The 230,686-nt window shown below is 40.1% G+C and carries 210 protein-coding genes and 1 riboswitch (2 of these 211 only partly in view); of the genes, 107 read left to right on the top strand and 103 right to left on the bottom strand.

Annotation, left to right across the window (positions count from 1 at the left end; genetic code table 11):
* On the top strand, positions 1-226 hold the end of the coding sequence (gene ribD / locus ABDW32_RS04850) for a bifunctional diaminohydroxyphosphoribosylaminopyrimidine deaminase/5-amino-6-(5-phosphoribosylamino)uracil reductase RibD (protein WP_343559992.1). It extends 818 nt beyond the left edge of the window; the window shows 226 of its 1,044 coding nt (coding positions 819-1,044); its start codon lies beyond the left edge, outside the window; its stop codon occupies positions 224-226.
* 71 nt (positions 227-297) lie between these two features.
* A complete protein-coding gene (locus ABDW32_RS04855) occupies positions 298-1,578 on the top strand; it encodes a DUF2851 family protein (protein WP_343559994.1) in 1,281 nt (426 codons plus the stop codon).
* Here ABDW32_RS04855 and ABDW32_RS04860 read toward each other — a convergent pair.
* Positions 1,575-2,225 carry an ankyrin repeat domain-containing protein gene (locus ABDW32_RS04860; RefSeq protein WP_343559996.1) on the bottom strand — a complete coding sequence of 217 codons (651 nt, stop codon included), beginning with the start codon at positions 2,223-2,225 and terminating at the stop codon, positions 1,575-1,577. The two genes, ABDW32_RS04855 and ABDW32_RS04860, sit on opposite strands and share 4 nt — an antisense overlap.
* 349 nt (positions 2,226-2,574) lie before the next feature.
* Here ABDW32_RS04860 and ABDW32_RS04865 point away from each other — a divergent pair, with 349 nt between their 5' ends.
* The 9 genes from ABDW32_RS04865 to ABDW32_RS04905 all read left to right on the top strand — a co-directional run bounded on the left by ABDW32_RS04865 (position 2,575) and on the right by ABDW32_RS04905 (position 9,525).
* Positions 2,575-3,144 (top strand): UbiX family flavin prenyltransferase, encoded by a 570-nt coding sequence (locus ABDW32_RS04865; RefSeq protein ID WP_343559998.1) that lies wholly within the window; start codon positions 2,575-2,577, stop codon positions 3,142-3,144.
* A gap of 215 nt (positions 3,145-3,359) precedes the next feature.
* Positions 3,360-4,628 carry a dihydroorotase gene (locus ABDW32_RS04870; protein WP_343560000.1) on the top strand — a complete coding sequence of 423 codons (1,269 nt, stop codon included), beginning with the start codon at positions 3,360-3,362 and terminating at the stop codon, positions 4,626-4,628.
* A 3-nt stretch (positions 4,629-4,631) separates the two neighbouring features.
* Positions 4,632-5,306, top strand: a complete 675-nt coding sequence (locus ABDW32_RS04875) for a hypothetical protein (RefSeq protein ID WP_343560002.1) — start codon at positions 4,632-4,634, stop codon at positions 5,304-5,306.
* A gap of 2 nt (positions 5,307-5,308) precedes the next feature.
* Positions 5,309-5,911, top strand: coding sequence for a DUF4199 domain-containing protein (locus ABDW32_RS04880; RefSeq protein ID WP_343560004.1), 603 nt, complete (start codon positions 5,309-5,311; stop codon positions 5,909-5,911).
* A 99-nt stretch (positions 5,912-6,010) separates the two neighbouring features.
* On the top strand, positions 6,011-6,961 hold the full coding sequence (locus tag ABDW32_RS04885; protein WP_343560956.1) for a glycosyltransferase family 2 protein: 951 nt from the start codon (positions 6,011-6,013) through the stop codon (positions 6,959-6,961).
* 6 nt (positions 6,962-6,967) lie between these two features.
* Complete coding sequence (locus ABDW32_RS04890) at positions 6,968-8,095, top strand: glycosyltransferase family 4 protein (protein ID WP_343560006.1); 1,128 nt, start codon at positions 6,968-6,970, stop codon at positions 8,093-8,095.
* 265 nt (positions 8,096-8,360) lie between these two features.
* On the top strand, positions 8,361-8,528 hold the full coding sequence (locus ABDW32_RS04895; RefSeq protein WP_254846203.1) for a hypothetical protein: 168 nt from the start codon (positions 8,361-8,363) through the stop codon (positions 8,526-8,528).
* Positions 8,525-9,301 (top strand): MBL fold metallo-hydrolase, encoded by a 777-nt coding sequence (locus ABDW32_RS04900; protein ID WP_343560008.1) that lies wholly within the window; start codon positions 8,525-8,527, stop codon positions 9,299-9,301. Before ABDW32_RS04895 ends, ABDW32_RS04900 begins: the two co-directional genes overlap by 4 nt.
* A 71-nt stretch (positions 9,302-9,372) precedes the next feature.
* Positions 9,373-9,525 (top strand): lmo0937 family membrane protein, encoded by a 153-nt coding sequence (locus ABDW32_RS04905; RefSeq protein WP_138097065.1) that lies wholly within the window; start codon positions 9,373-9,375, stop codon positions 9,523-9,525.
* An 11-nt stretch (positions 9,526-9,536) separates the two neighbouring features.
* On the opposite strand, the gene ABDW32_RS04910 is transcribed toward ABDW32_RS04905, so the two are convergent.
* Both ABDW32_RS04910 and queA read right to left on the bottom strand, forming a co-directional pair.
* Positions 9,537-10,220 (bottom strand): 2-C-methyl-D-erythritol 4-phosphate cytidylyltransferase, encoded by a 684-nt coding sequence (locus ABDW32_RS04910; protein WP_343560010.1) that lies wholly within the window; start codon positions 10,218-10,220, stop codon positions 9,537-9,539.
* An 85-nt stretch (positions 10,221-10,305) separates the two neighbouring features.
* Positions 10,306-11,355, bottom strand: coding sequence for a tRNA preQ1(34) S-adenosylmethionine ribosyltransferase-isomerase QueA (gene queA, locus ABDW32_RS04915; RefSeq protein ID WP_077435390.1), 1,050 nt, complete (start codon positions 11,353-11,355; stop codon positions 10,306-10,308).
* Positions 11,356-11,538: 183 nt separating this feature from the next.
* On the opposite strand from queA, the gene ABDW32_RS04920 reads away from it, so the two are divergent.
* From ABDW32_RS04920 to ABDW32_RS04930, 3 genes are read left to right on the top strand one after another with little or no spacing between them, the layout of a single operon-like run.
* Positions 11,539-12,783 (top strand): ABC transporter permease, encoded by a 1,245-nt coding sequence (locus tag ABDW32_RS04920; protein ID WP_175992005.1) that lies wholly within the window; start codon positions 11,539-11,541, stop codon positions 12,781-12,783.
* Positions 12,784-12,790: 7 nt separating this feature from the next.
* Positions 12,791-13,459, top strand: coding sequence for a DUF2306 domain-containing protein (locus ABDW32_RS04925; protein WP_343560015.1), 669 nt, complete (start codon positions 12,791-12,793; stop codon positions 13,457-13,459).
* A 42-nt stretch (positions 13,460-13,501) separates the two neighbouring features.
* The gene (locus tag ABDW32_RS04930) at positions 13,502-14,416 is read left to right on the top strand and encodes a YARHG domain-containing protein (protein WP_343560017.1); all 915 of its coding nucleotides are present in this window, start codon (positions 13,502-13,504) and stop codon (positions 14,414-14,416) included.
* 188 nt (positions 14,417-14,604) lie between these two features.
* On the opposite strand, the gene hisD is transcribed toward ABDW32_RS04930, so the two are convergent.
* Positions 14,605-15,897, bottom strand: a complete 1,293-nt coding sequence (gene hisD / locus ABDW32_RS04935) for a histidinol dehydrogenase (RefSeq protein WP_343560019.1) — start codon at positions 15,895-15,897, stop codon at positions 14,605-14,607.
* Positions 15,898-15,918: 21 nt separating this feature from the next.
* A complete protein-coding gene (gene hisG, locus ABDW32_RS04940; protein ID WP_077435380.1) occupies positions 15,919-16,770 on the bottom strand; it encodes an ATP phosphoribosyltransferase in 852 nt (283 codons plus the stop codon).
* Positions 16,771-17,213: 443 nt separating this feature from the next.
* Between hisG and ABDW32_RS04945 the strand changes: the two genes are divergently transcribed.
* The 3 genes from ABDW32_RS04945 to ABDW32_RS04955 all read left to right on the top strand — a co-directional run bounded on the left by ABDW32_RS04945 (position 17,214) and on the right by ABDW32_RS04955 (position 20,290).
* Positions 17,214-17,804 carry a phosphatase PAP2 family protein gene (locus ABDW32_RS04945; RefSeq protein WP_343560021.1) on the top strand — a complete coding sequence of 197 codons (591 nt, stop codon included), beginning with the start codon at positions 17,214-17,216 and terminating at the stop codon, positions 17,802-17,804.
* 28 nt (positions 17,805-17,832) lie between these two features.
* Complete coding sequence (locus ABDW32_RS04950) at positions 17,833-18,903, top strand: Gfo/Idh/MocA family oxidoreductase (RefSeq protein WP_343560023.1); 1,071 nt, start codon at positions 17,833-17,835, stop codon at positions 18,901-18,903.
* Positions 18,904-19,042: 139 nt separating this feature from the next.
* On the top strand, positions 19,043-20,290 hold the full coding sequence (locus ABDW32_RS04955; RefSeq protein ID WP_343560025.1) for a hypothetical protein: 1,248 nt from the start codon (positions 19,043-19,045) through the stop codon (positions 20,288-20,290).
* A gap of 106 nt (positions 20,291-20,396) precedes the next feature.
* Here ABDW32_RS04955 and ABDW32_RS04960 read toward each other — a convergent pair whose 3' ends face one another.
* A complete protein-coding gene (locus tag ABDW32_RS04960; RefSeq protein WP_121121488.1) occupies positions 20,397-21,020 on the bottom strand; it encodes a 7-carboxy-7-deazaguanine synthase QueE in 624 nt (207 codons plus the stop codon).
* A 341-nt stretch (positions 21,021-21,361) separates the two neighbouring features.
* On the opposite strand from ABDW32_RS04960, the gene thrS reads away from it, so the two are divergent.
* The 5 genes from thrS (at position 21,362) to ABDW32_RS04985 (ending at position 25,258) form a co-directional block, all read left to right on the top strand.
* Complete coding sequence (gene thrS, locus ABDW32_RS04965; RefSeq protein WP_343560031.1) at positions 21,362-23,287, top strand: threonine--tRNA ligase; 1,926 nt, start codon at positions 21,362-21,364, stop codon at positions 23,285-23,287.
* Between the two features lie 11 nt (positions 23,288-23,298).
* Positions 23,299-23,859 carry a translation initiation factor IF-3 gene (gene infC / locus ABDW32_RS04970; protein ID WP_077435368.1) on the top strand — a complete coding sequence of 187 codons (561 nt, stop codon included), beginning with the start codon at positions 23,299-23,301 and terminating at the stop codon, positions 23,857-23,859.
* Positions 23,860-23,900: 41 nt separating this feature from the next.
* Positions 23,901-24,101: a 50S ribosomal protein L35 gene (rpmI, locus tag ABDW32_RS04975; protein WP_002993964.1), complete on the top strand. Its 201-nt coding sequence runs from the start codon at positions 23,901-23,903 to the stop codon at positions 24,099-24,101.
* 99 nt (positions 24,102-24,200) lie between these two features.
* Positions 24,201-24,545: a 50S ribosomal protein L20 gene (rplT, locus tag ABDW32_RS04980; protein ID WP_046674462.1), complete on the top strand. Its 345-nt coding sequence runs from the start codon at positions 24,201-24,203 to the stop codon at positions 24,543-24,545.
* A 266-nt stretch (positions 24,546-24,811) separates the two neighbouring features.
* On the top strand, positions 24,812-25,258 hold the full coding sequence (locus tag ABDW32_RS04985) for a DUF3060 domain-containing protein (protein WP_343560035.1): 447 nt from the start codon (positions 24,812-24,814) through the stop codon (positions 25,256-25,258).
* Between the two features lie 114 nt (positions 25,259-25,372).
* Here the strand turns inward: ABDW32_RS04985 and rimK are convergent, their stop codons facing one another.
* The 4 genes from rimK to ABDW32_RS05005 all read right to left on the bottom strand — a co-directional run bounded on the left by rimK (position 25,373) and on the right by ABDW32_RS05005 (position 28,580).
* Complete coding sequence (gene rimK / locus ABDW32_RS04990; RefSeq protein ID WP_343560037.1) at positions 25,373-26,308, bottom strand: 30S ribosomal protein S6--L-glutamate ligase; 936 nt, start codon at positions 26,306-26,308, stop codon at positions 25,373-25,375.
* 61 nt (positions 26,309-26,369) lie between these two features.
* On the bottom strand, positions 26,370-26,807 hold the full coding sequence (locus ABDW32_RS04995) for a RimK/LysX family protein (protein ID WP_343560039.1): 438 nt from the start codon (positions 26,805-26,807) through the stop codon (positions 26,370-26,372).
* A 58-nt stretch (positions 26,808-26,865) separates the two neighbouring features.
* Positions 26,866-28,044: an AIR synthase related protein gene (locus tag ABDW32_RS05000; protein ID WP_077435360.1), complete on the bottom strand. Its 1,179-nt coding sequence runs from the start codon at positions 28,042-28,044 to the stop codon at positions 26,866-26,868.
* Positions 28,045-28,097: 53 nt separating this feature from the next.
* Positions 28,098-28,580: a DNA-deoxyinosine glycosylase gene (locus tag ABDW32_RS05005; protein ID WP_343560042.1), complete on the bottom strand. Its 483-nt coding sequence runs from the start codon at positions 28,578-28,580 to the stop codon at positions 28,098-28,100.
* A 97-nt stretch (positions 28,581-28,677) separates the two neighbouring features.
* Here ABDW32_RS05005 and ABDW32_RS05010 point away from each other — a divergent pair, with 97 nt between their 5' ends.
* The 4 genes from ABDW32_RS05010 (at position 28,678) to mgtE (ending at position 32,012) form a co-directional block, all read left to right on the top strand.
* Positions 28,678-29,541: an SPFH domain-containing protein gene (locus tag ABDW32_RS05010; RefSeq protein ID WP_077435356.1), complete on the top strand. Its 864-nt coding sequence runs from the start codon at positions 28,678-28,680 to the stop codon at positions 29,539-29,541.
* A gap of 10 nt (positions 29,542-29,551) precedes the next feature.
* The gene (locus tag ABDW32_RS05015; protein ID WP_343560046.1) at positions 29,552-29,728 is read left to right on the top strand and encodes an Arc family DNA binding domain-containing protein; all 177 of its coding nucleotides are present in this window, start codon (positions 29,552-29,554) and stop codon (positions 29,726-29,728) included.
* An 86-nt stretch (positions 29,729-29,814) separates the two neighbouring features.
* On the top strand, positions 29,815-30,525 hold the full coding sequence (gene pepE, locus ABDW32_RS05020; RefSeq protein ID WP_343560048.1) for a dipeptidase PepE: 711 nt from the start codon (positions 29,815-29,817) through the stop codon (positions 30,523-30,525).
* A gap of 170 nt (positions 30,526-30,695) precedes the next feature.
* Complete coding sequence (gene mgtE / locus ABDW32_RS05025; protein ID WP_077435350.1) at positions 30,696-32,012, top strand: magnesium transporter; 1,317 nt, start codon at positions 30,696-30,698, stop codon at positions 32,010-32,012.
* Between the two features lie 94 nt (positions 32,013-32,106).
* Here the strand turns inward: mgtE and ABDW32_RS05030 are convergent, their stop codons facing one another.
* The 6 genes from ABDW32_RS05030 to ubiE form a co-directional block, all read right to left on the bottom strand.
* On the bottom strand, positions 32,107-33,354 hold the full coding sequence (locus ABDW32_RS05030) for a voltage-gated chloride channel family protein (RefSeq protein ID WP_343560049.1): 1,248 nt from the start codon (positions 33,352-33,354) through the stop codon (positions 32,107-32,109).
* A 34-nt stretch (positions 33,355-33,388) separates the two neighbouring features.
* Positions 33,389-33,451, bottom strand: a riboswitch (Fluoride riboswitch).
* Positions 33,452-33,457: 6 nt separating this feature from the next.
* Entirely contained in the window at positions 33,458-33,832 is a 375-nt protein-coding gene (locus ABDW32_RS05035; protein ID WP_343560050.1) for a DUF423 domain-containing protein, read from the bottom strand.
* A gap of 9 nt (positions 33,833-33,841) precedes the next feature.
* Entirely contained in the window at positions 33,842-34,297 is a 456-nt protein-coding gene (locus ABDW32_RS05040; protein WP_343560052.1) for a GNAT family N-acetyltransferase, read from the bottom strand.
* Positions 34,298-34,384: 87 nt separating this feature from the next.
* The gene (locus ABDW32_RS05045; RefSeq protein ID WP_343560054.1) at positions 34,385-34,834 is read right to left on the bottom strand and encodes a GatB/YqeY domain-containing protein; all 450 of its coding nucleotides are present in this window, start codon (positions 34,832-34,834) and stop codon (positions 34,385-34,387) included.
* Between the two features lie 10 nt (positions 34,835-34,844).
* A complete protein-coding gene (locus tag ABDW32_RS05050) occupies positions 34,845-35,606 on the bottom strand; it encodes an SDR family oxidoreductase (RefSeq protein WP_343560056.1) in 762 nt (253 codons plus the stop codon).
* Between the two features lie 88 nt (positions 35,607-35,694).
* Entirely contained in the window at positions 35,695-36,435 is a 741-nt protein-coding gene (gene ubiE / locus ABDW32_RS05055; RefSeq protein WP_343560958.1) for a bifunctional demethylmenaquinone methyltransferase/2-methoxy-6-polyprenyl-1,4-benzoquinol methylase UbiE, read from the bottom strand.
* A 415-nt stretch (positions 36,436-36,850) separates the two neighbouring features.
* On the opposite strand from ubiE, the gene dnaB reads away from it, so the two are divergent.
* Complete coding sequence (gene dnaB, locus ABDW32_RS05060) at positions 36,851-38,464, top strand: replicative DNA helicase (protein WP_343560058.1); 1,614 nt, start codon at positions 36,851-36,853, stop codon at positions 38,462-38,464.
* Positions 38,465-38,595: 131 nt separating this feature from the next.
* On the opposite strand, the gene ABDW32_RS05065 is transcribed toward dnaB, so the two are convergent.
* On the bottom strand, positions 38,596-39,489 hold the full coding sequence (locus ABDW32_RS05065; protein ID WP_343560060.1) for a DUF3078 domain-containing protein: 894 nt from the start codon (positions 39,487-39,489) through the stop codon (positions 38,596-38,598).
* A 138-nt stretch (positions 39,490-39,627) separates the two neighbouring features.
* Here ABDW32_RS05065 and rlmH point away from each other — a divergent pair, with 138 nt between their 5' ends.
* The gene (rlmH, locus tag ABDW32_RS05070; protein ID WP_077435332.1) at positions 39,628-40,101 is read left to right on the top strand and encodes a 23S rRNA (pseudouridine(1915)-N(3))-methyltransferase RlmH; all 474 of its coding nucleotides are present in this window, start codon (positions 39,628-39,630) and stop codon (positions 40,099-40,101) included.
* A 44-nt stretch (positions 40,102-40,145) separates the two neighbouring features.
* Positions 40,146-40,274 carry a hypothetical protein gene (locus tag ABDW32_RS05075; protein WP_343560063.1) on the top strand — a complete coding sequence of 43 codons (129 nt, stop codon included), beginning with the start codon at positions 40,146-40,148 and terminating at the stop codon, positions 40,272-40,274.
* A 525-nt stretch (positions 40,275-40,799) separates the two neighbouring features.
* On the opposite strand, the gene ABDW32_RS05080 is transcribed toward ABDW32_RS05075, so the two are convergent.
* The 4 genes from ABDW32_RS05080 to ABDW32_RS05095 form a co-directional block, all read right to left on the bottom strand.
* Positions 40,800-42,050 carry a PQQ-dependent sugar dehydrogenase gene (locus tag ABDW32_RS05080; RefSeq protein WP_343560065.1) on the bottom strand — a complete coding sequence of 417 codons (1,251 nt, stop codon included), beginning with the start codon at positions 42,048-42,050 and terminating at the stop codon, positions 40,800-40,802.
* A 169-nt stretch (positions 42,051-42,219) separates the two neighbouring features.
* Complete coding sequence (locus ABDW32_RS05085; RefSeq protein ID WP_343560067.1) at positions 42,220-42,465, bottom strand: hypothetical protein; 246 nt, start codon at positions 42,463-42,465, stop codon at positions 42,220-42,222.
* Positions 42,466-42,533: 68 nt separating this feature from the next.
* Positions 42,534-43,358 carry a glutamate racemase gene (gene murI / locus ABDW32_RS05090; RefSeq protein ID WP_343560069.1) on the bottom strand — a complete coding sequence of 275 codons (825 nt, stop codon included), beginning with the start codon at positions 43,356-43,358 and terminating at the stop codon, positions 42,534-42,536.
* 54 nt (positions 43,359-43,412) lie between these two features.
* Positions 43,413-44,828: a glycoside hydrolase family 125 protein gene (locus tag ABDW32_RS05095; protein WP_343560071.1), complete on the bottom strand. Its 1,416-nt coding sequence runs from the start codon at positions 44,826-44,828 to the stop codon at positions 43,413-43,415.
* Between the two features lie 196 nt (positions 44,829-45,024).
* Here ABDW32_RS05095 and ABDW32_RS05100 point away from each other — a divergent pair, with 196 nt between their 5' ends.
* Together ABDW32_RS05100 and aroQ are read left to right on the top strand one after the other, a co-directional pair.
* Positions 45,025-46,698, top strand: a complete 1,674-nt coding sequence (locus ABDW32_RS05100; RefSeq protein ID WP_343560073.1) for a gliding motility protein RemB — start codon at positions 45,025-45,027, stop codon at positions 46,696-46,698.
* 199 nt (positions 46,699-46,897) lie between these two features.
* Positions 46,898-47,317 (top strand): type II 3-dehydroquinate dehydratase, encoded by a 420-nt coding sequence (aroQ, locus tag ABDW32_RS05105; protein WP_343560074.1) that lies wholly within the window; start codon positions 46,898-46,900, stop codon positions 47,315-47,317.
* A gap of 183 nt (positions 47,318-47,500) precedes the next feature.
* Here aroQ and ABDW32_RS05110 read toward each other — a convergent pair whose 3' ends face one another.
* The 5 genes from ABDW32_RS05110 to ABDW32_RS05130 are packed head-to-tail and all read right to left on the bottom strand — an operon-like array spanning position 47,501 to position 51,199.
* Positions 47,501-48,475, bottom strand: a complete 975-nt coding sequence (locus tag ABDW32_RS05110; RefSeq protein WP_343560076.1) for a bifunctional riboflavin kinase/FAD synthetase — start codon at positions 48,473-48,475, stop codon at positions 47,501-47,503.
* 55 nt (positions 48,476-48,530) lie between these two features.
* Positions 48,531-49,253, bottom strand: coding sequence for a tRNA pseudouridine(55) synthase TruB (gene truB, locus ABDW32_RS05115; protein WP_343560078.1), 723 nt, complete (start codon positions 49,251-49,253; stop codon positions 48,531-48,533).
* Between the two features lie 9 nt (positions 49,254-49,262).
* Positions 49,263-50,057: an undecaprenyl-diphosphate phosphatase gene (locus tag ABDW32_RS05120; protein WP_343560080.1), complete on the bottom strand. Its 795-nt coding sequence runs from the start codon at positions 50,055-50,057 to the stop codon at positions 49,263-49,265.
* 15 nt (positions 50,058-50,072) lie between these two features.
* Positions 50,073-50,318, bottom strand: coding sequence for a DUF3098 domain-containing protein (locus ABDW32_RS05125; RefSeq protein ID WP_077435312.1), 246 nt, complete (start codon positions 50,316-50,318; stop codon positions 50,073-50,075).
* A gap of 2 nt (positions 50,319-50,320) precedes the next feature.
* Complete coding sequence (locus tag ABDW32_RS05130) at positions 50,321-51,199, bottom strand: permease-like cell division protein FtsX (protein WP_120258349.1); 879 nt, start codon at positions 51,197-51,199, stop codon at positions 50,321-50,323.
* Between the two features lie 218 nt (positions 51,200-51,417).
* Here ABDW32_RS05130 and leuS point away from each other — a divergent pair, with 218 nt between their 5' ends.
* Entirely contained in the window at positions 51,418-54,201 is a 2,784-nt protein-coding gene (gene leuS / locus ABDW32_RS05135; RefSeq protein ID WP_343560086.1) for a leucine--tRNA ligase, read from the top strand.
* 54 nt (positions 54,202-54,255) lie between these two features.
* On the opposite strand, the gene ABDW32_RS05140 is transcribed toward leuS, so the two are convergent.
* Entirely contained in the window at positions 54,256-54,537 is a 282-nt protein-coding gene (locus ABDW32_RS05140; RefSeq protein ID WP_077435306.1) for a GNAT family N-acetyltransferase, read from the bottom strand.
* A 280-nt stretch (positions 54,538-54,817) separates the two neighbouring features.
* Between ABDW32_RS05140 and ABDW32_RS05145 the strand changes: the two genes are divergently transcribed.
* Positions 54,818-55,243: a cold-shock protein gene (locus ABDW32_RS05145; protein WP_343560088.1), complete on the top strand. Its 426-nt coding sequence runs from the start codon at positions 54,818-54,820 to the stop codon at positions 55,241-55,243.
* A gap of 135 nt (positions 55,244-55,378) precedes the next feature.
* Here ABDW32_RS05145 and ABDW32_RS05150 read toward each other — a convergent pair whose 3' ends face one another.
* Both ABDW32_RS05150 and ABDW32_RS05155 read right to left on the bottom strand, forming a co-directional pair.
* Positions 55,379-55,669: an RNA polymerase alpha subunit C-terminal domain-containing protein gene (locus ABDW32_RS05150; protein WP_343560090.1), complete on the bottom strand. Its 291-nt coding sequence runs from the start codon at positions 55,667-55,669 to the stop codon at positions 55,379-55,381.
* Between the two features lie 572 nt (positions 55,670-56,241).
* Positions 56,242-56,430, bottom strand: a complete 189-nt coding sequence (locus ABDW32_RS05155) for a hypothetical protein (protein ID WP_343560092.1) — start codon at positions 56,428-56,430, stop codon at positions 56,242-56,244.
* Positions 56,431-56,488: 58 nt separating this feature from the next.
* On the opposite strand from ABDW32_RS05155, the gene ABDW32_RS05160 reads away from it, so the two are divergent.
* Positions 56,489-57,070 (top strand): TetR/AcrR family transcriptional regulator, encoded by a 582-nt coding sequence (locus tag ABDW32_RS05160; protein ID WP_343560094.1) that lies wholly within the window; start codon positions 56,489-56,491, stop codon positions 57,068-57,070.
* Between the two features lie 48 nt (positions 57,071-57,118).
* Here ABDW32_RS05160 and ABDW32_RS05165 read toward each other — a convergent pair whose 3' ends face one another.
* Positions 57,119-57,964: a metallophosphoesterase gene (locus ABDW32_RS05165; RefSeq protein WP_343560096.1), complete on the bottom strand. Its 846-nt coding sequence runs from the start codon at positions 57,962-57,964 to the stop codon at positions 57,119-57,121.
* Positions 57,961-58,470: a GNAT family protein gene (locus ABDW32_RS05170; RefSeq protein ID WP_343560098.1), complete on the bottom strand. Its 510-nt coding sequence runs from the start codon at positions 58,468-58,470 to the stop codon at positions 57,961-57,963. The genes ABDW32_RS05165 and ABDW32_RS05170 overlap by 4 nt, the downstream gene beginning before the upstream one ends.
* Positions 58,471-58,587: 117 nt before the next feature.
* Between ABDW32_RS05170 and ABDW32_RS05175 the strand changes: the two genes are divergently transcribed.
* Positions 58,588-59,067, top strand: coding sequence for an SRPBCC family protein (locus ABDW32_RS05175; RefSeq protein ID WP_343560100.1), 480 nt, complete (start codon positions 58,588-58,590; stop codon positions 59,065-59,067).
* A 39-nt stretch (positions 59,068-59,106) separates the two neighbouring features.
* Here ABDW32_RS05175 and ABDW32_RS05180 read toward each other — a convergent pair whose 3' ends face one another.
* The 5 genes from ABDW32_RS05180 to ABDW32_RS05200 form a co-directional block, all read right to left on the bottom strand.
* The gene (locus tag ABDW32_RS05180) at positions 59,107-59,727 is read right to left on the bottom strand and encodes a hypothetical protein (protein WP_343560102.1); all 621 of its coding nucleotides are present in this window, start codon (positions 59,725-59,727) and stop codon (positions 59,107-59,109) included.
* An 8-nt stretch (positions 59,728-59,735) separates the two neighbouring features.
* The gene (locus ABDW32_RS05185; RefSeq protein ID WP_343560103.1) at positions 59,736-60,398 is read right to left on the bottom strand and encodes a hypothetical protein; all 663 of its coding nucleotides are present in this window, start codon (positions 60,396-60,398) and stop codon (positions 59,736-59,738) included.
* 1,637 nt (positions 60,399-62,035) lie between these two features.
* Entirely contained in the window at positions 62,036-62,500 is a 465-nt protein-coding gene (locus tag ABDW32_RS05190; protein WP_343560105.1) for an Rrf2 family transcriptional regulator, read from the bottom strand.
* Positions 62,501-62,588: 88 nt separating this feature from the next.
* On the bottom strand, positions 62,589-63,800 hold the full coding sequence (gene hmpA, locus ABDW32_RS05195; RefSeq protein ID WP_343560960.1) for an NO-inducible flavohemoprotein: 1,212 nt from the start codon (positions 63,798-63,800) through the stop codon (positions 62,589-62,591).
* A 250-nt stretch (positions 63,801-64,050) separates the two neighbouring features.
* Positions 64,051-64,884, bottom strand: coding sequence for a DUF4846 domain-containing protein (locus tag ABDW32_RS05200; protein WP_343560107.1), 834 nt, complete (start codon positions 64,882-64,884; stop codon positions 64,051-64,053).
* A gap of 164 nt (positions 64,885-65,048) precedes the next feature.
* On the opposite strand from ABDW32_RS05200, the gene ABDW32_RS05205 reads away from it, so the two are divergent.
* The 3 genes from ABDW32_RS05205 to ABDW32_RS05215 all read left to right on the top strand — a co-directional run bounded on the left by ABDW32_RS05205 (position 65,049) and on the right by ABDW32_RS05215 (position 70,496).
* The gene (locus tag ABDW32_RS05205; protein ID WP_343560109.1) at positions 65,049-68,471 is read left to right on the top strand and encodes a glycosyltransferase; all 3,423 of its coding nucleotides are present in this window, start codon (positions 65,049-65,051) and stop codon (positions 68,469-68,471) included.
* Positions 68,472-68,574: 103 nt separating this feature from the next.
* The gene (locus tag ABDW32_RS05210) at positions 68,575-70,080 is read left to right on the top strand and encodes an NAD(P)H-hydrate dehydratase (RefSeq protein ID WP_343560111.1); all 1,506 of its coding nucleotides are present in this window, start codon (positions 68,575-68,577) and stop codon (positions 70,078-70,080) included.
* Positions 70,080-70,496 (top strand): GNAT family N-acetyltransferase, encoded by a 417-nt coding sequence (locus tag ABDW32_RS05215; RefSeq protein ID WP_343560113.1) that lies wholly within the window; start codon positions 70,080-70,082, stop codon positions 70,494-70,496. The genes ABDW32_RS05210 and ABDW32_RS05215 overlap by 1 nt, the downstream gene beginning before the upstream one ends.
* A gap of 259 nt (positions 70,497-70,755) precedes the next feature.
* On the opposite strand, the gene ABDW32_RS05220 is transcribed toward ABDW32_RS05215, so the two are convergent.
* On the bottom strand, positions 70,756-71,343 hold the full coding sequence (locus ABDW32_RS05220) for a sugar O-acetyltransferase (protein ID WP_343560115.1): 588 nt from the start codon (positions 71,341-71,343) through the stop codon (positions 70,756-70,758).
* Positions 71,344-71,565: 222 nt separating this feature from the next.
* Here ABDW32_RS05220 and ABDW32_RS05225 point away from each other — a divergent pair, with 222 nt between their 5' ends.
* On the top strand, positions 71,566-73,779 hold the full coding sequence (locus ABDW32_RS05225) for a glycosyltransferase family 4 protein (RefSeq protein ID WP_343560117.1): 2,214 nt from the start codon (positions 71,566-71,568) through the stop codon (positions 73,777-73,779).
* Here the strand turns inward: ABDW32_RS05225 and ABDW32_RS05230 are convergent.
* Positions 73,751-75,235: a glycoside hydrolase family 130 protein gene (locus ABDW32_RS05230; RefSeq protein WP_343560119.1), complete on the bottom strand. Its 1,485-nt coding sequence runs from the start codon at positions 75,233-75,235 to the stop codon at positions 73,751-73,753. The two genes, ABDW32_RS05225 and ABDW32_RS05230, sit on opposite strands and share 29 nt — an antisense overlap.
* A 129-nt stretch (positions 75,236-75,364) precedes the next feature.
* Between ABDW32_RS05230 and ABDW32_RS05235 the strand changes: the two genes are divergently transcribed.
* From ABDW32_RS05235 to ABDW32_RS05260, 6 genes are all read left to right on the top strand, one after another.
* Positions 75,365-76,831 (top strand): aminoacyl-histidine dipeptidase, encoded by a 1,467-nt coding sequence (locus ABDW32_RS05235; RefSeq protein ID WP_343560121.1) that lies wholly within the window; start codon positions 75,365-75,367, stop codon positions 76,829-76,831.
* 363 nt (positions 76,832-77,194) lie between these two features.
* Positions 77,195-78,523, top strand: a complete 1,329-nt coding sequence (locus tag ABDW32_RS05240) for a gluconate:H+ symporter (RefSeq protein WP_343560123.1) — start codon at positions 77,195-77,197, stop codon at positions 78,521-78,523.
* A 33-nt stretch (positions 78,524-78,556) separates the two neighbouring features.
* A complete protein-coding gene (locus ABDW32_RS05245) occupies positions 78,557-79,021 on the top strand; it encodes a RidA family protein (protein WP_343560125.1) in 465 nt (154 codons plus the stop codon).
* A 15-nt stretch (positions 79,022-79,036) separates the two neighbouring features.
* Positions 79,037-80,143, top strand: a complete 1,107-nt coding sequence (locus ABDW32_RS05250; RefSeq protein WP_343560127.1) for a D-TA family PLP-dependent enzyme — start codon at positions 79,037-79,039, stop codon at positions 80,141-80,143.
* A gap of 1 nt (position 80,144) precedes the next feature.
* Entirely contained in the window at positions 80,145-81,236 is a 1,092-nt protein-coding gene (locus ABDW32_RS05255; RefSeq protein ID WP_343560129.1) for a membrane dipeptidase, read from the top strand.
* Positions 81,237-81,585: 349 nt separating this feature from the next.
* A complete protein-coding gene (locus tag ABDW32_RS05260; RefSeq protein WP_343560131.1) occupies positions 81,586-82,830 on the top strand; it encodes an MFS transporter in 1,245 nt (414 codons plus the stop codon).
* Between the two features lie 131 nt (positions 82,831-82,961).
* On the opposite strand, the gene ABDW32_RS05265 is transcribed toward ABDW32_RS05260, so the two are convergent.
* A complete protein-coding gene (locus tag ABDW32_RS05265; protein WP_343560133.1) occupies positions 82,962-83,306 on the bottom strand; it encodes a hypothetical protein in 345 nt (114 codons plus the stop codon).
* A 131-nt stretch (positions 83,307-83,437) separates the two neighbouring features.
* Positions 83,438-85,219, bottom strand: coding sequence for an ABC transporter ATP-binding protein (locus ABDW32_RS05270; protein WP_343560135.1), 1,782 nt, complete (start codon positions 85,217-85,219; stop codon positions 83,438-83,440).
* Positions 85,220-85,400: 181 nt separating this feature from the next.
* Here ABDW32_RS05270 and ABDW32_RS05275 point away from each other — a divergent pair, with 181 nt between their 5' ends.
* The 4 genes from ABDW32_RS05275 to yajC all read left to right on the top strand — a co-directional run bounded on the left by ABDW32_RS05275 (position 85,401) and on the right by yajC (position 88,312).
* Entirely contained in the window at positions 85,401-86,480 is a 1,080-nt protein-coding gene (locus ABDW32_RS05275) for a Glu/Leu/Phe/Val dehydrogenase dimerization domain-containing protein (RefSeq protein ID WP_077435260.1), read from the top strand.
* Between the two features lie 61 nt (positions 86,481-86,541).
* Complete coding sequence (gene nusB / locus ABDW32_RS05280) at positions 86,542-87,489, top strand: transcription antitermination factor NusB (protein ID WP_343560137.1); 948 nt, start codon at positions 86,542-86,544, stop codon at positions 87,487-87,489.
* Between the two features lie 14 nt (positions 87,490-87,503).
* A complete protein-coding gene (locus ABDW32_RS05285) occupies positions 87,504-87,965 on the top strand; it encodes a DUF1573 domain-containing protein (protein WP_343560139.1) in 462 nt (153 codons plus the stop codon).
* A 26-nt stretch (positions 87,966-87,991) separates the two neighbouring features.
* Positions 87,992-88,312, top strand: a complete 321-nt coding sequence (yajC, locus tag ABDW32_RS05290) for a preprotein translocase subunit YajC (RefSeq protein ID WP_121121602.1) — start codon at positions 87,992-87,994, stop codon at positions 88,310-88,312.
* A 146-nt stretch (positions 88,313-88,458) separates the two neighbouring features.
* Here the strand turns inward: yajC and ABDW32_RS05295 are convergent, their stop codons facing one another.
* On the bottom strand, positions 88,459-89,094 hold the full coding sequence (locus ABDW32_RS05295) for a hypothetical protein (protein WP_343560144.1): 636 nt from the start codon (positions 89,092-89,094) through the stop codon (positions 88,459-88,461).
* 766 nt (positions 89,095-89,860) lie between these two features.
* Between ABDW32_RS05295 and ABDW32_RS05300 the strand changes: the two genes are divergently transcribed.
* From ABDW32_RS05300 to ABDW32_RS05315, 4 genes are all read left to right on the top strand, one after another.
* On the top strand, positions 89,861-90,868 hold the full coding sequence (locus ABDW32_RS05300; RefSeq protein ID WP_343560146.1) for a BtrH N-terminal domain-containing protein: 1,008 nt from the start codon (positions 89,861-89,863) through the stop codon (positions 90,866-90,868).
* 126 nt (positions 90,869-90,994) lie between these two features.
* Positions 90,995-91,945, top strand: coding sequence for a CdaR family protein (locus ABDW32_RS05305; RefSeq protein ID WP_343560148.1), 951 nt, complete (start codon positions 90,995-90,997; stop codon positions 91,943-91,945).
* Between the two features lie 8 nt (positions 91,946-91,953).
* Entirely contained in the window at positions 91,954-92,535 is a 582-nt protein-coding gene (gene coaE, locus ABDW32_RS05310; RefSeq protein ID WP_343560150.1) for a dephospho-CoA kinase, read from the top strand.
* A 4-nt stretch (positions 92,536-92,539) separates the two neighbouring features.
* Positions 92,540-93,493, top strand: a complete 954-nt coding sequence (locus ABDW32_RS05315; RefSeq protein WP_343560152.1) for an exonuclease — start codon at positions 92,540-92,542, stop codon at positions 93,491-93,493.
* A gap of 21 nt (positions 93,494-93,514) precedes the next feature.
* Here ABDW32_RS05315 and ABDW32_RS05320 read toward each other — a convergent pair whose 3' ends face one another.
* A complete protein-coding gene (locus ABDW32_RS05320; RefSeq protein WP_343560154.1) occupies positions 93,515-93,919 on the bottom strand; it encodes a hypothetical protein in 405 nt (134 codons plus the stop codon).
* Between the two features lie 312 nt (positions 93,920-94,231).
* On the opposite strand from ABDW32_RS05320, the gene dinB reads away from it, so the two are divergent.
* From dinB to ABDW32_RS05355, 7 genes are all read left to right on the top strand, one after another.
* Entirely contained in the window at positions 94,232-95,329 is a 1,098-nt protein-coding gene (dinB, locus tag ABDW32_RS05325; protein WP_343560156.1) for a DNA polymerase IV, read from the top strand.
* 116 nt (positions 95,330-95,445) lie between these two features.
* Complete coding sequence (locus ABDW32_RS05330) at positions 95,446-97,572, top strand: S9 family peptidase (RefSeq protein ID WP_343560158.1); 2,127 nt, start codon at positions 95,446-95,448, stop codon at positions 97,570-97,572.
* Positions 97,573-97,725: 153 nt separating this feature from the next.
* Complete coding sequence (locus tag ABDW32_RS05335) at positions 97,726-98,532, top strand: beta-carotene 15,15'-monooxygenase (RefSeq protein ID WP_343560160.1); 807 nt, start codon at positions 97,726-97,728, stop codon at positions 98,530-98,532.
* A 15-nt stretch (positions 98,533-98,547) separates the two neighbouring features.
* Positions 98,548-99,705 carry a 1-deoxy-D-xylulose-5-phosphate reductoisomerase gene (locus ABDW32_RS05340; RefSeq protein WP_343560162.1) on the top strand — a complete coding sequence of 386 codons (1,158 nt, stop codon included), beginning with the start codon at positions 98,548-98,550 and terminating at the stop codon, positions 99,703-99,705.
* A gap of 15 nt (positions 99,706-99,720) precedes the next feature.
* Entirely contained in the window at positions 99,721-101,046 is a 1,326-nt protein-coding gene (gene rseP / locus ABDW32_RS05345) for an RIP metalloprotease RseP (RefSeq protein ID WP_343560164.1), read from the top strand.
* A 244-nt stretch (positions 101,047-101,290) separates the two neighbouring features.
* Positions 101,291-101,494 carry a YwbE family protein gene (locus tag ABDW32_RS05350; protein WP_343560166.1) on the top strand — a complete coding sequence of 68 codons (204 nt, stop codon included), beginning with the start codon at positions 101,291-101,293 and terminating at the stop codon, positions 101,492-101,494.
* A 253-nt stretch (positions 101,495-101,747) separates the two neighbouring features.
* The gene (locus tag ABDW32_RS05355; protein WP_343560168.1) at positions 101,748-102,116 is read left to right on the top strand and encodes a response regulator; all 369 of its coding nucleotides are present in this window, start codon (positions 101,748-101,750) and stop codon (positions 102,114-102,116) included.
* 69 nt (positions 102,117-102,185) lie between these two features.
* Here the strand turns inward: ABDW32_RS05355 and ABDW32_RS05360 are convergent, their stop codons facing one another.
* The 8 genes from ABDW32_RS05360 to ABDW32_RS05395 all read right to left on the bottom strand — a co-directional run bounded on the left by ABDW32_RS05360 (position 102,186) and on the right by ABDW32_RS05395 (position 112,407).
* Positions 102,186-102,398 (bottom strand): hypothetical protein, encoded by a 213-nt coding sequence (locus ABDW32_RS05360; RefSeq protein ID WP_077435202.1) that lies wholly within the window; start codon positions 102,396-102,398, stop codon positions 102,186-102,188.
* A 26-nt stretch (positions 102,399-102,424) separates the two neighbouring features.
* Entirely contained in the window at positions 102,425-103,891 is a 1,467-nt protein-coding gene (locus ABDW32_RS05365; protein WP_343560172.1) for an efflux transporter outer membrane subunit, read from the bottom strand.
* Positions 103,888-107,043 carry an efflux RND transporter permease subunit gene (locus tag ABDW32_RS05370; RefSeq protein WP_343560174.1) on the bottom strand — a complete coding sequence of 1,052 codons (3,156 nt, stop codon included), beginning with the start codon at positions 107,041-107,043 and terminating at the stop codon, positions 103,888-103,890. The genes ABDW32_RS05365 and ABDW32_RS05370 overlap by 4 nt, the downstream gene beginning before the upstream one ends.
* A gap of 70 nt (positions 107,044-107,113) precedes the next feature.
* Positions 107,114-108,277, bottom strand: coding sequence for an efflux RND transporter periplasmic adaptor subunit (locus ABDW32_RS05375; RefSeq protein WP_343560177.1), 1,164 nt, complete (start codon positions 108,275-108,277; stop codon positions 107,114-107,116).
* 479 nt (positions 108,278-108,756) lie between these two features.
* Positions 108,757-109,581, bottom strand: coding sequence for an AMP nucleosidase (locus ABDW32_RS05380; protein WP_077435194.1), 825 nt, complete (start codon positions 109,579-109,581; stop codon positions 108,757-108,759).
* Between the two features lie 239 nt (positions 109,582-109,820).
* Positions 109,821-111,071 (bottom strand): ATP-dependent Clp protease ATP-binding subunit ClpX, encoded by a 1,251-nt coding sequence (gene clpX / locus ABDW32_RS05385; RefSeq protein WP_077435192.1) that lies wholly within the window; start codon positions 111,069-111,071, stop codon positions 109,821-109,823.
* A 2-nt stretch (positions 111,072-111,073) separates the two neighbouring features.
* Complete coding sequence (gene clpP / locus ABDW32_RS05390; protein WP_077435190.1) at positions 111,074-111,775, bottom strand: ATP-dependent Clp endopeptidase proteolytic subunit ClpP; 702 nt, start codon at positions 111,773-111,775, stop codon at positions 111,074-111,076.
* A gap of 170 nt (positions 111,776-111,945) precedes the next feature.
* Positions 111,946-112,407, bottom strand: coding sequence for a type I restriction enzyme HsdR N-terminal domain-containing protein (locus ABDW32_RS05395; RefSeq protein ID WP_343560181.1), 462 nt, complete (start codon positions 112,405-112,407; stop codon positions 111,946-111,948).
* Between the two features lie 190 nt (positions 112,408-112,597).
* Here ABDW32_RS05395 and holA point away from each other — a divergent pair, with 190 nt between their 5' ends.
* A complete protein-coding gene (holA, locus tag ABDW32_RS05400; protein WP_343560183.1) occupies positions 112,598-113,605 on the top strand; it encodes a DNA polymerase III subunit delta in 1,008 nt (335 codons plus the stop codon).
* 21 nt (positions 113,606-113,626) lie between these two features.
* On the opposite strand, the gene ABDW32_RS05405 is transcribed toward holA, so the two are convergent.
* Positions 113,627-114,772 carry a hypothetical protein gene (locus tag ABDW32_RS05405; RefSeq protein ID WP_343560185.1) on the bottom strand — a complete coding sequence of 382 codons (1,146 nt, stop codon included), beginning with the start codon at positions 114,770-114,772 and terminating at the stop codon, positions 113,627-113,629.
* Between the two features lie 159 nt (positions 114,773-114,931).
* Between ABDW32_RS05405 and ABDW32_RS05410 the strand changes: the two genes are divergently transcribed.
* From ABDW32_RS05410 to ABDW32_RS05435, 6 genes are all read left to right on the top strand, one after another.
* A complete protein-coding gene (locus ABDW32_RS05410) occupies positions 114,932-115,324 on the top strand; it encodes a DoxX family protein (RefSeq protein WP_343560187.1) in 393 nt (130 codons plus the stop codon).
* 539 nt (positions 115,325-115,863) lie between these two features.
* Positions 115,864-116,481 carry a TetR family transcriptional regulator gene (locus ABDW32_RS05415; protein WP_343560189.1) on the top strand — a complete coding sequence of 206 codons (618 nt, stop codon included), beginning with the start codon at positions 115,864-115,866 and terminating at the stop codon, positions 116,479-116,481.
* Positions 116,471-117,781 (top strand): TolC family protein, encoded by a 1,311-nt coding sequence (locus tag ABDW32_RS05420; RefSeq protein ID WP_343560191.1) that lies wholly within the window; start codon positions 116,471-116,473, stop codon positions 117,779-117,781. Before ABDW32_RS05415 ends, ABDW32_RS05420 begins: the two co-directional genes overlap by 11 nt.
* Before the next feature lie 14 nt (positions 117,782-117,795).
* Positions 117,796-118,899 (top strand): HlyD family secretion protein, encoded by a 1,104-nt coding sequence (locus tag ABDW32_RS05425; protein WP_077435174.1) that lies wholly within the window; start codon positions 117,796-117,798, stop codon positions 118,897-118,899.
* Positions 118,900-118,901: 2 nt separating this feature from the next.
* Positions 118,902-120,485, top strand: coding sequence for an MDR family MFS transporter (locus ABDW32_RS05430; protein WP_343560194.1), 1,584 nt, complete (start codon positions 118,902-118,904; stop codon positions 120,483-120,485).
* A 312-nt stretch (positions 120,486-120,797) separates the two neighbouring features.
* Positions 120,798-122,027 carry a sterol desaturase family protein gene (locus ABDW32_RS05435; RefSeq protein WP_343560196.1) on the top strand — a complete coding sequence of 410 codons (1,230 nt, stop codon included), beginning with the start codon at positions 120,798-120,800 and terminating at the stop codon, positions 122,025-122,027.
* A gap of 5 nt (positions 122,028-122,032) precedes the next feature.
* On the opposite strand, the gene ABDW32_RS05440 is transcribed toward ABDW32_RS05435, so the two are convergent.
* The 3 genes from ABDW32_RS05440 to ABDW32_RS05450 are packed head-to-tail and all read right to left on the bottom strand — an operon-like array spanning position 122,033 to position 125,335.
* A complete protein-coding gene (locus tag ABDW32_RS05440) occupies positions 122,033-123,184 on the bottom strand; it encodes a glycosyltransferase family 4 protein (protein WP_343560198.1) in 1,152 nt (383 codons plus the stop codon).
* Positions 123,171-124,172: a lysylphosphatidylglycerol synthase transmembrane domain-containing protein gene (locus tag ABDW32_RS05445; RefSeq protein WP_343560200.1), complete on the bottom strand. Its 1,002-nt coding sequence runs from the start codon at positions 124,170-124,172 to the stop codon at positions 123,171-123,173. The genes ABDW32_RS05440 and ABDW32_RS05445 overlap by 14 nt, the downstream gene beginning before the upstream one ends.
* The gene (locus tag ABDW32_RS05450; protein WP_343560202.1) at positions 124,160-125,335 is read right to left on the bottom strand and encodes a glycosyltransferase family 1 protein; all 1,176 of its coding nucleotides are present in this window, start codon (positions 125,333-125,335) and stop codon (positions 124,160-124,162) included. Before ABDW32_RS05450 ends, ABDW32_RS05445 begins: the two co-directional genes overlap by 13 nt.
* Before the next feature lie 203 nt (positions 125,336-125,538).
* Between ABDW32_RS05450 and ABDW32_RS05455 the strand changes: the two genes are divergently transcribed.
* On the top strand, positions 125,539-126,522 hold the full coding sequence (locus ABDW32_RS05455; protein WP_343560204.1) for an endonuclease/exonuclease/phosphatase family protein: 984 nt from the start codon (positions 125,539-125,541) through the stop codon (positions 126,520-126,522).
* Positions 126,523-126,678: 156 nt separating this feature from the next.
* On the opposite strand, the gene ABDW32_RS05460 is transcribed toward ABDW32_RS05455, so the two are convergent.
* Positions 126,679-128,304 carry an ATP-binding cassette domain-containing protein gene (locus tag ABDW32_RS05460; protein ID WP_343560206.1) on the bottom strand — a complete coding sequence of 542 codons (1,626 nt, stop codon included), beginning with the start codon at positions 128,302-128,304 and terminating at the stop codon, positions 126,679-126,681.
* A gap of 269 nt (positions 128,305-128,573) precedes the next feature.
* Here ABDW32_RS05460 and ABDW32_RS05465 point away from each other — a divergent pair, with 269 nt between their 5' ends.
* The 3 genes from ABDW32_RS05465 to ABDW32_RS05475 all read left to right on the top strand — a co-directional run bounded on the left by ABDW32_RS05465 (position 128,574) and on the right by ABDW32_RS05475 (position 132,695).
* Positions 128,574-129,560: a hypothetical protein gene (locus ABDW32_RS05465; RefSeq protein WP_343560208.1), complete on the top strand. Its 987-nt coding sequence runs from the start codon at positions 128,574-128,576 to the stop codon at positions 129,558-129,560.
* Between the two features lie 586 nt (positions 129,561-130,146).
* A complete protein-coding gene (nhaA, locus tag ABDW32_RS05470) occupies positions 130,147-131,334 on the top strand; it encodes a Na+/H+ antiporter NhaA (RefSeq protein ID WP_343560210.1) in 1,188 nt (395 codons plus the stop codon).
* A gap of 131 nt (positions 131,335-131,465) precedes the next feature.
* Entirely contained in the window at positions 131,466-132,695 is a 1,230-nt protein-coding gene (locus ABDW32_RS05475; protein WP_343560212.1) for a DEAD/DEAH box helicase, read from the top strand.
* 42 nt (positions 132,696-132,737) lie between these two features.
* Here the strand turns inward: ABDW32_RS05475 and ABDW32_RS05480 are convergent, their stop codons facing one another.
* The 7 genes from ABDW32_RS05480 to ABDW32_RS05510 form a co-directional block, all read right to left on the bottom strand.
* Positions 132,738-133,103: a VOC family protein gene (locus tag ABDW32_RS05480; RefSeq protein WP_343560214.1), complete on the bottom strand. Its 366-nt coding sequence runs from the start codon at positions 133,101-133,103 to the stop codon at positions 132,738-132,740.
* 153 nt (positions 133,104-133,256) lie between these two features.
* Positions 133,257-134,156: a DMT family transporter gene (locus tag ABDW32_RS05485; protein WP_343560216.1), complete on the bottom strand. Its 900-nt coding sequence runs from the start codon at positions 134,154-134,156 to the stop codon at positions 133,257-133,259.
* Positions 134,157-134,533: 377 nt separating this feature from the next.
* On the bottom strand, positions 134,534-135,958 hold the full coding sequence (locus ABDW32_RS05490) for an efflux transporter outer membrane subunit (RefSeq protein WP_343560218.1): 1,425 nt from the start codon (positions 135,956-135,958) through the stop codon (positions 134,534-134,536).
* A gap of 1 nt (position 135,959) precedes the next feature.
* Positions 135,960-139,109 (bottom strand): efflux RND transporter permease subunit, encoded by a 3,150-nt coding sequence (locus tag ABDW32_RS05495; protein WP_343560220.1) that lies wholly within the window; start codon positions 139,107-139,109, stop codon positions 135,960-135,962.
* Between the two features lie 36 nt (positions 139,110-139,145).
* Entirely contained in the window at positions 139,146-140,255 is a 1,110-nt protein-coding gene (locus tag ABDW32_RS05500) for an efflux RND transporter periplasmic adaptor subunit (protein ID WP_343560222.1), read from the bottom strand.
* Positions 140,256-140,484: 229 nt separating this feature from the next.
* Positions 140,485-141,246 (bottom strand): LytTR family DNA-binding domain-containing protein, encoded by a 762-nt coding sequence (locus ABDW32_RS05505; protein ID WP_343560224.1) that lies wholly within the window; start codon positions 141,244-141,246, stop codon positions 140,485-140,487.
* A complete protein-coding gene (locus ABDW32_RS05510) occupies positions 141,243-142,346 on the bottom strand; it encodes a histidine kinase (protein WP_343560226.1) in 1,104 nt (367 codons plus the stop codon). The genes ABDW32_RS05505 and ABDW32_RS05510 overlap by 4 nt, the downstream gene beginning before the upstream one ends.
* 255 nt (positions 142,347-142,601) lie before the next feature.
* Between ABDW32_RS05510 and ABDW32_RS05515 the strand changes: the two genes are divergently transcribed.
* Positions 142,602-143,360 carry an MBL fold metallo-hydrolase gene (locus ABDW32_RS05515; RefSeq protein ID WP_343560228.1) on the top strand — a complete coding sequence of 253 codons (759 nt, stop codon included), beginning with the start codon at positions 142,602-142,604 and terminating at the stop codon, positions 143,358-143,360.
* Between the two features lie 112 nt (positions 143,361-143,472).
* Here the strand turns inward: ABDW32_RS05515 and ABDW32_RS05520 are convergent, their stop codons facing one another.
* The 6 genes from ABDW32_RS05520 to ABDW32_RS05545 all read right to left on the bottom strand — a co-directional run bounded on the left by ABDW32_RS05520 (position 143,473) and on the right by ABDW32_RS05545 (position 152,223).
* Positions 143,473-143,955, bottom strand: a complete 483-nt coding sequence (locus ABDW32_RS05520; protein WP_343560230.1) for a DUF4822 domain-containing protein — start codon at positions 143,953-143,955, stop codon at positions 143,473-143,475.
* Between the two features lie 328 nt (positions 143,956-144,283).
* The gene (locus ABDW32_RS05525; protein WP_343560232.1) at positions 144,284-145,711 is read right to left on the bottom strand and encodes a TolC family protein; all 1,428 of its coding nucleotides are present in this window, start codon (positions 145,709-145,711) and stop codon (positions 144,284-144,286) included.
* Positions 145,712-145,735: 24 nt separating this feature from the next.
* Positions 145,736-148,924, bottom strand: a complete 3,189-nt coding sequence (locus tag ABDW32_RS05530; RefSeq protein ID WP_343560234.1) for an efflux RND transporter permease subunit — start codon at positions 148,922-148,924, stop codon at positions 145,736-145,738.
* A gap of 19 nt (positions 148,925-148,943) precedes the next feature.
* A complete protein-coding gene (locus tag ABDW32_RS05535) occupies positions 148,944-150,140 on the bottom strand; it encodes an efflux RND transporter periplasmic adaptor subunit (protein WP_343560236.1) in 1,197 nt (398 codons plus the stop codon).
* Between the two features lie 77 nt (positions 150,141-150,217).
* A complete protein-coding gene (locus ABDW32_RS05540) occupies positions 150,218-150,817 on the bottom strand; it encodes a TetR/AcrR family transcriptional regulator (RefSeq protein WP_343560238.1) in 600 nt (199 codons plus the stop codon).
* 104 nt (positions 150,818-150,921) lie between these two features.
* The gene (locus ABDW32_RS05545) at positions 150,922-152,223 is read right to left on the bottom strand and encodes an ATP-binding protein (RefSeq protein WP_343560240.1); all 1,302 of its coding nucleotides are present in this window, start codon (positions 152,221-152,223) and stop codon (positions 150,922-150,924) included.
* A 567-nt stretch (positions 152,224-152,790) separates the two neighbouring features.
* Here ABDW32_RS05545 and ABDW32_RS05550 point away from each other — a divergent pair.
* The 3 genes from ABDW32_RS05550 (at position 152,791) to ABDW32_RS05560 (ending at position 157,299) form a co-directional block, all read left to right on the top strand.
* A complete protein-coding gene (locus ABDW32_RS05550) occupies positions 152,791-153,240 on the top strand; it encodes a DinB family protein (protein WP_343560242.1) in 450 nt (149 codons plus the stop codon).
* A gap of 615 nt (positions 153,241-153,855) precedes the next feature.
* Positions 153,856-156,411, top strand: coding sequence for a BamA/TamA family outer membrane protein (locus ABDW32_RS05555; protein WP_343560244.1), 2,556 nt, complete (start codon positions 153,856-153,858; stop codon positions 156,409-156,411).
* A 102-nt stretch (positions 156,412-156,513) separates the two neighbouring features.
* The gene (locus tag ABDW32_RS05560; RefSeq protein ID WP_343560246.1) at positions 156,514-157,299 is read left to right on the top strand and encodes a LuxR C-terminal-related transcriptional regulator; all 786 of its coding nucleotides are present in this window, start codon (positions 156,514-156,516) and stop codon (positions 157,297-157,299) included.
* Between the two features lie 48 nt (positions 157,300-157,347).
* Here the strand turns inward: ABDW32_RS05560 and ABDW32_RS05565 are convergent, their stop codons facing one another.
* Positions 157,348-158,010: a DUF1349 domain-containing protein gene (locus tag ABDW32_RS05565; RefSeq protein ID WP_343560248.1), complete on the bottom strand. Its 663-nt coding sequence runs from the start codon at positions 158,008-158,010 to the stop codon at positions 157,348-157,350.
* Positions 158,011-158,270: 260 nt separating this feature from the next.
* Between ABDW32_RS05565 and ABDW32_RS05570 the strand changes: the two genes are divergently transcribed.
* Complete coding sequence (locus ABDW32_RS05570; RefSeq protein ID WP_343560250.1) at positions 158,271-158,867, top strand: class I SAM-dependent methyltransferase; 597 nt, start codon at positions 158,271-158,273, stop codon at positions 158,865-158,867.
* 145 nt (positions 158,868-159,012) lie between these two features.
* On the top strand, positions 159,013-159,921 hold the full coding sequence (locus ABDW32_RS05575; RefSeq protein ID WP_343560252.1) for an NAD(P)/FAD-dependent oxidoreductase: 909 nt from the start codon (positions 159,013-159,015) through the stop codon (positions 159,919-159,921).
* 88 nt (positions 159,922-160,009) lie between these two features.
* On the opposite strand, the gene ABDW32_RS05580 is transcribed toward ABDW32_RS05575, so the two are convergent.
* Both ABDW32_RS05580 and ABDW32_RS05585 read right to left on the bottom strand, forming a co-directional pair.
* Complete coding sequence (locus ABDW32_RS05580; protein ID WP_343560255.1) at positions 160,010-160,228, bottom strand: hypothetical protein; 219 nt, start codon at positions 160,226-160,228, stop codon at positions 160,010-160,012.
* A 23-nt stretch (positions 160,229-160,251) separates the two neighbouring features.
* Positions 160,252-160,560: a helix-turn-helix domain-containing protein gene (locus ABDW32_RS05585; RefSeq protein ID WP_343560257.1), complete on the bottom strand. Its 309-nt coding sequence runs from the start codon at positions 160,558-160,560 to the stop codon at positions 160,252-160,254.
* 142 nt (positions 160,561-160,702) lie between these two features.
* Between ABDW32_RS05585 and ABDW32_RS05590 the strand changes: the two genes are divergently transcribed.
* Complete coding sequence (locus ABDW32_RS05590; RefSeq protein ID WP_343560259.1) at positions 160,703-161,302, top strand: nitroreductase family protein; 600 nt, start codon at positions 160,703-160,705, stop codon at positions 161,300-161,302.
* Between the two features lie 139 nt (positions 161,303-161,441).
* Here the strand turns inward: ABDW32_RS05590 and ABDW32_RS05595 are convergent, their stop codons facing one another.
* Positions 161,442-162,386, bottom strand: coding sequence for a 3',5'-cyclic-nucleotide phosphodiesterase (locus ABDW32_RS05595; protein WP_343560261.1), 945 nt, complete (start codon positions 162,384-162,386; stop codon positions 161,442-161,444).
* Positions 162,387-162,719: 333 nt separating this feature from the next.
* Here ABDW32_RS05595 and ABDW32_RS05600 point away from each other — a divergent pair, with 333 nt between their 5' ends.
* The 3 genes from ABDW32_RS05600 (at position 162,720) to ABDW32_RS05610 (ending at position 164,342) form a co-directional block, all read left to right on the top strand.
* Positions 162,720-163,277: a Crp/Fnr family transcriptional regulator gene (locus ABDW32_RS05600; protein ID WP_343560263.1), complete on the top strand. Its 558-nt coding sequence runs from the start codon at positions 162,720-162,722 to the stop codon at positions 163,275-163,277.
* Positions 163,278-163,355: 78 nt separating this feature from the next.
* Positions 163,356-163,673 (top strand): multidrug efflux SMR transporter, encoded by a 318-nt coding sequence (locus tag ABDW32_RS05605; protein ID WP_343560265.1) that lies wholly within the window; start codon positions 163,356-163,358, stop codon positions 163,671-163,673.
* Positions 163,674-163,871: 198 nt separating this feature from the next.
* Complete coding sequence (locus ABDW32_RS05610) at positions 163,872-164,342, top strand: hypothetical protein (protein WP_343560267.1); 471 nt, start codon at positions 163,872-163,874, stop codon at positions 164,340-164,342.
* Positions 164,343-164,608: 266 nt separating this feature from the next.
* Here the strand turns inward: ABDW32_RS05610 and ABDW32_RS05615 are convergent, their stop codons facing one another.
* The 3 genes from ABDW32_RS05615 to ABDW32_RS05625 all read right to left on the bottom strand — a co-directional run bounded on the left by ABDW32_RS05615 (position 164,609) and on the right by ABDW32_RS05625 (position 168,021).
* Positions 164,609-166,069 (bottom strand): S41 family peptidase, encoded by a 1,461-nt coding sequence (locus ABDW32_RS05615; protein WP_343560269.1) that lies wholly within the window; start codon positions 166,067-166,069, stop codon positions 164,609-164,611.
* Between the two features lie 361 nt (positions 166,070-166,430).
* Positions 166,431-167,162, bottom strand: a complete 732-nt coding sequence (locus ABDW32_RS05620; protein WP_343560271.1) for a DUF1080 domain-containing protein — start codon at positions 167,160-167,162, stop codon at positions 166,431-166,433.
* Positions 167,163-167,289: 127 nt separating this feature from the next.
* Complete coding sequence (locus ABDW32_RS05625; protein WP_343560273.1) at positions 167,290-168,021, bottom strand: methyltransferase domain-containing protein; 732 nt, start codon at positions 168,019-168,021, stop codon at positions 167,290-167,292.
* 442 nt (positions 168,022-168,463) lie between these two features.
* On the opposite strand from ABDW32_RS05625, the gene ABDW32_RS05630 reads away from it, so the two are divergent.
* Positions 168,464-169,552, top strand: a complete 1,089-nt coding sequence (locus ABDW32_RS05630; RefSeq protein WP_343560275.1) for a porin — start codon at positions 168,464-168,466, stop codon at positions 169,550-169,552.
* Between the two features lie 209 nt (positions 169,553-169,761).
* Here ABDW32_RS05630 and ABDW32_RS05635 read toward each other — a convergent pair whose 3' ends face one another.
* On the bottom strand, positions 169,762-170,763 hold the full coding sequence (locus ABDW32_RS05635; protein WP_343560277.1) for an aldo/keto reductase: 1,002 nt from the start codon (positions 170,761-170,763) through the stop codon (positions 169,762-169,764).
* An 82-nt stretch (positions 170,764-170,845) separates the two neighbouring features.
* Positions 170,846-171,754, bottom strand: a complete 909-nt coding sequence (locus tag ABDW32_RS05640) for a helix-turn-helix domain-containing protein (protein WP_343560279.1) — start codon at positions 171,752-171,754, stop codon at positions 170,846-170,848.
* A gap of 283 nt (positions 171,755-172,037) precedes the next feature.
* Here ABDW32_RS05640 and arsC point away from each other — a divergent pair, with 283 nt between their 5' ends.
* Positions 172,038-172,394 carry an arsenate reductase (glutaredoxin) gene (gene arsC / locus ABDW32_RS05645; protein ID WP_343560281.1) on the top strand — a complete coding sequence of 119 codons (357 nt, stop codon included), beginning with the start codon at positions 172,038-172,040 and terminating at the stop codon, positions 172,392-172,394.
* Between the two features lie 112 nt (positions 172,395-172,506).
* Here the strand turns inward: arsC and ABDW32_RS05650 are convergent, their stop codons facing one another.
* Together ABDW32_RS05650 and ABDW32_RS05655 are read right to left on the bottom strand one after the other, a co-directional pair.
* Positions 172,507-173,103 carry a DinB family protein gene (locus ABDW32_RS05650; protein ID WP_343560283.1) on the bottom strand — a complete coding sequence of 199 codons (597 nt, stop codon included), beginning with the start codon at positions 173,101-173,103 and terminating at the stop codon, positions 172,507-172,509.
* Positions 173,104-173,157: 54 nt separating this feature from the next.
* The gene (locus ABDW32_RS05655; RefSeq protein WP_343560285.1) at positions 173,158-173,682 is read right to left on the bottom strand and encodes a cyclic nucleotide-binding domain-containing protein; all 525 of its coding nucleotides are present in this window, start codon (positions 173,680-173,682) and stop codon (positions 173,158-173,160) included.
* Positions 173,683-173,963: 281 nt separating this feature from the next.
* On the opposite strand from ABDW32_RS05655, the gene ABDW32_RS05660 reads away from it, so the two are divergent.
* On the top strand, positions 173,964-175,175 hold the full coding sequence (locus tag ABDW32_RS05660; RefSeq protein WP_343560287.1) for a DUF1266 domain-containing protein: 1,212 nt from the start codon (positions 173,964-173,966) through the stop codon (positions 175,173-175,175).
* 160 nt (positions 175,176-175,335) lie between these two features.
* Positions 175,336-175,827, top strand: a complete 492-nt coding sequence (locus ABDW32_RS05665; RefSeq protein WP_343560289.1) for a hypothetical protein — start codon at positions 175,336-175,338, stop codon at positions 175,825-175,827.
* A 156-nt stretch (positions 175,828-175,983) separates the two neighbouring features.
* Here ABDW32_RS05665 and ABDW32_RS05670 read toward each other — a convergent pair whose 3' ends face one another.
* Positions 175,984-181,620 (bottom strand): DUF3320 domain-containing protein, encoded by a 5,637-nt coding sequence (locus ABDW32_RS05670; protein ID WP_343560291.1) that lies wholly within the window; start codon positions 181,618-181,620, stop codon positions 175,984-175,986.
* A 242-nt stretch (positions 181,621-181,862) separates the two neighbouring features.
* Here ABDW32_RS05670 and ABDW32_RS05675 point away from each other — a divergent pair, with 242 nt between their 5' ends.
* Positions 181,863-183,020, top strand: a complete 1,158-nt coding sequence (locus ABDW32_RS05675; protein ID WP_343560293.1) for an Atu1372/SO_1960 family protein — start codon at positions 181,863-181,865, stop codon at positions 183,018-183,020.
* Positions 183,021-183,201: 181 nt separating this feature from the next.
* Here ABDW32_RS05675 and ABDW32_RS05680 read toward each other — a convergent pair whose 3' ends face one another.
* Positions 183,202-183,651, bottom strand: coding sequence for a hypothetical protein (locus tag ABDW32_RS05680; protein WP_343560295.1), 450 nt, complete (start codon positions 183,649-183,651; stop codon positions 183,202-183,204).
* Between the two features lie 265 nt (positions 183,652-183,916).
* Between ABDW32_RS05680 and ABDW32_RS05685 the strand changes: the two genes are divergently transcribed.
* Both ABDW32_RS05685 and ABDW32_RS05690 read left to right on the top strand, forming a co-directional pair.
* Entirely contained in the window at positions 183,917-184,345 is a 429-nt protein-coding gene (locus ABDW32_RS05685; RefSeq protein ID WP_343560297.1) for an SRPBCC domain-containing protein, read from the top strand.
* A 38-nt stretch (positions 184,346-184,383) separates the two neighbouring features.
* Positions 184,384-185,169 (top strand): alpha/beta hydrolase, encoded by a 786-nt coding sequence (locus tag ABDW32_RS05690; RefSeq protein WP_343560299.1) that lies wholly within the window; start codon positions 184,384-184,386, stop codon positions 185,167-185,169.
* A gap of 61 nt (positions 185,170-185,230) precedes the next feature.
* On the opposite strand, the gene ABDW32_RS05695 is transcribed toward ABDW32_RS05690, so the two are convergent.
* Positions 185,231-185,425 carry a YqaE/Pmp3 family membrane protein gene (locus ABDW32_RS05695; protein WP_077435067.1) on the bottom strand — a complete coding sequence of 65 codons (195 nt, stop codon included), beginning with the start codon at positions 185,423-185,425 and terminating at the stop codon, positions 185,231-185,233.
* Between the two features lie 260 nt (positions 185,426-185,685).
* Between ABDW32_RS05695 and ABDW32_RS05700 the strand changes: the two genes are divergently transcribed.
* Positions 185,686-185,895 (top strand): hypothetical protein, encoded by a 210-nt coding sequence (locus ABDW32_RS05700; protein ID WP_343560302.1) that lies wholly within the window; start codon positions 185,686-185,688, stop codon positions 185,893-185,895.
* Between the two features lie 28 nt (positions 185,896-185,923).
* Here the strand turns inward: ABDW32_RS05700 and ABDW32_RS05705 are convergent, their stop codons facing one another.
* The gene (locus ABDW32_RS05705; protein WP_343560304.1) at positions 185,924-186,427 is read right to left on the bottom strand and encodes a hypothetical protein; all 504 of its coding nucleotides are present in this window, start codon (positions 186,425-186,427) and stop codon (positions 185,924-185,926) included.
* Positions 186,428-186,968: 541 nt separating this feature from the next.
* On the opposite strand from ABDW32_RS05705, the gene ABDW32_RS05710 reads away from it, so the two are divergent.
* Positions 186,969-187,421, top strand: a complete 453-nt coding sequence (locus ABDW32_RS05710; protein ID WP_343560306.1) for a GNAT family N-acetyltransferase — start codon at positions 186,969-186,971, stop codon at positions 187,419-187,421.
* 59 nt (positions 187,422-187,480) lie between these two features.
* Here ABDW32_RS05710 and ABDW32_RS05715 read toward each other — a convergent pair whose 3' ends face one another.
* Positions 187,481-187,906, bottom strand: a complete 426-nt coding sequence (locus ABDW32_RS05715) for a DinB family protein (protein WP_343560308.1) — start codon at positions 187,904-187,906, stop codon at positions 187,481-187,483.
* A 160-nt stretch (positions 187,907-188,066) separates the two neighbouring features.
* Between ABDW32_RS05715 and ABDW32_RS05720 the strand changes: the two genes are divergently transcribed.
* The gene (locus ABDW32_RS05720) at positions 188,067-189,587 is read left to right on the top strand and encodes a glycoside hydrolase (protein WP_343560310.1); all 1,521 of its coding nucleotides are present in this window, start codon (positions 188,067-188,069) and stop codon (positions 189,585-189,587) included.
* A gap of 211 nt (positions 189,588-189,798) precedes the next feature.
* Here ABDW32_RS05720 and ABDW32_RS05725 read toward each other — a convergent pair whose 3' ends face one another.
* A complete protein-coding gene (locus ABDW32_RS05725; RefSeq protein WP_343560312.1) occupies positions 189,799-190,263 on the bottom strand; it encodes a DoxX family protein in 465 nt (154 codons plus the stop codon).
* A gap of 93 nt (positions 190,264-190,356) precedes the next feature.
* Positions 190,357-190,944 carry a Crp/Fnr family transcriptional regulator gene (locus ABDW32_RS05730; RefSeq protein ID WP_343560314.1) on the bottom strand — a complete coding sequence of 196 codons (588 nt, stop codon included), beginning with the start codon at positions 190,942-190,944 and terminating at the stop codon, positions 190,357-190,359.
* A 249-nt stretch (positions 190,945-191,193) separates the two neighbouring features.
* On the opposite strand from ABDW32_RS05730, the gene ABDW32_RS05735 reads away from it, so the two are divergent.
* Both ABDW32_RS05735 and ABDW32_RS05740 read left to right on the top strand, forming a co-directional pair.
* Complete coding sequence (locus ABDW32_RS05735) at positions 191,194-191,979, top strand: hypothetical protein (RefSeq protein ID WP_343560316.1); 786 nt, start codon at positions 191,194-191,196, stop codon at positions 191,977-191,979.
* 102 nt (positions 191,980-192,081) lie between these two features.
* Positions 192,082-193,227, top strand: a complete 1,146-nt coding sequence (locus tag ABDW32_RS05740; protein WP_343560318.1) for an acyltransferase — start codon at positions 192,082-192,084, stop codon at positions 193,225-193,227.
* Between the two features lie 57 nt (positions 193,228-193,284).
* Here the strand turns inward: ABDW32_RS05740 and ABDW32_RS05745 are convergent, their stop codons facing one another.
* From ABDW32_RS05745 to ABDW32_RS05770, 6 genes are all read right to left on the bottom strand, one after another.
* The gene (locus tag ABDW32_RS05745; protein ID WP_343560320.1) at positions 193,285-194,835 is read right to left on the bottom strand and encodes a right-handed parallel beta-helix repeat-containing protein; all 1,551 of its coding nucleotides are present in this window, start codon (positions 194,833-194,835) and stop codon (positions 193,285-193,287) included.
* Between the two features lie 177 nt (positions 194,836-195,012).
* On the bottom strand, positions 195,013-196,335 hold the full coding sequence (locus ABDW32_RS05750; protein WP_343560322.1) for an IPT/TIG domain-containing protein: 1,323 nt from the start codon (positions 196,333-196,335) through the stop codon (positions 195,013-195,015).
* Positions 196,336-196,457: 122 nt separating this feature from the next.
* Positions 196,458-198,335 (bottom strand): RagB/SusD family nutrient uptake outer membrane protein, encoded by a 1,878-nt coding sequence (locus ABDW32_RS05755; RefSeq protein WP_343560324.1) that lies wholly within the window; start codon positions 198,333-198,335, stop codon positions 196,458-196,460.
* Between the two features lie 20 nt (positions 198,336-198,355).
* Positions 198,356-201,790: a TonB-dependent receptor gene (locus ABDW32_RS05760; protein ID WP_343560326.1), complete on the bottom strand. Its 3,435-nt coding sequence runs from the start codon at positions 201,788-201,790 to the stop codon at positions 198,356-198,358.
* Positions 201,791-201,890: 100 nt separating this feature from the next.
* A complete protein-coding gene (locus ABDW32_RS05765) occupies positions 201,891-203,036 on the bottom strand; it encodes a FecR domain-containing protein (RefSeq protein WP_343560328.1) in 1,146 nt (381 codons plus the stop codon).
* Between the two features lie 143 nt (positions 203,037-203,179).
* Positions 203,180-203,749, bottom strand: a complete 570-nt coding sequence (locus ABDW32_RS05770; RefSeq protein ID WP_343560330.1) for an RNA polymerase sigma-70 factor — start codon at positions 203,747-203,749, stop codon at positions 203,180-203,182.
* 564 nt (positions 203,750-204,313) lie between these two features.
* Here ABDW32_RS05770 and ABDW32_RS05775 point away from each other — a divergent pair.
* The 6 genes from ABDW32_RS05775 to ABDW32_RS05800 all read left to right on the top strand — a co-directional run bounded on the left by ABDW32_RS05775 (position 204,314) and on the right by ABDW32_RS05800 (position 213,645).
* On the top strand, positions 204,314-205,684 hold the full coding sequence (locus ABDW32_RS05775) for a S41 family peptidase (protein WP_343560332.1): 1,371 nt from the start codon (positions 204,314-204,316) through the stop codon (positions 205,682-205,684).
* A gap of 88 nt (positions 205,685-205,772) precedes the next feature.
* Positions 205,773-206,369: an RNA polymerase sigma-70 factor gene (locus tag ABDW32_RS05780; RefSeq protein ID WP_343560334.1), complete on the top strand. Its 597-nt coding sequence runs from the start codon at positions 205,773-205,775 to the stop codon at positions 206,367-206,369.
* 98 nt (positions 206,370-206,467) lie between these two features.
* Complete coding sequence (locus tag ABDW32_RS05785; protein WP_343560336.1) at positions 206,468-207,511, top strand: FecR domain-containing protein; 1,044 nt, start codon at positions 206,468-206,470, stop codon at positions 207,509-207,511.
* 136 nt (positions 207,512-207,647) lie between these two features.
* Positions 207,648-210,854, top strand: a complete 3,207-nt coding sequence (locus tag ABDW32_RS05790) for a TonB-dependent receptor (protein WP_343560338.1) — start codon at positions 207,648-207,650, stop codon at positions 210,852-210,854.
* A gap of 222 nt (positions 210,855-211,076) precedes the next feature.
* Positions 211,077-212,378: a hypothetical protein gene (locus ABDW32_RS05795; protein ID WP_343560340.1), complete on the top strand. Its 1,302-nt coding sequence runs from the start codon at positions 211,077-211,079 to the stop codon at positions 212,376-212,378.
* A gap of 148 nt (positions 212,379-212,526) precedes the next feature.
* Positions 212,527-213,645 (top strand): hypothetical protein, encoded by a 1,119-nt coding sequence (locus ABDW32_RS05800; RefSeq protein ID WP_343560342.1) that lies wholly within the window; start codon positions 212,527-212,529, stop codon positions 213,643-213,645.
* 43 nt (positions 213,646-213,688) lie between these two features.
* Here the strand turns inward: ABDW32_RS05800 and ABDW32_RS05805 are convergent, their stop codons facing one another.
* The 6 genes from ABDW32_RS05805 to ABDW32_RS05830 all read right to left on the bottom strand — a co-directional run bounded on the left by ABDW32_RS05805 (position 213,689) and on the right by ABDW32_RS05830 (position 218,159).
* Positions 213,689-214,975, bottom strand: coding sequence for a retropepsin-like aspartic protease (locus tag ABDW32_RS05805; RefSeq protein WP_343560344.1), 1,287 nt, complete (start codon positions 214,973-214,975; stop codon positions 213,689-213,691).
* Between the two features lie 12 nt (positions 214,976-214,987).
* Positions 214,988-215,401, bottom strand: coding sequence for a hypothetical protein (locus tag ABDW32_RS05810; RefSeq protein WP_343560345.1), 414 nt, complete (start codon positions 215,399-215,401; stop codon positions 214,988-214,990).
* Positions 215,398-215,841: a hypothetical protein gene (locus ABDW32_RS05815; RefSeq protein WP_343560347.1), complete on the bottom strand. Its 444-nt coding sequence runs from the start codon at positions 215,839-215,841 to the stop codon at positions 215,398-215,400. The genes ABDW32_RS05810 and ABDW32_RS05815 overlap by 4 nt, the downstream gene beginning before the upstream one ends.
* Positions 215,842-215,861: 20 nt before the next feature.
* Positions 215,862-216,338 (bottom strand): hypothetical protein, encoded by a 477-nt coding sequence (locus ABDW32_RS05820; protein WP_343560349.1) that lies wholly within the window; start codon positions 216,336-216,338, stop codon positions 215,862-215,864.
* Positions 216,335-216,937 carry a sigma-70 family RNA polymerase sigma factor gene (locus ABDW32_RS05825; RefSeq protein ID WP_343560351.1) on the bottom strand — a complete coding sequence of 201 codons (603 nt, stop codon included), beginning with the start codon at positions 216,935-216,937 and terminating at the stop codon, positions 216,335-216,337. The genes ABDW32_RS05820 and ABDW32_RS05825 overlap by 4 nt, the downstream gene beginning before the upstream one ends.
* A 166-nt stretch (positions 216,938-217,103) precedes the next feature.
* Positions 217,104-218,159 carry an SDR family oxidoreductase gene (locus ABDW32_RS05830; RefSeq protein WP_343560353.1) on the bottom strand — a complete coding sequence of 352 codons (1,056 nt, stop codon included), beginning with the start codon at positions 218,157-218,159 and terminating at the stop codon, positions 217,104-217,106.
* 82 nt (positions 218,160-218,241) lie between these two features.
* Between ABDW32_RS05830 and ABDW32_RS05835 the strand changes: the two genes are divergently transcribed.
* A complete protein-coding gene (locus tag ABDW32_RS05835; RefSeq protein WP_343560355.1) occupies positions 218,242-219,033 on the top strand; it encodes an AraC family transcriptional regulator in 792 nt (263 codons plus the stop codon).
* 134 nt (positions 219,034-219,167) lie between these two features.
* Here the strand turns inward: ABDW32_RS05835 and ABDW32_RS05840 are convergent, their stop codons facing one another.
* Entirely contained in the window at positions 219,168-220,787 is a 1,620-nt protein-coding gene (locus tag ABDW32_RS05840; protein WP_343560357.1) for a hypothetical protein, read from the bottom strand.
* A 535-nt stretch (positions 220,788-221,322) separates the two neighbouring features.
* On the opposite strand from ABDW32_RS05840, the gene ABDW32_RS05845 reads away from it, so the two are divergent.
* The 4 genes from ABDW32_RS05845 (at position 221,323) to ABDW32_RS05860 (ending at position 223,994) form a co-directional block, all read left to right on the top strand.
* Positions 221,323-221,922, top strand: a complete 600-nt coding sequence (locus tag ABDW32_RS05845; RefSeq protein WP_343560359.1) for a GrpB family protein — start codon at positions 221,323-221,325, stop codon at positions 221,920-221,922.
* Positions 221,923-221,983: 61 nt separating this feature from the next.
* Positions 221,984-222,379, top strand: a complete 396-nt coding sequence (locus tag ABDW32_RS05850; RefSeq protein WP_343560361.1) for a cytidine deaminase — start codon at positions 221,984-221,986, stop codon at positions 222,377-222,379.
* Between the two features lie 49 nt (positions 222,380-222,428).
* A complete protein-coding gene (gene catA / locus ABDW32_RS05855; protein WP_343560362.1) occupies positions 222,429-223,100 on the top strand; it encodes a type A chloramphenicol O-acetyltransferase in 672 nt (223 codons plus the stop codon).
* Between the two features lie 57 nt (positions 223,101-223,157).
* Entirely contained in the window at positions 223,158-223,994 is an 837-nt protein-coding gene (locus tag ABDW32_RS05860) for a GNAT family N-acetyltransferase (RefSeq protein ID WP_343560364.1), read from the top strand.
* 160 nt (positions 223,995-224,154) lie between these two features.
* Here ABDW32_RS05860 and ABDW32_RS05865 read toward each other — a convergent pair whose 3' ends face one another.
* Positions 224,155-224,733 (bottom strand): GNAT family N-acetyltransferase, encoded by a 579-nt coding sequence (locus ABDW32_RS05865; protein WP_343560366.1) that lies wholly within the window; start codon positions 224,731-224,733, stop codon positions 224,155-224,157.
* 438 nt (positions 224,734-225,171) lie between these two features.
* Here ABDW32_RS05865 and ABDW32_RS05870 point away from each other — a divergent pair, with 438 nt between their 5' ends.
* Positions 225,172-226,470, top strand: coding sequence for a deoxyribodipyrimidine photo-lyase (locus ABDW32_RS05870; protein ID WP_343560368.1), 1,299 nt, complete (start codon positions 225,172-225,174; stop codon positions 226,468-226,470).
* 74 nt (positions 226,471-226,544) lie between these two features.
* Here the strand turns inward: ABDW32_RS05870 and ABDW32_RS05875 are convergent, their stop codons facing one another.
* Positions 226,545-227,375: an alpha/beta fold hydrolase gene (locus ABDW32_RS05875; protein WP_343560370.1), complete on the bottom strand. Its 831-nt coding sequence runs from the start codon at positions 227,373-227,375 to the stop codon at positions 226,545-226,547.
* 152 nt (positions 227,376-227,527) lie between these two features.
* Here ABDW32_RS05875 and ABDW32_RS05880 point away from each other — a divergent pair, with 152 nt between their 5' ends.
* Entirely contained in the window at positions 227,528-228,082 is a 555-nt protein-coding gene (locus tag ABDW32_RS05880; RefSeq protein ID WP_343560372.1) for a cysteine hydrolase family protein, read from the top strand.
* A gap of 78 nt (positions 228,083-228,160) precedes the next feature.
* Here the strand turns inward: ABDW32_RS05880 and ABDW32_RS05885 are convergent, their stop codons facing one another.
* Both ABDW32_RS05885 and map read right to left on the bottom strand, forming a co-directional pair.
* Entirely contained in the window at positions 228,161-229,012 is an 852-nt protein-coding gene (locus ABDW32_RS05885; protein WP_343560374.1) for an AraC family transcriptional regulator, read from the bottom strand.
* Positions 229,013-229,470: 458 nt separating this feature from the next.
* Positions 229,471-230,235, bottom strand: coding sequence for a type I methionyl aminopeptidase (gene map / locus ABDW32_RS05890; protein ID WP_343560376.1), 765 nt, complete (start codon positions 230,233-230,235; stop codon positions 229,471-229,473).
* 293 nt (positions 230,236-230,528) lie between these two features.
* On the opposite strand from map, the gene ABDW32_RS05895 reads away from it, so the two are divergent.
* A protein-coding gene (locus ABDW32_RS05895) for an NAD(P)H-dependent oxidoreductase (RefSeq protein ID WP_343560378.1) crosses the window boundary here: on the top strand, positions 230,529-230,686 show its 5' portion. Its footprint extends 478 nt past the window's final position; 158 of the gene's 636 nt are visible here — the first part of the coding sequence; its start codon is at positions 230,529-230,531; the stop codon falls past the right edge of the window.

Below are 230,686 nucleotides of genomic sequence, written 5' to 3' on the forward strand. Positions count from 1 at the left end.
TCAAAATATCCTTTATCAATTATATTTGATGGACGTGCAGTCTATTATTATTGAGGGCGGAGCGAAGACGTTACAAACTTTTATTGATGCAGGCCTTTGGGATGAGGCGCGCGTATTCCAGTCCGATACAGAACTGCGTGCTGGCGTGCCCGCTCCCCAATTAATAGGTGAGGTTTTTGAAAAATATTTGATTTCCAGTGATTTGCTTACGATCTATGTGAAATAATTCCAATAAATTGTATATTTAAAAAATTATAAACCTTTGATCTACTTGATCTGATTTTTTAGAATACAATTATGGTGACAGAAAACTTAATGCAGTTTATCTGGAAACTAAGGCTATTCAATGCGATAGGATTGCAAGCCAGTAATGGAGAGCCACTGACGGTGATAAACCTTGGTCAGCATAATCTGAATGCAGGGCCAGACTTTTTGATGTCTCATATCATCCTTGGAGACAAAGAATGGTACGGAAATATTGAAATGCATATTCGTTCGTCGGATTGGGACCGACATCATCATCAGGATGATGAAACTTATAATAATGTCATACTTCATGTTGTGTGGATAAATGATAAAACCATACACCGAAAGGATGGAACTGTAATCCCAACGATGTTGCTCTCTGAATATGTAGATCAGCACTTACTCGATAAATACTCGACAATGATGAATACCACAAACTGGATTCCTTGTCAGTCACAGCTCCATTCCGTTAGTGCTTTAAAGAAGACAATGTGGCTGGACGCCTTATCCTACGAACGTCTGGAAATGAAAGTTCAGGCGATCTTTAATCTGTTGGCTGATTATGAAAGCGATTGGGAGAAGGTGTTCTGGATCTGGATGTGTAGGAGTATGGGGCTGAAAGTGAACGCCGAGACATTTCACGAACTTGGGGAGAAACTTCCATTACCTCTATTGCAAAAATATCGTTCTGATACCTTGAAGATCGAAGCAATTTTTTTTGGCACAGCTGGTTTTTTGTCCAGTGATGGAGAGGACGGATATGTGAATATGCTCTATAAAGAGTTTAGTTATCAACAAAATGTTCATCAGATCACGCTGGTTAACGGCGGGTGGAAAAAGTTGAGAATGAGGCCCTACAATTTTCCTGAACTTCGTATAGCCCAACTGATCGCCTTGTTTAGCCAAAAATCATTAAGTCTTTCAAGGATTTTAAATCTGGAGAGTATCGAGGAAGCACGATCGTTGTTTCAAATTAACGAATTAAATGAATATTGGAAATATCGTTTTTCGTTAGGAGGAAAACCTTCCGTTGGTCACTCAGGGAAGATAGGGAAGGGTACGATCGATGTTCTTCTTATTAATGTTGTTGTACTGTTTCTTTTTGCTTATGGCAAATATTTTGGCATTGAGAAATATATCGATAGAGCGATTCACTTTTTGGAAAGGTTACCCGCAGAAAAAAATACGGTCATAAGAAGATTTGGGGAATTCGAATGGCTTGCAGAAAACGCATCGCAAAGTCAGGCCATATTGCAGTTGAAGAAATTATACTGCGATAGAAAACAATGTCTTTGTTGCAGGATTGGTGCCGAAATTTTACGAAGTGGCTAACTCGAGAGTATTTCGGCGATTTCTTTATATCCTTTTTCCGAAGCGAGATCTGCCGGAGCCAGTCCTGCCAGGTTGACAATCTTGGTATCTGCGCCAAATTCCAATAGGGCTACAATGAAGTCAATATTTCCGAATTGGGCGGCAAAATGTAAAGCCGTTTCACCTGTTGCCTGAACGGCATTGACATCGGCATCGGCCTCAATCAGCATTTTACCGATTTCCTCGTTATTATTGGATGCGGCAATATGTAAGGGATAGGTAAGTTGTTCGTTTCTACTGGCTACATTCGGGTTTACTTTTTTGGAAAGTAACAGACGGACGATATCAGCTTTGTTGAAATAGGTTGCCAGTAACAAAGGTGTAAAACCATGGGACGACCATTCGTTGACAACGGATGGAGCTTGATGGATAATAGCTTCTACGTACGATGTCAACCCTGCAGCACAAGCCTCATGGATCGTCATTGTTTTGGTATGCTGCAGCAGGATTCGGACAATTTGTGGTTTGTTATAATAACATGCTAATAATAAGGGTGAAATACCATGACTGGTTGTCTCTTGTAATAATTCGGGATTTCCAATCAATAATAAATCGATGTCATGACTTTTGCCCTCTTCAATATATTGCTCTAAAACAGAAAGGTTCATTTTTCAAATGTAATTGCGTAACTCTTCCACTAAAATAAGTTTTATTAATGAAAAATAAACGTTTGGATAGCCAATTTATTTGCTGTATTTAGAGGTCATAAAATGACGAAAAAGTTTTGGGAGATCAAAAATTGAATGATTATACAGATGCGAATCCTGCTGAAATAGGCATTTTTTTTAAATTTATATACACAAATGTGTAGTAATTCATATAATATTTTTGAAAATTAAAAAGTAGATGTACTTTTGTTAAGCCCCTCCCAAGGGCATGTTTTTCATAGGTAGATGTAGGGTCGAGTGTTTCTCACTTCGACCCTTTTTTTATAGCTTTGTTTTATATTTAAAAGAAATGTCCAAAAGAAAGATTGTTGTTGCTATTACTGGAGCGAGTGGCTCTATATATGCGAAGTTGTTGCTGGAAAAACTGAATTCGCTAAGATCACAGATCACAGAGGTTGGCATTGTGATGTCAAATAATGCGAAGGATGTCTGGCGAGCCGAATTGGGCGATGAGAGCTATCAGGATGTCCCTTTTAAATTCTATGATAAAAATGATTTTTTTGCTCCCTTTGCATCAGGTTCAGCGCGTTTCGATACAATGATAGTTTGCCCCTGTTCTATGGGGACCTTATCACGAATTGCGTATGGAACTTCATCGGATCTGACTACGCGTGCTGCGGATGTGATGTTAAAGGAGCGGCGAAAGCTTATTTTGGTTACACGTGAGACGCCGTTAAGTATTATCCATATTCAGAATATGAAACTTGTCACTGAGGCGGGAGGGATCATTTGTCCAGCTTCTCCGTCATTCTATAGCCTACCCAAAACATTGGAAGAGTTGGCTGAGACAGTGGTCGATCGAATTTTGAGTTTAGCCGGATTTGATTTTAAACATTATCAATGGGGGGAAAACTCCTAGTGAATGTTTACTGAAATCTATTTTTAGTGTTCTATAATAAAATTGTATTTTGTAACTTTGTTTCTCGAAATGAAGCAATCAAAGGCATCACGCGAAAACTCTGTTTATAGCTATACAATCTATAGTGATAAATCTTTTTTTTGTTTGTCATCACAAAACACCCTATATGCTTCAACAGACAATTTGTATCCTATTAATTTCAATCACATTCATATATGAAAAGCTTATTGATTACTTCTGTTAAAGTAATTTTGCCTGGTAACGAACATCATCAGCAGACTGTTGACATATTCATCGAAAAAGGAAAGATTACGCAGATTGGAAATACCATCAAAGTAGCTGATAAAAACGTAGAGACCATCGACGGAACGGGTAAGCTGTTATCGCCCGGATTTTTCGATTTACATGCCAATTTTGGGGAGCCGGGTTTAGAAACAAAAGAAGATATCCAAACTGGGACAGCCGCTGCCGCTGCTGGAGGTTTTACTGCCGTTGCGGTGATGCCTAATACGGAACCAGCAATTCAGAGCCGATCTGAAGTAGCGCTTGTAGTCAATGCTGCGAAAGGAAATATTGTCGATGTACATCCTATTGGTGCAATTAGCAAGAAGCGGGAAGGTAAAGAAATGGCCGAGCTCTATGATATGAAGCAGAATGGGGCGGTAGCTTTCAGTGATGGAAATAGAAGTGTGCAACAAGCGGGCTTAATGAGCAGAGCGTTGTTGTATGCTAAAGGATTCGAAGGACTGATCTTTTCACATGCCGAAGATGAGTCTATGGCAGGAGGAAATAAAATGAATGAAGGGGCGATGAGCACCTATTTAGGAATGAAAGGAATTCCTAATCTCGCAGAATCATTAATGGTGTCCCGTGATCTGTATCTTGCCGAATACACGGAAGCTCCAATACATTTTGCTTCAATCAGTACACCTGAAGCTGTGGATCTGATCAAAAAAGCAAAGGCAAAAGGGCTTCGGGTAACTTGTGACGTGGCGGCTCATCAGTTGGTTTTTACGGATGAAGACATCATAGGTTTTGATAGTAACTATAAAGTCAGCCCGCCGTTAAGAACCAAAGCTGATGCCAAGGCGCTTATTAAAGGTGTAAAGGAAGGTGTAATAGACGCGGTAGTATCACAACATACTCCACAGGAGATAGAATTTAAAAATGTGGAGTTTCATATCGCAAAAAATGGCATTATAGGATTACAAACCGTATTACCGTTATTGGTTCGTGCTGGATTAAACGAAGAGCAAATTGTAAACAGTCTTTCGGTTAGACCAAGACAAATCCTGGGTTTGCCGGTTCCGGAAATTAAAATAGGAGCTACCGCAAATCTTGTATTGTTCGACCTTGCGAAATCCTGGAATTTCGATGAAAAGACAAATAAATCCAAATCAAAAAACTCTCCACTATTCGGACAGACATTAAAGGGGGCTGTCGAATTGGTCATCAATAATAATCAAATCATTAAAAACGATTAAACCATGGAAGCAAACATAAAAGCTGCTGTTGAAGCTGGTATTTTAAATTATGGAAAAGTTGACGAGATTGATACAGCCCCAGAATTTCTGGCAAAAATCATTCAAGTATTTAATACTGAAGCTAGTTATCTGGAGAAATTAGAACTTCTGGATCAATCTTTTGACGATTATCCGTTATTTGACGAACTTCGCGAGGTCTATGTTGACTTACTATTAATGAATTTCTTTTCGAATGACGTGCTCAAGCTTGAAGATGATTACCTGGATTCAGAAGAATGGGAAGCAATCGAAGATGAGACAATAGATCGTGGAACTGAATTGTTGAATATTTTCCTTTACTTAGGCGAATGTAAAGATGATGAGATAGAACCGGAACTAGATGATTTCCTAAAGGAGTTTTTATTGGTTGATGAAGATGAATTTCAGGATGAGCATGAAATCTATGAAGATATCATCGCCAATCAGATTCTAGTGGATAGTCCATATGCTGAAATAGCGAAAGTGGCGAAAGGTGTAAATCCTCGAAGCGAAGTGTATGAATTGTTCTATCCGGTAATGAGTTTCTTTAGTGAATTGAAACCTAGTGATAAACAATTTGAGGAGTATGCTGCGGCGTCAAATAATAAAGCGTTTGATTTGGCTCTTTATAAAGTTCTTAGCACTTATTACAATAAATAAATATGGCAGATTCAATTAACCCCAGCAATGCCGGATTCGATGCGGTAATTAACAAGAAAAAGAGTATTATCTATGGCATCATTCTGGGCATAATTTCTTTTATTCTTGGATTAGTCGTTTTGTTCGTGGTTAAAGACCTGAATTCCTTCTGGGGAGTTATGTCTATGTCATTTATTGTCAATACGGGTATATTTGTTATTATATCTGCATTGTTTTCCTTTTCTCTTAGAAAAGCGAATGGAGGCTACTGGAGTTTTTCCGTAGCGCTCAAATCCATTTTTATGATGTTGGCTGTTTCGACGATTATTTCGACCATTGGAACACAGGTGTATGTAAATTTTGTGAATCCTGCTTTACAAGAGAAAGTTGTGACCCATACCATTAATGTGACCATTGAATATATGGAAAAGAATAATGTACCTGATGAGGTCATTGATTCCAAAATTGCCGAATTAGAAAAACAGGTTGAGGCGATTGGGAAGATAACCTTGGGCCAAATTTTTAAAGGTCTTGCGATTACATTGTTGTTCCAATTTGTGTTTGCATTGTTATTGTCTGCACTTTCAAAAAGAGAAAAGCCTGTATTTGTGCAGCCTACTAAGTAGATTTTTATAAAATAAAATATAGCGCATAAGGTATTGCTAAGAAAAGTAATACCTTTGTTTGTATTAAAATAGTACATTTTTAGCATGATTAACATTCACATGGATATTTCTGTTGTTGTTCCGTTATTTAACGAAGAAGAATCTTTACCCGAATTGACTGCCTGGATTGACCGGGTAATGACGGCCAATCATTTCTCTTATGAAATTATTTTGGTTGATGATGGGAGTAAAGACAACTCCTGGAAGATCATTGAAGACTTAAAATTGCAAAATGGCAATATTTCGGCCATCAAATTCAGACGTAACTATGGAAAATCCGCCGCATTAAATGTTGGATTTGCGGCAGCGCAGGGTGATGTAGTTATCACAATGGACGCAGATTTGCAGGATAGTCCAGATGAGATCCCTGAACTGTATGACCGAATTATGAATAAAGGTGCCGACCTGGTCTCGGGTTGGAAACAAAAACGCTATGATCCATTAACAAAAACAATTCCGACCAAATTATTCAATGGTGTAACGCGATCAATGTCGGGGATTCATAATTTACATGATTTTAACTGCGGTCTAAAAGCCTATAAAAAGGAAGTAGTGAAGAATATAGAGGTCTATGGCGAGATGCACCGCTATATTCCCGTTATCGCAAAATGGGCCGGATTTACAAATATCCAGGAACAAATTGTTCAACATTATCCACGTAAATACGGAACAACGAAATTTGGACCGGGACGTTTTGTTAAAGGTTTTTTAGATTTGCTGTCCATATTTTTTGTTGGAAAATTTGCGAAACGGCCTATGCATTTCTTTGGTGTCATGGGGGTTATTAGCTTTTTGGCCGGTTTATTTATCTCCATCTATTTAATCTGCCACAAACTAATGAGCATTGCCAGCGGTACTCCATTTAGGGATATTACTGATCAACCTTTATTTTTCTTTGCATTGACAGCGATTATTCTAGGAACCCAATTATTTTTGACAGGATTTTTAGCGGAACTGGTTTCAAGAAGTAGTTCGGAGCGAAATGATTATCAAATTGAAAAAGTCATTTAATTCAGTATGCGCATTGTGATTCTGGGCTCTGCTTATCCTCTGAGGGGCGGGGGAATTGCTTCTTTCAACGAACGATTGGCGGCTCACTTCCAAGAATTGGGGCATGAGGTGGATATTTACTCGTTTACTTTACAGTATCCCAATTTTCTCTTTCCGGGTAAATCCCAATACTCAGACGAGCCGGCTCCCACTGGACTGAATATTAAGACTAAAGTCAATTCGATCAATCCGCTGAATTGGCTTAGGGTTGGAAGGGAACTTCGGAATGCTCGATATGATCTACTTATCGTTCGTTTTTGGATGCCCTTTTTTGGTCCTTGCTTAGGCACTATTCAACGGCAGGTACGAAAAAATAAACATACTAAAATTGTCTGCATTGCGGATAATATCATTCCTCATGAACAAAGATTCGGAGACAAGTTGCTAATCCGGTATTTCTTAAAATCGGTTGATGCCTGTGTTACGATGAGTAAAAGTGTGCTGACGGATTTAAAAATGTTGGGCCCACAGATACCTGCCGTCTATACTCCGCATCCGCTTTATGATAATTATGGGGTTCATTTGAGCAAACCTGAAGCACGTAAATTGCTCCATATTGACCCGAAAGACAAGGTTATTTTATTTTTTGGATTTATCCGACACTATAAAGGTCTGGATATGCTGTTGGAAGCCTTAGCAGATGCACGGCTTCGGGATTTAAATATCAAATTATTGCTGGCAGGAGAGTACTACGGAGATCCAGCTCCCTATTTAGCGCTTATTAAAAAACATCATTTGGCGGAGTCGATCTATATGCATACCGATTTTATTCCGAATCAGGAAGTTGGTCGATATTTTTCGGCAGCTGACTGCGTCGTATTGCCCTATCGCAGTGCAACACAAAGTGGCATTACCCAGGTGGCCTATCACTTTGATTTGCCCATGATTGTTAGTAATGTGGGGGGGCTTCCTGAATTGGTACAAGATGGTTATGTGGGCTATGTGGTAGAACCCGATGTTGATAGTATCGCAACGGGAATCGCGTCTTTTTATCGCCATGATAAAGAGAAACAATTCAGAACAAATATCATTGATGAGAAGAAAAAATATAGTTGGGATACCTTTTGTAATGAACTTCTTAAGTTGATTGATTGATATTGATCAATCTGGATACATTCATTATCCGTTTAAAAAAGGAAATTCTACTATCGTCTTCAATTTCCAAAAAATGTATGAAAGTGAATTTATTTGTAAATAAAAGCAAATTTATCTAAGTTTGGAATACCGAGGAAGAAATTAAAAAGGAGGAGAGATTTTGTTGCCGTTTACACAGAGTAGTTTAGTAAAGATAGAGGAATTTTTTAAAGAACAGGGCTATAAAGTTAGGTATGAAAAGGGCTCATTTCGTACAGGGGCCTGTATGTTACAGGCAACAAAGGTTGTAGTTGTGAATAAGTTCTCTAATTTGGAGATAAAGATCCAGTCTTTATGGAATATTCTTTTGGATGTTGAGATTGATGCAACAACTATTTCAGAAAAACTACTTCCGATTTATGAAGAGGTATTGAAATCAAAAACAGCAGTTTGAGAGTAACATTTTTAGGAACCGGAACATCACAGGGAGTACCCGTCATTGCCTGCCAATGTCAAGTTTGTCTATCTCAGGACAAGCGTGATAAGCGATTGCGTTCTTCCATTCTTGTTGAATATAATAATCACACGCTCGTCATTGATACAGGTCCTGATTTTCGCTACCAGATGCTGCGGGAGAAAGTAATGCATCTTGATGCTGTATTAATGACGCATTCTCATAAAGATCATATAGCCGGTTTGGATGATGTTAGGGCATTTAATTATCAACAGCATTCATCGATCTCGATTTATGGAACAGACGCGCTTCACGAAGCTTTAAAGCGTGAATTCTATTATGCTTTTACAGAAATTAAATATCCGGGAGCTCCTCGATTAGATCTTGAGGAAATAAAAGCCGGCGAACCATTGCTCTTGTTTGGCAAGGAAATTATTCCCATTGAAGTGTTGCATTATAAGATGCCTGTGCTTGGATTCAGGATAGACGATTTTGCCTATATTACAGATGCTAAGTTTATTTCACAAGAATCGAGAGAATTATTAAGTGGTGTTAAAATTCTTGTGGTCAATGCTTTGCAAAAAGAATCCCATATTTCTCATTTGACATTGCAGGAAGCCATTGAATTTGCACAAGATATTCAAGCAGAAAAAACCTATTTTACGCATATTGGACACCGGATGGGCCTACATGCTGAAGTCTCAGAAGAGTTACCTCCAAACATATATTTAGCTTACGATAGACTGCAGATCAATCTTGACAATTCTATTTAATATAAAACTATAGTCCATTTCTCGTTGTTATACTTATACACAAATAGAACAACGTATTAAATTATAAAGAAATGGGAAATTTATTGTACATCATCGCCGTTATTTTAGTGATCATTTGGGCGATCAGCTTTTTTGGAGGTTATGCGGGCGGGAATATTATTCACATCCTATTGGTGATTGCAATTATCGTCGTATTATTGCGCGTAATCCGAGGTAACGCCTAATCTATCCACTATTACATCAAATTCAAATAAAAATGGGCAATTTGTAGATCCTGCGGATAGGTGATTTTTATATTTTTAGAATCTCCTTCTACAATAGAAATGCGATTGCCTATTTTTTCGACGACTGATGCATCATCTGTAAATAAAGGATCCTCTTTTTGATTGTAAGCCCTTATCAATAATTCCGCTTGAAAGATCTGGGGAGTCTGTATTAGCCAAATCTGGTTCCGGTCGGTCGCATGATTTGAAATATTGTCGCCAATCCGTATGGATTCGACACTTTTTTGCGCCAAAACGATAGCTTGATGCTGATAGGCACCTTGGAACGCCCTCTTGATTAATGATGTGGACACGATGGGACGGGCTCCATCATGGACAGCAATATAATCGTTGGTTTTTATTTTAAAATTTTCCTGGATATATTTAATACCATTCTTTACACTCTGAAAACGAGTGCTACCTCCAAACGTTAAATGTACCGCTGTATCATAGTTCAGTTTTGCACATAATTCCATCCAGAATTTTTCCATTTCTTTGCTGATGACCAAGATAATTTCTGAAATATCCGATGACTGTTGAAAATGGTTGATAGTGTGCATAATGACCGGTAAGCCGTTTAAATCTAGAAATTGCTTTGGTAGATCACTATTCATACGACTTCCCGTTCCGGCGGCAACGATAATGACAAAATTCATGGATGAAGATTAAAGGTTATTATTTAAAAAAACGTGGATAGTTTGTTGCTACCCACGTTTCGAGATATCGTTTATCTAAAACTGACTAAATGATCAACATGGCATCGCCATAGCTATAGAATCTATATTTTTCTTTTACAGCAACTTCATAAGCATTCATCACATTTTCATATCCTGCAAATGCTGCAATCATAACCAATAAAGTAGATTCCGGTGTATGGAAATTGGTAACCATTGAATTTGCAATGCTGAAATCGTAAGGTGGGTAGATAAATTTACTTGTCCAGTCTGAAGCAGCTTTCAAATGATGGTCTGCTGAGACAGAGGATTCGATGGCACGCATTGATGTGGTTCCGACAGCACAAACGCGACGTTTATTATCAATCGCTTTGTTTACTATTTTCGCAGCTTCCTCCGTAATAATAAATTGCTCAGAGTCCATTTTATGTTTCGTCAAATCTTCAACTTCCACCGTACGGAAAGTACCTAGGCCGACGTGTAATGTCACTTCAGCAAAATCAACGCCTTTAAGCTCCAAACGTTTCATTAATTCACGTGAGAAGTGAAGACCGGCTGTTGGTGCTGCTACTGCACCTTCATTTTTAGCGTAAATAGTTTGGTAACGGAATTTATCTTCCGGAGTTGCTTTACGTTTGATATATTTAGGAAGTGGAGTTTCTCCTAAAATTTCGATATTACGACGGAATTCTTCGTCGGTACCATCGAATAGGAATCTGATCGTACGTCCTCGTGAAGTTGTGTTGTCAACTACTTCCGCCACTAACAGGTCATCATCACCGAAATATAATTTGTTACCGACACGGATTTTACGTGCTGGATCAACCAATACATCCCAAAGACGAAGTTCATTGTTCAATTCGCGTAACAAGAAAACTTCAATCGTAGCTCCAGTTTTTTCTTTATTACCATATAGGCGCGCTGGAAAAACTTTTGTATTGTTTAATATCATGACGTCTTTGTCGTCAAAATAATCCAATACATCTTTGAAAATTTTGTGTTCAATTTTACCAGTATCTTTATGTAGGACCATCAAACGCGATTCGTCACGATTTTCAGAAGGTTCAGAAGCAAGTAGTGATTCTGGTAAGTTGAATTTAAATTGAGATAACTTCATCTTTAATGATATATATTTTAATGTCTGCCTTTCAGTGCATTACAGTGCACCAAATACTAGGTTGCAAAAAGCATACAAAGTTATAACTTTTTTGGGTATCAGAAGGTCTTATTTCTAATTTATAGATATATTTTATTGATTTTGACATTAAATCAAAACTATATTGTATTTTAGAATACAATTATGTTATTCCTTAGATTGATATTGGAAAGTTGTCAGTTTGCGTTTTCTGCATTAAAGGACAATCGTACACGTACCCTGCTTTCCCTGCTCGGCGTGACTATCGGTATTTTTACTATTATAGGCGTATTCTCGGCGGTGGATACCTTACGAAATAATATTGAGGAATCTGTAAAGAAGATCGGTAGTAAGACTCTTTATATTGAGAAATGGCCTTGGGACGGCGGTCCCAATTATCCCTGGTGGAAATATTTGAACAGGCCTGAACCTACCTATAATAACTATCAGGATCTAAGAAGTCGTATGACAACCGCAGAATACATGGCTTATATGATCAATATCGGTAACACAACGATTAAATATAAGAACAATTCCGCCCAAGGTTCGTCGGTAAATGCGGCTACCTATGAGAACCTGTATATTCAAAATTTAAATATTGTTAATGGTCGGTATTTTGCGGAGAGCGAATCCAGGGGGGGAGCTTTGGTTACTGTTTTGGGTGCTAATATTGCAGAAGGGCTTTTTCCTAATGAGGAGCCTGTGGGGAAATATATTAGTATGTTGGGCAGAAAAATTCAGGTAATCGGTGTTTTAAAAAAAGAAGGTAACGGTGTGCTAATTAATACCTCACCTGATGATACCGCCTTTATTCCATTTGAATTGGCCCGTAATCTTGTCAATTACGATAATTTTTCACCAAGTATTGCGATGGTTATTAAGTCCGGTTATACATTGGCGGAAGCTGAAAGTGAAGCAAAAACGTTGATGCGCTCAATCCGCCGTATTTCTCCGCAGCGTGAGGAAAATTTTTCCATTAACCAAACAACAATGATTACAGGGGCATTGGATCAGCTTTTCGGTATTATCAATCTTGCGGGTCTCTCGATTGGTATTTTTTCTATTTTAGTTGGTGGTTTTGGTATTGCCAATATCATGTTTGTGAGCGTCAAAGAACGTACACATATTATTGGAATCCAAAAAGCATTGGGAGCTAAAAACTTCTTTATTTTATCGCAGTTTCTCATTGAGTCTATTGTCCTTTGTCTGCTCGGTGGCGGGATCGGTCTTTTTGTGGTCTATTTTCTGGCATTTATTGTTCAATTGGCTACAGGTGTAGCTATTGTTGTTAGTCTAAAGATGGTTATTCTTACAGTATCTCTTTCTACTTTCATTGGCCTGATATCCGGAATCGTTCCTGCTTTAATGGCTTCTCGTTTGGATCCTGTCGAGGCAATTCGGAGCAAATAAACTCGTTATGGTAAAAAAGGCTCAAATATCGGTATTGAATGGATTTTGGCTTTTACTTTTTGCCTACAGCTGCATGTTGATGGCAGAAATCACCTGGCGTTATCATAGTTTTGCATTAGATGCAAATTTTCTAATGATTAAACAAACGGAGATAGCGGAGCTTTGGTGGTATAGGTATGCTTTCTATGTACATGTCTGTACGGCAATACTCGCCTTACCTGCTGGTTTTACTCAATTTAATTCAGGTCTACTTAAAAAATACCCCTTATGGCATCGTGCGATCGGTTACGTGTATGTCATTAGCATTTTGGGATTTGCTGCACCTTCGGGAGTATTGATTGGGACGGTCGCTAATGGGGGCTTATTTTCGGTCATTTCCTTTGAATTTCTTGCGCTCAGTTGGTTTTATTTTACCATACAGGCTGTTCGCCTGGCAATTCAAAGGAAGTTTAAAGGACATCAAGAATTTATGTTGCGCAGTTTTGCCCTGACCTGTTCAGCCCTTACATTGCGTTTCTGGAAAGTGATTTTGGTTTATCTATTCCAGCCTAATCCGATGGATCTTTATCAGATTATTGCCTGGCTGGGCTGGGTACCGAATTTATTACTCGTGGAATATATTATTTATCGTAAAAATCACAATTTAAGAAACCAGCATGAACTGTCTGGTTCATAAATGGAATATATTCGTTAGCTTAACAAGATAAATTATAGAGATATGAAAAGGAATATCTATTTACTATTGATACTTTCTGCCCTAATCGGCTGTAAGGAGCAAACAAAGAAGACGGCTATTAAGCCCTCGGTACAAGATTCTACTGTGCTTGAACACGAAGCACATCAGGAACTTTACGGTAATTGGGTAGGGGACTTTCTGATTGATGAAAATTCGCTTGAAGAGGGGACGGAATTGCCGACAACGGATTATAGTCCAAAAATAAACCTAACCATCAAAAAAATAACGGATAAGGGAAACGTTTTTGGGCAAAATGTAGTTAAAGGGAACTTGCGTTCTTTGACGGGAAAACTTGAAGGCAATGGAAATGCGATACAGCTTTTATTGGATGAGCCTGGGGATAAAAAATCGGATGGCCGTTTTGAGATAAAATTGAAGGATGATACACTAATCGGGAGTTGGGTAGCTTATGACCAGGGAGTGAAGATTAAGAAAAGGAGTTTCAAATTATTGAAAAAACAGTTTGCCTATAATCCAAATCTGATGTTAACTAATCAGGATGAGGAATTTGGAACGTTGGTGGATTGGATCAATGCGAAAAAGCAGGAAACAACAGACAAAGATGGTGATTCAACCTATACCTATGTAATGGAATATTACCGTTCGGCCTCTCCAGCTGTATTCAGTATAAATGCTTCGAAACAAAAACTGCTGGAGAAAGACTTAAAAAATCTGAAAAAATTAGATCTAGAGATTATTCGAAATACGATTTTCGCACGTCATGGCTATGCGTTTACCAAACCCTCCATTCGTCAGTTCTTCGATCCGGTAGATTGGTATGTCCCGGTATCGAAAGACGTTAGTGCAGATCTTAGTCCATTGGAAAAAGATAATATTGCTCTTCTGACCAGATTTGAGAAATACGCGACAGATAATTACGATACATTTGGAAGGTAGCCCTATTTGTTTTTTGATGCATGTTATAAATAGAAGAAAAAAGGGGGTAGCAACAGATCAAACCGTCACTGCAGATTGACTATTGGATAACCGGTAGTCGCGTATAGCAGATGACATTAAAGAAGAGCGGGGTGTCCAATTTTTTTGGACACCCCGCTCTTCTTATTTCTTATTTGACACTGTCAAAGCTATATGTATTGGTTCCGAATAGAAATCGCATTTTTATGCGCCTGTAGTCCCTCGAGCTCGGCAAGTATTTCAACTGTAGATCCAAGCTGTTGGAGTCCAGTTTCGTTGATATGCTGGAATGTTATTTTCTTGACAAAAGAGTCGACGGAAACACCAGAATAAGAGCGGGCATATCCAGAAGTTGGTAAGGTATGATTTGTGCCTGACGCATAGTCACCGGCGCTTTCTGGCGTAAGGTGACCTAAGAAGACTGAACCTGCATTGCTGATAAAGCGTGTCAGCGATTGCCACTGATCCGTCTCCAGGATCAGGTGCTCGGGAGCATATTCGTTTGAAAACTGTAAGGCCTCTTGAAGGGTGTCGACGGTTACCGCATAGGAGTTTTCAATCGCTTTTGAGGCAAGTTCTTTACGTGGTAACACCGATAATTGTGCTTCTAATTGTCCGTTAACGGCATCTACAATAGCTGTGGAAGTGGCAACCAATACTGCTTGACTGTCTACGCCATGTTCTGCCTGCGCGAGTAGATCTGCGGCAATAAATGCTGGATTAGCTGTTTCGTCAGCAATAACAAGCACTTCAGAAGGACCTGCAGGCATGTCTATGCTCACGTTGGTTAATCCCTGTATAATTGATTTTGCCTTGGTAACAAATTGGTTGCCCGGACCAAAGATTTTATCAACTTTAGGAATAGATTGTGTACCAAATGCCATTGCTGCTACCGCCTGTGCACCACCTACAAGATAGATCCGCTTAATATTGAGTAGTTTCAAACAATAGGCGACAAATCCATTAATCTTTCCATTGGATTGTGGCGGTGAACAAACCACGATTTCCTTACATCCTGCAATGCGGGCTGGGATGCCCAGCATCAATAATGTACTCGGCAGTACCGCAGAGCCGCCAGGGATATATAAGCCCACTTTTTCAATCGGACGTACTTCCCGCCAGCATTTTACTCCAGGCATTGTCTCGACTGTACGTTCTCTTTTAAGCTGCGTGCTATGGAATCTGTGAATATTTTGGAACGCGATTTCTAAAGCGCGCTGCTGGTCACGTTGGATTGTCGCGGCTAATTCATCAATGTCCGCTTCATCCAAAAAAAGCCTGTTAAGCTGTACTTTATCAAATTTTTCGGCATATTCATGCAGAACAGTATCGCCCTGCGTCTGTACCTGCTGAATAATATCTTGGACCACTTCTTGAATTGAATTGTTCGGATCTGTATTCCGCGCAACCAATTGTTGCAGTTCCGCTTTTCCTAAAGATTGGTATTCATATTTTTTTAGCATGGTCGTACGAATAGGTCAAGTTTAAAGAATGATTTTTTCAATCGGCATTACAACAATTCCTTGTGCGCCCGCTGCTTTCAATTTGTTGATTTTATCCCAAAAGTCGTCTTCAGTAATAACGGTGTGTACCGCTACCCAGCCTTCTTCAGCCAACGGAACTACAGTTGGACTTTTTACGCCATGTAATAAAGAAGTGATGGCAGGGAGATTCTTTTTTTCTACATTCAATACCACATATTTGGTTTCCTTTGCCAAAAGAACTGACTCTATACGTTGAACTAATTCGGTTAGGATTTCATTTCCTTCAAGCCCTTTTCTACCCACGAGAATAGCCTCAGAATTTTTGACATCAGCAAAAGGTTTTAGACCATTGCTTTTCAACGTTCCACCCGTGGATACAATATCACATATAGCGTCGCTAAGGCCCAGACCAGGTGAAATTTCGACAGATCCAGATATCAATCGTATATCCGCATTGATTTTGTAATCGTCGAGGAAATTTTTAAGGATATTGGGGTAGGAGGTGGCAATCGCTTTGCCGTTAAGGTCTTTAATATCTTGAATGGAGCTATCTTTCGGTATCGCTAGTTTCAATGTGCATTTTCCGAAGCCTAGCCGTTTGATATATGCTACTTTTGATTCCGTTTCATCGATGATATTTTCGCCCACGATACCAAGATCAGCTATTCCCTGTTCGACATAGCCTGGGATATCGTCATCTCTGAGAAACAATATTTCCAAAGGGAAGTTGCCTACCGTGGTAATTAAGGAACTTTTGTAGTTTTCAAAATCCAAACCACAGTTTTTTAGTAATTGAACAGATTTTTCGTTTAACCTACCCGATTTTTGGATAGCAATTTTAAGATTTTTCAACGCTTTATAAATGTTAGCAGTAAATTATTAATAATAAGAAATCAAACAAGAGGGAAGGTATTCTACGTAAGAACACATTAAATTAACATATCGCCACAATGGCGATGATGCAAATGAAAATGATGTACGTAGGTATAGACCATGTTTGTATTAATAACTGAGAGCAAATGTATAGTAAATTAATGGGAAATACAAAATATCATTTTAAAAAGTTTAAAGAACCGATCTGTGATGATATAAATCACTAACATTTCCTGCTGTTTTCTATAAAGTTTGAAACATTGACTGGCAACTCTTAGAAATTTCCTTATTTTTAAGGAGCGAAGTTTTTAGTGTGATTGAATCCGTGGCAAATGGTGGTTATATTGCTTGTATTAGCTTTTGCGGATGAAATAGAATTGACTAAAAAAGCTGAATATCACATGATAAATAATCTATAGCAGATGAAAAGAGTTGTATTTATATTAATAAGTTGGGTGACATGTATTACTGGTACAGTAATCGCTCAGGAAAATCCGGCATCCACTTTAGATATTCGTATTTTGGAATCTATAGCTGAGACAAGAACTGAACCCCAAACACAGACTTTTAAAGTGCTCTCTGATATCAACAACTATGTTCAGGTTGCCGTTCCTGTTGGTCTATTAGTTGCTGGTGCTATCAATAACGATAAGGCCATGCGTCAAAATGCACTTTACGTAGCAAGTAGTACAGCTGTGACGGCATTGGTTAATGTGGGAATAAAACATCTAATCAAGCGGAGTCGGCCTTTTAAAAAATATCCGAATTTTATATCTGTTCGTAAGGCTGGTGGTTATTCTTTTCCTTCAGGCCATACTTCGTCGGCTTTTGCAACGGCTTCAAGCTTGTCCCGTGCCTATCCAAAATGGTACGTTGTTGCGCCCTCTCTACTTTGGGCGGGCAGTGTTGGCTATTCCAGAATGTACCTTGGTGTACATTATCCAACGGATGTGCTCGCTGGTGCGGTGCTGGGTGCTGGGTCTGCCTTTGCATTAGATGGGTTAAGAAAATAAAATAGAAATAAGTTTAAATGAATAATTGATGCAAGTAATAAAAATATTGGTTGTAGGTTGTGGTAATATGGGCGCTTCTCATGCGAAGGCCTACCACGACTTAGATGGATTTGAGATCGTTGGTCTGGTTGCTAGAGGAGATAGTAAACATAAGCTTAATGCGGAGTTAGGCGCTGATTATGCACTTTTTGAATCTTACGAAGAGGCATTGGAACAAACAAAACCTGATGCTGTCTGTATTGCGACCTATCCTGATACCCATAAGGATTATGCGATTAAGGCTTTCGAATCGGGGGCTCATGTTTTTATTGAGAAGCCTTTGGCGGAAGATGTCACATCTGCAGAAGAGGTAGTGAATGCCGCCATAAAGTATAATAAAAAACTGGTTGTAGGATATATCCTTCGTTATCATCCTTCATGGATGAAATTTATTGAGCTTTCGAAGACTATGGGGAAACCTTTGGTGATGCGGATGAATCTTAATCAACAAAGCCATGGGTATATGTGGAATGTTCATCGCAATCTGATGTCAAGCCTAAGTCCAATAGTTGATTGTGGTGTACATTATATTGATGTGATGTGCCAGATGGTAGGGGCCAAGCCGATACGTGTTTCGGCGATAGGCGCCCGGCTTACAGACGATATACCTGATTGGAACTATAATTATGGTCAGCTTCAGTTGCATTTCGAGGACGGTTCTGTAGGTTGGTACGAAGCAGGCTGGGGACCTATGGTGAGCCAAAATGCCTTTTTCGTCAAAGATGTTTTCGGTCCCAAGGGTTCGGTGTCCATTGTTGCTGACAAAGCAAGCAACGAAGGTAAATCGGATTCGGTGGCGGCGCATACACAAACAGAAAGTCTGCGGATACACTACGCTGATTTAAATGCAAAGAATGAATTTGTTAAAAAAGACGAGTGGGTGAACTTGGCCGATGAGCCCGATCACCAGGAATTGTGTAATAGGGAGCAACGCTTTTTTCAGCAAGCCATCCTGGAGGATATTGATCTGTATTCTTCCATGCAAGATGCAATCAACAGCTTACGTATAGCACTTGCTTGCGACGAAGCGGTTAAAACAAAACAGACAATATTATTGTAATTTTGGTTCTTTTAGGATTCACTGTTTTTTTTCCCTTTTATAAAAAATCGAGCAGGAAAAGCAATTAAATAAAAAATATAGCAGAAGGATAGGCTTTTTGGTCTATCTTTTGTTATTTAGCTATATATTTATCATTCTTATGAAGAATTTATTCAAAGTGGCTTTGTTGTTTGGACTGTCTATTCCTGTGGTGCATGGGCAAGATAAGCAATGGCAGATGGAATTGGTGTTTAAAGGTGAGATTTCACCCGAAAAATTTGAAAATGAGATTCCTGAATTTGCAAAAGAGTTTTACGAGCCTTTTTTGAAAGGAAAGGCGGCCTATAAGAATGTTGAAGTCTTAGCAGATGCGAATTATTCTTCAGCTGTTGTCAATCAGAAAGAGCATGCTATTTTAAATAGAAAATTGGCGAAAACCTATTCTTTTTCAGCAGGAGATGATATTGTAACAGCGGAACCCTATCACCCTTCTTATAAAATTGTTAGTAATAAACTCAAAGAATCTGAAGCCCCATATGTATGGATGCAAGATTTAGGCGAGATTGAAGACGTCGCTGGTGTAACCTGTAAGAAAGCAAAATTATTTATTAAAAATCAGGCGGATTCTGCGGAAGCAACCGTATGGTATTCGGAGGCGGTGCCAGCATACTATATGACTGCTTTTTCATTTGTAAATGACCTCCCGGGAGCGGTGCTTAAACTGTCGCTGGGACAAAGTACAGACTTGGGCTTTGAGACAACAAAGGTATCTCATGTTTTAGCCGTGGAAGGTTTTCAACTGCCTCAGGATGTTAAAGTTGTTGATATATCAGGAAGTGGTCATACAGAAGAAGGTGAGGATGTCAGTTTGTTTGAGGATACTTTTCCCCTAGATAAGTCGCTCAAATGGGTTATGTTGAAAGATAATGATACAAATGATGAATATTACGGCATAAAGAGTTCAACAGGACAAGAGGTTTTGCCATGTTCACTTTTTTCATTGGCTTATTTTAATGACCGGATTGCCATCGTTTCAGATAAGGATAATTACTTTTGGTTATTGGACAAAAAGGGGAACAAAGTCAATAAAACTGGATTTGACTGGCTCACCCCAGCGACTGAACGATTGGCTATTTTTCAAAAGGATGGAAGTTTTGGGTTGGTCACACAGGAAGGAAAGGTTCTGCTCGATAAGAAAGAAAATATAAGCAAGTTTTTGAATAATTATTTGATGTTCTCGGAAGATGGGAAAATAGGTTTGTTGGATGAGAACGGGAAAATTGTCATTAATCCAGACCTATTATTTTTGGATGTAGATAGTACAGGCAAAGTTTTAGTCAGAGATAAAGAAGGGGAGGAAACCAAAACTCTTGAATTTGATGTGTTTATCAAAGAATACGTAAAGTAATTAGATTTTTCTGAATAGAAGGCCGCTAAGCTAGGTCAGTATAAATAAAGCATTCAATCTAAGACGATTGAATGCTTTATTTATTTTGATTATTTTTATATTCCGGTTAAGGGATATTAAGAAATTTGTGTGTCTGCAGAGAAATGTCCCATTTTGGATTTTCCTTGACATAGTCAATGATAGAAGGTGTCATCTCTTTGGATTTCGACCATTCTGGTTGTAGATATAATCTGCAATTTGGTCCAACTAATTGAGCATATTCCTCACCCCAGGCAAAATCGCTTTTATTGAAAACAATCACTTTGAGTTCACCGGCGGCATCAAGCACGTCTTTTCGTGGGGCTTTGAATTTCTTTGGAGATAAGCATATCCAGTCCCATTCCCCACTTAATGGGTATGCGCCTGATGTTTCAATAAAAGTTTTTATGCCTGCGGCATGGAGCCCTTTTGTGAGGTAATCCAAGTTATAGATAAGCGGTTCGCCGCCTGTGATAACAACTGTTTTAGCTGGATATTTTTTAGCATTTTCAATAATTGAATCTGCGGCTGTCAGTGGATGGATTGACGCATCCCAGCTTTCTTTTACGTCGCACCAATGGCAACCCACATCGCAACCGCCTAATCTAATGAAATAAGCAGCAGTCCCGGTGTGGTAACCTTCTCCTTGGATGGTATAGAATTCTTCCATCAAAGGTAATCGTGTTCCGTCTTCTGGTACTTGATTCGACATAGTTAAAATTTGAGTCTGCAAAGGTAGCAAATATTAATGATATGCTCAATTTCTCCTGTCGATTTCGATGGAATTCGTGTCATTTCTACAGGATTTGAAAAATGAATGAAGATTGGTTTTCGGATCTGACCTATGTTCTATTCACGTAAAACAGGACTTATCTATAAAATATAGAAGGAATGTTCAAAAGGGATAAGAGTTCGTGAAAACTCTGTTTATTACCAGAAATTTTGCTAAATTTGTTTCACAATTTATTTATCGAAAACATAAGTGTAATAACATAATTGTACATGTTGTTTTGTGTTTTCTATTTTTTAACAATATAAAAATCATAGTTGTAAATGATTAAAATTACACTACCTGATGGTTCCGTAAGAGAATATCAAAAAGGAATCACTGCAGCCGAAATTGCCTTATCGATCTCTGAGGGTCTAGCAAGAAATGTTCTTGCGGCCGAGGTGAATGGTGAAGTATGGGATTCTGCCCGTGCTATCGAAGAAGATTCTAGCGTTAAATTGTTGACCTGGAATGATACAAAAGGAAAGTCTACTTTTTGGCATTCTTCGGCTCACTTGCTGGCGGAGGCTTTAGAAGCCTTATATCCTGGAATTAAATTCGGTATTGGACCTGCAATTGAAACAGGTTTTTACTACGATGTTGATTTTGGCGACCGTGAGTTTTCTTCGGATGACTTTAAAGCAATTGAAGATAAAATGTTGGAACTTGCCAAACGTAAAGAAACTTTCGAACGTAAAGCTGTTTCAAAGTCTGACGCTTTAGCGTATTTCACTGAAAAAGGTGATGAGTATAAACTTGATCTGATCAAGGATCTGGAGGATGGAAAGATTACATTCTATACACAGGGGGATTTTACAGATTTGTGCCGTGGCCCTCATATTCCAAATACAGGCTTTATCAAAGCGATCAAACTGACTAACGTCGCTGGTGCATATTGGCGAGGTGATGAATCCCGTAAACAGTTAACACGTATTTATGGGGTCACTTTCCCGAAAGCATCTGAGCTCACTGAATATCTGAAGTTTATTGAAGAAGCGAAAAAACGTGATCACCGCAAGTTAGGTAAGGAGCTGGAGCTTTTTGCATTTTCTGAAAAAGTTGGGGCTGGGTTACCTTTGTGGTTACCAAAAGGAGCTGCGTTACGTCAAAAGCTGATCGATTTCTTACAAAAAGCACAATTGAAATCTGGTTATGAGCCCGTAGTTACTCCGCATATTGGCCACAAACAATTGTACGTGACTTCTGGTCACTATGAGAAATATGGTGCGGATTCCTTTCAACCGATCAAAACGCCTATTGAAGGTGAAGAATTTTTGTTGAAACCGATGAACTGTCCGCATCACTGTGAGATCTATAAGGTAAAGCCGCGTTCATATAAAGATTTACCGGTTCGTTTCGCTGAATTTGGTACTGTATATCGTTATGAGCAATCAGGTGAGTTGCATGGATTAACACGGGTGCGTGGGTTTACGCAAGACGATGCACACTTGTTCTGTCGTCCGGATCAGGTGAAAGATGAGTTTAAGAAAGTAATAGATCTAGTCCTTTATGTATTTGGAGCATTAGGATTCAATGATTATACTGCGCAGGTATCCTTACGTGATCCCGAAAACCGTACAAAGTATATCGGTACCGACGAAAACTGGGCCTTAGCTGAATCAGCAATCATTGAGGCTGCGGAAGAAAAAGGCTTGCCAACAGTGGTTGAATATGGTGAAGCAGCTTTTTATGGTCCTAAATTGGACTTTATGGTGAAGGATGCGCTGGGACGTAAATGGCAGCTAGGTACCATTCAGGTAGACTACAACCTGCCTGAACGTTTTGAATTAGAATATACTGGCAGCGATAATATGAAACACCGTCCAGTCATGATTCACCGTGCACCATTTGGATCTTTGGAGCGTTTTGTAGCTGTATTGATCGAACACTGTGCTGGGCAATTTCCGTTATGGCTTGCGCCTGAGCAATTTATCGTCTTGCCAGTGTCAGAAAAATACGAAGAATACGCACAAAATGTTTTGAATTCGCTAAATAATTCCGATATTCGCGGACTGATAGACTTACGTGACGAGAAGGTGGGCAGAAAAATCAGAGACGCCGAAGTGAAAAAGCTTCCTTATATGCTAATTGTAGGGGAAAAAGAGGTAGAAAATGGCACAGTTTCTGTACGTAAACATGGCTCAGTAGAATTAGGATCTATGACTGCTGACGAATTTAGAGATATATTAATTAAGGAAATAACCGTTTAATTTTTAAACATTTGGCATTAAAAAGACCCGGTGGTCCAAGACCACCAATGAGAAAGAAAGAACCAGATCACCGCATTAATGAGTTAATCAAGGTACCTGAGGTACGTTTGGTAGGAGATAATGTGGAACAAGGAGTTTACCCTACACGCAAAGCGTTAGAGTTGGCTGATGAGTTGGAACTTGATTTAGTGGAGATTTCGCCAAATGCTGTACCGCCGGTTTGTAAGATTATCGACTACAGTAAGTTTGTTTACGAACAGAAGAAGAAACAAAAGGAAATCAAAGCTAATGCAAAACAGACTGTTATCAAAGAAATCCGTTTCGGACCTAACTCTGGTGAACATGATTTTGATTTCAAATTGAAACATGCGATTAAGTTTCTAGAAAGTGGTGAGAAAGTGCGTGCGTACGTACACTTCAAAGGTCGTGCTATCGTACACAAAGATCAAGGTGAGATCTTGTTGTTACGCTTCGCTCAGGCACTCGAAGATTACGGTAAGGTAGAACTTTTACCAAAATTGGAAGGTAAGCGTATGTTTTTGACAGTAGCTCCAAAGGCTCCTAAAAAATAATAAAAGAATTCTAACAGATTGATATAAAATTTATAAGTATTATGCCAAAAGTTAAAACCAATTCCAGCGCAAAGAAACGTTTCAAATTGACTGGAACAGGTAAAATTGCAAGAAAAAACGCTTTCAAAAGCCACATCTTGACAAAAAAGAGCACAAAACGTAAACGTAACTTAACACAAACAAGTTATGTATCTGATGGCGATATGGGCAACGTAAAACGTATGCTTGCTATCGGTAAATAAGTTTTATTCGATTTTATTTAATAATAATTTTTTAACCGGGTACAGGGTCGTAAGTTCATTGAAATACATGGCACCTTTTACCAAACTAATTTTAAAAATATGCCACGTTCGGTTAACGCAGTAGCTTCAAGAAGAAGACGCAAAAAAATCCTAGGCCTTGCAAAAGGTTACTTTGGATCACGTAGCAAAGTTTATACTATTGCTAAAAATACAGTAGAAAAAGGTTTACAATACGCTTACCGCGATCGTAAAACCAAAAAACGCGAGTTTAGAGCTTTATGGATTCAACGTATCAACGCTGGAGCTCGTCAACACGGAATTTCTTATTCCCAATTGATCGGTAAATTAAACGCTAAAAATATTGGTTTGAACCGTAAGGTTCTAGCTGATTTAGCTTTAAATAACCCAGAAGCTTTCAAAGCAGTTGTAGACGCAGTAAAATAGAGTTTTTAATCCGCTGTCAATTTGTTAGAGATATTAAAGGAGCCCAAAGGCTCCTTTTTTGTTGGCATCTGCTGGTCTAGTAAGACTAGTGTAGTTTTTTTGGGACGATATCTGTATGTAAGGGCGGCAGAGTGGCATTGAATTTATTCGTTTGAATCCCTACGTGTAACCAATTTGTACTATTTCAGTTATCAAATTATATCTAATAACCATGCCGATTCCATATTAGGTTTGATTTTTGTACAGCGTGCTATAAACATACAATTATGAAAAGAAGAACGATCGCATTTGGTTTTTCACTCCTGCTATTAGGTGGTGTAGTTGTGGCTAAAGGGCCAGGTTATAAAGCATCCATAAAGGTTGTAGCTGATCAACAAGGAAAAGTTATATCAATTGAGGGGGTAGGAAACACCCGGACTATAGAAGCCAAAGGTGGAGAAACAATCCAAATTGAAGGTGCTGATAATAAGGTCGTGATACGCGGTAATGTTAGTAAAGTGATTATTGAAGGCAAAGGGAATACAGTGACCGGAAATGATGTGTCAACAGTGACAATAGAGGGCGCCGATAATATGGTTAATCTAGGTTCTTTGGAAACTGTACAGATTGAAGGTATTAAAAATCACGTTCATTACAAATCTACTAAAAACAAATCTGGCCAAGCAAAGGTCTCCACCGAGGGCGCTGACAATATGGTTATGAAGGTGAAATAATAAAAATTTTAAATAAAAAGGTTTTTGCATTATATAATGCTGAAATACCCCCAAAAAGTGTCTAACTTTTGGGGGTATTTTAAGACAACCTTTTTATCTTTTAATCCCGAGCAATTAAAGTTTACTCTCTCTCTTTTTCTTTTTCTTCACTACTTTTGGCATTTGTGCCCGCTTCATTTCATATTGTCTTTCGATATATTGAATGATTTCGGATGCAATATCTTTTTTTGTAGCTTTTTCTATTCCCTCCAATCCAGGGGAAGAGTTGACTTCGAGCACCAAAGGCCCCCGGTCTGAGGGAATCATATCCACACCGCATACGGTAAGCCCTAATTGGGCTGCAGCAGCAATGGCAGTTTCTCTTTCTGCCTTACTCAAGCGGATGACCTGCGCTGTACCACCACGATGTATGTTTGAACGAAATTCACCTTCTTTAGCTGTACGTTTCATTGCCCCCACAACTTTCCCGTCAACGACAAAAGCTCTGATATCGGAGCCTTTTGACTCTTTGATGAACTCTTGTATCAATATATTGTTTCCGAGGCCGTAGAAAGCTTCTATGACAGATGATGCCGCCTTTTTAGTTTCAGCTAAAACAACACCGATTCCCTGTGTGCCTTCCAATAGTTTAATTACTAAGGGGGCGCCGCCAACCATACTGATCAGATCGTCAACATCAGATGCTGTGCGTGCAAAACCTGTAATGGGAAGGCCGATGCCAGCACCGGACAAAATCTGCAAGCATCTCAACTTATCTCTCGATCTGGTGATTGCTTGGCTGGGATTTGCAGAAATCACATCCATTACCTCAAACTGTCTGACAATAGCTGAACCATAAAAAGTGACCGAAGCGCCTATTCGGGGAATAATAGCGTCAATACCACTGAGATCCTGTCCTTTGTAATGAATACTGGGTTTACCTTGTTGAATGCCAACGTAACACTTGCTGTGGTCTATGACAACACATTCATGTCCTCTTTGTTGTGCGGCTTCTACGAGACGACGAGTTGAGTATAAACTCTTTACTGTCGATAATACGGCAATTTTCACGGTTTGTATATTGAATATATATTTTTGTGCTAAGATAACAAAATAGCTTTGCTATTTGTTTTTATTTTGACAGGGACTTCAAGGAGAGGTTTTCTTTGGAAACGTCGACCAAAAATCTGCGATATAGAAAATTTTTTCCTAAAAGCATGGGGTAAGTCATTTTGGAGCGATTTCTAAATGAAATCTTGATACTGAAAACCTGATCATAGAGCTTCGCCGTGGTCCGGATATAGTAACGTTTTTCCTCCTGGCCAAAAGAACTTTTAACGAGCTTGGTTTTGTAAAGTCTTAATTTAAGAATTTTGGTCTCCGCTGTTTCGAAATTAGTAATCAACTCGCAAAAAATCCAGTCCTGACCATCTTCATGAACGATCTTATAGGCGTTACAATGCAAGACCGAAGAAGCGGCACCTGTATCGACCTTCGCTTCTATGCCAAATATTCCTAATTCCGGTAGATCCAGGGTTTCTTTCCACCCCACGAAAAGTTTTTCTTTCATTTAAACCAAATGGAATAGATGCACCAGCCTCTTCAGTAGAGCTTGGTGCATTTCTATTTTATTCGTAAATAAATTCTCCAAAAGGAGACGTAATCGTTACCTTTTTAGAAGTAGCTTCTTCCACACGGCCGATAATTTGTGCCGGAACGCCGAAAGATTCAGAGATAGCAATGATGTCCGAAGCAATTGCTTCAGGTACATACAGTTCCATCCGGTGTCCCATATTGAATACCTTGTACATCTCTTTCCAGTCTGTATTAGACTCTTTCTGTATCAATTCGAAAAGTGGGGGAATTGGGAAAAGATTGTCTTTAATGATATGCACATCGTCAACGAAATGCAGTACTTTAGTTTGCGCTCCACCAGAACAATGTACCATTCCATCGATTTGGGAACGGTATTTATCCAATATATTTTTAATGATAGGAGCATAGGTACGCGTAGCTGAAAGCACAAGTTTGCCCGCAGTTACTTTTTCGCCCGTTTCCACGACGATGTCATTGGTTAAGTCCTGACTTCCTGCAAAAACTAGTTCGTATGGAACCGCAGGGTCATATGCCTCCGGATATTTCTCTGCCACTTTTTTGTTAAATACATCGTGACGTGCAGAGGTTAAACCATTGGATCCCATACCACCGTTATAGGATTTCTCATAGGTCGCCTTTCCATTGGATGCCAAACCGACAATTACATTTCCGCCTTTGATTCTGTGATTTGATATGACATCCTCGCGCTTCATGCGACAAGTCACCGTACTGTCGACGATTATTGTACGTACGAGATCACCAACATCAGCAGTTTCCCCACCAGTGGAATAAATACCGATACCTAAATCACGAAGTTCAGCCAATATTTCTTCTGTACCATTGATGATTTCTGCAATAACCTCTCCTGGGATAAGATTTTTATTTCTTCCAATTGTCGAAGAAAGTAGGATATTATCGGTTGCTCCAACACAGAGTAAATCGTCGATATTCATAATGATTGCATCTTGTGCAATGCCTTTCCATACAGAAATATCACCTGTTTCTTTCCAATATACATAAGCTAAGGAAGACTTGGTGCCCGCGCCATCAGCGTGCATGATATTGCACCAGTCTTGATCTCCACCCAAAATATCGGGAATGATTTTACAGAATGCTTTGGGAAAAAGACCCTTGTCGATATTTTTTATCGCATTGTGCACATCCTCTTTTCCAGCGGATACACCTCGTTGATTGTATTTTAAATCTGACATCTTAGCGCAAAAATAAACAATAGCGCTGAATTAACGAACCTTATTTATGTAATTTAATCACTTATAAGTATACGCCAATGCGCGATCAGTTTCTCAAGATTTGTTTTAGCATTAGCGGGACTTGTGCTGGGGAGACATACATAGGTAATGTTATCTCTTTTTTCGAAATGCTTTAAGTACAAATTGTAGGCCTTTTGTCCGTTAAAAATGACCCTTTTGATCATTGGATTTGCATCAAGGAGGGCCATGATTGGATTCGGACTTTCGTCTTTGATCGCTAGATCCATACTGCCAGGGCGGGATGCTTCGGCACATACATCCCATAAACCAATGCCATTTTCAAGTAGCAGGTTTACTTTTTCGCTATAATCTGTAGCATGGGGGCGGTTGTATAGGTGTCTCATCACTTTCCAAAAGCGATTTTGTGGATGTGCATAATATTCATTTTGCTCCAACGATCTGTCGCCTGGCAAGGACCCGAGGATAAGCGTTGTGGTATGGGCATTCACTAGTGGTAAAAAGGATTTTTTGAGCATACTCAAAAATAATAATAAAAATTTGAGCTTTGAAATATGGACTTTTTTTTGCTATATTTATGATATTAAAATGATATCAAATATATATTAATAAATTATGGAAAAATTGATTAAACCTATGTCAGGCTATTTAGCCTTATTAATTGCGGTAGCTTCTTTTATAGCTGCCATATTTTCATTTGCCAACGTCGACGAGAGTTCGCTTTATGTTGTCCTTGGTGTGGTCTTGATGATCGGGACATTCTTTATCCTGAAAGGATTAATGATCATTAATCCAAATCATTCACGTGTTTTAAATTTCTTTGGCCGATACGTGGGCACCGTAAAAGAAAATGGTTTGTTTTTTGTCAACCCCTTGTACTCTACGATCAAGATCAGTTTACGTTCGGACAACCTGCAAGGACAGACATTAAAGGTAAACGATAAGATGGGAAATCCGATTGAAATTGGCGCCGTTATCGTATGGCAAGTTGGGGATACCTATAAAGCAGCCTATGATGTCAGTAACTATACTTCTTATGTGCGTACACAGAGTGAAGCAGCTGTACGGCATCTAGCTGGAAGTTTTCCTTACGATAACCTTGAAGATGAAGGTGCGGAGATCACTTTGCGTGAAGGCGGCGATACCGTGAATCATATTCTTGAGCAGGAACTTTCCGATCGTCTTGCACCTGCTGGAGTGATTATTAAAGAGGCTAGAATCAGTCATTTGGCTTATGCATCCGAAATTGCTGGTGCCATGCTACAAAGACAACAAGCTGCTGCAATTGTTGCCGCACGTTCAAAGATTGTAGATGGCGCTGTAGGTATGGTGGAGATGGCACTTAAAAAGCTGTCTGAAAAAGATATTGTAGAATTAGACAATGAGAAAAAGGCGGCTATGGTAAGCAATCTAATGGTGGTACTTTGTGGCGAAAAGGCAGCAACACCAATTGTAAATACTGGTACGCTGTACCAATAAACAAAATAAAATGGCAGATAAAAAGAACTTTATGTTGCGGCTTGACGATCAGATGTACAAGGCATTGGAAAAATGGGCCGCAGATGAGTTTAGGAGTGTTAATGGGCAGATCGAATATCTTTTACATAGAGCACTGCAGGAAAATAAAAGATTGAGTACAGAGAAAAAGTCTGCTGATAAAAAATAAAGAATCAGAAACTAAAAATGTACCTTTGGCATCGTTGCAAGCGAAGCAAAAGGTACATTTTTTTATATCATTTTAAGAAATAAGATATGGAGATCAATCCAGTTTATAATTTATTGGTCGTAAGCACAAGTACCATCCATGGTAGTGGGTTTCTCGAATATATTAAAGAAGAATTTGTCAAATTTATCGCATCTGATGAATTGCTGTTTATTCCATATGCCCGGCCATCTGGAATATCTTTTGAAGACTATACAGCTAAAGTACAAGAAGCTCTAAATGGCCAAAATATCAAAGTTGCCGGATTACACGAGTTTCAGAATAAGAAAAAGGCCATTCAGGAAGCAAAGGCAATTTTTGTCGGTGGTGGTAATACGTTCTTATTGTTAAAGACATTGTACGATTTGGATCTTGTACATCAATTACGTGTACAGGTAGGCAAAGGGACACCGTATGTAGGGACCTCCGCCGGATCTAATCTTACAGGATTGACCATTGGTACAACAAATGACATGCCTATCGTTTATCCAGCGAGTTTTGACGCATTGGGATTTCTTCCTTTTAATATTAATCCACATTTTTTGGATCCGGATTTGAATTCGACTCATAAAGGAGAAACACGGGAAACCCGTATTCAGGAATTTCATCAATTTAATCCACAGCCCGTACTTGGATTACGGGAGGGAAGTTGGTTGAAAGTAAATCAAGGAGAAATAAGATTAGAGGGATCGTTGACTGCTCGGTTATTCCGGGCGAATAGGGAAGCCGTTGAACTTGCACCCGGATTAATTAATTTTTAAGGTTTTGTAAAATCTACACTCTTTTTGTAAGTTAATCATAAAGGAAATACGGTTAGCAGTCTATCTAAATAACAATAGAAGTCTTTCTCTTAAAAAAATACTTATGTAGATGATTGGATATCATACAAAATAAGCTACTTTTGCGCTAAATCCATTAAAATTTTCTTCCAATGGAACAAAATTCAGCATTACACCCAGCCGATATTGCGGAAGAAATATCGCGTCTAAATAAAGGTGAACAACATCAACATTTTATGGACTATCCGCTAGAGGATAGGTTGGAAATCTTTTCATTTTTGGAAGTAGATGTCCAATACACATTGATCAAATCAATGACTGAGCAGGAATTGTCTGAGTTGCTGAATAATCTAAAGCCGGATACGCGTAACGAATTGCTGTCTGAACTGCCCGACGATCTGATCAAATACTTGATTAATCTCTTGAACGAGCGTGAAAAGCAGATGGCGCTGGAGTTGATCGGATATAAAGAAGATAGCATCGCTCGGCTCATGACCCCCATGTATGTGCAGGTACGTCCCTATTACACAGTTGATGATGTGTTTCGACACATTAAAGTCTTTGGAAGAAAAGCGGAGACACTCAATTTTATTTATGTCGTTGATGAGAAAAATGTATTGATTGACGATTTGAAAATCGGTCAATTGCTTTTGTCTGATGGATCTACCAAGATTTCAGACTTAATCGATTATAACTTTGCGGCAATTAAGGCCTCAACTCCCATGGAGGAAGCCTTCGAAATTTTCCAGAAATACGACCGAAGTGCATTGCCTATTGTTACTGAAGCTGGCGTATTGGTTGGTATTGTGACATTTGATGATGTGTTGGACCGGATCGAAGATCGCGATACGGAGGATATCCAACGATTTGGAGGTATGGAAGAACTGGATTTAGCCTATACGAAGACTCCTTTACTTCAATTGATCCAAAAACGGGCGGGGTGGCTTATTATTCTGTTTTTCAGTGAGATGCTTACGGCTTCAGCGATGGGCTTTTTTGAAGGGGAACTGGAGAAAGCAGTGGTACTGGCATTATTTGTCCCCCTAATTATTTCCAGTGGTGGGAACTCAGGTTCTCAAGCCGCATCACTCATCATTCGTGCCATGGCTCTGGGTGAATTGAAACTTAAGGATTGGTGGTATGTGATGAAAAGAGAAGTTTCTTCAGGACTGATTTTGGGTGGAATATTAGGTAGTATTGGCTTTTTAAGGATATTAGCCTGGCATTTCCTCGGTCTGTATGATTACGGCCCTTATTGGATTGCAATAGGTCTTACAGTAGCTGTTTCTTTGTTATTTATTGTTCTTTGGGGAACTTTGTCTGGCTCTTTTATTCCTTTTATATTACGTCGGTTTGGTCTAGACCCGGCCACGGCATCGGCGCCTTTTGTGGCGACCTTGGTAGACGTCTCAGGGCTGGTTATTTATTTTACCGTTGCAGCATTCTTTTTGCAAGGAAAATTATTGTAAATCTCTTCCAAAAAAAATATAGGAAAAAGCATATAACCATATATTGTGGTTCTATGCTTTTTTATTTGCTCGAATTGTAGTTTTATTGCTCGAATTACAGGTTCAATTTTCGATATAATTTTTCTTTAATTCCTCCTTTTTGAGCAATATAGATCCCTTTCTTTCCAGAAAATAGGAATGCGGCTATACAGGCAATAGCTATGAAAACAACAGGCTGAAAACCGAAAAGTTCATATCCCATGATAATACAGGCCAGTGGAGTGTTTGTCGCACCGGAAAATACGGCAACAAAGCCCATCGCGGCCAACAGCCCTAAAGGGAGCGGGATAATGGTGCTGAGAGCACTTCCAAACGTCGCCCCTATAAAGAATAATGGGGTCACCTCGCCACCTTTGAAACCAGCAGAAAGGGTAAATGTGGTTAGTACCAATTTGAGGAGAAAATCGTAATTATCCGAAGGAGCGTTAAAAGCCTCCTGGATCATTGGGATACCTAAGCCGATATATTTGGTGCTTTTTAGTAATACTACAGTAATAACGATTATGATCCCGCCGATCACTGGTCTGAGCAAAGGGGATTTGATCTTTTTAAATTGAGCATTGAAGAAGTCCCCGGTAAAGGTAAATAACCAAGCGATTGCACCGAATAAAATTCCGGCAACCAAGCTAAAACCAATATTGCTTAAAGATAATGCCGGTATACTTTCGTGTATAGGATAATGCGTATGCGGAATATTCCACAACTGACAACTAAGGTTTGCCATATAGGCGGTGATAAGGCAGGGGAGTATACCAAAATATCTTTTTTTGCCAATGAGCAATACTTCTAGGCCAAAAACTGTTCCGGCAAGCGGAGTGCCGAAGACAGCCGCGAAACCCGCTGTAATACCTATGGATATGAGGATGCGGCGTTCGGTTTTATCGAAATTAAACCAACGGTTAAGCTGATCGGAAACTGCTCCGCCAATCTGGACCGCAGTGCCTTCGCGGCCGGCCGATCCACCAAATAGATGGGTGAGTAAGGTACCAAATAGCACCAGTGGCGCCATTACAAGTGGTATTCTACGTTGTGGATGAAGATATTCTTCGATCAGGAGATTGTTTCCCTTACTGGAAGGAGTACCCCAGCGCTGATAGCATAAGGCTATAATCAGACCAGCAAGCGGTAATCCGTAGATGATCCAGGAATGGGTCTCCCGATATGAAGTTACCCAGTTTAGGGAAAAAAGAAAGAATGCACAGATTGAGCCGACTACGAAACCTATTGTGCAGCAAGCGGTAAACCACTTAAAAAAGAAATGGAAATTAATTCGGATTGGTTGATTTGATATTTTGAAAGTCATAAGCCTACTTTATATAAAATTTGTTGTTTTTATACTTAAAGTAGACGTCATCAGCTTTTTAGGGCAGTTCAAGGCAGACATCATTGCCATATATTCAGCTAAGTTATAAAAAGCGTATGATAATTGCAAGCCAGCCAAGAATCATCAGTAATCCTCCTAATGGGGTAATAGGACCAAGAAATTTTAGATTTTTTTTCCAATGTTCCGCAAAAGAAAGAAAATAAATGCTTCCTGAAAATAATAATGTTCCCAAAGCAATTAGGTAATAAGCTGCTCTTTCGGATTGATGGTCAAATGGTAGGTTTAGCCCAAGAATCAGTAAAGTGATTGCCGCATACATTTGATAGCGAACACCAACTTCAAAAGAGTCCAGCTTTTCAGCCGATAGTATTTTCTTAAATGCATGCGCTCCAAATGCACCAAGGATAATGGCCAATGAACCGAAAACGGCTGCAGTAATGATTACAATATTATTCATAAATAGAACTTACTTAATAATTGATTTCGTCATATCAATGTGTAGAATCCCGTAATCTGGGTAGGGTTCAGAGTTTTGTTCAAATCCCAATTTCTCGTAAAAAGACTTTAAGTGAAATTGAGCGCCGATCTGAATATCCTGTGGACCAAAAGCTTCTAACGTTGCCGCAATAGATTTGTGCATCAGTAATTGACTAAGGCCTGTTCCACGAGCTTCCTTCGCAACAATGACGCGGCCGATGGACGGTTGTGGATAAGAAATTCCCGCAGGAACTAAACGGGTATAAGCGACAATATTCCCATCCTGTTCTGCCCAAAGATGTAAGCAGTCGTAGTCTTTGTCATCCAGCTCAGGATAAAGACATTCTTGTTCCAATACAAAAACCTCTACACGTAATTTTAAAATACGGTACAGTTCACGATTCGTAAGTTCGTCAAAATTCTTGAATTTCCAATTATATTCCATGATGGCTGATAAATCGAAGTAAATTGAGTTACCAACCCAGTATTAGCGCGTTTCAGGTTAGTAACTCAATATTATGAAATGGGGGAATTAAGCCAACAGGCTTTTTACCACTTCAGAGATTGTTTTCCCGTCAGCCTGTCCGGCTAATTTTTGATTGGCCGCACCCATTACTTTTCCCATATCTTTAATCGATGCAGCTCCGGTTTCAACAATGATCGCTTTGATAATGGCTTCCACTTCCTCTTTGTTCAATTGTTTTGGAAGGTAAGCTTCGATTACTTTTTCCTCTTCTACTTCAATTTGATAAAGATCTTCACGATTTTGATTTCTATAAATTTCAGCAGATTCGCGACGTTGTTTTACCAGTTTTTGTAAAACTTTGATTTCAGCTTCTTGATTCAATTCTTCAGCATGGCCTTTCTCCGTTTTAGCAAGGAGAATAGCCGCTTTAATGGCACGTAATCCGCGCAATGTTGCTGTATCTTTTGCAATCATTGCCGCTTTAATGTCTTGATTTATTTGCGTTTCTAATGACATGATATTTAAATTATTTTCGATTGACAATCGTGCCTGAAGCCTGTGCTGTTGGCATTATTAATAGGTCGTTGATATTTACATGGGCTGGTCTGCTGATAACAAAAAGTATTGTTTCCGCAATATCCGTTCCGGTCAGGGGCTGTACACCAGTATAAACACTTTTTGCTCTTTCTTTATCGCCGTGAAAGCGAACTTCAGAGAATTCCGTTTCAACCATTCCAGGATCGATTGAGGTTACTTTTATGCCTTTGGAAAGCAGGTCGATACGCATTGCTTTTGTAAGCGCATCTACCGCATGTTTGCTCGCGCAGTATACATTGCCGTTTGGATATACTTCTTTGCCTGCAATTGAACCTAAATTGACAATATGTGCGCCATTGGCAGTATCTAGTAACGGAATAACAGCTTTGCTGACATAAAGTAGTCCTTTGACATTGGTGTCGATCATTCTATCCCAGTCTCCAATATCGCCATCCTGAATCGGATCCAAGCCTTGGCTAAGTCCTGCATTATTAATCAATACATGGATTGTTTTCCATTCCTGAGGTAAACCATTTATTTGGTTTTGAACCTGTTCTGAATCTCTTACGTCTAGTTCAAAGGTATGAATTTTGATATCAGGATATCTTGAATTCAGTTTTTCCTTCAAATCATCCAATCGATTTAGTCTACGGGCACAAAGTAATAGATTGTAGCCTTCTTTTGCCAATACTTCAGCACAGGCTTGGCCAATACCTGAACTTGCTCCTGTGATGAAAACTGTCTTTGTCATATATTTTAACTCGTTGAAATCGTAAATCTTATTGCTGTCCATCATTTTATTTATTGATAAAATGATGATTCAAGCGTCATGTATAGACTTATTTGGTCGCAATATAAATCGTGCAGATACCGAATGTTTGTGGTCTTACAATTGTTTGTTCAAAGCCAGCTTTTTTATTTATTGCGACAAATTTCTGTCCATCGGGAAACTGAGCAACGGATTCCGGTAAATATTCGTAAGCACTGGCGTCTTTTGAGAAGAATTTCCCAATGGTCGGCGTTACATATTTGAAATAGAAATTATAAAGCTGTTTTATGGGGAATTTTTTCGGATTCGAGAATTCTAAAATAATAGCTTTGCCGCCAGGTTTCAATACACGGTAAATGTCAGATAATCCTTTTTCCAGATTTTCAAAGTTACGAACGCCAAATGCGACTGTAACAGCGTCAAAAGTATTGTCCTCAAATTGAAGTCTTTCAGAATCTCCTAACTGTACTTCAAATTGATTTTCCAAACCTTTGTTTGCTATTTTCTTTTTGGCGACATCGAGCATCCCTTGTGAAATATCAACTCCAATTATTTTTTTTGGATTTAATATCCTGATGGATTCTAACGCAAAATCACCTGTTCCCGTTGCTACATCCAGCATGAGTTGAGGCTTGATGGACTTAAGGGCATTAATAGCTTTCTTTCGCCATATAATATCAATCCCCAGGGACATGAAGTGGTTTAAGAAGTCATAGGAATGGGAAATATTATTGAACATATCCGCTACCTGTTTTTTCTTGCCATCATTGGCATCTTTATAGGGCTTTAATGTTGAAGAATCGTGCGTCATTTTACAAATATACAATATAAGAATATTTTTAATGCTTAAAATGGGATTTGTTTTTGGATTTATAGATTGAAGCCTTTTCCATTTTAACAAAGCGCAGTCAAAGTACTGTTCTGATCGAATTAATCCCCATCATTTTGAATTTCGGCCTTTTTGGTTATTCACAACGCATTAAGTTATCCACACTTTTTAATGTATTGATTTTAAGAGCTTGTTTTTTATTTTCAACACGTTTTCCACAAGCTGTGTTGAAAAGTGTCGCGATAAAACTGTGTCCTTCAAAGCGTTTTGACAGTTGGTGTTTGGTGGACTAAATGTGCTGTTTGTAATTCAGCCTATTTGTGAATTTTATTTTTTATACATTTGTTATCCGATCTTAAATTTAAGGATTGGGAAGCTATATTTCTGATATAATATCATGATGAACGAGAGCAATTTTGAAGCGAATAATACGGATAATAACAAAAGAGGTAGTTATGGTGAGCGCCGTACCAAATTAAACAACATGGTAAGCGGTTTAGGTAAGCTACCGCCCCAGGCAGTAGATCTTGAGGAAGCTGTTCTGGGGGCATTGATGCTTGAAAAAAATGCACTGAGTGAGATTATTGATATCTTAAAACCGGAGTCTTTTTATAAAGAATCACATCAGAAAATTTTTGAAGCTATATTTGGTTTATTTCAGAAAACTTCGCCGATCGATATTCTGACAGTTACCTCCGAGTTGCGTAAAATGGGAGCGCTCGAAATGGTAGGAGGAGCTTATTATATCACTCAGCTTACAGATCGGGTTGTTTCTGCTGCCAATATTGAATACCATGCACGTATTATTTCGCAAAAATATATTCAAAGGGAGTTGATCAAAGTTTCTACTGAAATCATCAATAGCTCTTATGATGAGACATCGGATATTTTCGATCTGCTGGATCATGCGGAAAAGAGTTTGTTTGATATCGCACAAAACAACTTGCGTAGAGATTCCCGTAAAATGGACGATATTATGCGCGAGGCAATCTCGAACCTTGAAATGTTGCGTGACCGTACGGATGGTCTTACCGGTGTGCCCTCAGGGTTAACCGCGCTGGACCGTATGACTTCCGGTTGGCAGCCCTCTGACTTGGTGATTATTGCTGCTCGTCCAGCGATGGGTAAAACGGCCTTTGTATTATCTGTGGCGCGAAATGCAGCCGTAGAACATGGAAAGGCGGTTGCTGTATTCTCGCTGGAGATGTCTTCTGTTCAGTTGGTTAATCGTCTGATCGCGGGCGAAACCGAAATTGAACAAGAAAAACTGAAAAAAGGAAATCTCGCCGATCACGAATGGCAGCAATTGCATTCACGTATCGGCCGCTTGACAGAAGCTCCAATCATTATCGATGATACACCGGCACTGAACGTCTTTGAATTTAGAGCAAAATGCCGTCGTCTGAAAGCGCAGTACGATATCCAAATGGTAATCGTCGATTACTTGCAGTTGATGCATGGTAAAGCTGAAGGCAAAGGTGGTGGTAACCGCGAGCAAGAGATTGGTAGTATTTCCCGCGCTTTGAAATCTGTTGCAAAGGAGTTAAATATTCCGGTTTTAGCCCTATCTCAATTAAGTCGTGCAGTTGAATCCAGGCCCGGAAATAGTAAGCGACCCATGTTATCCGATTTGCGTGAGTCGGGATCTATTGAGCAGGATGCCGATATGGTACTTTTCTTATATAGACCAGAATATTATGGCTTGACGGAAGATGAAGAAGGGCGTCCGACAGCAGGCGTAGGGGAGGTCATTATTGCCAAGCACCGTAATGGTGAAACAGGGATTGTGCCGCTTCGATTCGTTGGTAAATTCGTTAAATTCGTCGATCTCGAAGATGAGTTTTCTGGAATGGGAGGTGCTGATGGCTTTGGAGATGCTCCAACTACATTTTCTGCATCGGCATTGAATCCGTCGCCAAGCTTTGGTGATGACTTTGGCGGAGCAGGCTTTAGCGGTGGTATTACGATGCCTTCCCGTATGAATGATATGCCCGACGACGCACCTTTTTAATCTGAAATTTTACATTAGTATCCATAAATGGAAAAGCCGAAATATCATATTTCGGCTTTTTTATTGACTTAAGTTTAATTAACCATCGTAACAATCTTTGATGGAATGCTATATATTTTCACTTTAAGCAACTAGAATTTGTAGGTCACCCCAGCTCCCACGATCTGTCTGATCTGTAAAGCGGAGTTTCTTTTTCCAACTTCCTTTCCTTCTTTAATAATGGGAATAGCTGTATTGTCATCATAGATCATCTGTACTCCTGCATTTACAGTGATAAACTTATTGACCTTCATAAAGAGATTTGCGGTGTAATCAATATCCACATTCTGTGGTTTATCCAGGTAGTTTGAATAGAGTTTAAGGATATTTTCAAAGGAAACATTTTCCATAAGGTTTACTTTGTAATAAGCATCAAAAGAGGCGCCGAATTCTGTCCTTACCTTCTTTCCAGGATCAAGCCCGTATCGCGTAGAAAGGAGGGTGTCATTAACAAAAACAAATCTTACTGCTGCCGGAGACAAATTAAATCGCAGATTGTCGGATTTCTTATAGGCAAAACCCGGCCCAAAGCTTAAATATGCTGGCGCTAGAAATCGTGAAATGCGCTCTTTGGGAGTTTTGGTATAATCAAATCCATCGGCAAATTGCGTGTTAAAGTTCAAGAAAAAGGTATATAACCAATATTCTGAGGCTTTATGGCCAAGTAAGCTGTTTAATACCAGTCTGTCATCGTTTTTGCGCCAATCGGATTCCTTTTGGAAAGTTAAACCATAGGCTGCTAATACTTTATTATCCCAGGACCATTTGTCTTTCTTATAATTGAAATCATAATTTAAGGTAAGATTTCCCGAAAATGAATTGACACCCCCTGCTGCCCAATTGGAGAAAGAGCTTTGATTGATCAAAAAAGTGTTTTCACCTTTGATTGTCCATGTTTTAGCAGTATCTGTAGGGATTTCTTGGCTGAAGCTTCGAAAGCTAATTAAACTTAAGGCAATAAGAATGATGGATTTAATTTTTTTCATATTAAAATTTGGTTTTCGTGCATATTTTGCGAAAATAATTGTTCTATTACTAAACGAATAATATTGTTTATTGTTTTGTAGCTTTTTGTTTACGTATATTTTAAATAAAATCGGAACTTTGAGAACTTGATAGATACTATGAAAATAACGTTACTTTGTATTGGAAAAACAGATGATAAATACTTGATCGAAGGGATCGATAAATACATCAAAAGACTCAAGTTCTATGTTAATTTTAATATTGTTGTGATACCTGATATTAAAAATAGCAAAAGTCTTTCTGAGGAGCAGCAGAAAGATAAAGAGGCGGGGTTAATATTAAAACAATTGCAACCGCAAGATATGGTAATCCTCCTGGATGAGTTTGGCAAAGAGTTTCGCTCGCTGGATTTTTCCGCTTATTTGGAGAAAATGATGATCAATAGTGTGCAACATATGGTATTTATTATTGGTGGTCCTTACGGTTTTGACCAAAAGATTTACGACCGTGCCAGTTCCAAAATGTCCTTGTCAAAGATGACATTTTCACATCAGATGATCCGTTTATTCTTTACAGAACAACTCTACCGGGCTTTCTCAATTATGAAAGGTGAACCTTATCATCATGAATAATATGGAAAAAAGTCCGTAACTTCATCATGAATAAAAACAAACTTATGAATTTGCCGAATAAACGTGATTATCACTATAAAAGTGACGAAGGAGAGAAAAATAGTCAGTTGAACAAATACATCATGATAGCCTGTATTATTATCGTGATTTTGCTGGCACTTTATTTCGCATAATTTGATATCCTCTATTTACGGAATAAGTAAAAGAATAAATCTCTTACTTAATATCCGTATGGAGGACATCAGCAGATGATTTTAATGAATTTAATTGAATTTGTTGGAAGAGAACGCTTAATTTTTTGGAGAAGTTTGAGAGGTTTTGCGCGTTCTTTTTGGTTCAGTGTTGTTGATAAATCCCCAGTTGGTCACGTAGAATGATAAGGGGTTAATTTCTAATAATTTTTTCATTTTTTCTTTTTTTACCATATAATAATTTATTGTTTCGGCAATATACCCTCAATAATCAGGCCAAAGTTTAGATTATGTCAAGTTGCTTCTGGTAAGTTACCTTTGAAACTTCGCGTTGGAGCCGCCTCATTACTTGGCATTCGGCGAGTGGTATAAAGTAAAATATAAGGTTCCTAATCTTAAAGCGAGCTTGTGAGATCTAATGTTTGAAATAAACTGCTTTGGCCGATATCAATACAATTAAAGAAAAATGGGGCGTATCCTTTGGAACGCCCCAGTACAGTACCATGCTTATTTTTTATCTATTTTATATAGTCTTCCAAGATCGGTAATGGCATATAAAGCACCGTCAGTCCCCTGTGTAATATCCCTGAATCGTTGTCCCTCGTTGCCCAATAGTCGTTCTTCACCAACAACCTTATTATCTTTCAAAATAATTCTAGCAATATGGGTGCTACTTAATCCGCATATAAAGAGATTGTTTTTCCATTCTGGGATGTTTTGTCCGGTATAGAATGTAATTCCGCTAGGAGACAGTACCGGATCCCAGTAATAGACTGGTTGCTCAAGTCCCTCTTTTTGCTGTATACCAGCGCCCACTTTATCGCCTTTGTATTCGATTCCGTAGGTTATGGTTGGCCAACCATAATTGTTACCTGCCTGGATCCGATTGAGTTCATCTCCACCACGTGGTCCAAATTCTGTCTCCCATAAATCTCCGGTTTCAGGATGGAAAGCAAGCCCCTGAGGATTACGATGTCCATAACTGTAGATCTCTGGTCGAGCATTGGCTTTTCCAATAAATGGATTACCAGATGCAGGCTGCCCATCTTTTGTAATGCGCAAAATCTTCCCTAGCGCAGCATTTAAATCCTGAGCCAAAGGTCTTGTCTCTAAATCGGAACGTTCTCCGGTACTAAAGACAATATTTCCTTCTTTGTCAAAAACAATACGTCCGCCATAATGTAGATTGCCTTTATGTGCCGGAGTGGCTTGATAGATGACCTTGGCGTCTTCGATTGATTTATCATCGGTCGAAAGTTTACCCTTGGCAACGGCTGTTAGCGTTCCTGCAGGGGTATTGTCCGCAAACACCCAATATACCATACGGTTTGAACCAAAATTCGGGTCGAGCCTTAGACCGAGCAACCCACCTTGACCACTGGCATTGACCGCGGGTATTCCCTTAATAGGTTCGCTTAATTTACCATCGGTGCCTGCAATACGCATATTGCCTTCTTTCTCCGTAATCAGTAGTCTGCCATCCGGTAGTGCAGCAATGCCCCAAGGAGACTTTAATCCTTCCGCGATAACTTTACCCTCAAACGCTGTCTTTGTTTTAGCGCCCGCAATTCGAGTCTGTCCGGCAAACGCAGGTTTGTAATCCGAGTTTGCTTTTTGTGTCTCTACCGGTGGATAGCTTGTGGTATCCGTAGAGTTCGCTGTACTATCTGAACCGGCGTTTGAATTCGCATGATTGGAGTTACAGGCCGTCATGCCTAACGCTATTGTTAAGAGGCTTATTGTCAGTTTATTTTTCATTATTAGTGACTTGTTTTTTGGTCTGATTGTTCGCTTGAAGATATTAAAAAATAATTGAAATGAGGTTTGATATCATGTAATAAATTTATCGACATCCTGTCACAAACCCAACAGTGGGACGATGGGATAACAATTCCCTCTTTTTTTGCAGGGTATTTTTAAGGAGAAACTAGAGCGTATTCAGACAGTGATTTAGTATCTGTTGTAATTCATTGTCCTTATTCACAAAATAATCGCTTACCTCTAGTATTGCATCTGTGCTTAAATTATAGACACATACAGGAATATAATTTGGCTGAGCGGATGTTTCAAAAGTCTTAAAATAGTCCGCACTTTCCTGGAAAGTTGAAAACTCTTTTGACTCACAATGCTGGGTTTCTTGATTGTATGCAATCGTTACAAAGTTCTTTTTCATTTTACACTCCTTTACGTGATAACGAAAGGTAAAGCATAAAAGTTTTAAGAATTCGCAGCTTTTTATTTTTAAACACTGATATGACTGGCATCTACATGTTTCCCAAAGAATATTTTTGCTTTGGTTTCAAAATCCCTGGGATCATCTGTGGTATAGAAGGCCAATTGACTATTTTTTGAACAGTATGCTTCTATTTCAGTATGACGGCTAAGATAGTTTTGCAGGCTCTGCGCAACAATAGGCCCTTGCGAGATAATATTGACATTTTTTGGGACATATTTTTCGATGACCGGTAATAATAAAGGGTAATGTGTGCAAGCTAATACGATGGTATCAATTTGTTCCGATTTCTGTAGGAGCTCATGGAGGTCTTTTTGGACAAAATAATGTGCCCCCTCCGTATTGATCTCATTATTTTCAACGAGCGGAACCCAGAAAGGGCAGTCATGCTGAAAAACTTCAATTTCCGGATTAAATTTATGTATCTCGATCTTATACGATTCAGATTTTACGGTTCCGGTTGTGGCCAGAATACCAATTTTATTTGTCTTCGTGTAATTATGAATAATTTCAGTCGTTGGTCTGATTACCCCAAGTACTTTTTTTCCCGGCGGAAGATCATTTTGCTGAATCGTTCTTAATGCCTTTGCAGAGGCGGTGTTACAGGCTAGGATAACGAGATTACAGCCGAGGTCAAATAGTTTAAATACGCACTGCTTGGTGTAATTATATACGGTTTCAAACGAGCGTGTACCATAGGGAACACGTGCATTGTCTCCTAAATAAATATAGTCATATTGGGGTAGGAGCTGTTGAATTTCTTTAAATACAGAAAGGCCACCATAACCGGAGTCGAAAATGCCAATAGGACCAGAAGTTAGTGTATTATCCATAACGCAATGCTATAAGTTACGTCCACCTATAACATTGCGTTATAAGATTCAGTTTTACTGAAGCAAAGATGGTTTCTCTTTATATATTTTCCAAATTAATTCGCCAAATAATGTATTGGTCCAGGCAAACCAATGTCTTGTGTATTTCTTTGGATCGTTTTTATGGAAAGATTCATGCATAAATCCTGTTCCACCGTGTGTACTCACCAACGTTTTGATACAGTTGCGAATCTCCTCGTCATTTGTTGAGGTCTGCGCACGCATAATAATGGACATTGGCCAGATCATATCACGACCGATATGAGGCCCACCGATGCCCTCAGCAGCAGTACCTTTAAAAAAGAATGGATTTTTATCTGACAATACAAAATTACGGGTACGTTGATACACCTCATCATTGATATCGACTGCTCCTAGGTAAGGTAGAGCTAATAAACTAGGGATGTTGGCGTCATCCATCATCAGGTGACTTGAATAACCGTCAACTTCAAAAGCATATATCCTTCCTAATGTCGGGTGATCGATGATTCCAAATTTATTTATCGCGGCTTCAACTTCATTTGCCAGGGATTCCATTTTTGCCGAAAGCGTCTGTTCGTTTTTTACTTTTTTAAGAATTTCAGCGGCTTGTCTCAAGCTGACAACGGCAAAGAGGTTGGAAGGTATCAGGAACGAAAAGATAGTCGAGTCGTCCGAAGGTCTGAAGCTGGAGCAGATTAATCCTACTGGATTTACAGGATATCCATAACCGTCTACCTGTAAGGTATCGGAACCTCTCGATGTTGTCCGTTCAAATTTGTAGGGACCCAAATTATCTTTACGTTGCTGTTCAACGAAAGTTTGATAGATTTTGTGTTGTGCCTCTAGCCACTCGTCATTGAAGGGGCTGCTATCATTTGTTTCCTTCCAGTAGTGATAAGCTAACCGGATTGGGTAACATAATGAGTCGATTTCCCATTTCCGTTCATGAATTCCAGGTTTCATGCTGGTATGATCGCTGAACCATTCTCCTTTTTTTGTTGGATCATTATAAAATGCATTGGCATAAGGGTCAATATTGATGCATTTACTTTGTTTCTGTATTAATCCTACAATGAGGTTCTGTAGTTTTTTATCTTTTTTCATGAAAGGAAGATAGGGCCAAACCTGTGCACTACTATCACGTAACCACATGGCATCGATATCTCCAGTAATAACGTAGGTGTAGTTTCTACCATTTTCAACATAGGGAAATACCGTTGTATCTAAGGTATTTGGAAAGCAATTGTTAAATAACCAGGCCAGTTCCTTGTTTTTCACATTTTTTTGAAACTCTATAATGGCATCTTCAATTACTTTACTTGAAAAAAGCCGTTTTTCTTTCGCTGTTCGTACAGTAGGAAAAGAATGTTCCTGAGCAAATGAAAATTTGCTTGCAAATGCACCTGCTGTCAATAAGGTTGCGTTTTGGATAAATGTTCTGCGTTTCATGCTTATTAGGGCTGATTTTTTGTTATACAAGGTTATTTACGAAGATGCAAGATATAAATATTTTTGAATATAACGAACAGCAAATACGATTTAGCATTATAAAATTGACTCCAAATAGGAATAAAGTCATTTTTATTCGGTTAATTTGCAGTTAGGAATGCATTTTGCTAGAAGAAATAATCTTTGAAATAATTTTATGAGGCTTAATATATCAAAAAAAAATAATTTACTTCGAATTGTGCTCGCAGGCATCGGAGTAGGTGTCTCCTTCACAGGATTTGGGCAAATTAAAAGTCAGCCTTATTCGTATCATTTCTATCAGAAAATGAACGATGTCGTTTATTCTACGGAGACAAGAATGCATACATCAGCCAAGCCTTTTGTCATTAAGGATTCGCTGTTGTTGGCCAAATTTGACTCCATACAATCCAATAAACCAGTTTCCTCATCAAATTGGTTTATGCGTAAAATCTTCAATGAGCATTTAGTTCAGGTGGAAAAAGATGATTATACCTTTTATGCGGATTTTTTACCGGATATGTATATCGGGAAAGACATGCAGGGGGATAAACGTCGTACCTGGATGAATGGCAGAGGATTTCAGGTGGGGTTAAATGTAGGTAATAAATTTACCTTTAATTCTTCAGCCTTTGAAAGTCAGGCAGTTTTCCCAAAATATTTGGACGATTATATTGTTGCCCATAAAGTAATTCCTGGTCAAGGAAATACCAAGTTTCAGTCTAAAAATAAAATGGATTGGATGTATGCGACTGCAAGCATGACCTATGATGCGCACAAGTATATTCAAGCGACTTTAGCTTACGATAAAAACTTTATTGGGGATGGGTATCGCTCCATGTTACTTTCTGACTTTTCATCCAATTATGCGCATCTAAAGTTGACCGGTACAATCGGAAATGTGCAATATACCTCCATTTGGGCCTATATGAATGATCCGACACATCCCAGACAGGATTTAACAGGAACATTTCCTATGGAAGGACAAATTAATACGCGTTTGGGAGACGGTAAGAAATGGGGGGCTTTTCAATACCTGGATTGGAATGTGACTAACAAGTTATCGGTAGGATTTTTCCAATCCGTCGTTTGGGCAGCGCAGGACGAAGCCGGAAAGAGGGGCTTTGACTTTAGTTATCTGAGTCCAATTATTTTTATACGCCCTGTAGAGAGTAATAACCGCACGTCGCCAGATAAAATGTTCCTTGGACTGACCTCAAAATATAAATTACCTTATAACCTGACTGTATATGGTCAATTCCTATTGGGCGAATTTACGGCTAAGGAATTTTTTGCAGGAAGAGGTTATGCCCATAACAAATGGGGGGCACAGTTAGGCGTAAGAGGTTATGATATGTTTGGCGTTAAAAACCTCAACTTCCTAGCGGAATATAATACGGCTAGACCTTATACCTATGCGCACTTTAAATCTTATTCCAATTATAGCAACAATGCGGAACCATTGGCACACCCTAAAGGAGCAAACTTTAGAGAGCTTGTTGGTCTGGTTAACTACGCCTGGGATAGATGGGATTTTTCATTGCAGGGAATGTATACGCAAAATGGGTTGGATCTGCCTGACGGAAGTAATATGGGCGGAGATATCTTTCAGTCCTATCGGACTATTCCAAATATGTATGGAAACCATATCGCGCAGGGGATAAAGAATAATATTTATTATGCTGACGCCAAAGCAGCATATGTTCTTAACCCTAAATATAACCTTCGGTTAGAATTGGGCTATATGCAACGTTATGCCAAAGCGCAGTATGATACTCCGGTCGTGAACAAATCAGGTGTGGTAACATTTGGACTTCGTTCGAGCTTTAGAGCGATCTATAATGATTTATAGGAAGTTTTTATATATTTGAAGCACATTACTGAGCTTAACTGAACATCATGATTAATCAGGCCGTACAAAGGAATGTATCATCATGATGTTTCTTGTTTAATGCACCATTTTATTTTCAATTACAATGCTAAGAATGTGCTGATGAAAATTGGAATTCATGGTCGAATAGACAAATATTGAATAAATCACTAGAATACATATGAAAAAAATCCTAGTATTAAATGGCCCAAACTTAAATCTATTGGGTGTTAGGGAAAAGTCAATTTATGGAAGTCAGGATTTCCTGAGTTATTTTGAGGAATTGAAAAAACGCTTTTCAGCAGTTCAGTTGGAATATTTTCAGAGTAACTCCGAAGGAATATTAATTGATAAAATTCATGCAGTCGGCTTTGAATACGATGGAATAGTAATGAATGCTGGGGCATATACGCATACTTCCGTTGCGATTGGCGATGCGATTGCAGCTGTTCAGACGCCAGTCATTGAAGTTCATATCAGCAATGTCCACCAACGTGAGGAATTTAGACATCATTCTTTTCTGGCTAAAAATTGTAAGGGTGTGATCTGTGGTTTTGGGTTGGATAGTTATAGGCTTGGTATCGAAGCACTTTTAGTTTAAAAATTACAGCAGGTATTTGGATCTGCCCGGAATTCGTTCAGTGGAGCAGGGGCGATTAAAGTAGGTAATAAATAAGACAATGAATAAACGGATTATACCAAAGCAATAAGGAGGCTAATAATATATATAAAGAAGAAGAGCGGGATTCCCGCTCTTCTTCTTTATATATATTGTCCGTAGATTTTATCCAATAAGACCTCTTATTGCGATTTCATCTGCCTTGATCTGCGCTTTCATTTCTTCAAGTGAATCAAAACGTTCGTCATGTCGGATAAAATGCAGGAATTTGACGCGGAGTGTCTTCCCATAGATGTCCCGATCAAAATCAAATAGACTGATTTCAATGGCACGGTTCATTCCATCGACGGTAGGTCTTGTACCGATATATCCCATCCCTTTCGCAATAGAAATAGGACTTTCTTCCTTATATTCGCCAGTAGTGATATTCTGGATATGATCGTAAATATACACTTCAACCGCATATATCCCATAAGCAGGAATTAACTTATGCGGTTCATGCACCTGTAGATTGGCGGTAGGAAAACCAATTGTCCGGCCAATTTGATCTCCCCTGATGACGGTGCCCGTTAACTCAAACGGATAACCTAAGTATAGATTAGCTGTTTTGATATCCCCTTTTATAAGTGCTTCACGCACACGGGTAGAAGAGACAGCGATATCATTGATATCCTGTTCAGGAATTTCTTCTACGCTATAGTCAAATATGGAAGCAAACTGTTCCAGATCGCCCAATGTGCCTTTACGATCTTTTCCGAAATGGTGATCATATCCGATAACGATTTTCTTTGTACCCAATTTACCTACAAGCACATTGCTGATATATTCTTCAGGAGTTTGATTGGAAAAATCCCGGGAGAAGGGGATAATGATCAGATGGTCAATACCGACCTTACCCAGTTGACTTACTTTCTCCTCAATATCATTGATTAAACGTAAGCTATCATCATCTGGATTAATAATTAATCGCGGATGCGGGAAAAAAGTAAGTAATATGGTTTCACCGTTAATTTTTTGAGCAGCCTCCTTTAAGTGGACTAATATCTTCTGATGACCGATATGGACACCATCAAAAGTACCAATGGTAACTACTGCGTTTTCAACGGGGGAGAAATCTTCTAAACTTCTGTAGATTTTCATTTATAGGATTTTTTGCAAAAATAAGATAAAGAATCAATAAAGTGCGCCGACCGGCTTATTTAATGATTTCCTTATGACGTTTTATTTCGGCGATAAGCTGTTCAAGATTCCAGGCGTTTTCAACATGATAATCACCACTTTTGGTACGTCTTAGCGAACTCAAGTGTGATCCACTATGTAGCACTTTTCCAAAGTCGTACGCCAATGATCGGATATAAGTGCCCTTTGAACAAGAAATGCGAAAATACACATTCGGAAGTTCTATCTTCTCGATTTCGAAGCTGTTGATCCGCACCTGGCGGGATTTTATTTCGACTTCTTCCCCGCGGCGGGCCTTCTCGTAGACGCGCTCACCATTTATTTTTATAGCCGAGTGCGCCGGTGGAAGTTGCTGAATGTCGCCTTCAAACGTCTTTGCAGCATCGAAGATCATCTGTTCGGTGATATGATCAATCGGAAATGTCTCATCAATTTCGGTTTCCAGGTCATAGGAAGGGGTGGTTCCCCCCAATGTAATTGTCCCTGTGTATTCTTTGTCTTCAGCCTGATAAGCGTCGATCTTTTTTGTCAGCTTACCTGTGCAGACAATCAATAATCCCGTTGCTAAGGGATCCAAGGTACCTGCATGGCCAACTTTTAATTTCAATGGTTTCAGTGAGTTTCTGACTTTACCAACAACGTCGAAACTTGTCCATGTCAAAGGTTTATCAATCAACAACATTTCACCTTCAGCAAAACTAAACCTTGCTGAGCTTTCACCAACCTTGTTATTTTCCATGAAAAAAAATTAGATAATTTGTAAACTATGACCTGATAGAAGTAGTGCCAAAATAATCACTCCGACAACTATTCGATACCATCCGAAAGCCTTAAAGCCATATTTTGTTAAAAATCCAATAAAAGATTTAATGGCAATAATTGCGACAACAAAACCAATTAAGTTGCCAACGATAAGGAGATTTAGTTCCTCACCTGTAAAGGTATTTCCTTCTTTGAAGAATTTTAGCAGTTTCACTGCCGATGCGCCAAACATCATCGGTAGAGCCAGAAAAAATGAAAATTCTGCTGCTGCTTTACGGGTTAGTTTTTCGGCCATACCACCAATGATGGTACTTGCTGAGCGGGATGTTCCCGGGATCAAAGCAAGACACTGGTATATTCCGATCATAAAGGCTTGCTTATAGGAAACATTGTCCGAATCTTCAACAGTAGGTTTATTAAACCATTTGTCCACAAAGAGTAAAACAACGCCACCAATGACCAGCATGATGGCAACCATTAGCGGGCTTTCCAGAAGTGAATCGATGTAATCATTGAAAAGTAAGCCCAATACCGATGCCGGAATAGCCGCAATCACCAGTTTATAATAAAATGAAAGCGATTTAAAGAAACGCTTATAATACAAAACAAGAACAGATAATATTGTTCCCAGTTGAATGACAATTGTAAATAACTTAACAAAGGCTGAGGGTTGGATACCCATCAAGGCAGTTGCTATAATCATATGACCTGTGGAGGAGACAGGCAAAAACTCCGTTAATCCTTCGATAATAGCAAGGATTATAGCTTCAATAATAGACATCTGTTTTTAATAAAGTTATTCTTCAGTTTTCGTTGTTTTGGGACGATATAAGATCGCTACAAAGCCTAAGGCAAAGCCTAGAACAACGACAATAGGTGCTAAGGTAATTTTGGTAAAGCTATAAATATCACTCTCCCCGGACATCAATGCGAAGCCGATAACAACAATAACCAAGCTAGCTATGAAAAGCTGGTAATTTATTTTGGAAAATACGAAGGAACCTTTATTTACAGATTCAGTGGTTTTCTTTATTTGAGCCATTTTTATCTATATAAATCGTTAGATTGAGCTTTTAAATATTTCGTTACAGCGAAGTAGGTGCTAAGGCCGGAGATTAAAATCCCGATGCAGATAACCCCCAGGAAGATGATCGCAAACTCAAACCAGTTGCGTAGAAAGACCAATTCCGGTATTTGTTGCTGCGCTAATTTAAGGGTCAATATCAATAGTAGAATCGCAATCAGTGAACCTAATAAACCATGGATAATGCCATAGGTGATAAAAGGTTTGCGAATAAAGTTCTTGGTTGCGCCAATTAACTGCATGCTTTTAATTAGGAAGCGCTGCGAATAAATGGCCAGACGAATTGTATTATTGATTAATGCAACAGCAATGATCAATAAAATCACCGCAAATGCCAAAACGATCATTCCAATGATACGTACGTTTTTATTGACCATATCAATCAGTGATTCCTGATAGACAACCTCTTTTATTTTGTTGTTTTTGGAGATTTTTTCGATGAATGTTTTGATGCTATCTGTATTGGCATAATTTTCCTTCATATAAACATCCAATGATGGTAATAAAGGATTGTGTCCAAGGTATTGCACAAAATCTTCGCCTAGATCTTCTTTCAGGTTTTTTGCAGCAATTTCCTTGCTGATATACACGGAGCGAAGGACATAAGGGTCTTTTTCAAGATCTTTTTGTAAAGAAAGTACATCCCCTTCGCTGGTGCCATCATTTACAATGACATTCAGGACGATGTTTTCTTTAACGTACTTTGAAAGATTTTTAGCGTGCACCAATAGTAAGCCCAACATACCTGTTACCAATAGTACCAGCGCAATACTGATAACCGTGGATACGTATACAGACTTTGTTTTTCTTTTTTGTGTGCTTAATTCGTATTCTGACATAATAAGCAAAAATTTATTTGCGAAAGTAACTAATTGAGCGGAAGATTTCGAATTTATCTTGTAATTACTTTGATAAAAATCAATTCGAATTTTGTTTTCTACCTATGTTTAAATAACTTTTCAATACTAGAATTTATTGTTCAAACTACAAAACTTTTATCACATTTCAGTATTAAAATCGTAATTTCGCAAGTCATAAAAATTCCTTACGAACAAAAATGGAGTATAATCACAAATCATTAGAGAAAAAGTGGCAAAAGTTTTGGGCGGATCATCAAACCTATAAAACATCGGATACGCACCAAAAGCCAAAATACTATGTGTTGGATATGTTTCCTTATCCATCTGGGGCGGGACTGCATGTTGGTCATCCACTGGGATACATTGCTTCGGATATCTTCTCACGATATAAACGACTAAAAGGCTTTAATGTACTTCATCCAATGGGTTATGATTCCTTTGGACTTCCTGCGGAACAATACGCGATTCAAACGGGACAGCATCCCGCGGTTACAACCGAAGCAAATATCACTCGCTACCGCGAACAGATGGACAACATTGGTTTTTCTTATGACTGGAGTAGAGAAGTCCGCACTTCTGAATCCGATTATTATAAATGGACGCAGTGGATTTTTATGAAATTATTCGATTCCTGGTATAATAAAGAGACGGATAAAGCGGAGCCTATTGATACCTTGATTGCGAAATTCTCTACAACTGGTTCTGCAGCTGTTCAGGCTGTTTCTGATGAAGATGTATTGGATTTTACTTCGGAAGAATGGAAAGCTTTTGATGAAGAAAAACAACAACGTGAGTTGTTAAAATATCGTATTGCTTATTTGCGCGAGAGCACGGTCAATTGGTGTGCTGCTTTAGGAACGGTACTCGCCAATGATGAGGTGATCAATGGCGTATCGGAGCGTGGCGGCTATCCTGTGGAGCAGAAGAAGATGATGCAATGGTCCATGCGTATCACCGCTTATGCCGACCGACTGTTAAAAGGTTTGGATACCATTGACTGGCCAGAACCATTGGTTGAAATGCAACGTAACTGGATCGGTAAATCGGTTGGAGCTTCGGTTAAATTCCCTGTTCCGCAGCTAGAGACCGCCATTGAAGTTTTTACTACCCGTGTGGATACCATTTTTGGCGTTTCATTTATCGTTCTGGCACCTGAACATGAATTGGTGGCCTCGTTGACTACCCCTGAACAAAAGGCGGAAGTGGAGGCTTACATCGAGAAGACGTCAAAAAAATCTGAACTAGATCGTATGGCCGATACTAAAACAGTATCAGGAGCCTTTACAGGGTCATTTGCTAAACACCCTATTTCAGGCCGTGATGTGCAGATCTGGATTGCAGATTATGTTTTGGCGGGATATGGCACAGGAGCAGTAATGGCTGTACCTAGTGGCGATCAACGTGATTATGTTTTTGCTAAACATTTTAATTTAGAAATTATCCCGATTTCGGATACCCAGCAGATTGAAGAAGAAGCTGATCCGAATAAGGATGGAAAATACATCAATTCTGATTTTATCAACGGTATGACCTATCAGGAGGCTGTGCCTGCGCTGATTGCGAAGCTGGAAGAGTTGAAATTAGGTAAAGCAAAGATCAACTTCCGCATGCGCGATGCGATTTTTGGCCGTCAACGTTATTGGGGTGAACCTGTTCCCGTCTACTTTAAAAATGGTCTACCATACCTTATTAAAGAAGAAGAACTACCGCTATTATTACCTGAGGTTGATAAATACTTGCCAACAGAGTCTGGCGAACCTCCTTTGGGACGTGCCAAAGATTGGAAATATGAGGATCAGTATGAATATGAATTAAGTACAATGCCGGGTTGGGCAGGTTCTTCATGGTACTGGTTCAGATATATGGATCCAAAGAACGAAGGCAATTTCGCTTCCAAAGAAGCTGTTGACTACTGGAAAGCCGTCGATTTATACATCGGTGGTTCTGAGCATGCTACAGGTCACTTGTTATATTCACGTTTTTGGAACAAGTTTTTAAAAGATCTCGGTTATCATAATGAGGAAGAGCCTTTCCGGAAACTGATCAATCAGGGGATGATTCAAGGACGCTCAAATTTCGTCTATCGTGTACTTGATGAAGAGGGCAGAGGAACCAATCAATTTGTGTCCTATGGCTTGAGAAATGATTACAACACTATTCCACTGCACGTGGACGTCAATATTGTATCGAATGACGTATTGGATCTGGAAAAATTCAAAAATTTCAGACCTGATTTTGCAAACGCGGAATTTGTGTTGGAAAATGGTAAATACATCTGTGGCAGTGAGGTGGAGAAAATGTCCAAATCAAAATTCAACGTCGTTAATCCGGATGATATCATTGAAACTTACGGGGCCGACACTTTGCGTCTTTATGAGATGTTTTTGGGACCATTGGAACAAGCGAAACCTTGGAATACCAATGGTATTGAAGGGGTTTATAAGTTTTTAAAGAAAGTATGGCGCCTGTTTCATGATGCCGAAGGTAATTTTAATGTATCGGATGAAGAGCCTTCAAAAGCAGAATTCAAGGCTTTGCATAAAATTATCAAGAAAGTGGAAGATGATATTGAACGCTTTTCGTTTAATACTTCAGTTTCCGCTTTTATGATCTGTGTGAATGAATTGACCGATTTGAAATGCAATAAGCGCCAGATACTGGAGCAGCTTGTTATCGTTCTTCAATCGTATGCACCACATATTACGGAGGAGCTGTGGAACTTATTAGGGCACGAGGCGGGTACACTTTCCCAAGCAACTTATCCTACGTTCAAACCGGAATATTTAGTTGAGTCTGAGTTTGCATATCCCGTTTCTTTCAATGGCAAAATGAAGTTTAATCTATCACTAGCACTTGATTTGGATCAACAAACTGTTGAAGAGACGATCAGGGCACACGCAGATGTACAAAGACATCTGGACGGTAAGCCCATTAAGAAGATTATTTTTGTAAAAGGGAAAATAATCAATATCGTCGCTTAGTACATACAACTGTCAAAAATAAAAGCCATTTTATCCAGTGATAAAATGGCTTTTTTATGCCAATACATCCTGAAAAGCAATTGTTTTGTCAAAGATTGATTTTGCGTAGGGACAGTTTGGGATAATCTTGGCTTCGTTTTTACGGGCATAATCCACCGCTTCAAGGACGAGTTTTTTGCCGACACTCATCCCTTTATATTCGTCATAAACCTCTGTATGGTCTATGGAGAATTCGTTTTCGTTCTGCCATGTGTATTCGAGTATCCCTGCTTCGTTATTTTCCACCTCAGCAATGAAATTACCTCTGTCATCTCTTTCGATATTTTTTACTTCCATAGTGCTTTTTTCAAAATAACGTCCAAAAGATATTTTTGTTTTATGAAAATCTTCAATTTTTGCGTTGCTGGGCTGTAGACGACAGCTGCGCCACCCCGCGGCCACGATTTCTTTAATTTAGGCCAGGAGAGCCGCTGAGGATTGGAAATGCCATGGATTTCTTTTATTTTTTTCGTACCTTTGTAATTATCTCCTTAGAACACCTCGCATTTTTATCTTTTCAACAAAGCTCTAAAGGTCCGAAACCTCCTCGGGAACATTTTATTTTAATCCATATTGAATGAGCAAAAGCCAAATTACATTTAACAAAAAAGAACGAGAAAAAAAGAAATTACTCAAAAAACAACAAAAGATTGAGAAAAAGGAATTCAACAAAACCAACAACGACAAAGGGAAATCTTTGGAAGAGTTGTTTGCTTATGTTGATGAGCATGGGAATATCTCAGACAGACCTGCAATCAAATTAAAAGAAGGGGAGAGCCCAAGTATGGCTTCCAGCCATCAAGATGACTATTCTTTCGGAAAAGTTGTCCATTACAATACCGATTCCAATTATGGCTTCATCAGAGATAATGAGACACAACAATCTATTTATTTCAATGATCGACTTGTTGGACAAAAACTGAACCTGAATCAAAAAGTTAAGTTCAAGTTCAAAAGTGCAAAACAAGGCGCTCAGGTAACTGAAGTTTTGATTGAATATTAATAAACGAAGACTCCGCTTGTGTTAAAAGCGTTGAACAATAAAGCCCTCAGGCACTTCTAAGTAGCGAGAAACTATATGGGAGCCAATCGAGGGCTTATTTTTTTGTTGTCCCTGACAGCATCGTTTTTTTGCAGCCTATTCCTTAAATTTTAATCCCTTTTCCATTAATGCCTCGCCTAACAGGGGTAGAGAAGCTTTTCCAAGACCATGGAGCTTCAGTAGGTCTTTGGTTGAGTACTGAGCCAGCTTTTCAAGTTGATCTATGCCATGGTTTAACAGTGCATTTCGAGCTGGACTACTCAAAAGGGATAGAAAGCCATCATCCGGTTTCCTTTGCTTTTCGCATATCGGACATGTTGGGCAGTCTGTACGCTTATAAAAAGTATGCCCATTGCTGCATGTTCTTTTGGTTTTGATTCTTGTCATGTGGTCTATGTCTGCTGATTAATCCAATATCGGTACAATTTTCCATTATTGTTTATACTTTTTTTAATTGAAGGCCTGTTTCCCAATAGGATAGCCTGGACAGTTTTTGCAAGGTGCCTTCTTCGGGATATATAATTTTATTCCCCGACCTTGTTTTTATTATCCCTGCTTCGCAATTTGTTTGCAAACCCTAAGGTTTGTTCAAGCGGAACTTTTTCTAATATAACGGGGTTGATGGAATAAAAAGTAAAATAGTCCACCGACAAAATAGGCAATGACGTCATACAGATCCCGCGTATTATAGGCTGTATAGCAAGGCATCACGTACTCAAATAACAGTGATGTAATAGCCGATATAAACCAGATCTGGTATAAAGGATATCTATAAGGTCTTCCATTATTGAATAGAAAGCTCCCTGTAATAGATGCGACGTGGACAATAATGGGGACAAAGACAAAGTCCGTAAGCCAGCTGTTCAAAAAAGGAATAGAATAATGTTGTAGCCGTGCAAATCGAATAAAAAACCAGCATAACCAATAGAAAATAAATAGGCCGTCAAAAAGGCTCTTTACTAGTGCGCAAAGGAAATAGCGATCAACATGGCAACTGCGCCGCATACCATCAAAGTTATAAACATAAAAAAAGCTGTCTGTTTACCGAATTTTTTCCAGGGACCATCCGTTGGATGGGCTGGAATAAGTGTTTGCTTTAGACCTCGGTATTGATTTTTTAGCCAGTTTCCTTTCTTTTCTTCTTTCATATGATCTTAATTTATCATTCATGACACTAAATTAGAACAATTGTTCTAATTTAGTGTCATGAATACGAAAGAAAAAATTATTGAGACAGCATTAAGATTATATAATCAGGAAGGAATACGTACCGTTACTACACGGCAGATTGCGCAGGAAATGGGGATTAGCGCCGGAAATCTACATTACCACTTTAAACATACAGAAGATATTATCTTTACTGTCTTTGAGCAGCTGCGGCACGACTATGACGAAATGATGGTTTTGTTTCAAAAGAAAGATGTGATATTTCAGGATTTATTGCTGGAATTTACTTGGGGATCTTATCAGTTAATCAATAAATATAAGTTTATTTTTGTCAATTTTGTCGAAATCTGCGCTTGGATACCCGCTATTGGTGATTCCTACCGGAATCTTGTTTCGCAACGTGAGGAACAGTTTGTTTCTCTCTTTGGACATTACTCCAAGCTGGGGATGTTTAGACAGGATATACCGATAGCAATTCTGAAGGGCTTTGTGCGTCAGATTTTTATTATATCTGATTTCTGGTCATCGAGTTTTTCCGTATTGGGTGGACGGTTCGAATCAGATGCATTCGAAGACTATAAACGAACGGTGGAAGTTGCTTTTTACCCATACCTGATTTAATTGCTTATTACGTCTATAGAGGTGTCAAACTAGGCCATATCTCCGATTTTAAGCCTTTGTTAAGGTGAAAATCGCTATCTCGGGACGTGCATTAAAGCGGATAGGAATACTATGGCCAAGGCCTCTGTTAATATAGAGCGTTCGGTTTCCGGAAAGTTTCTTCATCCCCTGATCGTAGTTTTTGTTTGAGACGGGGATAATAGGGGAGCCCCAGAATGGGATCCGTACTTGCCCGGCATGTGTATGACCTGATAAAATCCAGCCTTGATAGCCGTTCCATACATCCAGATCTGCCACATCGGGGTTGTGGCAGAGGACAAGGTTTGCTTGTTTGTTGCTGTAATTCTGCATTGTTTTGATGGGGTCAAAGTTTGTCCCCCAGTAGTCGTCCATGCCATAGATATGGAGACCATTTATCTGCAGACTTTCATTTCTTAGGACGGTAACGCGATACTTTTTTAATAATGTAGTGATCGAGTCAGCTGCAGCACCATCCTTAAAAGCCCGTCCGTAGTCATGATTCCCCAGGATGGCCAATGTCTGTAACTTTCCTCTTGGTGCTAGTTGCATGACTTCATCAAGATCGCCCAATGGCAGGGTATTATCTACTAGCCGGACAAAATCGCCTGTGTAAACGATAATGTCTGCATGCATATTTCCTACTTTTTCGAAGTTGTTTATGATAAAGTCTTTATCGACATAGTTGCCGATGTGGATATCCGAAATCTGAATCAGCGTTTTCCCTTCAAGGTTTTCGGGGAGGTTTTTTATCGGGAGTTTTAACTGGTCGAATCTGACCCAATGTGGTTCGATCTGCCAGGCATAATAACCAAGCAGGGCAGCGATCAAGGTAAGTGTGATAAAGGCTTTCTTAAAAAAACGTTTCTTCTTCATTGTGTTTTGGCTAGCCAGTTCGACTTTGTAATCTGCAAATTTAGACCTTTCCAAATTTCATTTCCTATGGGCGTTTCGGATGTGATGCTTTCGTTGATTTCAAATCCCACGCCTTCATAGCATTTTATAGCATTTGTGTTCCAGTCATAAACGTTTAAATCTGCTTGAGTGTAAGTGTTGTCAACAAAGAGCAGTTGCAGCATTGCATTGATGGTTTTTTTACCATATCCCTTATTTCTTTCCGTATTGTCAGCAATTAATATGCGGGATAGTCGCGGTATACTTCTTTCAAAGTTCAATTCACAATGTCCGATAACCTTGTGCGTTTCTGTACTGACAATTTTATAGGGACTTCGTTTGGGATCCTCAATATACTTTTTTAATTGTTCATCAGTCACCGGAAATGAAAAATATGGACCTGCGAACTGCAGGAGTTCTTCTGGAGATCGAATCCAGGATTTGAACCGGTCAAAGTCAGCTTCTTCAAATGGAAGTAATGTAATCATAGCTTTCTGATTATTGATATTAGATTTCAGGGGTTAAATTAGATAATTGTTGGCCGCTTTCCTAAGAAATTCATGAATTTTACGAAATTTGTGCCAATTCACCGATAGCAAGATTGTATGCCAACACTTACCTTAGACACCTTTGTAAATGCACCTATAGCGATTGTTTTTGACCTTGCCCGAAGTATAGACTTGCATATGTATTCGACCGGTAAGACCAACGAGAAAGCAATAGCAGGTGTGACCAGTGGATTGATCGAAGCCGGGCAGACCGTTCAATGGCGGGCAAGACATCTGGGAGTATATCAAACATTGACAGTGCGGATCACAAAAATGGAAAAACCTTATTTTTTCGAAGATAAAATGATACAGGGAGCATTTCAATCGATGGATCATCAGCATCTTTTCGAAGAGCAGTCTGATGGTACCGTGTTGATGCGGGATATATTTAATTTTAGGGCACCCCTAGGGCCTTTGGGGCGGTTTGCCGAATGGTCTTTCCTGACACGTTATATGAGACGGTTTCTTCAAGAACGTAATCATATCATCAAGCTAGTTGCTGAATCAGGAGATTATAGCCGCTACATCGAAGGGTAGGGTGGAGGATGCTTTACATGTAGGCTGTGGGTAAGGGACTTAATGATTTATGGAAATGATGCTGAGGTTTGGGTTTTCCTCTAAAAGCTGTTCCTGTAGGAAATCGAAGGCACCTCTCTGGTTCATTGTCACCTGATGAATCTTGGAGAATTCATTGTAAAAGTAGATGCGGAAACTATTCGGGCCCCGATGATTCCGTATAATCTTGGTTTCTATACGGTGAATCTGACTGACTGGAATTTTTTTACTTCCCCAAAAAGGAAAGAATACAAGTTCATGCTCACGGAAAAGATAAGGGGCGATGCTTGCATAGATACGGACAAGCCTTTGGGTGTATTGCTGATAAATAGCAAGGTCATGAGTATTAAGATCTCGTAGGGCAATAATAAATTTTTGATTTTTGGCGTAAACGGCCCAGCTGAGTCCGCCGAATAATATGCCGAAATAAAAGAACAATGTACTCAATAGTGGGAGTGACTTATAAAAAAATGGCAGTTTATCTGAAGTAGCTGTCCACTTATCCAGAAAAACATAGAAGAAGAAACCATAGCAAAGAAAAAACATTCCTATAAATAGTCCCATACCTGCATTACGGATTATCTTGATTTTTCTTATCTCTGTTTGTAAAAATGAACTGTTGTTGGATGAATAACTTTCCATATAATAGATTAATCGTGTGTAGGCCCGTATTTTGTTCTCAAATATGAAGGTATCTGGTTACGTGCGGTGATCGTCAGGTTTGGATTTTCCTCCAGAAGCTGTTTCTGTAGAAAATCGAAGGCAGCTATCTGGTTCATGGCTACCTGATAGATTTTTGTAGAATCATTATAAAAATAGATGTGGAAGCTGTATGTGGAGCGATAATTACGGACATATTTTGTTTCTATGCGTCTGATCTGATTGACCGGAATCTTTTTACTTGCAAAAAGAGGAAAGAATATAAGTTCATTTTTGCAGAAAATGTAGGGCGCAATGGGCATGTATCGCTGGGCAAGCACGCGTGTGTACCGTCGATAAATATTTAAGTCATGGCTGCCGAGCTGCTGTAGCGCGTTGATATATTTCTGGTTTTTTATAAACAAGGCCCAACTTAATCCAGTAAATAGGATTGTAGGGAATAGCAATAATGTGTAAAGGAATAGGGGCGGGTTATGGTAGAAATCCAGCTTGTCTGGAGCATTCAGCCATCTGTCTGAAAAAACATATAATAAGATGACAGCGTAAATGAGAAAGATTACCATAATAAAAGCGATCGCATTGTTACGGGCTTTTTTTATTTTCTTGATCTCGATCTGTACAAACAAGCTGTCTTCGGTGGAATAATTATACATATAATGAATTACATCGTATGGCAAAGATAATAAGAAGTAGGATTGTTTGAATGATTCAGTGTTTAAAGTTTCTGCTGTGTTTTATGTTTTATTTTGGACTTTATGATTTGAATTGTTATCTCATCGATGTAATTATTTTGTTTATTTAGGTGCGTTATTTTGCTGTAAGATAGTTTGTTTTGTTTTCTTTAATTATCTCTTAGCTGTTTTTTTATGCGGTTGGTACTACATATGATGCGCTTGTGCCACTTATAAAATATCTTTAGCGTAAGGGCTGCAGCAACACCAGCTGATGGAGTTGCTGATGATCTTATGCTCTGTACAAGCTGTCTTGGACTAGATCTGTTTTTTATGGTTTTTAGGGCATCTTTTTGTCTAAGTGGTGTCTTGCTATTCTTGTTGTTTGTAAAGGGTTGAATTCGCTTAAAAACGTGGTTAGATGAAAGGTTGTTGTGAATGTGCTCATGGGTAACGGCTGATGTCTATCTATTTGGCCTGGGCTGATTGGGGTAGAGCCGTTTTTTATGGTTTTTAAGACATCTTTTTGTTTGGGTGGTGTTCGGCTACCCGCGTTGTATGTAAAGGGCTGAATTCGCTTAAAAATGCTGTTTAAAAAAAGGATGGGGGTGACGCAAGCTGATAGGTAACGGTTGGTAATCCTTTGTTCTGTTAGCTGATTGGAGTGGATCTGTTTTTTATGGTTTTTAAGACATCTTTTGGTTTGAGCTATGTCTTGCTATTCTTGTTGTCTGTAAAGGGCTCATGGCACTTAAAAATATGGTTAAATAAAGGGTGGGGGTGACGCATACTGGTGGATAGCTGCTGATCATTTATTTCCTTCGTTTGGAAATTGTGAAAGGTGCTTTGTCTGAAGCAAGCAAGCAAGCAAGCAAGCAAGCAAGCAAGCAAGCTTCCTTGGAAATAGACAGCATTTGAAAGATGACATTTTTAAACTGACTCACGCAGGGCGAGCTGTTGTATTGAAGAAAAAAGGTGTGGATAAAATTTTATCCATACCTTTTTTTAGTTGAAAACCCTAGTTTTTCTTGTGTTTTATAGGTTATTTTTTTATTTATTTGGAGTTTATAAAGTGTTCTATTTTAAATGATAATATATTTAATTGAGATGAATTTGATGGCAATGAGTGAAAACTCTGGTATACGGCGATTTTGACCAGTAATGCACATCGTCTATGTGGTTTTAACCCATAAGAAATGCGCTTTTGAACCTTGTTATTTTATCATTTTTTCGCAAATAGACCTACTCTCCCGCGGACTTATTCTTGATTAACGGGTCGTTTACAGCTAATTAACGCGGGCTGGATTGGAAGTTAGATAATGCGGGTAAGGAATTCTTTATAGCTATTCTTTTTAGGGAGATGCAGCATCAGTACCTACTGTTATAGCGAGCAGGTCAAAACGTGCGTAGATGCTGGTTTGTTGGTGTTTTTTATTTCTTAAGTTGTTCTGTTTCAGTGTAATTGTAATCTTTATTTGTTCTTTTTATTTACATTAGGAATTCTCGATAAAGATAGCGTGTGGAAGACTGCAGCAACAATTGTAATCCGGGGAAGGGATCTATAAGGCGGTGGAAAAACAGGTTATTTTGGACCGATGCCGCCCACTTTAGCGCGCACCTTAATTGTTCTGGTCTTGCGTAATTTTGGATTTTGTCAGCAGGATTTTTCCTTTTATGAGGTCGTCATTGAATTGTCCAACAGTCGTTTTTTGAAGCATCTCCAAGAGGCTGTTGCGAATACTTTTAAACTCATGATGCAACGGACAGGGATACTGTTCTGAGCAGAACTCCAAGCCCATTCCGCAGCCTACAAAAAGGTTATCCCCATCAATTGCTTTAACCACATCTGATAAGGGAGTAGACATGTCGGATGCATCGAGGTAAAATCCACCACCGGGCCCTTTCATGGAACGAATAATACCCGCACGGCTTAAATTTTGCAAGATCTTGCCGAGAAAGGCTTCAGGTGAATGGATATTTTCGGCGATTTCTTTTATACCGACACGTTTGTTTTCTTGTGAACGCTGTGCGATAAAAAAAACTGCCCGAAGACCATATTCGCATGTTTTTGAAAAAATACCCATAATCTATTCTTGCTTTTGCACAAAGGTACAAAATCAAGAATAGCCATCCGCAATCCATGGAAAATTTACGGATGGCTATCACTGCTGCCTAGTTGAGCTGTAGGGAAGCAGGTCCAAACTCTTCAAAATGAATATGCTCGGTTCGGATACCTTGGCCAGTCAGATACTTGAAGTGTTTTTCTATAAAACCTGCGGGGCCGCACAAGTAGTAATTGGCTTTTTGTGGCAGATGATCCGAATCAATTTTAGCCAGATCTACCCAGCCCTGGAAATTGCTGCTGTTGCTTTCCTTGAGTTCATCGTAAAACGAAAAGCAGCTGATATGCTCGTGTTGTGCCTCAAGCGTCCTGAGCCTGTCTTTAAATGCGTGTAAATCGCTATTTCTACAGCCATGAATCCATGTCACTGCATTTTGTCCCTTTGCCTTGATAAGTTGTTCCAGCATGGCTATCAACGGAGTCTGGCCGACTCCACCACTGATAAACACATGTGGAAGCTCATTCTCAATCAGGTTAAAGGAACCCGTAGGTGCGGTCAATTCCAGCTGTTTTCCCTCCTGAAAGTATTGATGCAGGTAGTTACTGACCATTCCTTCTGGTTTTCCCAAGGGAGTTTCTTTTTTAACAGAGATACGAAGGTATTGACCATTACTGGCGTCGGATAAGCTGTATTGCCGCGGCTGGTAAAGGTGAAGCTCAGGTAGATACACCCGTACACTTACATATTGGCCGGCGATATGTTTTGGAACTCGACCACCATCAGTTGGTGCTAAGTAAATCGACTGGATTTCTGCCGTCTCCGAGACGGTTTTAACGATGTTAAAAGGTTTCCAGCCTGTCCAGCCACCTTCTTTTTGGATCATTTGATCGTACATCTCTTTTTCGATACCGATCATCAGGTCAGCCAATTGAAAATAGGCAACTTTCCATGCTTCGATGAGCTCATCTGAAGCAGCATCCCCCAATACTTCCTGGATGGAAGCCAATAGATGCTTGCCAACGATCTGATAATGTTCAGGACGAATATGGAGACTACTGTGTTTTTGTCCGATGTGTTTGACAGCGGATAGCAATACAGTGGGATTGTCAATATGCTCCGCATACGCCAATACTGCACTGGCCAATGCCGTTTGCTGTTTTGAATTTTGCTGATTCCCCATATTAAATATATGCTTGAGCTCAGGATTGTGCGTAAACATGCGTTGGTAAAAATGACTGGTCAGCGCAACACCGTGCTCCTTCAAAACCGGTATAGTGCCTTTGATTAAATCTTTTTGTGTTTCGGTAATCATGATAAAAATACTTAAATACCTTTTTGTCTTTTATTTTATAAAAAAAAGGAATAAAATATGATCTGGCCTCTTTTAGAGGTTTTTACTATTCTTTGATAGGGTACATTTGCAAATGACTATCGCAAGCAAAAATAGGTAAATTAAATAAAAGACAAAAATATCTTTTATTTAATTTACTCACAAACTGATGCAGACACTGTAAACCGTCGTTTAATTTTATTGTTCAAGAATTGCTGAAATAGCTTTCAGGAAGATGTCACTATTTCCAAGTTTTTAGGTCTCGGGCATAAAAAGTCCATTCTGGGGTATTGATCACATCTTTGTCAATATCGTACCAAGGGCTTAAGCCTGCATTGTTCCAATTGTTTAATAGCTGTATTTCCTGCGCAGGCATATAGCTTTGGGCGAGTAGTACAATTGTTTTGCCTTCCTTATTTTTAGCAAGATCAACGACGATAACCGCATGGCCAATGGGGGAGCCCTTCTGTACGAAAGTGTCTCCGATTTTGACAGCAGACGATTTTACCGTAGGAAGCTCATCGTGCAAAGAAGCAGTGTTGGCATAGGCAAAAATATATTCCATATACTTCCAATATTTTGGATACGAATAGTCTCCTTTCGCATAATTGGTATAGGTGCGTGGTTTGCCATCGGAGAGAAAATTGAATCTAATATCCTGATATCTCTTTTGCTGGTAGAGGTAATCTGCCCGTAAGCGCATGACCGCGTCAGCACATTGGTGCAGGTCGCGTTTGCCGATATCGAGTTTTATAACGCTATTATAGATGTTGTTTCGGGACTTAATTTTTCCGTTATAATAACGGACCTCATGATCAATGGGGTATAATGGCAGGTTTTCGAGAAAACTACCAAAATCTTTTGATGTGTAACTGGGCCTTTCAAAACCTGCAGGCAATAAAATTCTTGATTTGACAGTCATTCCCTTTGGATCAATAAACTGTCTCCCGTCAGGATTGTCAGTCTCCGCAGTTGGGTTTTTGGATTTCGGTTGGGATACTGCTGAATTAGACTGTCCGCAGCCGATGAGGGCTTGTAGGGATAGCATGGATAATAACAGGTATGTTGTTCTCATATCAGCGTTTTTAAGTCAGTGTTACCAGTCTTACTAAGATAGTCAAAATCCGGCAGAGTGGCCTGGTTGAAGAGTCCAGTAAAATTAAGGAATTTTTAAGCTGAGGATGAGTGTTTTGGATCATTTTCTGATGTAGCTTAGCCCGAAGTTAATCGCAATATTTTATGTCAGAAAAACAGATTTTTCAGACGTCGAGCAAAAAGCGTTGGTACGCTTTTTCATGGATGAGCAGGGCACTGATTATTGGAATGATCGTAGCCATCGTATGCGTTGTCTATACCTTGGGCAAGATTCAGGTACCTCCATTCCCAACAATCAATACAGATACGCCTTTGACGGCAAAGTCTACGGCAAAGTTGAAAAACTCGAGACAGTTTAAGGAGTTTACGGTCGTCAGATCGGAACTTGAAAAGATTAAACGCGACCGGGAACTGAAGCATATGAAGCATCTTGGGAATAAAAATAGGGTTAACATGGGCTTTTATGTGAGCTCGTGGTCAAATGAGGTCCGTCAGCAATCGTTGTCAGACCTCAGGCGAAACATAGGGCATCTGGATATGGTCGCCATGGAGTCCTTTTTTACGGTGCCTGCTCAGGATACTATTGTCGATAAAGCCGATACCGCAGCCTTGAATGTGATCCATCGATATAAACGGAAGGCAATTGCCCAAATTTCCAATTTCAGCGGGAGTGACTTTGATGGACAAACGGTAAGGGCAATCCTTTCAGATCCAGCAAAACAGCAACGTTTTATAGATGATATTTTAATCAAAATAAAGCGGCATGGTTTTTCAGGTATCAATATTGACTTTGAAAATCTTCAATTGGATGATCGTAAACCGTTAAACGATTTTATGGCGCGAATCTATCAGGTTTTCCATAGCGAAGGTTTGCTGGTTTCACAGGATATTTCACCCGAAAATGATGATTATGATCCCATTTCGCTACAAAAATACAATGATTACATTATTTTAATGGCCTATGATCAGCATTCCGTTGAGAGCAATGCCGGGGCGATTTCCCATCAGGCTTGGGTCGAAAAGAATCTGGATGAGCTGTGTCGTAAAGTGGATGCGGATAAGGTGATTTTGGCATTGGCCTGCTATGGATACGATTGGCCAGCTGGAAAGGTGGGCAAGACGCTGACCTATGACAATGCGGTTATCCTGGCTCACAATTATAATGCAAACGTCCGGTTCGATCGGGAGTCAGCGAATCTCAATTTTAGCTATAGGGATGGCGCTGGCATGCGCCACGATGTCTATTTCACGGATGCTGCCACCTACTTCAATCTGATCCGCAAAGCAGATGATTGGGGATTGGCAGGTATAGCACTCTGGCGCTTGGGAAGTGAAGATGCCCGTTTATGGTCCTTTATTTCAAGATCTTTGGACCGTGATCATTTGATCAAGGAGCCTTTTGATTTTGAAAAAATAAGCAAAATCAAAGTCGGGGGGATACAATATATCGGTGATGGTGAGATTCTGGATTTGGTGAATAGTCCCGAGCCCGGATTGGTAAAATTTCGATACAATACAGCTAGTGGATTGATCGAAGATCAACAGTACGTCAAGACGCCGAGTAATTATGTGATTAAGCGTTTTGGCGAAAGGGACAACAGCATAGTATTGACTTTTGATGATGGCCCTGATCCCACGTACACACCTGAGGTTTTGGAGATTTTAAAACGGGAGCATGTTCCCGCAGCATTTTTTCTCGTGGGGGTTATGGCTGAAAAAAATATGGACCTGGTGCGTAAAGAATATCAGCAAGGGCATGAGCTTGGGAATCATACTTTTTTCCATCCCGATATGTCAACGATAGGCCCCATTCGGGTCAAATTTGAGTTAAATGCAACCCGCAAGATCATTGAATGCATTACTGGACATAGCACGATTCTGTTCCGTGCACCGTTTAATGCTGATGCCGAACCGCAGACTGTAGCGGAGATTCTTCCGGTCGCCCAGAGCCGAAAGGAAAACTACATTAATGTTGGCGAGTATATTGATCCCAATGACTGGCTTCCCGGTCGTACTGCGGATGAAATTTATAATGAAGTTGTAAAACAACGTGACAATGGCAACATTATCCTGCTGCATGATGCTGGCGGTAATCGGGAGGCTACCATTGCGGCACTACCCCGTATTATTCATTATTTTAAAGCACATGGTTATAAATTTGCGACGATCGGAGACCTTATGGGTAAGAAACGCGATGAGCTAATGCCGCCCGTGCAAAATGCATCGGATTCGGGGTTCAGCGGATCATCCAATCGACTGTTTTTAGGAACACTGTTTTATGGAAATATCTTTCTTAACCTGATTTTCTCCCTAGCGATTGTACTGGCGATCTTTCGTACAGTGATGATTGCTCATCTGGCCATACGACAAAGAAGAAAAAATAGACAGGAACAATCGGAATTGATATCAGATCCACAGGAAAAGGTGAGTATTATTATCCCTGCCTATAATGAGGAGGTAACTGTTTTGGCAACAATCAAAAGCTTGCTCCATCTCGATTATCCGGCGTACGAACTGATTTTTGTCGATGACGGATCCAAAGATAAAACCTTCGAAATTGTAAGCAAGGTCTATGGCGACCACCCAAAGATCCGCTTGTTTACAAAACCCAATGGCGGTAAAGCCTCAGCGCTGAATTATGGCATACAACAATCCAATGCGGCTTTTGTACTCTGTATTGATGCAGATACGCAATTGAAGACTGACGCTTTGCGGATGTTGATGAAGTATTTCAATAAAGAGCAGGTGGCTGCAGTGGCCGGTAGTGTGAAAGTGGGTAATGTACATAATATGTTGACCCATTGGCAATCTATCGAATATATTACTTCGCAGAATATGGATAGAAGGGCTTTTGATCTGCTCAATATGATTTCGGTCGTTCCCGGCGCAATCGGTGCTTTTCGGCGGTCGGTCATTTTGGAAGTTGGTGGGTTTACGACAGATACATTGGCCGAAGATTGTGATCTGACCATGCGTATACTAAAGGCTGGTTATACCGTACGTAACTCGGCAGAAGCGGTTGCATTCACCGAAGCTCCCGATACTGTAAAAATGCTTTTCAAGCAACGTTTCCGCTGGAGTTTCGGCGTGCTGCAAAGCTTCTGGAAAAATAAGGATACCTTGTTAAATCCCCGTTACGGATATTTTGGTATGGTCGGTATGCCCAATATCTTGATTTTTCAGATTATCCTGCCCTTATTTGCGCCGTTGGCAGACCTCTTTATGCTGTTTTCCTTGGTCAGTGGCTTGTTTTCATTGAGCGAAGTCAATGGAATCAGCTGGACAGGGCTCGCCGGTTTGTTCTCCCTGCATAATGGTTTTGGTCAGGTCATGTTTTATTACTTTTTATTTGTATTCGTGGATATTTTCTTTGCTGGAATTGCTTTTCGGATGGAAGGTGAGAAAATGAAAAATTTGATCTACCTGTTTCCGCAGCGTTTTTTCTGGCGACAATTGATGTATTTTGTGCTATTCAAATCGCTTAGAAAAGCCATTAAAGGTGAATTGAATACCTGGGGTACATTAAAGCGAACTGGGGGAGTACAGGAAGTAACGCTCAACCAATAGTTGGCTATATCTTGGTGGTACCCCATTTTCTAAGTAATTTAGATCAGAGAATCTGTTTTCATCTTCAGGCAGGACATGATTCGCTTAAAAAAGGAAAATAAGCATGAAAATACTTTCTGCAGCCCAGATGAGCTGGGTAGATAAACAAACGATGCATGATGCGGGGATCAGTAGCCTTGACTTGATGGAGCGGGCAGGGAACGCTGTTTTTGAAGCAATCAAGCAAAAGTATCCAAGCTTGGAGCAACAGTCTTTTTGTATTTTTTGTGGTAAAGGCAATAATGGTGGCGATGGACTGGTACTGGCCAGGCTCCTGGATCAACAGCAAGCTGAGGTCAGCGTCTATTTAATTGATGCACCGGACTATTCGGCAGATAACTTAGCAAACCAAAATCGCTTGCCTGCTCATCTTATCCAAAAAATCAGCACCGAAACTCAGGTTCATATTCCTGGAGGGGCAATTGTGTTAGATTGTCTATTTGGCTACGGTCTGAAATACCCGCTGAATGAAGACTGGCGGAATCTTATTGCAGCCATCAATCATTGTGGTGGGCCGCTTTATGCGATCGATATGCCTTCAGGTCTTTTAAGTGACGAAACCACAGCCAAGGATTCACCAGTGGTGGAGGCAGAATTAGTGTTTACATTTCAGTCCCCAAAATTGGGACTGTTAATGCCTGAAAATAGATTTCGGGTCAAAGCATTTCATGTATTGGATATTGGGCTGAGCTCAACAGCCTTCGATCAGGTTGATACGCCTTTTCACTATGTCGATTCAGCTTTGATCAGGTCGTTCTATCGGAAACGAAATAAATTTGATCATAAGGGGACCTTCGGACATAGTCTGATCGTCGGTGGGAGTAGGGGTAAGATGGGGGCAGTGCAATTGGCTTTAAAGGCTGTTTTGCGCTCGGGCTGTGGTTTAGCTTCTGCTTATATACCATCCTGTGGTTATACAAGTATACAGACTGCTGTCCCCGAAGCGATTGTAATGACTGACGCCGACGGGGATCTAATTACACAGTTTCCCGATGTGCATAGCTCTCAATCCATCGGTATCGGCATCGGTATGGGAACAGCCCAAGCTACAATTGATGCTTTTAAGGTATTTATTTCAGAGGGTCTTCATACCCCTTTGGTATTAGATGCTGATGCATTGAATATCTTGGCGCAACAACCCGAGCTATGGCAGTTCATTCCAAAAAAAAGTATATTGACCCCACATCCTAAAGAGTTGAGCCGAATATTGGGAACTTGGCAGAATGATTTCGAAAAGATGGATAAGGTGAAAGCCTTTGCCGCAGAATACCAGTTGTACGTTTTGATCAAAGGGGCCAACAGTGCGATGGTTACGCCTGAAGGAGTAATTTATTTCAATAGCACAGGCAATGTTGGCATGGCTACGGGCGGGAGCGGAGATATCTTGACAGGGATATTGACGGCATTGATCGGGCAGGGCTATTCTTCCCAGGAAGCACTGATAATGGGTGTATACATTCACGGAAGAGCAGCTGATATAGCGGTAAATTCGATTGGCGTTTATTCCTTATTGCCTTCAGATATTATTAATTACCTTCCAGCGGCGTTTTTAGAACTCGAAATACAGTGATGGCAGATTGGTATATCGAACAGGTATTTGCGGCCCGCACCTGGAAGCTCAGAAGGGAAGTATTCAGTGCCAAAGGGCAACTGTCGGACGTCATGCTTGACGGGGATTTTGAAGCCTCGCATTTTGCGGCTTACAGTGGCGATGAGGTTGTGGGGGTCCTTACGTTGCAGCGCTCGTTAGGAGACTACGAAATTCGTTATTTTGCTGTACATCCTGATTTTAGAAGACAGGGAGTAGGAACAGCCTTGCTTCATTACGCTGTGCAGTTTGTCAAAACCTTCAATGGCTGCCGCCTCTCTGTTCAAACAGGCAGGGAGCAACAATCTTTTTGGACCAAAAATAGATTTGTTCTGATGAAGGAATCAGATAAGCCGGAGCGATTTATAAACAATTTAAAAAAGGACATTACAGCCTAGTGATGCATCAATGAGGATATCCTAGTGATATATGCATGAATGAGGCTATCATTATCAGGCTGCTCCTTGACATTTCCTTTGCGTCGAAAAATAGGTTGAGCTGGCATTAAACGAGATTTTTTGAATGGTCTTAGGTTTGCATGTTTGCATCGTTGGTAGAGAGTAGGAATGATGTCCGCTACGCGTGGCGAAGTATCAAAACAAGGTCATCACGTGCATGATGACCTTGTTTTGATACTAGACGATGTATTTATGCTTTTTAAAGGCCTGTATAGTCAATGCGGTCCGCTGCTGTAATTGGCCTGATGACGCGACAGGGATTGCCAGCGGCAATCACATCTGCCGGAATATCTTTGGTGACTACAGATCCAGATCCTATTACCGCGTTTTTTCCGATCCGAACGCCTGGATTGACCACTACCTGGCCGCCAATCCATACATTATCTTCAATCACAATAGGAGCCGCAAACTCCCAGCCTTGGTTTCTTGTTTCAAAATGAATTGGATGTCCCGCGGTAAAAAGACTGACATTCGGACCAAAAAGTACGTTTTCGCCTATGGTCACCGGAGCACCGTCCAAAATAGTACAGTTATAATTGCTGTAAAAGTTCTCACCGATAGAAATGTTGTAACCATAATCGCAACGAAATGGAGGTTCAATAAAGAAGCGACTACCGGTCGTCTTAAATAGCTTCTGAATGATCTGTTTTCTGAATTTAATCTGTTTTGGTTCGGAGTCATTGAAACGTTTGAGCTCTTCTTTTGCATATTGTCTTTCCTTGAATAGCTGTCCGTCCGTATCAATATAAGGGATGCCGGCAATCATTTTCTCCTTCGATGATTTCATGCTGTACCTGTTTTTTGTCTGTGGCAAATATACAGGAAGTTTTTCAGGCTCCGCTTGAGTGGATAAAATTTAAGCAAGCTATTTGGTTTTGAAATTTATCCCTATCCAAATTAAATAAAATACACGTATTGCAAACAATTTGCGCTTGAGATGCATTTAGATAATGGAACACACACATGCTATTTCCGTCGGAAATGGCTTTTATTCTAAATAATTATTTCAATGAAAATTGCATATATAAGTACTTATTTGCCCAAAGAATGTGGTATTGCCACCTTCACTTCGGATCTGCTACATGCGGTAGCTTTGCACAATCAGGATCTGGTCCAACATGTTATTGCTGTTGCAGATGATGATTATGCTTATCCAGGGGAGGTGGTTTTTACGATCGATCGACAGCATCAGCTCTCTTATATTGAAGCAGCCGAGTATATCAACAATAATGGTTACGATTGTGTTATCCTCGAACATGAATATGGTATTTTTGGCGGGAATAGTGGAATATATATTCTTTCGTTGATCAATACCCTTCATATTCCCTTGCTGGTCAATTTACATACCATCCTCGAAAAGCCAAGTGTTGATGAAAAGGCAATCCTAATTGAAATAGTCAAGCGGGCTTCCGTTGTGATCGTAATGAGTAATTATGCGATTACATTGTTGAAATCTGTCTATCGGGTCAATACCACAAAAGTTAGGCTAATCCATCATGGGGTACCCGAATTTCATCTTAGTCAGAAGGAAGCAAAAGAAAAAATGGGATTGTCAGGAAAAAAGATTTTGCTGACCTTTGGATTTATAGGGCGCAATAAAGGTATTGAAACAGTGATCGAGTCCCTTGCAACGGTCGTTAAAAATGAACCTGATCTTGTTTATTTGATCGTTGGTAAGACACACCCCAATGTCCTTGCCCATTCTGGAGAGGAATACCGTGAATACCTCAAGGGTTTGGTTGATGCATATCATTTAGAAGATCATGTCCAATTTGTTAATTCCTTTGTAAGCCAGTCTGATCTGGTGACTTATTTATCCGCCTGTGATGTATATGTTACCCCTTATGTGAATGAGGCCCAGATCACAAGCGGTACATTGTCTTACGCGATTGGTGCAGGGGCAGCTGTGGTATCCACTCCATACTGGCATGCGAAGGAGTTGTTGGCCGATGGTCGTGGAGTGCTGGTCGAATTTAAGAATCCCGCATCAATGGCGACTACCTTGGCAGCGTTATTTAGTAATCAGGAATATCGGATGACCTTACGGGACAATGCTCGGGCTTTTGGAAAAGAAATGACCTGGAAAAATATTGGCATTCGTTATACCCGGCTTTTGGATAAAATAGTTCCAGCACCTGACGGTTTTAAAGAAAATGCCGCATTTTCAAGAGATGAAATGCCCAAATTCAGTTGGAAACATATTGACCGTCTGACCAACCAGGTCGGCATACTGCAACATGCAACCTATTCATTACCCAATTACAAGGAAGGTTATTGCCTGGATGATAATGCGCGGGCCCTATTGCTGACTTTATTGGCTCAGACTGATTTTGCGGACAAACGACTCGACCGACGTATCTCTACTTATCTGAGCTATATCTATTATCATCAGCGCGAAGATGGGTTATTTCATAATTTTATGAGTTTTCAGCATAATTTTCTGGATGAAGTCGGATCGGAAGATTCTTTTGGCCGAACGATCTGGGCTTTGGGGGTGCTTCTGCGGAAAACAAAAATGACGAGTTACTACCAGTTGGGGTATGAACTGTTTTTCAGATCTGTACCAAATTTTAAGCAGCTGCGGTCTAATCGGGCCATCGCTTATACCATACTTGGTATTGCAGAGTATCTGCATCATCAGTCGAACGACGAAGTCATGATCGAACTAATGCGGGAGCTCACTGGAAAGTTGATCAGAGAATATGAAGCAAGCTCAGACGAGAGCTGGCAATGGTTTGAGTCCGTATTGGCTTATGACAATGCAATTTTACCCTATGCTTTATTGACGGCATATCCGTTTCTTAACGATGAAACCGTGAAACAGTTGGGGCTATTGACCCTGACATTTTTGGAAAGTATTACCATTCAAAATGGCGCCCTTTCCTTGGTTGGAAATCAGGAATGGGCAAAACAGGGAAAACATATCAGTAAATTCGGTCAGCAACCATTGGATGTTACAGCTATGGTCTTTATGTACCGTGAAGCATTTCGCCTGACTAATAAAAAGGTATATTTTACCCGTATGGTAGCATCCTTCCGCTGGTTTTTAGGCGAGAATGACCTAAAACTAGGGCTTTACGATGAAGAGACCAAAGGATGCTGCGATGGGCTGGAGTCTTATGGAATCAACCGAAATCAGGGTGCGGAAAGCACACTTTGTTACTATCTCGCCTATATCATCGTTTACCGTGCGTTTATTGATAACGCTCCGGATTCAAAATAGCTAGTAAAAGTTCTTCTAGATTGATGGTTGCATACGTTGATGCATAGTCAGACATCGCATACGGTAAAATAAGCTGTCCATTATGGACCAATGCGCCACAGGAGTAAATAACATTGGGCACATAGCCTTCCCTTTCTTCGTCGTTTGGCGTCATCAAAGGACTGTGTAGACGGCCTATTTCCACATGTGGGTTATTTAGGTCCAATAGGGCTGCACCAAGGACATATTCACGCATTGGTCCAACCGCATGGGTCAAAATTAGCCAGCCATATGCGGTTTCTATTGGCGATCCGCAATTTCCTATCTGTACAAATTCATACGCATATTCAGGTTGTTGGATACGTATTGCGGTTTCTTGCCAGACATTGATGTTGTGTGAATAAGCGATATAGTTGTTCTCACCGTCTATTCGGCAGAGCATCGCATATCGCCCATTGATTTTTCGGGGAAAGAGTGCGGCGCCTTTGTTCGCAATCTCTCCGTAGATTGGTTTCACTTTAAAGTGATAAAAATCTTTTGTGGTCAGAAGTTTTGGAAGTATGCTAAAACCATCGTAGGCCGTATAGGTCGCATAGTAAATGCTTTCTCCCTTTTCATCTTTGAACTGCACAAAGCGGGCGTCCTCAATCCCTCTTTTTTCTGTATCAGCAATAGGGAAGATCACCCGTTCGGAAATGGAAGTATCCAGTGAAAAAGTCATTTCATAATGCGAAGAGGCCAACCATAATGCCTGTTGTAAAAAGGTGATATTTTCGAGATTTTCCTCGCTGTCCTGTCTGACCTCATCAATATAGCGTTTGAGCTCTTCATAGGTAAATGTAGGGGTTAATTTCTGCTCAAGTTTTGTTTTGACCTCAGTGGGCTCAGCATGGAGCTCATTCATCTTTTTTAAGAATGATTCCTTATGGTAGCGATGGTTTTTGACCTGAATGGGTTTGTCCAACAGGTTGCCGATATAATCTATATGTATATTATTGTCTACATCGAGGGTGCCGGCCCGAAATACAATGGAGGATACATGTCCTTCACCGGTAGCCCTGAAGCTGAGTATTACCCGTTTTTCTCCCTGAAAGAGCTCGGTCTGATCCGGGTGCTCTACGATGGAGGGATTAAAAAGGGCTGCCGATTCAATTGAGTATTCCATTGTAAAATATGAACCGATCAAGAGCTTGTCCAGTTGGCTAAGTTTGTCTTTTGGAAAAGGGACTTTTTCCAATAAGTGACTTACGCGCTCAAAATTGCGCTCGAAAATATTGACAATACTACGATGTCTTTTTGTGTAGCTCCGGAGAACCTGGCCAAAAATCTCTTTACGCTCAGATTCGCTTAGCTCCAGCGTGCGTTTGATGATTTTGATGGTACGCTCATCGCCCAGAAAAAAGAATCTTGCCAGCACTCTTTTCTTATCCGGTTTAAAATAAATGTTTTTTCGCTCTACTTTTACGGGTTTGTACATGTCGGTGTTGTTGATGTTTTACACTGTTGTAAGAACTATCAACAAATGGTTTTTGTTTTTATAAGCATCGGTTAAAGCGAGCATATATTGTAAAAATGGAGTAACTTTGACGGATACAAATTTTTAGATATGGCTGAAAATAGTTTAGATAAGTTAGAACCAAAAGCAATTTGGAAAAATTTTGCTGCTTTGAATGCTGTTCCACGGGCTTCAAAAAAAGAAGAGCGTGTCATTGCATTTATGGTAGATTTCGGAAAATCCCTGGGCTTAGCAACCAGTGTAGATGAAGTCGGTAATGTGTTGATCAAGAAACCGGCAAGTGCGGGAATGGAAGATCGTAAAACTGTTGTCCTGCAATCCCATCTGGATATGGTGCACCAAAAGAATAATGACACCATTTTTGATTTCGACAATGAGGGCATTAAAATGTATGTTGATGGGGATTGGGTAAAAGCTGAAGGGACTACCTTGGGCGCGGATAATGGGTTGGGTGTCGCTACGATCATGTCTATTTTAGAATCGACAACAATTGTTCATCCGGCTATTGAAGCTTTGTTTACCATTGATGAGGAGACCGGAATGACAGGAGCACTCGGCTTAAAAGGAGGAGTGTTGTCTGGCGAGATCCTATTGAATCTTGATACGGAGAATGACAACGAGATTGATATCGGTTGTGCGGGGGGGATTGATGTTACAGCAACACAATCCTATGTAGCAGAGTCTTGCCCTGCCGATATGGTGTCTTTTGAACTTACGGTAAAGGGATTGCATGGAGGACATTCAGGTATGGACATCCATAAAGGATTTGCAAATGCCAATAAAGTGATGAACCGTCTGTTGTTTAAGGCAAATGAACGCTATGGCCTGCGCATCGCATCGCTATTGGGAGGAAGTCTCCGTAATGCAATTCCAAGGGAAAGTGTAGCCAAGGTAGTTGTCAGTAAAGATAAATCGCCTGCCTTTGTGGAGGCTTTGACGCAATTGGCACAGGCGATCAAAACCGAGTTTGCTACCACGGAGCCGCTTATGGAAATTCTTGTGGAGCAAAGGGATGCTGTATGGAATTCAGTTGTTCCTGTGTCGGTACAGGAAAATTTAATTAACAGCGTTTATGCGGCATTAAATGGTGTATATCGGATGAGTGCTGATTTCGAGGACCTGGTTGAAACGTCCAATAATATCGCTAAAGTTGAAGTGGGCGCGGAGCAGATCGCAATCAAATGTTTAACAAGATCTTCGGTCGAGACCTCCAAATTTGACCTAGCCTATTCGCTACAGGCAGCCTTTGAATTGGGTGGTTTTGATGTCGTATTTTCCGGCAATTATCCAGGGTGGGCACCTAATCCAAATTCTGAAATTTTGGAAGTATTGAAAACCATTTATACAAAACAACAGGGGGAGGCTCCAGAAGTTGTGGCCTGTCATGCTGGATTGGAATGTGGTATTTTAGGTACTAATTACCCGGGCATGGATATGATTTCCTTTGGCCCAACGATATTGGGAGCACATTCACCGGCAGAACGCGCATCGATATCTTCTGTTCAGAAATATTGGCGTTTTGTACTCGAAATTCTAAAAGAGATCCCGCGCAAGTAAGCTGCTGTTCTACGTTGCTGCAAGAGCAGCGTATACTAACAATATATCAGCCCCCAAAATTTAGTCAATTTTGGGGGCATTTTTATGCCGTTTATTTCTCCGTTCGCTTTTAGATAGCTTATTCCATCCTCCGAAAAAAGGTAAATAATAATATGCTGCAGTGCATTTAAAGAAATCAAACAGATAAAGAAATCAAACAGAGCTACCACGTATATTATCGTCATATATCGTGGCATTTTCAATTATTTTTCACTTTCCTTGCAGAAAACGAAAAATAATTGTATTTTCAGAATGAAAAAATGATTTACTAGACCAAAATTTTATTAAACCTCTCTATTGAGAGGTGGACCTAATATTGATATAATGACCATAATCCTCATTGTAATCAGCATTTGTTTGCTCGTCCTATGCATTACTTATTTTAAGATTAATGCATTTCTTTCTTTTTTATTGGTTTCTATTCTCAGCGGGTTATGTTTGGGTATTGCACCGGATCAGTTGGTCGGTACAGTTGAAAAAGGTATTGCTGGAGTTATGGGGAGCCTGACCCTGATTATTGTGCTGGGCGCCATGCTGGGGAAGATAGTAGCTGAAAGTGGTGCTGCCGAAATCATCGCTGCGCAGATGGTTCGCCTAATGGGGGAGAAATACCTGCAGTGGGGCCTGATGCTGACCGGTTTTGTGGTGGGGATTCCGTTGTTCTACGGGATCGGTTTTGTCCTGCTGGTACCCCTGATTTTTTCGATCTCTTATAGGTACAAACTGCCAGCGGTTTACATTGGGCTACCGATGCTGGCCGCATTATCGGTGACCCATGGATTTATTCCGCCGCACCCATCACCTGTTGCGCTGGTCGCGCTTTTTCAAGCGGATATGGGACTGACCCTGATCTATGGACTCTTGATTGCCATTCCCGCTATTATATTGGGTGGACCTATTTTTAGCCGTCGCCTGCGGAATATGCTCCCAAGTCAGGAGTCTATTTTTCGGCAGGAAAAAACAGTCGATCAACAGGAGTACAAGCAACCTACGGTTGTGACCAGTTTGGCTGTTGCGTTGTTACCTGTCCTATTGATTATCTTATTTACCCTGATACCTTATCTGTACTATACCGATGATGCCACCGTACAGCGCTGGCTGAAATTTATCGGCAGCACAACAGTAGTCATGGTCATCGCGGTCGTCGTCGCTACCTACTTATTGGGATTGAAACTAGGGCGCTCCATGGTCAAAGTCATGTCGATTTACGAGTCGGCGGTCAGGGATATTGCGATGATCCTTTTGATTATAGCCGGATCCGGGGTTTTTAAACAGGTCATGGAAGATAGCGGCGTGAGTTTGTTATTGGCCAATACCTTACAGCAGCTTCCTGTTTCACCCTTGCTGCTGGCATGGCTAATTACCGCAGTCATTAGGGGCTGTGTAGGGTCGGCAACGGTTGCCGCGCTCACAGCAGCAGGCGTATTGTTGCCGATCGTCACAGCGGGAAAGGTGGACCCGAATCTGATGGTATTAGCGATCGGGGCGGGCAGCCTTATGTTTTCTCACGTCAACGATGCGGGCTTCTGGCTTTTTAAAGAGTATTTCGGCCTGAGTGTCAAGGATACGTTATTTTCCTGGTCGATCATGGAAGCCATCGTTTCCATTGTCGGACTGCTTGCTGTTCTGCTATTGCAATTAATTTTATATTAGCTATTATATTTTTAAACATTAAAATCATTCACGATGTACAACGCAGATGAACAATTTGAAAAATTAGGTTTGACTTTACCACCGGCACCGGCCCCTAAAGGTGTTTATAAGCCCTATGTTATTGACGGTAAGTATCTTTATCTTTCTGGACATGGACCCGTACAGGACGATGCTTCCCTGATTATCGGCCGGATTGGTAGCGATATCAGTCCAGAGGAAGGGAAACTTGCGGCTAGACAGGTCGGATTGACGATGCTATCGACGATCAAAACCAATCTGGGCTCATTAAATAAAATTAAACGTGTCATTAAGGTCTTGGGTATGGTCAATTGTACGCCTGATTTCTTATATCATCCGGGGGTGATCAATGGTTGCAGCGAGTTGTTTGCCGCGGTTTGGGGTGAGGAAAATGGAATCGGTACGCGTAGTGCGGTGGGTTTCGGTTCGTTGCCTGATAATATCCCTGTTGAAATTGAAGCGCTGTTCGAGCTCTATTAATTTAATGCGCTGATCATGGAATCTTGGTATCGTGTACAAAATGTTGATCAGGTAGATACACCGGCCTTGCTTGTGTACCCTGATCGTATTGTTCAGAATATAGACCGTGCGCTGAAGTTCGTGGACGGCCGTGTGGATCGTCTACGTCCACATATTAAAACCAATAAATGCAAAGAGGTCTGTCAGCTGATGCTGGAGCGCGGGATTCGCAAATTCAAGTGTGCTACAATTGCCGAAGCAGAATTGCTGGGTACAGCAGGAGCAAAGGATGTGCTATTGGCCTATCAGCCTGTAGGACCAAAGATTGATCGCTTGATGCACCTGATTCAAGCATTTCCCGATACTCATTATGCCTGTCTGGTTGACCATGCGGATGCTGCATTACAGCTGTCAGCACGAGGGGTGGAACACGGACGACCTATCGCAGTTTATATCGATGTAAATCTTGGTATGGGGCGTACTGGAGCATCTATTGCGCAGATAGAGCGCCTTGTGTTAGACATTCAGCTATTGGATGGCATTCAACTGGTCGGCGTGCACGGCTATGATGGCCATATCCACGATAAAGATTACAACCTGCGTGAGCAGCAGAGTCAAAAGGCTTATAGTGTGCTCGAAATGGCTTATGCCATGGCGCAGGCTTCTACGGCCAGCCCATTAACCAAGGTGATCGGCGGATCGCCAAGTTTTCCGTTTCATGCCGAGCGTAGTGATGTTGAATGCAGCCCGGGGACATTCGTGTTTTGGGATTTCGGTTATGCAGAAAATTATGCCGAACAGGACTTTTTAGTTGCCGCTGTGTTGCTGACACGTGTGGTTTCCATCGTAGATCACAAACATCTCTGTCTGGACCTTGGCTACAAGTCTGTTGCCAGTGAATCGCCGCAGCCCCGAGTCAAATTTTTTGACCGGCGGATCGGTGAGATCAAAATGCAGAGCGAAGAACATTTGGTTGTTGAAGTCGGGGACAGTACCGACTTTAAGATAGGTGACGAGCTGTATTGCGTACCACGGCATATCTGTCCTACAGTGGCCTGTTATGACGAATTGCAGGTCGTCAACAATGGCGTTGCGGATCGGGTTTGGAAAGTACTTGCTCGGGGTAAAAAGATAAATTATTGATATGTACGAATTTGAAATGCCTTTTGTGGTTGACGCTCACTTAGATCTAAGCATGAATGCCATGGAGTGGAATAGGGATCTCCGATTGCCCATTCAGGAATTGAACCGAAGGGAGCAGGGGATGGAAGATAAGCCCGATCGGGCAAAAGCGACCGTTACGTTTGATGAGCTGCGCAAAGGGAATATCGGTATTGTCGTCGCCACACAGATTGCGCGCTTTGTCCGTCCCGACAGCGCTTTGCCGGGATGGTACTCCGCAGCGCAGGCCTGGGCGCAGACACAGGGTCAACTGGCCTGGTACAAGGCTATGGAGGCTGACGGCCAGATGAAAATGATCAAAACAAAGAGTGATTTAGATCAACACCGTGCTTTGTGGGCCCAGGGAAGGGATCATTCAACTAAGCCCATTGGTTACCTGCTGAGTTTGGAAGGTGCCGATTCTCTGGTGGATATCAGTCATGTGGAAGTTGCCTACAATTATGGTTTGCGGGCGATCGGCCCGGCACATTATGGCCCTGGAAGATATGCCAATGGAACCGATTCCTCCGGTAAATTGAATGAACAGGGGGTACAGTTATTGCAGGAAATGGACCGGTTGGGGATGATCTTGGATGCAACACATCTTAATGACGATGCTTTTTGGGATGCGATGGGACGATACAATGGTGCAATCTGGGCCAGTCACAACAATTGTCGGAAGTTTGTGGATCACAACCGACAGTTTAGTGATGAGATGATCAGGACGCTAGTAGAGAAGGGAGCCGTTATTGGTGTAGCTTTGGATGCCTGGATGATGGTTCCCAACTGGGTACGTGGTCTGTCTGATCCCAAATCCAGCAATTGTTCGATGGAAATCATGGCCGATAACATCGACCATATCTGTCAACTGGCGGGCAATGTCAATCATGTTGGGGTAGGGAGTGATTTGGATGGGGCCTTTGGCCGGGAACAGTGTCCTTATGATCTGGAGACCATTGCTGATATCCAAAAGGTTTTTGGGATATTGCAACGACGCGGATATAGCAGGGCTGATCTTGAAAAGATCGCCAGTCAAAACTGGCTGAATTTTATGCGTGATGCCTTGCCTGAATAGCTGGACGCCTTGTCTGGATAATGGAATATCTTATCAGGATAGTAAAAAAGCTTACTGGGCTAATTGCAGTTCCTGATGCAGATCGGTCTATCGGGATGCCTGACATCACAGTGCGATCGTTGTCTTTGGCGACCAAGGTGATGACCGTCAACAAAAAATGATCATTAAAACCCAGATGTAAACCTTTCAGGAGCAGCTGGTCTTCTGGAAAGTCGCTTTAAGGCTAACCATGGAGGATAGATCAAATCAGATTATGGTAAGCAGATCGTTACAAGTAAGTCTGCTTTCCCGACAGGGATGTCCTCTAAATAAATGATATATTCGTAAACAGAAACAATTCTAAACCGCTATGACGTTTACTTTACGCTTCCAATTATCCTTGATGATGTTTTTGGAGTATTTTATCAAAGGAGCTTGGTTTGTTACTTTGGGTACCTACCTGATCAAATCCCTGAATGCATCGGGAATGGAGGTAGCCAATATTTTTTCTACGCAGTCACTGGGTGCGGTATTTGCGCCTTTTTTTGTCGGCTTTGTCGCGGATCGCTATTTTAATGCAGAACGTGTGCTTTCAGTTTTACATCTGCTTGGCGCTGCTTTGCTTTACGGGATGTCACAGGCTCCTGATGCCAGTCTTTTTTACCCTTATGTCTTTGTGTATTTTATGGCCTATATGTCATCACTTTCCCTTTCCAATGGTATTGCTTTCCGGCATATTGCGGATGCCAAAAAATATTTTCCCGGAATTCGGGTATGGGGAACAATCGGATGGATCTGTTCGGGGCTTGTGATCAGCTACCTGTTCCGTTGGGATAGTCCTGAGGCAATCAATCAGGGAGCCTTACATAATACCTTTATTATGGGGGCGGTCTGTTCTGTTCTTTTGGCATTGTTCAGCTTATTTCTTCCCCAAACGCCACCGCAGATACATGCAAAGGGTGAGAAATTTGATTTCGGGAAAGCCATCGGTTTAGATGCCCTGGGCTTATTAAAGCAAAAGAGTTTCTTAATCTTTTTTGTTACGGCCATCGTGATCTGTATTCCGATTTCATTCTATTATCAGAATGCCAATCCATTTTTGGTCAATGTGGGTATGCCCAATCCCACCGCAAAAATGGCGTTGGGACAGTTTTCGGAAGCCATCTGTTTGTTGTTGATTCCTTTTTTCTTTCGGCGTTTGGGCTATAAGAAAATGATTCTATTGGGTATTGCTGCTTGGGCATTACGTTATCTGTTCTTTGCTTTTGGGGATGGACAGGAAAAAGCCTTCCTGCTGATTTTAGGTATTGTTCTACATGGAATCTGTTATGATTTTATGTTTGTTGTGGGGCAGATCTATACCGACCGGATTGCCGGGGAGAAATATAAAGCTTCGGCACAGGGACTGATTACGATCGCGATGTATGGTGTGGGGATGCTGATTGGATTTTGGGTGGCTGGTGCGGTTTCGGATTACCTTAAAGGCGCCTATGCAGATCAATTTTGGGAATACTTATGGTTTATACCTGCAGGGATTTCATGTTTCTGTCTACTGCTGTTTGCTGTTTTTTTCAAAGAAGAAAAAACGGTACAGGCAGCAAGCGATATAAAGTGACCTAGGTCAAGGAGTAAAATAGGCTGCTCAAGCGCCGAACTGGCCTTCAAAAGCACTTATCGTGCTTTTGGGGTTCATTCTCGCTTTTGAACAGCCTTTTTTCTAAAATAGGGGCTAAATATAAGGCTTGATTAAATCATATTAAACCATTGCTGATATTTTTCGCCAATAAAAGGAAGCGCTTTTTTCTCACCCGAGAATGCCGCTACCAAACCTAATATAAGGGCGATAAGTAAGATTACACCGACAATATTCATAATTATTCCCCCGATACCCGGGATAAAGCTCAATAAGCTCAATACTAATCCTGTTACGGTAATGCCAACACTTTGTCTGATATGGAACTGACCAAGCGTAGTCTTTTCTTTATTGTTCATAATGATGGCGACTATCAGACCGATTAGGGTTAAATAAGAAATAATAGCTACTGTCTTGCCGTCGTTTGATGATGTGCGCTGCACTGCGTTTCTCTCCATGATACTTATACGATAAAAGTTTGATGTAAATGTATAAGGCAAATGTAGAAGAGATCATCCCTGTTTTCATTAGCTGAATTCAGGGATATTTAATTTTTTGCGTATATATTATGAGCGTAGGGTACCTGAGATTATCCCTCCACGCTTTCCAGCAGCTGCTTTTCGTGAAGTTCAAAATATTCACCTCTTTTCTCCATTAACTCAAGGTGCGTGCCCTGTTCGATAATCTGACCTTGATCCATGACAAGAATATGGTCTGCATTTTTGATGGTCGAAATCCGGTGGGCAATAAAAATACAGGTTTTGCCCTTCATGATGCGGCTCAATGAGCGTAAGATGGTTTCTTCGGTTTTGGTATCCACTGCCGACAAACAGTCGTCAAAGATCAGTATGTTTGGCTCTTTGACCAAGGCTCTTGCAATGGAAACACGTTGTTTTTGACCGCCCGAAAGAGTGATGCCACGCTCCCCGACGGCAGTTTCAAAACCGTCTTCAAAAGCGATAATATTATCATATACAGCAGCGTCTTTAGCAGCCTGTTCGATCTGTTCCTGCGTAAAATGATCCAGTCCGAAGCCAATGTTATTGGCAATGGTGTCCGAAAATAAGAATACATCCTGTGGAACAAAACCAATTTGTTGGCGTAGATTTTTGAAGTTGAGATCCTTTAGTGCAATGCCGTCGTAGTGAATATTACCCTGATCGATATCGTACATCCGCAGTAATAGGTTGGCCAAAGTAGACTTGCCCGAACCAGTTTTTCCGATAATCGCCAGAGTTTTCCCGACCGGTACTTGGAAGGAAACGTTTTTAATGGCCTGAATGCCTGTCTCAGGATAGGTAAACGAGATGTTTTCTACGTTGATTTCACCGGCGATTTCTTTCTCAATTTTACCATTGGCAATCGGGGATCGGGTTTCCAGAAACTCATTGATCCGTTTTTGTGATGCAGCCGCACGTTGTACGAGTGAAGTTACCCAGGCCAAGGACATGGCAGGAAAGGTCAATTGATTGACATAGATAATAAATTCGGCAATATTTCCGGCAGTGACTGTTCCTTTTGCGACTTCAATACCGCCGATATAAATGGTGATGACGGTGCTGAGACCGATCAGCAACAAGATCAGTGGAAAGAAAACGGCCTGTACTTTGACCAAGTCCAATGCCGTGTTGCGGTAGATTGTACTTTCCTGTTCAAAAGCCTTCATCTTGTTTTCCTCCCGGGTATAGGTTTTGATGACACGTATACCGGCAAAGGTTTCCTGAACAAAGGAAGAGAGTTTCGCCAGCTGTTTTTGTATTTTTAAGCTGCGTTTATTGATGATTTTATTGACAAAAAGGATGATGACCGATAATACTGGGATAGGCGCTAATGCATAGGTCGCCAATCTTCCATTGACACTGTACATGGCATAAATAACCATAATGGACAGGACCACCGTATTAATGGCGTACATAATGGCCGGCCCCAGATAGTTGCGCACCTGATTGACATCCTCCGTCGCGCGGCTCATCAGATCACCGGTATTATTTTTACGGAAAAATCCGAAATTCAGCTCCTGATAATGATTGTATATCTCATTTTTAAGATCGTATTCGATATAACGGGAGGTTAGGATAATGGTTTGCCGCATAAAGAATAGGAAAATGCCCCTTAGCAGAGAAAGCAGCAGGACAACAAAGCCAAAGAACAGCAGGCTTGTGCCAAAAACCTTATAGATAAGCTCCTGTCTATCAAATCCATCAAAAAGGCGGTAGAGATAGATATTTTCCTGTACCAGGTCAAACGCTTCGCGGATTACCTTAGCGGGGAGCACCCCAAAGTAATTGGAAATGATGACAAAAATCACCCCTGGAACCAGTTTCCAGCGGTATTTATAAAAGTACTTATTTAAGTAGGCGAGATCCTTCATATTATGGATACAAAAATAGGACTAATTCATCAACTCTGCTTTATATTTCGATGAAATTACTGTCATTAGGAAATCAAATGTTAAGTCTTGGATAAAAAAAGATATTATGCACAACGAATAATTTTCCTACTTTTGCATCAAGTACCTTAAAAAATTAAAACAAATTAGAGTAGTACATTTTATGTCAACATCTCAAAATTCTATTTTTGAATTGATGAGCCAGTCTGGCCATCAAAACTTATTTTTCTGTAATGATGAATTAGTGGGCTTAAAAGCTATTGTTGCGATCCATGATACCACATTGGGCCCGGCAATAGGAGGGGTTCGTATGCTGCCATACGAAACTACAGAAGAAGCTATTGAGGATGCTTTACGTTTATCCAAGGCCATTACCTATAAATCCGCAATCACTGGATTGAATTTGGGTGGGGGAAGTGCTGTTATTATCGGTAATAGCCGTTTGGACAAATCTGAGGTTTTATTGCGCCGTTTGGGCCAGTTTATCGAGGGATTGAATGGTAATTTCATTGCTTCTTTGGATGTAGGTACGACACAGCGCGATTTAGAATATATATATACGGAGACTGACCATGTTGCTGGTCTGCCAAAAGCAATCCACGGCAGTGGGGTTGGCGATACATCTGTTTTTGCTGCTCAAGGTGTGTATTTCGGTATTAAAGCCTGTCTGAAAGAATTATATGGATCAGAGAGTGTAGCCGGCAAAAAAGTGATTGTACACGGTGTAGGTAGCGTCGGTGAGCGTTTGATCGCCATGTTGCGTGAAGAAAATGCGCGTGTTTATGTAAGTGACATTACAGAAGAAAAAATGCTTAAGGTTGCTGCAAAATATAAAGCAGAACCTATTCCATACAATGAAGTATTCGATCATGAATTTGATGTCTATTCACCTTGTGCATTGGGCGGTACGGTAAATCCTGAATCGGCGCAAAAAATGCAATGTAAAATTATTGCCGGTTCAGCAAACAACCAATTGAAAGATGAGGTAACGACAAGTGCTATTCTCCATGAAAGAGGTATATTGTATGCGCCGGACTATTTGATTAATGCAGGTGCGTTGATCAGCTGTTATTCAGAAATTCAGAATTATGGGGTGGATCACACGGAATTTGTGATCAAAAACATATATAATGCGACCAGAGACGTATTGAAAAAATCAAAAGAAGAGAATATATCTACTTTTGAGGCGGCCAATCGCATTGCGGAGAAGCGTATCCAAGATATTAAAAAGATCAAAAGATAGTCTTCTTTCCAAAATCGTTCTTATTTATTAGTTTATAAAAAAATCGTTCTTTAAAATTACTATGTTAAACAGGAGACACCTGAGGGTAAAAGTAGTGCAAACGCTTTATGCGTACAGTCTTTCCGAAGACAAAGACATCAAAACATTTGAAAAAGCACTATTAAAAAATGTGGATGAAGTCTACGAGATGTATATCTGGACACTGAATCTATTGGATGAAGTATCCGATTATGTATTGATAGATGCAGAAGGCAGAGCCAACAAATTTTTGCCGACTGAAAAAGACTTGTCTTTAACGACCAAGTTAAGTACAAATACTTTTATCGAGTCATTAAGACAAAATCCGCAATATGCTGAAGGCGTCAAAAAATATAAGATTTCATGGAGCTTTGATCCAGAGATCGTGCGTACGGTATTTTTGCAGTTGAAAGATTCTGAAGCTTATTTGGAATATCTACAGCAAGAAGACCGCTCGATCGGCACTGAAAAAGATATCATCAAACATATCTTTAAAAAGATTATCCTGAAATCACCCGTTATTGAGCAGGTTTTTGAGGAGAAATTTATCAACTGGCCTGTCGATAAAGAAGTGTTGCAAGCGTTGATCGCGAAAACTTTTAAGAACTTCAGTTCGGAAGATCCGCGTAAAAATAAGCTTGCGGAAATCACGCAAAACTGGAATGATGATAGCGAATATGTCATTGCCCTGTTGGGTAAGACCATCCGGAATACGAATGAGTATCAGAAACTGATTTCTGAGAAAACAAAAAACTGGGAATCAGACCGTATTGCTTTGATGGATACCCTTTTGATGCGCATGGCGATATGTGAATTGGTAAATTTTCCATCTATTCCTGTTAAAGTGACAATAAATGAGTATATTGAGATCTCTAAGGTATTCAGTACATTGAAAAGTAATACATTTATCAATGGTATCTTAGATAAAATATTAAGCGACCTGAACCAACAGGGGAGGATCCAGAAGGCAGGTCGTGGTTTAAGAGATTAAAGATCAATAAACAAATGAAAAACTTTAGTAAATATTCAGTTTTAGCTTTGGCATCAGTACTTTTCTTTTCTTGCGGAAATGCGCAAAAAGGAAAAGCTGAAGTTGCGCAGGCAGCTTCTGAAACTGTAGCGACAGACAGTCTTTCTAGCGCTGCGGCGAAATTGGGTAAAGTAGAATTTGCGGAATCGGCTTTTGATTTTGGTAAAGTCAAAGAAGGCGCTGAAGTAAAACACACATTCGTATTGAAGAACACGGGGGACGCGCCGATTATTTTGTCGAAGGTGACCGCTTCCTGTGGTTGTACACAGCCTGAGTTTTCAAAAAGCCCTATCTTACCCGGAAAAACATCGGATATCCATGTGACTTTCAAGAGTGAGGGACAGGTTGGTAAGCAGCAAAAGATCATTACGGTGCAGTCAAATGCTTCCAACAGTATGACTACTGTTCAGCTAAAGGGTGAAGTATTACCAAAATAACAAATTATTAAACGATATAATAACAGATGAATACAGTATTATTACAAGCAGCAGGTGGGAGTAACATGATGAGTTTTTTACCAATGGTCTTGATCATTGTGGTATTTTATTTCTTCATGATCAGACCACAGATGAAGAAGCAAAAAGACCATAAGAAATATATTGAGGAATTGGGCGTAAACGCTAAAGTTGTTACCACTGCAGGTATCCACGGACGTATCGTCGAGGTATCTGACACTACGTTCTTGGTAGATGTGGGTTCAGGCGTCAGAATCCGTTTTGACAAGTCTGCGATTGCTTTAGATGCTTCAAAAGCTGCGAACGCAACTGAAAAAAGCGCTTCATAAGCGTCTTTATTGAAAAAATAGCAAAGCCAGTCTCCAAAAAAGATTGGCTTTTTTGCTTATCTTCTCTCTTTCAGCCAAAGCATGCTTATGCTAGCATACCAGCAATTCCGGCTGTTTTCATGCGGTCAGTTAGCGCATTGTTTGTGCTATATTACACCGCAGTAGGTAGAGTTTGAAAAATCGCCATATAGGGTATTCCATATACCGACATAAACGTGGTAATCGCAGTTTTTTCGACTTATTCCTTTAAACTGTAAAGTACAGGCTCCCTGTTTCACTTCTGCAATTGAGGTTTGTAAATGAGATTCGCCATATAAACCCAATAATGCCAGATTGAGTTTGTAGATATTGTCGTCATACTGACCATTGGAGGTCCATTTGAGATCAATCGTATCATCATGAAGGCTAACTTCACAAGTGGTCAATGGCGTCAACTGTCCTGCAAATACGACCAGTTTCTCGGGATTTACAAAAGGATTGTTCTCCGAATCCAATTCCAGGGCTTCCTTAAAAATATGGCGCTGAGCCAATTGGAAGGCCCCTATCCGGCTTCCCATTTCGCTCATATATTGATAGCCAAAATTGAGTATCGCCTTATTGTCTCTAGCGAACAGCCCCGCAACCTTTTGTTTTTCCCTATTTAGAAGCTCTGCTTCGCTAGGTGGAGAAGTACGTTTTTTGCTAAGCCCACGTACAACATTTTGCCCATTTAAAATATAAGCAGTGACGGAACCAAATTTTCCGGTAACTGGACCATTAGGCCCATTTTGTAAAATTGCCATAGTCTTTCTTTTATTGTTATAATTGCTTCTATCTAACTTATTACCAAGTTAATACCAAATTCTCGATTGAAAGTGAAGTAACACCATTTTTACAGTATATTAATAGGGGGGTAACAGGGATTTACCCCTATAATACCCCTGTTAACCCCCTGTTAATCCCCTATGTTTACCCTATTAATTGAGACGTTGGTAATAAGCTATTATTACCTTCGTACCCAAGATGGTGAGGAGTATTCCCATTATACCTTGATCTTGAAATGTAGTTTTAGCTTGAGGAAGTATCAACGGATAAGCGTTGAAATTTTTACTATTGAAAGTCTTTTTTGTAACTTAAGTCTTTATTTAATCAATTATGCGAATAAATATTGACACTCGGGAGAAGGGGCTGACTGTATTAATTATCCTTACGGTATTAATGATATTGGGGATGTTTTTTGGAGAAATGCTTGGCCGATCGCTATATTATTGGATACATTAAACGAGAGAAGGTGAATAATGATAAAGCTGATCTTTCAATTCTTTAGTTTTGTTATCTTATTCAATTTGTTTACAACGCTATGTCTGGTATTTCAAATGCCTGGATTTGTTGAACGGCATGGGATCTTGTATTGTTTCAATATTTAAACATGTCTGATTAATTGCCATAGCTTAATCAGCTTTTTTGTCTGTCTAGTTATTTTTAACACCATCCTATTGTTTTATTGGCTAGTGGTCCTGTTGACATAGCGATGTCAGTCCACGGGGTTAATTTTAAGCAAAAGAAAACATGATGGGCAATCTAAAACTGTTTGACGGACAACATTGTGAAACCACAGCCACAGGGACATTACTGCGGCAGCTTGGAATTGAACTTTCCGAACCCATGCTTTTTGGACTCGGAGAGGGGCTTAGTTTTATCTATTGGAAGATGAAAACCATGGATTTCCCCTTTTTGGGGGGACGCATTAAGACTGATCTTTTAACAAAGAATCTCTGTAATCATCTCAACCTCGAACTTACTGTAAGGGAAACTAGCTCAAAAGCAAAGGCCTGGCAACAGGTCAAACAGTTGTTGGATGCGGGGCAAATCGTTGGACTCAAACTCGACGCCTACTACCTTGAGTATTTCACAAAGCCATTCCATTTCGCAGGTCACTATGTTTCGATCTATGGTTACGACGACCGAAATGCATTTTTGGTCGATACCAGACAACAGGGCGGGATAGTCAAAACCTCACTTGAAAGTCTGTCCTTAGCAAGAGCGGAGAAGGGGCCAATGGCGTCCAATAATTTATACTATACGATACAGCGAAGGAGTGAAGATTTTGACTTAAAAAAGTCTATCATTACTGCTATTGTCAACAATGCAAACGAATACCTGAATCCGCCTATCACAAATATTTCTTACAAGGGAATTTTGAAGACGAGTCAGCAGCTTATAAAATGGTTTAATAGTAGTAAGGATGTAGACACGGAATTTAAAATGGCTGCTAATCTGATGGAAAAAGCCGGTACCGGAGGTGCGCTGTTCCGAAATTTATATCGCGATTTCCTAAAAGAAAGTTATGATCTGCTCCAGATTGAGCAACTTTGTGAAGCATATCAAGAATTTGTGGAAATAGCTTTGTTATGGAAATCCGTTTCAGACTTATTTTATCAAATAAGTGGGACAGCTCGGATTGAGCACATACAACAGGCTTCGGAAATCCTCAAAATTATCGCCGCTAAAGAGAAAATGGCGATGGAGACACTAAGTACATTAAATGAATGCCCCAATAATCATGTATCTTTATAAAGAAATAGTTTTTAACTAAGTTTATGTTATGTATAGTAACCAAGAAAATGCCTCACAGTCATTTTCCCAACCAAGTTTTTATCCTACCAAGAACTGATTTTTACGCAAATTGATTAAGTTTGTAACATGGCATACGCAGTTCGATTAAATAAGACCCAGCGGCGCAAGATCAAAATCTTTGTGCGTTGTGTTGCAATTTCGTTGCTGGCTTGGTTGTTGTTCTCGATTTCCAACCAATATACCGTGTCTGTCAAAGCTGCGATAGAATACGTCAATCTACCCGAAAAACGGGCTTTTCATCCACAACAATCGGATACGGTTAAAGTAAAGCTCGAAATGACGGGCTGGCAATTTCTGTTTTCAAAAGCTGCATTGGAAACGCCCAAGGTACAGGTGGATCTCAGCTCGCTGAAAACAAAAGACTGGATCGTATTTTCCAATCAGCTTGGTTTTATCAACCGCCAGTTTCCGCATGAACAACGTGTGGTATCGGTGAGCCCCGATACCTTGTTTTTTGATTTTTCGAAACAAACACAACGAAAAGTTCCTGTAAAACCACTGTCAAACATCTTATTTAAAAGGGGCTATGGTGTTATCGCTGATACAAAAGTCACCCCTGCATATGTGACTATAACAGGGCCATACGAAGATGTTTCCACGATAGAATATTGGGAAACAGATACCGTACGTGGAAAAGACGTAGAGACTGATGTGCGCACTGTGGCTAATCTCAGCCGCAATCAAAAGGGGAATATCAATGTCTACCCTACATCCGTGGAGGTACTGATGCCGGTAGGAGAGCTTACCGAGAAAGTCATCGAATTGCCCGTAAAAGTTGAAAATGGGCAGCGTTATAGTTCTGTGAGACCCAATCCAAGTAAGGTGGTGATCACAGTGCTGATGTCGGTTAAGGATTATAATAATTATACATCCCGTGATTTTGAGGCTGTGGTGGATCTCGCCGATTGGGAAAAAAATGAGGTGCAATACTTGCCGATCCTGTTGACCAAGGTGCCGGATTATTGTAAGATTATCAGCGTTGTACCCCAAAATGTGGACTTCTTTGTACGAAAATAGAAAATAAAATGGGGCTGAAAATTGGAATAACAGGCGGAATAGGTTCCGGAAAAACGTTTATCTGCAGGCTTTTTGAAGCCCTTGGTATACCGGTCTATAATGCGGACGAGGAAGCTAAAAAATTGATGAATGCTGATATACGGATTAAAGAAAAACTTATCGCACAGTTTGGTACGGCAACTTACAAGGATGGTCTGCTGGACCGCGCATTCCTGGCCAGTATGGTCTTTTCGGATAAGGATAAACTTGAACTCCTGAACAGTATTGTACATCCGATTGTGATTCAGGAAGCAAAAGACTGGGCCGAACGACAGACCACACGTTATTCAGTCAAAGAGGCGGCCTTACTTTTTGAAAGTGGCTCATACAAAGAACTGGATTATACCATATTGGTTACAGCTCCGATGGATATTCGCATACAGCGGGTTATCAAGCGGGATGGTGCAACTGAACAGCAGGTGCGGGAACGTATCAACAAACAAATGTCCGACGAAGAAAAACTGCAGCTTGCGGATTTTGTCATCGTTAACGATGGGATCACTCCATTACTACCGCAGGTGTGGAAATTGCATCAAAAATTTCTAAAATAAATATATGTCTATCATACTGTCTGACTTTCTGGTCAGAAAACCGGAAGGGTATTATTGCCGTTATGGCGATTTTTTTATCGATGCGGGTAGCCCCGTAGCGCATAATGTCGTATCTCATGCCCATGGCGACCATGCTAGTTCGGGACATGATTATGTCTATTGTACAAATGGAACAGCATTGTTTATGAGCTATCGCTTTAAGCAAAACCGTAAGGATTCATACCAGATCAAATTGTTTAATAGCAGTTTTAAAATAGGGTCGGTCGAAATTACTTTTTTAGCAGCTGGGCATATCCTAGGTTCGGCTCAGATCTTAATGGAATACCAGGGGGTACGCTATTTATATACAGGTGATTATAAATTTCAGCTTGACGAAACCTGCGAAGCCATCGAAGTCCGACAGGCTGATGTCTTGATCACTGAAAGTACTTTTGCAAATCCTGAGATTATTCATCCGGATCCCATTCAGGAGATCAAAAAACTGACGGGGCATGCGAGTAATATTCTACTGGGGACTTACGTGCTGGGTAAGGCGCAACGGATCACAGACCTGATCAATAGATACTGTCCGGAAAGAAGGGTGCTGGTGCATAGTGGAATATTGCCTTATCATCGCTTATATGATCAACATGGGCTTAAAAAAATGACCTACGAACCTTATAACCGCAGAGAAATGAAGCAGGGTGAACAGAACAAGGTTTACCTGGTACCACCCATGACTTTCAATAGTTATTTTAGGGCGACAAAGGTCTTAAGGGCCTTCGCTTCTGGATGGAAACGTTTACAGGCTCAGAATGACATCGAATTGTATATCTCCGATCATGTGGACTGGAACGATATCCTACATTATATTAAGATGGTAGACCCGCAGCAGGTATGGACATTGCATGGTGATGGTACTATACTCAAAAGTTATTTTGGCGATAGATTAATGGTACGAGATGTGCTCTCAGCATAAAGGAGGGGGATCCCCTCCTAATTATTTCATATTGATTATCTTATCGACAACATACACCGTATTGCCACGCCAAGGTAATACACCATGGTATTCCTTATATTGAAGATCAAAATATTTACCGCTATTGAGCTCAAGCTGACGGAATATAGAATCATCCTCAATAGAAAATTCGAATTGGTTGCTGGCAATTCCACCGGTCTTAACACTACCAAATCCCTCCTGGATCAACTTTCCTTCATAAGTCTTAAATATATTGCCTTTTTTAACAGCATAATTTAGATAGCCGGATTTTACGCCTTCACCAAATACGTAATAGTATTTCCAGTAGGCATAGGATCCAAAGCCTACTAACAAAAAGAGGATCAGAATAAATAAAAATTTCTTAAATCCAGATTTAGTCTTTTTTTGTTGCGGTAAATCTTCCATAATTTTTTGCTCGTTTTTGTTGTATTATTTACTTTTCATTTTATTCCAATATATTTTGGCGCAAAGCTGTCCAAGTTCATCATACACAAGAACTCGGCCAATTATAGAGGATTGAAAAGTATCAGCGTAAATGCCAGAATGGTGCACACGGAGCGCATGATCTGCATCTAAGAGGTGAAAAAGCACCTGCCCGCATAGCAGTTGTTGGCTAATTCAAAAATTAACTGCCTGAGAACTGGTTTTTGGGGCTAATTATATTAGTATTTTATTGCGGTATATAGCGATTCTTGCTCATTTTTGTAAATTTGGCTAATGGATTCGCCCCAAACATATCGTAAAATTATCCATCTGGATATGGATGCTTTCTATGCGTCTGTGGAGCAGCGTGATTTTCCGGAATATCGGGGGAAGGCTATTGCTGTGGGCGGTTCACCGGATGGCCGGGGAGTAGTGGCCACGGCCAGCTATGAGGCCCGAAAATTTGGTGTAAAATCCGCTATGAGTTCCCGAAAAGCGCTACAGCTCTGCCCGGATATCATATTTACCCGACCACGCTTTGACGTATATAAGCAGGTTTCCAATCAGATCCGGGAAATCTTTCAGCGCTACACAGATTTAATTGAACCCTTGTCGCTAGATGAGGCTTTTTTGGATGTGACAATGGATAAACAGGGGATTGGTTCAGCCATTGACATCGCCAAAGCCATTAAGGCGGCAATTAAAGAAGAACTTAATCTAACGGTGTCGGCAGGAATCTCGGTCAATAAATTTATTGCCAAGATCGCCTCGGATATGGATAAACCCAATGGACTGACATTTATTGGCCCTTCAAAGATCCTGAAATTTATGGAGTCCCTGCCGGTGGAGAAATTCTTTGGTGTGGGCAAGGTGACTGCGAAGAAAATGCATGAGCTGGGTTTATTTACGGGGATGGATCTCAAAAAGCAACGGGAAGACGATCTGGTACGCTGGTTTGGTAAGACCGGACATTTTTTTTACCGTATTGTCCGCGGGATAGATGACCGGCCGGTTACACCCAACCGAAACAGTAAATCGGTCGGAATAGAGGATACTTTTGAAGCCGATGTAGAAACTTTTGAAGAACTCAACGCTATACTGCAAAGATTGAGCATGCAGCTTTGGGCACGAATCGGCAAAAAGGAAATATCAGGCAGGACGCTGACACTGAAACTAAAGTATGCTGATTTTGTTCAGCTGACGCGAAGTTTAACCCTGGATACCAGCTTCGATTCCGAGGAAAAAATCTATTCAACAGCCCATAGTTTGCTGAGTAAGATTGCCTTAGCAAATAAGGTACGGCTGCTAGGGGTTTCGGTCTCTAATTTTGTCGAGGAGACAGATTTTCCAAAAGAGGGTATTCAACTTGCGCTTTTTGAAAACTATCGGTAAGAGAGATAGTCATCACCTGTATGGGAGCTGAATAAGCTTGTTACAGGTAAAATCATGGTTATTTACCACAATTCTTTATCTTAGCTGAAATAATTAATAAACATATCCGAGAATTAATGAATACAGTATCAAGAGTGCTCTTAGGTGCATCTATTGTGTTTTTTGTGCATGATCTGACTTTTGCACAGAAGAAATTGGATTTTGCGCAATCCTGGGGACAGAAGCCGTCTTTGACCGTGCGCACAAATCAATATCCGGGCTGGGCGGATGGAACGGCTTATCTGGAAAATGACGTCAATGATAGCCAGCTCTACCAGGTCAACGTCAAATCGGGGAAAAGAAGCATTTATACCATTCCTGCTAAAGAGGGTACGGTAGTCTATGTGGAGAAGAATGATATTTTTATCAAAAATGGCTCCGGCGCAGCAAAGAAACTGACCAATTCGCCTGATGTTGCTGAACAGAACCCAACTTTATCGCCGGATGGTCAATATGTTGCCTTTACCCGTAAAAGCAATCTGTATAGCGTAGAAGTGGCGACAGGGAAAGAGGCGCAGTATACTAATGATGGGACCGATGTGATCTACAACGGTTGGTCTTCATGGGTTTATTATGAGGAAATTTTGGGACGCCCTACAAATTATAAAGCTTTTTGGTGGTCTCCGGATAGCAAAAAGATTGCTTTTATGCGTTTCGATGATACCAAAGTGCCTATGTTCCCGATTTATTCATCCAAAGGCCAACATGGTTATCTGGAGGAAACACGTTATCCGAAAGCTGGCGATCCGAACCCTGAAGTGAAAGTTGGGATTGTTCAACTAAACGGTGGACAGGTGACCTGGGCGGATTTCAATGAAAAGGACGATCAGTATTTTGGACAGCCTTACTGGGCTTTCGATAGTAAAAATTTCATGGTACAATGGATGAACAGGGACCAGAATAACCTGAAATTTTATCAGGTGGATCCAAATACCGGTTCGAAAAAAGAGATTTATGATGAACGTCAGTCTTCCTGGATCAACCTGGATCATGACGAACGTATTACTTACCTTGCTGACAATAAATATTATATTCTAAAGTCGGATAAAACGGGATGGGCGCACTATTACCTTTACAAGTTGGATGGCACCTTAGTGAACCCGATTACTTCCGGCGATTGGCAGGTGACCGAAATCAAACGGATAGACGAGAAAAATAAGGTGCTTTATTTTACCGCACGTAAGGAAAATTCAGCCCGCTTGGATCTGTACCGTGTAGATTATTCGGGTAAAAATCTGAAACGGCTGACCTTTGGCGAATATTCACATGATGTCAACGTATCGCCTGACGGTAAATACTTTATTACCCGATATTCTAACGTGAGTACGCCGGACCGTTTTGCCTTAGTAGATAATCAGGGTAAAGTGCTACGTCAATTGGCGGATAGTAAAGCTGCGGATTTCAATTCGTATACCTATGGTAAAACTGAGTATTTACATGTTAAATCGGATGATGGCCTTTTTGATCTGCCACTGACGATTACTTATCCTACAGATTTTGATAAATCGAAAACATACCCGGTTGTTTTTAGTATCTATGGTGGCCCAGATGCAGGTACCGTGAAGGATACCTGGAAAGGTACCAGCAATCAATATTGGGCTAACGAGGGTGTGATCCAGGTCTCAGCGGACCATCGGGCTTCCGGCCACTTTGGTAAACAAGGGGTAGCTTATATGCACCGTAATCTGGGACATTGGGAGATTATTGATTATTCTACGATCGTAAAATGGTTGAAATCTCAACCTTGGGTAGCTAAAAATAAGGTATTGATCACAGGCCATAGTTACGGGGGCTACATGACCTGCCTGGCGATGACTAAAGCAGCCGATGTCTTTGACTTTGGTATTGCTGGTGCTCCGGTAACGTCTTGGGAACTATACGATACCCATTATACCGAACGTTGGATGGATACGCCGCAAGATAATCCGGAGGGTTATAAAGCTGGATCGGTATTAACTTATGTAAATAATTATAAAGGTGTCCTACGCATTATGCATGGTGATATGGATGATAATGTACATCTGCAGAATACCACGCAACTGGTCGATAAATTAACAGATAGAAGTGTACCTTTTGAATTGATGATCTATCCGGGCAGCCGTCATGGATTTGACCGTTCAAAAAGTAAATATGACTTTAACGAGCGTGCACGTTTTTACTATCAATATCTATTGGAGAAACCTCTTCCAAAGGAGTTTAAGTAACACATGGAGTAATTCTTCCCAAAATCCCTTATCTTTTGTTAAGATAGGGGATTTTTTTATGTTAAAAAACTCAAAAAATATCAATTTTATAGCGGTGTAAATTGTTGGAAATTAAAAATAATGGCATCTTTGTAAAAGTTTATTAAAGAAAAAATGATTCAATTCCTAAAGGAAAGTACTTTTGCCGTAAATGAAGTTTTTAATAGGTCGTTGGAGCTATTGAAAAAGCATTATTTTTCTGTTGCTGGCCTATGTTTCTTGCTATTTATCACCTCCGGTTTATCCAATTTGCTGGCAACAACTATCAGTGATTTTAATGTGGTACTCAGTGGTTTTATGGCCTTCTTTTTTATGATCATGTATTTTGGGCTGAATCTTACTTTGTTTAAATACATCCTTACGCTGATCGATGGCAACCACGATAAGAAATTGATCCATTGTGTACCGAGCAGTAAGGAACTGGCATATTTTTTCGGCGCAATGTTGAGTATTATGGTACTGTCCATTGCGTTATTGATGATTTTGGGTGCTGTATCGCTTCCGTTTTTATATTTGTTTGAAAATGGTGAAAATCGCGCAGAAATCATGGGCAAGTTTACTGTCTTTGTCGTTTTTGTGGCTGCAATATTGACTTTTATTTTGATTATTCGTGTTGCATTTTACCCTTTCTTTATCATTGATAAACATGCAGGGACCTTTAAGTCGCTACGCTTTAGCTTTGCGTTGACCAAAGGCAATGTCTTCAAATTATTGTTAATCTTGGCGGTATTTGCTTTTTTTCAATTGCTGCAGATGTATTTTAATTATTTAGAATATTACATAATTTTTATTATTTTGAACCTTGTGAGCTCGTTCTTGGTGGTACCTTTAGCCTGTATTGTTGTTTCTGTAGCTTACCGGGAAATGATGTCGGATTACCACGGTGGAGAGGATCCAAAGATTTTGAATAATATATTTTAATAAAGAGAGAAGGTTTTGAGTAAAAAAGGAATTGCCATTTTAGGGGCAACGGGCAGTGTTGGTACACAGGCCTTGGATGTTATTAGAGCCTTTCCGGATAAGTTTGAAGCTGTTGTTCTGACATGCGGTAGCAATGGTGAATTACTGATCGAACAAGCGTTAGCGTTTAAACCAAAATCGGTCGTAGTGACCGATCCAATCCAATATAAAATAGTAAAAGAAGCCTTAGCGCTTCAGGGTACAACGGTATTATATGGTGAAGAGGGTTTGATTGAAGCGGTACAATACGCCGAAATCGATATTGTCTTAAATGCAATTGTGGGCTCCGCAGGTTTAAAGCCTACGGTAATGGCTATTCAATCCAGAAAAGATATTGCCCTGGCGAATAAGGAAACGCTAGTGGTTGCCGGTGAGCTCATCATGGCCTTGGTCAGGGAATACGGTGTCAATATGTTGCCCGTCGATTCTGAGCATTCGGCAATCTTTCAATGTCTGGTCGGAGAGGATCAGAATCCAATCGAGAAAATTTATGTGACGGCCTCTGGAGGACCTTTTCGTGGAAGAAAAAGGGACGAGCTACTGCAGGTAACAAAAGCGCAGGCGCTAAAGCATCCCAATTGGTCCATGGGTGCCAAAATTACCATAGATTCGGCATCTTTGATGAACAAGGGGCTGGAGGTGATCGAAGCGAAATGGCTCTTTGATCTAGCGATCGATCAGGTGGATGTCATTGTGCACCCGCAGTCAATCGTGCACTCCCTGGTTCAATTTGAAGATGGATCTATGAAAGCGCAAATGGGGCTACCGGATATGAAGTTGCCTATTCAATATGCGTTGACTTATCCCGCCCGATTTGAAAATAATTTTGAAAGATTCAATTTTATGGATTATCCAACCCTGCATTTTGAAAAGGCGGATATGGAGACTTTTCGAAACCTGGCCCTGGCTTACGAAACGCTTCGCGCCGGCGGAAATAAATCCTGTATATTGAATGCTGCAAACGAAGTGGTCGTGGCTGCTTTTCTTGCGGATAAAGTTGGCTTTCTGGAGATGAGTGATCTCATTGAGCATACACTGGAAAAAGTGAAATTTATTGCCAATCCGACACTGGAGGATTATCTGGAGACGGATCGGATAGCGAGGTTAATAACAAAAGAAATAATCAAAGATTAAATATAGAAAGCATACATGGGTGTTTTAATTATGGTCGGACAAGTGATTTTAGGCTTGTCAATTTTAATTGTTCTACATGAGTTAGGACATTTCTTAGCAGCACGTGCATTTGGTATTAAAGTGGAGAAATTCTATTTATTTTTTGATGCATGGGGAGTGAAATTATTTAAATTCAATTATAAAGGTTGTGAGTATGGTATCGGCTGGTTACCGCTGGGTGGCTATGTGAAAATTGCTGGCATGATCGATGAGTCAATGGATACCGAACAGCTGAAAGGAGAGCCACAACCCTGGGAGTTCCGCTCAAAACCGGCCTGGCAACGTTTGATCGTGATGTTGGGCGGTATTATCGTCAATATCATCGTGGGTATTCTTGTCTTTTGGATGCTGACCTTTAAAATGGGGAATACCGATGTCAAAATGGATCAACTGGTAAATGGTATCGTACCAGGCTCTATTGGTGAATCTATCGGTCTCAAAGCGGGTGATAAGGTGATTGCAATAGATGGACACCGCGTTGAAAACTACTCGGAGTTGCTTGGTTCTAAAGTCCTGATGGGCGGTGTTGCCCTTACGGTAGAACGTGATGGCGCAACAAAAGAAATCAAGGTGCCCGCGGATTTATTGAATACCTTGTCTGATAAAAAAGGCGAAAAATTCATTGAACCCCGGGTGAAAACAACAAGCGTAGCGCAAGTAGCGCCGGGATCCGTAGCCAGCAAGATGGGCTTCGCGAAAGGGGATAGCATCGTGGCAGTAAATGATATTCAGGTACCTTTCTTTGATCAATTCAGAACATTGATTAAAGCAAATGCCAATAAAGCGGTTGTCATCAAAGTAATCCGGATAGGAACAGAGGTTTCCCTAAAGGGAAATGTACCTGCGGATGCTATGTTAGGCATCGGCATCAATCACGATTATTCCATTAAATCGTTTACAACGCATTACACACTTATGGAGGCTTTTCCAATAGGTGCCAAAAAAGCATTTACGGTGATCACGGATAATGCAAAAGGGTTCGGTAAAATCTTCAAAGGCGAGGTACGTGCCGATAAAGCGCTATCTGGTCCTATCGGTATTGCCACCTTATTTGGTACTGAAGTGGATTGGATTCGATTCTGGTCTTTGGTTGGTATGCTTTCAATGGCGCTTGCATTTATGAATTTACTACCTATTCCGGCACTCGATGGTGGTCACGTTGTATTCTTGCTGATAGAAATGATCCAAGGGAAGCCACTGAGTGAAAAATTTCTCGAAAAAGCACAAATGGTTGGATTCTTTATCCTTTTGGGCCTGATGGTGTTTATATTCGGTAATGATATTTTTAAGTTGTTCAAATAATTTATTATTTGTAAGCTGTGATATTTCTAGCTCGATTCGGAGAGATACAGTATCGGAATTCAGCTTTTGGAAGAGATAATCGTATACGGCTATGAATGTATACTGTTGAAAATAAAAAATATAGGCCAGAACCTTGATGTTGATAATTTAGACGTCAATATGGAATAAAAAAAAATAAATAAATCAACAAAAAATAGCGGAGTTTTCTTTTGGAAAACTCCTTTTTTATTTCTTAAATTTGACCATGGACGGAAGAAATAGAGCGGATGTAAAGCCCGGAATGTTGGTGAATATCATTCTGAAAAAAGACCAACGGACAGGGAATCTTACCGAAGGTATTGTAAAGGATCTACTGACATCCTCAGCTTATCATTCAAGAGGAATAAAAGTAAGGCTGACTGATGGTCAAGTGGGACGAGTGGCTGAAATTATAGAAGATGACTTTTAGTGACCCTTTAACCTTCATCGAATCTTTCCTTTACTCCTAATGGTTCAGCTATTTTACCTAAATGAAATATTGCTCCCCAATGATGTTATTGTTATTCGATCGGAATTGCATGCAGTAGTTCTGTTTTGATGCGTATTTTGCAATAAGATTTGCATGTTAACATATTTATTGTTAACTTATTTCCATATTTTTTATTTTATTGCATATTTATAGAATTTTATTGTATTAATTAGCTGAATGATCTCTTTTTCGAATGGATACCAAAAGTAAATGTAAGATTGTCTACGCAGATGATGCGATGATTCATCATGTTATGATGAAGGCTATGGCCCAATCCCATTCATTGGAATTAGTTTATTGTGCCTTTAACGGGCGAGATCTGATCAATTATTTAGTTGAACATCATAAAACCTTGCCTGAGGTGTGCATATTGGATTTGCACATGCCTATCCTGAACGGTATTGAGACTGCAAAGATTGTCAGAGACAAATTTCCTTCCATTCGTATATTCGGTCTGACCTCAAGTAGTGACGAAAGCGAACGGATTGAAATGCTGGCGGGAGGCGTAGAACAGATTTTCTCCAAGGAAGATATGTCTGCTTTGTTACGGCAAATTAGTTAAAACCTAAAATCTTTATACGCTAAAGAGTGTCCAGCGTGATGGCATTCAGAAAAAAAGCCTAACAATTCGTTAGACTTTTTCGTTATTTTCCAGTGCTTCCTTAAATTTTAAAAGCCTGACCCAAGCAGGGCATTTACTCAGATCTTTTTTCCATAAGCCAACATGGATAAAACTCGTGCTGATAAATCTTTCCACATCAAACACTTGCATATCTTGTTGTATTTCCAATGATTTGGGTAAGTCCCTGGACTGAAAATAGTGTTTTAATTCTTCTGGCGTCATAATACAAAAATAGCGTTTTTAATTTATTATCTCCAACCGCCTCCTAAAGAACGGTAGAGATCAACAAATCCATCCAGATGCTGTTGACGCAGCTCGACCAGATCCAGATCACTATCCAGGGCGTTACTTTGTGCAGTGATCACTTCCAGGTAAGTCGCATAACCACTTTTAAAGAGCAAGTTTGCATTTTTTACCGCTAGATGAGCGTTATCTACCCGTTTTCTGGCCAGCTCAAGCTGTTCCCGCTGTTTGTCTACCGTTACTACAGCATTGGAGACTTCGGCTACTGCTTCAACCACTTTCTGTTGAAGCTGGATTTCGGCTTTATCCCGTTCAAGTTTGGCAACTTCATATTGTGTTTTCAATGTCTTATTCTTGAAAATCGGTGTTGTCAGGTTGCCGGTGATACCACCTAATAACGCTCCGGGAATGTTGAACCAATTGCGGGGAAGCATGGAATTTACCCCTAATATACCACCGATATTGAGGGCCGGGTAGCGCATCGCCTGCTGTATATTGGCGTTCGCGTTGGCAGCCATCAATTGAAACTCGGCTGAACGGATATCTGGTCGATTGCGTATGATTTCGATCGGCGAACCGAGCGATATATCCTTACTCTCTGCAAAAAGATGTTCATACGAAGTACCTCGTTTAATACTGTCCGGAAGTCTTCCTGTTAAAGTCTGAAGTGCATTCTCCTGAATGACAATCTGTTTTTCCAATTCGGGTACGAGTGAGGCTGCGAGTAGGCGCTGGGACTCTGTCTGCTGAATGGCCAGTGCTGTAATTTCCCCCGCATTGTACTGCAGTTTGATCATGCGTAATGTGCTATCGTTCAATTGGACATTGCGTTTGGCGACTTCGATTTTCGCATCTAACATCAGCAGGTTGAAATACCCTTTGGCAACGGATGTGATGATATTGGTCTGAATTGCATTTTTGGCTTCCTGGGTATCTAGGTACTCTGCCAGAAGTTGTTCCTGTTTGCTGCCGATTTTTTTCCAGATATCGATCTCCCAGCTGAAACTGATGTCAGAACCAAATTGAGATTGATAAACAAACATATTTTCTGGTGCTTTCTCACCTTTGTGCTCATAGTATTTTGATAATGGGCCGCTTCCAAACTCTTTCGATCGCCAGGTGCGGTTTCCATTGGCTATGGTCGCACTGACGCTTGGCAGATAATTGGATTTATTTTGTGCCAGGACCCGGTTTGAGATCTGTAGGTTCAGCAGCGCTGTCTTCATTTCAAAATTATTGGCCAGGGCGGAATCAATCAGTACCTTGAGCGTAGGATCATGAAAGAACGATTTCCAGTGGATCAATCCCATACTGGAAGTGTCGCCAAAATAATCTAAGGAGTCACCACGGAAAGTAGTGGGAAGTTTTAATTTGGGCTGAACATAATCTTTGCCTATTTTACAGGCATTCATCAAAACCAGTAGCCCCATAGCCACACTTAGTGCTGAAACGTATTTTTTTATGTTCTTCATTCTTCTTCTTCTTTAGCGATATTATCCTGTAATTTTTCGTCCAGCCCTTTGAAGACAACAAAGAGTACCGGAATAATAAAGATACCAAAGGCAACGCCCAACAGCATGCCGCCTGCAGCGCTGAAGCTGATGGAATGGTTGCCAATGGCTGAGGGACCAACTGTCCACATCAGCGGAACAAGACCCGCAACAAAAGCGAGGCTTGTCATCAGGATTGGTCTTAACCTGAGTTTTGAACCGCTGATGGCTGCTTCAACAATGGATTTTCCATTCTTGCGTTCCTGTACGGCGAACTCAACGATAAGGATCGCATTTTTAGCAAGGAGACCGATCAGCATAATCAATCCCACCTGGACATAAATATTGTTCTGTAAGCCGACAAGATTGATCACCGAAAAAACGCCGATCAGACCGACAGGGATCGATAATAGAACCGCCCAGGGTAGGATGTAACTTTCGTATTGTGCGGAGAGTAAAAAGTAAACAAACAGAATACTCAATACAAAGATCAGGATGGTCTGTGATCCGGACTGGCTCTCTTCATAACTCATGCCTGTCCATTCAAAGCCATAGTTTCCAGGTAGCTTTTCATCAGCCAGTTTTTGGATGGCCTGCATCGCATCATCGGTACTATAGCCTTCTGCTGGTGTAATATTGACTGAAATGGCATTGTATAAGTTGTAACGGGTGATGGTTTCGGGTCCGATGGTTTTTTCCAGTGTCAAAATAGTATTGATAGGCACCATCTCACCTTTGTTGTTCCGCACAAAAATCGAATTGAACGATTCGGGGTCTTTCCGAAAATCGAAGTCGGATTGTACGTAGACGCGGTATTGGCGGCCAAAACGATTAAAGTCGCTGGCTTGGACCCGCGCAAAATAGGAGCGTATTGTTGACATTAAGTCTTTGATCTCAACACCGAGTGATTTTGCCTTGACAGCATCGATGTTCACTTCGTATTGGGGAAAATTCGATTTAAAGCTGGTATAGGCACTGCGGATTTCAGGACAGCTGTTCAGCTGGCTGATAAAAGTATCAGCAATGGTATTAAAGTCCCGTACGTCGCCTCCCATGCGGTCTTGAAGGACCATCTCAATACCGGCAAAATCACCAAACCCCTGTACCGTAGGTCTTGGAAATACCGTAAATGTGGCTTCATTTATCTGAGCAAGATCATTTCTGATCGTATCCATAAATGCATTGATGTTTTTGATATGCTTGCGCTTGGCATGGGGTTTAAGAGTGATATAGCCTGCTGCAAAGGCAGGGCTTGAACTCCCATCCAATGCGTTGAAACCGGAAACCGTCGTCATGCCTTCGATATCTTTTCTTTTTTTCAATAGACTGTCTGCGCGACGGAGCACCTCTGTTGTACGGCTTAATGAAGCGCCTGGGGGAAGTGCAATGTTATAGGTGATAAAACCGTCATCCTCTGTGGGGATAAAGCTCTTCGGTGTTTTGATCATTAAAAGGACGCCGATGGCAGTAATCAGTACCAAGCCTATCCAGGCAATCTTTTTATGATTGATCAAGAGTTGGACTACCCTGACATATCGTGCAGTGAGGCGGTCAAAGGAAGTATTGAAGGCTTTAAAGAAACGATCCTTAAATTGATGTATTCTTGATTTCGCTTCTTCTTCTTTTTGATGCTTGGGAGCTTTTAGCAATAGCGCACATAATGCAGGACTCAATGTCAACGCGTTTAGTGCTGAAATTAATATTGCTGTTGCCAGGGTGTACGCAAATTGCCGGTAAAAGATGCCGGCTGGACCTTCCATAAAACCCACAGGCAAAAATACCGCGGCCATGACCATCGTAATGGAAAGGATGGCGCCGGTAATTTCTGACATGGTAGACAATGTTGCAGCTTTTGGTTTTAACCCCGTACTGTGCATCTTCTCATGAATGGCCTCCACAACAACAATAGCATCGTCGACAACGATACCAATGGCAAGTACCAAGGCAAACATAGTCAATACATTGAGCGAGAATCCAAAGAGCTGTAGAAAAAAGAAAGTTCCTATCAAAGAAACGGGGATAGCAATGGCTGGAATCAGCGTCGACCTAAAGTCCTGTAGGAAGATAAAAACAATGATAAATACTAAAATAAATGCTTCGAAAAGAGTGTGTTCAACCTGGTTAATGGATTCATCAATTTGATCACGAACAGAATAGGTTACTTCATAATGCAATCCTTTTGGGAATGTCTTGGCCTGTTCTTCAAGTACTTTTCGGACAGCGATATCAATATCGTGGGCATTGGAACCACTGGTTTGTGTCAGATTAAGTGTCAGTCCGGGATGACCATTGACCTTATTGTCACTACTGAGATTTGTAGCACCAAATTCTACGCGTGCAACATCTTTTAGGTACAGCACCGAACCATCATTGTTTGTCTTGATGACGATACTCTGAAATTCTTCGGGTGTGGTAAAACGTCCTTTGTGCCGGATAACAGTTTCAAATGCCTCGTCGGATGTTTCACCAAATTTACCCGGTGCGATCTCAAAGTTTTGATCTTTGATGGCAGCCATGATGTCCTGGGGAACCAGATTATAAAGGGCCAGCTTTTCAGGATTTAACCAAAGCCGCATGGCATAATCCCTCGCTCCAAGCCGGGATACCTGAGCGACACCGTCTACGCGTAGGAGGGGACGCATCAGATTGATCTGGGCGTATGCCTGTAAAAAGGTTTCATCATAAGCTTTATCCTGATGATCTGAATATAGATTGATGGTCATGATAACCCCTGTCTGGCGTGGCATGACAGTAATTCCAGCTTCGTTTACCTCTGCAGGAATAGAGCTGATCGCTTTGGAAATACGGGTCTGCACATTGACCGAAGCTATGTCCGGATTTGTCCCCGTTTTGAAATAGACGGATACACTGCCCGAACCCGAGTTGGAAGCCGAGGATTTGATATAGGTCATATCTTCGACGCCATTGATGGCTTCCTCAATAGGCAATAAGACACTTTTTGCTACCGTCTCTGCATTGGCTCCCGGGTAACTTAGGGATACGAGAACACTTGGCGGCGCTATTTCCGGAAACCGGGATACGGGAAGCAGTTTCAATCCCACTAGGCCCAATATGACTAAAATAATAGAAATGACCGTTGCTAAGACAGGTCTATTTATAAAGGTTTTTAACATATACTAGAATTTTAGACATGGCTCAGACGGAGCTGAAAAAGCCCGGGAGCGATGTCAAAATATGCGATAATTATTTCTGTGGAATAGGTGTTACGGCTGAACCGTCAGTTAGCTTATCAAATCCACTGGTAATGACACGGTCATTTTCCTTAAGACCTGAGCTTACAATATAATTGCCTTTACTTTTGCCTGAAAGCTGTATATTGCGGCGCTGTGCTTTATTGTTCTGATCCAATATATAGACAAAGGTTTTGTCCTGCAATTCATTGATGGCAATCTGTGGAATCTGTAATACATCTTTTTTTACTTCAGCAATTTTCAGTGTACCGCTACTTCCCGAACGTAAGATATTGTCTTGGTTTTGGAACGTTGCTCGTAGTGAAATTGCCCCTGTGGTCCGGTTGATCTGCCCATTGACAGCGTCCACAATTCCTTTTTTTGCATATTCTTCGCCATCAGCGAGAACCAATGTGACCTGAGGAAATACCAGTTTTTGATTCTGGTTGTACTTTTTACCTTCAATACTGTCTTTTTTTGCTTGTGCTTTTGAGAAGTAGAGAAAATCGGATTCATTCATAGAGAAATAAACATAGACTTCCTGTATATCGGAAAGATAGGTGAGGGGCTCTTTGTCACCTTTGGAAACTAAATTTCCGATACGTTTGGGAATACGCCCGATATAGCCGCTTACCGGCGCTGTGATGATCGTAAAATCTTTACTGATCTGCGCAGAACGTACAGCGGCAATGGCCTGATCCAGGGTCGCCTTGGCCACCTGATAGTCGGATTTGGCAGAAGCCAGTTTTACATCGGAAATGACGTCATTCTGAACCAAAGGTTTCAAACGGTCTACTTCTAATTGTGCATTTTTAAGTTTGGCCCGCGCCACCTGTTCGGTAGCGACCATGTTGTTTAAATTTTCCTGGTAGGTCGAAGGATCGACTTTGAACAACTTTTGTCCTTTTTGTACAAAGGAACCTTCATCAACATAGATTTCTTGCAGTAGGCCCTCAACCTGGGGGCGTACTTCCACATTCACTTTCCCTTCGATGGTACCCAGGTAGTCCTTGATTGTGGTGGCATCAGATTTTACAACCGTATAAACGGGCAAGGCTACTGGTTTTTCATTGGTATTATTTTCTTTGGAAGAACTTGAAGAACAACTTACCTGGGTGGCTAAGACTGAACAAATCAATAAGGAAACGCTGAAAATAGATAATGTTTTTTTCTTCACAATGCTTGATTAAATTTTTGATATATGTGCTTGTAATAATACTATTACAAGTTAAAACGCCAAATCGTTTAATTATTGTGCAAATTAACATTTGTTAACGTTTCAATTTATAGTTAATAATGGTTCAGCTAATAATCAAATACGCTGTATATTAGTTTTAAGTAACTGGTTTTCAGTTTGTATAAAAGCGATCGGTGTAATTCATTTTTGAGATGAAGAATAGCGGATGAAAATGAGCTAATTTTTATTAGATCGGACGAAATAAGGGAAGAGGGGATTTAATAACGATTGCTGATTAGGATAAAAGAGGATAGGGCATTTAATTGAATTCAATAGAAAGGAGTAGGTAAAATAAAGTGAGCGTGGAAAAAATAGGCTTGATAAATAATAGACATGCCCCAAAAGTGTTTAACCTTTGGGGCATGTCTGACATCGCAGCCGTCACTGTAGCTTATTTTTAGCTCTTTGTAGGGCAATTCTTAAAATTTAAGATGCTTTACGGTCAGGCCATTATTAATAAGTTGTTTCAGTGCATCAATGCCGATACTGATATGCGCTTCTACGTATTTTGCTGTAACGGTGACATCACTGACAGAAGTTTTTACTCCTTCAGGGACCATAGGTTGATCGGAAACCAACAGTAGCGCTCCGGTTGGAATCTTATTGGCAAAACCGACGCTGAATATGGTCGCTGTTTCCATATCGACACACATGGCACGGATAGACTTCAGATACTTTTTGAATGCTTTATCATGTTCCCAAACCCTTCTATTGGTCGTGTAGACTGTCCCTGTCCAATAATCCCGTTGATGGTCGCGTATTGTCGTGGATATAGCCTTCTGCATTGCAAATGCCGGTAGCGAAGGCACTTCCGGTGGAAAGTAATCATTGGATGTTCCTTCGCCACGGATGGCTGCGATCGGAAGGATCAGCTCCCCAATAGGAATCTTTTTCTTAATGCCGCCAGTTTTGCCCAAAAAGAGGACAGCTTTTGGACTGATTGCAGACAAGAGATCCATAACTGTCGCAGCCATTGGACTGCCCATCCCAAAATTGATAATGGTGATACCGCCGGCAGTCACAGATTGCATTGGTTTATCTTCGCCGTAGATAGGAGCATTGTCATGCATTTCTGAAAATAGGTGAATATATTTTGAGAAATTTGTCAATAAGATATATTCCCCAAACTCTTCCAATGGTCTTCCGGTATAACGTGGAAGCCAGTTGTTCACGATTTCTTCTTTGGTTTTTAAACCTGGTGTTATCGGGCTATTTACTGTATTTTTTGTACTTTTCTTTGTCATAGTCATTTAATTTTAATTTCACTAATCTCTTATCTGTCCATCAACATTCCGTTATGGCTATGTTATTATTGTAATATAAGATTTTTAATTCTTTTTTTATTATGCTTGAAGTGCTTTCATCCGTTAAATTCTTTCAGAAATGTATTGTTGGATAGTGCTCATCAGGCGAACTAACGGCAAGGTGGAACAGTTTGAACATAAGGGTAAAAAAAAATCCCGTTCAGCGAACGGGATTTTTTTTAAGCGACTTTGAGCTTTTTCAGATCGGATTTTTCGAATTTTTTCTTCGCATAATCCAAGGTGATTTCTAAGCTTTTTTGTCCCGTTTGCTCTTTTGTTGACGGCATTTCAAACATGGCGTCCAGCATGATTGCTTCGCATATACTCCGTAAGCCCCTTGCTCCAAGTTTAAATTCATCAGCTTTATCCACAATAAATGTGTATACTTCGGGATCAAATTTCAATTCGACGCCCTCATACTCAAATAATTTTTTGTATTGCTTGACCAATGCATTTTTTGGCTCCGTCAATATACTTAACAAGGTTTCCTTATCCAATGGATTTAAGTAGGTCAGGACTGGAAGACGTCCGATTAACTCTGGAATCAATCCAAAGTTTTTAAGATCCTGAGGCGTGATATACTTGTATAGATTGTTCAAGTCGATTTCCTCTTCGTCTTCATTCATCTTATAACCCACCGTTTGTGTGCGCAGGCGGTTTGCAATTTTCTTTTGGATTCCGTCGAATGCGCCACCACAGATAAATAGGATGTTGCTGGTATTGACAGCGATCATTTTCTGATCTGGATGCTTACGGCCACCTTGAGGTGGTACGTTAACCACAGTACCTTCTAAAATCTTCAATAAGGCCTGTTGAACACCTTCACCTGAGACATCTCGTGTGATAGAAGGATTGTCACTTTTGCGCGCGATTTTATCAATTTCATCAATATAGATGATACCACGTTCTGCTGAAGCAACATCATAATCTGCTGCTTGAAGCAAGCGCGTTAAAATGCTCTCCACGTCTTCTCCGACATAGCCCGCCTCGGTCAGTACCGTAGCATCAACGATACAGAAAGGAACGTTCAATATTTTGGCAACAGTTTTTGCTAATAATGTTTTACCGGTACCCGTCTCACCAACGATAATCAAATTGGATTTTTCGATTTCAATTTCATCTTTATCCACTTTTTGATTCAAACGTTTATAGTGATTATAAACGGCTACTGAGATTACTTTCTTCGCATCATCCTGTCCAATTACATACTGATCCAAGTGTGTTTTGATCTCTTGGGGGCGTATTAATTTTAATGCGGTCTGTAATGTCTTGCTTTTCCGTTGTTTTAATTCTTCTGCTAAGATTTCTCCTGCCTGTTGGATACATCTGTCACAGATGTGCGCTCCATTTCCAGCAATGAGCATCTGAGCTTCATTTTTGCTTATTCCACAAAACGAACAATGAATGTCTCTATCGTTATTCTTCGCCATCGTTATTTAATAATCTCCTTCTTAGGAAGTAAAATCTCGTCAATCATACCGAATTCTTTGGCCTCATTGGCACGCATCCAGTAGTCACGGTCAGAAGATTTTTCTACCCACTCATAGGTCTGTCCGGAGTGTTCTGAAATAATGGTATATAATTCTTCTTTTAATTTCATCATTTCACGTAAGTTGATCTCCATATCTGCTGCAACGCCTTGCGCGCCGCCAGATGGTTGGTGAATCATTACCCGTGAGTGACGCAAAGCAGCACGTTTTCCTTTTGCTCCAGCAACAAGTAGGACAGCGCCCATAGAAGCTGCAATTCCGGTACAGATTGTTGCTACGTCCGGGGTGATATACTGCATGGTATCATAAATACCTAAGCCGGCATAAACACTTCCGCCTGGTGAATTGATGTAAATCTGAATATCACGCTGAGCATCAGTAGACTGTAAAAACAACAATTGTGCCTGAATAATATTCGCGACCTGATCATCGATACCACTTCCTAGGAATATAATACGATCCATCATCAAACGTGAAAATACATCCATCTGTGCAACGTTCAATTGACGCTCTTCAACGATGTATGGCGTAAGATTGGTCGGAATACTGGTCTCTGTACGAGCAATGAAACTGTCAACATGTTGACTTCCGATGCGGTGATGCTTTACGGCATATTTTCTGAATTCGTTTTTATCTATATTCATCTTTTTGTTTTTTTTCTATTATGTAGGACTAATATAAAACTATATTTTAAAAATCAAATAAAGTGAAAAGATGTTTTACATCTACTTTACATTTTTTCGATATCGTCGCTTTGAGTAAAAAAAGCGTTTTATAATAGGGCCTTTACGCTATCCATTTCACTTAGAAGCCCTTAGCCGATTTCGTTATAATCGGGAAGGTCTTCGATAAATTGATACGATTCGTTCTCAAAGTCAATTTTGCAATAATAATGATTTATGCCATTGCTCACGAGCAAGTATGGAATCCGATGCACCGTGTTATAATTGGCAATCTGTTCGAATACTTTTTGTGTGATCTTGATATGGGGGGCTTTGAATTCGGCCAAAACAACCTTATTCCCCACACTATTATAAATCAGTAAATCACTCCGTCGCTGGAGACTGTTTAGTTTCATCCCGCCCTCAATATTCATCAGCGACTTTGGATAATTCTTGATCAATGCCAGATAGTTTATCCAATGTTGTCTGACCCATTCCTCTGGTGTTAATACCAGTTCTTTTTTTCGCAACTCATCAAAAATATAAACCGCATTATTCTTTTTGGAAATCTTCGCTTTGAATGGTGGCAAATTGAGTGGTGTCGGTGAAAACATACACAAATATACTAAAAATTTAGCAAAAAAAAGGGGAATTCAGACGTTTCTCGCCATTGTATTTTACTTTTTGAATAGCTCCTTTTAATCAGTCGGTTAGATCTTTTTACTGGAAATAGGCCGGATAATAAGTCGGATTCTGCTCACTGGACTGCTATGGATTTGACAGTAAAATCGTAATTTCGCCTATATGAATATAAACCCGATCTTATCCGATATTAAGAACAGGTCTTTTAAGCCTGTGTATTTACTACAGGGGGAGGAAAGCTATTTTATTGATACCATTGCGGAGGCGCTGGAATCCACCGTGTTGAACGATGCACAGAAAGGCTTTGATCAATCTATTTTTTATGGAAAGGATATCGATATCGCTACCATTGTCAATGCAGCCAAACGCTATCCAATGATGAGTGATTATCAGGTGATTCTTGTCAAAGAAGCGCAGGAACTAAAGTGGAAATCGGACACAGAGGAGCTATTGACCAAATACCTTGAGCATCTGACACCAACAACTATCTTGGTTTTTTGCTATAAACACAGGAAATTCGATAAGCGGAAGAAGATTTATAAGGTATTTGAAAAAGCCGGATTGGTTATCGATGCCGCTAAATTATATGACGATAAAGTTGCCCCTTGGATTGGCGGCTATTTAAAGGATGCAGGCTGGCGTATTCATCCACAGGCGGCGGCGCTGATCGCGGATTATCTCGGGAATGATCTGGCGAAAGTATCCAATGAGCTGGATAAACTGATGCTCAATGTGCCCAAGAGTCAGGAGATCAGCATGGATGATGTCGAACGTAACATCGGCATCTCAAAAGATTTTAATGTTTTCGAGCTTAATACGGCTTTGGCAAAGCGTAATGCCTTGAAGGCCTATCAGATCGTGGATTATTTTGTGGCCAATCCAAAAAATAATCCGCTGGTGATGGTCGTCGGACAGGTGGCTACATACTTCACCAAAATATTAAAATACCATTACCTTATCGATAAATCCGTTGCAGCAAAAGAATTGGGGGTACATCCGTTTTTCCTAAAAGAGTATGAACTGGCCGCCCGAAACTACAACCGTCGGAAAACCTTTGATGTACTGAATATACTCAAAGAGACTGACCTGAAATCAAAGGGAGTCAATGTGCCAAGTAATTTCAATAGTGAAGAGATTCTCAAAGAAATGGTTTATAAAATTTTAAATTAGTTAGCAACAAGTTGCTAGAGACTATTGTGTATTCAAAAAGGTCAGGATTCTTTGTGGAATTTTTGCCTGCAAACCACGTTTATTCATTAGCGCAATATAAGTGCGGTAATCTTTTTCGGCTTTCTTGTAAGAAGATTGGCCTTTTTTGAAAAATACATCACCCCGGTTTAAATAGGCAACCTCACGCTCGGGAAAACGCTCAATTATTTTATCTAAAAAAACTTGTGCCGCATCCAATTGATTCGCTTGCTCCAAAAAATAACCGATCTCATTGGCAGCAAGGACATTTTTACCATGAATAGGGTTTGCATTGTCAGGCTGTCCTTCGTCCAGACCCGCTTCCATGAAATACTTAGCGTCGTCTTTGCTAAAAACTTTAAATAGCAAGAACAGGCTGTTGTTAGGTATTTCTTTTAATGCACGAAGTAGCCCAGTGTAGTTGCCCGGCTTATAATTAAGGCTAATCCCCTGACTGCTGATCACCGTGGAATCGTAGGGTAGTGACTCTGCGTCATAGTCGTCCAGATACACCTTGCTGTTTTTGGAATAAGTTCTGTACTCGCTGTGGTTTTCACCTTCGTCACCTGAGCCAGATCGATGTATTTCTGCCAATTGCCAGCGTTTTAAAGCCGGTCGATAGACAAAATAATAACCCTCACTTTGACCAAAAGCGTTCGGTCCCCAGGAAATTGATATGTTCACCGTATCGCTACTGGCACTTACACTATAATCACGCATATTATTGCATGACGCACAATAAAAAGCGTTATCATTTTGAAAAGACAGCTGATAGTCATTCCCTTTTCGGGCATAAAAGGCCAATCCGACTTTAGTGTAACCTGGACCGTCAAAGCCCTTATAAAATTCATGCTTGAAATTAAGTGTATCCGCTTTTTCGTAAGCAACAAAAATTCCTGCAGGTGTTTTGCTCGTGTTTATTTGAGTTAACTGTACTGTATCAGTATTAAAATGTTTTGCGAAATTGTCTGCTGAAAGAACATCTAATAGTCGTATGTGTCTGGGTTGAGCCGCGGAAAGCAACGAAAGGCCCATAAATAGGATGAAAAAATAAGTTTTCAATGGCAATACTATTAATAAGTCAATATTAAAATTACCATACACAATTGTTGTTCCAATCTTTTGCAGACCCGAGTTTATATCCATCATAGAAGCTATCCTGCTTTATTCCAAGCTTAAAAATAGAAAAAATATTTTGTAGTTAAATAACTACATGTATATTTGTAGTCAAATAGCTACTTATTTAAGCTTTGCTAATTTTTTAGGTGATCACAACAATTAGCCATCGTAAACTAAAACAAAATAATAATGAAAAAGAGAACTAAAATAATTTATTGGATTGCGACCATATGGTTGTCCTTAGGTCTGGTATCGACAGGCATTATACAAATCTTCAAGCTAAAAACTGAGGGGCCGGGCGGAGTCCAAAATGTAGTCCATTTGGGTTATCCAGATTATATTCTCTCCTTGCTTGGATGCTGGAAAATATTAGCCGTGGTAGCATTGCTTCTACCAAAGAACCCACTCTTGAAGGAATGGGCTTACGCTGGTATTTTTTTTACGGTAACTGGCGCTCTTTATTCACACCTAATGGTAGGAGATTCTATTGGTTTCATAGCGCCAACACTGCTTTATTTGATTCTCATTGTGCTATCTTGGTATTGCAGGCCCAGTGAAAAGAAATTATCAGCTAGCCACTGATTTTATTCGTATCGGTCGCCTATAACGTTTGGCCAAACGTTATAGGTGGCTAGATGTCGAATTGCTATTTTTTTATCTTTACTTTTCTGTCGTTCCCCTTAGGATGTAGACGCTGCCAAAAACCTATAGTTTTTTTCTGACAATGCAGACTGTCCGGCTACCGCCATTATTTTAAAATAACAAAACTTTTGCATGGGAGCCTGTACATCATGTGGCCCTGATCGCTTATTGGACCTACGAATTTTAGCGTTACAAATGCCTCGTATAATTTTTGTTTGCCATTTTCTTTGATAGGGTTGAAATCAATCTGGAACAGTATGCAAATAAATCTTATTCTATTTTTTTAATATGCTTAAAATAAGCTCCTTATTATTTGTGTTTGGAGCTTCAACTGATTATAGGATATTTTTTTTACATAAAATCGATAATTAAACACTTGTTTAAATTAAACGTTTGTTTAACTTTGCTCCGCATTTAACAGATGATGATTTTATTCATTGGATAGTAAATGTGATTAGCTATAAAAGATTGGGTTTTGAATGGAATTTAACGAAAAGCAAATAGATATCCTCCTCGCTGCTGAGCGACTTTTTGCAACAAAAGGGTTTGATGGAACTTCGGTGCGTGATATAGCGCAGGAGGCGAATGTCAATGTCGCCATGATCAACTATTATTTTGGATCGAAGGATAAGTTGCTGGATACCTTTTTTGAATGGCGTGTTCCGGATTTTATGATCAATGTTGATGAACTCTCTTTGGTCGGTAATGCCCTTGATAAAGTGGATGTAATGGTCGACAGGTATGTCAAATCGATGAGCTCACATCGGAAGCTCTATCGGGTTATTGCGATAGAAAGTACTTTAAAACAACGGATGTTGATATCCGAGGCCTTCAAAAAATTAAAAATACATAATCTGGAGGTCATCGCCTCTATTATCAACAGCGGTATTGCAGAAGGGGTGTTTATGCCAGGTAATGATCCCGTATTAATCCATTCGATGATGATGGGAACTTTTATGAATTTTCAGATGAATCAGGTCTTTTTACAGGAGCAACTGGGGATAGCCAATGATGATGGCTATGGCCAATATATAGAAACAACGTTAACAGAATTTATACAGAAAACAATTAAAGCTTTATTGACATATGAAAAATAAGTTGGCCAATTTAAGTGCTTTATTGCTTTTGAGTCCTTTGGGTTTGCTGGCACAAGACAACAAACACCTGACCTTGGAAGAAATAATTCACATGGCTGCAAACCAAAGTGTGGAAGCGAAAACTGCCGATACCAGAGTATTGGGAAGACAGCTAGAGGTCGAAAGTGCCAAATCGAAACAGCTCCCCGATGCAAAATTGAGCGGGCAGTATATGGCGATGACTACACCGAATGTGGATCTGAAGTTAGCACTTGGTGGGGGAGGTTCGGCTCCGGATATTGCAGCAAATCAGCTGTGGTTGGGGCAGGCATCTGTCAGCATGCCTATTTATACTGGAGGTAAGATCAAGGGTGGAATAGCAATAGCAAAAGATGCGCTACAAGCCGAACAATGGAACGCCGTTGCAAGCAAAGAACAATTGGCTTCACGTGCGATAGCACTTTATCTGAATTTATATAAAGCGCAGCAAACCAATTTGTTGATTGCAGAAAACATCAAACAGTCTGAGCAACGTGTTTCGGACTTTAAAGCGATGTTAGATAATGGGCTGATCGCAAGAAATGATCTGCTTAAAGCGGAATTACAACTGTCTAATTATCAAGTGTCGCTCCAGGAGGCACAGAAGAATATTAAGGTGCTGAATTATCAATTGGCCAATTTGCTGAAAATTTCGGAAGATACGCAATTGGATCAGATTAATCTTGCAGAGGCAACTGGAATTGATCTGGGATTGAAGGCTTCTTATGAAACGGCAAAGACGGAGCGATCGGATCTCAAATCGCTGGCTTCCCAACGTAAAGTTGCCGAAGATCAATTGAAAGTCACCAGATCTTCGACATTGCCAACTATTGCGGCAACGGCAGGTTACAATGCTTTTGGACTACAGAAGGTAGTGACGGTAACGAATGCAGCAATGGTGGGGATTGGGGTATCCTATGATATTGGTTCTTTGTATAAAAACAAGAGGGAGGTCAATGTTGTCAAAAACCGGATTAAGGAAATTGATGAGAATTTAGAACTGCTCAATGACCGGGTAAAGGTGCAGGTGCAACAGGCAAACGAAAACTATATGCTGGCCCAAAAACAGGATGTGGTGTACCATCAGGCGGTAGATCAGGCCGTTGAAAATTATCGTATTACAAAGGATAAATATGATAATGGTATTGCCGATACGGACGATTTATTGACAGCTGATGTACAACAGCTTCAGAGCAAAATCAATCTGGCAATAAGCAAAGCAAATACAATTGAAAAATACTATGACCTACTGTTAGCAAATGGGTCGTTAAACATTAAATAGCAATTAATCTAGACATGGAAAATACAGTTGAAAACGCACCTGAGAAAAAAGGTACAAATAAAAAATTTACTATTATTCTAGCTGCTTTGGTCATCTTTGGCGGGGCTTACGGCGGTTATAAATACCTGCATGGTCAAGCGCATGAAACTACTGATGATGCGCAGGTGGAAAAGAATATGAGTCCGATTATTCCTCGTGTAGGGGGATTTATTTCCAAAGTGTATGTTAAGGATAACGATCTGGTGAAAAAGGGTGATACCTTGTTCACGATCGAGAGCCAAGATTATCAGGTGCGTGTGGATGAGGCCGAAGCTGCATTGGCTGCTGCGGAAAGCAGCTTTGATGTCTCTAAAGCGGATGTATATGCTTCATCAGCAAACGTAGCTATCTCTGATGCGACAATACAGTCTAATTTAGGAAGTATCGATGCGGCACGTATCCGTGCAAAACAGGCAAATAACGATTATATCCGATACCAGAACTTATATAACAATCAATCCATTACGAAGCAGCAATATGAGCAGGCTTTAACAGCGAAGTTAGAGGCAGATAAACAAGTGGAGATCCTACAACAACAACGTAATGCCAGTGCTTCACAACGTAATGCTATTGTGAGTAAGACTACAGTAGCTTCGAAACAAACCTCTGTTGCTGAGGCAAATATAAAAAGAGCGAAAGCGCAATTAGAGGCTGCGAAATTGAATCTATCTTATACTGCAGTATTGGCTTCGGTAGATGGTCAGGTATCGAATATCAAAGTACAGCCAGGGCAGATGATCAACCCAGGGCAGTCTTTATTTTACATTGTTGATAATATAGAAACTTGGGTAGTGGCGAACTTTAAGGAGACTCAATTACAAAAAATGAAACCGGGGCAAAAGGTGGGTATTAAAGTGGATGCTTATCCAAATATCGAATTTGAAGGGGAGGTGAATTCATTTTCGCCTGCTACTGGTTCCCGTTTCTCTCTATTGCCTCCGGACAACGCGACAGGTAACTTTGTGAAGACGGTACAACGTCTGCCGGTAAAAATCAAATTGACAAAAGATAATAAAGCTGAAAATGTGGCCTTGCTCAGACCGGGCATGAATGCTGACGTAGATGTGCATGTTCAATAACTATGGAAAATTTAAATCAACAGGATAGTCTGGTTGAATATGGTTTTCGACGCGTAGTCATCACGATTACAGCAGTACTCTGTGCCCTGCTGGAAATTGTGGACACCACGATCGTGAATGTGGCCTTAAATGATATGAAAGGGTCGTTGGGGGCAACATTGACAGACGTGGCCTGGGTTATTACGGCTTATGCAATTGCTAACGTAATTGTTATTCCAATGACGAGTTGGTTGTCCCAACAGTTTGGTCGACGTAACTACTTTGCGGCATCAATTATCATATTTACAGTATCTTCATTTTTGTGTGGTAACGCGACCAATATCTGGGAGCTCGTCGCATTTCGTTTTCTGCAAGGAATGGGCGGTGGAGCCTTGTTGGTGACTGCTCAGACCATCATCACAGAAAGCTATCCCAAAGAAAAACGTAGTATGGCACAGGCGATCTACGGTATGGGAGTAATCATTGGACCGACACTTGGCCCACCTTTGGGTGGTTATATCATTGATAACTTCTCCTGGCCTTATATTTTTTATATCAATGTGCCCTTGGGAATTATTGCTACGTTGCTGACTTTGTCATTTGTGCGTAGTCCGAAATATAGCCAGAAACAATCGGCAAAAGAGGTGGATTGGTTCGGGATGATTTTCTTGATTATGTTTATCGGTTCCCTTCAGTTTGTGCTGGAACATGGTCAACAGGATGACTGGTTTGATGATCCACTTATTTTAGGTCTGTCTATTTTATCAGTATTCGGATTATTATTCTTCATCTGGCGTGAGCTGGTTTATGACAAACCTATTGTAAACTTGCGGGTATTACGTGATAAAAACTTACAGGTAGGGGTTGTGATGAGTTTTATCCTGGGATTCGGTCTGTTTGGGTCGACTTTTATTATTCCGATCTACACACAGTCCATATTGGGATGGACAGCCACAGATGCTGGTCTTCTGTTGTTGCCAAGTTCAATCATGACCGGGATCATGATGCCTTTTATAGGTAAAATGATTCAAAATGGCGTTCCGCAGAAATATATGGTTGCGGTGGGTTTGAGCATTTTCTTTGGTTTTTGTTTTTGGATGTACAGCCTGATGACAAATGATACGGGGTCGGAACATATGTTTTGGCCACTTATCCTGCGCGGGGTAGGTTTGGGGCTGCTATTTGTTCCAGTAATGACCTTATCGCTATCCACCCTCCATGGGAAGTCGATCGGCGAGGGGGCAGCTTTTACAGGCATGATGCGTCAGCTGGGGGGCTCATTTGGGATTGCATTGATCACAACGTTTATCGCACGTGACTCTCAGAAACACCGGGTTGACTTGGTGGTGAATCTGGATCCCAGTAAGTTTGAGGTACAACAACGTGTGCAGCAGTTACAAATGAGTTTTCAGTCGAAAGGATTTGCTCCAAATGAAGCATTGGCCAAGGCGCACCAGATACTGGACTTAAGTGTCATGAAACAGGCAACCGTATTGTCTTATATGGATGTATTCCTTTATTTAGGAGTCGCATTTTTGATCTGTGTGCCTTTTGTGCTGATGATCAAACAGGGTAAGACTAAGGTGGATATGTCAAGCGTGCACTAACGGTCCCATGACTGGAGCTTTTAGTCCAGAAAATGATATAATTAAATTAATTAGCCCTCAAAAAGGATTTTATTTTTTGAGGGCTTTTATTTTTTTATGCTAAAGCTTGCTGACTTGGTTAATCGCCTATAAAAAGCTTTTACCCAATTTCCATAGTCCTTAGTCTTTGTGATAACATGAAGATTTTTATTTCGAGAAAGGCATAAAACTAAAACCTGATTCAGAATTGATTGTTAAATAATAAAGATTTTTGAGCTTTACGTCTATAAGCTAGTCGTTACAAGGAAGTTATTCGTTTAAAATAAGCGCTGTATGCACACAGGAAGACTTAATTTTTTAGCTTTTATTATCCCTTTGTTTTTGGTACTGATGCTGTTGGAATATTGGTATAGTCTGAAGAAGCAAAAGCGGTATTATACCTTTGATGAATCAATTTCTAATCTAAATGTTGGCATTGTCGAGCGTATGTGCGATATGTTTTCAGTTAGCCTGTTTTACTTTTTTTTCGTTTGGGTCTACCAGAATTTTGCGATTTTTCATATTGAGGCGAACGTCTGGACCTGGATCTTGCTTTTTCTTTTTACGGATTTTTTGTGGTATTGGTATCATCGATATAGTCATGAGGTCAACTTGCTATGGGCAGCACATGTAGTTCATCATCAAAGTGAAGATTATAACTTTACCGTTGCCGCTAGGATTACCATATTCCAGGCGGTATTTCGTTCTTTGTTCTGGGCTTTTATTCCTCTTTTGGGGTTTCCGCCTTTCATGATGACCGTAATTTTATTGGTTCATGGAGTATACCCCTTTTTCTCTCATACACAAACGGTAGATAAGCTCGGGATTTTTGAAAAAATACTTGTCACTCCATCGCATCACCGTGTACATCATAGTAGCAATGAGATCTATTTGGATAAGAACTATGGTGATATTTTGATTATCTGGGATAAAATATTTGGAACTTTTGTCGCCGAGAAGAAAGAAGAACCCTGTGTCTACGGACTGACCAAACCTATCCATCGGTACACCTTTCTTTGGCAGCATTTTCACTATCTATTTGAAATAGGGCTTTCTTTTAAGCGTGCAGTGGGATTCAAAAACAAAATACGTACGGTATTTGGACGCCCTGACGATATACAACCTGAAATTAGGGCGGAATTGGAGCAAAAAATGTTTGCAGGGACTAGATCTCAGGTGCATGGTAAAAATCTGAGTCGATATATTTTTACCCAATCTATGTTAACGATGGGACTTCTATTTTTCTTTTTGCTGTATGGCAACTATCAAAATCTGGGGCAATTGCTTGTTGGTGGTCTCTTTATTTTGTGCAGTGTCATCTGTATCGGCGGATTATTGGAGCATGAAAAATGGGTCTTTCCACTCGAAATGCTGCGGTTATTTCTGTTGCTGCTATTTATAACGATTACATTTTTTTCGTTTCCGGCACTGCTCATGCTCTTGGTCGTGACCATACTTCAGGTTATCTCCTACAAATTGATGAACGATCACTATCTACGAGTTCTTAATCTATCGAGCAATTAAGCTTTTCACTGTTTGGTGGTTTTTTGGCACACTTCAACAAAGGTATGGCAATAGCCTCTGGCCATAATATCCCAGCTGAAATCTGCATGCGTATTTTTCTGAAATTTCTGTCCAAGTTTTTCGTAATGAGCCGGATTATCCAGCATGGTCTGGAGTTGCCCGATCCATGCATTGGCATCCTGACTGGGGAGCAAAAGACCGTTGTGATGATGCGTAATCGCACTTGTGATACCTTCCAACTCTGCGGCGACCACAACAGTACCCCGGGATGAGGCTTCTAGACAAACCAGACCAAAGCCTTCCATATCTCCCTGGACTTGAATATTAGGCATAAGGAAAGCATGTGCATTTGTAAGAAGGTGTGCTAACTGATCGAAGGGGACTTTTCCCAGATGCTGAATTTTTTCGGGATACATTCTCAATAATTTACGCATTTCCTGTTGATCAGTTGGATAGCCCAAAAATAAGGTAGCGAGATGATAGAGTTTAGCAGGTAAAAGGTTGAGCAGACGTTCTTTCCAGGTTGGGCTTTGGTCGAATGGTCCTATCATCAGGAGCCGGAAATTACCTTGAATGGCGGGAATGACCTGCTGCATCAACCAGGAGAATCCTTTGCGTTTCACAGGTCTTCCCAGTGTGATAAAATAGGGGGGGAATTTGTCATCTTTCAGTTTAGATATTGAGGTTACTGGGTCTACTCCATTCGGAATGACTGATATCCTTGAAGGGTCGATACCACGTGACCGGGCGGCTTCTGCGGTGGCCTGACTGACCGCTATAACTTGATCAAATACATTGAAACGTTGGATTATTTTATGCTGGAAATAGGGCAGTGGAAAAACAATATCAAGACCATGAAGGGTAACGACTTTCTTTAGATGTTCATATCCCTTGTGAAAAGATGCTAAAGCAGCGATTAATCCGTCGTTAAAATGAATAAGTTTAATATGAGGATTAGCTTTTATTTTGGAGAGGATACGTTGATTTAGGCGAAAGAAAAACGTCAGGATGGATTCTTCATTGTCATAAAGAAGCGTGTGTACTTTTAGATAGAGTGCAGAATAGTTAATAAGCTCAAAGCTTTGCTTTTCCATTCCGCCAACTGCAGGTGGATATTTGTGGCTAACAAATAAGATTTCTATTTCAGACGGTAACATGTATGGTTTTTCTTTTGATACATAGATAAAATATAGCGCCAATAGTTGACCAGAATACCTGACGGCCCCGACGCAGGAGAGAGACACTCAACCAGATGCTTCCGCCCGCAATTCCAATCATGTTAAGCAGGAGTTTGTTGGAGATTTCCTCAACGCCCAGTTGACCGGGAATAAATGCGCCAGCACTTTTAAATAGGATGACGCTCATATCTAAAATTAATCCGTGAATAACCTTGACATCGACGTCCAGAAATTTTAAGACCAGATAGAATTCTAAGCTGCCAATTAGCCAATGTATCGCAAACAGCAGATAGGAATACCAGAATATTTTATTTTGTTTTTGATAAAAGTCTTTTGTGTCCCAAAGTAATTTCTGGAGCTGATTTTTCGCTTTTGATATAAATGTGGTGTCAGTAGGCGTATTTTTTGGCGGAATTTTAGTTGAAATTAACCAGTAGAATATTAAAACGACGAATAGCAGCAAGATGACACATATAACATAGATCGCATGACCCGTATACCGTATCACTTCGTTTTTTAAGGGTGAAAGCATGAGCCAGATCATGGTCAGTAAGAAAATGCTTAACTGGGAAAGTATGGCTGTAATGCGTGAGATGGTGACAGAGCCGAGTCCCTGCTGCAAAGGGATCTCATAGCGGGTGATTAGCTCGGCTTTCAGTAAATCGCCTGCAATAATACTGGTCGGATTGAAGAGTCCAACGGTTTCGCCAATTTGACGTACTGCGAAAAGTTCGAAAATATTGATCCTTTTTTTTGAAGGGCCTAGACAAACCCACCAAGCCAACGTTCCAAAAAAATAGGCAATGAAAGTCGTAAATATGATAAAAATAAAGCGGTAGCCAACCGTTGACAGTTCTTTTTTCAACGCCGAAAAATCACTGTGGACTACAAAAATGATCAAAGATGTCAAGATCAGAAGTAAAAAGACAGCTTTGATCACTTGACGGGATGCTATTAATTTGCCCATGCCAGGTCTGTGTCTTGCGTTTTGTCGACAAGTAATTCAATGTCATCAAAGTACTGCTGGGATAGTCGTGTCCAATCCAATTGGCCTGCATAAGAAAGGCCGGCTGTAATCAGATTTCTTCTCAGCGCCTTGTCAGCTATAATTTTCTTGAGGTAATAAACATATCCGGCAGCGTTTTCGGGTTGACATTTAAATCCGGTTACACCATGTTGAATAAGCGATGCCGAGCCGCCGCCATCAGCAATTACACAGGGAAGACCCGAAGCTAGTGCTTCGACCACAACGTTACCATAGGTTTCTGAAACAGAAGGAAAGACAAATACATCGGCTGAGGCGTACAGCACCGCAAGTTCCTGATGTGTCTTTTTCCCCAGAAAAATAGCGTTGGGCATTTCCTGCATAGCAGTTACCTTGGCGGTTCCGTCTCCGACGACTATAAAATTATAGTCCAGCTGTTGGGCTTGTATCTGCTGATAGATGTCAATTAAGGTTTTGATATTTTTTTCCCAGACTATCCGACTAACGAATAATACTGTGGGTTTATCATTATTTGTCAATTGTTGGATATAGCTTGTATCCTTTTTTTCGGGGTTAAATAGTTGGGTATCAATCCCTCTTTGCCAGATTTTTAGACCCTGGCCTTGGAGCCCGATCTGTTGCAGCTCGGTTAAGATGGATTTAGTGGGGACATAAACAATGTCACATTTGTTATAAAAATTATTCATAGCCCGTTTCATCCATTGCTCCGTGGGTTTGACCAAAGGGAGGATATTTTTGAAATAATAGGCTATATAGGATATAAAATGGGTATGGTAGATTGTTAACACGGGAATATTTCTACGTTTGGCATAGTTCAATGCAAAAAAACCGAGGAGAGAGGGGGTAGCAATATGAATGATGTCGGGAGCGAAGTCATCTAAAGCCAGTTCGAGCTTTTTTTTGATGAGCTGCGGAATAGCCAGACAATAATCGTCATTGACTGGTATTTTAAATGTAGGTACTTTATAGGAATGAAAGTCGCGAAATTGTGTGGGACCAGCACCATAGATAAAGAAGTACCTAAAATTCTTTTGATCAATACGGTTTATCAGCTGAAACATTGTACGGGATGCACCGTCGAAATCCTCAACGAGTATTTCTGTAAAAAAAGCTACCTTTCTCATTGTATTCTTATTAGGGGTTTCATAAAAATATTCGAAAAGCATAACTCAAAAGCTATTTTGATATTAACCTTTTATCATTAAAGTGTTTATAAATTGTTTATTATTAATGATTTGTAAATAATTTTTATAAATAAAATTAATTTAAGAATATAGTTAAGCTAATCTTGGGTCTTTACTTTTGGAATGAACAAATTATTCAGTCCATGTTGTTAGATTTATTGTTCGAAAGGAAAATCAAACTTAAAGGTATCCGCAAAGTTCTTATTTTATCAGTTTGTGCTTCTGCGGGGATCATGTTAGGATTCAAGCTGAAGCCTAAACAGGTTAGACCAATGAACATGGTTTATGTCGAAATGCCTGATGTCAGCGAGGGGCGGCTTAGTTTATTGACTTATAATATTGCCGGTCTCCCAGAATTAATCTCAAGTGCAGTAACCGAAAGAGCTTCGAGTATCACATCCATCGGCGAACTGATAAATCCGTTTGATATCGTGAATGTACAGGAGGATTTCAACTACAATAAATTTTTGTACAGTAATAACAGACATAATTATCGAACTGAAAATATGGGCGGTGTACCGTTTGGGGATGGATTGAGCACTTTGTCAAAATATCCGATCCAAGACTTTGAACGGGTCAGTTGGGAGGCATGTAATGGCGCTGATTGCCTGACTCCGAAAGGATTTTCTTACGCGCGGATACAGCTGGCAAAAGCGGTTTTTATTGATGTTTACAATGTACATGCAACGGCTCAGGATGATCCTAATGCGGCAATAGCCCGGCGGAAGAATTTGGATCAATTAAAAAACTATATTCAAAAGAACTCTTCGGGGCAACCTTTGTTAATCATGGGAGATTTTAATGCTCATTATGCGTACGCACTGGATAATATTGTTTCTTTTCAAGGCGAATTAAACCTCGTAGACGCATGGGTAAGTTTGAAAAATAGTGGTAAGATACCGCAGAATGAGCAAAATTTTGTTGCGCGGGCCGCATTGGAGTTAACAGATGACTGTGAAGGTATTGATAAGATATATTACCGGAATAATAATCATATTGTATTTGAAGCAAGGAACTATCAGGTTCAAAAGAAACTTTTTCAAAATAGGGAGGGGCAGGATCTGTCTGATCATTGTGCGGTATCGCTACAATTGGGATGGCGTCTGATAAAACCTTCGGCTCAGTAGACTTTCTCAATTCTTTCATATCAATCGCGATTAGCACTGAGCCCCTTCAGTGCTTTTTTGTTTTTAGCATTTTCGACCGCCTATATGCAGGTGCCTATAAACAAAAAGCCCCATAAAATAAATTACGGAGCCTTTATAAAATTGGGATAAATTATCTTATTTATACATCTCTTCGCGTTGTGCTTTTACGACATCGCTGTTGATGTACTCATCGTAGGTCATTAACTTGTCGATAATTCCTTTAGGCGTCAATTCAATGATTCTGTTTGCAACGGTTTCGGTCAATTCATGGTCACGTGACGTGAATAACATTGATCCTTTAAAATCCACCATGCCGTTGTTTAATGCTGTGATTGACTCTAAGTCCAAGTGGTTGGTCGGTTCGTCAAAAATCAAGAAGTTGGCCCCCTGTAACATCATTCTTGAAAACATGCAGCGCATTTTTTCTCCTCCGGAAAGAACCGAAACTTTCTTCATGACTTCTTCACCTGAGAACAACATTTTTCCCAAGAAACCACGTAGGAACTGTTCGTCTGCTTCAGGGTTAGTCGTGTAATCTCTTAACCAATCGACTAAATTTTCGTTTTTGCCCTCAAAAAAGGCCGCATTTTCAATCGGCATATCAGCGGGAGTGATGGTTACACCCCATTTGAATTCGCCACCGAAATCAGTATCTCTACCCGTGATAATATCGTAAAAAGCTGTAGTGACTAAGGAGTTGGGGCCCAATACCGCAATTTTATCCCCTTTATTGATCATAAATGTGATATCCTTAAAGAATACTTCACCATTAACCGTTTTACTCAAACCTTCTACCTGTAATGTTTGGTCTCCAGGTTCACGGTTCATGGTATTGAACATGATTGCCGGATATTTACGGTTGGAGGGCTTGATCTCATCGATATTGATCTTATCCAACGCCTTTTTACGGGATGTAGCTTGTTTTGATTTGGATGCATTGGCCGAGAAGCGACGGATAAATTCCTGAAGTTCTTTAACCTTATCTTCCATCTTTTTATTTTGGTCAGCGCGCTGTTTTAATGCCAGTTGAGAAGACTCGTACCAGAATGAGTAGTTACCAGTATAAATCGTCATTTTACCAAAGTCTATATCTACGGTATGCGTACATACAGCATCGAGGAAGTGACGGTCGTGGGACACAACAAGTACAATTGCTTCATAAGAAGCTAAAAAGTCTTCTAACCAAGCAATGGTATTAATGTCCAAATCGTTGGTAGGCTCATCGAGAATCAAGATATCTGGATTACCGAATAATGCCTGTGCCAATAAAACACGTACTTTTTGATTACCATCAATTTCAGATACTAACTTGTAGTGAAGCTCTTCTTTAATGCCCAAGCTGCTCAATAGGGTAGCTGCATTGGATTCTGCATTCCAGCCGTCCATTTCTGCAAAAAGACTTTCGAGTTCACCGGCACGTTCACCATCTGCATCAGAGAAATCCTCTTTCATGTAAATGGCGTCTTTTTCTTTCATGATTTTGTAAAGCTCTTGGTTACCCATCATGACAGTTTCCAGTACCGTATATTCATCGAAAGCATAGTGATCCTGACTCAATACAGACATACGTTCGCCGGGCGTGAATGCCACCGAACCTGTAGAGGGATCAACTTCGCCAGAAATAATTTTTAGGAAAGTAGATTTACCAGCTCCATTGGCACCAATAATACCGTAACAGTTGCCAGGTGTAAATTTTAAATTGACATCTTCGAATAGTACACGTTTACCATAACGAAGGGAGAGATTTGACACGTTAATCATGCTGCAAAGATACGTTTTAATCTTGTATTTTTTAACTATTTCCAAACATGAGTTTCCCGTCGAATGCCCTCAATGATCTGTTTTTGGAAATATTGCATTTGATGCGATTAAGCAACTGGTGCGAAATATGATATATTCCATTTGGAGATACATTTGAAAATCGTATATCGTTAAAAAAGATGTATGGGGTTAATAAATTATGAATTGGGATTTTACGAATAAATTGGCTTCTTTTTTGTGGCATTGCTGTCTAAATGAAATCAATAATTATGAAAAGAAATAGCATTACGTATGCTTTAGTACTCGTTGTTGCTTTTTTGCTGAATTTGCAAAGTGCCCATGCACAATTTGGCGGCTTGCTCGAGAAAGCCAGTAAGGCAGTTGCTTCTAAGGGGAGCAAAGCATTGGGATTGGACAAACTTCTAAAGGAACCAGAAGCAATAAGCACCAGTTTTGAAGATGTAAACCGGAAAGGTGAACAGATGCCTGATTTTCAGAATACGGCTACTTATAAACCCCTTGAAAATCTACCAAAAAATGGTCAGGACGGTTATCTACTCGAGGCTGGTCATTTTGAAATGACGAACAAAAGTTATTGTCTGAAGGCGGGAACGTATGCACCTTCCAAGGGAGATGGCTATATGTATGCCCCCACATTAGGAAAAAAACGGGAGGTTGTCATTGCAATCTTGAAAAGCGCAGAAAAGCATCCCGAAGTCGAACAGTCATCGATACAGATGTTGTTATGGACAATTATTGCCAAAACTAAATTTATAGATTATGCCGGGGAGGTCAAAGAAACTGCCTTGCGGTTATTGACACCAGAGCAATTATTATTATTGGAAGGCGGAGCGCTTGGTATATTACCGTTTGATGTGGTACAAAAAGCAAAGGACCAGATGCCGCCAGCGATACAGACTATATTTGAAGCCGAAAATAATATCAGACAGCTGGTATCTTCGGGCAATTATTCTTACGCTGAGTTTGAAAAGTACGCGATTATGGCGGGGATGGCAGAGCCTCGTACAGATGTGCCCAGTGGCATCTGGACGCTTCATCCTGATGGCTACTATGTACGTTATTTCCCAAGCGGTTACTCCGTAACCAAAGTACAGGTGTATGTACCGGCGGAACTGATCACGAAATTGAAGGGTAAAAAGCTGATCTATGATGCGACAGATGACATTGCTTGTCCGGCGAATACAGGATCGCAACGTTTGGCACAAACCAATGAGCCAATTAAACACGAAGAATGATATAGGTAAAAAAGATAAATTTATTTCGATAAAAATTCAGGAACAAACAATAAGGGAGATCACATGATCTCCCTTATTCATTAAATTTTCTCTTTTGCCGCCTGTATAATATATAAATGATGACAATAATTGCGATGATTCCTAAAATGATGTAATGGGAACCTGATTGTTGTTGATGTTGGGTTGTATCCTCTGTCGTTTGCGCATATGTAAAATTTGCTACGAAAAGAAGTACCATGAAAATCCACTTCTTGCACATAATAAACGGTTTATTAACTATAATAGCAAGCTAACTATTTTTTGCAATAAAGACAAATTAATTTTGCAAAAATGACAATATTAAAATGGGTTTTATAGGCTTTTTAGGTAGGGGGCTGGTTTTAGGCGGGATATATATTTGGTGGCATTTTTTAACGTTAAATCAGGCTATAATGGACCAAATTGTTGTTAAAAAAAATTAATTAATGAAAGGTGGATTTTTTGTCTGGCTAATAGAATAGATTGATGTAATCCCGTTCGAAAGGCGGATTAATGGCCGTAAAATCGTATATTGTGAACCTTTTAAGCGTTTAAAACTATTATTGTCATGTCAAAACTTATAAATTTAACTGTCTTCAGAGAATTTTTGAAATCTAGTTTTGCCGGTGGGATTATTCTGTTTTCCTGCGTCATCTTGGCACTTATCGTAGCGAATACATCGTTATATGGGGCGGTAATGGACTTTCTGCTTCGGGAGGTAGGGTTTGAAACAGATAATATCCAGCTGAAATATTCGTGGTTACTATGGATTAATGACGGATTGATGGCTATTTTCTTTCTATTGGTGGGATTGGAAATCAAAAGAGAAATCGTCGAGGGAGAACTATCTTCAGCAAGTAAAGCTATCCTTCCTATTTTGGCAGCGGTAGGCGGAGCTCTTCTGCCTGCAGTAATTTATTTTGTCATCAATAAGGATGTGGCGGATACAGCGCACGGATGGGGCATACCCATGGCAACGGATATTGCATTCGCGCTAGCCGTTATCACGCTGTTGGGAAATAAAGTTCCAGCAAGTCTTAAGATTTTCTTGGCAGCTTTGGCCATTGTGGATGATCTGCTTGCAATCCTAGTGATCGCTTTGTTCTATAGTAGTGGAATCCATACCAGTTATTTATTGATGGCGCTTGGTATATTTGCCTTTTTGGTGGTCCTCAATAAACTTGGAGTAAAAGCCCTATGGGCCTACCTTATTCCGGGCGTATTCATTTGGTATTTTATCCACCATTCAGGCATACATGCAACTATTGCGGGGGTTTTGGTTGCCATGACTCTTCCCACCACACCGGATGAAAAAGAGTCGCCATTGGAAAAGTTGGAGCATTTATTAACTAAACCGGTGAATTTTATTATTATCCCTTTGTTTGCGTTCGCAAATACATTAATTCCAATTCATGCTGAAATGGTTGGCGGTTTAACGTCCAAATTGGGACTCGGTATTATAATCGGATTGCTCGCAGGGAAATCGATTGGTATATTTTTGATCTGTTTTATCGCGAAGAAACTCAGAATAGCACAACTTCCTGAGGGCGCAAGCTGGATACAGATATTCGGCGTCGGTTTGCTCGGCGGAATCGGTTTTACAATGTCTATCTTCATTGCGATCTTATCCTTTGATGATGCTTTTTTGGTTGAGGAAGCTAAATTTGCGGTGCTTATCGCTTCTCTTTGCGCAGGTATATTGGGATATACAATGCTGCGATTGGCCGATAGTTCCAAAAAAAGTCCGACAATTTAGGTTAAAGATAGTGAAGATTTAATGCGGATGCACTACGGTCACATTTTTTATGCAACCCTGAGGTCATAAATGCTGGCATCATATATAGATTAGTTTTAGTAACTTAGCGCATATTTATAAAATAATAAAATTTGAGATTTACTGAATTTGGTTTTGTTCCGGAATTGGAAGAGGGCTTAGAAAGCATGATGTTTGAAGAGGCGACGCCTATTCAGGAGCAGACAATTCCCATCATTAAAGAGGGAAACGATATGATTGCCTGTGCACAGACAGGTACAGGTAAAACAGCGGCTTATATGCTGCCGATTTTGGATGCCGTCGCCCGAGATGCAAGGGAATCTATTCGTGCGATTATCTTGGTTCCGACCAGAGAATTAGCCTTGCAAATCGATCAACAGATCATGGGCATGTCTTATTATACCGGAGCGACTTCCATCTCCATATATGGAGGTGGAGATGGTATGGGTTACGAACAACAGAAACGGGCTATCCGTGAGGGGGTCAATATTATTGTTGCCACCCCAGGTAGACTGATCAGTCACCTTACATCGATGAAAGTCGATCTAACTCATCTGACGCATTTCGTACTTGATGAAGCGGATAGTATGTTGGATATGGGTTTTCAGGATGATATATTGCGTATTGTCAGCTACCTGCCCAAAAAGAAACAAATGTTACTTTTTTCGGCGACGATGCCCCTCAAGATCAGGAATTTTGCCAAAAAGATTCTTTATAAGCCGGTAGAGGTCAATATCGCTATTTCAAAACCTTCAGAAGGTATAGACCAACGAGCATATCTGGTATTTGATAAGCAGAAAATGGATCTTTTGAAGATTATCTTACAGGATGTTAATTATGTTTCTGTGATCATTTTTGCCTCTCAAAAAACGACTGTAAAATTACTGGCACAGGAACTTCAAAAGCAGGGTATAGACGCAGAGGGATTTCATTCAGATCTTGAGCAGGCTAAACGTGAGGATATCATGAGCAGATTTAGATCACGTCAGGTAAGGGTACTGGTAGGAACAGATGTGATCTCGCGAGGTATTGATATCGTAGGTATCAGTTTGGTGGTAAATTATGATGTACCACCGGATCCCGAAGATTATGTGCACCGTATCGGACGTACAGCACGGGCAGCGACAACGGGCACAGCGATTACTTTTGTCAATGATAAAGATCAGCAACGTTTTGTTCAGATCGAAAGCCTGATCGGTTATCCCGTAGAACAGATTGCATTACCGGAAGGCTTTGAAGCTGGTCCTGAATATAACCCCACGAGGAAAAGCCACAATCCACAAAAAAGAAAACGTTTCAATCGTAATAAAAATAAAAACTACCAAAAACAGAAAAGAGCTTAATAACAAATTAAGCTCTTTTCGTTTTTATTTTGTTGGGAATATTTAAGCTGTTGTCCACACCGCAAGCTCATAGCCATCGGGGTCTTTGAATTGAAATCTTTTACCTCCAGGAAAACTAAAAATATCTTTAACGATGGTGCCACCTGCCCGGATGACTTTATCACGTGTGGATAGCAAATCATTCGAATAGAGAACAACCAAAATACTGCCATTTATTGGTGTACCGATCGTAAATCCTCCATCCACATGGTTGCCCTCAAAGGCTGTATATTCATGACCATAATCTGTAAATTTCCAGCCGAAACTGGATGAATAGAACTTTTTAGCTCGCTCAAGATCGCTGGTTATAAATTCAAGATATTGAATTTGTTCGTGGACGAGTTTATTGTCTAAAGAGGAATTGCTCATAATATTTTTTAATTGATGTTATCTTTCGTTGGAGGAATCGACTAGAATTCCTAATATTAATTGGATGTCTGATGTAGTGTAAATATAGGATTTTCTATCAACAAATTTGGGCATCTCTGTAGTCTGATATTGAATGATCGGATATCAATGCAATCATTCTTTTCTTATTTTTATTGTATTAATCGATTTATCTTTTTTTCTACTTATTAGAGCCTGCATAAGTACAGAAAGCAGTACTAGGAAAAGCCCAATGTAAAATGAAAGATTAAGCTCTTTGGATTCATTGAAGAATAAAAATGCAATCAGGATGGCATATACAGGTTCGAGATTGAGACTTAAATTGAGCGTAAAGGCAGAAATTTTCTTTAAGATTTCTGTAAAGGCAAGGTACACAGCAACAGTGCAGCAAAGCGACAAAATGAGGAGGTAAATGAGATCCATTGTATTTGGGATAAAAGATGATATCGGATAAGAGTAAAGATAACAGGGGAGAATCAATCCAAGACCAACAGTTCCACCAATCATTTGGTAATAGTTAATGACTATACTACTATATTGCTTGACCATGCGTTCGTTATAAATTGCGTAAAGTGAAGCAAAAGCCGGTGAAATGATCCCGAAAATAATGCCCAATTGATGTGCTGTATCAAAATGAAATATCAAGGCGATGCCACAAAGCGTTAGCCCACTCAGAAAAAACTCTGAAGGTTTAAATTTCGTTTTGTTAATGATGGGAGCAAAGATTGCGGTAAAGAAACTTGCCATACAGTAACAAACTACTCCGATTGAAATATTGGAATATTTAATACTGGCATAAAAGAGTAACCAGGAGGCGGTAATCAATAGGCCATTTTTTGCGATCACTAATTTTTCAGGCAAGCTGATTTCACCAGCTGATTTTGACCATTTTGAAATTAAAAAAAGGAAAATGGCCGAAAAAAATACACGATACCAGGTTAGCATACCTTCATTTAGGCTGATGACTTTGCCCAATACTCCGGATATACCCAAACATACTACAGCGAGATGCAGCATGAAATATGAATGTTTCATAAAATGTTGTCTTCCAGGTCTATCTTTGAAAAGACAGATACTATTGTTATAAAATTTGATTGAGAATATAAAACATGGGGAATCAGCCGATTATTCGGTGTCATGCTTTATTAATATTTATTAATATTAAGCGATTGGAGGAGGAAGACAGCTTGTTCTGTTCATTACATTCTATTTCTTACCCGAAGATAATAAAATCCAGTGGTTTAATTCAAATAATTGTAACATCAGTAAGTTATTAAAGGGAAATTGTATTTTATATGATGGTTAAAGACTATTAAAAAAGGGACTAAACTTTCGTTAGCCCCTTAGTTGAACAATTGTGATTCTGAATATACGTAAAAACTGAGCGAACCAAGATCAGTATACGCGATGATTTATTGTTCGCTGTCATTTCCTCCGCCTAACGCACGGTATAAATCCACTACAGCATTTAGTTTTTCCCGTTTTATACTGATCTGTTCGAGGTCATTTTGTAGCGCGTTGTTTTGCGCAGTAATAACTTCCAGATAATTTGCCATGCCGCTTTTGTATAATAGGGCAGCATCGGAAGTTGCTTTGGCCAATGAATGGGATTTCGCTTCAATCAGTTGAAGTCTTTGATCGCTATGCTTTATTTTCGCTAAAGCATCTGATACTTCCGAAACTGCGAGCATAACAGACTGTTTAAACTGTACCGCTAATTTATCCCGTTCGATTATCGAAATTTCATAGTTTGTTTTCAATGCACCTTTCTGAAAGATCGGTTGGGCGATATTTCCTGCTATTGTTTTCACAATGGACCCCGGGAGATCAAACCAGCGATTGAACTGAAAAGAGTTTGTTCCAATTGAAGGGGTCAAACTGATCGAAGGATACATCGCTGCTTTGGCCAATCCGATTCTGCTGTTTGCTGCAACGACGGCATACTCGGCTGCTTTGACATCGGGTCTCCGGCTAAGTAATTCTGCCGGAACGCCGATCGCGAATGTTTCACCGACTAGCGTTACATCAAGACCTTCGGAACGCTGAATTTTATCGGGAAAACCACCACAGAGTATACTGATTGCATTTTCCTCAATAGCGATATTTTGGTTTGCGAGTGGTATCAGCAATTCTGCCGTTTTCTTTTGCGCTTCGGCCTGTTCTACAGCCAGAGAACTCACCAGCGAGGAATTGTATTGCAGGCGGATCATATTCAATGTGCTATCACTAAGTAGTACATTTTTTTGCGCAATTTTTAACTGTTCGTCCAGTGCGATCAGATTGTAGTACGATTGGATAACCTGAACAATAATGCGCGTCTTTAATGCTGATAAATTTTCCTTCTGTCCAAAGAAATTTGCTAAAGCTTCTTCTTTCTGCATCTTAGCCTTTCCCCAGATGTCTACCTCCCAGGAAAGTCGGAGTGTAGCGTTGTAGTCATCCATATAAGGGGTTCCAATAAATTGATCACTGAGCGACCCATTAAGTGAATTGGTAGACAACCAAGTTCTATTTGCACCCAAATTTAGGTCAAGTGTAGGTAAAAGTCCTTTTTTTGACTGTTTGTAGGCGAGCTCTAGCTGTTGCATACTTAAAAGTGCAACACTTACATCGGTGTTTTTGACCAGTGCTTTTTCGATAAGCGCCGTCAAATTAGGATCTTTCACAAACTTTCGCCAGGATAATGCCAATGTATCCGAAGTCAGGACAATTTCGTTATTTCTGAAATTTTCAGGCAAGTCCATATCCTGACGTGTATATTTTTTGCCCACACTGCACGAAGCGAGAAGTAGGGAGGTACCTGCTAAAATAGTAATATAATGATGAAATTTTTTCATTTTAATCGTTTGTCTTTTCCACGAGTTTTTTACCTGAGACCTTCTCCTGTAAATATTGAAACACCAGATACAATAATGGTATAACGATCACACCGAGGATCACCCCGCTTAACATACCCATTGCTGCTCCTGTACTGATGGAGTGGTTGCCGGTCGCCGTCCCCCCACTAGCAAACATCAAAGGAACCATACCTGCGATAAAGGCTAACGAGGTCATTAAAATTGGGCGAAGGCGTGCTTTGGCCCCCTCTAAAGCAGAATCAATAAGTGTAGAACCCGCACGTCTACGCTGTAAGGCAAATTCGACAATCAAGATTGCATTCTTTGCCAGAAGACCAATCAACATAATCAATCCGACTTGAACGTATATATTATTGTCCAGACCGATAGCACGCGTTCCCAAGAATGATCCGATAATCCCAGTTGGGATTGAAAGCAGAACGGCTAGTGGTAATAGATAACTTTCGTACTGTGCAGAAAGTAAAAAATAGACAAACAATAAGCTCAATGTCAAAATGATCATTGTCTGATTGCCGGAAGATTTTTCTTCCAGACTAAGTCCGGTCCATTCGTAACTATAATCTCCCGGTAGTTTGTTCAGCACGTTTTTTTCGAGGGTTTCCATGATAGCGCCATTACTGATACCTGGATTACTAACCACGTTAATGGTCAGCGAGTTGTACAAGTTGTAACGTGTGACTGACTCCGGCCCGTAGACTTTGCGAAGTGTTACCAATGTATTTACCGGTACCATTTCGCCTTTGTTATTCTTGACAAATATTTCATTGAATGCGTCCTTATCCGTTCTAAAGATTCCGTCTGCTTTGACAGCGATTCGGTAGAATTTACCAAAGCGGTTGAAATTCAAGGACTGGTCACCGGCAAAATACGTCTGGACGGAAGAAAGCATTTCACTGACATCTACCCCGAGCTGAGCCGCTTTATCTTCGTCCACTTCCAATTCCATTTGTGGATAATCCGCTCTAAACATGGTGTAGGCAAATTGTACACCTGGTTGTTGCATAATCTTCGCGATAACAGAATCGGACATTGCTTTAAGTTCTACCGGAGACTTTCCAGCTCTGTCCTGTAGCACAAGTTCGGCACCATTCATCATACCGTAACCATCAACAGGAGGGGAGCGGAAAGCCATCGCATTTCCTTCTTTAACAGTAGTTAGTTTTTGAGAAATCACCTGATGAATCTGATCAATATCATTCATTTCACCACGTTTCTTCTTATCCTTTAGCCGGATAAATCCTGTTGCGTAAGCTGCACTGGAGTTGTTACCGATCATATTGAAACCTGTGATACTGGTATGGCTTTCAATAGAAGGTAAGTCGGCCAATAGCTTCTCTATTTTTTCTACTGCTTTTGTTGTCCGATCGAGGCCGGTACCCGGAGGCATCTCCAAACTGTACACGACGAAGTTATCGTCTTCCATTGGGACAAAGCTTTTCGAGGTGCTGCTCATGAGATATCCCGCAGCAGCTATTGTAGCAATAATTAATAAAGCTGCTAACCATTTTTTCTTAACAAGAAATTTCAGCGAGCCGACATATCGATTTGTCATATTTTCGAAACCTGCATTAAAGGCTTTGAAAAAACGTTGTGAAAAACCCGTTTTTTGAGTTTGCCCATCATGATTTTCGGCATGCGTGTTTTTCAATAACAAGGCGCAAAGTGCGGGAGTCAATGTTAGCGCATTGATGGCTGAAATCACAATGGCGATAACCAGTGTATAGGCAAATTGTTTGTAGAACATGCCCGATGAACCGGTCATAAAACCAATAGGGATAAATACGGCACACATGACCAAGGTAATTGAGATAACGGCACCGGTTATCTCGTTCATGGCACTGTGGGTTGCTTCATTCCCGCTCATGGTCGATTTTTCCATCTTGCCGTGGACAGCTTCTACGACGACTATGGCGTCATCAACGACAATACCGATAGCCAATACTAAAGCGAAAAGGGTTAATATATTGATTGTAAAACCAAACACCAATAGGAAAAAGAATGTCCCTACGATGGCCACAGGTACCGCGATTGCCGGAATAATGGTCGACCGGATGTCCTGTAAGAATAAGAAAACCACCAAAAACACCAGGATAAACGCTTCAATCAATGTCGAACGCACCTGGGCAGTACTTTCATCCAGACGTTCCTTAGTACTGATCAGTTTAAAAATCTTGATTCCAGGAGGAAAGGAGCGTTGCGCTATTTCGATCTGTTTATCGATACCTATTTCAATTTCGTTGGCGTTGGAACCAGAAGTCTGGAAGATACCAATTGTAACCGTATTTAAACCGTTGTTTTGCGAATTACCACTATAGCTGATCGAACCGAATTCGATTCGGGCAACATCCTTTAGCCGAACGATCTGAACATCATTGTTTTTGACAATAATGTTTTCATATTGTTCCGGAAGATTCTTTTTTCCTTTATATCGAATGACATATTCCAGGGGAGCTTTTGATTCTTCCCCTAGTTTTCCAGGCGCAGATTCCAAACTTTGCTTGGAGATGGCAGCAATGACTTCTTGGGGTACAAGACCATAACTTGCCATTTTCTGAGGGTTCAGCCACACGCGCATGGAGTAATCTTTCGAACCAAATACCATGGCCTGGCCTACGCCGGGAACACGTTTGATCTGTGGAATCAAGTTGATATTGACATAGTTCTGCAGGAATAATTCATCATATTTTTTGTTATCTACCGTATAGATATTAAAAATCATGATCATACTATTCTGTTGTTTGGAAGTCGTCAATCCCATCCGCACAACCTCCTGTGGTAGGATCGGTGTTGCCTGTTGTACTCTATTCTGTACGTTTACAGCTGCTTGGTCTGGATTTACGCCAGCCTTAAAGACAATACGTACAGAGAATGTACCATCATTACTTGCTGTTGAGGTAATGTACTCCATGTCCTCAACACCGTTGATCTGTTCTTCGAGTGGTGTAACAACTGACCGTAGTACAGTCTCACTATTACCACCAGGGTAACTCCCCGTAACCTGGACCGTGGGGGGAGCGATATCGGGAAACCGTGTCTGCGGTAGTCTTAAAAGACCAATTATCCCGAGTATCACAAATATGATAGATATAACAGTTGCCAAAACTGGCCTGTCAATAAATTTCTTCAGCATTTTATTATAATTTTAGATAAATCTACTACAGGTTCATTATTTCTTGGTAGGTTGAACCTGCATTCCGTCATTAAGCATGTCAATTCTATTCATTACGATTTTTTCGCCAGCTGTCAGACCGGATTTAAGCAGGTATTCATTGGCCGTATTTCCGTCAATCTCAATCTGCTTCATGGAAATCTTGTTTTTGTCGCCAATAACATAGACGAAATAGCGATCCTGAATGTCTTTAACAGCTGCCATCGGAACTAACAATACGTTATCATGAGTCTTTTTTAGGACAACTTTGGCCGAACCTCCAGAACGAAGTATCTTATCTGGATTAGCAAAGATTGCCTTTAGTGTTATACTACCGGTCGTTTTATCGATATTACCGCTAGCCATTTCTACTTTTCCAGGATGATTATAAGCCGTACCATCAGCTAGGATTAAAGTTGCCTGTTGATTGCTTGACTTTGTATTATGATCTTTCATAAATGTTATAAAATCAGCCTCGCTTAAGGAGAAATAAACATTTACAGTATTGATTTCAGACAGTGTGGTTAAGGGCATTGCATCAGCTGGAGTGATCAGGTTTCCAATACGATTGGGAATCCGTCCAATGTAGCCGCTAACAGGTGCATTGATTAATGTAAATCGAGCATTGATCTGCGAGGAACCTAAGGCTGCCTGCGCTTGAGCGACCTGCGCTTTTGCAGCAGCGTAGTTGGCTTCAGCGGTTTTGAGCTGAAGTTCGGTATACACCTTGCCTTCTACGAGCGGTTTGATTTTTTCAATTTCCAGTTTCGCATTTTGTTCCGCAGATAGTGCCGCTTGATAGGCCGCTCTACTGTTGTTTACCTGTTCATTGTATACATCCGCTTTTATTTTGAAAAGGGCTTGGCCTTTTGTGACATAATCCCCTTCTTTCACATAAATCTGATCCAGATAACCTGTCACCTGAGCTTTTACATCAACATTGACGGTTCCCTCCAAGGTTCCTGGGTATTTTTTTTCTGTCTCCGCACGTGCGGGGGATAATTCGATAAAGTCAACAGTAACTGCCTGCTCTTGGGGTTGTTCTTGGCTGCCTCCACAGGACGATAAAAGTGTAGCTGCTGTAATAAATGTAAGGATAGGTTTTAAATTCATCGTTCTTAGTGCCATTTTATCATTTTATTTAAAGCAAAAGAAAGAATTCTTTTAAGAGCTATAATAAGGAAATCTACCGAGACGTAACAATTGCTTACTGAAACGTAGCTATAATGCACTGAGTTTTGATATTATTTAATCAAAACTGATCTTTTTTGTCGTTTTTATTAGAGTGAGGCTACTTTACACTTTGTTACGATTAGTTAATTTTGTCCGAAAAAATAGAATTAAAGGGAGCTGTTTATTAATAATCCAACCAGTTTTTTAAGAGCTGTGCTTTTTCTCGGCTGACGAGGATTTCGACGTCTTCACTCTGTTTGATTTCGACTTTAAGCTTGCCATTAAAATGGTTATGAAGTCTCTTTATTGCGTCAATATGGATAATAAATTGCCGGTTGGCCCGGAAAAAAACTTTCGGGTTTAGTTGCTGTTCAAGCTCTTCTAATGTCTGTGGGACAATTTCTACAGCAGCACATTTCAACTTGGCATGTGTAAGCTTAAATTCGGAGTAAAAATATTGAATGTCTTCTACTTGTATTGTTTTATAGCCGTCTTTGAAGGGAAGGAGAAAGCGGGTTCTGAAATCTTTGGGATAGATAAAATCCAATAGGCCCTGAATCGGATCAGAACCGATCTGTTGAAGCTTTAGATTGTCTAATTTGACCAGCGCATTTTCTAATTCTTTTTTTTCTACGGGTTTCAGTAGGTAGTCTATGCTATTGAACTTGAAAGCTCTGACAGCATATTCATCAAATGCTGTCGTAAAGATAATGGGACAGTCAATTTGTATGCTTTCCAGGATTTCGAAACTTAGACCATCGGAAAGACGGATATCCATCATGACCAAGTCTGGAGATTCGTTATTTTGAAACCAGCTGATACTGTCTGCAATATTATCCAGGACATCCAATATCTGTATAGATGGTTTTATTTCCTTTAACAGACGTTTTAGACGATCAGCATTCAATTTTTCATCTTCGATAATCAATACGTTGGCTATACTCATGAGGTTTGTTCTATAAGTGGTAGATTAACTTTGAATGTCTTCCCATTGTTCATGATCTCAGGCTGCAGGTTGGACAATAGATCATATCTTTTAATGATATTCGAAATACCTATTCCAGATGATTCGGAAACATTTTCGATGGGTATCAAAATATTTTCGACAACTAATTGGTTATGAGCGTTGGTATATACTTTAATTTTTAACGAACGTTTTTTATTGGTTTGATTGTGTTTTAGCGCATTTTCAACTAAAAGCTGTAGCGTAAGTGGCGGTAGTTGGTAATTGGATTTTGCAGGATCTACATTTATTTCAAAATGAACACCTTCTCCAAATCTGTTTTTAATTAAAAAAATATAGGAGTCTAAAAAATTAAGTTCCTCTTCGAGGGAAATAACGTCTTTTTTTGAATTTACTAAAAGGTAACGATATATTTTGGAGAAATTTTCAGCATATTCATATCCAAGTTGTTGATCTTCTAAAATGATTTCGGATAATACGCTCAAATTGTTGAAGACAAAATGTGGGTCAATCTGTAATTTCAGTGATTGAAGTTCTGTTTCGAGAATGACTTGTCCGAGTTTGGCTGCACGTATGGATTCATTTTTCCAATTGTTGATCAGGTGTATACCAATGTTGATCCCCATAATCAATAATGCGACCATAACACTGATGGAGATATTCTGTATAGTACCTCTTTTTTCTTCCAGAGATGTTGCAATTGTGAGGTTTTGCAGCTCAAAATAATGGGAAATGATATAAACCAGTAATAAATTGATCAGGAGAACCACAATTAGATTAATGACGGTTTCAATAAGAAGCCTTTCCGCGGGGTTATCTTTCCATGTTAAGACACGGTCTAATTTCTTGTGGACAATAATACTGAACTCTGAAATAAAGAAACTATAAATAATGGTGAAAGTCCATTCTCCCAATATTTCAAACATATTTCGCTGAAAATAACCATTCCAGCAACTCGAAAATGGATCTATAATATAGGCAACAAGATAAATGAGAAAAAAAGACAGTAAGGTAAATAATAATCTCTTCTTGTTTGTACTGATTAGATTTTTCTCATTTTTATAGATTGTGTTATCCTGCATTCGTTTTTACTTGTATATCGCTATTAAATCACTACAAATTTCGCAATTCATTTAAGGATTGAACCACAAATTTATTCTGAAACGTACAAAGAGCAAACTGAAATATCAATTTGTACAACCCAATCGTATATTTTACAAATCATCCGTATCCCGCTCGCGTTATATTAATATACTAAATTCGATTTGTTTACAATCAAATAATAATATTTAACCTGGTAATTTATTAAATTGTTCGGTGTAAAATTAATGTATATTATGGTTGAGTTATTTCATTTAAATTGTGTTCGGATTGTTTCGCCGGTGAACGACAATGTGTGCGGGCATTGCCTGTTATTTAAGGATGGAGACAGATTGGTTTTAATTGATACCGGTATTGGCTTGTTAGATAATCGTTATCCGATGGAACGGATAGGTAAAGAACTCGTTGAAATGGTTGGTTATCGTTTTAATGAGGAGCTGACAGCTATCCGTCAGATTGAAAAATTGGGATTTGATCCATCTTCTGTCACCGATTGTGTGATATCCCATTTAGATAATGATCATATTGGAGGCTTGGCTGATTTTCCAAATGCCACTGTTCATGTTGGAAAAGAAGAGTATGAAAGTTATCTGGCCGGTAACCCACGTTATTTGGAAATGCCATTGTCGCATCAGCCGATAATCAAAACTTATGCAAAAGATGACTTTCAGTGGCATGGTCTTGAAGTTAGAAAACTAGCGATTGATGTTCAGGTTCCACTGTATCTAGTACCTCTTTTTGGCCATACTTTAGGGCATTGTGGAGTTGCTATAGGATCTGAAGTCAAATTACTCTATGTCGCAGATGCGTATTATATGAAAGTAGAACTTACTGACCCAACGCATCCTGTGAATATTTTGGCAAAAAGTAGAGCAGAAGATAATCATCAACGCTTGGAGTCGCTGGACAAAGTCCGTCGCTTTATTGCCCTAAACCCTGACGTTAAGGTATTCGGTTATCATGATATTACTGAGTTCGATGATTTTACCGACTGATATAGTAATAAGTTGGAAAGCTGTCCGGTTGTAAAAAAGGATTGACAAAAGAAACATTGTCAATCCTTATGATTTAAGTGGAGTTACGTCTCCATGTAATCAAAAAAGCTGATTATTTTGGTTCTTTGTGTGTTGTCGGTGTATGAACAATATCGAAATAAACGGTTTTATTGTCGTTGTTCGGATAGATACGGTATGTAAATTCCTGTTTTGTCAATACGGTAATATCAACCACCCGTGTGAAAAGGGTTTCTCCCGCAGCATTTTTAGCAACGATGGTCCGGGTTTTACCATCTGCTGAAACAGACCAATCTCCACGCATTTTAGGAGAGTCATCCAGATTGAACATGGTAAAGGTACCGTTGGACTTAAAATAGGCGAAACCAACAAAATTTGAGACATTGGCATCAGACAATACCACATTTTCACCTTTGTTATTTTTGGCGCTTGTTGTTTCCCAAGCGGTACTTGCCAATACCTCGCTTGGCGTAAGCTGAGGCTCTGGTGTAACTTCATCATCTTTACTGCAGCTGGTTGCCAGCAAAGTACAAATGGTAATATAACATACCAATGCAATCTTTTTTATATCTCTCATATTATTAAATTTATTGTTTGACAAAAATAATTGCATTCTTGCTACGCGATTTGTCCCTTTTATTCCAAGGTTTGAAGGATTTATAACGATAGCTATAGTGATAGGTAATGTTTTTTTAATGGGTAACGCATAGCTCTACTTTGATGCCGGGATCTAGTAAGAGTAAGAGTAAGAGTAAGAGTAAGAGTAAGAGTAAGAGTAAGAGTAACCAAATGGGAGGGGAGCGTTATTCCTTCAAGGCTGTTGTTATAAAATAAGACAGGAGACCCTCGCGGTCCCCTGTCTCCCAGATATGTGATATAAAATTAGAAAAATTGCAAATCTTTAATTAGTTATTGCTCCAACCACCTCCTAAGGAGCGATACAGATCTACTACAGCCGAAAGTTCGGCTTTCTTCACCTGAGCCAGCTCAAGTTCGCTTTGTAATATATTGCTTTGCGCGGTGATTACTTCCAGATAGGTTGCCATACCAGTTTCGAAGAGAAGATTAGCGTGTTTTGTAGCCTCTTTTAAACGTATAGTTCTATCCAAGGTAATCTGTTCTTTTTCCTTCAATTTTTGGATTGAAATCAGGGCATCAGAAACTTCTCCGGCGGCTGAAATGACTTTTTGCTTGAAAATCATCACATTCTTCTCTTGCTCGATGCGTGCGAGTTCATATTGCGTTTTCAGCTCTCTACGCTGAAAAATGGGCTGTGTAATACTTCCTGTAATTGCACCAAATAAAGAGGCCGGCAGATTAAACCAGTTACTTGTTTTAAATGCATTGACACCAGCCTCAGCACTAATGACCAGCGAAGGATACATTCTTGCTTTAGCAGATTTTTGATAGGCCTGTGAAGCAGTGACAGCAAGTTCCGCCTGTTTAACATCAGGGCGATGGCTTAGTAAATCCGCTGGTATTCCTATTGCAAGATCTTCGGGAAAACGAACGTTGGCCAATTGTTCCTGTGTTTTGATTTCCGCAGGCAGTTTTCCACTGAGCATTTGGATCGCATTCTCTTGAAGATGAATTTGTTGTTCAAAATCAGGTATAAGCGAAGCAGCGGACAGACGTTGGGCATCGACTTGTTCCAATGCAAGCAATGTAATATCGCCAACTTCATATTGTTGCTTGACAATACGGAGCGTGGTATCGCTCAATTTTAAATTTTGCTGAGCGATATCCCGTAACTGATAAAGCATCAATAGTTGGTAATAACCTTGCGCCACTTGGGCAATTAATTGTGTTTGTATCACTTTTTTTGCTTCTTCAGTTTGCAGGTAAGAAGCCAATGCCGCCGCATTTTGATTTTTGATTTTCCCCCATAGATCGGCCTCCCAGGATAAACCAATGGATGCTGTATAGTCTTCGACATGATGCTGTTTTAAAAATTGATTCAAGCTCAACCCGTTCATGCTATTATTAGAAGGGTTGGTACTATTTCCTCTGACCTGCAACTGTGCTGAAGGCAGGTAGCTTGCCTTTGCCTGCTTTAAGCTCAGTTGAGACGACTCTATATTTTTCAGTGCCAATTGCATGTCCAAATTATGTTGGATAGCGCTGTCGATCAAACCTTGTAAAACACGATCTTGAAAGAAATCACGCCATGGAATAGAACCAATATTATTTTCTTTTGTTGCTATTCCCTGATCACGGTATTGCTGGGGCAGAGTGGGAGCAAGATGTTTATTGCTAACCAATTTATCTGTTTTACAAGACCACGCGACAAAAGATAAGATGAAAACCGTCAATAGTTTTACATTTCTATTCATATATTCTGATGTTGTCATTGTTCACTAATTATTTGTATGCATAGGAATTTCCAAAGAAATATGCTCATTCTCCAGTTGCTTTTCTTTTGCCGTACCACTGACTTTCTCCTGGATAAACTGAAATACGATGAAGAGGATAGGAATAATAAAAAGTCCTAATACAACTCCACTAAGCATACCACCGGCCGCAGCAATACTGATCGAGTGATTCCCTTGTGCCGAAGGACCCACGGCAGTCATCATGGGAATCATACCGACAATGAACGCCAATGAGGTCATGATAATAGGTCTCAGACGTAAGCGTGCTGCTTTAAGTGCGGCGCTTGGTATAGAAAGTCCCTGTTTTCGACCTTGAATGGCGAATTCGACAATTAAAATGGCATTCTTCGCCAGTAACCCGATCAACATGACCAAGGCTACCTGGACGTAAATATTATTGGCCGTATCAGTGAAGCTAATTGCTGCAAAGACGCCAAATATACCTGTTGGAATAGAGAGTATAACCACTAATGGAATAATGTAACTCTCATATTGTGCCGCGAGAAGGAAATAAACGAAGATCAAACAGAGGATAAAAATAAGCGTGGACTGACCTCCGGAAACAATTTCTTCTTTCGTCATACCCGAAAATTCGTAGGTGAATCCAGTTGGCAAATGCTGTTTGGCTACTTCTTCCACGGCACGGATTGCATCTCCTGAACTATAACCTGGTTTTGGGATCGCATTTATTCCGATTGAATTGAATAGATTGTAACGCGAAGCAGTCTCTGGGCCGTATACACGTTCCAGTTTAACCAAGGTATTAATAGGTACCATGTCGCCTAATCTGTTTTTAACAAAGATTCCATCCATAGAAGTTGGTTCGCTACGATCTTTTGCGTCAGCTTGGACCATCACACGATAATACTTTCCGAATCGGTTAAAATCTGACGCCTGCGCGCTACCAAAGTAGGCTTGCATGGTTTGTAAGATACTTTTGGTACTTACACCAAGTTGTTCGGCTTTGATGTCGTCCACTTGTAGCTCGTACTGCGGATAATCGGCTTTGAAGGTTGTGAAGGCCATCATAATTTCAGGACGCTTCATGAGTTCACCGATGAACCCTTGACCTACTGTACTGAATTTGCCAAGTTGTCCTCCTGTTCTATCCTGAAGAACCATATCAAGTCCGTCGACATTACTAAATCCGGGAACCGTAGGGAAGGTAAATACAAAAAAATTCGCACCTTTGATATTTGCCAAACGTTGGTTGACATCAGCCATAATGGCGTTGATGTCCTTGATATTACCACGTTCTTCATGGGGTTTCAACAAAATAAAAGCAACGCCCGCAGAAGGACTGGTGGATTGCGTTAAAATATTAAAACCGGCCAAAACGTTTAATGTCTTGGTGAAATCAGCATGTTGAAGCTGCTTTTCAGCTTCTGCCAAAGCACCTGAGGTGCGATCCAATGAAGCACCAGCGGGCATCGATAGTGATATGGCAATAAAACCTTGGTCCTCGGAAGGGATAAATCCGGTAGGAGTACGACGAATCATAAAAACTGTCAGCAACAAGGTGATACCCAGTCCCGCAAAAGCTACCCATTTGTAACGGATCAGAAAACGTAAGCTGCCTAAATAGTTTTTAGTCAGGCGGTCAAAACCAACGTTGAACCCTGTGAAGAAACGTTCTTTGAAATTAAGTTTCTTCGTCTCGTCGTGATTATGATGCGTGGGCTTTAAAAATAATGCACAGAGGGCTGGACTTAAAGTCAAGGCATTGATCGCTGAAATTACAATGGCTATGGCCAGGGTAAAGGCAAACTGTCGATAGAAAACTCCCGTCGAACCTTCCATAAAACCAATAGGCAGGAAGACCGCAGACATGACCAGGGTGATAGAGATAATGGCTCCTGTGATCTCACTCATGGCAGAGGTCGTTGCTAATTTGGGCGGGAGGTTATTATGCTCCATTTTGGCATGTACGGCCTCGACTACCACGATGGCATCATCCACGACGATACCGATGGCTAATACAAGTGCAAATAAGGTCAATAGATTGATGGAGAAACCAAATAGCTGCATAAAGAAAAATGTCCCTACAATCGCCACAGGTACGGCAATTGCCGGTATCAGTGTTGATCTGAAATCCTGGAGAAATAGGAAAACAACCAAAAAGACCAAAATAAAGGCTTCGATCAAGGTATGTTTAACTTGATCAATAGATTGATCAAGCGCGTCCTTGGTATTATATAAAACAAGATATTTTACGCCCTTTGGAAAACTTAAGGAAGCTTTCTCCATAAATTCCTGTATAGCAATCTGAATTTCATTGGCGTTGGATCCCGCTAATTGCATGACACCTATGTTGAGTCCTGCTTTACCGTTAATACGCGTATGACTTGCATAAGTGTACGATCCCAGTTCAACACGAGCTACATCTTTAAGCTTTAAGACGGAACCATCCGTATTTGAGCGGATAATAATGTTCTCGTAATCGCTTGGTTGGTTAAGCTTACCTTTATATTTGATAACAAATTCAAAAGCTTCACGGCTGCTTTCCCCAAATTTTCCTGGAGCAGCTTCGACGTTTTTATCTTGAATTGCCCCCATCACCTCCTCCGGAGTTAATTTGTAGGCGGCCATTTGATTTGGATTTAGCCATACACGCATGGAATAATCTTTACTACCACCGAAAGCCAATGCTTGTCCTACCCCAGGGATACGTTTAAGTTCAGGAATGATATTGATCTGCGCATAGTTGGTGATAAAAGTTTGGTCATATTTACTTTCGTCCTCCGTATATAGATCCAATACCATGATCAAGCTATTTTGTTGTTTGGCGGTTGTAATTCCCGCCTGAACTACTTCGGCAGGGAGCTGGCTGGTAGCCTGTGCCACCCGATTCTGCACATTGACAGCAGCCTGATCAGGATCAGTGCCCAATTTAAAATATACTGTAATCATCAATGATCCATCGTTGCTCGCGGTAGAGCTCATATAGCTCATGTTTTCGACACCATTGATGGATTCTTCCAAAGAAGGAGCTACGGCCCGAAGTACTGTTTCGGCATTTGCACCGGGATATAATGCTGTTACCTGTACTGCTGGAGGAGCAATATCTGGAAACTGCTGTAAGGGCAGCTTTAATATACCGATCACACCCAGTATTACAAGTAATATGGAAATGACAGTGGCGAGTACAGGCCTCTCTATAAATTTCTTAAGCATAAGTTTGTCGTTTATAATATTAATTGATGCTGTCTTTTGATAAAGGTTGTGGCGTGATTTTTTGTCCGTCTTGCAAGAGGTCTATCCCTTTATAAACAATACGGTCTCCGGTACTGATACCTTTACTTACAAGATAATTTGAACCACTTTTTCCAATGACGGAGATAGGCTGCTGTACAACTTTATTTTCTTTTCCGACAGTATACACAAAGATCTTGTCCTGCATTTCAAGTGTGGCAAGTTGTGGCACCAATAAAGCTTGGTCATATTTCTTTGGGAGTCTGACACGGCCGGTATTGCCATTACGCAAAACGCCCTCAGGATTACTGAATGTAGCGCGTAAGGTAATCGCTCCTGTATTTTTATCAAACTGTCCATCTACCATATCTATTTTTCCTTTTTGATCATAGACGGTCTGATCGGAAAGAACTAAACTGATCGGAGGGAGGTTGTTCAATTTTTGCTGAAGATTATTACCTTCCGTATTATTTTTGAAAGCAATAAAATCATTTTCTCCCAATGAGAAATAAACATGAAGATCTCTGACATTAGACAATGCTGTCAATGGTTGTGGATCTGCCGGCCCCACTAAACTTCCTTGTTTACGTTGTAACCTTCCGATATAGCCTTCAGCCGAAGCACGGATCAGTGTGTAACCTACGTTTATTTTAGCGGTTTCTACCGCCGATAAAGCCAATTGAACATTTGCTTTTGCAGCATTACGAGCACTGATTGCTGTTTTCAACTGAAAGTCAGTCAATACTTTGGTATTGACTAATTTTGTTTTTTTCTCAACCTCCAGTTCAGCATTTTCCAACGCTGCCTTTGCCGCTAGTAGATTGGCTTTGGCCTGATTCAACTGCTCTTGGTATGGGCGATCATTAATTTTAAAAAGTGCCTGTCCTTTACTGACTTTCGCGCCTTCATCGACAAAGATCTGTTCCAAAATCCCCTCAACCTGCGGTCTGATCTCGATATTCGCCGAAGCTTCTATTGTTGCTGGATATTCCTGATAGACGGTCTCATTGCCGTTTTCGATGGTAACAACTGGAAGGCTAACAGGAGGAGGATCAATAGGTTTGCTGGTTCCTGTTGAACAGCTGTATAAAAAGATTGCACTCAGCACATATGCAGTCTTTACGATATTAATTCGTTTAACACTGTTAAGTGCAGGAATGTAAATCTTCTTAAGACTTGGTGATACATTTGTTTTCATGTGATATTAAAAATTGAAGTTTTGGTGTATTTAACGGTGTTAGATTTTTTAACGTTGTATTTTTTAATGAAAAAAAATTAGTCAGTAAGCGAGCGGGTGATACCGTAGATCGCATCTTTTAGAACCTCTTGGTTGGTATTTTCGCCATTACCTTGGTTAACCAAGTTGATTGATATCAGCCCATGTATAATTGACCAGTATGTAAAATACTTTCTACAGATCAGATCTTCCGGTGGATTTTTATCCTTCATGATCTCACGAATCACATCACTAATCAATTTGCCATGGGATTCTGCACATTTATACGTTTTTTCAAATCCACAGCAGGCAGTTCCAACGCCAAACATGAGTTGGTATAATTCGCGCTCCTCGAATGCAAAATCCCAATAACTTAACCACATTGCCTCCAATTGTTTCTCCAGGTCGGTTTGGGTTGATTTGGCTTGTCTGACTTTTTTGGCAAGTAAGAGATAACCCTGGTTGGCGAGTTCGTTTAAAATTGCATCTTTATTTGCGAAGTACTCATAAATCATCGGCGCGGTATATTCTATAATATCCGCAATTTTACGCATACTCAATGCCTGCCATCCCTCTTCTTTAACGATTTGGAGAGCGGCATCGAGAATATTTGTTCTATTCTCATCCTTGAGGCGTTGTATGCGTTCTTTACTACCCATGCTTTAATGCATAAATGATTTAACAGTGTTAAGCAAAATTGAAACTTTTTATTTTATTTAATGACATAGAAAAGTCATTAAATAAAAATACCTCTCAATATCGCTTAAATGGCTCCTTGATCAAGATTATTGGGAAGTATTAGTAGCTGTTTTATTCGGTTCCGCTCTTTGTCAGACAATGGCATTGCCTTTTCAAGTATGGGTAGGATCTCTGCATTTTTCTCTGTTTGTAGTAGAAGATCCAGGAAACCTAAATAGGTACGGATCAGGTCGGTTTTGACTCCAAAGAAGATGCGCGGATCTATGATATAAATTTCCTGAACCAATGCGAGCAGTATTTCTTTTCTTTTCCTGTCTTTTTCTGTTTGGTCGTAAGGGGGAAGAAATCCTTTTTTTTCTAATTCACTGAGTTTGATAGCAACGGCATTTTCACGAATGTATTTTTTTTGCTTCCGTTCAAGAAAATCGCGCAATTCAGCAAGCAAATTACGGTAGACAACTTGCTTATCTTTGCCCGTGAAAAGATTTATGTCCGTGGAAACGCTGATGTCTTCCTGTTCAAAAGTGTCAAAAAAGTTGGATGTCACATAAACGGAGTGATGGAAATCGATTGCATTATTGTTAAAGCTACTGAGAACTTTTGCCACTTCTCTTTTTTCGCTATTGCGCAAATAATAGTAATAGCGGTCTCCGATCTGCTGGTTCCAACGAATGTAATTGACCTGAAAAGTATAGGAGGAATCACCTTCAGGATTATATAAAGTCCAAGATAGCAGATCCGTTTCTTGAATCAGATGATCATATATCAATTGCACCCCATTAATCCGTATTGTGTAGCCTAAGTCGCGGTTAAGGTAGAGAAACCAGCCAAATTCCTGCGCCATGAAATCTATAAATTCTTGAGATTCTAAATGGGAGGAATTTAGCCCGAATATTCCCTCCAATCTCACCTGGGTTCCTGTCTGCTGGTTTTCTATCGGGATACTTTCGCTAACGTCATACTGTTCTTTGCTGTCCCTATCGATCTGTATGCGGTATGTCTTTAAAACCTCTTCTTCTTTGACAATGGTATTCCAGATCGCTCTTGTTGCAAACAATGAAAAAGAAAATCTACCTTTTCCTTTCTTTCCCCTCGTGTACGAACTTCGCTTGATGCTATTTTTCTTTACCGAATCGAGGAAATTACCAAATGAATAGGGGAGTGTATCGAAAACGATCCCCTCTCCATTATCGCTGATGCTGATACTGTTTATATAACCGAGCTCGTTGCTATCAATTGCAATGTCGACTTCGGTAGCTTTTGCGTCAAAGCCGTTCCATATATATTCAGCAATGACCAGTTTTGGATCTTTAGGTAAACCGGCGGATTCTATACTCAGGTTGGTTATCTGCGTGTTTTTTTTCATGATGATGGCAATTCTAGTAATTAAAATTTAAGGCATTAAAAACAACAGTTCACACAATAGATAGCCTACTTTGTGTTAACTCTTTTATTCCTAAACTTCTTTATAGCATAAGTTAAGGCATACGAGATCCCGAAATAAACGATAAGGTTCAGTAGAAGATATATGCCGATGAAATATGTTCTGTCCGTTGGTTCTGGGTAATGCCTTCCGCCCAGATACCGATAAAAGGGAAAGGGGAAACCAATCGCATCGTTACCATCCGCGCGACTTTCAAATCCCGAAAATAGCATAGTTAGGATTACTGTTAAAATAAAAAATAGAAGCCAAGTTGCTTTTGGAATCTTTGGAAGCATATGCATAAGCCCTTGTTGATATCAATAAAAATACAATATCTTACGGATATTTCTCGGATATATTTGTCAATAGGTTTAGGTCTACGTTGTCAGAATTTTGGTGGAATGGAGTAGTTTTTTCTTCCTTATAGAAACAATTATTATTGTGAAAGCGTTAGTTTTGATCGAGAAAAATGATAAGGATATTATAGTGAAAAAATATTGAAATTAAGTTATGCTTATAAAAACATTGAAGAGTCTATTTTATCGAGATCTAAACAGATTGAAAACAGAAATTATATCCTATAGTATAGAAGAGAATATCTGGATTATTGATCGGAATATTGCGAATTCAGCCGGAAATTTATGCCTGCATTTAATAGGGAATTTACAGACGTATATAGGAGCGGAGATCGGAAAAACAGGTTACATCAGAAATAGGGAGGCAGAGTTTGCGTTACGGGATATTCCAAGAGCGGTGCTTTTAGATGCTATAGACGATACGATCCGCGTCGTTGATCAGGCGTTGGACAAGCTGAAAGAAGATGATCTTAAGGCGATATATCCTATTTTGGTATTTGACGAGATGACAACAACGGAGTATTTGTTGGTGCATTTAACGACACATTTAACCTATCATCTAGGGCAGATCAATTATCATCGTCGTCTATTGGATAAATATTAATTTTGTGTTCGATGTCTTATAATGAGGATTTTCTTTCATGAAGTAAATTTAATATAACAATCCAATGGGTATAATGAGGCTAAAGCGACTGACTATAAAGGATCGACCTATTTGACCGTAGGGTTAGATCATAGCAATGATGCCGAAAAGTTGAGAGAAGTGGCGACGATTCTGTAAGCGAGCAGGAGTATCACTGTTGGTAGGTACGGTGGAGAATAGGAGGGTAGGGTGATGCCCCTTGAATATATCATGCGTATAGAAGCAGGTGTGTATGTCGAGATAACAGGGCTTGTGGTTGATAAAGCGTATGAGCGAAGGTCTGGGAAGGTTATCGATTGAGGAAGTCAGACAGCGGAAAAACGAAAGGTTGCCTTCGTTTGCGCGTAAGTCCTAGGAACAGAAAGTAACAAATTTTATGGAAATATGGGATTTCAAGTAAAAAAAGGATCAGAAAATTTTTGATTCCATGCTTTAAAATAGGAACTTTAGCCCGAATAGACAGTCGTATTTTGGTTATTTAGGACAGATGACTATAGATCTATTGCTTAACGAAGAAAGCGGAGCAGCATATTCAATTCATTTGGATGCTGATTCTTGCAAAGACCGACTTAGATAATGAGAAGAATCTTTACTTTAATCGCTTGCTGTTGTGCTTTAAACTCACAAGGCCAAAAAATTGACAGTATTACATCGACTATAGCACCTGAATACGATAGGGTAGGCTTGGTTCATCGTTTCTGGTTGGGCGATAGCTACCGTAAATTATATAATACGCCTGTAAAAATGCGTGTTATGGATCTTCGGACAGAAAAAGGGGGACTTCATGTGGTGAAATTGGGCGGTGGAATGCAGACTCAATCGCTTCGGATGGCCGATCCTTCTGGTAGAGAATGGTTACTCAGGTCTATTCAGAAATATCCCGAACGCAGTCTTCCGGAGAGTCTTCGAAAAACATTTGCAAAAGATATCGTACAGGATCAAATTTCAATACACCATCCATTTGGAGCTTTGACTGTTCCGCCATTTAATAAAGCCCTGGGTATTCCACATGCTTCTCCTGAACTCGTTTTTGTTGGCGATGACCCTGGATTTGGCGAATATCGGGAGGTCTTTAAAAACAGGCCTTACATGTTTGAGGGACGTACACCCTTTGAAGATCAAAAAACGGATAATAGCGCAAAAGTTATCCGAAAGGTATTAGAAGATAATGACACCCAGATCGATCAAAAACTCACCTTACGCTCGCGGTTACTTGATTTTACGTTAGGGGATTGGGATCGCCATCAGGATAATTGGCGATGGGATCCTGAAAAAGAGAAAGGTAAGAAGATTTATACTCCGGTGCCGCGTGATCGGGATAAGGTTTATTATAAAACCTCAGGGCTGTTTCCTACCTTACTTTCCTATCAATGGTTAAAGGCCCATTTACAGCCATTTAGCCCACACATACGTAATGTGCCGCATTGGAATTTCAACGCTCGTCATTTTGATCACTTTTTTCTTACCCATCTCACAGAAGACGAATGGATCGATGAAATAAAATTTGTTCAGAAAACGCTTACCGATTCGCTGATTCATCAGGCTATGCTTACCATGCCTGATACTATCGTAAAATTAAGTGCGAATGAACTGGAAACAAATATTCGTTCCAGAAGGGACGAACTTATGCAGAGTGGGCTCACTTATTACCGCTTTCTTGCCCGTGTTGTTGATTTGCCCCTGTCGGCCAAATCTGAATTCGTTGATATCGATTACAATAAAAATGGTTCTGTATCAGTCAGCATACACAATAAGAAAAAGGATGGTACTGAGGGGCGAAAGCTGATAAAACGGACTTTTTTACCTAATCAAACTGAGGAAATCAGAATCTATGGGATTTCAGGTTCGGATGAATATAAAATACATGGATCTGGCCGATCACCTATTAGACTCCGTTTAATAGGTGGAAAAGGTGAAGATCTATATCGTACTTCTGATAAATTTGACAACGGTCATAAGGTCTATATTTATGATTCTAAAAATCAACAGGCATCCAGCATTCAGGTTGATAAAAATGTACGACTAAAATTAAGCGCAGATACGGCTATTCATCAATTTGAGTATGATAATTTTGTATACGATCGTAAAGGAGTCGTGGTCAATCTGGATTATGGTGTTGACCGCGGTCTGATTTTTGGGTTAGGATACCTGATCGAAAATCAAGGGTTTAGGAAGAAACCCTATGCTTATCGGCACCAGTTTATGGCCAGTTATTTAACAGGACGCGAATCATTTATGTTTGATTACAAAGGCCACTTTAAGAAACTGATAGCGGATCAGGATCTTTCTATTCATCTTTCATCCCTTGGCCCTAGGAACCTGAGCAATTTTTTCGGTTATGGAAACAACAGCCTGTTTGAAAAATCGGATTCGAGAAGTATTTCTTACTATCGGAATAGATTTGATATTGTAAGTGGCGACATTTTTCTGGAGAAGTACCTAAATCCTAAACTGAAATTATTTTATGGATCATCTTCCGAGTATTACAACAGTAAAGAGGCTAATAATATTGGAAAATACTTTGAGGAGTTTAATACGAAGTTTCCTTCTGAACCTATTTATGGAAACAATTTTTTTACGGGAATTACAGCTGGGATAGACTATGATACACGTGACAACGTGGCAAATCCAAAATCAGGTATACATATGCATACCAGAGTGGGGTGGAATGCGGAGATTGGCGGTGAGACACGGAAATATACAAAGCTACATCACGCGATGAGTTTTTATAAAACAATTGCCAATGACTACATCACATTTGCGAATAGGACCGGGATAGATGCGGTTTGGGGAGATCCCTATTTTTATCAGCATGCACAAATTGGCGGAGAAATGAGTCTTCGTGGCTATAATTCAAGACGCTTTACCGGGAAAACAGCTGTATATAATAATTTTGACATGCGATTGAAACTATTCAGTTATTCATCCTATCTTGTTCCAGGAACGGTAGGAGCGATTGGTTTTTACGATATTGGAAGGGTTTGGATGACGGCAGAAAGTTCAGATACATGGCATATGGGTTATGGCGGTGGAATTTATTTTATGCCGGGAGAGCTTCTTACGATTCAAGGTGTACTGGGTTTTAGTAAAGAAGCGACTTTGCCTTATATTAGAATTGGTCTTTCTTTTTAAGCGTAAATGCTTATCCAATAAGGGCGTTGGGGAACTTCGTTCAGATTGTATATAAGATAGAAATGCTCGGGCGACCTTCACGAACTTGCGAAATATTTAACTATGGGATCGGATTTAAAAAAGACACTAAACAAAAATCTTGTTGGTAAAGGACTGCGAAATACGAGTGTAGACTTGTCTGTTTTAAGGTACTATAAGCAATATGCGAAAACATATGCCGACATTCATAATGGAATTGTGGTATTGAGTGATCTGACGGCCAACTGGAGTTTTACCTTTATGGGCGCGATTGCGGAACGTTTACATTTGAGTTCAGCCAAAAGAAAATTGGAAATTAATAGTATATGGGAGGATTTTCTCTTAGAACGCGTACATCCCGAAGATCTGGCGGTAAAACATGCACTTGAACTGCAATTTCTTGATCTGGTCAAGAAAACCGAACCGAAAGAACGATTTCGGTATCAGGCAAATAGTATACTTCGTGTAGAAGGAAAAGATGGACAAATAATGTTGATGTCGCATCAGATTATCTATTTGGATACTCCCGGTCAAGAATTTCCCCAATTGGCATTATGCTGCTATACGTTAATGCCTGATCGAGAAGATCGTCAAAGTAAGAAGAACTATATTTTTAATCAGGTCAGTGGCGAAGTTTTTCCCCTTGATAAACAGGAGGTGAAGGACGTCATGAGTGTGCGGGAGAAAGAGGTTTTACGGTGTATAAGAGCAGGGATGATCAGTAAAGATATTGCCGAGAAGCTAGCTTTGAGTGTTAATACCATCAATCGACACCGACAAAATATTCTGCAAAAACTGCGGGTGCGCAACTCACATGAAGCGATCAGTATATACAATAAAATGTATCATCAAGATGATACTTCGCTATAATAAAGAGTCTGTCAAAAGGGTAGTTTTTGACAGACCTTACTAATCGGCTCAGTTGGAACTATTTTCTTTTAACCATTTGGTTCTACGCTGGTCGGGAAGATGCTTGATCCCAAAGTGTTCAAACTTAGCCTGGAAGCCTTCACCATCAGGGGATGCCCCCATCAAACCAATCCTGACAGGATGATTGTCTTGTAACCATGCATTTCTCATCATCACATACTCCTTGTCATCAAAAGAATAAAAGAACTCTACCGCATCTAATATTCGAATTGCTTTTATCCATATAAAAGGGATTTCTTTATCTATTGGTACGATGCTCCAATCGCTGGTTCGATGCGTGACGACAGTGCTCAGATTGTACTTGCCATCGACAAATTCTATTCCCGCTTTTATATAATTTTCATGATCTATACGCAGCATGATGCCCGCTTGATCAAAACGATTTTTGTACTTGGCGGAAATTTTGACCTTCACTTCAAATTCACCCCCTCTCTCCGTGTAGAAAAAAGGTGCGTCATCTACTGTAAATCCATAATGTGATATACGCCAGTAGTCGCTTTTAGGCGTGACGAACATGGAAAGAGAGTTGTTGTTGACCGCCCATTCCGTAGGTTCGTTAAACCAGGTCATCTTGTCCAATTGTTGTGCAGAGACCTGTGTGGCGAAGAAAGGAAGCAATGAGGCGGCAAAAAATGTCTTTATTTTTTTCATTATAATCTTATTAGCAAGAGGTGTATTCTTTTTTCTAAGGGCAAAGATATCGTTGTTATGCTGTCTTTTTCAATACTGAAAAATAACCATTATATGAACAGCGATCTTTAAATGTAATTTATTTGCAATTTAATTGCATTTATAAATGTTGCTACATAGTTGCAATAATAAAATATCTTACCTTCGTCTATATTATTGAAATTAAAGGTTCATAAGAGACAGAATTCAATTAAAAAAACTTAAAGTAAAAGCTTACTGGTATGGAGTTTTGGGAACGTAATTTTATAGAAAAAGGGGAGATGTGGGGTGGAAGTCCGGCTCATTCAGCACACCTAGCGAAAGATTTCTTTATAGCAAAAAATATCAAAGAAATCCTTATTCCTGGCTTTGGCTATGGGCGAAATGGTCAATTATTTCTAGATAACGGTATAGCTGTTACAGGAATTGAGTTGTCGAGTACAGCAATTGAAATCGCCAGAAAATATGTCGGAAGCCAGACGATCATACATCATGGTTCGGTCGTAGATATGCCATTTGATACCAAAAAATATACTGGTATATTTTGTTACGCACTCATCCACCTTTTGGGAACTGAGGAGCGGGCGAAATTTATAGGTGACTGTTACGAACAGCTATCCGACGATGGTTACATGATCTTTACGACTGTATCAAAAAAGGCCAATATTTATGGACAAGGCACTTCCATAGACACAGATCGTTTTGAAATGTTTGGAGGGGTTAGCATGTTCTTTTATGACCTGAAGTCTATTCGGTCGGAATTTGAAAAATACGGATTGATTGAAATCAAGGAAGTAGAAGAGCATTATCCTTTTTATCTGATCATTTGTAAAAAATAGAATAAACAAAACAATCATAGATGAAACGATACCGATTTATTTAATTCGCCTGCTGGAATGAATAGGTTCGTTAGACGAAAACCTTACCTACAGGTCCATACCATAAATCTGTTCGTATCATAAGCATTTAATCAAATTTATAAAGATGAAAGACGATAAAAATTTTGATGTCATCATTATTGGCGGGAGTTATGCCGGACTTTCGGCAGCAATGGCACTGGGACGATCACTACGTCAGGTGCTTATTATTGATAGCGGTCTACCATGCAATAGACAAACACCCCATTCGCATAATTTTATAACTCAAGATGGCGAAAAACCATCGGTTATTGCTAAAAAAGCGAAAGAGCAGGTTTTAAATTATCCAACAGTAAGATTTCAGAACGGACTTGCCGTAAGTGGAAAGAAAACAAACAATGGCTTTGAGATCAATACTGAAAATGGTGAATTATTTAGGGCAAAAAAGTTGATTTTTGCGACTGGAGTAGAAGATATCATGCCAGGTATCCAAGGTTTTTCAGCCTGTTGGGGAATTTCAGTTATCCATTGTCCATATTGCCATGGATATGAATTCAGGGGCCGGAAAACAGCGATTATGGCGAACGGTGAACGTGCTTTACATTTGGCATCTTTAGTTGGCAATCTCTCCACCGATCTAACAATATTGACTTCTGGAGAAGCAAATTTCAGCGTGGAGCAGGCTGCAAAATTGAAGAAGCACGGTGTAACAGTCATAGCAGAACAGGTTAGTAAAATTCAGCACAAGAATGGGTGGGTGGAAAAAGTAATTTTCAAGAACAACAAAGCGATAGCATTTGATGCCGTATATGCAGCAATCCCTTTTAGACAGCATTGCAATATTCCTGTTGCTCTGGGCTGTGACTTGACTGAACAAGGACATATTGTCGTTGACAGTTTTCAGAAGACAACTATAAAAGGGGTTTTTGCATGTGGCGATAATGCGAGCATGATGCGGTCTGTTGCCAATGCTGTAGCAGCGGGAAATTTAGCTGGAGCAATGGTCAATAAAGAATTGGTGGAAGAAGACTTCTGATGTAGACTTGAAATATTGCCGAACAACAAATTTAATCTCAACTTCAATCAGAAGCGATCTGGAATGAACGCTTCTGATTGAAGAACTTTTAGCAGCCATTGCCTTTAGGCAAATTTAAGCAGAAATTTTTCAGAAGTTCAAATATATCGGATTCGATCCCAAAGCTATATCGGCAGACCTCAGCCTGATAGTGTAGAAAATCAGTCTTTTTATAGGTTTTTATTTTTAACACAGCCTTGCGTGCATTGAGGTTGTTCCCGTCGAGCTGTTCAACAATGCTGTTGATCTTAAGGAGATATTGATTCATGAGTTATGAAAAAAGCACAGTCATTACTTGGATTCTATAACCTGTTGAATTCCTTCAGTTCTACTTGCAGTTTCCCTACCCCATCGTGCAATAGATTCCAATAGAGGAATAAGTGTCCTGCCAAATTCCGTAAGTTCATAATCAACCTTTAAAGGCGCTTTGTCCGTATGTACGGTCCGTGTGACCAAGCCGTCTGCTTCCAGCTCCTTCAGCTGCAGGCTCAAAGTACGTTCGGTAATCATTGGACATTCTTTTCTCAGCTCATTGTAACGTTTTTTTTCAATTAAATGAATGAGGATGACTGCTTTCCATTTTCCGCCTATGTATTTCATTGTCAGACTGGTACTGCATGGGTATTGTTTGTTGTCTATCAAATACATCTGTTACTATCAACTTTGACCGTTATTGCAAATATATAACACTATATTTAAGTTTGCAACTATAAAAAATATAGTTAATTTAAAATTGTATGTTATGTCATTTATAGAAACAGCAAAACAACGTTATACAACAAAAAAGTATAATTCAACAGAAAGAATTTCAGCGGACAAGATTGCTGAACTAAAAGAGATACTTCGCCTGAGTCCATCATCTATCAACAGCCAACCTTGGAAATTTTTCTTTATTTCAGACGGAGAGACGAAAACGAAATTAGCAGAAGCATCCTATTGGAATGCAGCGAAAATTAATGAGGCAAGTCATCTGGTCGTCTTTAGTGCGCTTAACGACGTGCAACGATTCGAGGAGCAGATCAACAGCACGCTTCCCGAGGGATCGATAAATTATTACCATCGTTTTTTAAAATCACAGGGAGAACAACATGTGCAATCCTGGATGAAGCAGCAGGTATACCTTTCATTGGGATTTTTTCTTGCGGCCTGTGCGTCAAATCATATTGATGCAACGCCAATGGAGGGAATTGAGAATGATCGTTATGATGAAATCTTGGGGCTTGAGCAATACCATACCTTATTTGCCGTCGCCATTGGCTATCGCAGTGTAGAGGATTCAAATCAACCTAGCATAACAGCTAAATCGCGTTTGAATATGGCGGATATTATTCAGGCAATATAGTTGTTTTTTAATAGGATAGGGGCGACCAAAAAACTCGGTCATCCCTATTGTTCTTTTTTTTTCGTAACCGCTACCGTCTTTTTTCAGTAATCCAATTTCAACGGAATCCATTTTTGCGATTGCTTATTACCAGCAGTGGTTAAGGTAGGCTAATTTTTTTCCCTTGCTCAGGAAAGATATAATTTACTCTTAAAGGATTGTTTTTTAAGAGCTCCTTTTTTATGATTTCTGGATTATCTCTTGTTGGTTTGCGGTGGGTGACCACGATGTTAAATCCTTTTAAATCATTTTGTCCGATTTTATCTTTTAGTTTGTTTAATTCCTCTAATAATAGATTGGGGGTAAGATGACCGAACAGGAGGTTTTCGGCTTGACTATTGGGAAAAGATACCTCAATTAATAGCGTGTTTAATTGACCTTTTGTGATCAATGGAGCAATAGTTTTCCAAAGATTGTCTAGTCGGTCAGCCTTTTCAACCCGGTCGGCCCCGGTATCTCCGAGATAAAGTAGATAATGATCATGATGGCGTAGCAGTACGGCGCTGCTTTTATATGGATTTACATGGCTTAATTCGTAAGCCGTCAGGAAGAAAGGAGTATTTTTTGCTGCAAGTTCTATTCCTTCCTGCAATTCACTGTAATGATACTTTCCAAGAATTGGTTTTTGACCCTGATCAGCAAAATTAATCCAGGTATCGTTTATAAAATAATGGTTTTGTAAAATCTGGAGCACAGGAGCAAGAGCAAATATATTCTTTTTGTTATCCGCCGGAGAATTGATAATCAGACCGGATAGATGATCTAAATGACCATGAGAAATAAAATACCCTTTTATTTGATTGTGTAAAATCGTTTCTTCTGTCCCCTGGAGACTTTTCAGCTGTATGGCTTTTCGTATCCCGGTATTTATTGTACCGGCATCCAGACAGAGAAATGCAGTGTCTTTTGGGGCTCCAACAAGATAGGCCGATAGATTATCCTCTTGCTCACCACCGTATATACCTAAAGGGATTAGGTCAAAATGTTGCGCTTGGGAGGTAATACATACAAAGAGGGCAACAAAAGAAAGTAATATTTTTTTCATGCTATTAAACTAAAAAATCATCCTTAAGCAAGGACGGGACAAATTTACATTATTTTTTAGTTATTGATCGTTTCCCTGATTTCTGGATTCTGCTGGAGAATAATATGCTTTAGTGCCAAAAAACAGCTCTTATTGAGTTCTTCCTGGCTTAAATAAAACTGGTTGAGTTCGTGCATATCCATAGATTTTGAATTGCTATTTTCCAAACGGATTCATTTTTATTGATCGGTTTGCTGTCTAAACAAAGTTACACTACACTTGACATTTTTATCATATCCTTCACTGCTTTTTTGAGAGTTTTGTATCTTCAGATCCGTTAGTTTATAGTAAATCATGAATCCATTAATCCAGCAGCTCAAAAGATATGGGCAGCTCAATGAATCGGCCGAAAAGGAGATTGAACAAAGAGTCAACTATTTTTCGAAGCGTAAAGGGGAACATTTTCTAAGAGAGGGACAGCATGTGTCCAGTTATTTTGTATTAAGTAAAGGTCTAATTCGTGCCTATTTCTTCAAAAATGGGCGGGAACTCAACAGCTGGTTTGGTGAAGAGAATCAAATTTTTGGATCGATATTACCTGTATATACAGAAAGACCTTCCTTTGAGAATATTCAGTTTCTTGAAGATTCAGAGGTCTATGCAATCGCTGTAGATGATCTGAATGAGCTCTATCGAAAATATCCCGAGTTAAACCTTATCGGAAGAAAAATTGCAGAGGAGGTATGTATCGTCCTCGAGGAACGTATTATCTCATTGCATACCGAATCTGCTATAGAACGTTATCAGTCACTTATCAAGTTGCAACCAAATTTGCTAAATCGGGTCAACCTCGGTCACATTGCATCCTATTTGGGAATTACACAGGAGACGTTGAGCCGGATCAGACGCTAGGGAACGATTTTGATATAGATCAAAAAATGCAGCCGGTCAAGTCACTACTTTTGTGGAGGATCATTTAAATAATTGAAAATGAATTGGATTGCATTAATTATTGCCGGTATTTTTGAAATTGGTTGGCCCTTAGGATTAAAGATGGCCCAACAGCCAGATAGCAATAAATTTGGTTGGATTATATTGGCTGTTGTCTCGATGACTATCAGTGGAGGACTATTGTTTTACGCGCAAAAAGCCATCCCAATCGGTACGGCCTATGCGGTTTGGACCGGTTTAGGGGCCGTCGGTACATTACTGGTCGGGATATTCTTCTTCGGCGATTCAGCAAACGTCTTTAGACTTTTGTCGGCGACGTTAATTGTGGCCGGGATCGTAGGTTTAAAAATATTTTAATAACAATCGAAGGATTTTGATATCACTGCCAATAAAACGGAACGATATCAGAATCCTTTCTGTTTTTTGGGAAAACTCACTCGTTATATCGTCCATATACTGCATGATTTGTATATTCTTTATCTAAAAAAATATAATTTAGTTTAGAACATGTTCTAAAAGAGGATGTTGGGATGATTTTTGTTGCGTATATAAATTATGAGGCAAGAATTGGCAGATAAGATAGCATTGTATAGTAAACGGTACGGTTTGTTTATGCATCCCGACTATGTGAGTTTTGCCCGTGATACAACAAGGCTGTTGATTCGCAATGAATGCCTGCGTGTAGGGGATATAAAAATTTATCAGGACTATGTAGCTTCCCATTATCCTGAAGATCTCCCTTGGGAAATGAAACAATATCAGGAAGCGGCCAAGGCTTTGATAAAAATGGATAAAGTAGCTGCTATGACCTGGGTTACAGCAAATCAAATTAATCTTTTCGAATCAGATATTTTTATTGATGATGAAGACGCAATTTTACGTCCGATCCAGTTTAAGAACGATGATATGCTGCGTTACAATTTTAATACCTTGGAAGAGTTGATTTATAATCATCAAATACCCGATGACTTATTTCGCAAAAACAGGGCATACTTTTGGATAGATGCTCGTATCGATTTGCGATAATAGTTCCGACTGGCAATAGAGCAGTCTATAGTGGTACTTTCCAAAAGCATATTAAACTGCCTCCAAACTGCTTACAAGGATAACAGATAGTAAATATCAGTGAGTCAGGTACAGTCTCTTTCGTTATCGTTTTACAATCCTTATGCTTAATATTTAGAAGCTGCCGGAGTACAGTATATCCACCAAAAAATATTGGAAAGGTTTCTCAGTTTGGTAAATACAATAACACAATTATTTAAATACTGCCTGTTTTTTGAAAACTACAGTTATTTCGAATCTTCAAGTACTTTTCTGACATAGTCAACCCACTCGTGGTCAGGTATACTTTTGTCTATGTAATAATCGGGTTGTACCCCTTTATTATCAATGGACATTTCAGGGATCCGGTAACTTTTGCTAAGAGAATAACCTAGTCTATATTCTTTGCAAGGGGATTCAACAAAATACATATTTGAGATGTCAAGAACACCAGCAGTTGTTGTGCCGAAAAGCTTAACTTTTTTACTTTGCTTAGCTTCCAATAGAAATTGCTCTGCCGTGCTTCCATTTCCACCATTGATGATAATCCCAACTTGTTTTGGGTAAGGCAAAGTTGTGTAACTTGAATCGATACTGATCATTTTTTGATTTGGCCTAACATTGACAAATTGTCCCAAATGATTGCTCAAGCTATCATAAGCAGCTTTATAGAAAGGTAGGTCTCTTGGATCAATTCCATATTCCTCATACTTTTCGCAGAAGTCCAACATCCGCTGATTATTTAATTTTGTGGAATAAAATGTTACACCAACCGTACGAATAGGATTTGTATATAAAAAAGGAATAATTTCAGCATAACTGCCATCACTGCCACCGCCGTTATTGCGGATATCAATAATTAAGTTTTCTGTTTTTTTCAACTGTGGTTTATTCGCGGCGATAAGGCTATCAATTGTTTGTTTTTGCCTACCGTTAAAACTGGGGATACGTAACAGAATTGTTTTTGCATTGATCCTTTGCAGATAGGGTTTAGCTGTTGAGTATGATCTTGCAAAATCAGCTTCCAACGGAGTGTTTTCTAGTATCGGATATTTTCTAGTGTATAGATAATTACCCAATTGAAAGATATTTTTCCCAACGGCTAATGTGGAGGATATTTTTTCCTGGGATTTATCTCTAAGATAATAAGTGCCTTCTGATAGTTCATTATTGAGGGTGAATTTGACGTCACCAACCATCCAATTATCCGCTGTAGATCCGACGATAATGCCTTTATATCCCTCAGAATACTTTTTGATCGCTACTTGGTATGGGGGAGAGTCCCATATCCCTTCTAGATTTTGTTCTTTTTTTATAGCAAGGTAATTTTTGAATTTCTCTTCCGATATATCCATAGTAGGATGATTGTTCTTCGTGGTAACATTAGCTTCTGAAATTAATGAGTCAACATCTTTTCCATCGATTCGGTTGATCGATAAATGTCCTTTGCGGATAAACTGTAACCATTCTGACAGGAGTTTTGTGCAGTCTAAATTTGATTTAATCCCCGATAATTTCTGTTCTATTTTAGCGTTATGCGCTTGGTAAGCGTCCAATCCTTTCTGATCTAAGGCATATTGAAAACCAGCATCATTTTCTTCGACAATTTTTTTGACCCATTTAAGGTTTTCAGCACAATTGCATTTTTGTGCTTGTAAATTGTAGTTGAAAATGAAAATAAAAACAAAAGATAGAATAAGCTTAAACATATTATTTAGGATTTTTAATTAAACGAGAGAGGACAATTATTTGGCCAAGTTCATAGTTGCCTTGTTGTGAGTTAGATAGGATTTTTATAAATTTTTGAAATGTCCGATGACGGGCGTTACTGTTCGTTTTCGAACAGTAAACGTAAGATTTGGCAAGGCATCTGGTACAATGATACTAGCTCCAAAACCAATAGCGCTTATAAACTGCAGTAAAATCGCATGGATTTTATTCCTCATTTATACTGCGCAGATCAGGGCTAAATAAAGAAACGGTTTGGATGAATAAACAGGATAAGCTATAAAAAAGGTCTTTCGTTGATACAAAAACGAAGGACCTTTTTTGAAAGCTAATCTAGAGGCCCTATAATTGCTTTATCTTTAGATTTCGAAAGGATACACCCCTTGACCAATCTTGAAGCGCGAGCTTGCCACTAATATGTTGACCGAATTCCGGAAAATCTTTGAATGTGCTATGTTTGACCAGGTCTTTCCATTTTTGCGAATTGAAATCCATTTCAGCTGTGACTGTACCATTCAGGTAGAAGGTTATCTTACCGTCTTTTTGTACAATGCTTGATTGGTTCCAATCGTCTTTAGCCTTGGTGCTGACAAAATTTTGTTGAGGCAAAAACATGTAGAGACAACCTGCACGTTTCAATGGTTTGTCAAAGTCAGGATGTGAATCTGCGAGCAATTGATATTCAGGGCCTGAGTGATAAGTCGCATTGATATCCGGCTGTTCCTGTACATTGACGAAAACACCACTGTTACCTTCTTTTTCCAGTTTCCATTCAAATTTGAACTCGTAATTTTTATAGTCAGTGTTGGACACAAGATCATATTTTTGACTTTCGTTGTTTGGATCACAATAGATTGTACCATTTCGTACCAACCAGGCAGTCGGTGCTTTTTTCTCATTGTTGTAGGTATGCCAATTGTTCAGGGTAGTGCCGTCAAATAGGAGTTGCCAACCTTCTTCTTGCTCTTTCTCAGTCAATGTATTTGGCGCACTTGCTTCGTTATTACACGAATAAAATAGGCAGCTGATACAGGTAGCCACTGCAATTTTTTTGAATAGGTTTAAGTTTATCATTGTTTAAAGTTTGTTGTATATGAATATTTTAGGGATTTGATATACTAAAATAAATTTTAATGTTTGCTTTCCATTATAAATGCAGGCTCTTATGCAAATTTGTTACACGGAAAGCCAATATAGCAGACTACTTTTCAGCCGAAATAATCAACATCATCGGCCTTCTCAATTCATCGCGCATTTCTGGAAAATTTTCGAGCATTTCAGTACTGGGCTCAGGCTCAACACAAGCCTTTATTTTAAATCCGCTTTGTAGAATGCTGCTGAGATAAGAAGTAATTGTTCTATGGTATTTCAGGATCGTATTTCCCAAAAATATTGTCTCTCTGGCTCCCAAGAGAAAATAATTGTCTACAGGCCAATAGAGCTTGTCCCCATCTTTGTTGTAGATCCAATCTTGGTTACCCTGAGCGGTAAAGACCGGATGCTCGACCGAGAATAAAAATCGGCCTCCTGGTTGGAGCCAATTGTATATGTCCCCACAGAGTGCATCAAAATCTTTTATGTAATGGAATGCCAAAGAACTGATCACCAGATCAAATTGACCGGATCTGAAAGTAAGCTCTTCAATTGCATTTCGTTGGTATACGATTCCTTCCAGTTTATTGATCTGTTTGGCCTTCGCCAGCATTTTTTCGGATAGATCTACCCCTATAACGGATTTTGCACCATTTTCAATCACATATCGACAATGCCAACCATACCCACAACCTAAATCCAGCACAGCATTCTCCCTCAGGTTTGGTAAGAGCTTTTGAAATTCATGCCATTCCCCAGCTCCCAATAAGCCTTTCTGTGAACGGTACATTTTACCATATTCTTCGAAAAATTTTGGATCGTCGTATTTATTTTCTTGCATCTATTTGTGGCAGATTAAGTTTGTTAACTATTCTTGATTGCCAATTTACATATTATTCGTGTTTATTGTTTTTATTTTTCGATCGTTTAAATCAGCGTTCAATTCTCATTTTGATAAAGTAACCCTGTCATTTTGATAGGATCTGGCTATTTTGATTTTAATCTTTTCTTTTTGAATCTGTTGTCTTTTAGAGTTTTATGGTATTAGTGCGAACTGTGGAATATTGTTTGGCATATAGGGACAACGTAGATAAAAATGAAGATGATTAGAAAAATAGAACAATCGGCACAGAGCCCGCCCATATTGAAGCTGATATACCGACCGCGGATGATATGACATTTGGAATAAAACGGTCTAGGTCTAGCAGAATAAGAATGACGGGAAAATAAATGTCAAAGCCTAGCTATAAGAATAGAATAAATGACAGTCAAAAATTAAATTAATGAAGAAATTAAGCCTGTTGACCTCTCTCGTACTTGTGTCAACAACATCAATATTTGCACAGAAAGACACAACGAAAAATAATCCGGTTTCATTCAACGGATATGTGGAAGCCTATTATATGCGGGATTTCAATAACCCGCTTGGAAATACACGTCCGGCTTTTGTTTACAGCCATAACAGAAATAATGAGGTGAATATTAATCTAGCCCTGCTAAAGGCTACCTATAATACTGAAAATACGCGGGCCAATGTTACCTTGGCAACAGGTACTTACATGAATGCGAATTATGCTGCAGAGCCTGGAGTATTGAAGAATATCTATGAAGCAAATGCCGGTGTACGCGTCTCAAAGAAGTATGATTTATGGATCGACGCCGGTATTTTCTCCTCCCATTTAGGTTTTGAAAGTGCCATTGGCAAGGATAATTGGACATTGACCAGAAGCCTTTTTGCCGATAATTCGCCTTATTTTGAAACGGGCGCAAAAATATCTTATAGCGCTGCATCTGGAAAATTATTTCTTAGCGGACTTGTGTTAAACGGTTGGCAACGTATACAGCGTGTCGATGGCAATAGTTTGCCTGCCTTCGGACATCAGCTTGTATATAGGCCGACCGATCATTTAACGATCAATAGTGGATCTTTTATCGGTAGTGATAAGGCGGATAGTGTCAGACAGATGCGTTATTTTCATAACTTATATGCTATTTACCAGTTAAATAAACAGATTGGATTCACCGTAGGTTTTGACATTGGTGCTGAACAGAAGGAAAAGGGGAGCAGCAAATATAATGTCTGGTATACCCCGGTATTAATTGCGCGTTATACTGGATCCGATAAATTCAGTTTTACTGCTCGGGGCGAATATTATCAGGATAAAAAGGGCGTCATTATCCCTACCGAAGCAAAAAATGGGATCCAAATATTTGGCTACTCGCTCAACGCCGATTATGCAATTCTGCCCAATATACTTTGGCGGACTGAAATACGAAATCTGACCAATAAGGAGGCAATTTTCCTAAATCGAAATAATAGTTTGGTGAAAAATAGCGCAACAGCTGTTATGGCCTTAATGATTAATTTCTAAATTAAAACAACCTTGCTGTTGGATGAATATACAACAGCAAGGTTACCGAAATGACATGCAAAAAAATACTGCACCCTATTTTTAGGTGTATAGCTATGTCTTAATGCAGTAACGGATTGAGGTATAAGATTCAATCAAACAAATACAGGATAGTATAGTCATTTTGTGTAAAATGCATGCACTACCCCGTATCGATTAAAGTTGATTTATTAATTGTTGACCAATGCCATGGCACCTTCGCTATAACGAGCGCCTACGTTTGGATATTTCCGAAGTATTTCTTCGATAGCGTTTAGATCCGAATCCGACAATTGCACGTTGATAGCACCTGCATTTTCTTCTAGATACTTTCTTTTTTTCGTACCTGGAATCGGAATGATGTCATCTCCCTGAGCGAGTACCCAAGCCAGCGCCAATTGTATCGGAGAACATTGTTTATCTTGAGCTAAGCGCGCAAATTCAGCAATCAAACGAGCATTATTCTCCGCATGTTCTCCCTGATTCCGGGGAAGTGTCCTTCTGAAATCGTCTGCTGCCAGGCTATCTAAATTTAAGCTGTTGGAAAATAGACCTCTGGCAAGTGGTGAATAAGGAATTAAACTGATACCCAGATTACGCACCGTCTGTAGTATTTCTTTTTCTACATCCCTTGTTAGCAGAGAATATTCACTTTGCAGTGCCGCAATGGGATGAACCGCATTGGCTTTAATGATCGAAGCCGGCGATGCTTCGCTCAGTCCCAGATATCTTACTTTTCCTTCTTTGACCAGTTCCGCCATCGCGCCTACAGTATCTTCGATAGGGATATTCGGATCCACCCGATGCGCATAATACAGATCTATGGTATCGATACGAAGTCTTCTGAGACTATCTTCGACAGCGATTTTTATCCAGGCCGGTGATCCGTCAAAATAGGTGTTTGCAGTGCCGCTAGGTCCGGCCTGTCCATCCTTGAAACGAAAGCCGAATTTTGTAGCAATAAATACCTTATCACGATTGGGAACCAGAACTTTTGAGATCAGTTCTTCGTTGGCGCCATTGCCATACATGTCCGCCGTATCCCAGAAGTTTATACCAAGATCCAACGCCCTTTCTAGTGTAGCGATACTCTCTTTTTCGTCTGTAGGTCCATAAGCAAAACTCATTCCCATACAACCTAATCCAATAGCAGATAACTGTTCGTTTGTTGTGCCAAGATTTCTATATTTCATAACTGTTATATTTTGTTCAATACAAAAGTAGGGAAGGTATCTTGTGTCTTACTTAAGACAATCAAACAGATAATTATATTATTCAAACAGCCGTCATCCGTAATTGGTTTGGTGACATTCCAGTATGTTTTTTGAAAAAGTTCGTAAAATAAGAAGGGTATTCAAAGCCTAATTTATAGGCGATATCAGCGATATTCCAATTGGTGTGCAAGAGCAAGGCCCGGGCTTCCTGTGCAATGCGGCTGGCGATATGTGCACTGGTGGTTTTACCTGTTGTTTCTTTTACAGAACGGTTCAGGTGATTGATATGCACCGAAAGGGCATGGGCGTAATCCCCTGGGCTTTTCAGCTGCAAGCCGGTATCCAAAGTGGTTACTGGGAATTGACGTTCCAGGAGTTCTAAAAATAGACTAGATACCCGGGTGGATGCATTCGTATATGCACCAAATTCCTGAGCAGGGCTTGACTTCATTGTCTCATGGATCAATAGATGAAGGTAACTGCGCAAGACATCGTCTTTATGTGCATAATTCGAATTCATCTCCGACAACATTTTTTTGAAGATTGTTGAGATTTCTTCCAGTTGTTCTGCATTTGGAAAATAAATTGGGTTGCTCCCGATTTTAAAAAGGGGAGAATCCTTTAAACTCTCTATGCGTTCACTATGTTGAATAAATTCTTCCGTAAAGACACAATACCATCCAGATTGAGCCGTAGATTCTGGTTCCCAGGCATAAGGTACAACTGGATTGGCAAATAACATCGCAGGTCGATCGATCTGTATCCATTTATCAGCATAATATAATTTACCCCGACCTATGATCAATGAGGTTTTATAAAAATCACGGCGGTTATAAGGGGAAACCACGGTACAGGATTCTCGGCTAAACACATTGAAATGCCCAATACCCGTATTATTAAGTGGCAAGTCTACGTTCGCAAAGCCCGGTTGTCTTTTGTAGAAATCTGTTACACTTTCAGCTGAGTTCATACCACTAAATTATAAAATTCGTTTTAAAATTCATGGTCATTTATACCTCTATTTTACCTGAGGTATGCCGATAAATGTGATGCATCTCAGGTAAATAGGCAGAGTCTGTCTATATAAGTAAAACCTGTTTAATATTCCGTTTCGAATTTTTATTAGCTTTGATGCGTTTATTGATTGTCTATCGAGTCATTACTTTGAAGTTGTCAGAAGAAAAGAAATGTTAAGATAGCAACCCATATCAATTCGAAAAATAAACGCAAATAAAGATCCAATAACAAAAACAATGATTAAAATATACCATAATAACCAATGCAGCAAGAGTTGTGCTGCGCTAGATTTTCTGCAAGAGCATGCCGCAGATCTGCAGGTGCAAGAGTATCTTGAAGAAGTACCCAGTAAAGCTGAGCTTATTGAAATATTGTCACAACTTGGGCTCAAACCATTAGCGCTTATCCGAAAGAATGAGGCTCTATTCCTCGAAAAATTTCAACATCTTCAATTGACGGATGAGGAGTGGGTTGAGGTGATGCTGCAAAACCCCATATTGATAGAACGGCCTATCGTCGTTAAAGACGGTAAAGCGGTTATCGGCCGTCCCTTAGAAAGAGTGATTGAGCTCTTTACACCGCGATCATCCTAATGGCGCGATAATAGTTCTTTTTTTCTCATGAAACAGATACTAAATATACTTGCAGCGGTACTGGAGATTTTCAAATTATTTGCATAGTTGAAGTATCGTTAGCTACTCTATCTTAACGCTGGTCAACTGTCGGTAAAACCTGACTTGTCTGATCGATCGTGGAGTAATTTGAAAGGATTGTTTTTATCTGTTCAAGATGCCTGAGATTGTGGTTGACCAGAAAACGAAAGGTGTCCCCAAGACGGATTTTTATCCATTTATTGATGGAAATATTTGTTCGGATTTTGCTGAGATCTTTTGATTTTGCCTGTTCAAGTAATTTCAGGAAATTCTGCTGTTGTCTCAAAAAGATGTCAAGCACATTTTTGTCCAATTGCTTATGGATAGGATCCATCTCCGGGAATGTTTTCATTTTGTTGGGCCGATCTTTTGGAAGTATACTTTTTGCAAAATAATTTCCTAAAAGGCCTCTATTGAAATAGCTTGCTGCATTCGATTGACTAGCTGCCATTCTGCTTGAAATTTCGGACAAATAGAAGTTTCCATAGAGATTGAGATGTGCGATACACTCTAAAATATTCCATGAGTTTTTATGGGGCCGATTATTGAGATCCGCCAATGGTAGCGCTTTCAACGATTCAACAAAAGCCATATGTTCCCCTGTTTGTATGCAGAGCTGTTCAAGCAACGCTAAAGATTTATATTTCATTTTCGTTTTTTTGTTAAAATACACGAAAAAAAAAGGTAAAAAAATTGATTGAACTCAAGATTTTCTGATCCGTGAAAAAGTCTCAGGCGTCATCCTCAAATAGTTGGCAATATGCTTATTGGGAATGATTTGGAATAAAAGCGGGTTTCTCTTAAAAACACGTTCATAGCGGATTTTAGGGGATTCCTGCAATAGATCCTGTTCTCTGTCAAGCTGTTGTTTCACCAATCCCTCTAATAGGTTGATGTATAGATAAGTGCGCTCAGGACTGCTATAGATGAAATGCATAAAATCTTCTTTTTCCGCCACTAACACTTCAGTTTTCTTGATGGCCTGAATAACAAAATCTGAATTGCAACCATCAAGGAAGGAATCCATGGCCACGATCAGATCTCCAGTATAACCTAGTCGGATAATCTGTTCGGCATCTTGTTGGAAGATCGAAATTTTAAGGCTGCCTTTTTGAATGAAGTATATTTTTGAGTCTACAGTACCGCTGTTTTTGATCAGTTCATTCCGCTTGAATGTAAGCTTTTTCTTAAAAATGACAGGTGTAATCAGATCGTTGAATACAGTCATGTTTGATGTTGCTTTAATGAATGGAGCTCGCATAACGATGAAAATTACTGCTGTTATCTTCCTTCAAATATAGAGTTTTCGCCTACAGATATGGTCGGACTCCAGACTAATATGGATTTCTGAATAAAAAGTAAATATTTATTTTCAGATTTACAGCAATAAATCGAAATCTTAAGCCCATAAAGGCAATAACGGGCAGTTAAACGCACCGTGCGGTGCCTTTGGGGAGCATCGATAAAATGTAAATAAAAATCATTAGCAAAAAATAATATTTTAAAACTATGTTTAAATTTTTCAAAGAATTATTGAGTGCAGCAAAGGAGGGAGTAAGAGAAGCGAAGGAAGAACTCGCACAGGAGGCCGAATTGGATCAAGAAAAGAAAAAGCAGATCAACAGTAAGGATATGCTCAACGATATTCCTTATGAAGAACAATTTGGTACAGCGTTAGGAGCGGCATTCCGCGTTATCGTCTTTGGCGATTGGTTTACCGTATTTGGCAGTGCTGGTGACGATGGAACTTATCCGGTTCATCTATATCAGTTTGGGACTTATCCCAAACAGGCTGAGTACCATGATGAATTGGTGAAACTATTGAAAAGGGACTTCGCTATTGCAGATACCGAAAGCTGTCTCCAATTATTAGCGGGATATTTTAACTTGCTCGGAATTAAGACAGGAGGTACCGTCTTGGAAGGTCGGGAAGATCAAATCGACAGTGGAAGCTGGGACATTAGCAAACCCGGTGTGGATGCACTTGCCATTACTGTCAGTAGTCATATCACGACTGCTGCAGCTGATGTCGGCTATCTGCCAAAATCAGCCGCTTTGGACATCTTGAAAAAGCTTTCTTCCTACGCAAGATTGCACTTTAAAGATTGGCATACATTCTCCGAAAAATTTTTGGAGGGGGAACATCATGTTGGGCTGAACAATAAAATCGGAAAATCTTATTTGAAAAGATATATTGGCTATTTAAGGGAGAAGGTAGGCAGTCCTTGGAATAATATTGATTGGAACACCCAACCAGTCCAAAACCGTGTGCTGTCAGCTATTGCCTGGACGTTTCAGGCCAAATCGTATCAGAGTGCCCAGGAATTTGATGCCGATGTTGCGGAGTATCAGCGTGATATTTTAGCTGATCAGGCGCAGTGGGATGCCAATGAAATTGTGGTCGATGCGCCCGAAATTGAGCTTTGTTATATGTGTTGGATCAAGGGAATGGAAGATTTGAATCCCAATGAAGTACTATTGGATGATGAAGAAGAGGCTTTTGATGAGGATAATGGAGATGATGGATATTTTCAAGTAGAAATATGTGCCCGAATCCAAGCTTCCAATGGGAAGAATTTCACCGCATTGGATCTATTGTATCAGATGGAGAAACAATTGATAGGCAAAGAGCTGGGGGATCACATATTCTTTGAATGGCTTGATCGTGTCGGGAATCACTCCGGCGACATACCCCTGTATTATATCAACTGTGGAAGCTAGTCTTACATATATCCCTATCTTATTTCCCCGTCGGCAACCGAAATCTGTATATTGAATTAAATTTGATAATTTAGCGCAGTTAATTAATTGCCGAATTAGATATGTAGACGTTCTTTTGATGTCTGGAGAGAAACACAAATGTCGCTTAACAAAGAGAAGAATGTATTTATACCTTATATTTTTGACAGGTTTGGTACTCTTTATTGTACTATTTAGCCTAATTTTCAGGAAGTATACTGCTGGATTTAAACCCGAAAATAATCAGATCAGTTATGAAGCTTCAGCTGATATCGTAGGACAACAGATCAGAAAGATTTCATCCCGTCCTTTCCTGTTTGGCTTGGAAGATAATCTTGTCAGCGATGAAGATTTCTATTTTGATGATGTAAACTTTTATGCTATTGATAATAAACAGCAAAGAAAGGCGGTTTTCCCGCTGGCGGATATTATCGAACTGAGCAAGACTTCGCTAACAATTACCAATGATAGGGTCTGGCAGGTCATTATTCAAAAAGCTGACAATCACAAAATAGTATTTAAGTTTACGCACAACTATACCCTATGGAATAAAGATTTTGTTAAATTTTATAAGAAAATAGCGCAAACAAACCCTGCTGCGATAAAATCGAAATGGAGTCTTTGGACAATGTAGCGAAAATGAAGGTTATCCAATTTGAGAATAATCTTCATTTTCGCATTGATGCAAGCAGAAATTTTTCGACGCCAAAATGATGGGAATCCAATAAAAATAATCCGGCTCCTTACATCGGATATTGAAAAGATGATAGATCAGGCTACTCAACCTGATCTATATGACAACAATTCTCCCCTTTATTGATTTCCAATAGCCCTGTTGTAGCAGCTTATCAATTGAATTGTCGATAATGCCATCAATTTGAGCGCCGGTCTTCGAAAAGGCGAATGCTCTGGCTGTGGCGCGTATAAGATCCTCTCTTAATAGACTGAGGCTGTTGTCCATGACCTCGATCAGTGCGAGCTCTATTTCCTCAGGCGCAATATCTTCGATCGGCCGTTTTTCGAGGGTATTGTCGCGGTAATAGGTCAGCGCTGAGTCCGATTGTTCCTGATCCCAATAAAAACTTTGATGGGAAATTTCCTCCTTTACTCCGGGCAATTTTCTCGTGAGTTCAGTTAAATACTGGACAAGTTTTGATGTGGCTCTTGTGATGTTCCATAGACGTAGCACTTTGCGAAAGAGATAATTTTGACTAATTGGAGATTCCGCGCGGATGATCGTCCGGATCTGCTCACTCAATACCGCTCGATAAGCCTCATCATAGATTAATTCTGGACTTACTATGGTCATTGGATTGACTTTGGCACTTATATAAGGTTGCATTTTAGTCGAAACAATTGCATTGTCGGATAACACTGAAAGCGTGGTTTTTGACTTTATTTGGGAAGCATCGATGATGATAGGCTCTTTTGCCGTTGTGTCATTGACGATGCGTTGAATTTCCGCTTTAATCTCATTCAGTATTTTATCTTTGTTTTTTATCCAATCTAAGGTCCAGATGCGGTAAATATTCCAGCCCAGTGATTGTAGTACGTTCGGAATAAGCAATTCCCTGTCATTGGTTGTTTGTGTATTGAAGTAGTTTTTCCCGTCAACCAATATTCCCAGAATATATTGATGTGTATGTATCGGATCCACAATACCAATATCAACGCGATAGCCCGAAGTACCAATATTTGTTTTCACTTTTAGACCATGTCGTTCTAAATATTTCGCGATCGATCGGATAAGCGTATATTTTTCCTGATCATGGGCTATGGCTTCAGTTTGCTGCAATACACCTTTTTCGGCGAAGTTCAAAAAGGCTTTTAGCCCCTCCACACCAGCTGAACTGGTACGGTTTAAATCAATCTGATCTCCTTTTAGTGAGGAGAAAACACGCATTTCGTATCGCGCACGGGTCACAGCGACATTAAGCCTGCGCCAACCCCCATCGCGATTCAAGGGGCCAAAATTCATCGAAACCTTGCCATCTTCGTCTGGCCCGTAGCCAATGGAAAATAGAATAAAATCACGCTCGTCACCCTGGACATTTTCTAAATTTTTAATAAAAATAGGTTCATCTCCCTGTAGTGCTGTTTCCTCTAAGTCGGGATGCGCTGAAAATAATGACTGCAACAAATCTTCAATCAAATTCTGCTGCGTTTGACTAAACGTGACAACACCAAGGGAGCGATGGGGATGATGTTCCAAATGCTGCTTGATATATTGGATAACTGCCTCGGCCTCCTTGAGGTTGGTTCGGGTTTTCCCCTTGTCATAATGGCCATCGATAAATTGAAAACTTACTTTCTTATCCTGATCGTCATGGGACGGAAATGTTAACAATTTGTTTTCATAAAAATTAGCGTTACTGAATGAAATCAGGCTTTCATGTTTACTACGGTAATGTCGCAATAGGTATTTAGATGGAACGGACAGGGCGAGGGTATCATCCAGGATGCTTTCCAGATCTTCTAATTCAAGATGATCTTCGTCAATTTTATTGCTGGCAAAGAAGCTTGTTGGTGGCATTTGTTTCGGATCCCCCACAATAATGGCCTGTTTAGCCCGGGCAAGGGCACTGATAGCTTCCGATGTCGGTAGCTGCGATGCTTCATCAAAAATAACCAGATCGAAATGATCGGTATTGACATCAAAATATTGGGCGACCGAAATTGGACTCATCAGCATACAGGGTTTTAAACGCGGGAGTAAAGTTGAAATCTGATCAAACAAATGACGGATACTGACTCCGCGACCTCGATTTCGGATTGCCCGTTGTAAGATGCCAATTTCTGAACTATGAACTGCTTCTTGGGAGAGGTTGGGGATTTTGTTACTGAGCTCTAAAACCAATTGTTCCCGCGCCAATCGCGTAAACTCCTGATGAAGTGTCTTGTATTGTAAAATCTGTGCATCATATACAGCTGCATCAAAACCATTTAAAATGCTGGACTGATCCAAAGAATTTACAAAGTAATTGAGATGCAATACACTTTCCATATCCCTACTCAGTGCGTCTTTATTGATTTTATTCGATTCCAGTAGATCGATCAACCAGGATAGTCCCAGCTTTATACCCTGATCCTTATAGTAGTTGTATCGGATCCAGTCCTCAAGTTGATCTAAATGCTGCTTTATTTGCTCTAAAACATCAATCTCTGGAATATGAACTAAAAATGTCGAAATAGCCTGATGCTTATCTGCGTAATGCTGGAGCGTTACAATAAGTGCAGGTATGCTCAACTTTAGATCTATATGTGCGAGTAAATAACTGAGCCAAGATTGAAAGTTTTCAAACCTGAGCTGTTGTGCCAGTTCGGTGAATGCCCGCAATTCTTGCTGATGCTGTTGTAGTGAAGCTAAGTTATAAGTATTGCCTAGGAGATAATAACTCGTCGCCTCGTTTATCGGATAAAATTGTGGCTCTGCTAAATTCTTTGAAATCCGATCAAAGGAATTCTTTTGATAAAAGAACTGATCAACCTGCTGTTCGGAAGTGATTTTGTTAGTAGCAAAACCATTTAAAAATTTTTTTACTTTACGTTGTTTCAGCCATTTGGGCAGAAACCAGGAATGCTTTGACTGATTCCAGGTGGATTCAATCAGATTCCAGTCGGTCGTAAATATTCGGTTGCCAAAATCTGTAACAAGCGTATTTTCTAGCGTCTGTTTTTGGCTTTGCAATTCAATCCAATGATCAAGTAAATTCTTTTGGCGAACATCAAAGCAAACATTGACAATACTCTGATGCGCCGAAAATTGACCAATCTTTTCGAGAAGTGTATATAGCGGGACCTTGTTTTCTATCCAATTGTTGGTGAGATTCAATTGCAGGTCCGATAGGGCTTTTGTTGTCTCAAAGTATGCCTGTATGTACTCTTCGATAGATTTCTCGATATTATTTTTATGGGCAAAGTTCTGATCCTTCAAGTGGATCAACTGCAATGGATGATTGTCGATAGCGGGTAATTTATACGTTAATTCTCCGAACGGGATTGCCCAGTCCTGCCAGTTATTCCAGGTTTTTTTGTCAATATGTTCGAGCTGCAAGGAGAGTAACCAGTCCGTGTTGATTTCGATCTGGTGACTGTCCAAATAAGAAATTGAATCATACAGGCTCCAGCCTACTGCAAAGGGCCGATGTAATGCGTCGACATATTGACTTAATGTTGCTTTGCGCTGGTCGATACGTTGCGCTTCTTCCTGAAAATCGATATGGCTTTGATATTTGGGTGTTTCCAGGCTCTGTTCCAATTGCCGTAAGACATCTGATTTTTTGGATTTATTTGAATGTAACTCTAGACAGAAGGAGCCTAAGCCAATTTTTTCCAGACGGCGATGTACCACATCCAAAGCAGCCTTTTTAGCAGCGACAAAAAGCACTTTTTTGTCATTCGCTAGTGCATTTGCAATAATATTGGTGATCGTCTGGGATTTACCCGTACCAGGAGGGCCATGTAATACAAAGCTCTTATTTGCATTGGAATGACGTACAGCTTCAAGTTGTGAATTGTCTGTTGGAATGGGCAGCGTTAATAAAGAGGAAGGGAGCTGCTCCAGATTTTCTGAATCGCCGGTAATATCCAATAGGTCCGAAAGCCGCCCGTCAATCAAGCTCTTTACAATGGTACTTTTTTTAATTTCTTCGGCATATTTGGATAAGTCTTGCCATAGAATAAGCTTGTTAAAGGAGAAGTTTCCAAGGACAACCTGTTCCTGAATATCCCATCCTTCCAGGTTTAAAATAGACTTTCTTAAAATGGCAAATACTTTTTGGACGTCAACCCCCGACTCATCCATAGGTAGCACCTCAAGCGCATTGAGGTTAAGCTTAAATTCCTGTTTGAGATATTCCAGTAATGTAATATTGATCATGGTTTCCTCTTCACGGCTTCGGAGCGTAAACTTGCTGTTTACAGATCTGCGTGATAATTCAACAGGAATCAATAGGACAGGGGCAAGTCTAGGCTGTTGATTGTTTTTGGGTTCAAACCACTTCAATAAGCCTACCCCCAGATACAAGGTACTCTTTCCGTTTTCTTCTTCGGCCAACTTCGCATTGCGGTACAGGTGTGTTAAAATAATATCTAGATCATCTTGATGGTAATAGGTTAGTAAGCGGTTGTATCGGAATTCATCATCGGCGAGCTTGAACAATGGCTCCGAGGAATGTAAAGGTTCTGAATAAAGATTGTAACGACGTAAAACCTCTTGACCGTTGTTGGGGTGTATGGTAAGTGATTTTCCGTTCGATAGATGATCTTCCAAAAGATTGGTTTTCAGATCTACTATTTGTAACATACTTTTAGTGAACCGGAGATTCAATAGGTTATTTCTGAGTGAAAGGTCGAGCAACTTTCGTTCCCAGACTTTTTGTTTTGTTAAATCTTTGACTTCACTGAGAACGAGATCCAATTTGTTGTCATCGATGTTGAAATAATCGATAGCCTGGTTTTTTGCTGATCTAGGGGTATTGTTTATTGTTGCACTGTTCAGCTCCTCCCTTCCTGTAAAAGGTAACGGAAGGATCCCATGTGAACGGGCATGTTTGATATCCAGGGATAAGATAAAATTGTTTGCATGTAATAGTTGCGTTTCGGCGATATTCATTGCTTCCCGCATGGTAAAGGCATTTCCTCGACATAAATGGGTAGACTCGATCAAAGCGATATCATCAATTCCATGCGCGATCCGTTTCGAAATAGCGGCTTGATCATAATTGACAACAGCTTCCAGGCGCTGGTCGCTGAGCCAAACGCCTATAAATGCATGCCCTCGGGTGACAATAAGAATCGGATTCAGATCGATTGCTTCCAGACAGGCGGCAAATAATAGAGAGATATCGATACAGTTCCCAAACTTCGTTTCCCAGATCTGATCGACCAGACGAATACGCTGACCTTCAGTTTCAAAACTTGTGGGCATGGCACTGTAGGTAATATTGATATGTAGAATAGCCTGATATAGCGCCATTACTTCTTGCAGGACACGATCTTTGCTATTGGATTGATAACCCAAAAACGCCGGCGTTAACCTGTTTTTTTCAAGAATTTTGACCGCCTCTGCTTTAATTGTGTAGATAATATCGTGATTGGGTAAAACGTAAGAAGCCAATAACTCGGGGTATTTACTTAATCCGCCAAAATAATCCATCGGTAATACGTTTACGCTGAATTTTTGCTGATATAAGATTTCATTTTTGGCATAAATCGTACAGGTAAGCGTATCCAGATCTTTCTCTACCAGATTCCGGATAAATGGAATGTTGTAATCGAAAGCTAAATTTTCCAGTGTTACTGGTGTTCCTTCCAAAAATCTGTCTATATGGAATGTGTAAGGGCTAAACAATCCGATTTCAGAAGTAATCTCAATTTTGACCTGTTCAATATCCTGGGTGATCGCGGTGATTTTTATTTTTTCCACCAGCGACAGCTTATGGAAACAGAAGCTATAATTAAAGTGAGAAGCGTTCTCTATTGCAACCTGAAAACAAGCATTAGTTTCGATCATTTTAAAAAAAATATATTAGTTTAAAGATATAGAAAATTTATATACTCCCTATTGCTTTATGCGCTATTTCTAGCTGTCGTTTTGCGTATAATTTTTGGCAAAATAGATAAAGAAGGCGTTTTTAATTTTGTGTCAGATTTAATAAGTAATTTAAGATGAGAAAATTATATGCTTCCTTTATTGGAGTAGTGTTAGCTGTGTTGACCAATGTTGTTATGGCGCAGGCTCATAAAACACAGGTCTTGGTTCTTATTCATTCCGATAAAGGCGGAACGTATGAATTAGCCAAGGAGCTTGCAAAAGGTATCGAGCGTAGCGGTAAGATACAGGCTGTGGTTAAACTGGTGAAACCATCATCTGAACCAAAGCTGCGTAGTCTTGCGGTGGCAACAGTAGAAGAACTTCCCAATTATGATGGAATTGCTTTTGGATCGCCGGTTTATTTTGGCAATATAAGTACAGCAATGAGCGAGTTCCTGTCCAAAACAGTAGATCTGTGGTCTCAACACGCCTTGGAGGGGATCCCTGCTACCGTGTTTATGTCTGCTGGGACTGGTGCAGGGAAGGAATTGGCATTGCAGTCGTTCTGGAATAGCCTGGCGGTACATGGCATGATCCTGGTTCCCACCGGTATTATGGGGAATGACAAAATAGATAAATCCATTCCCCAGGGAAATACAGTCTTGGGAACAACAAGTCTTGCTTCATTGACAGCCAACGAAAGACCCAGCCGAGGTGAGCGCTATCTCGCCGAGCTGCAGGGAATGAACTTTGCGAAAGTTGCCTTAGGTCTAGCGGGTACAAGGGAAAATAAGGCTCTTGATAAAAACAGTAGCCCAGCCAACCAGGATGTGGTATCTATCCATAATCGCTTACGGGAAAATAATATTGTACTCCCAAAAGTGCCCCAGCCAGCAGGAAATTATCAACCTTATGTGCGTTCAGGAAATTTGGTCTTTATCAATCAGGTGGCCCTTAAGGATGGTAAAATATTTAAACCCGGAAAATTAGGAGTAGAGGTAAATGAGCAGGAAGTGAAAGATGCTACCGCAATAACAATGCTGAATGTACTTTCTGTCCTTAATGAGGCAGTTGGCGGAAATCTAAACCGGGTCAGACGCTGCGTACAGTTAACTGGGATTTTCAATACGAAAGACGATTATAGTAAACATGCAGACCTGATGAATGTGGCATCAAATCTTGCTGTTACTATTTTTGGCGAAAAAGGGAAACATGCCCGGGCAACTTTTGGAGCTTCATCTTTACCGGTAAACTCATCTGTAGAGATACAGGCAGTCTTCGAAATTGAATAGCTAGATAGCCATTCGTTATAGATAGGAGAATCTACAAGAGGATCCTGACCAATCAACTGAATTTAGCGGGCTGATGGATATCTTAAATAAAAAAGCGGATCAATAAAAAAATAGACAATAAAAAATGCCAATGTGATTAGCATTGGCATTCCCATATACTTCCAATAAAGTTCGAGTGACGTTATTTTTTAACCTCACCTTTATATTTTACAGTACCATTTACATATAAATCCGATTTATCAGCATCATACTTATAGGTATCCTTTTGGTAGGTGTTGTTTTCAGTTTTGTCCAAAATAATCGTTGTTTTATTGTCGTCCGGTAGAAATAATTCCAGTTTGGATTTATCGTCATTAGCAACAACAAATGCACTGATAATAGCATCCCCTTCCTTAACATCGACAGGATTCAGCCGCGTGCCTACATTAAAGACCTGAATACATCCCTGTTTAACTTCACTCCAGGTTTGGCCTGCCCCCACAAGACATCCATGTTCATCCTTATCTCCGCCGATAGATGCTGTTTCTTCTTTGGCTAGACTGTCTGTTTTTTCAGCAGAGTTCGGTTGCTGTACATTATTACATCCTGCAAATAGGGTAACACATAGTGCTAAAAATGCTATTTTTTTCATTTTAATCGGTTTTTTATATGTTTTGTTCTGCAACGCAATAAATATACCATACTTGCCAAATTGATCCCCTTGTTTTGAAAAAATTAAATGAGCCGTAAATATTGTCATAGGGCAAGTTAATTTAATGCGCTGTTTATTATTATTGTATTGCAGCTAATATTGCGAGCAGTCATAACTTTTTATGTCCGAAGGCAGGGTTGAAATATTTGTTCAATAAACGTTGGAAATTAACTCGCAGGTCGCATTTTAATCTAAAAAATAACATATGGAAAACGCAAACTCAAGGAAAAATCCCCTTGTTTCAGTTGTTTTGGTAGAGAAACCACTCGAAGATGTCTGGGAGCACTGGATTGGACCGGCTTCCATAAAACAATGGAATATTCCATTTGATGATTGGCATTGTCCGGAGGCAGAGAACGATTTTAGGGAGGGGGGGCAATTTAATTTTCGGATGGAAAGGCAAGTTGATCATGAAGGCTTTGATTATCGTGGCGTGTATGATCGTATTATCCCATTCGAATATATTGAAAGTACCAGTGGCGGAAGGAACTGTATTGTTGAATTTCAGGCTATCGATCAAAATACGATTATAAGGGAAACGTTTGAACCAGATGCGGTGACACCGCTGGATCTTCAGCAGAATTTCACGGACTCCGTACTTGTCAACTTTAAAAAATTTGTAGAAAGCAGATAAAGCTAGATCTTAAATAGACAAACTAATTAAAATAAATAATGAGCACGTTGAACAATCACTCAGGCTATGTAGCAGCGAATGGGATAAAGCTATACTACGAAATATATGGAACCGGAAAGCCTCTTGTGCTTATCCACGGCGGTGGATCCTCAGGATTTTGTGATTTTGAAGAGACCGTCACGAGATTGCAAGATCGCTATCAATTGATTTTGCTCGATATGCAAAATCATGGTCGATCGGAGCATAGGGCGGTTCCGGAAACATTTGAACAGGATGCAAGGGACATTATTGCGGTTTTGGATTACCTAAAGATCATTAAAACCTCATTTTTAGGTTTCAGTAATGGTGCAACGACCATTTTGAAACTCGCTTCCCTTTTCCCGGATAGGGTAGATAAATTAATTGCTGCTTCGGGTAACACCAAAAGAGAGGGCTTGCTGGACGGTTTTTTTGATAGTATGTTGGCTTCAACGATTGAGGTGATGCCGCCTTATTTGAAGGAAAATTTTTTGAAATTGAATCCGGATCCCGAAAAGTTTAAAAATATGTATGAAAAGGATAGCCAACGAATGATAAATTTTCAGGATTTTGAACCGGGCACCTTGGAAAATATATCCTGTCCAGTATTTCTGATCGGCGGAGACCAAGATGTAGTCAAAGGACAGCATTTAGCGGAAATGCAAAAGCAGATTCCGAATGCCCGACTCATGATCCTTCCGGCCAATCACGGTAACTATATCATGAAAGATTTTAATGGGGAGGTTGATAACAGCCTAATTGATTTTACCATTGCTCAGATTCAAAAATTTCTTGAGAGCGAATAGCATCTCCCTATTCAGTACATGTGTGTTGGGCTGAAGCGATTTTAGTGTAGCATATGAGGCATTAACGGCGCATACTACGTTCCAAACTTCGTATGCGCTGCTGATTTTTACCATCAACACGTGAAGCAACGGCCCATATGGCAGCGGGCAACCAGCCCAATATAGTAAGTTGGAGGATTAAACAAATAATTCCACTGAATATTTTACCCCTTAAAAAAAAGGATAACCAAGGTAGTAGTACTGCAATCAATATCATATCAACCGATTTATAAAAGAACTATATAAAAAAAACCGAGAATAAAGTCCATTCATCTAGCTATACAGCTAGTTTAAATTTACAAAATAAAAATTGATAATAATCTATAAGTAAGCAAATCGCTGAAGATGTTAAGAAATCTTAAAATTTTCTATTTCCCGTCCTCATTCGAAAATCCGGGACAGGAGTGGCACCAATGTTGATGTTCCCCTGTCGAATATTTTTAGATGCAGTTTACAATAAGATAAATGACGGAACACATGAAAGAGCATAAAAAGATTATCGAAATTTTGGATAGTAAATATAAAACTTATTTGGAAGATGAGGGAAAATGGCTTAATGAAGGATTTAGAAACATTTTTGTTGAAGGGGAGGCCAGTAGAGAGAATCTAAAAACTCCGGTTTATCTGATGTTGCCAGAAGAAATCAGGGAATATGTGGACCAACTGTTATCGGACAACATCAGCTAAAGGAGGAGTTACAGCAGATTTTTAGTAATCAATCTTTCCTATTTCTTCCGGTATATGCCTCATTCGCGATACCAAATCTTTTGATAGTTTGATAAATCTGCTGTTTCTCTTTTTTACTCAATACATTTAATGTCGTGAGAACTTCTCTTCCTTGGGTTGTTTCTAATTCGAGCCTTGTCCCTTTCCAGAGATTTGCAGTCATCCGGATGTCGACAATTTGTACGAAAGGTACAAACACCAATAAATCAAGATCAGCGAAGGCCTTTTTGAACGTATGTCTTGTGGGCATTCTTTTGAAATAAAATCCCCTTGTATCTGTTTTCGCCCGAATGGCTTTTTTGCGGTTCATTAGCGACCAAAACCCGATCAGGATGCATATCAGCTTTAATGGTAGCCATGATATGCATCCCCAAAAAGGAGCCAGTTCTACCCATAATGTTGCTATCCCAATGAGCACTAAAAGAATAGCGATCGTGATTCTTTTCCAGTTCGGATGATAATAAATCTTTTCAGACTGCACCTCATTAATCATAAGCTCCTTATAAGTGAAGATCTATTTTTTACCTATTCTAGATCAACCTATTAATTGATCAAAAGCAATGCAAAACGATAGATTATGCGTAAATATAATCGTGTGCAACAGTCGATAGGTCGTACATTTACAATTCGTCCGAACAGATTTTATATTCGATCATACACCGAACTGTCTCAAAAGATGATCCATATGTTTGTAAACAAAAACGCCGATTTCCTCGACTATTATTTTTCCAAAAAAATCGTGGACGAAAACTGATTTATATAATGACTATAGGATTCAAATTTGCTCCAGCCATAATGCATATCAGTTATTAACTATAACAATATGTGATCTACGGAAAATAACCGCAATCACGCCCATAGATTATAGAAACAGATACAAGGGCCAATTTGAGAACGCTTCACCTGTTTCGGAATAAACAAGAAGCCTTCCTTTGTTGTTTAATGACTGGACTATCCACCATCTCAAATCTGGATGAGAATGTGAATTCTTTTAACGGATATTTTTGGCTGCATAAATCAAAATATTTACTAAAATGAATTATCAAATCAAAAGAGCCAGTCTTGAAGACCTGAATGAAACAGCAGAACTGTTTAACCTTTATCGGATTTTTTACCGTCAGGAATCGGATCTGGAAAAAGGGAAGATGTTTTTAAAAGAGCGGTTTCTGAAGGACGAATCAATTGTTTTTCTCGCCATGGTGGACGGTAAAGCTGTGGGGTTTGTACAATTGTATAAATTGTTTCATTACACTAAATTGGAAATGCAATGGTTACTGAGCGATCTGTATGTCCACCAAGATTATCGTGGTAAGGGACTTTCAGTCGCACTGATAGAGCAGAGCAAAAAATGGTGTGCCGAAACCGATGCATGCGGGTTAATGCTCGAAACAGAAAAAACAAATCATATTGGAAATGCGCTATACCCACGTTGCGGCTTTGAATATGATGCTGCGCACAACTACTATCATTGGTGGAATAAAAAGTAAGCAATATTTTGTCTAGTCCTTAGCATCATCTGATTATTTGGACTAGACTTTTTTTACGATTAAGCTAGTATCTGATGCCGATGGTGATTTAGGTGGGCTACATAATCTTCCATCAAAAAGGCAAGTGTTAAGTCATTACACTTTCGCATGGTTAAATTTTTTGCAAGCACAGTTTTAAATAGAAATAAAAGTTGCCTGTTGAGAGATAACCAGAGATCAAGCAATTGTTTGGTTTCAGATTGCTGATAATTTGCATTTTCACAAAACATATCCTGCACATAAAAAATCTGGGGGTTTTCTTCAGATTGAGCTCTTATAAACCGGAGATAGTTTGTCATGGCGCTATCAATCAGGTGTCCTAAAATTTCTTTCTTGCTCCACTTTTCCGGAATTGACTTCTCATGAAATGCCGCTGTATCTATAGTCGAAACTTCGGCAGGGAATTTTTCTAGGAGAGATTCAAAGTCAAGTATAAAATCGTTCATTTTTTATAATATGTTAATATGCTGATCGCTTATTGTTGCTTAGTTGACTGTGTCGTTAAATTTCAAATAAAAAATATTTTGTTTGAAATTTGATAAAACAATTTTACCACAACTTGTATTTAGAGATAAACTGTTATTGCAAATTAATAAACAAAAATTTATGAACAGAAATCAATTGGTTTTTAAATCCGTTTCTTGTATCGGATTACTGGTATCTCTATGTTTTACGGGGTGTCAAAAGCAGGTATTATCGACAAAGGAAGATGATGCGGTGAATCCTTTGAATCAGTTAAATGCGCAGGCTGCTGCAGTAACGACAACTGCCGTTGTGGAATGGAACCAGGAACGTCAAAAAATAGACGGTTTCGGTGCCTTTGGTGGTCGTATTGTGCCTTTCTTTGAATCTCCGAAAAGGGATAGTATTTTGGATTATCTTTGGGGGAATTCGGGATTGAAGTTGAATATATTGCGCGGCAAGGTATTACATACCTACCCCTTCGATCAACAGAGTCGGGTGGTGACCATTAAGCCAGAGGGGGTTGATATCGATGTTGCGGTTAGTAGTCCGGCTTATCAGGCGCTCTCAGCAGATGCGCGTGAGCATCTGGGCCAGCTGTGGATTCTAAAAAAAGCAAAGGAAAGATTTCAGGTTCCGGTTATTATCGCGAGCACCTGGACACCGCCGCTTTATATGAAGACAAATCCCAATAGTATCAGTGGTAAATGGTTTAATGGACTTAATCTGAATACCTCCTCGACTTTATTTGCCCGTTATTTGGCAGGTTTTGCGAAGGCTTATCAGAATGAGGGTATTACTATTAACGCCATATCGCCAACGAATGAACCGGAAAACGTATTTTCGGATTGGGACGCATCCTATTGGGCTTCAAACAAGCTTGGTGAGTTTGTCACAAACAACCTGAGACCAGCTTTAAATGAAGAAGGCTTACAAAGCACCAAAATCATCGCATCTGAAAATGCGGCTTGGGGTACAGCCAATACCTTCCTTTCTGGCATGGATAGGAGTAATGTCGATATTCTGGCAGGACATGGTTACGTTGAAATTACCGAGTTGATCGGTGGAAAAAGAGGGTTTAACCAAAACCCATCAAAGTGGACTTTCGCTACGGGTGGTAAACCAATGTGGGTAACCGAAGCATCGGACGATGGCGGAAATTATGATGCTGGAATTGAAGGTGGATTGAAGCTTGCGGTAAATATGCACAAATTGCTCGCAGATTGTGACGCCAGTGCTTATATTTTCTGGCTTGGGATGCTCGCATTTCAAAACAATGAGGCTTTAATCTGTACACGAAGTGATGGGTCGTTGGAATTTACCAAAGCGTATGATGTATTGGGACACTATTCCAGATTTGTTAAAGCCAATTACAAACGCATCAACGTTGCCGTCCAAAATGCGAATGGATTGCTTATATCAGCTTATAAAGATCCGCAAACAGGTAAATTTGCCATGGTCGTGACAAATACAGGTAGCAGTAGTGTGCCTTTGGATATCAATCTGTCAGGTTTTGTAGGGGGACAACTATCCAACTATCAGACGACAGCGACCAGTGCAGGGCATTGGGGCCTAGCCGGTGTTGTGGCACCAACAGCAAATGCTGTTTATAGTTTGACCATTCCAGCAAAGAGTGTGTCGACGTTGGAAGGTACAAAACAATAATGCTAAGAGTGGAAAAGGAGTTATCCGAAAAATCATAACAAATCCCTGAGTAGTGAATCTGTAAAAACAGGGACGAATGAAATAAAGTAAAATGGGTTCATTTCAACCTTTGAAGTGAACCCATTCTATGTTGATAATGTACGGTGTAAAGCAGGCTGGACTGTTTCGATAAAACGCAAATTTAAGTGATTTACTACTGATCACGACTGTTCTAAGACTTTGAACCCCATAATTTATCCAGCGAATATCTACCCCCACCTTGTAGGATGAGCGCGAGACAGATTCCCAGCACCAGTAAATGATATTCAAACCCTTCGGCACCGGCCGGCATTTTTCCAAACCAATTCATAAAAAAACCATGTGCGGCGTGATCGACCACGATCATACCAATAAATAGGAAAAAAATAGCAATACTGGTGAGTCTGGTCAAAAATCCAAATAGGATAAAAAACGTTCCCAGGCATTCAACTGCGATTGCACTAACGACTAAGAACATCGGGAGATTGACATGACTGGTCATGTAGTCAATCTCGCCCTGCAACCCGGGACCGTCAAACCAACCAAATAGTTTTTGAGCAGCATGTGGAAATAGAACGAGCCCTAAGGTTAGCCGCAAAATAAAGGGCGTCCAGCTATTGTCCGTTGAATGCAAACATTGTTTAATCTTTTTGTTCATCTTGTTATGATATATGATGAACAAATTTAATTCGAAATTAATGTGTAAACCTGTGCTATTTGATAAATAAAATCGGTGCGATTTGTCACAGATTTATACACTTTTATACTGTTGTCCCTTGAGTCTACTCAGCGATTCTCGAGTAATACCGAGAAAAGACGCGATATGTTGTTGGGAGATACGCTGTTCAAACCAATGATAACATTTCATAAACTCATGATACCTTTCCTCCGCTGTTTTCTGCTGAAATAGTATTCTTTTCTGGAGGGAAACAAATGCTTTTAGAAATATTTTCCGAAAATAGCTTTCTAAAGCCGGTATTTCCATAAATAGCTCTTCCAGCTTGTTTTTTTCTATTAAGAATACTTCGGTATCTTCCAATGCATCGATATTGTAAACCGAAGGCTGAGCGTGCAAGGTGCTATACCAATCTGAAATCCACCAGTTTTCAAAAGCAAATTGCACGGTATTCTCCCGACCGTTGGGACTAACCTCATATTGCCTCAGAGCGCCTTTGATGACAAAACATTCGCGTGTACAGATGTTGCCTTCTTGTAGTAAATATTGTCTGCGGCGTATTTTTTTATAGGTCAATGCTGCGCAAAAGCGTTCTTTTTCCTGATCCGATAAGTTACTATATTGACTGATGTGATTTAGTATACTGTCGTAAACGATTGACATAAAGGATTGTGGTTCATGTACTCTCAAATATAATCAATACCCGCTACATCTTAAATAACTCCGGATTTATTTTTTTACTTTTTTGAGCAATAAATGTCTTACTCTTAAATCATAAATAATGCTTTTTCAATCGGTTGCCGCGGATTGTAAATATTATTGTTAACATCAGGTGGTACTCAGTATATTTGGACATCTTTAACAATTTGTTTTAAGATAGAAAATAAGAAGATATTTTGAGCAATTTTAACCATGAAGCTATTTAGTTCTACACATAAAAGTATTCTTTTTTTACTGCTTTTATCGACATTGTTATATTCTTGTCAATCGCAGGAACCCGATGTCGTATTGCTGGACAAATTGGATCCAAGCTTTGACGTCTCGGCTTTTTATGCGCCAAAAATCAAGAAAACAGAATCCATGTTAGCTGCTGATGTGAAGGAAATGGATAAGAAAGCGCTAAAAGAGGCGTTCGAAACGGCCATGTTTAAAAAAGATACCCTAGCGATCTTTGACAGTGAGGGAAGCCTGCCGACACCCTTTTATCTGGAGTCTATTTCAGGCTGGGAGACCAAAAAGCTAAAACCGAAAAAATATTATGGTTACCGGTATAATACGATGTCTTACAACGAAGATAAAGATACTTTGGCCATGTTGAATGGCGTCGTTTTTCCCGCGTTAGCGATGGCGGAAAATAAGGATGGTAAATTTGCTTATTTATATGCGACTAAAACATCAAAAAACAAAACTGATTACCAGAGTCTTCAGGATTTTCTACAAAAAACATATACAGCTCTCCATCTATCGGAAGAAGCTGGATCAGGTATAAAAGGCTGGGAAAGTCCAGATTTTTATTATTTCCTAACGAAGAAAGATCGGACGGAGGAGCAGATCTTTTCATTTGGTGAATCCGAAGAGGATGGTCCGACCAGCACAGCTATTTCTGATATACTTTTAGAAATCTTTAGCAAGGAATATATTCAGGAGATGCGGAAGGAACAGGTCTATCTGAAAGAGTATATTCCTGTTGTTAAATAGACAGGGATGCGTTTGAACGGCAGAGACAATGTGTTTTTCCAAATTTGTTTATATTTACGTCTTTGTTTTTAGAAAATCAATCAAACTCATCTTATTATTTTTATGTCCAATACAGCTGTTTCTACTTCCGCGTATGCCGATACCAAACCACATTATAAGGTGCTCGATGGCCTGCGTGGCGTTGCCGCCATCACCGTAGTATGTTTCCACATTTTCGAAGCTTTTGCCACCAGCCACCTGGATCAACGTATTAATCACGGATACTTGGCAGTCGATTTTTTCTTTATGCTCTCCGGATTCGTGGTCGGTTATGCTTATGATGACCGCTGGGGAACGATGACCGCTATGGATTTTATCAAACGCCGGATTATACGCCTTCATCCCATGGTTGTTATGGGGGCGATTATTGGTGCTGTTATGTTTTATTTTCAGGGTTGTCCGGTTTGGGATGTATCCAAGGTGACTGTTTCGGCTTTATTGCTGGCGACCGTATTAAATGCACTGCTGATCCCCGCTCTACCTGGACATGAAGTAAGAGGGCTAGGGGAGATGTTTCCACTGAATGGTCCGAGTTGGTCCTTGTTTTTTGAATATATCGGTAATATCCTTTATGTGCTGATCATCCGTAAATTTTCAACAAAAGCACTGGGGGGGCTTGTTGTCGCTGCTGGATGTGGATTAGCCATATTTGCGATCTGGGGCCCCTTAGGCGATATCTGTGCGGGATTTTCGCTAACTGGAACAGAGTTCACAGCCGGATCATTACGTCTTTTATTTTCCTTTACCGCAGGTTTATTCCTATCTCGAATATTTAAACCTGTTCGGATAAAAGGGGCATTTTGGATCTGTAGTATTATCCTTGTTTCACTTTTGGCAATTCCGCGTATCGGAGGAGCTGAAAATCTCTGGATGAATGGACTCTATGATACGCTGTGCTGTGTGCTGGTTTTTCCACTGCTTGTAGTTTTGGGAGCTTCCGGAGAAGGGGACAGTTTTACGAACAAACTGTCTAAATTCTTGGGCGACATCTCTTACCCGCTTTATATGGTGCACTATCCTTTTATCTATTTGTATTACGCCTGGGTGAAAAATGGAAACCTCAGCTTTGAGCAATCATTGCCCGGTGCCGCAGCGGTCGTCATTGGGAGTATTGTGCTCGCTTATGTCTGTTTAAAACTATATGATATCCCTGTGCGAAAATATTTGACTCAGCGATTCTTAAAATCAAAGGGCATTCATTCGAATTAAGCGCAAGGTAGGCCAGTAGACAAGTCGTGTCGACTGGCCTATTTTCTTTTTCAAGGATTATTTTTGAAATGCTCCAATGGAAATGCGATTTGCTTTTGATCTTGCCTTTCCCCCCAGATCCAGTTCACCATTGATTGCTTGACTAATAAAATTTCCCTTGTTAAGGGCAGGCGATGAATCCCCTAATCCAAAATCAGCTTGTGCCGCTGATATAAACCCGGGATCCTGTCCAAAGATCGCATGCGTATCGCCAATGAGGGTTGCTTTCCAGGTTTGTTGATCCCGGATGACCTTCCCATTCCATATCCACTGATTTTCTCCAGTACTGAAGTATAAATTGTAGTCAATCGCATTGGACTTACCCGTATTGGTATATTTATGAATAAATACGCTATTGGGCTTGGCAACAATAATATTATTTTGGATGATGTTGTTTATACAGTTCTCAACAAGTCGTATTTCACCTTCAATTTCATCAAAATAGCCCCTGTCGATATTGTTATGAAATAGGGTATTATTCACAACATAACAGTTCAACGTACCCCCACCAGTATAATTTAGGTAGCCACCTAAACTGATCCCCGCGAGTGAGTTGTTATAGACCTCGTTATTTCTGACAATACAGTCGCGGGTAGGAAAATTGTCGGTTTCACTGACCAGGCCGATTCCCCTTCCACAGCGATAGACACTGTTTCTTTCAACAATGATATCCCGGGCGCCATCGATGTAAATCCCAATGGCCCCGTTATGTTGGGCAAATGCGGGGATGGGACCAGTTCTACCATCAATATCATAAACTTCGTTTTGGCTGATGAGTCCATTACGTGCATAATTCAGACCTGGCGTGGCATTTGCTGCATAGCCACCAGCTGCAACAATACCAATATTTTCACCATTGTATACTTTGTTCCGTCTGATTATAAAGCCATCCACATATCCATTGATGGTGAGGTTTTCAGAATAACCCGTATTGCAGTCGTGGATCGTATTATCTTCCACCGTAATATCCTTTAAGGCTTCGGTGGTATTGCCGATGACCAGAATGCCATGTCCGCTTCGGCCATCCTGTGGACTTGCATTATTCTCGATATGATGGACCCTATTATTTCGTAAGGTTATGTTTTTAGAACCTTGATCGATAATAATTCCGTTCACGTCATTGCCTTTGGCTTGTGTTTTAAAATTTCGGATTTCAAAACCCTCGAATTGAATAAAACGGGAATTTCTGACCGTTACTAAGGCTTCTGTGCCCGAAATGGATAGTCCTTCACCATCAATGGCCACAGCTTCGCCGGGATAGGACTTTATCGTAATGATCTTGGCTGAACTTCCCGATTTTGAAATCAATAGTTTCTCATGGTAAGCACCTTCACGCACAAAAATAGTGTCACCCGCTGATATTGCATCCAAAGCGCGAGCGATCGTACGAAAGGGCTGGCTCTCCGTACCCTTGTTCTGGTCATTACCTGTGAGCGAAACGTACCTGCTTTTTTGAATGGCCGAGTCGGTCGGAATACGATCGAGATGATCACTATGGCCGCATGCCGCGCACAACAGCAAACCTTGTAATAGTGCGTAGCTCAACGAAAATAGGTGCTTAAAAATCATATTAAATCAGTTGAAAGTTGAAGAAGCTGTCTAAAGTAAATACGCCTCCATATCTTTATAGCCCATACAGATCTTGGCGTCTCTAAGATGCTTAAATGGAAAAGATATTGTCAGGAATACAAACAAAAATCAAGAAAAGAGGGCTGTCCGATCGTACTATCTCGGACAGCCATTCTGTTATTCCGATATAATCTTTCGGACACTATTATTCTTTTTGTCGATCACGTAGACCGTACCATTTTTATCCACTGCAACGCCTTCAGGCACATTAAATGAAGCGGCTTCGCCAACGGCATTGGTAAAACCTGCGATGTTCGATCCCGCAAATGTACTTACCTGAAATGTGTTGCCATCCACAAAACGGATGCTCTGATCGGGGGAACCGCTATCGCCGCCGGCAGTACCGTTTCCGGCAACATACACATTGTTTTTGCTGTCAGCTGCTATCCCCCAAGGGAGTGCAAATTCAGCCACCGTATTGCTTCCATTTTTATAACCATATTTACCTGAACCGACAACAATGGTCGGCTTCCAGGTTTTGGGGTCATATTTTCTAATTTGGTTGTCGCCATGGAGACAGATGTATAGACTGCCATCTGGACCGCAAGCCATACCTGCTGGAAAATTCAATCCATCGATGACGCTCGTTACGGCTGTACCATCTGTATTTAACTGATAAATAGGAGCAGGGGAGGTCACAGCGTTATAATATAGCTTTTTTGACATGCGGTCATAAGTAATGAACCAAGGCTCCCTTGCTGCCCAGGCGACAAGCTTTGCTGTACCATCGGGTGTGATCTTGCGGATATCCCAGTTTCCGGGATCCACACAATACAGGTTACCCTGTTCATCGATAGTCAATCCATAAGGGAGGCTGAATCGCGCTTCACCACCCTTCCCGTCTGCAAAACCCGCATTACTTGGAGATCCGGCTAAAGTGCTTACGTTTCCGGCAGGATCTATTTTACGGATACAGTGGTTACCAGGATCAGTGACATAGACATTTAACGCCTCATCTACAGCAATACCGCCATTGCGGTACCAGGATTCACCTCCAAAATTAAACTTTGCATCTGCACCTTTTCCGTTGGCAAATCCCGCGGCTCCGTTGCCCGCCAAGGTACTGACCGTCCTTTTATAGATATAGCTGTAGCTATCTTTGGATGTCCCTGTTTTGCCCGCGATAGACACTTCAATAGGGCCGCTACCGGCCCGTTTGGGTATGATAGCCATGATCTGGGTACCATTTGAGCCAATGACTTTTAACGGTATACCATTGAGTTTAACGGAAATCGCAGCGGTATCGGTTGTAAAGTTCTCACCGGTGATCAGCACTTCTGTTCCATAGACACCTTGCTTTGGAAGGAAATCTGTGACAACAATGGCCGCATTGGGATCATGAGCTGTGCCCATATGATCTTTCTTACATGAAGATATTCCCACCAATATCACAAAGGAGAGCAGGGGGAAGAATAAAATCTTTTTATATATTAATTTCATCTGTCAATATTTTTTTCCATCCGCCAGATGGACTTACCCTGTTTGAAATTTTCATTTACAGCTGTAACATAAATGAAATCTCAACTAAGAGTGGTTTATAAATAGTAAAAATCAAACCCTAATTACCAGCCTGGGTTTTGGACAAGGGCTGTATTCTTGTCCAGATCATCTTGGAAAATCGGAAATAGATACATTTTGTCATCCCAGAATCTGTTTTGCAATAAATTTCTTTTATAGAAATCCTGATAGAAAAATCCTTGATTGTTATCGTTTGAAGTTATATTCATCCGGTATATCGCTCGGGAGGCTGGGTTTCCCATCATCAGTCGACGAATGAGGGTGAAATAGCGGTCACCTTCAAAAGCGAGTTCAATTTGTCGCTCGCGAAGAATCCATTTACGCTGTTCATCTTTATTGCCCACCACCTGCGGATATACCGTTTCCAGTTTAGGTAAACCAGCCCGTTGACGAATGAGGTTCAGATAGATCAGAATATCAGGATGGCCCGGATTAACTTCATTGAGAGATTCGGCATAATTTAAATAGATTTCAGCCAAGCGAATATGAATATACGGACGATATACAGCGCGGTCTTGGCGAATATTACTGGCCGGGCTGACATTTTTTTGTGCAAGATACCCTGTTTTATCGGCGCTATTGGAATTTTGGACCAGCCCAGCTTTTCCTGAATAATAAAACTCGGCTCTTCCGCGTCCATCCTTATTGCCATCTGAGGAAAAGAAGTTGCGGTCATCGGCTGTCGGTGCAGGTAAGATAGGCTTACCATTATAGAGGATATTGACGTAAAACCGCGCTTCCCGGTTTACATACATATTGGAATTTCCTGCGATGTAACCTCTATTGACTCCATCGCGGCTCTTGCCCCATTCAGCGGGATCATCCGTTGCGACGAAACCATCCTCCCGATAACCAGAAGTGGGATCGTCAATGGTTTTACCATTGCGCATCAGGTGGGCATCCACAACATTTTGTGTAGCATTCATCATGGCAATCCCACCGGGTTCAGGCGCACTTCGTTTCTCATGTCCCCAATGCCAAGTATCCGCTTTGTGCGTAGAAAAAATAATCTCACTATTCCAGTTTGTTAAAAAGAGGTTACGGAAAGAGAGGTAAGGGTCGAATTTTGAATCCCCTTCATCCAGATTGGTAAAGAGTTTATAGGCATTTAAGTCAATAACGGCTTTTGCAGCATCAGCGGCCAATTGCCATTTATTGGCATCGTTCTGTAGGGGGGCAAGTGCCTTTCCATCCTTATTTTTGAAATTTGCAAAACGCGGATTTCCATTCCATAAGGGGCTCGCCGCCCATAGCGCCACCTGTGATTTTATAGCCAGACAGGTTCCTTTACTTGGTCGACCGTAATTGGACGATGCGGACCATACCACAGGAAGGTCTGCTGCGGCAAGATCCATCATGCTATTGATGTAATCGACGCATTCCTGAAAAGAATTGCGGGGATATTTGTTGAAATCTTCGTTCAAACCCAATGTCCCTTTCAGCAATACCGCAGGACCATACTGTCGTAGTAATTTCCAATAGAACCAGCCCCGCAGAAATCGTGCTTCGGCTTTGTATTGTACTTTTAGTTCTGTGCTCAATGCACCTTCAGGAACCTTGTCGATGTTTTCCTCAAAAATAAATGATTGCCTAATGGCAGTATATGCGTTATTCCAATAATGCTGCCAGTAGCTGCTTTGTGGATTCCAGTTTCCCACAGCCATTTGCCGGACGTTCACAACGGGTATATTACACGAGGTTTCATCGCTGGCTCCCAGGGTCGTAAAATCGTCTACCGGTGTTTCGATATAACTATAGATCTGGTTTAAGTAAGATTCTGCATTGGCCCGGGTCTCCCAGACCATGTCTGAGGTGAGGAGGTTATCCGGTTTCTTGTCCAAATAATTGCAGCTTTGCATATTTTGACATAAGGCCAGTGCCAGTAGGCCCGATACGATATATTTTGGTGTTATCTGTTTCATGGTTATGGTATAGATTTAGGTTAAAACTGTGCCCGGACGCCAAAGGTGATCATGCGATTTAATGGATATTTAGCACCGTTGCTTCCCAGTTCGGGATCCCAGATTTTGAATTTGCTAAACGTCAGGAGGTTTTGGCCCGATGAATACACATAAAGCGAAGTGAAACCAAGTTTGTCCAATCCTTTTGCCTTGATATTATAACCAACAGAGGCCTGTTTCATCCGTATATAAGATCCATCTTTTAACCAGTGTGTACTGTTGATGTAATTGTTGTCGCTGCCGCTGGCCATGGTTAGACGTGGATAGTAAGCATCCTGACGTGGATTTTCTGCGGTCCATCGGTCTTCAACAATAGACATGGTATTGTTGGGATAGATTCCCAATCCCGAAAAGGGGAGCACGCCGACCCCATTGACGCCCATACCTTTCCCCGGAATTTCACTGCCATTGGCCATGATACCCACATCAGCGACCCCTTGAAAAAATACGGAAAGGTCAAAGTTTTTATACGAAGCTGAAAAACCGGCACCGTATAGCCAGGAAGGAAACCAGGATTTCCCAAGGTAGGTTCGGTCATATGCATCAATGATATTATCGTCTTCAGCATTTAAGTTTTTGTAACGGATATCTCCCGGAGACACGGGGTTAAATTTTTGCTGAGGAGCAGACTCGACCTCTTCTTTGCTCGTAAAGTAGCCCATGGCAATATGCCCCTGATATTCGCCATAGCGTGTTCCTGTCTTGGATTGATAACCGTAGCGTCTGACGGGCTCATCGGCAAAAACAATTTTATTGCGGCTATAGGTGACGTTACCAAAAAGGCGGAGCCCGACATCCCCAAATTTATCGTTGTATTCAATGCTGGCATCCATACCTTTATTGTCCATCTCACCTATATTAGCGTAAACAAAAAGACTATTATAGCCGGCGATAGATGAAATGGATTCCCTACGGATCAGAATATTTTTCCGACGCTCGGCGAAACCGTCAAAGATCAGGTTGAGCTTGTTCCATAATCCAATTTCAAGACCGATCCCGGTTTTATAGGATTTTTCCCAGGTCAGATTTTCTACACCCATTACCCTTTCGGTTTTTCCACCGGCCCAGGTACCATTGAGACCAAAACCTGTAAAACCACCTTCACCGATCTGCGTTAAGTAGGGAAAGCGATTTTGAGCATCGCCGATGTTATCGTTACCGACCACACCATAGGATCCCCTGATTTTTAATAAGCTGAATGTCTTTTTCAACGGTTCAAAAAATTCCTCGCTGGAAATCACCCAACCTGCAGAAGCGGACGGAAACAGGCCAAATTTTTGACCCTTTTCGAAATTTTCAGATCCTGTATAGCCCGCGTTAACTTCGACAAGATATTTATCACGGAATCCGTAGTTGATCCTCCCAGCCAGACTTTGGTTGCGGTAGGGGATAGAGCCAATAACACTGCCTGAAAGACTGACTAGACGGTTACGCATATTATAGAGAAACATCCCGCCGATTTTGTGGTCATTGAAAGTACGCTCGTAGTTTAAATTACCTTCCAAGTACATGACGCGTTGGCCAAAAGATTCTTGACTATAGTCCAAAAATTGCTGACCAACTCTGCTTTGATTAAAAATGAGTTCCCCCTCGGGTGTTCTTCCTGTCGCCTGCCATAAATCATTTCTCCCTGAACGACGGTTGTTGAATTCACCATAACTGTCAAAAGAGAACCGGGCATAAGCGGATAATCCTTCCGTAATCGCATCTAATTTTTGATTAATGGTCAATACCGATTGCACAATGGGTTTGAATTCGCTGGAGTAGCCATTGTTTTGTACCTCATTTAATGGATTGGCGCCGCCACCGCTAAGTGGTCCGGCCCATTTACCGTCCGGATATTGAATTGGGTAGGCGACGGGTGTAGTCGCATAAGCCAGATACCACAGATCACCGGCAGCAATACCGGGATAGCGGGAGTTGACCAACATCCCCGTTAAGTTGAGCTGAACGGACGTAGTTTTTGATAAATTGACATCCACATTACTGCGGAAATCATAGCGCTTGAAATCAAGATTCGGATTGTAATTGTTTAAATTACGGACTTTATAAGGACCGGTTTGATTATAATACGATCCTGAAATATAGTATTTCACCGATTCGCCACCACCGGTAATGTTGATGTTGGCATTGGTGAGCATGGAATTCTTCTTATATACTTCATCAATCCAGTTCACATTGGGATACATATAGGGATCCAGTCCACTGGCTGTTTTTTGGATCAATTCGTCTGTATAGACGGGATTAAGTCCCATATTTCTTCGCGCTTCATTCTGCAGTTCCATATATTTTATTCCATCCAGCATTTGTGGGGTTTTCGTAAAACTGGAAAAGCCCGTTTCTGCCTTAAAGGAAATCTTTGGTTTGCCAGCGACACCTCTTTTGGTCGTAATAATCAAAACACCATTGGCACCTTTGGCACCATACATTGCCGTGGATGAAGCATCTTTTAGGAGAGAAATACTAGAGATATCTTCGGGATCAATATTATTGAAAGAACCACCGAAACCACCATTGACATCATCACGCTGTACACCATCGATGATAATTAGCGGAGAGGAATTACCCGTATATGTTCCGATTCCCCGGATTGTAAAAGTTGAATTGTCATAACCGGGTTCGCCACTGGATTGCACGGAGATAATACCAGCAACTTTACCGGCCAAAGCATTCGATAAATTGGGAACCGGTGTGCGCATATCGGCCATATTTACTGAACTCACTGCACCTGTAACGTTAATTTTCTTTTGTGTACCATAACCGACGACAACAACATCATCGAGGTTGTTATTCGCAAGTGCAAGGGTCACATTTAAATACCCCTTGTTGTCTGCTTGTCGTTCAATGCTCTCATAACCTACGTAGGTAAATGTCAAGATCACTTGTCCAGAGCCTGAGGGCGGAGCAATGGTAAAATTACCCTGGCCATCGGATGTGGTCGTGATCTGGGTATTTTTTATTCGTATCGTTACGCCGGCAAGTGGTTTTCCCTGTTGATCTTTAACCGAACCATTAATGGCCTTTTGATTTTCGGTCACTTCACTGGTTCGGGCTGCAGCTTTGGTCTCTTTAGGGCGTATAATCAAAGTCTTTTTGATGACTTCGAATTCAAGTGCCTGATTTCGGAACAGGGTCGTTAAAGCTTCATTCAACGTGGCATTCTCCAAGTTAAGCGTGACAGGGCCCGCTTTCTTGATCAGCTTTGAATCGTAAAGCAGGTCAAGCTGGGCCTGTTTGCTGATTTCCGCGAGAATAAGGTCGACCTTACTATTTTTAAAATGTAGGTTCATTTTTTGGCTATAAACCGGAGTTTTAGCCTGAACAGCGCCAAAAAATGCGAGCAGTAGATAGAACTTCATAATCAATAGGGTCTTAATTAAGAACATGTACTGTTCTTTTCCCGGTATTATTTTCATAATTTTGTTTAGAATTAGAAGGTTAATTAATTTTTGACAGAAAATTTTTAAACTCTATTCGTAGCCAGGATGTGACAGCATCCTGGCTTAAGTTTTCGATTTATCTTTTGCTGACGTAGATCCTCCTTTCCACAATTTTAAATTTGATTGATTTTGTTAGTTCGAGAAGCGATAAGATTTCTTCAATACGTTCTCTCCGGGAAACTTTCATTTTGAGGTTTACATCATCCCAATCTTTTCCTTCGAATATCACTTCGGCGTCATACCATTGCGCTACATCCGCCATAATGGTTTTGATATTTTCATCTTTGTAAATAAAATAATTGTTCTTCCAGGCGACTTCGGATTCTGGATCAAATTGATCGATCTGAACATCTGCAGCAGATATCTTTGCCCGCTCACCAGGTTTGAGCATCGTCTGGCCTGCTTTTGAGGTTAAACTTACTGATCCCTGGAGCAGGGCGACTTTTGCAATATGATGGTTGTCCCGATCGGATACGTTAAACTTCGTGCCCAGTACCCGTATTCCAAATCCGTTGCCCTCCACAATAAATGGTTTGTGTTTTGATTCGGCAACTTCAAAATATGCTTCTCCTTTGACTTGAACGAGACGACGGTCAGCAGAAAAATGCTCCGGGAAAATCAGGCTACTCTCGGCATTGAGCCATACTTTGGTACCATCTTCTAAATTGATCTGATATTTACCGCCTTTCGGGGTTTCTAAGGTGACGAGTTGAGGATGCATATTTTTTTCCGTTGTCTTTGCCTGATAACTGATACTACCTTCCTGGTCAATTTTAAATATTAGTTTACCAAAAGGGACTGTGTCTCCAACCTGCTGTTGCTGCAGATCCAGGCTACTGCCATCTGAATTTTTCAACGAGGCCTTTTCTGAACCCGGATTCAGGTAGGCCCCTTGATTGGTTAGCTGTAAGTCGGTATTCCGACCTTTAAAGAAATAATATCCGCTAATGCTGGAGGCCGCAAGTAACAAAGAGGCGGCATAGGGGAGATAACGACGGAAAGTGCTTAATTTTTTAGTATTGCCCGCTTCTGCTTGAATAAGTTGTTCTACGTTGTACTTAATCTGGGTTTCTATATTTTCCGCCGGACCGTATTTATCTTCGTCCCATGTAGCATCATGATATGCATCTAACAGCCTATCATCTACTTCACGCAATTCATCTTCGGCGGATTGCTTACGCAAAATTTTCTTGATTAAGTCTATAATTTCAGGTTTTTTCATGAAATCTATAATTGATTCGTTCTTATAGAGTTCATTTTTTCAATTAACCCCCAAAAGGAATTGCACTTTTTTTTAAAAAGAAACTATAAAAGCGTCTTTTATTAGATTGGCTGCGTTGTAATGTGTTGTATTTCAGGTTCTTGCTAGAAAAAGAAAATCTGAAAAAAGATGTGCATATTCTGCATACCTTGTTTTAATCGCTTCAATGCAATAGAAATTTGGTTTTCTACTGTTTTTACGGAAATATCTAGCTTCTCAGCAATCTCCTTATGGCTTAGCTGCTCCATTCTGCTGAGGTAAAAGATTTCCTTACACTTGTCAGGAAGCTGGTTGATCATTTGATCCAGGTAATCCAGCAGTTCACTGTACTCCAATTTTAGCAAGGGGTTGAAGGAATCAACATAGTCCTCATCTAAATCTTTCAATTCAACATGGTCCATTTTCTTTTTGACATTTCGGAACACTTCGTAACGAATGCAGCCAAATAGATAGGTTTTGATGGAATATTTAAGATTTATTTTCTCCCTGTTGCGCCATATATTGATAAATACGTTTTGGACAAGTTCCTGACATACTTCGGGATCCTGCATAGTGACAGATGCCGTTTTGAACAGTGGTTGCCAAAAGCGATGCATCAGGTGTTGTAGCGCCCGTTCCTCACCTTGACAAACTGATTCAAAAATTTGCTGATCCGAACAGGCGGAGAAATTCATAGTTTAATTCTGTTTACAATAGGTATCCCACAAAAACCTTCTCAAAGTAAGAATAAAATAACAATAAAACAAAATCTAATCCGCCAATGCCAAGCTCTGTAAGTGGCAATGAAGTTGTCAGCTGACAGGATATGAGGGGTAGGGGAAAAAGAGTAAACAGGTTTCTTGATGATTTTTGATGGATGAGGTTCGGCCGATCGAGGGGACTGCTGCTGACCAAGTTATGACCATGTTCGCCCTGTAAGCAGAGTGAATGCACGGTAAGTCCACGTTGAGTCCACCTTTTAAGGTGCTTTCACCGTGCCTGTATGTTTTTTACAAGTCGGGAGGGGGGCGAAGTTAGGGCGAACTTGTTCATAAGCTATTTACAACAAAGCCCGTTGCAAATTTCTATATAACTCCCTATTAGGCACCTCAATTTCCGTTTCCACAACGCCGTTGGATTATCTTAACCGAAGTGTATGTTCTTTCATTTAAAACTTAATATAGTCCTAACGATAAGTTGATGTTAGATGGCTAAGTTGATGTGAATTAGTGGTCAAAAAAGTGCTTAGTGTGAATATCATGAAACAAGTCTATCAGCTATTGAATTTGATTATTTTCCTTTTTGTCGTTCAATTTTTGGGATGTAAGAAAGATCCGCCAAGTTATCCTGTGGGTTCCAATGCTTATGTCAACAGCTGGATATTGGATAGCCTTCGCCGCTATTATCTGTGGAATGAATCTCTCCCCAAAAAAATCAACATGGACCAGGAACCACAACTGTTTTTCAAGTCTCTATTGCATGCGAATGACCGTTTCTCCTATATGGTCAATCCAGGAGATCCTGGTAGCCTTCCTAAATCCAACCGGAATCAATTTGGATTTGATTATAGTACCTTGAGCACTGCGGATGGTAAGCTCGTCTTTGCCGTTGTCAAATACGTTTACGAGGATTCGCCCGCGTCCCGAAATGGATTGAAGCGAGGAGATTACATCAGTAAGATCAATGGGCAGCAATTGACTACTGCAAATGCTGCTGAGCTTCAAAAACAGCTTTTGACGGCTGAAAAGGGGCGACTAACGTTAGCTGCTTTTGAAAATAATTCCCTGAAAGATATTCGAACTGTGGAATTAAATAAGGGGATGCTGTTGGAGCAGCCCATTTTACGGGAGACTTTCCGTTTGAATGCCAAGACAATTGCTTACCTCTATATCAATGATTTTAGTCCCGGCATAGCCCAATCGGCCATATCGGATTTTACTGTTTTAAAAAATGAAAATATAGATGCTCTTGTACTGGACCTCCGCTATAATCCCGGTGGCCAAGTTGCTGAGGCTGCAGGTATTGCGGGATTGATTAGTGGATTACCTGATGATACTCCTTTTATTACCTATACAGGTAATAAAAATGGTGGACGAAAAACTGAAAGTATCGGTCAAAGTGCTTCCAGTGATGGTACATTACAATACAAGCAGATTGTGGAAAACAGTTTGAAACTAAAACAGGTCTACATTTTAACAGGTACTACAACCGCGTCAGCAGCAGAAGTATTGATCAATAATCTCAAGCCGTATGTGAATGTCGTCACAATAGGAGAGAAAACAAGAGGAAAAGATGAAGCTTCATTTGTTATTAAAGATATGCAGCCCTTGAAAACGGTACCCTGGGAGATGCATCCGATTATTTACAAGTTGTCCAATGCGCTGGGAGCGGGAGATTATGCGAATGGAATACTGCCACAATATGATGTCAACGAACTCGAAGCCTTACCATTAAAAGTTCTGCCTTCTCTTGATGATCCCTTGATCCAACACGCTATTGCACTAATTGAAGGAAATAGGAGTCAGGACAAGCAGCGAGCAAGCAAACGGTCTCCGTTAAATTCGCTGCGCATATTGACTGATAGCAGACGAGAACAAACCGATCAGGATATGCTACACTTAAGTAATTAACAACTATATAACAGATACTTAAACTACTGTTAACTGTGGGTTAATAGGCGCTGTTTAGCTTTGAGCTATTACCATCAATATACTTGTTATGAAAAGGAAAGCAACCGAAACAAATGAACAGTTATTGGAAAAATTACGTCAGGGAGATACAAGGGCATTTCAGGAACTGTATTACCGCATGCGTAGTAAGGTAATTGGCTTTTCGTACAAGTTTTTACGTTCTCAGGAGGAGGCAAAGGAACTGACTCAGGAGGTATTTGTCAAGCTTTGGGAAAATCGTGAAAAAATAGATGCCAGCAAAAATATTGAGAGTCTTTTATTTGTCATGGTACGGTACAGTATGCTCGATGCCTGGAAAAGAAAGTTGCGCTACGATAATTTTCTCGAAACGCAAAGCAAAGTCGAGCAGCATCAGGATTTCACTGCACAATACATCGATTATCAAGAATGCTATGCGGTATTAACACGTTCGATTGAAGCGCTGCCGCAACAGGCACAGAAGGTGTACCGACTGAGTCGGGAAGAGGGATTGAGTCATCAGGAAATCGCTGACCAACTACAGATTTCTACCAATACGGTGAGCAATCACATCAAAAAATCCATGCAGCAGATTCGAACCTATTACCATAAGAGCTATCCAGAAGCATTTGGCTGTATCTTATGCTTGGCTTTGGCCCTTATCTAAGTGCTAATTTTTCTTGCCAAAAATTATTCATATTTTTTTTCCTTTCAAGTAGCCGTTCTTTCCTTGCCGGTCTTTCTATAGATAAATAAGCAAAAAAAGTGCAGGATAAAGAATACATCAAAAGCATCATGGAACGTTTTCGCCAAGGGCTGGCAAGCCCAAGGGAGAAAAAGATCCTGTTGCACTATTTAGAAACAGATCAGCAAGAAGAGCACATGGAGCTCTTTACGGAGATGATGGCTGAAATGTGGGACGTCGAACCCAGCTATCGGGAGGATACTCCTGAGACGGAAGCTGCTTTTGCTGAGATCTTGCAGGAAATTCCACAGCATAAGAAAAGAAAGCCAGCCAGGATCGTACAGTATTGGTCATATGCGGCGGCAGTAGTGTTGGTCTTTTCAGTTGTTTCGAGCTTGTTTTATGTTCAGAAACCCGAAAAGCTTAAGCAAACCACGAGCATAACATGGTCGAGTAAAACGACCCCTCAGGGCCAAAAGACAAAGATTAGATTAAGTGACAGTAGTATTATTTATCTAGCGGGAGGCAGTACATTACGTTGGCCTGATCAATTTGTTAAAGGACAAAAGCGGGAAGTTATATTGGCCGGTGAAGCTTTTTTTGAAGTTAAAAGAGATACCAGTAGCCCTTTTATTGTACATACTGGCGCTGTGAGTACACAGGTATTGGGCACTTCCTTTAATATTTATGCCTATCCAAAAGACAAAACTCAGGTCGTCTCGGTGCGCAGTGGGAAGGTGCGCGTAAGTAGTAAAGGGATGCAGGAAACGAAAAAATTAGCGGATCTAACCGCAGGAATGCGGTTGACCTACGAGCAACAAACGGAGGATTTTGTTGTGGAAAAAGGGCAGGATCCCGCTATATTTAATAGTTGGATAGAAAACCGTCTGAGCTTTCGAAATGCCAGCCTTGGCGAAATAACGAAGAAATTAAGCCGGTATTATAGCATTCATTTTAATATCAAGGGTTCGTGCAAATTTGATCATTATCGTATTAATGCCAGTTTTGACAACCAGCCCATCAGGAAGATTATGGAGCAGTTAGCAGTGATGAGCGGTGGTAAACTTAGCTATCGGATCAATGACGAAAACTCAATCACCTTATGGAGGAAGGAATGCCCATGATATAGTAGCAGCATAAGGAGCGGATAACGCTATCACAACGAACGAGAAACAAAAAAAAGTAGAACCGCTCTGGACCAACAGAACGGTTCGAGAAACAAATTTCTAATTAATTGAATTAAAAAAATTGTTGAATTCCATGAATATAAGCATATATTCTCAAAACAAAAGAAAATTTTCAAAATCTTGGCTACAGGTCTTGTTATCGGCCAGCTTTGTTATATTACAGTTCTGTATTGCTGCGCTTGACCAGCCTGCTTATGCACAGGGGCTACAGAAAAAAGTAAGTCTGGATCTTAACTCAGTACCCATTACCACTGCCTTAAGAGACTTGCAGACAGCAGCTGGCCTGCAGATCAATTACGATGGCAGTATATTCTCGGGGCAGACCAAAGTAAGTTTGCATGCACAGAATTATACGGTAGAAACTGCATTAAAACAGCTTTTGGCCAATAGCAGGGTCGGTTTTAAAACAGCCGGCAGCAACACTATTGTACTCTTTAAATTATCCCCTCCGGCAAGCCCTGGACGAATGATAGGAACTATTGTTGACGGGAGCGGCGAACCATTGGTGGGTGCTACCGTTATCGTTCAGGGACTGGGTAAGTCTGCCATGACAGATAGCAAAGGGAATTTTAACATCGAATTAAAAGCGGGGACATATACCATCGATATCACCTATATTTCTTACGAAAGTCAGCGGGTGACAGGTATAAAAATCATCGATGGAAAGAGCACCAGCCTAAATATTGCCATGAAAGCAAGTGCAAATACGCTAAGTCAGGTGATTGTGACATCTTCCTTTAAAAAGGCCGGCACCTCAGGACTATTGGCGCGACAAAAGAACGCTTCGGAGATCAGCAATGGTATTTCGGCAGAACAGATGGCACTGACACCGGACCGGAATGTGGGGGAGAGTTTGAAGCGTATTTCTGGTGTTTCGACGATCAACGATAGGTTTGTAATTGTGCGGGGGATTGGTGAACGCTATAATTCTGCTACCTTAGATGGTACAGTATTGCCAAGTACTGAAGCCCGGACGCGTAACTTTTCTTTTGATATGGTGCCCAACAGTATTGTCGATAATGTAGTTGTCGCGAAATCCATTACGCCAGATATGAACACTAGTTTCGGTGGCGGGTTGATCCAGATTAATACAAAAGATATTCCGTCTGAAAATTTTACAACATTTGGTGTCGGAGCTTCTGTCAATGACCAGTCTATTGGAAAGGACTTTTTGAGTCCGAAACGTGGTAAACATGATTATCTGGGATTTGATGATGGTCGAAGGAATTTTCCAAAAGATTTACATATTGCTAATGCGGAGACTCCTATAGCCGATATTGTGGCGCAAAGTAAACGCTTTACAACGGACAATTTTACGCTATACCGCTATAAAGCACTCCCTTCCCAAAATTATCAATTTACAATCGGCCGGCTCTACAAACTAAAAGGTGGCGAGCTTCGTAAATTGGGTTTTACGGGTGCTGTAACCTATCGTAACTCCCAAAATATTAACAATATTGAAGAGATCAAACGCGGTTCTTGGTATGACGAAATTGATGGCGTTAATCAGGGTAAATCATACAACTTCAATTCAACTTTAGGAACTGTCCTTAACATCGGTTTACAATTGGGAAAACATCGCTTTTCATCCCGTAATACCTGGACCCATGTGTTTGATAATAATTTTTCCCGAATTGAAGGTATTGATGCCGATGGAGACGTGGCGGGCAAACCTGATCGGATAAGAGAAGTTAATACACCTACCTTCACCACACTCTTGCAAAACAAAATTACGGGACAGCATCAAATTGAAGATTTGAAATTGGAATGGGAGCTTGCTCGATCGGGAATAGATCGAAAAGATAAGGATATGGGGATTTTAACACAGGGTCTTACCGAAGATGTGGTTAATGACAGGACATTTATCTATGGCTATACACAAATTACTGAAGGTCGTATAGATCCGGCTTCCCGTCATAATTATGCCAATAATGAAACACATTATTCCTGGGCAGCATCAGGGAGTCATCCTTTTAAGTTAGGGGAAGTGCTTAGCACAGCTAAATTGGGTTATTTTGGACTTCAAAGACGTGCCAAGTTTAATTTTGAAATAGCAACAATGGGGGTAGATAATAAGACTTTCGATCAGGCCCTTAAATTTACCACTATTGGCGATCGTTTTAAACCAGAAAATATCGGAGCAAATGGGTTTATGTTTTTCATAGACTCCTGGAATTTTGATTTTTATGAAGGAAAGAGTCAAAATCATGCGGGCTACCTGATGTTGGATCATAAGCTAGGTACACAATGGCGATTGGTTTGGGGACTGCGGGCAGATCATTATAAGTATACGGAAATCAATAACCCAAAACCAAAGGAAACGACTGCCGTTTTTGAGTTAAAAAAGGAAAAGGCACTGCGCTGGCTTCCTTCGGCAAACTTGACCTATAGCCCTTCCGATCAAACCAATTTACGTGCAGCATTTTCGAATACCGTGATACGACCGGAGATGATGGAAAATAGTCAGTTCCTGCGTTATGACGCTTTTTATGATGGCATGTTCGGAAGCATAGGTATCAATAGCACAGGTATAAAAAGCTGGGATCTGAAAGGGGAGTGGTTTCCGGGGCTTGGAGAAATTGTTTCCATCGGTGGATATTATAAATATTTTGACAGACCAGCAGAAGTGGCAGCACAGCCTACAGCATCTTATAACTGGCAATATACGTTGCAAAATTCCGCTTGGGCAAAGATCTATGGCGTCGAATTTGAAGCTAGGAAAAGGCTGAATTTTATCCACGATGATGCCCTACTGGCAGATATGATTATATACGGTAATCTGACTGTGCAGAAAGCAGATGTTGCAGCCCTGATCCCCACTGAAAATCCGCAGACGCGAGAAATTGAATTTGTAGAATCAAACCAGAAAAGACCATTATATGGACAGAGTCCCTATCTCATCAATGCGGGACTGCAATATGATGGTGAAAGGCTAGGAATAAATTTAGCCTATAATCGTTCTGGCAGAAAAACCTCGTTTGTGGGTAAATCCACTCAGGATACGGAATATGAAAGACCGCGGGAAATCTTGGATGCCCAGGTCAGCTACAAATTCTTGAATCGTAGGCTCGAAGTCAAAATCAATGCCGGGAATATCTTAAATACCGCTTCAATCTTATATAATAATACAAAAAGCTATGAATCAGATGGTGGCGCTACGACAGGAGGTCCGCTATTGAAGCCCGGATACAGCGACATCGATTATGATACTGGGGATATGATCATGTTCAAACAGCGATTTGGCAGAAGCTTCGGAACGTCAATAACATATAAATTCTAATAAAATCAACAATAGAAAGGAGGATAAAGTGGAAGACTACAATAAAAAAGCGAAAGGCTTTGCTGAAACGGACCTCTCGCTTGAATGCATATACAAGTCATGTGCTTCCTAAAAAGAAAACCAAACCAATTTGCAAATCGCCAAGGGCGATGAACAAGCCGACTTGCTAAGTATTTGGCAACAAATTAATAATCTTTTAACACAAAATCAAATTTAAAAATAATGAAAACTCTAAATAAAACTTTAGCGATCCTTGCTATCGCATCAACAGCGTTAACAGCATGTAATAAAGACAATGCCTTACAAAATGATACTTTTGAGAAACGCAGTACTGCCGCTGCTGATTACACGCAGTCATCATTACCTGTGGTAACCGTTTCTGGTGATATCACATCTAACACGACTTGGACTTCAGGCAATGTGTATGAAATCTCTGGAATTGTAACTGTAAAAAGTGGAGCAACATTGACTATTCAGGCGGGTACTTATATCAAGTCAACTGTCAATACCGTTGGTGGTACAGCAAATGGTGTTTTGGTGATTGCAAAAGGTGCCAAAATCAATGCTTCGGGAACACCTACCAATCCAATTGTCTTCACGAGCCGTAACCTGTTGGATGGAAATAATGCAACTGTTGGTAAAGCGGGTGACTTTGGTGGCGTAATTATCTTGGGAAATGCACGTACCAATGAGCCTACAAATAATGGTAGCAGATTGATCGAAGGATTGCAAGATATTCCTGCAAATTATTATGGAAGTAACACTGACGCGAACAATGCCGAAAGTAGTGGTGTGTTTAGATATGTACGAATTGAGTACGCTGGATACAAATTGTCTGCTGACAATGAGGTGAATGGTTTGACTTTGGGTGCCGTTGGTTCGGGTACAGTTTTAAACAATGTGGAAGTAGCTTGGGGTCTGGATGATGGTTTCGAATTTTTCGGAGGCCGTGTGAACGCTTCTGATCTTGTTGCATTCTCCAATGATGATGATCAGTTTGATTTTGACCTAGGCTATCAAGGTACGATATCGAACTCAATTGCCATTGCAAATAAAACATCTTCACACAGTGCTTCGAGCTCAAACCCTGCAAACAGTGATTCAAATGGTTCTGAAATTGATAACCATCCAACAGGATTTACGTTGACGCCAAAAACAAAACCTACATTTAGCAATGTTCGCATTATTGGTACCGAGGATGAGACCGGTATTACGGCTCCGGGCTTCAAATCAGGAGTGTTTGTGCGTCGTGGTGCAGAATTGGCTTTGGTAAACTCAAAAATTACAGGTTATAAAACAGGGTTGCAGATCAATAGTGATGCAACAGCTGCTTTAACCAGCGTTCAAAGTACTTCAATTCATGGATTTACCTTGGCGGCGACTGCAGGCTACAATGATCTAGGTAGCAATACCATTGCGCCTGTCGGTGCTCCAGCTCCAGCATTTGGTATTCCACAGCCGTTCTTTAATAAAGCTGGATTTAATCCTGGTCTGACATATACTTGGGCAAAATTTAACTATTAAGCTTTTATAGTCTAAATATTTTTTGGGTGGTGATGATTTTGATCACCACCCGGTTTTTTGCAAACAATAAATAGACGAATAGGCTTGTACGGCGTTCAAATTTAAAAACAGGTGAAAACCATATTATATTCAAAAGTAAAATATCCAAATGAAAATCAATCATAAAGTATTCATAAGTCTCCTCGGATTTTTCTTCATTTTCTTACAAGCCTGTCAGAAAGGGGAACTTTATGACAAGGTTAGTACGAAGATTGTGGAAGTAACCTTTAGTGGATCTACTTCAGTCGCCTTGGAATTTGTCTATAATAATGTGGTCTTAGACAGCACAAAAGGAGCATCACATAGCTTTCCGAAATCAATGAAAGTAAACATCGCTCAGGGAAATCAAAAAATACAGGTTCGGGAAAAAGGAAAAACTACGGTGTTAAGAAGTTACCAAATTGACCCGGCTATCTTTAACCATCAGATTGGCATATTGTACGACAATGGTAAAATATATGATAAGAGCATATTCTACAATTTATATGTAAATCCAATAGGTAGGGATATTGAATTTTTTATCGATGGTAAAATAGTCGCTCAAACCTTAGCTGGAGGACAACTTACACGCAAATTAGAAATTCCTTTAGATAAAGATCAAAAAAGAGAGCTTTCAGTCAAAATTAAAGGTAAGAAGGAAGTTATTTTTACCAAAACACTCATGGATGCCGATTCAAATAAGACACTTAAATTTTTGTTGGATGGAGAAAAGGTACTTGAAAACCTAACATTACCCGCTTTAAAAAATTCAAAAGGGATGTCGCTGACTTTTAAACTTAATACTGTCGTCGAATTTGGACAAAGTACATTTTTAGGTGGAGATGTGGATCTGCTTTTTTACATGCGTGACCAAATAACAGAAGAAGTGACAAGTTTAAAGCCAGAAATAAGAGTGCCCGTGTTAACATCATTTGTGTCGGTCGAATTGCCCCCATTGCCCGAGGGGAAAATCTATACTTATGATGTGGTCAGAAGGGGTACAACCCTCGTGCCTTATACCTATAAAAAATTCGTGTCGGATGAGATCTTTCCGGTATTGCCAAATAAGGGAAGATACGGTCGTTTAGGTTTTTTTAAAGATTTGACAGATCACATCTTTTTGCCTGGAGAACGTATTATTTGTAGGCTCTCAGTTGCCGAAGAGCAATGGGGGGATAACTATGATGAAATTTTTATCGTTCCGGGCAGCGTTGCATTGTTAAACGATTTTGTCACGATAAGCAATTAATCTATACAAGAACGAAGTCGAGCACGGCGTTCTTGTATAGCGTTTATAAGGAGGACTTTTTTCGAAGATAAAGCTTTCGGATGCGATAGCCTATAAAGATCAGCAGTGCGATAATCAAAATTACAATTAACATCCTTAGCAGTTTAAATTCGTTGTATGTGCTGTAGTTTTCATTTTGGTATTTGTTTGCTTTCAGATATATTTTTCCGTTACGGTTATCCAGGATAAAATTAAATTGATTCAATATTTTATTGCCCAATAAGCTTTGCTTGGCATTCGGATAATCCGGATTATTGGCATTGGTTACAATGTTCTTAAAAACCTGATTTCCAATTCGGAGCGCTGGAATAACGATGATCTTTTTTTTGCCAAAAGAAAAAAGCGAATGATACTTGTTCCAAAGGCCATAACGATTCGTAAAATCGTCCCCAATAAGCATACTGCCATCCCGACCGGTATCAAATAGAAAATGGAAGGGATAATCCTGTTCTCCCACTTTGACAAAGACTTCAAATCGGGGGCGATGTTGGAAATAGTCTACATCGTGAACTTGATAGCCCAGTAGATTTTTGTTTATCTGATCGCTTAGGACCATAATCTTTTTCTCGTAATCAACTTCGATAATCTTGTCCCGAAACAATGAATTTCCGATGATCATATCCTCGTCATCCGATAAATTCCGAATTTGTACCAACGGAACTTTATCCCAGTGTAATCCACCAATTTCCAAACTATTGATACTGGCACTGGGTTCATTGTTTGTACCGTCCGAATTCTGGACACGGATGTGCCCATCAAATTTGACCCCCGCTTTTGCGGGAGATTGCTCACTGAGGCAGGTGATACCCGCCCCTAGATCAAACATGATCGTCAGGTTTTTATAGCCATTGAGGTTCCCCTTAAAATAAAGACGACTATTTTTCATGAAAAAGGGAATGGTGTCCGACAATTGTACCGCTGGTTTATATCCCAGTGTGGGGTTTAATACCTGCTCATAATTGGCTGATATGCGCGTGAGAATACGATGTTGTCCGTTCAGTAATATGATAAAATCATAGGTTTTACCATAAGTAGTCGTAAACGAAATGGAATCCTTATCCGTAATAAATGTGATCTTACGTGCGGCCCTCGGCACCTGCGTATAGTAAATATCAGGTGCTGTTGCGGGGGTTAATTTCCATACATCCTTAGCGAGCAGCTTTCCGTCACGGATACTGACGAAGGGTTTGCTGGCCTGAATTACAGGTAGATTTTGTTGACCTTGAGTTTGGAAGGTCATAAATAGGGCAAAACTCAAGCTAAGGGTGAGAAGTCCTGCTGTTATTTTCACTTGTTGTATGCTTTAGTTACGTGGTTCGCTTCCCTTTGTAATAAAATCTGTAAGTAATTTGTAGTCGTCTTTCATGTGGGTATATGCTTTCCGGTCAAGCTGATTGCAATTTGCGATGACTTTTAAGTTGGTCTCATCCATATACAGCTTGTAACGCGGGCCATTGAAAGATGATAGTATCGCTGTATCACCCGATAGAACTAAAGTTTTACCAGCTTTTTGACTCCAATTTTTAATATATTGGCCAATTGAGGCCATTTTGGCCTTTGGAAAGTGTGCCGTTAAGGTACAGCGTGTGCCGATTTCATCATATACAACAGTGGTTCTGGATTGATTGGGAACGTACTGATCGAATAATTGTTTGCCGGATGCAAATAGGCCAATACATAAAATAGCGATTGCGATAAGGCTGTAATTTGTTTTCATGATTGATTTTTATTTTTACGGATAAAATAGTAAACGAGTAAACCGAATGCTAAGCTTATGCTCAGGATAATGGCTGAGTGAAAGCCAAGGGGTTGTGTAAAATAACATAAGGTGAGTCCGACGGAGCCAGCAAATAGTACACAGCACCAGCTGAAGGCTAATTCTACAAGATTGTTTTCTTTGGGAAGGATCTCAGTAACGATCTCCAGCGGTGCATTTCTTTCAATCAGGGTTCGTCGCAAACGATCATTCAAGAATAGCTTGATAAGCTTGAGCAAAAAAGAGGAAGCGATCCAAATGGACAGCAAAACAGCAATCGCGTTGAGCGAGAAAAAAATAACTTCTTTATCTGCCATCACTGAAGTAGCTTGTTGTGCGGCCATTGTCGGCATCGTGTTGACTGTAAGCAGTATCAATGTTAAGTTTAAAATGCGTTTCATACAATTGATTTTATAGTATATCAGACCCACCAATCCAATTTGGGTTGCAAGGAATCTGTTTTTTTTAGGATAGTGTTCATTTTTTGTCGATATCGGATGAGGGATAGTATAGCCTGTACGCTGGTTAAAGAAAGCGGGAGGAGGGCAAAGAAATAACGTAAAATATCGGGAAGCTGAATAAATAACGCGATAAATTGTTTCCCATAGATAACAGCAGCAACTGTAACCAAGACACCACCTATGCTTGCTGCAACGAAGGCTGCCCAATGAAATGGAGTCTTTGGCGGAATCGCTATGTTGACGATATAATCGGGCAAATCGGGATCAAAGCCCGCCATGGGCAATTCTTGGAGACTTGAATCAATCAATTGATAGTTTTCAAATTTGATTCTGCAGGCCATACAGGTAGAAATATGATCCATTTCCGATCTTTTTATATCGTCAGTGGAATCAGCAAGAGCCTGCAACTGTTCTTCTGTTAAATGTAAACTGTTCATAGTTCCTCTCTTTTTTGTGATTTGAGTAGAATATCTTTTAATTGCTTGCGTGCGCGAAACAAATAAGATTTTATGGTACCCTCCGGTAATTGTGTGATTTCTGAAATCTCCTGTAGACTTAGTTCCTGTTGATAATGTAATCCGATCAGGGTTTGGTATAATGTGGAGAGCTGTGCCATAGCTTGTGCTATTGTCTGGCTGAGTTCACGGGCAAAAAGTCTATTTTCCGTTTCATTGGTAGCAGTATGTACCATTTTATAATCGGTATAGGACAAATCAGCATTTTCAAAAAAACTCTCCATCGGGATCGGACGTTTTTTCTGAAGATAATGCAAGCAGGTATTATACGTAATCTGTCCGATCCAGGTCGACAATTTGCTCTGAAAACGAAATTGTCTTAGATTATTGTGAACTTTCATATATACATCCTGTATAATGTCCCGGCGGTCTGCTGCGACTGGAATCATTTTGTAAACCAAATGGGCGACGAGCTTCTCGTGATCAACGATAAGCTTACGGAATGCCTTCGGATCCCGTTTGAGGATCTGAGCGACTAATGCCCGGTCTGCTTGACCTTGTATAGCTGTTTCTGTGTTCACGGATAAATAAGACCCATAAGTGAAATTTAGGTTGCAATAATTTAAAAATAAGTAATTTAAATTATTTATTTAGTTGATTTTTAATTGGTTTTGTTATGATTTTATTGGATTCGTATTCCCGGTGTTATGCCAGCCGCTATCGCTGCCATAACATCGGGAATTGTGACTATGGTATCATCTGTTTGGTCCGCATCTCATCAAATAACCGAAAAAACATCTGCTCGGTATCAATGTACTCATGGAACCCGAATCTACGTGCTTTACTGCCGTCCGCAAAAAAGTCGTAATCCCAGGAGAAGACAAAGTCACCGAATGCCCAGGCGGATACTTCCTGATAATTGTAATTTAATCCATGTTCTTTCTGGATGTCTTCCCATATATTTTCTTTATCAGACATCATCGTGTGTAAATTTAAGGGGAGCGGTGTATCGACTTCCATTTCAAAATATTTTGCAATTTTGGGCCAGAGATCTTTCCAGCGGAACAAATCACCGTTGTTAATATTAAAAGCCTGATTGGCCGCTTGAGGTTCAGTTGCAGCCCATACAGTTGCTTTTGCTAACAAAGATGCATCTGTCATCTCGAGTAAGCTGTCATATGCACCGGGTTTTCCCGGAAAACGAAGTGGAATATTTAATTTTTTGGAAATAGTAGCATATACAGCTATCAGCAGTGCAAGGTTCATCGGGTTGCCAGGAGCTGTTCCGCCCACAACCGATGGCCGGATAGCGGACCAGGTCCACTGTTTGCCAATCTGTTGCTGTTGCAGGTATTGTAGCTGGCTGGTATTAAATTCAGGAGGCATATGACCAGCATCAGATTCTTTGGCCGGTGTTTTAAATGGACCGAGGTGGGCGCCATACACTTTATAACCCTGCATAAGACTGACATGTTGCAGGGATTTGGCTACTGGCTCAATAGCCGTTATTACATTGACCAACATCCTCAAATTGGGTTCGACCAATGCAGCCCAACTTTCCTTATCCTGGTAGGCTGCATAAAAGATATGGGTTACTGTCGTTAATGGACTTAGTTTGTTGACAGTATCGGTTAAATCCAGTAAATCTACAGCAATATAGCGCACACGCTCATGACTGGTTCCGCCACGGCGGGAGAGGCCGATGATATCCCAGTGGCCAAGACTGCTCAGATGTTCAATAAGATTTGTGCTGATAACACCATTGGCACCCACAATCAATGCCGTGTTTTTTATAGTTTCCATATGAATTGCTTTTTAAACAAAATTAGTGTTGCTTTGAATCGAAGAGCGGTAAAAATCGGCTATAATTTTGTAAATTTCTGGAATGGAACGCTATCGACAATTTGAACCTATCCTGATTTCGGAGTTTAAATCCAGCACTTGGACACATCCGGAGCATAATCACAATCACTACGAACTTATCTTTATTTTGAGTGGGGAGGGTACTCATGTAATCAATGGCTATGCCGTACCTTATCAAAGTGACACCGTTTTCTTTATTGGACCAGAAGAGTATCACTATTTTGATATTAAACAGGAGACGCATTTTATTTATTTAAAATTTACAGATGCTTACATCTATCGGACTACAGCCGAATCGGGTAATTTAACCCGCCAATTGGAGTATTTAATAAAAAGCAGAGAAACCCATCAGCATGGATTCCCACTTCTTGCGGCTGATCGACAAACTGTTCGCCTGCTGTTTAATGTAATTGCATCCCTAAAACACGATATCTTTGCGAATCAGGATTTAATATGGCATCAGCTGCTCAGCATTTCAATGTTGCTGGCGAGAAATATGCCTGAATTACAGATGGATGGTTTTAGAACTCGTGATTTACAGGCGATGTTTTGTTATATTCACAAAAACATCTATACACCAAATCTGTTGCGGTCTCAGATAATGGCTCCTCATTTCAATATTGCTGCTGATTATCTTGGCACCTATTTCAAACGTCATGCTGGTATAACCATAAGGGCCTATATCCACCAATATCGGAATACACTTATTCGGCAACGCATCAGCGCCGGACGCATGATTTTAAAGGAAATTGCCGATGAGTTTGGATTGACCGATGTTAGTCATCTGACCAAAATCCTGGGGAAAGACGTTTAAAGAAAATAACAAAGCCAGCGAAAATTTTGCTGGCTTTGTGATGATGTAGATACTTATAGATCGTACAATTGAAATTATCGCAGGCGGACTATAAGCATGTGATCAAGTTTATATTATAATGTATACCCGGATAATTAATTACAAGGTATTTTCTTCTTGCCGGCTCCCGTACCTTTAATAACGGTTCTACCGTCAACAAGTTGGGTCACTTTCACAGAATTACTTTGTGTACCATTCCATGGGAAGGTATTGAAAGCATTGCCATTGGTTAATACAAGTGGATACAACTCACCACCGGAAGTTTTGCTACCAAACATGGTCACCTGGCCTGTTCTGCTGATCACGAGTTTAATCAGCGGTTTGGTTGCTGTACCTTTTAGCGCATAGATGCTACCAATACGTTTATTTGTTTCAACGTCAGTACCTTCGTATTTGCTTCCATCGGCAAACTGGATATTTTGTGTTGAGGATGCGCCTGCGTTCTGGAACTGAATTTCCTGTTTAGCCAGTTTGATACCATTGACTTCCATATTGAAAGCGTTGTCCAATTCCGTGATGTCAAATACAAAACCATAGTCGGCCACAGGTGCAGTAAAGCTACGTTCGATTGTGCTACCATTTGCATAGAAAACACCATCTTTGATAATACCTTTTTTACCGCCGGAACTAGTTTCAGGATAACTCCAGTTTAGGCCATCACTTGTTACGTTCTGTGTACAGGTTTTGAAGTTAAGTTTGAGGTCATATTTCAGTCCTGGATTGATCTTCACATTTGGGATAGTAACATTTGACTTTGTTTCACCATCAATGGTCAACGTTCCTAAGTTAAGTGTTCCGGCGCTAGTCCCTGGGTGGATTAATAGGGAAGGAGCACTGACCACTGTACGTAAGCCTGCACCTAAACTTGGAAATTGTGCCAATACACCAGCTTCATTCAGGCCATTGTAAGTAAGAGCCTCATCCGATAGCTTGAAGTTCGCTGTTGAATGACTAGGTTTGAATACCGCATTTTCAAGTTTTGTTATTGCACCTGTCATGTTCGGATCCATTGTTAAAGTTGTGATAATCTGACTGAATCGATGTTTTAAAACAACATTCAGGTTGTTTACGCCCGTATTCAATGTTAGGTTACCGGTGAAAAACATGAAGTCTCCGCCGATATTGTCTAAACTTGCTGAAGATAATTTGTTTTGGTTATTGATATTGGGCACTGTACTTGTGCTATTGATGGAGTAAGCAATGAAGGTATAAGTTTTCCCCGCGTCAAGAACGATACCAGCTGCAGTTGATTCACCACCATAGCTGTAGGTCTTTTCAGTAACATAGTTACCTTGGCTGTCATAAACAACAACTTTATACTTGATATCTTTGTCCAGGGGTTTTTCAGTTACTTGTGCAACCGCGGCTTTCGGGCTTGATGCCGCAATTAATCCTCTTTTAACGGCAGCCGATGAGCTGTTTGTAAGAACAACATCAATGGAGCAACCGTTACCAAAAGGGACGGTCATTTCCTGAACATCTGATGTATTGTTTGAGGCTAGGGACGCTTTTGTAGACCCCTGTTTTTGGCCAACAGTGTTACTCTCGTCATCCGTATAGGCTTCAACACCTTTTAGATTGATCTTAACCACTGTTTCTCCTGTTAAATCTGTGGTTTCACCACTCTTTTTACAAGAGTAAAGGCTTGAGCCCGTTAACACGATGCATGTCAGCACGAGTATGTTTTTCAGATTACGATAAGACTTTAAATTCATGTAATTAGATATTTTATGTAATGGTTTCTTTATTTTAATGTATTTTTATATTATATATTAGGCTTTTAACTGTCTCCCAAGCCGGAAATAGGTGAATAAAAGCTGTTTTTTTGATGTGTCAGTAATAGATAATGATCGTGGCAAATGTTTTTTTTTTTCTTGTGCAAAATTAAATCAAGCTTTTTGTTTAAGAAGTATTGTTGAGTGAATGAAATTTTTCCTGTAGAGAAACATCTACATAGGAGCCATAGCTTCTTTAAGCTCCTTCAATGACCTTATAGATTCGACTTAAAAGGAATTTATAATCTGAAAAATCCAATGATATGCACACATTATGCAACAAAATGAACGCTGATGGCAGATCGATAATTTTTAATTTTTCCGCTAAAGTTTGACTGTTTTTAACAGCTTCAACTTGTTGGTAATTACAGCGTGAGTCCAATCGATGGGAGCAGCCCGCGTCCATTTTTAAAGTCTTAGATTGCTTACATCAGTATAAAACAAACTATGTATTGAATTTTAAACAATTATTTAAATGCTATTACCCTTTGAACGCTATAATCCAGAATGGAAAAAACAATTTGAGTCCATTAAACTAGAGCTGCAATTCCTGTTGAACCCCTTAAATCCTCAAATCGACCACATCGGTAGTACAGCCGTGGAGGGGCTTGCTGCTAAACCGATTATTGATATACAGCTCGGCGTGGAGAGCGAAACTGATCTGGAGAGATTACCAGGCTTATTGAAACTACCTGAGATTGTTTACTATGAAAAATATAATCAGGACTGGCCGGAACGCCGATTTTTTATATTAATGAAAGAACCTATACATAAGATCGGCGTTGCTGATGTCGTAAAAATAGACGATGATATACCGGCGATCTTGCATGATCACGGGATTCGTATTGCACATTTGCATGCATTTGTAAAAGGTTCGTCCGATTGGACAAGACACCTCGTTTTACGCGACTACCTAATCGCACATCCAACAATCCGGGAAAGCTATCAGGAGCTTAAGGAAAAATTAACCCAACTCGACTGGAAGGACGGAAATGATTATAATAGGGGGAAAGACAAATTTTTAAAAACACAGGAAAAAATCGCTTTGGCATGGTACAAGCGGAGGAAGCAATGAGAAGAAGGGCGCATGAAAGTGGCAACCTTATCGTATACCTAGCATCTGATCGGAGGAAGATATGACAAACAAATTAAAAGAAATAGCAAGCGGGCTTGTTGGTACAAAAAAATTAAATGACTTTGTTGAATATGCTGGTGTGGCAGCTGCTATAGAAACGGTGGCAGGCAATATTTATACTGGAATCTGCATTGATACGGCTTGCTCCATGGGTTTTTGTGCTGAGCATAGCGCTGTTGCTGACATGCTGAAACACCATGAATTTCAAGTCAGGGCATTTGTTGCGGTAGATGCTTCGGGAAATGCAGTCCCCCCCTGTGGGCGCTGTAGAGAGTTGATAAGTCAGCTTGCCAAGACCAATCTGGATGCAATTGTGGAAGTGAAAAATGGGGTATTCAAATCCTTAAAGGAATTACTGCCTTTTGACTGGAAAGAAGATCTCGACAGGAATTGGTGATTTTCAGGAGGATATCAATCAGTATATATTAACTAATGAGTAGAATAAAATGGGAAAAATAGGATCAGATTATAAGACGATAAATTTAGCCGACTGGAAGCGAAAGGAGCACTTTTCGGTTTATCGTAGCCAGATGAAATGCGGCTTTAGCCTAACGACAAAAATTAATATCACTAACCTACTTCCTTTTATAAAGGAAAATGGCTATAAATTTTATCCTGTCATGATTTACCTAATTACAAAAGCCGTAAATAATCATGATGCTTTTAAGATGGCAATGAAGGAAGGGAAGCTCATTGTCTGGGATTATGTGAATCCGATATATACCGTGTTGCATGCAGAAACGGAAACTTTTTCGGCCCTATCCACTGTATACGATCCGGATTTTTCGGCGTTTATGGCTAATTACAACTGCGTAGCCGAACGCCATGCCGATGATTTACGTTTTTTTCCCGAGACACCGCCGGAGAATCATTTTAATATTTCGGCAATTCCATGGATTAATTTTGATAGTTTTAATCTGCATATTGCCGACTTCACAGATTATTTTGCACCTTCTTTTACAATTGGAAAGTATCAGCAACAAGATGATGAAATCTTAATGCCCATCGCAATTCAGGTGCATCACGCTGTCTGTGATGGAATACATGTTGCTAAATTAATTGCTACACTGGAAGCATATTGTAAGGACATCGAGACAGTTCTTAAATCTCAGGGATAAATCCAGAAATCGCCTTGTTCAGAACAGTTCTTTCGATAACAAACAAAGGTTATGTCAATGAAAATACGACAATTAACACAATCCGATATTCCTGAGCTGCTGCAAACCATCAATGGGGCTTTTAAGGATTATATTGTACCATTTCAGCTCGATATGGAACAATTGCGGCAGAAAATCAGCACGGAAGATATTCAGTTAGCTTGGTCTGTCGCCGTGTTTGCGGAGAACAGACTCGTGGCATTTATGATGCATGGTCTGCGGGAAATAGATCGTCAGTTTGTGGTCTACAATGGTGGAACGGGTGTACTGCCTGAATTCCGGGGGCATGGGTTAGTGGGAAAAATGTATAATTATATACTTCCTTTCTTTAAAGAGAACAAAGTTAAGCGGGTTGTTTTGGAAGCCATAGAGAATAATGAGGCAGCCATCCGTGCCTATGAGAAAAGTGGTTTTTCGATCAATCGACAATTGCTATGTTTCAGTGGGATCATCCAGCCCGACTCGCTCAGCAATGTGGCGAGAATTCAGCCACTGTCTAATTTCTCCTGGCAGCAATTTCAATCGTTTTGGAATATTTTACCTAGTTGGCAAAGCGCCGTGCAGAGCATGGAGCGTTTGCAACCTCAGGCATTAGGCGCCTATATCGACGAAAAACTTGTGGGCTATATGCTCTTTAACCCAGATAACAAACGGATATACCAAGTCGCTGTGGCACCGGAATATCGGCGAAAAGGCATTGGAACACAGTTGTTTCATACCCTTGAAAAAGAAATGCCAGCCGAAAAAATAAGTTTAAACAATGTTGATGCGAAAGCGAAAGAGGTGAAATTATTTTTGGAAAAGCAGGGGCTGATCAATAGTATCAATCAGGTTGAAATGATAAAGCTGCTGTAAACATGCGCATGACCGCTGATGGTCGAATCTATCCAGTCGAGGATAAAGTGAACCTCAATAAACGGCGTTTGCGCATGAATCTAGCCGAGCTTTCCCAGGCGAAATTTGATACAGTTTAGGATCTAGACCAGCTGTCGACTTTGGATCAACAAAATATGGATTATACGATCTGGTGAAAGGAAGTATGCTGGATATAGTTCTTTTTAAGCAAGGCAAATATTTCACCATCTACGAAACGCCCCTTCTCAAAGAAATAGTCATGGAGAATTCCCTCGGAAACAAGATTCATTTTTTCGAGCAACCTACGAGAGGCCACATTGTCTGGGTCAATAAATGCCTCTATACGATTGAGTTTATAGTTATCAAACCCAAAAGAAATAAGGGTGGAAATTGCTTCGGTCATAATACCCTGTTGCCAGAAGTCAGGATGAAGTTCATAACCAATCTCTGCACGAAAGTGCTCGACGGAAAAATTATGAAAACCACAAGAACCAATGAGCTGATCAGGATTGTCCTTTAAACAGATCGCCCAACGGATGGCCACCTTTTGTAGAAAATTTTTCTGCCAGGTTTTAACAAGCTCATCAGCCTCCGCCATGTGCTGAAAAGTTGGTAAATCAAAATATAATGTGACCTCATCTTTGGAGAAATAGGAGAATAAAGCTGGGGCGTCTGAAGGTTGGATTTGACGTAAAAAAAGACGTTCTGTTGATAAAATTGGAAAAGTGTCCGAGATCATGAAAGTAAAAATAGTAAAATATGTTGGATTGTTCGACACTGTAAGCTATGACCTAAGCCCCTTAGCTATAAAATTGTCTATGTCCTGATGTGTAAAGTGTTGTCTGCTATGGTATTAAATGGTTAGGGTGCGCATATCGATTTAAAACCAAACTTTTTTTATTGCCAAAGGTTATTTTTGGCGGATAGGATATTGACCTCCCGTTGGGGAGCTATCCTGAATGGATAGCTAACGCTTAAATAAATACATAGGCATAGATCATTTATTTATGAGTACATTTTCTATAAAAGCTTTCGGAACCATTGCACCGACGGCAGATTTAAACCTGCGCGAAATACAGCGGACTGGTCCATCGGCTTTTTCTTGGGAAGTTGTTTTTTGTAGCATCTAATTAACAAATGTGGCTCGTCGGTATTTGATCGAGTTATCACTATTTTTATGGAGAAAAATAAAGTTGTAGTATTTTGGTTCCGTAGGGACCTCCGTTTGGAAGACAACGCCGGATTATCCCGTGCGTTAGCAACAGGGCTTCCCGTATTGCCAGTATTTATATTCGACGAAAATATTTTACAGCAATTGGAAGACAAGTTTGACCGGCGTGTAGATTATATCCACCAGGCTCTTGATGGAATAAACAACAAATTAAAGGGAGTCGGAGCGACATTAAATATTTTTTATGGAAGCCCATTGACTATTTATCAAACATTGTATGAGCAATACAATATACAGGAAATCTATTGTAATCGAGATTACGAACCTAAGGCGATTCAACGGGATCGTGCGATATTTGATTTTTTTAAAACAGTGGGGATTCCATTTAAAGCAGTAAAAGATCAGGTTATTTTTGATAAAAATGAGCTGTTGAAAAACGATGGTACACCCTATACCGTTTATACCCCCTATGCTAGAAAATGGCGTGAAAAGCTAACTCCTGAAGATTATCAGTCAAAGAATTATAAAACCGGGCTATTTTTTCAGCAGGCTTATTTGCCGATCATCGCCTTGGAAAAAATCGGGTTTAAAAAGACAGACTTGTCTTTCGAACCGCCAAAACTGAGCGCCGCAATTATTGATAGCTACGATAAATACCGTGATTATCCAGCCTTAGCGGCGACTACGAATCTTGGTATCGCGCTTCGCTTTGGCACCATCAGTATCCGTCAATGTGTGGCCTTCGCGAGACAGCATAATGAGCTGTGGTTATCAGAATTAATCTGGCGTGAGTTTTTTATGCAGATCTTATATCATTTTCCAAATGTGGTCAGCGAATCATTTAAAAAGAAATATGACAGTATTCAATGGCGTAATAATGAAACAGAATTTGAGCGCTGGTGTCAAGGAAGAACAGGCTACCCGCTGGTCGATGCCGGTATGAGGCAGTTGAACAAAACAGGTTATATGCATAATCGTGTACGTATGGTTGCAGCTAGTTTTCTATGCAAACACCTGCTGATTGATTGGCGATGGGGAGAAGCTTATTTCGCACAAAAACTCAACGATTATGATTTGTCTGCGAATAACGGGAACTGGCAATGGGCAGCGGGTAGTGGCTGCGATGCAGCTCCTTATTTTAGGGTATTTAACCCAACTATTCAAGCTGAAAAATTTGATAAAAAGCATGAATATAGTCAACAATGGATTCCTGAACTAGGAACAAGCGATTACCCCGAGCCGATTATTGCGCATGCGTTGGCGCGAGACCGGGCGCTAAAAACCTATGCCGCGGCATTGAAATAAATGATAACCAAAGCAATCCAATCCCATCTGACCAGCGCGGTTTCGAGGGGATTGGTCAATTTATCTTTCGGTTTTTATTGATCCAAAAACGCAGCGACAAAGGTGTCGAATGCCTGTGGGTTTTCGGCTTGTACCCAGTGGCCTGCATTTGGTATTATCTCAAACCTAACCTGTGGAAATTGCTCTCTGATGTTGTCTTTATCTTCTGGAAGAATATAGCGCGATTTTTCACCAGCCAGAAATAAGCTAGGACCATTATATATACCTGCTTTTACACCTACTGTAATGAAATCTGCATATTTTCGTTGCAGCACATCCAGGTTGAAACGCCAGCCTAGTTTACGGTCTTCTTTTATATAGACGTTTTTTAACAAAAATTGTATTACACCTGGATCGCTAAGGTAGGTTTCGAGTTTCGATTGTACGTCTTTGCGGTTGTCCATACGATTTATATCAACTGCGCAAAGGGCGCTGAAAATATCTTCGTGATGCGGTGGGTACGCTTTGGGGGCTATATCTGCAATAATCAATTTTTCAACCTGCCCAGGATGTTCAATGGCAAATTGCATGGCCACTTTACCGCCGAGAGAATGACCCAATAATAAGATTTTATCTGCTCCGATTGAAGCGACATAATTGCCTAAGTCCTCGACCATATCTTCAATGGACATATTCTCACTATGAAAACTTCGACCGTGATTGCGTAGATCCAGCAAATGTATCTGTCTTTTTTCACCAAAGCTGCGGCCAAAAGAGCCCCAGTTATCCGCCATTCCAAAAAGGCCATGCAGAACAATCAACGGCGTTCCACCGTTTTCTGCACCATATATTTTGCTGTGTAATAATTCTTTCACGATATTTCTCTTCTTTAAACTAGTCAATACAGCCTCTAAAGGGCTATTCACGGAACTAAGATAAGTTTTGTTGCGGATTTTTTAATCTATTTAATGTAAAACATCTTTCTTATCAAAATGGTAGCATCGACAATATATTTGGTAGTAACCTCCGCGGTCGACAGACTAATTTTGTACTAACGAAACATAATAATATAGAAAATATGAATACCACAGCGTTAATTGTCATCGATATTCAAAATGAATATTTTGAAAATGGTGGAATGGAACTTGTAAACCCTATCGCCGCCAGTGTAAATGCGGGAAAAATAATTAGTCATTTCAGAGAAAGAAAAGCGCCAATTATTCACATTCAGCATATTTCGCCGGATCCTGCAAAAATGCCATTTTTTGTAGCGGGCACCCGTGCAGCTGATATCCACCCGAACGTTAAACCATTACCGGGAGAGACCGTGATCCAAAAACATTTCCCGAATAGCTTTAGAGAAACAGAACTTTATGACTATTTGAAAGCCAATCAAATTACTGAGCTTGTTATTGTCGGTATGATGACGCACATGTGCATTGATGCCACGACAAGGGCGGCGGTTGATTTTGGCTTCCCATGTACAGTAATAGGGGATGCCTGCGCAACACGTGATCTGGAAATTAATGGAAATACGGTGAAAGCGCATGAGGTGCATCATGCTTTTCTCGCAGCATTGGCCTTCTTTTATGCGCAGATTCAAACGACAGAAAGCTTCTTGGCACAAAATTAAAAGTTCTAAAGCTGACAGTTATGCTATTCTTGCCGACTGTCGGCTTTTTTCCAAAATTAACAGTTCCAAATTGCCGCATTACCGAAGTTCCTCCATAAAAGCACCAATAGTTTTGCCCGTCTGGGACTTAAAAAAACGCATCAAATGATTAGGTTCGGAGAAATTCAGTTCAAAAGCAATTTCACTGATCGATTTGCCTGAATGTACCAGTAAATCTTGCACTTCAAATAACAACCGCTGTTTAAGTAATTGTGTTGCCGTTGTATTGAATTGCGCTTTAACGGCATGATTCAGCGTGATACGACTAATACCCATCAGTGTCGTATAGTCACTGATCCGTTGTTTTTCTTGAATATGCTGTTCGAGTAATCTCCTAAATTGATAGGCAAAATTATTCTCCGGTTTTTGTAATGAAAGCCCGTTCAGTTTAGCATACTTTCGGTTCAAGGTCTGTAGTAAGTAATATAATAAAGAGCGGATAATGTGTGCACTGTCCGCCTGTGTCTGAACAAGCTCGGATTTTATTTCTGCAAGCAGCGTATAAAACTTGGATAGATGTACATCATCGGCTACGAGTTTCACCGTATGGTGTAACTGGTAGAAATATAGCAGTCGATAAGTAAAAAGCTTATCGGCGAAAAACTCATTAAGAAAATCTTCCTGGAAAATCAAGGTGCTGAATTCCAGATGAGCAGGATCTAATTCCCAGGTATGCTTCTGAAACGCGGAAATAAAGATAATGTTGTTATCCGTCAATTCGATGACTTCCTGTCCCAATCGCAAATGTCCCTTCGCTTTTTTGAAAAATAGAATTTCAAAAAAGTCCTTATAATAGGTTTCGTGATGGGTATAGTCGGTCTCCTGTTGATTCAATACATTTAACAGAAATTCAACACCGCATTCGCCTTTATGGAATTTTATTGTTTTCAATAGCAATATACTTTTATAAATCAAAAATACCCATTTTAAAGTTAAATAAAGCGCTATTAGGATAACAGCAATTGTACAAACCGGCGCCCCATGCTTGTTTTAAAGGTGTGGATAAAAATATTTTTTAAAATAATTACAGAATTTATGTAAAATGTGATTTTCGTCACTTTTTTATTTGATGAAATAATTTACCTTTATATCATAATCAAATAGGCAAAACTTAAATATTGATATTCATCCCACTGGATACTTATCAAAAGGTACTTTACATTTCTTCTCATTGGAAAAGAAGCTATTTGATCGGTACAGGAAAGATCTGATAGCCATATAAAATATATTATTTGGGGGTTTTCTCGTCAAGAGAGGCCCCTTATATTTTTGGGGTGTCCATAGAAGTTTTAAAAGTCGATAAATTGATTTTATTTGAAGATATAAAGCGGTTGGGTATGAGGGTTTTTCTAATGAAATATACCATTGTCTGCCGTTAAAATGACTGGTGCACCATCCGTAATCATGATGGTATGTTCATGTTGCGCCATGTATCCTCCTTTGTCACCGACCATTGTCCAGCCATCATTTAATTCAGTTGCATAAGTAGATGTTGTTGAGATAAAGGTTTCGATAGCAACAATTGAATTTTTTCTAAATCGTCTTTGATCAAATTTGTTTCTATAATTGAGCAGTTCGTCTGGCTCTTCGTGTAAACTGCGTCCAATACCATGGCCACCGAGATTCTTGATCACTTTATAACCTCTCTTTTTTGCTTCTGTTTCCATCAGTTGGCCAATGTCTGCAATTTTGACACCACCACGTATATTTTTTATGGTTTTTTCAAGGATCTCCCTAGAAGCATCCACCAATTTCTGATGATGATGAATATCCTCACCGATCACGAAAGAAGCGCCATTATCAGCCCAAAAACCATCAAGTTCCGCCGATACATCAATATTGATGAGTTCTCCTTCCTGTAAGAGACGATCTGCAGAGGGAACACCATGACAAAACTCGTTATCTACACTGATACAGGTCCATCCTGGAAAATTGTAGGTCAGCGCCGGCGCTGATTTTGCACCAAATTGCGCTAATATTTTCGCCCCATATTCATCCAATTCCTTGGTTGACATTCCTACTTTAGCATAGTCGCACATTGCTTTAAGCGTATGGGCAACTGCCATGCTTGCCTTTTGCATTCCGGTCAATTCATTCTCGTTGGTAATAGACATGCCGCTTTTTTTGTTTTCGTGTATAATTAAAGATAAACAAAGGTCTCAAAAAAAATAGATAATCCGATGCAGAAAAGTAAAGCCTTCGTCCCGGCTTTTCAATCATGACGCTTGTCCTCTATTTTTTCTGTGTTTGAACATTTATGTAGTTATAATGTAATATCACAATTAAAATAGAGACATTCATTCATTTACTGTTTCTAGATTTAGTTTTTTTTATGAAATTTAGAATAGAAAACCTCTTAATCATAGGGGACGAAAAATAAAATTGACAAGAAAATAAACAAAAGAAAATGGCATTATTAGAAACATTAGAATGGCGTTATGCGACCAAAAAATACGATTCAACAAAAAAAGTTGATCAAACTGACGTGGACAAAATTATCGAAGCAGCGCGCATGGCACCGAGTTCTTCAGGCTTACAACCCTTTCGTGTTATATTGATTACTGA

It is taken from the genome of Sphingobacterium sp. (assembly GCF_039596235.1).
Lineage (GTDB): Bacteria > Bacteroidota > Bacteroidia > Sphingobacteriales > Sphingobacteriaceae > Sphingobacterium.

Bases quoted from the DNA above. Each gene is read 5' to 3' on its own strand.
- ABDW32_RS04875 (WP_343560002.1), top strand. From the start codon at position 4,632: ATGGAAGCAAACATAAAAGCTGCTGTTGAAGCTGGTATTTTAAATTAT.
- ABDW32_RS05110 (WP_343560076.1), bottom strand. From the start codon at position 48,475: ATGAAAATCTACAGAAGTTTAGAAGATTTCTCCCCCGTTGAAAACGCA.
- ABDW32_RS05035 (WP_343560050.1), bottom strand. From the start codon at position 33,832: ATGAATAATATTGTAATCATTACTGCAGCCGTTTTCGGTTCATTGGCC.
- ABDW32_RS05500 (WP_343560222.1), bottom strand. From the start codon at position 140,255: ATGGCACTAAGAACGATGAATTTAAAACCTATCCTTACATTTATTACA.
- ABDW32_RS05800 (WP_343560342.1), top strand. From the start codon at position 212,527: ATGAAAATCAATCATAAAGTATTCATAAGTCTCCTCGGATTTTTCTTC.
- ABDW32_RS05330 (WP_343560158.1), top strand. From the start codon at position 95,446: ATGAATACAGTATCAAGAGTGCTCTTAGGTGCATCTATTGTGTTTTTT.
- ABDW32_RS05755 (WP_343560324.1), bottom strand. From the start codon at position 198,335: ATGAAACAGATAACACCAAAATATATCGTATCGGGCCTACTGGCACTG.
- ABDW32_RS05560 (WP_343560246.1), top strand. From the start codon at position 156,514: ATGGGATCGGATTTAAAAAAGACACTAAACAAAAATCTTGTTGGTAAA.
- ABDW32_RS05350 (WP_343560166.1), top strand. From the start codon at position 101,291: ATGGACGGAAGAAATAGAGCGGATGTAAAGCCCGGAATGTTGGTGAAT.
- ABDW32_RS05485 (WP_343560216.1), bottom strand. From the start codon at position 134,156: ATGAAACATTCATATTTCATGCTGCATCTCGCTGTAGTATGTTTGGGT.
- ABDW32_RS05520 (WP_343560230.1), bottom strand. From the start codon at position 143,955: ATGAGAGATATAAAAAAGATTGCATTGGTATGTTATATTACCATTTGT.
- ABDW32_RS05705 (WP_343560304.1), bottom strand. From the start codon at position 186,427: ATGATTAATGAGGTGCAGTCTGAAAAGATTTATTATCATCCGAACTGG.
- ABDW32_RS04890 (WP_343560006.1), top strand. From the start codon at position 6,968: ATGCGCATTGTGATTCTGGGCTCTGCTTATCCTCTGAGGGGCGGGGGA.
- ABDW32_RS05745 (WP_343560320.1), bottom strand. From the start codon at position 194,835: ATGATTTTTAAGCACCTATTTTCGTTGAGCTACGCACTATTACAAGGT.
- ABDW32_RS05530 (WP_343560234.1), bottom strand. From the start codon at position 148,924: ATGCTTAAGAAATTTATAGAGAGGCCTGTACTCGCCACTGTCATTTCC.
- ABDW32_RS05710 (WP_343560306.1), top strand. From the start codon at position 186,969: ATGAATTATCAAATCAAAAGAGCCAGTCTTGAAGACCTGAATGAAACA.
- ABDW32_RS04905 (WP_138097065.1), top strand. From the start codon at position 9,373: ATGGGAAATTTATTGTACATCATCGCCGTTATTTTAGTGATCATTTGG.
- ABDW32_RS05465 (WP_343560208.1), top strand. From the start codon at position 128,574: ATGAAAAGAAATAGCATTACGTATGCTTTAGTACTCGTTGTTGCTTTT.
- ABDW32_RS05835 (WP_343560355.1), top strand. From the start codon at position 218,242: ATGGAACGCTATCGACAATTTGAACCTATCCTGATTTCGGAGTTTAAA.
- ABDW32_RS05315 (WP_343560152.1), top strand. From the start codon at position 92,540: ATGTCTATCATACTGTCTGACTTTCTGGTCAGAAAACCGGAAGGGTAT.
- ABDW32_RS05015 (WP_343560046.1), top strand. From the start codon at position 29,552: ATGGCAGATAAAAAGAACTTTATGTTGCGGCTTGACGATCAGATGTAC.
- ABDW32_RS05535 (WP_343560236.1), bottom strand. From the start codon at position 150,140: ATGAAAACAAATGTATCACCAAGTCTTAAGAAGATTTACATTCCTGCA.
- ABDW32_RS05565 (WP_343560248.1), bottom strand. From the start codon at position 158,010: ATGAAAAAAATAAAGACATTTTTTGCCGCCTCATTGCTTCCTTTCTTC.
- nusB (WP_343560137.1), top strand. From the start codon at position 86,542: ATGTTAAACAGGAGACACCTGAGGGTAAAAGTAGTGCAAACGCTTTAT.
- ABDW32_RS05480 (WP_343560214.1), bottom strand. From the start codon at position 133,103: ATGAGCAATTCCTCTTTAGACAATAAACTCGTCCACGAACAAATTCAA.
- ABDW32_RS05715 (WP_343560308.1), bottom strand. From the start codon at position 187,906: ATGAACGATTTTATACTTGACTTTGAATCTCTCCTAGAAAAATTCCCT.
- ABDW32_RS05050 (WP_343560056.1), bottom strand. From the start codon at position 35,606: ATGACAAAGACAGTTTTCATCACAGGAGCAAGTTCAGGTATTGGCCAA.
- ABDW32_RS05600 (WP_343560263.1), top strand. From the start codon at position 162,720: ATGAATCCATTAATCCAGCAGCTCAAAAGATATGGGCAGCTCAATGAA.
- ABDW32_RS04995 (WP_343560039.1), bottom strand. From the start codon at position 26,807: ATGAAAGAAAAACTTTTCGTGGGGTGGAAAGAAACCCTGGATCTACCG.
- ABDW32_RS05370 (WP_343560174.1), bottom strand. From the start codon at position 107,043: ATGTTAAAAACCTTTATAAATAGACCTGTCTTAGCAACGGTCATTTCT.
- ABDW32_RS05145 (WP_343560088.1), top strand. From the start codon at position 54,818: ATGAGCAAAAGCCAAATTACATTTAACAAAAAAGAACGAGAAAAAAAG.
- ABDW32_RS05865 (WP_343560366.1), bottom strand. From the start codon at position 224,733: ATGATCTCGGACACTTTTCCAATTTTATCAACAGAACGTCTTTTTTTA.
- ABDW32_RS04920 (WP_175992005.1), top strand. From the start codon at position 11,539: ATGTTATTCCTTAGATTGATATTGGAAAGTTGTCAGTTTGCGTTTTCT.
- map (WP_343560376.1), bottom strand. From the start codon at position 230,235: ATGTCTATTACCAACGAGAATGAATTGACCGGAATGCAAAAGGCAAGC.
- ABDW32_RS05685 (WP_343560297.1), top strand. From the start codon at position 183,917: ATGGAAAACGCAAACTCAAGGAAAAATCCCCTTGTTTCAGTTGTTTTG.
- ABDW32_RS04925 (WP_343560015.1), top strand. From the start codon at position 12,791: ATGGTAAAAAAGGCTCAAATATCGGTATTGAATGGATTTTGGCTTTTA.
- ABDW32_RS05300 (WP_343560146.1), top strand. From the start codon at position 89,861: ATGATGGGCAATCTAAAACTGTTTGACGGACAACATTGTGAAACCACA.
- ABDW32_RS05415 (WP_343560189.1), top strand. From the start codon at position 115,864: ATGGAATTTAACGAAAAGCAAATAGATATCCTCCTCGCTGCTGAGCGA.
- ABDW32_RS05200 (WP_343560107.1), bottom strand. From the start codon at position 64,884: ATGAGAACAACATACCTGTTATTATCCATGCTATCCCTACAAGCCCTC.
- ABDW32_RS05490 (WP_343560218.1), bottom strand. From the start codon at position 135,958: ATGAAAAAATTTCATCATTATATTACTATTTTAGCAGGTACCTCCCTA.
- ABDW32_RS05515 (WP_343560228.1), top strand. From the start codon at position 142,602: ATGGTTGAGTTATTTCATTTAAATTGTGTTCGGATTGTTTCGCCGGTG.
- ABDW32_RS05815 (WP_343560347.1), bottom strand. From the start codon at position 215,841: ATGAAACGCATTTTAAACTTAACATTGATACTGCTTACAGTCAACACG.
- ABDW32_RS05525 (WP_343560232.1), bottom strand. From the start codon at position 145,711: ATGAATAGAAATGTAAAACTATTGACGGTTTTCATCTTATCTTTTGTC.
- yajC (WP_121121602.1), top strand. From the start codon at position 87,992: ATGAATACAGTATTATTACAAGCAGCAGGTGGGAGTAACATGATGAGT.
- ABDW32_RS05260 (WP_343560131.1), top strand. From the start codon at position 81,586: ATGACGTTTACTTTACGCTTCCAATTATCCTTGATGATGTTTTTGGAG.
- ABDW32_RS04860 (WP_343559996.1), bottom strand. From the start codon at position 2,225: ATGAACCTTTCTGTTTTAGAGCAATATATTGAAGAGGGCAAAAGTCAT.
- rpmI (WP_002993964.1), top strand. From the start codon at position 23,901: ATGCCAAAAGTTAAAACCAATTCCAGCGCAAAGAAACGTTTCAAATTG.
- ABDW32_RS05870 (WP_343560368.1), top strand. From the start codon at position 225,172: ATGGAGAAAAATAAAGTTGTAGTATTTTGGTTCCGTAGGGACCTCCGT.
- ABDW32_RS05395 (WP_343560181.1), bottom strand. From the start codon at position 112,407: ATGTTTTCACCGACACCACTCAATTTGCCACCATTCAAAGCGAAGATT.
- ABDW32_RS05245 (WP_343560125.1), top strand. From the start codon at position 78,557: ATGTACAACGCAGATGAACAATTTGAAAAATTAGGTTTGACTTTACCA.
- ABDW32_RS05270 (WP_343560135.1), bottom strand. From the start codon at position 85,219: ATGAAGGATCTCGCCTACTTAAATAAGTACTTTTATAAATACCGCTGG.
- ABDW32_RS05155 (WP_343560092.1), bottom strand. From the start codon at position 56,430: ATGAAAGAAGAAAAGAAAGGAAACTGGCTAAAAAATCAATACCGAGGT.
- ABDW32_RS04885 (WP_343560956.1), top strand. From the start codon at position 6,011: ATGGATATTTCTGTTGTTGTTCCGTTATTTAACGAAGAAGAATCTTTA.
- ABDW32_RS05660 (WP_343560287.1), top strand. From the start codon at position 173,964: ATGTTTAAATTTTTCAAAGAATTATTGAGTGCAGCAAAGGAGGGAGTA.
- ABDW32_RS05100 (WP_343560073.1), top strand. From the start codon at position 45,025: ATGAGGCTTAATATATCAAAAAAAAATAATTTACTTCGAATTGTGCTC.
- ABDW32_RS05440 (WP_343560198.1), bottom strand. From the start codon at position 123,184: ATGTTACCGTCTGAAATAGAAATCTTATTTGTTAGCCACAAATATCCA.
- ABDW32_RS05695 (WP_077435067.1), bottom strand. From the start codon at position 185,425: ATGATATTGATTGCAGTACTACTACCTTGGTTATCCTTTTTTTTAAGG.
- ABDW32_RS05570 (WP_343560250.1), top strand. From the start codon at position 158,271: ATGGAGTTTTGGGAACGTAATTTTATAGAAAAAGGGGAGATGTGGGGT.
- ABDW32_RS04870 (WP_343560000.1), top strand. From the start codon at position 3,360: ATGAAAAGCTTATTGATTACTTCTGTTAAAGTAATTTTGCCTGGTAAC.
- ABDW32_RS05550 (WP_343560242.1), top strand. From the start codon at position 152,791: ATGCTTATAAAAACATTGAAGAGTCTATTTTATCGAGATCTAAACAGA.
- ABDW32_RS05225 (WP_343560117.1), top strand. From the start codon at position 71,566: ATGAAAATTGCATATATAAGTACTTATTTGCCCAAAGAATGTGGTATT.
- rplT (WP_046674462.1), top strand. From the start codon at position 24,201: ATGCCACGTTCGGTTAACGCAGTAGCTTCAAGAAGAAGACGCAAAAAA.
- ABDW32_RS05045 (WP_343560054.1), bottom strand. From the start codon at position 34,834: ATGTCATTAGAAACGCAAATAAATCAAGACATTAAAGCGGCAATGATT.
- ABDW32_RS05065 (WP_343560060.1), bottom strand. From the start codon at position 39,489: ATGAAAAAAATTAAATCCATCATTCTTATTGCCTTAAGTTTAATTAGC.
- ABDW32_RS05210 (WP_343560111.1), top strand. From the start codon at position 68,575: ATGAAAATACTTTCTGCAGCCCAGATGAGCTGGGTAGATAAACAAACG.
- ABDW32_RS05610 (WP_343560267.1), top strand. From the start codon at position 163,872: ATGAGGCAAGAATTGGCAGATAAGATAGCATTGTATAGTAAACGGTAC.
- ABDW32_RS05850 (WP_343560361.1), top strand. From the start codon at position 221,984: ATGACAAACAAATTAAAAGAAATAGCAAGCGGGCTTGTTGGTACAAAA.
- ABDW32_RS05795 (WP_343560340.1), top strand. From the start codon at position 211,077: ATGAAAACTCTAAATAAAACTTTAGCGATCCTTGCTATCGCATCAACA.
- ABDW32_RS05355 (WP_343560168.1), top strand. From the start codon at position 101,748: ATGGATACCAAAAGTAAATGTAAGATTGTCTACGCAGATGATGCGATG.
- ABDW32_RS05690 (WP_343560299.1), top strand. From the start codon at position 184,384: ATGAGCACGTTGAACAATCACTCAGGCTATGTAGCAGCGAATGGGATA.
- ABDW32_RS05165 (WP_343560096.1), bottom strand. From the start codon at position 57,964: ATGAAGAAGAAACGTTTTTTTAAGAAAGCCTTTATCACACTTACCTTG.
- clpP (WP_077435190.1), bottom strand. From the start codon at position 111,775: ATGAATATAGATAAAAACGAATTCAGAAAATATGCCGTAAAGCATCAC.
- ABDW32_RS05095 (WP_343560071.1), bottom strand. From the start codon at position 44,828: ATGAAACGCAGAACATTTATCCAAAACGCAACCTTATTGACAGCAGGT.
- rlmH (WP_077435332.1), top strand. From the start codon at position 39,628: ATGAAAATAACGTTACTTTGTATTGGAAAAACAGATGATAAATACTTG.
- ABDW32_RS04950 (WP_343560023.1), top strand. From the start codon at position 17,833: ATGCAAGTAATAAAAATATTGGTTGTAGGTTGTGGTAATATGGGCGCT.
- ABDW32_RS05725 (WP_343560312.1), bottom strand. From the start codon at position 190,263: ATGAACAAAAAGATTAAACAATGTTTGCATTCAACGGACAATAGCTGG.
- pepE (WP_343560048.1), top strand. From the start codon at position 29,815: ATGGAGATCAATCCAGTTTATAATTTATTGGTCGTAAGCACAAGTACC.
- ABDW32_RS05040 (WP_343560052.1), bottom strand. From the start codon at position 34,297: ATGGAATATAATTGGAAATTCAAGAATTTTGACGAACTTACGAATCGT.
- ABDW32_RS05675 (WP_343560293.1), top strand. From the start codon at position 181,863: ATGAGAAAATTATATGCTTCCTTTATTGGAGTAGTGTTAGCTGTGTTG.
- ABDW32_RS05625 (WP_343560273.1), bottom strand. From the start codon at position 168,021: ATGCAAGAAAATAAATACGACGATCCAAAATTTTTCGAAGAATATGGT.
- coaE (WP_343560150.1), top strand. From the start codon at position 91,954: ATGGGGCTGAAAATTGGAATAACAGGCGGAATAGGTTCCGGAAAAACG.
- ABDW32_RS05295 (WP_343560144.1), bottom strand. From the start codon at position 89,094: ATGGCAATTTTACAAAATGGGCCTAATGGTCCAGTTACCGGAAAATTT.
- ABDW32_RS05285 (WP_343560139.1), top strand. From the start codon at position 87,504: ATGAAAAACTTTAGTAAATATTCAGTTTTAGCTTTGGCATCAGTACTT.
- leuS (WP_343560086.1), top strand. From the start codon at position 51,418: ATGGAGTATAATCACAAATCATTAGAGAAAAAGTGGCAAAAGTTTTGG.
- ABDW32_RS04955 (WP_343560025.1), top strand. From the start codon at position 19,043: ATGAAGAATTTATTCAAAGTGGCTTTGTTGTTTGGACTGTCTATTCCT.
- aroQ (WP_343560074.1), top strand. From the start codon at position 46,898: ATGAAAAAAATCCTAGTATTAAATGGCCCAAACTTAAATCTATTGGGT.
- ABDW32_RS05445 (WP_343560200.1), bottom strand. From the start codon at position 124,172: ATGGGCAAATTAATAGCATCCCGTCAAGTGATCAAAGCTGTCTTTTTA.
- ABDW32_RS05030 (WP_343560049.1), bottom strand. From the start codon at position 33,354: ATGACTTTCAAAATATCAAATCAACCAATCCGAATTAATTTCCATTTC.
- ABDW32_RS05130 (WP_120258349.1), bottom strand. From the start codon at position 51,199: ATGTCAGAATACGAATTAAGCACACAAAAAAGAAAAACAAAGTCTGTA.
- nhaA (WP_343560210.1), top strand. From the start codon at position 130,147: ATGTCAAAACTTATAAATTTAACTGTCTTCAGAGAATTTTTGAAATCT.
- arsC (WP_343560281.1), top strand. From the start codon at position 172,038: ATGATTAAAATATACCATAATAACCAATGCAGCAAGAGTTGTGCTGCG.
- ABDW32_RS05410 (WP_343560187.1), top strand. From the start codon at position 114,932: ATGAAAAAGAGAACTAAAATAATTTATTGGATTGCGACCATATGGTTG.
- ABDW32_RS05000 (WP_077435360.1), bottom strand. From the start codon at position 28,044: ATGTCAGATTTAAAATACAATCAACGAGGTGTATCCGCTGGAAAAGAG.
- ABDW32_RS05125 (WP_077435312.1), bottom strand. From the start codon at position 50,318: ATGGCTCAAATAAAGAAAACCACTGAATCTGTAAATAAAGGTTCCTTC.
- ABDW32_RS05555 (WP_343560244.1), top strand. From the start codon at position 153,856: ATGAGAAGAATCTTTACTTTAATCGCTTGCTGTTGTGCTTTAAACTCA.
- thrS (WP_343560031.1), top strand. From the start codon at position 21,362: ATGATTAAAATTACACTACCTGATGGTTCCGTAAGAGAATATCAAAAA.
- ABDW32_RS05740 (WP_343560318.1), top strand. From the start codon at position 192,082: ATGTCCAATACAGCTGTTTCTACTTCCGCGTATGCCGATACCAAACCA.
- ubiE (WP_343560958.1), bottom strand. From the start codon at position 36,435: ATGACGCACGATTCTTCAACATTAAAGCCCTATAAAGATGCCAATGAT.
- ABDW32_RS05595 (WP_343560261.1), bottom strand. From the start codon at position 162,386: ATGAAAAAAATATTACTTTCTTTTGTTGCCCTCTTTGTATGTATTACC.
- ABDW32_RS05420 (WP_343560191.1), top strand. From the start codon at position 116,471: ATGAAAAATAAGTTGGCCAATTTAAGTGCTTTATTGCTTTTGAGTCCT.
- ABDW32_RS05580 (WP_343560255.1), bottom strand. From the start codon at position 160,228: ATGAATCAATATCTCCTTAAGATCAACAGCATTGTTGAACAGCTCGAC.
- ABDW32_RS05275 (WP_077435260.1), top strand. From the start codon at position 85,401: ATGTCAACATCTCAAAATTCTATTTTTGAATTGATGAGCCAGTCTGGC.
- ABDW32_RS05635 (WP_343560277.1), bottom strand. From the start codon at position 170,763: ATGAAATATAGAAATCTTGGCACAACAAACGAACAGTTATCTGCTATT.
- ABDW32_RS04865 (WP_343559998.1), top strand. From the start codon at position 2,575: ATGTCCAAAAGAAAGATTGTTGTTGCTATTACTGGAGCGAGTGGCTCT.
- ABDW32_RS05010 (WP_077435356.1), top strand. From the start codon at position 28,678: ATGGAAAAATTGATTAAACCTATGTCAGGCTATTTAGCCTTATTAATT.
- ABDW32_RS05160 (WP_343560094.1), top strand. From the start codon at position 56,489: ATGAATACGAAAGAAAAAATTATTGAGACAGCATTAAGATTATATAAT.
- dinB (WP_343560156.1), top strand. From the start codon at position 94,232: ATGGATTCGCCCCAAACATATCGTAAAATTATCCATCTGGATATGGAT.
- ABDW32_RS05840 (WP_343560357.1), bottom strand. From the start codon at position 220,787: ATGAATTTAAAGTCTTATCGTAATCTGAAAAACATACTCGTGCTGACA.
- rseP (WP_343560164.1), top strand. From the start codon at position 99,721: ATGGGTGTTTTAATTATGGTCGGACAAGTGATTTTAGGCTTGTCAATT.
- ABDW32_RS05380 (WP_077435194.1), bottom strand. From the start codon at position 109,581: ATGACAAAGAAAAGTACAAAAAATACAGTAAATAGCCCGATAACACCA.
- ABDW32_RS05430 (WP_343560194.1), top strand. From the start codon at position 118,902: ATGGAAAATTTAAATCAACAGGATAGTCTGGTTGAATATGGTTTTCGA.
- hisD (WP_343560019.1), bottom strand. From the start codon at position 15,897: ATGCTAAAAAAATATGAATACCAATCTTTAGGAAAAGCGGAACTGCAA.
- ABDW32_RS05450 (WP_343560202.1), bottom strand. From the start codon at position 125,335: ATGAGAAAGGTAGCTTTTTTTACAGAAATACTCGTTGAGGATTTCGAC.
- ABDW32_RS05820 (WP_343560349.1), bottom strand. From the start codon at position 216,338: ATGAACAGTTTACATTTAACAGAAGAACAGTTGCAGGCTCTTGCTGAT.
- ABDW32_RS05780 (WP_343560334.1), top strand. From the start codon at position 205,773: ATGAAAAGGAAAGCAACCGAAACAAATGAACAGTTATTGGAAAAATTA.
- ABDW32_RS05880 (WP_343560372.1), top strand. From the start codon at position 227,528: ATGAATACCACAGCGTTAATTGTCATCGATATTCAAAATGAATATTTT.
- ABDW32_RS05180 (WP_343560102.1), bottom strand. From the start codon at position 59,727: ATGGAAAGTTATTCATCCAACAACAGTTCATTTTTACAAACAGAGATA.
- ABDW32_RS05620 (WP_343560271.1), bottom strand. From the start codon at position 167,162: ATGATAAACTTAAACCTATTCAAAAAAATTGCAGTGGCTACCTGTATC.
- murI (WP_343560069.1), bottom strand. From the start codon at position 43,358: ATGGATAATACACTAACTTCTGGTCCTATTGGCATTTTCGACTCCGGT.
- ABDW32_RS05495 (WP_343560220.1), bottom strand. From the start codon at position 139,109: ATGCTGAAGAAATTTATTGACAGGCCAGTTTTGGCAACTGTTATATCT.
- ABDW32_RS05770 (WP_343560330.1), bottom strand. From the start codon at position 203,749: ATGAATTTCTCCGCCTGTTCGGATCAGCAAATTTTTGAATCAGTTTGT.
- ABDW32_RS05505 (WP_343560224.1), bottom strand. From the start codon at position 141,246: ATGAGTATAGCCAACGTATTGATTATCGAAGATGAAAAATTGAATGCT.
- ABDW32_RS05425 (WP_077435174.1), top strand. From the start codon at position 117,796: ATGGAAAATACAGTTGAAAACGCACCTGAGAAAAAAGGTACAAATAAA.
- ABDW32_RS05630 (WP_343560275.1), top strand. From the start codon at position 168,464: ATGAAGAAATTAAGCCTGTTGACCTCTCTCGTACTTGTGTCAACAACA.
- ABDW32_RS05215 (WP_343560113.1), top strand. From the start codon at position 70,080: ATGGCAGATTGGTATATCGAACAGGTATTTGCGGCCCGCACCTGGAAG.
- ABDW32_RS05460 (WP_343560206.1), bottom strand. From the start codon at position 128,304: ATGATTAACGTGTCAAATCTCTCCCTTCGTTATGGTAAACGTGTACTA.
- ABDW32_RS05730 (WP_343560314.1), bottom strand. From the start codon at position 190,944: ATGTCAATCGTTTACGACAGTATACTAAATCACATCAGTCAATATAGT.
- ABDW32_RS05775 (WP_343560332.1), top strand. From the start codon at position 204,314: ATGAAACAAGTCTATCAGCTATTGAATTTGATTATTTTCCTTTTTGTC.
- ABDW32_RS05205 (WP_343560109.1), top strand. From the start codon at position 65,049: ATGTCAGAAAAACAGATTTTTCAGACGTCGAGCAAAAAGCGTTGGTAC.
- ABDW32_RS05305 (WP_343560148.1), top strand. From the start codon at position 90,995: ATGGCATACGCAGTTCGATTAAATAAGACCCAGCGGCGCAAGATCAAA.
- ABDW32_RS05640 (WP_343560279.1), bottom strand. From the start codon at position 171,754: ATGAACTCAGCTGAAAGTGTAACAGATTTCTACAAAAGACAACCGGGC.
- ABDW32_RS04895 (WP_254846203.1), top strand. From the start codon at position 8,361: ATGTTACAGGCAACAAAGGTTGTAGTTGTGAATAAGTTCTCTAATTTG.
- ABDW32_RS05540 (WP_343560238.1), bottom strand. From the start codon at position 150,817: ATGGGTAGTAAAGAACGCATACAACGCCTCAAGGATGAGAATAGAACA.
- ABDW32_RS05830 (WP_343560353.1), bottom strand. From the start codon at position 218,159: ATGGAAACTATAAAAAACACGGCATTGATTGTGGGTGCCAATGGTGTT.
- ABDW32_RS04945 (WP_343560021.1), top strand. From the start codon at position 17,214: ATGAAAAGAGTTGTATTTATATTAATAAGTTGGGTGACATGTATTACT.
- ABDW32_RS05140 (WP_077435306.1), bottom strand. From the start codon at position 54,537: ATGGAAGTAAAAAATATCGAAAGAGATGACAGAGGTAATTTCATTGCT.
- ABDW32_RS05320 (WP_343560154.1), bottom strand. From the start codon at position 93,919: ATGGAAGATTTACCGCAACAAAAAAAGACTAAATCTGGATTTAAGAAA.
- ABDW32_RS05405 (WP_343560185.1), bottom strand. From the start codon at position 114,772: ATGATGGATATAAACTCGGGTCTGCAAAAGATTGGAACAACAATTGTG.
- ABDW32_RS05790 (WP_343560338.1), top strand. From the start codon at position 207,648: ATGAATATAAGCATATATTCTCAAAACAAAAGAAAATTTTCAAAATCT.
- mgtE (WP_077435350.1), top strand. From the start codon at position 30,696: ATGGAACAAAATTCAGCATTACACCCAGCCGATATTGCGGAAGAAATA.
- ABDW32_RS05605 (WP_343560265.1), top strand. From the start codon at position 163,356: ATGAATTGGATTGCATTAATTATTGCCGGTATTTTTGAAATTGGTTGG.
- ABDW32_RS05845 (WP_343560359.1), top strand. From the start codon at position 221,323: ATGCTATTACCCTTTGAACGCTATAATCCAGAATGGAAAAAACAATTT.
- ABDW32_RS05665 (WP_343560289.1), top strand. From the start codon at position 175,336: ATGTATTTATACCTTATATTTTTGACAGGTTTGGTACTCTTTATTGTA.
- ABDW32_RS05435 (WP_343560196.1), top strand. From the start codon at position 120,798: ATGCACACAGGAAGACTTAATTTTTTAGCTTTTATTATCCCTTTGTTT.
- clpX (WP_077435192.1), bottom strand. From the start codon at position 111,071: ATGGCGAAGAATAACGATAGAGACATTCATTGTTCGTTTTGTGGAATA.
- ABDW32_RS04985 (WP_343560035.1), top strand. From the start codon at position 24,812: ATGAAAAGAAGAACGATCGCATTTGGTTTTTCACTCCTGCTATTAGGT.
- ABDW32_RS05170 (WP_343560098.1), bottom strand. From the start codon at position 58,470: ATGATTACATTACTTCCATTTGAAGAAGCTGACTTTGACCGGTTCAAA.
- ABDW32_RS05575 (WP_343560252.1), top strand. From the start codon at position 159,013: ATGAAAGACGATAAAAATTTTGATGTCATCATTATTGGCGGGAGTTAT.
- ABDW32_RS05335 (WP_343560160.1), top strand. From the start codon at position 97,726: ATGATTCAATTCCTAAAGGAAAGTACTTTTGCCGTAAATGAAGTTTTT.
- ABDW32_RS05365 (WP_343560172.1), bottom strand. From the start codon at position 103,891: ATGAAGAACATAAAAAAATACGTTTCAGCACTAAGTGTGGCTATGGGG.
- ABDW32_RS05700 (WP_343560302.1), top strand. From the start codon at position 185,686: ATGAAAGAGCATAAAAAGATTATCGAAATTTTGGATAGTAAATATAAA.
- ABDW32_RS05655 (WP_343560285.1), bottom strand. From the start codon at position 173,682: ATGACTGTATTCAACGATCTGATTACACCTGTCATTTTTAAGAAAAAG.
- ABDW32_RS05360 (WP_077435202.1), bottom strand. From the start codon at position 102,398: ATGACGCCAGAAGAATTAAAACACTATTTTCAGTCCAGGGACTTACCC.
- ABDW32_RS04960 (WP_121121488.1), bottom strand. From the start codon at position 21,020: ATGTCGAATCAAGTACCAGAAGACGGAACACGATTACCTTTGATGGAA.
- holA (WP_343560183.1), top strand. From the start codon at position 112,598: ATGAATATAAACCCGATCTTATCCGATATTAAGAACAGGTCTTTTAAG.
- ABDW32_RS05255 (WP_343560129.1), top strand. From the start codon at position 80,145: ATGTACGAATTTGAAATGCCTTTTGTGGTTGACGCTCACTTAGATCTA.
- ABDW32_RS04910 (WP_343560010.1), bottom strand. From the start codon at position 10,220: ATGAATTTTGTCATTATCGTTGCCGCCGGAACGGGAAGTCGTATGAAT.
- ABDW32_RS05545 (WP_343560240.1), bottom strand. From the start codon at position 152,223: ATGAAAAAAAACACGCAGATAACCAACCTGAGTATAGAATCCGCCGGT.
- ABDW32_RS05230 (WP_343560119.1), bottom strand. From the start codon at position 75,235: ATGTACAAACCCGTAAAAGTAGAGCGAAAAAACATTTATTTTAAACCG.
- ABDW32_RS05075 (WP_343560063.1), top strand. From the start codon at position 40,146: ATGAATTTGCCGAATAAACGTGATTATCACTATAAAAGTGACGAAGGA.
- ABDW32_RS05005 (WP_343560042.1), bottom strand. From the start codon at position 28,580: ATGCTCAAAAAATCCTTTTTACCACTAGTGAATGCCCATACCACAACG.
- ABDW32_RS05735 (WP_343560316.1), top strand. From the start codon at position 191,194: ATGAAGCTATTTAGTTCTACACATAAAAGTATTCTTTTTTTACTGCTT.
- ABDW32_RS05455 (WP_343560204.1), top strand. From the start codon at position 125,539: ATGTTGTTAGATTTATTGTTCGAAAGGAAAATCAAACTTAAAGGTATC.
- ABDW32_RS05585 (WP_343560257.1), bottom strand. From the start codon at position 160,560: ATGAAATACATAGGCGGAAAATGGAAAGCAGTCATCCTCATTCATTTA.
- ABDW32_RS04880 (WP_343560004.1), top strand. From the start codon at position 5,309: ATGGCAGATTCAATTAACCCCAGCAATGCCGGATTCGATGCGGTAATT.
- ABDW32_RS05185 (WP_343560103.1), bottom strand. From the start codon at position 60,398: ATGTATAATTATTCCACCGAAGACAGCTTGTTTGTACAGATCGAGATC.
- ABDW32_RS05720 (WP_343560310.1), top strand. From the start codon at position 188,067: ATGAACAGAAATCAATTGGTTTTTAAATCCGTTTCTTGTATCGGATTA.
- ABDW32_RS05765 (WP_343560328.1), bottom strand. From the start codon at position 203,036: ATGAAAAAACCTGAAATTATAGACTTAATCAAGAAAATTTTGCGTAAG.
- ABDW32_RS05190 (WP_343560105.1), bottom strand. From the start codon at position 62,500: ATGGGTATTTTTTCAAAAACATGCGAATATGGTCTTCGGGCAGTTTTT.
- ABDW32_RS05265 (WP_343560133.1), bottom strand. From the start codon at position 83,306: ATGGAGAGAAACGCAGTGCAGCGCACATCATCAAACGACGGCAAGACA.
- ABDW32_RS05650 (WP_343560283.1), bottom strand. From the start codon at position 173,103: ATGAAATATAAATCTTTAGCGTTGCTTGAACAGCTCTGCATACAAACA.
- catA (WP_343560362.1), top strand. From the start codon at position 222,429: ATGGGAAAAATAGGATCAGATTATAAGACGATAAATTTAGCCGACTGG.
- ABDW32_RS05085 (WP_343560067.1), bottom strand. From the start codon at position 42,465: ATGAAAAAGAACTTTGTAACGATTGCATACAATCAAGAAACCCAGCAT.
- ABDW32_RS05750 (WP_343560322.1), bottom strand. From the start codon at position 196,335: ATGAAATTAATATATAAAAAGATTTTATTCTTCCCCCTGCTCTCCTTT.
- ABDW32_RS05235 (WP_343560121.1), top strand. From the start codon at position 75,365: ATGGCTGAAAATAGTTTAGATAAGTTAGAACCAAAAGCAATTTGGAAA.
- ABDW32_RS05615 (WP_343560269.1), bottom strand. From the start codon at position 166,069: ATGTTTAAGCTTATTCTATCTTTTGTTTTTATTTTCATTTTCAACTAC.
- ABDW32_RS05510 (WP_343560226.1), bottom strand. From the start codon at position 142,346: ATGCAGGATAACACAATCTATAAAAATGAGAAAAATCTAATCAGTACA.
- ABDW32_RS05860 (WP_343560364.1), top strand. From the start codon at position 223,158: ATGAAAATACGACAATTAACACAATCCGATATTCCTGAGCTGCTGCAA.
- ABDW32_RS05760 (WP_343560326.1), bottom strand. From the start codon at position 201,790: ATGAAAATAATACCGGGAAAAGAACAGTACATGTTCTTAATTAAGACC.
- ABDW32_RS04930 (WP_343560017.1), top strand. From the start codon at position 13,502: ATGAAAAGGAATATCTATTTACTATTGATACTTTCTGCCCTAATCGGC.
- ABDW32_RS05240 (WP_343560123.1), top strand. From the start codon at position 77,195: ATGACCATAATCCTCATTGTAATCAGCATTTGTTTGCTCGTCCTATGC.
- ABDW32_RS05250 (WP_343560127.1), top strand. From the start codon at position 79,037: ATGGAATCTTGGTATCGTGTACAAAATGTTGATCAGGTAGATACACCG.
- ABDW32_RS05080 (WP_343560065.1), bottom strand. From the start codon at position 42,050: ATGAAAAATAAACTGACAATAAGCCTCTTAACAATAGCGTTAGGCATG.
- truB (WP_343560078.1), bottom strand. From the start codon at position 49,253: ATGGAAAATAACAAGGTTGGTGAAAGCTCAGCAAGGTTTAGTTTTGCT.
- ABDW32_RS05150 (WP_343560090.1), bottom strand. From the start codon at position 55,669: ATGACAAGAATCAAAACCAAAAGAACATGCAGCAATGGGCATACTTTT.
- ABDW32_RS04855 (WP_343559994.1), top strand. From the start codon at position 298: ATGGTGACAGAAAACTTAATGCAGTTTATCTGGAAACTAAGGCTATTC.
- ABDW32_RS05220 (WP_343560115.1), bottom strand. From the start codon at position 71,343: ATGAAATCATCGAAGGAGAAAATGATTGCCGGCATCCCTTATATTGAT.
- ABDW32_RS05810 (WP_343560345.1), bottom strand. From the start codon at position 215,401: ATGAAAACAAATTACAGCCTTATCGCAATCGCTATTTTATGTATTGGC.
- dnaB (WP_343560058.1), top strand. From the start codon at position 36,851: ATGATGAACGAGAGCAATTTTGAAGCGAATAATACGGATAATAACAAA.
- ABDW32_RS05175 (WP_343560100.1), top strand. From the start codon at position 58,588: ATGCCAACACTTACCTTAGACACCTTTGTAAATGCACCTATAGCGATT.
- queA (WP_077435390.1), bottom strand. From the start codon at position 11,355: ATGAAGTTATCTCAATTTAAATTCAACTTACCAGAATCACTACTTGCT.
- ABDW32_RS05590 (WP_343560259.1), top strand. From the start codon at position 160,703: ATGTCATTTATAGAAACAGCAAAACAACGTTATACAACAAAAAAGTAT.
- ABDW32_RS05680 (WP_343560295.1), bottom strand. From the start codon at position 183,651: ATGAAAAAAATAGCATTTTTAGCACTATGTGTTACCCTATTTGCAGGA.
- ABDW32_RS05120 (WP_343560080.1), bottom strand. From the start codon at position 50,057: ATGTCTATTATTGAAGCTATAATCCTTGCTATTATCGAAGGATTAACG.